We start from the raw sequence: 223,836 nt of genomic DNA, 5'->3' as shown, positions 1-223,836 counted from the left end.
CAAGGTCCCCGACATCGGCGACTTCAAGGAAGTGGAAGTCATCGAAGTGCTGGTCAAGGTTGGCGACACCATCGCCAAGGACCAGTCGCTGGTGACCGTCGAATCCGACAAAGCCTCCATGGAAATTCCATCGTCGCACGCCGGCGTGGTGAAAGAAGTGAAGGTCAAGGTAGGCGACAAGGTCGCTGAAGGCTCCCTGGTGCTGATCGTTGACGCAGTCGGCGGTGCCCCTGCGGCCGCCGCGCCTGCGGCAGTTGCTCCTGCCGCAGCACCGGCTCCGGCCGCAGCGGCGGCGCCAGCCGCGGCGCCGGCAGCACCTGCCGTGAACGGCAAGCTGGCCCACGCCTCCCCATCCGTCCGCAAGTTCGCCCGTGAACTGGGCGTGGACGTGACCCGCGTTGGCGGTACCGGTCCGAAAGGCCGCGTGACCCAGCTGGACGTGCAGAACCATGTGAAGGGCATCATGTCCGGCGCCGCAGCTGCACCGAACGCCGCACCAGCCGCCGCCGGCGGTGGTGCCGGCATGAACCTGCTGCCATGGCCATCTCTGGACTTCAGCAAGTTCGGCGAAACCGAACTGTCCCCGCTGCCGCGCATCAAGAAGATCTCCGGCCCGAACCTGCACCGCAACTGGGTGATGATCCCGCACGTCACGCAGTTCGAAGACGCCGACATCACCGACCTGGAACAGTTCCGTGTCGACAGCAACAATGCGAACGCCAAGAACAAAGATGCCGTCAAGCTCACCATGCTGGCATTCGTGATCAAGGCCTCCGTGACCGCGCTGAAGAAATTCCCGACCTTCAATTCGTCCCTGGACGAGAAGGGCGAGAACCTGATCCTGAAGAAGTACTACAACATCGGTTTTGCCGCCGACACGCCGCAAGGCCTGGTGGTACCGGTCGTGAAGAATGCCGACCAGAAGTCCGTGACCCAGATCGCCAAGGAAATGGGCGAGCTGTCGCTGGCCGCGCGCGAAGGCAAGCTGAAGCCGACCGACATGCAAGGCGCCTGCTTCACCATTTCGTCGCTGGGCGGCATTGGCGGCACTGCGTTCACCCCGATCGTGAACGCACCAGAAGTGGCGATCCTCGGCCTGTCCAAGTCCTCCATGAAGCCAGTATGGGACGGCAAGCAGTTCGTGCCGCGCCTGATGCTGCCGCTGTCGCTGTCCTATGACCACCGCGTGGTCGACGGCGCGTCCGGTGCACGCTTCGCCGCATACCTGGCCGAAGTACTGGCCGATATGCGCAAGATCCTGCTGTAAGGAGGCCACGATGATCGAAGTTAAAGTACCGAACATCGGCGACTTCAAGGACGTTGAAGTAATCGAGCTGCTGGTCAAGGTTGGCGATACCGTCAAGGTCGACCAGTCGCTTGCCACCGTTGAATCCGACAAGGCATCGATGGAGATTCCATCGACCCACGCAGGCGTGATCAAGGAACTCAAGATCAAGGTTGGCGACAAGGTGAGCGAGGGCTCGGCGCTGATGGTGGTCGAAGAAGCCGCCGGCGCCGCCGCGCCAGCAGCCGCACCCGCGCCAGCCGCAGCTCCTGCGGCCGCTGCAGCCCCGGCACCAGCCGCTGCGGCTGCACCGGTCGCCGCACCCCAAGCTGGCGGCTATGCCGGCCAGGTCGACATCACCTGCGACATGATGGTCCTGGGCGGCGGTCCTGGCGGCTACTCCGCTGCCTTCCGCTCCGCAGACCTGGGCATGAACACCGTTCTGGTCGAGAAATACGCGACCCTGGGCGGCGTCTGCCTGAACGTCGGTTGCATCCCATCAAAAGCACTGCTGCATCTGGCAGCAGTGGTAGACGAAACCAGCCACATGGCCAAGAACGGCGTCACCTTCGCCAAGCCGGCCATCGACATCGACCAGGTACGCAGCTATAAGGAAGGCGTCATCAAGAAGATGACCACTGGCCTGGCAGGCATGGCCAAGATGCGCAAGGTGAACGTCGTGCAGGGAGTAGGCCAGTTCCTCAGCCCACACCACATCGAAGTCACCGCGGCCGACGGCAGCAGGAAAGTGGTCCAGTTCAAGCAAGCCATCATCGCCGCTGGTTCCAGCGTAGTGAAGCTGCCATTCGTCCCGGAAGACAAGCGCATCGTCGACAGCGCCGGCGCACTCGAACTGCGCTTCATGCCGAAGAAGATGCTGGTCATCGGCGGCGGCATCATCGGCCTGGAAATGGCTACCGTGTACAGCACCTTCGGCGCGCGCATCGACGTGGTCGAAATGATGGACGGCCTGATGCAAGGCGCCGACCGCGAAGCCGTGAAAGTCTGGCAGAAGTACAACGAAAAGCGCTTCGACCGCATCATGACCAAGACCAAGACCGTCGGCGTGGAAGCGCTGCCGGAAGGAATCAAGGTCACCTTCGAAGCGGCGGAAGCCGGCGCCACCGCACCGGAACCGCAACTGTACGACATGGTCCTGGTGGCAGTCGGCCGCAGCCCGAACGGCAAGAAGCTCGCCGCCGACAAAGCCGGCGTGATCGTCACTGACCGCGGCTTCATCAATGTCGACAGCCAGATGCGCACCAACGTACCGCACATCTTCGCAATCGGCGATATCGTCGGCCAGCCGATGCTCGCGCACAAAGCCGTGCACGAAGCGCACGTCGCCGCGGAAGCAGCCCACGGCGAGAAGGCACACTTCGACGCCAGGATCATTCCGTCGGTGGCCTACACCGATCCGGAAGTGGCATGGGCAGGCATCACCGAAGACGAAGCGAAAGCCAAGGGCATCAAGGTCGAGAAGGGCCACTTCCCATGGGCAGCCAGCGGCCGCGCCGTTGCGAATGGCCGTGACGAAGGCTTCACCAAGCTGCTGTTCGATGCGGAAACCCACCGCATCATCGGTGGCACCATCGTCGGCACCCACGCCGGCGACATGATCGGTGAAATCGCCCTGGCAATCGAAATGGGCGCCGACGGCATCGATATCGGCAAGACGATCCACCCGCACCCAACCCTGGGTGAATCGATCGGCATGGCGGCAGAAGCCTACGAAGGTGTCTGCACCGACCTGCCGCCGCCACGCAAGCGCTAAGGCCGAGGCCCGTCAGCGCACACGCGATGGGAGGACCGACTGGCGGGTATCAACCGCGATCCAGTTGTCCTCCCAGTTTTTCCCGTTATCGGCGGAGTAAGCCTGTTCGAAGCGCCATAGGTCCTGGCTCAATGGAATGATCAGGAAACGGACCAGGATTTTGCGGCCATTGAGCATGTCCTGGCCAAAGAACGTCCCACGTCCTAGCTTGAAGCTGCCCTGCATTGGTTCGGTCATTGAGCCGTTGGCGAGATTCGCGAAGTGCAGGCTCCATTGCCCGCTCGCAGGCTGGTACAAGCGAAGAGAAACGCCCGAGATCCTCCCGGCCGCCCCCTGCACATCAAACTCGACGATGTTCGCCCGCTTGTCCATCAGCGGCGTGACGGTCGTTGTGCCGGTATATTCAAGCCATTCCTGGCTGCCGCTGAGCGGTTTGCCGAGACGCCGCAGTTTTGTTTCCCAAGTCCCCAATTCCCAATTGAAGTCCTGTTGGCCGTCGCTCGCCGAAGGAGCTGCCGTGGGCGCGTCGATGTGCGCGAAGAAGAGCAGGAACGCGATGAATAAGGTTTTCATGGGCTGGTCCGGGCGTCGAAAGTGTTGAACCATCTTAGTCTCGACAGGGTTGCCCGGACAGGGCCATCGCGCGCCATTTTCCTGGGGCCACGGGGGCCGAGGAACGGTAAGGCGGATTTACTTCTGGTTACGGTACTGCTCGAAGTGCTGGTTGTAATCGTTCCAGTTGTCGTCGAACATTTTGCTGAACTGGTCCATGAAGTAGGACTTGGCTTCTTCTTTCTTGCCGTTGTAGGTTTCTAGATCGCCCTGGGCGCGCGCTACCAGGAAGATGTTGTAGCGGGCGGCGGCGAACAGCAGGCTGGCGCCGACCAGTTGCGGTGCGCCTTTATTGCTGTTTTCGTGGGCGTTGGCCAGTGCAATGTAGGCGTCGATGTTCTCGAAGAATTTCTGGTCGTCGTTCTGCTGCTGTTGGGTTGCTTGTTCGCTCATGATTTACTACCAATAAGTTGATACTAGGGGTGGGCATCGTGACACAGGAACCGCGTTGCTGCAATAAAAAACCGGGCTTTTGCCCGGTTTGTTGTTAGCTCGCTATGAAGCGCTCTGGGATTTCGATGCCGCCGCTACTGGCAGCTTCTGCATAGGCCTTCAGTTCATTGATCGCGGCGTCCAGGTGCTCCTTGTTCGGGTTTTCCTGGAACCCTTTGATGCGCTCGTTGATCGTGGCGATTTTCCTGCTCCATTCGAGCCGATCGACCTTGCTCATACAACCTCCCACTTTAATTTTGGTTCTCGAGAAGGTCAGTATCCGGCAGCTAGCCGACGGGCCACCGTGCGCTAGCGCACATACGCTGCCGCGCACGCTTAGGGGCGGCTTAACGCTTCAATACACCGCGCAGGAACAGGTCGATGCCTTGTTCGATTTCGCCTGGCGTGGTGGCCACGCCGCAGCGCGATTCGAACAGGAAGCGCCGCAGCTGGTCGCCCATCAGGCAATTCATCAGGTGGATCGCCAGGCGTTCCGGCGGCGCATCGGTATCCAGTTGGGCGCGAATGGCGGGCAGGGCGAAAAAGCGCGCCAGCAGCTCGCGCGTCTGGCGCGGGCCGGCGTCCCAGAAGGCTTCCGCCAGGTCGGGATTGGCATGCGCTTCCGCCACCACGATCTGGTACAAGGCCGTCGCTTCCGGGCTGCTGACCAGGCGGTGGAAGCGCAGGCCGAACTCGCGCAGCGTGTCGCGGATCGGGCCCTGGATGCTGTCTTCCATGCCCACCGGGTCGAAGGCGCCGGCGCGGTAACGCAGCAGGATAGCCTTCAACAGGCCGGCCTTGCCGCCGAATTTCACATAGATGGTGCGCACGGCAACCCGTGCTTCCTTGGCAATGGCTTCCAGGCTGACCTTGCCATAGCCCTTCTCCAGGATCAGGCGGGCGGCCGTATCCATCAAGTCGTTCAGGCGGGCCTCGGCCTCGGCGGCTTTGGGGCGCCCGGCTTTGACTGGTTCAGAGAGTTGTTCGACAGACATGATTGAAAACCATACGTAATGCCCGAAGGCTTGCAGATAGCGTCCACTTTATTCCAATTTAAAATGAAATGCAATCGTTTCATTTCTTGACTTTGATCATTGATTGACGAATAATGCACACGACTCATTTCATTTTCAGGGAGTTTCCCACCATGTCCCAGCACAACCCAGCCGAACAAAAAGTGCTCAGCGCAGTGCCAGAAGCCACGCCTGCCGCCACGCCTGCAGCCACTCCTCCTAACCGTCGCGTCCTCGTGATCGCCGGCCTGATCGCCCTGGCAGCCCTGGCCGCCGGTGGCCGCATGTGGTACCGCAGCCATCATTACGTGGAAACGGAAAACGCCTACGTGGCCGGCCATGTGCACCCGGTGTCCTCGCGCATTTCCGGCGTGGTGACCAAGGTGCTGGTGGACGACAACCAATTGGTGAAAGCCGGCGACGTGATCGCCGAACTCGATCCCTTCGACCAGCAGGTGAAGGTGGAACAGATCCAGGCGCAGATCGCCAGCGTGCAGCAGCAGGTCCTGCAAGCCGACGCCCAGATCGCCCAGGTGAATGCACAAGCCAGCGCCGCCGCCGCGCAGGTCGCCCAGGCGCAAGCCAACCAGCTGCGCGCCTCGCAGGACGCCGAACGTTACGGCCAGCTGTATACCAGCCAGATGAAAGCAGTATCGAAAGCCGAACTGGATGCCGCCAATGCCGCCCGTACCAGCGCCACTGCCGACGTGGCGGCGCGCAAGGACAGCGCCGTTGCAGCGAAAGCGCAAATCGGTTCCGCCACCTCCGCCCGCGAAGTGCTGAAGGCGCAAGTGAAAGTGCTGCAAGTGCAGTTGAAAGACGCGCAGCAGCAACTGGCATACAACCGCATCGTCGCCCCGGTCGATGGCCGCGTCGGCAAGCGCACCCTGGAAGTGGGCCAGCGCGTGCAGCCGGGCCAGCAACTGGTGGCCCTGGTGCAGGACAATGTATGGGTCACCGCCAACTTCAAGGAAACCCAGCTCGCCGACATGCGCGTGGGCCAGGAAGTGAGCCTGACCATCGACGCACTGCCGGGCAAGGAGCTGGTTGGCCGCGTTGACTCGTTCTCGCCTGCCTCCGGCGCGCAGTTTGCGCTGCTGCCGGCCGATAACGCCACCGGCAACTTCACCAAGATCGTGCAGCGCGTGCCGGTGAAAATCACCTTCAAGCCGGAAGACCTGAAGGCCTATGAAGGCCGCCTGGTGCCGGGCATGTCCGCCATCGCTGAAGTCAGCATCAAGTCGAACGCAAAATGAGTGCCCCAATGATGGTGCCTGAAGGCCGGGTGTCCGGCCGCACCTGGATCGCCGTCGCTGCGGGCATGCTGGGTGCCTTCATGGCAGTGCTGGACATCCAGATCACCAACTCCTCGCTGCGCGACATCCTCGGAGCACTGAACGCCACCCAGGAGGAAGGCTCCTGGATTTCGACCGCCTACCTGGTGGCCGAAATCATCGTGATCCCGATGACCGCACTGCTGACGCGTACCTTCGGCATGCGCGGCTACATGATGGGCACCACTGCACTGTTCCTGGTGTTCTCGACCCTGTGCGGTGCGGCCTGGAACCTGCAAAGCATGATCATGTTCCGCATGATGCAGGGCTTTACCGGCGGCGCGTTGATTCCGATGGCAATGACACTGGTGATGGCAAAGCTGCCAGCTTCCAAGCGCGCCGTGGGCATGGCGATCTTCGGGCTGACCGCAACGCTGGCGCCTTCCATGGGCCCGACCCTGGGCGGCTACCTGAGCGAGCTGTATGGCTGGCCGTCGATCTTCTACATCAACTGGGTGCCGGGCATCCTGCTGATCGCCGGCGTGGCGTATGGCCTGGACCATGAAGAGCGCAAGCTTAGTGAACTGTTCAACGCCGACTGGCTGGGCATCGCCTTCATGGCGCTGGGCCTGGGCTGCCTGACCATCTTCCTGGAAGAAGGTAACAGCAAGGACTGGTTTGAATCCGGCTTCATCATCGCGTTTGCCGGCTTGTCGATCGTGGGCCTGCTGGGCTGGGTGCTGACCAGCGCGATGCGACCGCATCCCTTCGTCAACCTGGGCCTGTTCGCGCAGCGCAATTTCCTGGTGGCGTCGGCGCTGGCCGCCGTGATGGGCATGGGGCTGTACGGCTCGTCGTTCCTGCTGCCGCTGTACCTGGGCCAGATCGCCGGCTACTCGCCGATGCAGATCGGCGAAGTAATCATGTGGGCCGGCCTGCCGCAGCTGTTCATCATGCCGTTTGCGGCCAAGCTGTCGATGAAGATCGATAACCGCATCCTGTGCTCGTTTGGCCTGGGGCTGTTCGGCGTGTCCTGCATCATGAATGCTTACATGGACGCGACCACCGGCTATGACCAGTTGCTGCTGTCGCAGGTGGTACGCGCGCTGGGCCAGCCTTTCGTGATGCTGACGCTGTCGAACTTTGCCATGAACGGCATTGCGCCGAAAGACACCGCATCGGCATCGAGCCTGTTCAACATGATCCGCAACCTGGGCGGCTCGATCGGCATCGCATTGCTGGCAACCCAGCTGACGCAGCGTGAACACTTCCACTCGGCCCGCCTGGGCGAGGCAGTCAGCAGCTTCTCGGCAGCGACCCAGTTGCGACTGGACCAGTTGACGCAGAACTTTATCGGCAAAGGCTTCGACCCGGTCACCGCGTCGGACAAGGCGCTGAAGGCGGTGGACGGCATCGTGCGGCGCGAATCGTTCGTGATGGCTTACAACGACGGCTTCCTGATCGTAGGCGCAATCCTGCTGTCCTGCATCCTGATCCTGTGGCTGTCCGACAAGGTGAAGTCCCCTTCGGGCGGCGGCTCCGGCGCGCACTAATTGAGAGAAAGAACTATGAACATCAAGATGATTGCAATGGCAGTTGGCGCAGCGGCAGTACTGGCCGGCTGCGGCACCGTGGGCAGCGATTTCAAGGCGCCTGGCGCGATGCAGGAGCAGGCTTTCCGCCATGCGCCGCAAGGCGCAGCAAGCGAAGCCCAATTGCCGGCGCAGTGGTGGACCGTGTTCAGCGACGACACGCTGAACCGGCTTGAGCACCAGGCCCTGCGCGACAGCCCGACCGTCAAGGCGGCGGCGCAGCGCCTGTTCCAGGCCGAAGCGCAACTGGGGCTGACGAAGGCCAGCCAGTTGCCGTCCGTGACGCTGAGCACTGGCGTATCGAATTCGCGCACCTCGGCCAATACCTCGCAAGGCATCGCGCTGGGCCACCGCTCAATCCACGGCAACAACTACTCGGTAGCGGCAGGCTTCTCGTATGAGCTGGACCTGTTCGGCCGCGTGCGCCGCGCCGTGGAATCGGCCGATGCGCAAGCGCTGGCAGCCAGTCATGACCGTGACGGCGTGCTGTTGCTGCTGTCGTCGCAGATCGCCACCACCTATTGGCAGTTGCGCGGCCTGGATGCCGAAATGGCGATCCTGCGCGGCGCCCTGGCCACCCGCAAGGAAACCGAGGAGCTGGTGAATGCCCGCTTCAACGCCGGCCTGTCGAATGAGCTGGACACCTCGCGTGCCCGCATCGAACGCGCCAACGCCGAAGCCGACCTGGAAGAAGTGCAACGCCAGCGCAACACGCTGGAACATGCGCTGGCCGTGCTGGTAGGCGCCTCGCCGTCGGCCATGCAACTGGAGCAGGCCACGGCCACCGAGTTGCCGGCGCCACCGGTGATTCCGGCCGGCGTGCCGGCCAACCTGCTGGCCCACCGTCCCGACCTGGCCGCCAGCGTGGCCACCCTGCGTGCGACCAATGCCAATGTCGGCGTAGCGGAAGGCGCCTTCTACCCGTCGGTCAGCCTGACCGGCAACTTCGGCTACGCCTCGGAAAGCCTGAGCGATATCAGCAAAGGCGGCTCGCGCGTCTTCAGCTTTGGCCCGCTGGCGCTGTCGCTGCCGATCTTCGACGGCGGCCGCAACCAGTCCAGCCTGACTGTCGCCAAAGCCCGTTACGAAGAAGCGGTCGCCAACCACGAAGGCAAGCTGTTGACCGCCTTGCGCGAAGTGGAAGACGCGCTGTCCGACGTGCAGCAGCGCACGCAGCAAGGCAAGGTCCAGGCGACTTCCCGCGAAGCCGCCACCCGCGCCTACGACGTTGCCCGCGCCCGTTACGAGCGCGGCATCAGCACCTACCTCGACGTCACCGATGCCCAGCGCAGCGCCCTGGCCGCCAACCGCGCCGCCGTGCAAATCAACACCCAGCGCATGCTGGCCACCGTCAGCTTCGCCCGCGCCCTGGGCGGCGGCTGGCAAGCCCCGTAAGCCCTCCGCTGCCGAGCCCGTGTCCCACCCTGGGGTCACACCCCAAGTGTGACACGGGCTCAGCCATTTTCCCCCGCGAATGCCTGGATAGCCCTCGAAACGGTCTTGATTGATACGCCGAAGTGGTCCGCAATTTCCTGGCGTGTATAAGCTGTCGACTGAAAGGCGCGGGCCATAGCCTCGTCACGTTCCGTGTATTGCTCCGCGTAGGCGTACAGCGATATCGCGTTTTCGCGGTCGGGGCTGGGGCGTTCGGTGTGGAAGGCCAGGGGATCAGGCAGTCCAATCCCGGCGGCGACGAACTTCTTGTAGGCCGCTATCCTTCCGCCCAATTCGCCATTTCCAAATAGCGAAAGGAGCCAGTGTGTTTCCAGCCATCCCGGCGCACCGGAGGGATCAAGGTAGTGCCGATGGCTGCTCCATGGCCAGTCTGCGGCATCCTGGGCGAGCCTGGCCCGCACGGGATTCAGGCTGACATAGCGCGCAACGGCAAGCAGCTGGCTATTCTTGTCCACGTTCACCGCATGAAAGCGGCCCTGGATGACATGACCTGTCAGGCCGTGCCTTTGGTTGAAATGCTGACAGTAAGTTGCATTGAGCATATGGATGCCATCCGAAAGATTCGGGTGGATGGTTTGCAGAAGCAGATGGAAATGGTTCGGCATCAGGCAGTAAGCGAATATCCGGAACGCATGCTTTTCCACCGTCTCGGCCAGTGTGTCGAGCCAGATCAGATGGTCGCGCTGGTCATGATAAATAGGCGCGCGCCGATTGCCACGCGAAGTAACGTGGTAAATAGCACCTGGAAAGATGGTTCGGGGAGCTCGGCTCATGCAGGGAAATTAGCATGCGCTGCTGTCACCAGGTCTGATGCAAATCAAACGGATGGGCTTGTGTCCCACTTGGGGTGTGACCCCAGGGTGGGACACGAGCTGGTGCGTAGATTTAGCGAGGGCCGAGGCGGGCAAGCATGAAGTCGATGAAGCTGGTCAGCTTGGGTGTGGGCTGGCGGTCGCGGGGATAGAGCAGGTGCATGGGGCGCGGGGTGGGCAGGTAGTCGTCCAGCACGCGTACCAGGCGGCCGGCGGCAATGTCTTGCGCCAGCGCCGTTTCGGCTTGCATGATCAGGCCGAAGCCTTTCAGCGCGGCTTGCTTGAGCGCGTAGCTGTTGTTGGCGCGCAGGCGGCTCAGGGCAACGTGACGGCCATCCTTGTCGCCCTTTAGGCGCCAGCGCGCTTGCGGCACCCAACCGCTGAATTCCAGGCATTCGTGTTGCGCGAGGTCGGCCGGCACTTGAGGTACCCCGCGCCTGGCGAGGTAGCCGGGGGAGCCGCAAATCACCACGCCATATGGCCGCAACGGCCGCGCTACCAGCGACGAATCTTCCAGCGTGCCGATGCGCACGGCGACGTCGAAGCCTTCTTCCACCATGTCGATCATGCGGTCGTTCAGGTTCAGGTCCACGCTGACTTCGGGATACATCTCGAGGAAGTCGGGGATCATGGGGCTGAGCCACTCCATCCCGAACGAGACGGCGGCCGTCACTTTCAAGACGCCGCGCGGTGCCACCCGCATGGTTTCGGCCAGGCTTTCGGCGGCGCCGATCTGCGCCAGGATGGCGCGGCATTGCTCGGCGTATTGGCGCCCGATTTCGGTCAGCGATTGGCGCCGTGTGGTGCGCGTCAGCAGGGCGGCGCCAAGCCTTTGTTCCAGCTCCCGCACATGCTTGCCCACCATGACGGCGGAAATGCCGAAGCGTTCGGCTGCTGCCGTGAAGCTGCCGGTGTCGACGGCGGCGACAAACACTTCCATGCTGCGTAATTTGTCCATTGCTAATCATGAGTTTGTAATGATCTAAATCATAGCTCATTTATTCTTGTGGTGACGGAGCGCATACTGGCTTCACTTCGAAACCCAACAGGAGATTCAACATGAAAAAGATCATCGTTATCGGCGCTTCCGGCACCATCGGCAAAGGCATCGTGGAACAGCTGGGCTTGCGCCATGAAGTGATCAGCGTAGGCCGCAGCAGCGGCCAGTACCAGGTCAAGATCGAGGATCCGGCTTCGGTGCAGGCGCTGTTCGAAAAAGTCGGCAAGGTGGATGGCGTGGTGGTGGCTGCCGGCGACGTGCACTTCGGCGCGCTGCACGAAATGACGGCGGAGCAATTCCAGTCCGGCCTGAATTCCAAGCTGATGGGCCAGGTGAACGTGGCATTGGCTGCGCAGAAGTACCTGAATGACGGCGGTTCGATCACCCTGACCAGCGGCATCCTGTCCGAGCAGCCGATCCGCTACGGCGCCAATGCCAGCGCGGTCAATGCTGCAGTGGAAGGCTTCGTGCTCGGCGCTGCCATCGAACTGCCGCGCGGCTTGCGCATCAATGCGGTCAGCCCGACCCTGGTCAATGAATCGGTGGACGCCTACGGCCCTTACTTCTACGGCATCGAAACCGTGCCCGTGAAGCGCGTGGCCCTGGCCTACAGCCGCAGCGTGGAAGGCGCGGAAAACGGCAAGACCTACCGCGTGTGGTAATGGGAACGGTCCTGGTAATTGGCGGCAGCGGCACCATCGGCAGCGCGGTGGTGCAGGAGCTGGGCAAGCGTCATCGCGTGATCACGGCCGGCCGCGCCAGCGGTGATCATCGCGTCGCGATCGAGGATATCGCTTCGGTGCAGGCCTTATTCGAAGAAGCGGGCAGGGTGGACCACGTGGTGGTGGCGGCCGGCGCGCTGCACGTCGGGCCGCTGGCGGCGATGACGCACGAGCAATTCCGCATTGGCCTCGATTCGAAGTTGATGGGGCAGGTGAACGTTGCCCTCGTTGCGCAGCATGCGTTGAACGATGGCGGATCGGTTACGCTGACCAGCGGGGTCGATGCACACAACCCGCTGCGCGGCTGCGCCAACACGGTGGCGGTCAATAACTGCATCGAGGGCTTTGCCCGCGGCGCGGCGGTGGAATTGCAGCGCGGGCTGCGCATCAACGTGGTCAATCCTTCGCTGCTGGAGGAATCGGCGGAAAAGTTCGAGCCGCTGTTTTATGGCTTCGAGCCCGTTGCCGCCAGCCGCGTGGCGCGAGCCTACAGCCGTTGCGTGGAAGGCGCAGAAAGCGGAAAAACTTTCCGCGCCTGGTAGGCGCAGGAATACAATGTGGCCTTCCTTTTAACTGTAGAAAAAAGGCCACATGAAAAACCTCCTGACCCCGCTGGTGCTGGCGATTGCCAGCGCCACCGCTGCCGCTGCGCCCGCTGATGTCGCCGAGCTGCAGAAGATGACCAAGCGTTACGCACCGGTGCAACTGAAGGCCGACACGTCGAAGCTTTCGTCCGGCGACCGCCAGGCGATCAAGAAGCTGATCGAAGCGGCGAAGATCGTCGACACCCTGCAACTGCGCCAGCGCTGGTCCGGCAACGAGGCCCTGTACGCTGCGCTGCAAAAGGACACGTCCCCCCTGGGCAAGGCGCGCGCCGAGTACTTCTGGCTGAACAAAGGCCCGTGGTCCATCCTCGACGACCACAAGTCGTTCCTGCCGGCGGAAGTGGCTGGCATCAAGGTGCCGGACCATAAGCCTGCCGCTGCCAACTTCTATCCGGAAGGCGCCAGCAAGGAGGAAGTGGAAGCCTGGATCAACGGCCTGCCAGCGGCGCAGAAGCAGGAGGCGCAGTGGTTCTTCACCACCATCCGCAAGGGCGACGATGGCAAGTTCAAGATCGTCAAATATTCGGACGAGTACAAGCCGGAGCTGGAGAAGCTGTCCAAGCTGCTGAAGGAAGCCGCCGCCTCGACCAGCAACGCTTCGCTGAAGAAATTCCTCGCACTGCGCGCCGACGCCTTCCTGTCCAATGATTACCTGCCGTCCGACTTCGCCTGGATGGACCTGGATTCGCCGGTCGACGTCACCATCGGCCCATACGAAACCTATAACGACGAACTGTTTGGCTATAAGGCTGCCTTTGAAGCGTATGTGAACATCCGCGATGAGAAGGAAACGCGCAAGCTGGACTTCTTCGCCAAGCATATGCAGGAGCTGGAAGACAACCTGCCGCTCGATCCGCAATACCGCAACCCGAAAGTCGGCGCCGTTGCACCGATGGTGGTGGTGAACCAGGTCTACGGTGCGGGCGATGGCAATATGGGCGTGCAGACCGCTGCCTACAACCTGCCGAACGACGAGCGCATCATCAGCCAGCGCGGCTCCAAGCGCGTGATGCTGAAGAATGTGCAGGAAGAGAAATTCAAGGCCACGCTGACGCCGATCGCCAAGCTGGTGCTGCGCCCTGCGGACCAGAAGGACCTGGACTTCAATTCCTTCTTCACCCACATCCTGGCGCACGAAATCACGCACGGCCTGGGCCCGCACATCACCAGGGTTGGCGCCACCGAGTCGACCCCGCGCCAGGATCTGAAAGAAGCCTATTCCACCATCGAAGAAGCGAAAGCCGACATTACCGGCCTGTTCGCCCTGATGTACATGATGGAGAAGGGCCAGTTGAACGACACCCTGGGCCAGGGCGAGGCGGCGGAGCGCAAGCTGCACACCACCTTCCTCGCTTCCGCTTTCCGCACGCTGCATTTCGGCCTGACCGACTCGCATGCACGCGGCATGGCGATCCAGGTCAACTACCTGCTGGATAAAGGCGGTTTTGTGTCGCACGGCGACGGCACCTTCTCGGTCGATTTCAAGAAGATCAAACAGGCAGTGAGCGATCTTGACCGTGAGTTCCTCACCATCGAGGCGACCGGCGATTATGCGCGCGCCAAGGACATGATGGCGAAATACGTGGTGATCCGCCCTGACGTGCAAAAGGCCCTGGACAAGATGAAGACAGTGCCGAACGACATTCGCCCATCTTTCCCGACTGCTAACTCCTTGCTGACGAAATAAACTTGTCGACGAGCTCAGCCAATATTTTGTAACAGCCCAGAAACTCCGGTAACAGCTTGCCGTAAGGCATGTATAGTTGTATCCAGTTACCGGAGTTCTGTCATGAAGCTGAGCCTGCCCATCCTGCTGTCTTTCTTCGCTGCTTCTGCAGGCGCTGCACAGCTTACCGAAACCGAAAGCCGCTGGCTGCAAGCCGGCGCTCCCGTGCTGGCCTACGCCAGGCAGGAACTCAAACTCCCGATCGACGTCGTGGTCCAGCCGCAAGCCGGCCCGAATGACGTGCCGCTGGCCATGGGCTTTGTCGATGGCCGCTGCAAGCTGGTGTTCTCCATGCGCGGCAATCCGCAGGCGGAAGACGTGTTGTCCGGTGTGCCAGCTGAACAACAGAAAATCCTGATCGAAGCCATGACTGCGCATGAGGTTGGCCACTGCTGGCGCCAAGCGCAGGGCAGTTGGCATGCCTTGCCGGCCGGTTTTGTCGAAGGTCCGCATGAGCAGCTCGACAATCCGGAATTGCAAGCCTTGTCGAAAGCCATGCGCGACACCCGCCGCGAAGAAGCGTTCTCCGACCTGGTGGCACTGGCCTGGATACAACGTGCCAATGCCGCGCAATACAGCCAGGTCCACGCCTGGCTGATGCAGGTGCGCCAGCCTGTTGAGCACGGTTCGCACAATACGCGTGCCTGGCTGCAACTTGCTGCCAGCGGTGCTGTGTTCTCTGGCGAACATAACCCCTTCGAACAGGCACGCGTGCTGTGGGGAAAAGGCTTACTTAAAGACGAGCAATAACCCGACTGTGTTCGGTCGCGCACAGAAAATAGTCCCCGGTAGGCGTGTAATCGCCATGCAAACCAATCCTAAAGGGGACTAACCATGAAGAAAATCCTGTGTATTTCGCTGGCTGCCCTGTTCAGTACCTCGTTCGCGGTCGCCCAGGCTGCCGATAACGACGCCTACAAAGCTGCAAAGGACAAGGCTGAATCCGACTACAAAGTTGCTAAGGACAATTGCAAGAGCCTTAAAGGCAATGCCGAAGACATTTGCAAGGACGAAGCCAAAGTGGCCGAAGCTCGCGCTATCCTGGATGCGACCAGGCAGCACCAGAACAACGCCAAGGACGTTGACAAAGCCCAGCGCAAACTGGCGGATGCCGAGTATGACCTGGCCAAAGAACGTTGCGACGACATGAGCGGTTCGGCGAAATCGGCCTGCAAGTCCGACGCCAAATCCGCCCACAAAACGGCTCTGGCCAACGCCGGTACCACCAGCACCACCGCTGCCGTAGCGCAGGACACCCGGGAAGCCGGCACCAACCTGGCCAATACCACGCGCGAGGCAACTGCCGACACCCGCTCCGCAATGTCCGACACCATGATCACCACCAAGGTCAAGGCTGAATACGCAGCCGATCCCCTGGTCAAGGCCATGGACGTTCACGTGGAAACCCAAAAGGGTATCGTCATGCTGAGCGGCTTCGTGCCATCGAAGGCAGAAGCTGACAAAGCTGTCGAACTGGCCCGCAAGATCGAGGGCGTGCAGGAAGTGAAATCTTCGCTGCAAATCAAGAAATAAGCTGGCGCTTTGCGTCGAAGAGGGGCCGGCCCAGTGCCGGCTTTTCTTTTCCTTGCATTTATGACGATCGTAATCTAACATGAGGCGCATGATTGCACATACCCTCTCCCAGCGGTTGCAACGCCGCGGCATCCACTACGCGTGGGTCATCGTTGCCTTGACCTTCCTGACCGGGCTGACTTCGTCGGCAGCACTCGGCTTGCCGGGCGCCTTGCTGCAGCCTTTGAGCAAGGAGTTCGGCTGGGGCGTCGACCAGATCTCATCGGCGCTGGCGGTGCGCTTCGCCCTGTTCGGCCTGATGGGACCATTCTCGGCGATCCTGATGGAGCGCTTCGGCTTGCGCAAGGTGGTGGTGACGGCGTTGAGCCTGATTACCGTGGGCTCGCTGCTGGCGCTGGGCATGACACAGTTCTGGCACCTGGTACTGCTGTGGGGCGTGATGCTGGGCGTGGGCTCGGGCATGACGGCGCTGGTGTTGAGCGCCGTGGTGTCCAACCGCTGGTTCGAAACGCGCCGCGGCCTGGTGGTCGGCATGCTGACGGCCAGTTCGGCCACCGGGCAACTGATCTTCCTGCCGGTCGGGGCGTGGCTGGTCGAGCATTTCGGCTGGCGCATGGCGGTGCTGCCGGTGCTGGTGGCCTGCGCCGTGATCGCACTTGCCGTGTTCTTCCTGATGCGCAATCGCCCTGCGGACGTGGGCCAGGCGCCGTTCGGCGCAACGCAGCCGGCAAGCGCGGCGGCTGCGCCGATTGCGATCGGTTTCACGACCCCGTTCCGCATTCTGCGCGAAGCGTCGGGCAGCGTAGTGTTCTGGCTGCTGGCCGGCAGCTTCTTCATTTGCGGCCTGAGTACCAATGGCCTGATCCAGACCCACTTCATTTCGCTGTGCGGCGATGCTGGCCTGGGGCCGGTACCTGCTGCTTCGGTATTGGCGATGATGGGCGCCTTCGACCTGGTTGGCACCATCCTGTCCGGCTGGCTGTCGGACCGCTACGACAACCGCAAGCTGCTGTTCTGGTATTACAGCTTGCGCGGCTTGTCGTTGCTGTGGCTTCCTTATTCCGACTTCACGCTGTATGGATTGTCGGTGTTCGCCATGTTCTATGGCCTGGACTGGATCGCCACCGTGCCGCCGACTGTGCGCCTGGTCGCAACGACCTTCGGCAAGGAGAAAGCCGGCATGGTGTTCGGCTGGATTTTCGCAGCCCACCAGTTGGGTGCTGCGCTTGCCGCTTTCGGCGCAGGGCAGGTGCGAACGCTGCTGCTTACCTACAATCCGGCGCTGTTCACCGCAGGTGCTGCATGCCTGGTGGCCGGCTTGATGGTGCTGGCGATACGGCTGCGGCCTGCCGCCTCAGCGGCGCCGGTCGCAGCCAGTGCTGCATGATATGTCAGGCCTGGGCCAGGATTGCCAGGCTGACGCCGATGCCGGCAAACCACACCAGCGTGCGCAGCGTGGCCAGGTTGCTGATGTAGATGATGCTGTAGGTGACGCGAATCAGCACGAAAGACATCGCCAGGATGTCGACGCGGTCCTGGTTGGCGTGCGCCTGCTGCGCGAGGATGACGGCGGCAATGAATAGCGGCAGTGCTTCAAAACCGTTCAGGTGTGCCGCATGGGCGCGCTTCATCCAGCCGGCCTGGCGCTCGGCCCAATCGCGCGGATCGGCGTTGTCGTAGCGGTCCTTGCCTGCGACCGAGGCGACCTTTGAGGTCATCGCGACCATCATTGGCAGCAGGCAGGCCGCGGCGATACACCAGTTTGCAACCGTCATCTTCTACTTCTCCTCTTATTTAAGGTATTTGGCGAGCCAGCCATGTACTTCGTTATAGAAGTAGCGGCTGTTCTCGCCTTTCAGGATCCAGTGGTTTTCGTCCGGGAATACTACCAGCTTGCTTGGCGTATTCAAACGCTGTTGTGCCGCGAAGTTCATCAGCGCGTTGTTGACCGGGACACGGTAATCCAGTTCGCCCACGGTAATCAGGATCGGCGTCTTGAAGCCGGTGCCTTTCTCGTGGTTCGCACCTTGCATGATCGGGCTTTGCTCGCGCCATACCGGCAGGTTGCTCCACACCGGGCCGCCGCCATTGACTTCTCGGCCGTAGATGCTGTCGCTGGTACCCCACTGCATCACCAGGTCCATTTCGCCGGCGTGCGACACGATGGCCTTGTAGCGGGTGGTGGTGGCCTGCAGCCAGTTGGCCAGGTGGCCGCCATAGCTCGCGCCGCCGGCTGCCAGCCTGGTGCTGTCGATGAACGGGTACTTCCTGATCGCTTCATCGACTGCCCAGTTGATTTCGTCGCCCGGGCCTTTCAGCGGGTCGTGCTGGATCGAGCGGGCGAACTCTTCGCCGTAGCCGGTCGATCCTTTGTAGTCGGTCAGCAGCACTACGTAACCTGGCTTGGCCAGCAGGTGGTAGTTCCAGCGCAGCACGAACTGGTCGCGCCACATATTCGCGGCGCCGCCGTGGATCACCGCGAACAGCGGGTATTTCCTGTTCGGGTCAAAGCCGGCTGGCTTGACGATCATGTTGTGGATCTGGCGCCCGTCCGGGGTCTTGTACCAGAAGTGCTCGGGCGCTTGCCAGTCGATCGCTGCGGCTTTTTCCACGTTGAAGGAGGTCAGGCGCTTTGGCGTGCCGTTGAAGGAGTAGATCTCCGGCGGATTGATGGCCGATTCCCATACGCCTACCAGTGCCTTGCCGCCGGCGTTCAGCGAGTTGATCGAACCGTTCGGCAGCGATGGCTCTTCGCGCTTGTCGCCGCCGGCGTAGTTCATCGAATTGACCTTTTCCAGGCCGGCATGCTCGAACGAGTAATAAATGCGTTTGCCGTCGCTTGGCAGGGCAATGCGCGAGATCGAGCGGTCCAGGTCCTGGGTCAGGATCTTCGGCTGGGCGCCAGTGAAGGGCCAGGCGAAGCTTGCCACGCGGGTCAGGTCGTACACCTTGTTCGGCACTTCTTCTTCGGTCAGGGCAAGCAGCGTCTTGCCGTCCGGGGAGAAGCGCAGGTCGTGGTAGCTGCGGCCATCCCTGGTCAACTGGGCCGGTTCGCCGCCCGCTGCCGGCACACTGTAGACCTGTGTGAAGGTCGAGGCGCGTGCGGCTTGGTCGCGGTTGGTGGAAACGGCGAACACCACGCCTTTGCCATCTGGCGTCCAGACCGCGTTGAGGGACTGGCCATCGTCGCCCTGGCTGCCGCCAAATCCAGGCAGTTCGGCCAGCTTGCTGCCGGCCAGGATGTCGCGTGGCTTGGCCTCGGGCTGGGCATCCATCACGAACAGGCGCACCTTCTTGTCGTCCAGCCATTTGTCGAAGAAGCGTGGCGGGAAGGACTCGTAGGCGCGGGCGCTGTACTTGCGGTCCTTGCGCTCCTTGGCGACCTTCTTCACTGCTTCTTCGTCGGTGGTGCCTGGGAAGATCTCGCTGACGAACAGGATCTGCTTGCCGTCCGGGCTCCACTTCGGCATGCGCGCACCCAGTGTCAGGGTGGTCATGCGCTGCGCTTCGCCGCCGCTGGCAACGTCGAGGCGATAGATTTGCGGCGCGTCGTCGCCTTCGCGCTTGGCGACGAACAGCAGGAAGCGGCTGTCCGGCGACCAGGCGTGCGCGGATTCTCCGCCCTTGCTGAAGGTCAGGCGGCGCGGCGCGCTGTCGTCCACCAGCGATTTGATCCAGATATCGGACCATTGTTCCTTGCTGTCGTAGGCTGGATCGGTGACCGAGAACACGGCCCATCTGCCATCCGGGCTAGGTTGCGGGGCGCCGACGCGCTTCATCAGCCAGACGTCTTCGTGGGTGATGGCATGCCTGGCTGGTTCGAGCGAGGCCGCCTGGGCCAGGCCGGCGCAGGCGCCGAAGATCAGCAGGGAAGTGAGCTTGGGGAAGAGTTTAGTTGCAATCATTGCACAGGCTTGGTTGATTCAATGGAGCGACGATAGTGAGGATTCGGCAGGCCCATGTCAACGTGCTGTTACTTAGCTGATACAAAGGCCGCGCGTGTTAGACTCGCGCCCCATGAATTCCGTGCTCGCCCTGAAACTCTTCCTCGTTCCTTCCCTGATTTACGCAGTTACCCTGGCCGGGCGGCGCTGGGGCCCTGCCGTTGCGGGCTGGCTTTCCGCCTTCCCGATCGTTGCGGGACCGATCTTGCTGGCGATTTCGCTGGAGCAGGGCGCCGGCTTTGCCGCCAGTGCCGCGGAAGGCACTCTGATGGCCGTGCTGGCAATGATTAGCTTCAGCCTGGCGTATGCGTGGGCGTCGGCCCGGATGGGCGTTGCGGGGGCGATGCCGGTCGCGCTGGGTGCCTGGGCATTGGCGGTGGCGGGCCTGCAGTCGGTTCGGCTGCCATTGCCGTTTGCCGCGCTGGCGGTTGTCGCCGCCTTGCTGCTCGCACCGCGCCTGTTCCCTGCGCTTCGCCATGCCTCGGCCAGCCCGGCCGCTTCGGGTTCGTCGCCGGCGCTTCGGCGTGGCGGCGACCTGCCGTGGCGCATGCTGGCCGGTGCAGTGCTGGTGATGTCTGTCAGCGCCGCCGCTGCTGGACTCGGCCCGCGCCTGAGCGGCTTCTTCGCCATGTTTCCGGTGATGGGAACGGTGCTGGTTGGCTTCACCCATGTGCAGGCCGGGCGCGACAGCGCGGTGCAACTGCTGCGCGGCACCATTCTCGGCTACTTTGCCTTCGCAGCGTTCTGCGTGGCGATTTCGCTGCTGCTGCGTGCGCAGCCTGTGGCAGTATCCTTCTTCTGCGCTTTTGTTTTTGCGCTGACTATCCAGTTGTTGGCGAAAGCCGCATCGTCAAGGCGCCAGGCGACATGACGAAACCGTGGTACTCCTGGCTGTCTCCTTCGACCGAAACCAGTTCGAAGCGTCCTAGCAGGCAAGCCATGGCGACCTTGATTTCCAGCAGCGACAGGTAGCGTCCCGGGCAGAGGCGCGGCCCGGAGCCGAACGGCATCGCCAACTGGCGCGCGTTGCTGCCTTCCAGCCAGCGTTGCGGATCGAAATCCGCGGCATTGCGCAGCTTCGTTTCAGCCACGCTGTCGTGCCGCAGCACGCACCACACCACGCTATCCTTGGGCACCTGCACGTCGCCCACCACGCAGTCGCGGTTGGCCTGCAGGGGAATGAAAGGCGCCGGCGGTTTCAGGCGCATGGCTTCGTGTGCACAGGCGTCGATGTACTCCAGTTGATCCATCTGCTCGATGGAAAATCCCAGCGGATCTGGCGCTATGCGGCGCACTTCTTCCTGCGCACGCTGCAGCGCAGCCGGGTGGCGCGACAGCAGCCATATCAGCCAGGACAGGGCGCTGGAGGTCGTGTCCTCGCCCGCCAGCAGCATGGTGCTGACATTGCCGACCACGGCGGCGTGGTCGATGCCGCTGCCTTCCTGGTTGGCGGCAGCCAGCATCGCTTCCAGCATATTCTGCGGCCGCTCGGCGCGTGCCGGATCGTCCTGCATGCGCTGGCGCGCCTTGGCAATGAAACCATTGGTCGCTTCGCGCATGGCAAGCACCGCGGCCTCCAGCTTGCGGTCGTAGGGCAGCTTGATATAGCGCCAGTACGGAACCGGCAGCAGCGAACGGCGCGCAGTGCCGTCCATGATCAGTTCAAGCTGCTGCTGCACCACGTCGTCGCCGTGTTCGATGGTGTTGACCTCCTCGCCGAAAGCCAGGCCGGCGATCACGTCCACCGTATAGCGCTTCAGGTCTGCATTCAGGGCGATAGGGCGGCCTTCCTGCGCCGCTTGCACCCAGCGCGCCTGCAGGCGTGCGCCGACGCGTGCCAGCAGAGGGAAATAGGCCTTGATCGCATGCGGCGCAAACGCCTGCATCACCATCTTGCGCTGGTTGCGCCAGGCCGCGCCCTCCGCCAGGAAGACACCGCGCTCGCCGCCCATTTCATCCGATACCTGGGCTGTCACATCGGGCCGGCGGAAGCCGTCCGGCCGGTCGCGCAGCACGCCGTTGACCAGCGCAGCATCGGCAACCACCAGCGCCTGCGTGCGGCCTATGCTCAGGCGGAACAGCGAACCATACTGCTGCGCCAGCGCTTCGACATCGGCATGTACCTTGCGGGGCCGGAGCTGCAAGGCATTGCCGAGGAAGGGCAGCCCCTTGGGGCCGGGCAGGTCGGAAAGTTGGCGCAGCGCGCCGGTAGCTGGGGCGGTCGTGGTATCCATGGTGGCCAGTATGCGCCGGGACTTCGGTGCGGTCTTGAACGTTTGCGACATCGCGCTACAATGCTGTGCATGTTGCCAGTTAGTAAATTCATCGTTCCGCGCCGTTCGCTCGCTTCCTGCCTGCGCGCGATCGTCGTGCGCAATACGGTTGGCTGCGCGCTGGCCGATGCGCAGCGCCTGAACCGCTATCCCGCCACGGGCTTCCCGGTGCTGTTCCTGCAACTGGTGGGCGAATCCGTGATGGTCGAACCGCCGATGCCGGACATGGCGTGCCCGCAAGGCGGCGTCCTGCTGTCCGGAGCGTGGACCGGGCCAACGGTTTCCGCCAATCCGGGGCCGACGCACTTCATGACCGTGCTGTTCTTTCCCGAGGCCTTGCACCGCCTGACCGGAATCGATATGAGCACCATCGTCGACCAGTTCCAGCCGCTGGAAGCCTTGCTCGGCGCCGACTGGCAGCAACTGGCGGCGCACATGCTCGCTGCCCCGGACGACGAAGCGCGCGTAGCATTGCTGGAGGACTTCCTTGAGCCGCGCTGGCGCGCCGTGCGCGACGACAGCACCTTCGATGGCGCGGTGGGCGACTGGGTGCGCCGCCTGGAAGGGCAGGCCGCTGCCGCCGGCATCGGCCGCAGCGTTCGCATGGCCGAGCGCCGCATCCGGGAATGGGCTGGCCAGCCGCTGCGCCGCCTGCGCCGGTCCTATCGCGCCGAGCAGACTTTCATCGCAGCGCGCGACGCTGCGCTGAAGGGCAAGGTTTCGCTCGGCGACATGGCGCAGCTAGGCGGTTATTCCGACCAGTCGCACATGAGCCGCGAAGCACGCGAGATCAGCGGCCTGAGTCCTTCGGAAATATTACGGCGCGGGCTGGAGGACGAAACCTATTGGGTCTACCGCATCTGGAACTAGCGTCGCGGCGTCATTCGCTATAATCGTCTCGCCATGACAGATTTTGACGACGACGAACAGTTGGTGACTGAGCTGGGCCTTGCGGCCCGCGGCATCGAACTGGCAAAGCAGGAAGGCCGCGTATTCCTGCGCTTTACTGGCACTGTGGAGCTGGACGGCCTGCACGTTCCCTACGACCTGGTGCCGCAGCAAGGCGTGCTGGCCAAGCCTTCCAAATGGCGCAAGCTGGAACGCGATGGGCGCGCCGCCCTGCTGCTGGAGCGCGGCAGCGAAGCCGCGCAAAGCACGCTGCACGCCGACGTCACCGCCTTCGCCGCCGAATTGCGCGAGGAGTGCGACGATTACGGCATGCGGCCGATGGATTTCCTGCATGCGCTGGAAGACATGCAGACGTCCGAGCCGGCCGGCGTCGTCTTCGACCGTATCCGGCAGCGCCTGGAGCACGCGGTGGAACGCCATCGCGAGGAGCGCCATGCGGAACGCACGCGCCAAAGCATCAACCTGGCCGAGTATCCCGATACCTTTGAAGTGGCGCGCCGCCTGCCGCGCAAATTCATCGCGCTGCTGGGCCCGACCAATTCCGGCAAGACGCACAAGGCGATGGAGGCACTGGCAAAGGCGCGCAGCGGGGTCTACCTTGCGCCACTGCGCCTGCTGGCGCTGGAAAACTATGAACGCCTGCAAGCTTCCGATCCCGACTTGAAGGTCAGCCTGGTGACGGGTGAAGAACGCCGCATCGAGGAGGGCGCGACCCACGTCGCCAGCACGGTGGAAATGCTGGATACGCGGACCCAGGTCGAGGTGGCTGTGATCGACGAGATCCAGATGCTGTCCGACCGCGACCGCGGCGCCGCCTGGACGGCCGCCGTCTGCGGCGCGCCGGCGCGCACGGTCTACCTGGTGGGTGCCGCCGAAGCCCGGCGCGCGGTGGAGGCGCTGGCCGAGCGCCTGGAATGCCCGATCGAGGTCCACATCCTGAAGCGCAAGGCGCCGCTGTCGATGGAGCCGTCCGCCGTGCGCAAGCTCAAGGGCCTGCGCAAGGGCGATGCCGTGATTGCCTTCTCGCGCCGCGAAGTGCTGATGTGGCGCGACATGGTGACCGAGGCCGGCCTGTCGGTTGCCACCGTGTACGGCAACCTGTCGCCGGAAGTGCGGCGCGCGCAGGCACAGCGTTTCCGTGACGGCCATGCGGACGTGGTGGTGGGCACCGACGCCATCGCCATGGGACTGAACCTGCCGATCCAGCGCGTGGTGATGACCACCACCGTCAAATACAATGGGTACGAGGAAGAGGAAATCCCGGCAGCGCTGGCGCGCCAGATCGCCGGCAGGGCGGGGCGTTACGGCGTGCACGAGGAAGGCCATGTGGCCGGCTACGACGACGAGACGCACGGCGTAATGCGCTCGCTGCTGAAGGAAAAGCTGCCGCCGCTGAAGGCTACCGGGTTCGCAGTGGCGCCGACGCTGGAGCACCTGCACCGCATCGCTTCCGTCACCGGCGAAGACTCGCTGGCGCGGCTGCTCAAGCGCTTCGTCCACAATATCGACGTGCCGGACGGCTTCTTCTTCCCGCGCATCACGGAGGAGCAGTTCGAGCGCGCCGAGTGGCTGGATACCCTGCCGCTGTCGGTGGCGGACAAGTTCACCCTGTCCCTGGTGCCGGTTTCCTCCAACGTGGTGACGCTGCAGAAAGCCTGGGAGCACTGGTGCGTGTCGCTGTCGCGCCAGCGCGTGACCCACCTGCATCCCGAGCAGAACCCGCTGCAGTGGATGAACCTGCAGGAAGCGGAAGATGCCTGCCGCCTGTACTCGGCCTATGCCTGGCTTGGCTACCGCCTGCCTGAATTCTTCCCCGACGTGGCGCAGGCGCTGGACCTCTCGCGCTCCGCCTCCGAGCGGGTGGACGGCATCCTGCAAGACCAGAACGCCGCCAACCGCCGCCGCCAGCCGAAGCGCTTCCGCTAGGGGATAGTAAATTTGCAAGCCGGCTGCTACCATCTGGCAGTTTGGACTACTATCGGCGCAACCATGCAGGATCGTACAACGCAGCGTGATTACTGGCTCTGCCAACTGGCGGGGTGGGGCGGCATGGCGGCCATCGGCCTGCTATCTTCTTCGCAAAGCAATTCCGAGGAGGCTTTGCAATTTGCGCTTGCCAAGACATTCTGCATGGCGACCGGCTTCGGCCTGTCGCACCTGTGGCGCTGGCAGTTGAAAAGGCGCAGCTGGCTGGCCGGTTCGATTCTGCCATTTGGCCTCCTGCTGGCCGGCCTGGCCTTGCTGGCTGTGGCGCAGACCGGCTTCCTGCTGCTGGCGGACCTGCTGTTTCGGGGCGGTGCCCTGGTGCGCGATCCCTCCGTCAGCGCGGCCGATTACGCCATGCTGGTGGTGCTGTGGTTCCTCGCCTTCGCAGCATGGACGCTGTGTTATGCGGTAGCCCTGACGCGCCGGCGCGCGCGCAATGCGGAGCTGGCGCGGCTGGAACTGGAAGTCAGCGCCAAGGATGCCGAATTGCGTGCGCTGCAATTCCAGGTCAACCCGCATTTCTTCTTCAATAGCCTGAACAGCATACGGTCGCTGGTCCACGAGGATGCGCAAGCCGCTTCGCATGCGCTGGGCCAGCTGGCCGGCATGATGCGCCAGCGCCTTCAGGCCGGGCAGGCCGATACCATCACGCTGGCGGAAGAACTGGCGGCCGTCAGCGCTTATCTCGGCATCGAGAAGCTGCGTTTCGACGAGCGCCTGGTGGTGGCCATCGATGTCGATCCGGACCTGGTGGACACGCCGTTGCCGCCGATGGTGGTGCAGACCCTGGTGGAGAACGCGGTCAAGCATGGCGTTGAGCGCATGGTGGCGCCGTGCCAGGTGCGGATCAGTGCCCGCCTCGGCGACGATGGCCTGGTGCGGGTGGAAGTGCGCAACCAGGGCCGCCTGGCTGCGAACAGCAGTTCGACGCGGCTGGGGCTGGCGAACGCCGTGCGCCGGCTGGCACTGCAATGCGGCCCGCAGGCTGCTTGCGTGCTGGAGGAAGAAGAAGGCTGGGTACGCGCCACCGTCACCTTGCCGCAAGGAGCAGCATGAGAGTAGCGATCATCGATGACGAGCGCCTGGCGCGCAACGAGTTGCGGCGCCTGCTCGATGCCCATCCCGAGGTGGATGTGGTGGCGGAGGCAGCTTGCGTAGCGGACGGCCTGCACGCCATCCGCCATATGGCACCGGACCTGGTGTTCCTGGACATCCAGATGCCGGATGGCAGCGGCTTCGACCTGCTGGCTGCGCTGGAGCAGGCGCCTGCCGTCATCTTCACCACGGCACACGACCAGTTCGCGCTGAAAGCATTCGATGCCAACGCGCTCGATTATCTGCTCAAGCCGATCGAAGCGCCGCGCCTTGCGCAGGCGTTGCAAAAGCGCAGCCGCGATGCCGAGCCAAAGTCGCCCAAGCCCAATGACGGCAAGGTCTTCATGCAGGACGGCGAACGTTGCTGGTTCGTGGACCTCGAGCAGATCGTGCTGTTCGAATCGGAGGGCAACTATACGCGGGTCTATTTCGACAACAACCGGCCCTTGCTGCTGCGCTCCCTGAGCCAGCTCGAAGAACGGCTGGATACCCGGCATTTCATGCGCGTCAACCGCCGCCACATCGTCAACCTGCGTTTCGTGCGCGAGGTTGGCCCGTCGCCCGCCGGCGGCCTGGTGCTGATGCTGGAAGGCGGCTTGAACGTCGACATGTCGCGCCGCCGCGCAGTCGAGTTCAAGCAGCTCAAGCGCCTGTAGCTTCCTTAATTCGCCTGCTCGATCTTTTTGCGGTTGTCGCCAGGCACGCGGTCGATCAATAACTGGCGCGGATCGATTGCCACTTCGCTCGGCCGCTCGGCGACTGTCAGCATCACGCGCGACTCGCCTGCCGGCAGCATGTGCTGCGTTGCCTGCAGTTCGCGCTGCCCGGCAAAGACGGCCAGTTCGACCGGTTCATCGTAGGTGCGGGCGCTTTCCTTGCCCTTGCCATCGGCCTCGGTCTTGGCCAGGCGCACGGTCACTTCCACGTTCCAGCGGCCGTCGGCACGCTTGCTGGCCTTCGCTTCCAGGATGCGGTTGTCATAGAACACGATGCGCTCGAACAGGTCCGTCACCAGCGCCTGGCTGGCAGCCGGGGTTTCGGCGCGGATGTAGTCAAGCAATTCCGTGCTGCCGGTGTAGGGCGTGTTGCGGTAGCGCGTGGCCTCCAGGAAGCGCTTGATGGCGCGGTTCAGTGCCGCTTCGCCTATCGTTTCCCGCAGACGGTAGAACGCCAGGCTGGCCTTGCGGTATTGCAGGTAGATCTGGCTTTCGTTGCGCACCAGCGGCTGCTCCTCGGCGCCCTCCGCGGCACGGCCGCGCAGGTACTCGTCCAGGTCGAAGCGCAGGATGCTGCGTACCTGTTCGGGGCCATAGCGCTTCTCCATGGCCATCAGGGCCGAATACTCCGCCAGCGATTCCGTCACCAGTCCGCCGCCCTGCATGTTTGCAGCGATGGCCTGGTCGCCCCACCACTGGTGCGCCAGTTCGTGCGCGGTAACGTAGTACACGTGGTCGGCCGCCGCCGGATCGCGCAGATCATTGATGAAGCCGAGCGATTCGGAGAACGGCGTCAGCGTCGGGAACGCCCGCGCATAGCTCTGGTACAGCGGCGTTTCCGCAATGCGCACCTGGCCGTAAGGGTAAGGGCCGAAGTTGGTGGTGTAGTACTTGAGCGCGCCCTTCGCGCCGTCGATCATGCGCTTGACGTTGTAGGCGTGCCGGCTGTCGTAATACACCTCGATCGGTACGCCGTTCCATTCGCTGCGTTCGACTTGCCAGCGCGCCGACAGGTAGCCGAAGAAAGGCAGGACCGGCTGGTTCATCTTGTAGTGGAAGTAGCGGCGGCCGTCCTTCTCCCAGCTGTTCACAAGCTCGCCCGGCGCCAGTGCCAGCTGGTCGGCGCTGGTGGAGACTGTGGTTTCGAAATCGATCCTGTCGGCGTCGATGCCGAACAGCTTCCAGTAGTTTTTCGATTGCGCCTGGCGCTCTTCCAGCGTCGGCATGCGGTGCGCAGGCCCGAGGCCGCGTGCCTTGCGCGCCTTGTCGTCGTCCAGTTCGATCGACTGGTTGTAGCCGAATTTGGGGAAGAAGTCCTCAAAAGCAAACGAAGTGCCATTGTTGTTGACCGCAAGTGGCTTGCCGTCGGCGGTGAAGCCGTTGCGCGCCACCTCCACGGTGAAATCGAGTTCGATTTGCGCGCCCGGCGCCAACGGTTGCTCCAGTTGCCAGTCCATCACCCCGTATTGCTTGTCATCGCGCAGCATGCGGCCTGCCGGCAGGCGATGGAAGCGTGTTGTTCCGCGCAAATCGGTCTGGATGCGCAGCACGGCCAGCGCCGACGGCTGCTTGTTCTGCAAGACATAGTGGCCGCGAATGCGCAGCGCCTGGGTGGCGGGGAAAATGTCGACATCGGCGCGGATGCCGGTCAGGCTTGGCAGCGGCAAGTCCATGTCCTGGCGATACGCTTTTTCGTAGCCGGCGCGAAAATCAAGCCACGCCTGGCTGGAGCGGTATTGGTTGAGCACATTGGTGTTGTAGTAGATCCAGCTGCCGGTACCGGCACCTGCTGCCAGGCACAGTGCGCATGCCAGGCCAGCCTTGCCGCGCAGCGCGTCGAGTCCACGGGTGGCAAATCCGCCCGCTGCCCACAAGATACCGGCCGCCAGCAAGGTCCAGTACAAGGCGAACCAGCTCCAGCCAGCGAGGTAATGGCCGTAACCGTTCATGTCGGAATAGCGCAGCACCGGCAAGGCGGCGAACGAGGCCAGCGGATGCTCGATGCCCATGCCGCGCAGCAGCGGGCCCGATGCCAGCAGGGCGATCCCCAGCACGTAGCCGACAAATTTGTTGCGCGCTGCCAGTTGCAGCGCCAGCAGGGCCATTGCCAGGAGCAGGTAATACGCCGAGGAGAGCAAGGTGCCCTGGGCGTAGAGCGGCAGTTCGAGCTGCACGCCGCCCACCACCAGCTGGATCGCAATGGCTGCCAGCACGCCGGCAAGCAGGAAGGCCAGCACTACGGCTGCCAAGGCGCCAAACCTGGCCAGCAGTGGTGCCCAGGCCGGCACTGGCAGCGCACCGGTCAGGCCATCGATGCGCGCCTGCCTGTCGCGATGCACCAGTTCACCGGCGAAGAACAGGAGCACGATGACCAGCATGTCGTTCATGCCGCCGGCCAGTTCTTCCAGCATCAGGCGGGTCAAGGGGTAGGGCACGCTATCGAAGCGCATGCCGCCGATCGTATAATTGGCGAAGAAGTTGGCCAACGCCAGCAGCAGCATCACCAGGAAGGGCAGGCTGCGCAAGATCGCGCGCGCATCGGCGCGCAGCAGGCTCGCCGCCTGCAGCCAGCCGGTCGACGGGGCGAAGCGCGGCACGCTGCGCGGCAATGGACGCGCTGCGATGCGGGCTGCAACGTCCTGCGCCGCAGCTTGCGCCTGTCCTGCCGCACGAATCTTGCGCCAACCGCGCCCGGTGCCGGTGCGCAGTGGCTTGAACAGCACGACGGTAAGCCCGAACATGGCCAGCGCCAGGACGCTCCACAGCACACGGTTGGCCAGCAGCGCGCCCTCCAGCGCAGGCAGGTGGGCATTGGTATCGGCGGCGGTGAAATAGCGCGTGGCCTGGAACAGGACTCGCACGCCGAACGGATCGAGCAGCACAGCCAGCGCGGCACTGTCGGCGCGTCCGCCAAGGAAGCCGGCAATGCCCCACAACGCGATGAAGCCCAGCACGCCCACATACACCATCATCATCGAGCGCGTGGTCGCCGCCAGCAGCATCAGCAGGGCTGAGACGAACAGCAGGTTGGGCACCGCATACACCATGAAGCCCCAGGCATAGGCGTACAGGGAGAATGGGCCGAGGCGGGCGGGATCGATGCCGGGCATGCGCGAACCGAGCACCATGGCAAGCGTGATCAGCGCGAACACCAGCAGGCAAGCGGAAAAGCCGGCCAGGAAGCGGCCCAGCAGGTAATCCATCTTGCGCATCGGCGTGGCAAACAGCAGGTCCGCCATGCCGACCTCATTGTCGCGCAACAGGGCGCCGGCGACGAAGAAGGTCACCAGGAACAAAGCCATGATGCTCAACACGCCGATCTGGTTGACGATCACCAGCGGCGCGTTCAGGTGGGCATTGCCGATGCTGCCGCCGATGCGGGCGGTGTCGCTGCCGGCGGAGCTGAAGGCGAGCAGCATCAGCGGCAGGGCGCTGAGCCAGAGCAGTGGCTGGCGCAGGTGGTAGCGCAAGTCGAAGGAGAAGAAAGTTTTCCACATGGTGCGGTCCTCAGGCAGCTTCGCGCAATTGCAGGAAGTAGACGTCTTCCAGGCCCGGTTCGACCTGGGTAAAGCCGCTGTCCGGTTGGTGGTCGGCGTAAATATTGACCTGCGGCTTGCCGCCCACCAGGCGCGAGGACAGCACGGTGAAGCGCTGCTGCAGCTCCGGCAACTGGGCATCGCTGACGGCGCCGCGCCAGATGCGGCCGCGTAGCGTCGCAATGGCGGCCTTCGGCTCCCCTTCAACCAGTACCCGGCCTTTGCCGATAACGGCCATGCGCGTGCACAGGTCGGTCACGTCTTCCACGATATGGGTCGACAGGATCACGATCACCTGCTCACTGATGCGGGCCAGCAGGTTCAGGAAGCGATTGCGTTCGTCCGGGTCCAGTCCGGCGGTCGGTTCGTCGACGATCACCAGCCGCGGTGCGCCCAGCAGGGCTTGTGCAATGCCGAAGCGCTGGCGCATGCCGCCCGAATAGCTGGCCACGGCGCGCTTGCGCGCTTCCCACAGGTTGGTTTGCTGCAGCAGCGCTTCCACCGCCTCCTTGCGTTCCCCGCGCTGCGTCAGGCCTTTGAGGATGGCAAAATGGTCCAGCAACTCCAGCGCGCTGACCTTGGGATAAACGCCAAAGTCTTGCGGCAGATAGCCCAGCTTGCGGCGTAGCGCCTGCGGATCGCGCAGCACGTCGGCACCATCCAGGTGGATGGTGCCGCTGTCCGGTTCCTGCAGCGTGGCGATGGTGCGCATCAGGGTGGACTTGCCGGCGCCGTTCGGCCCGAGCAAGCCAAACAGGCCGGTCGGGATGTCGAGGCTGATATCGTTGCTGGCGTGGACGCCGTTGGCGTAGGTCTTGTTCAGGTGGCGAAGCGTGAGCATGGCTGTTTCCAGAAAGTGGCAGACAGCATGCAGGCTAGACAGGTGGGTGCAAGCCCGCCAGCGCGCCGATACGAACGCGCGTCAGCCGTGACGAGCGGTAAAAATCAGGGATGAACGGCGCACCGCTGCCACCGCCTCCAGGCGCTCTTGCAGGTATTTGCTCAGGCGCGGATGCTGGCTGAACGCCACGTTGAAGCGAACATGCCGGTCCGGCGTGTCATTGGCCGAGAAGGCGGCGCCGCGCATCAGCAGGATCTTGTTGCGGTAGGCGTCCTGCACCAGCAGGTCAACGTCCAGGCCCTCCGGCATGGTGCCCCACAGGAAAATGCCGGCGTCGCCGGGCTGCTCGAAATGTACGCCTGCCGCGCTTAATTGGCGCGCACTGGCGCTGCGTGCCGCCATGATTTTGCGTTGCAGCCGGTCCAGGTGTTTGCGCAGGTTGCCAGCCCTGAGCACTTCGAGCAGCACATATTCGTTCAGCGCAGGCGTCGTCATGACCGAATGGATCTTGGCCCGCATCAGCACCTTGAGCAGGGCAGGCGCGGCGGCCAGATAGCCCATGCGCAGGGCAGGGCTGAGCGCCTTGCAGAAGCTGGAATAGTAAATGACGCCATCCAGGCCGGAAAGCGATGCCAGCCGGGTGCTTTGGGCTTGCTGGAAGTGGCCGTGCACATCGTCCTCGGCGATCAGGAAGCCGTACTGCTGCGCCAATACCAAAACCTTGTGCAGGTTGGCTGCGCTGCTGCTCCAGCCGGTCGGGTTGTGCAAGGCCGTTTGCACGAACAGCATGCGGGGACGATGCTCGCGGCAGGCAGCCTCCAATGCGTCCAGGTCCAGGCCTTCGGGACGCCGCTTGATGGGCACCAGGCGAATGCCCTCCTGGCGCAGCCTGCCGAACATCAGGAAAAAGCCAGGGTCTTCCACCAGCACCGTGTCACCGGGTTGCAGGAAGCTGCGGCAAATCAGGTCGATCGCATGGGTGCCGCCAAAGGTAGTGAGGATTTGGCCTGCATCGATGGGGGCGCCGATGCCTTGCAAGAGCAGCGCAATATGCTCGCGCAATTCCGGCAGGCCCTGGGGCGGACAGCGCGAAGCCATGCCCGCAGTGCTGTTTGCGATCGCCTTTTGCACTGCGGTAGCCGGTACCGCGTCTTGCAGCCAGGTCGGCGGCAAAGCGCCGCTACTGGCCAGCAAAACGCCGGCACGCTGGTCGTTTGCCTGTTGCGCAAGCCAGACAGGCTCCTGTTCCTCGCCGGCTTCCAGTGCGGCTTCGTCCGGCGCCGACCGGCCGTCATCGCTCCTTGTGCGCACGTAGAATCCCGCCGTGCCATGCGAATCGATGATGCCCGCCGCGACAAGCCGGTCATAGGCCAGCACGACGGTATTTGTACTGACCGCCAGTTGCGTCGCCAGCTGGCGTATTGACATGAGCCTGGCGCCCGCAGGCAGCGCGCGCCTTTCGACCAGGTGCCGCAGCTGGTCTTCAATCTGCTTTGACAGGGCAACGGGAGAGGTGCGGTCGATGGAGAGCATCCCTGGAGTCTAGCGCAAAAACGCCAGGGCCAGGACGAACAGCATGCCGGCCATGGAGAAGTTGAATGTGCGCTGCATGCGCGGTTCTTTCAGCAAGCGGCGAATGGATATGCCGAACAGGGCCCAGGTGGCATTGCATGGAGCTCCCACCAGTGCACCGATCAGGGAGGCTTGCAGCGCGTTGGCAACCGTATCCTGTCCCGCGGGCATAAAGACCGAAGCTACGGTGATGGCTTTCAGCCAGCTTTTGGGATTCAGCGCCTGGAAGACGGTAGCCTGGATAAACGACACCGCTTTCGGGGCTTGGGTTCCATCCACGGACGCTCCGCTGAGCTTCCATGCCAGGTAGATCAGATACAAGGCACCGGTAATGCGCAGGACCTGTTGCGCCAATGGATAGGCGACGAAGACACTTCCCAGTCCTACGCACATCAGCATGGTTTGCGCAAACAGGCCGGCCTGGATGCCAAGAATGACAGGTACGGCACCGCGGCCGCCGAAATTTGCACCGGTGATGGCGAGCATGAAGTTATTTGGTCCGGGCGTGGCCGACATCACGAGGCAATAGGTGACCAGCGGCAGGAGTTCAGTCATGGTGTGCAATTCGCAGTGGAGGAATGGCACCAGTGTAGGAATGCGGCCCAGGCCGGACAAGGCACAAGGCCCGAGGGATGGGCTCATGCTGTATCAGTCGGCCGGCAGCTACAGTTTGCCGACGCGCAAACAAAAAAGCCTCGTCCGAAGACGAGGCTTTCCTGTTCATTCTGGTAGGCCGTGCGGGGCTCGAACCTGCGACCAACGGATTAAAAGTCCGCTGCTCTACCAACTGAGCTAACGACCCGAAAGAGGCCGTATTATATACGAGGATTTTGGCGTTTGCAAAGCCCCTTTTTCTGCCGTCACCCCATGGCAGTCACTTTGAGCACTTCTTCCGCTGTAGTCACGCCTTCAGTCACCTTGAAGGCGCCGGCGATGCGCAGCGGGATCATGCCCTCTGATACCGCTTGCTTGCGCAAGGCGGTAATGTCGGTTTCTGCTTCCAGCATGGAGTTGAAGGATTCACTGGTGGTGAGCAGCTCGTAGATGCCGGTACGGCCGCGGAAGCCGGTCTGGCGGCATTCCGGGCAGCCGACCGGGCGATACACTTTCTCGGGCTTGGCGATATCCCAGCCGCCGCTCAGGCCTTGCCAGATATCGTCGGCCAGTTCGCCTCCCGCTTCCTTGCAGTCCACGCACAGCGTGCGCACCAGGCGTTGCGCCATGATGCCGATCAGGGTCGCTTCCAGCATGTAATAGGGCACGCCCAGTTCCAGCAAGCGCATCACGGCAGATGGCGCGTCGTTGGTGTGCAGGGTGGACAGCACAAGGTGGCCGGTCAGCGCGGCCTGGATCGCCATCTCCGCCGTCTCCAGGTCGCGGATCTCGCCGACCATGATGATGTCCGGGTCCTGCCGCATCAGGGCGCGCACGCCGTCAGCGAAGGTGAGGTCGATGCCTGGCTGCACCTGCATCTGGTTGAAGGATGCTTCCACCATCTCGATCGGGTCCTCCACCGTACAGACGTTGACCTCCGGCGTCGCCAGCGTTTTCAGCGTCGTGTACAGCGTGGTGGTCTTGCCCGAGCCGGTCGGGCCGGTGACCAGGATGATGCCGTGCGGGCGGTTGGTCAGCGCATCCCAGCGCTTGGCGTCGTCGACCGGGAAACCCAGTTCCGGCAAGGTCTTCACCACCACTTCCGGATCGAAAATACGCATCACCAGCTTTTCGCCGAAGGCGGTCGGCAGGGTCGAGAGACGCAATTCGATCTCCTGGCCGCCGGCGGTACGGGTCTTGATGCGGCCGTCCTGCGGGCGGCGCTTCTCGATCACGTCCATGCGGCCCAGCAGCTTGATACGGGCGGTCATCGCGATCATCACCACGGCCGGCACCTGGTACACCTGGTGCAGCACGCCGTCGATACGGAAGCGGATGGTGCCGAGGTCGCGCTTCGGCTCCAGGTGGATATCCGATGCGCGCTGTTCGAAGGCGTACTGCCACAGCCAGTCGACGATGTTGATCACGTGCTGGTCGTTGGCGTCGACCGTCTTGTTCATCTTGCCGAGTTCGACGAGCTGCTCGAAGTTGTTGCGCAGTGCGACGTCCTGGCCGGTGTTCTTGTTGGCGTGCTTGATCGACTTGGCCAGCGAGAAGAATTGCGAGGTGTATTGCGAGATATCGAGAGGATTCGAGATCACGCGCTTGATGACGCGGCGCGCGACCTTGGCGATTTCCGCTTCCCATTCCAGCGCGAACGGATCGGCGGTGGCCACGGTCAGCGTGTCCGGCGTGATTTCCACCGGCAGGATGTTGAAGCGTGCCGCATAGCTGGCCGACATCACGTCCGCCACCTTGGTGAAGTCGATCTTCAGCGGATCGATGCGATAGAAGGGCAGCTTGGCGCGCTGCGCCAGCCATTCGGTCAGCACGTCCAGCGTCAGCAGCTTGCCGCTCTTGGCCGACATCAGCTTGCAGTGCGCCACGGCACTCAGGGGATGCATGGCGCCGGGGGTATTGCGCAAGATGCCTTGCGCCTGAGCGTAAAGTCCTTTGACCTCGGCTTTCTCGACCATTCCATCAGCCAGCAGCCAGGTGAAGATAATTTGAAGATCGAGTGCTTTTGCCATGTGTGACCTTATGCGAGTGCGGCTTTCAGTCCTTTGAGCCAGGACTTTGCGGGCAGTTTAGTTTCGGCGACGATTTGCGCGGCGCGTTCGGCCAGCGCTGCCACGTCGATATTGCGGCGGGTTTTGAAGGCGATTGCCACCACGTTGCCATCGTGGACCTCCGGTAGCGACACCACTTGCGGGAAGGCGAACTTCATCGCCTTCAGGTTCTTGGCGTAGCTTGGATGGTCGCCGAACAGGTTGACGGTCATGATGCCATCGTCATTCAGGCAGGCGGCGCAAGCCTGGTAGAACTCCGGGGTGTCGAGCACCGGGCCGCGTGCGGTGGCGTCGTACAGGTCGACCTGCAGCGCGTCCAGCGTGCCGTGATGGTCCGGATTGGTGACGTAATCCATCGCATCCATTTCGACCACGTTGAGGCGGCCGTCGTTGTCGGGCAGCTTGAACATGGAATAGCCGATGCTGATCACCGACGGGTTCAGCTCCACCGTGGTGACTTGCGCTTGCGGGAAATGCTTGTAGCAGAACTTGGTCAGCGCGCCGGTGCCCAGGCCCAGTTGGGCAACGTGGCCAGGCGCGGCGTTCCACAGCATCCAGGCCATCATTTGCTGAGCGTACTCGAGTTCCGGCCAGTCCGGTTTGCGGATGCGCATGGCGCCTTGCACCCATTCGGTGCCGAAATGCAGGTAGCGCACGCCGTCCAGCTCGGAAAGCGTGACCGGTGCATACTTGGGCTTTCGCGTGGCGGGGCGCGAAGACTCTTCTTTTTCGATGGATTTACGTTTAATCAGCATGGCGGCATTATCCCGCGTTATCTTGCTCGCAAGCAAGCGTACAAATGAAAACTGCCGGCCATTGCTGGCCGGCAGTCCGGGTTGAAAGATGGCCCGGGACTTAATTATTCATCGGTTCGACATTGACGCGCAGGCGAATCCGCTGGCCCGGGTCGTAGCTCATGAAATTGGTATATGTGCGGCCGCGGTAATCGTACTCCACGTTATAGCCGGTGGTGCGGGTTTCATAAGCGTCGACCATGCGGCACTGCTTCACGGCCTGTTCCTGTACGGCGCCTGACTGCGCATTGGAGTTTTGCGTGCGGTCGCCGATCACGGCGCCGGCAATTGCGCCGGCCGCAGTGGCCGCGGTTTTGCCGTGGCCGGAACCGACCTGGCTACCGACTGCCGCACCCAGGATACCGCCCAGGATGCTGCCGCCGACGCCGCGTTCCTGCGGCTGCTGCACCTGGACATATTCGGTACGGCATTCCTGGCGTGGACGGTTGATCTGTTCGGTCACCGGCGTGACGCGGGTCACACGGCCGTAGTCCTCAAAATCAGTGGCTTGTGCCTGCGCCAGCGGCAGTGTGCCGAGGCTCAGTGCTGCGAAAAACAATTTAGTTTTGGCGTTCATTTTGTTTACCTCGTTTCTGTCTTTTGGGCAGTTCGCTTTGGTTGAATTGGAATTGCACGCCTAAATAGTAACGCCATGGCTTGTATCCATGGGGGAAGTAAGGCAACAAAATGTAACCCCATGCTTTTGGGTTAATATGGTAAGTTTTTAACAAAACTTGCGTTAGGACTCACTTTCGGGTTGATTCATAGAGTACAACACGTTACCCTTATGGCGTGGAATCAGATTGACAGGGAGAAACGAAAGCTCCGGCCCCGGCGCATTGACCCGCCTACGGCTCGTACTTGATAGGTCGATTTGAGGGAAAGATGAGTTTGTTGATAACTGTGCCGCCTAATTTAGTCCAGTCTATTCGCGCTTTCCGCGTGGCAGAGCTGCAGGACGAGGCAGCGCGCCTGGGGCAGCATTTCTTGTATGCACATTGCCATGCCGGCCTGACCAAGCAGCAAGTCCTGGGTATTATTGCCGAGTCTTTCCATATCCCGAAGCCCCACGCCAAGAATTTCGACGCCCTGCGCGAAACCCTGACCGAAACCATGGCCAAGGCAGGCGAGCAGAACGGCTTCCTGACCGTGCTCGAGCAATTGCCGAATACGCAAAAGTTTGACCGTGAAGCACGCGAGTGCCTGCTGGATGTGTTCCGCGATGCGGCTGATTTCTGGGCCGAAAAGAAAGTACCGTTCCGCGTCTTTTACTCGTTCGAGTAGACTTCATTCCCCTCTTGCATAGAATGCTGCGCAGCAGCATAATGTCGCCTTGGCTCGCCTGAGCAGGTACAATGGCGGCCATGAAAAACATCGTCATCCTCATTTCCGGACGCGGAAGCAATATGGAAGCGGTGGTCCGTGCAGCCCAGGCCGAACAATGGCCGGCACGCATCGCCGCCGTCATCAGCAATAAGGCGGACGCCAAAGGCCTCGAATTCGCGGCCGCACACGGCATCCCGACCGCAGTAGTCAGCAACAAGGATTACCCTAGCCGCGAAGCATTCGATGCTGCGCTGCAGGAAGTCATTGACGGCTTCAACCCCGACCTTGTGGTGTTGGCCGGTTTCATGCGCATCCTGACGCCGGGCTTTGTCAGCCACTACGAAAACCGCATGCTGAATATCCACCCATCGCTGCTGCCGCTGTTTCCAGGACTGCACACGCACGAGCAGGCGCTGGCATCGGGCCAGGCCACGCATGGCGCCACTGTCCACTTCGTGACCGCGGAGCTGGACCATGGCCCGCTGGTGGACCAGGTCTCCGTGCCTGTCCTGCCGGGCGATACCGCCGAGGTGCTGGCGGCGCGCGTGCTGGAACAGGAATGGGTCATGTACCCGCGTGCTATCCGCTGGTTCGTCGAAGGCCGTTTGAGGGTCGAAGATGGCAAGGTCAATATTGACCGCAACTGAATAAAGAGAAAGAACATCATGCGTTTGCCACCATACGTCCTGACCAGCGCCGAAAACGTGCTGCGTGAAATCATGCGCTTCACCGCGCCGGCCGACACCACCCTGTCGCACTTCTTCAAATCGCACCCGAAGCTGGGCGGCCGCGAGCGCGGCGCCATTGCTGAATCGGTGTACGCCGTGTTGCGTAACAAGGCCTTCTTCACCGACCGCGCCGAAGCCGGCGCCGGTGGCGCCACCATGCGCCGCCTGGTTCTGCTGGGCATGGCCGATGCAGTCGGCATCGATGCGCTGCCGGGCCTGTCGGAAGAAGAATCCGAATGGCTGAAACGCCAGCTCGAAATCGACCGTTCGCTGCTGCACAAATCGATGCGCGCGAATATGCCGAAATGGCTGTTCGACAAACTGGTCGCCCAGTACGGCGAAGACGAAACCCTGGCCCTGGCCGATGCGCTGAACGCTCCGGCGCCGCTGGACCTGCGCGTCAACGCCATGAAGACCGACCGCGACGCTGTGGTGGCCGAACTGGCTACCGCGCCGATCGTAGCCGAGCCGACGCCGTTCGCGCCGTTGGGCCTGCGCCTGAAGAAGAAGCCAGCGCTGCAAAACCTGCCGCTGTTCAAATCCGGCGCGATTGAAGTGCAGGACGAAGGCAGCCAGTTGCTGGCCCAGATCCTCGGCGCCAAGCGCGGTGAAATGGTGGTGGACTTCTGCGCCGGCGCCGGCGGCAAGACGCTGGCACTGGGCGCGCAGATGCGCAATACCGGCCGCCTGTATGCTTTCGACGTATCCGAAAAGCGCTTGTCGAAGCTGAAGCCGCGCCTGGCGCGCTCCGGCCTGTCGAACGTGCACCCGGTCGCCATCGCGCACGAAAGGGACGCCAAGGTCAAGCGCCTGGCAGGCAAGATCGACCGCGTGCTGGTCGATGCGCCGTGCTCCGGCATGGGCACGTTGCGCCGCAACCCGGACGTGAAATGGCGCCAGGATGAAAGCGCGATCGGCGAGATGCACGAGAAGCAGGTCTCGATCCTGGACGGCGCAGCGCGCCTGGTCAAAGGCGGCGGCCGCCTGGTGTACGCCACCTGCTCGCTGCTGGAAGAAGAGAACGACGCCGTTGCCAAGCAGTTCATCGAAACCCATCCGGATTTCGAGCTGGTGCCGATGTCCCAAGTGCTGGCCGAGCAGAAGATCGCCAACCTCGAGATGGGCGACTACCTCAAGCTGCTGCCGCACAAGCACCAGACCGACGGCTTCTTCGCCGCCGTCTTCGAACGCAAGCCGATGGCCAAGCCGGCCAAGGCAGACGAAGAGTAACAGCCCAGCCCGTGTCACACTTGGGGTGTGACCCCATGGTGTGACACGGGCTGAACCATAAGGAGTAAGTCGAACGATGCCGTTGGCGAATTTGCTGAATGATCTTCTGGGTGATCTGCGCGATCCGAGCCTGATGTGGCAGGCGGGCGCGATCGTTCTGTCCGTCTTGCTGGGCTGGACCTTGTCGCGCTTCCTGTGGCGCGGCGTGAAGGCGCGTACTGCCAGCACTGACGTGGCGCGGTTTGGCGTGGAGAGTTTCGGTCGCGTGGTGGGCCCGCTGGCCGTCGTGGTGCTGTTGTGGGCTTCGCAAAAGCTGCTGGGCCGCTTCCACCTGCACACCAACCTGTTCAACCTGGCACTGCCGATTTTCAGTTCCCTGGCCGTGATCCGCTTCGGCTTCTACCTGCTGCGCCGCGTGTTCGCGCGTGGCGGCGTGGTGGGCGAGGGCATGCAGAATTTCGAGAAGGCCTTCCAGCTCCTGGTGTGGCTGGCCTTCGTGCTGTATATCACCGGCTTTTACCAGGAGATCTTCGATTTCCTCGATGACACGCTGATCCCGCTCGGCAAGCACAAGGTGTCGATCGCCACCGTCCTGCAGGCGGCAGTGTCGGTGGTGGTATTGTTGTTGCTGGCCATGTGGGCTGGTGCGGCGCTCGAAGAGCGCTTGATGAACCTGCACACCATGCATTCCAACCTGCGCGTGGTGATCGCGCGCATGGGGCGCGCGGTGCTGATCCTGGTGGCGGTGCTGGTCAGCCTGTCGCTGGTGGGCATCGACCTGACCGTGCTGTCCGTGTTTGGCGGTGCGCTGGGTGTCGGCCTCGGTCTCGGTTTGCAGAAGATCGCCAGTAATTACGTATCCGGCTTCATCATCCTGCTGGACCGCAGCCTGACCATCGGCAACGTGATCACCGTCGACAAATACAGTGGCCAGGTCACGCAGATCAACACCCGCTATACCGTGCTGCAGGGGACCGATGGTGTGGAATCCATCGTGCCGAACGAAATGCTGGTCTCCGGCGCGGTGCAGAACTCTTCGCTGACCAATCCAGCGGTGGTGATCGTCACGCGCGTGACGGTCGGCTACGAGAGCGACGTGGACTTCGTGCTCAAGCTGATGGAGGACGCCGCACTGACCGTTCCGCGCGTGCTGCGCGACAAAGGGCCATCCGGCATGCTGCAGGCGTTCGGCGCCGATGGCCTGGAGCTGGCACTGGCGTTCTGGATCCAGGATCCGGAAAATGGCCGCGGCGGCGTGACCTCGGATGTCAATCGGGCAATCTGGAAGTCCTTGAAAGAACACGGAATTTCTGTACCGTTCCCGCAACGCGAGATTCGCCTGCTGGGCCCTCTGCCGGAGCAGTCTGCCTAAAAAATAATCAGTGCCTACGGGAAAACCTTCCTCAAATCACCTACGAATGCGCGTACAATTGCGCCTATTCGGAGTACCTCAAATGGAGTTGTAATGGATTTAAGCGCAGTTCTCGATTTCATCAGCAATGGCGTGACCGGCCTCAGTGCCTGGGCGACGGTTGGCGTCACGCTGATCCTGACCCATATCACCATCGCCAGCGTGACGATCTTCCTGCATCGCCACCAGGCGCACCGTGCGCTGGAACTGCACGCGATCCCTTCGCACTTCTTCCGTTTCTGGCTGTGGATGACCACCGGCCAGGTGACCAAGGAATGGGCTGCCATCCACCGCAAGCACCACGCCAAGTGCGATACCGAAGAAGATCCGCATAGCCCGGTAACCAAGGGCATCAAGACTGTGTTCTGGCAAGGCGCGGAGCTGTACCGCGCTGAATCCAGGAACAAGGAAACCATGGAAAAGTACGGCCATGGCACCCCTGACGACTGGATCGAAAAGAACCTGTACAGCAAATTCAGCTGGCAGGGCGTGGCACTGATGCTGATCATCGACTTCATCCTGTTCGGCGCCAAGGGCATCACCGTGTGGGCCGTGCAGATGCTGTGGATCCCTGTGACCGCCGCCGGCATCATCAATGGCATTGGCCACTGGTGGGGCTACCGCAACTACGACTGCTCCGATGCGGCGACCAACATCATCCCTTGGGGCATCATCATCGGCGGCGAAGAACTGCACAACAACCACCATACCTATGCGACTTCGGCCAAGCTGTCGTCCAAGTGGTATGAGTTCGATATCGGCTGGGGCTATATCCGCGCCATGGAAATGATCGGCATGGCCAAAGTGAAGAAGATGCCGCCGAAGCCTAAGTTCGACACCGCCAAGGTGAAGGCCGACTTCGAAACCCTGCAATCGGTAATCGCTAACCGCTATGACGTGATGGCCAAGTACGCCAAATCCGTCAAGCACGCATGGAAAGAAGAATTGGAGCAGCTGAAGGACAAGTCGCAGCTCAATGCACGTTTCCCGAAATCCTCGCGCAAGCTGCTGCAGCGCGAGCCGGCCAAGCTGGAAGCCCCGCAGAAGCAGCAGCTGGTGGAGCTGTTCCAGCACTCGAAGGCTCTGGAAACCATGCACAATATGCGCGTGGAACTGGGCATGCTGTGGGAGCGTTCGCACTTCTCGCGCGATGAGCTGGTGCAAAAACTGCAAGACTGGTGCGAGCGCGCGGAAGCGTCGGGCATCAAGTCCCTGCAAGAATTCTCGATGCGCCTGCGCAGCTACGCTTAAACGGCGCTGCCATTAAAGGAACGGCCCTGCATGCAGGGCCGTTTTTTTTATGGGGTGTCGTTGGCTGCGTTTTGAAGCAGCCGGGCCCGTTCGCGTGCCAGCGGGTCGCCATGGCTTAGTGCCTTGGCATACCATTGCTCGGCTGCTTCCTGGTCGCCCTTCGTGCACTCGCCTCCCTCATAGTGCCGGGCGAGTTCATATTCCGCCATGGGGAAGCCCGCATCGGCGACCAGTTTCAGCATTTTCATGCCGTTCTCCCTGGTTTCCTTCACACCAAGCTGCAGCATGGCGAACATGTACAGGGCTGCCGCATTGCCTTCTTCCGCCGTGCGCAATATTTTTCGCCACTCATTGCCCAAAGCGCCGGATTCCGATGCCGTCCAAGAATAAAAGACCGTCGTCCACATGGCGGCAGCTTGTTGATTGACGGTGCCGGGCTTGAAGATGCAATTCTTTAGCCCGGCCTCTGCGGCGTCGTCGAGATTTGGAAAGCCGGAAGAGAGTTGGACGGCCGTCTTGATGACTTTGCCGTCGGCGCCGACCTTGACGGCTACCTGGACACCGCCTTCATGTTCCAGCTCCATATCGCGCCGCGGCCATATGGGTTTCCGGCATTGGCTGGCGACGTAGCCTGGACGCACCAGGGTAGCTTGTGCAAAGGAGGGCAGGGCGAATAAGCTCGAGGCGAGGAATGCAATTATTTTTATGGCGGAAAGATAGTGTTTTTGCGCTGGTTTGTAAATCGATCCTTGTTGGATGTCGATGCTTCAGCACGGGATGCCGTTGCTACGGTGTGGCGTCGCTTTCAGATCAAGAGTATGCTGTTGCCATGAATCAATAAAATCTTTTGGGGGCGATTGTGAAATTGTGGTTAGGACTTGCGGCTATGCTGCTGGCGGGCGGGGCACAGGCGGCGAGCTGGGTCATCAAACCGGAAGGGCTGGGACCATACAAGGTTGGTGCCCGCTATGAGAACCTGGGCAAGACTTTTGGCGGACTGGGCGAAGAAACGGTATACCGTGACGACAAAACCTGCCGTGTGGTGCGCTCGAAGCGCTTTCCGAGCCTGGAAGTGACCTTTATCAAGAAGGTGGTGGTGCGGGTGGATGTCAACGGGGGCTACAGCACGGAACGTGGCGTGCGCATTGGCGATCCTGCATCCAAGCTGCTGCGCGTATATGGCGACGCGGTAAAGCCGCATCGTGAACATGCCGACTGGCTGATGGTGGAAACGGGCGACCGTGAGCTGGCCATCCGCTACATGATGCAAGACGGTAAGGTGAAGGCCATCCACGCGGGCAAACGCCTGCAACTGCAGACGGAAGGCGGCTGCCAATAAAAAAACCGCCCCGGGGGGCGGTTTTTTGTTCGAACCGAGATCGATTACTTGATCTTGGTTTCCTTGTACATCACGTGCTTGCGTGCTTTAGGATCGAACTTCATGATTTCCATTTTGGAAGGCATGGTGCGCTTGTTTTTGGTCGTGGTGTAGAAGTGACCAGTACCAGCGGTCGATTCCAGCTTGATCTTGTCGCGGCCAGTTTTTGCCATGATTCAGCTCCCTATTAAACTTTCTCGCCACGTGCACGCATGTCGGCCAGGACGGCGTCGATGCCGACCTTGTCGATCACGCGCAGACCGGCGTTAGACAGACGCAGGGAGACCCAGCGGTTTTCAGATTCAACAAAAATACGACGGTTCTGCAGGTTTGGCAGGAAACGACGCTTGGTTTTGTTGTTTGCGTGGGAAACATTGTTGCCGACCATCGGCTTCTTCCCAGTTACTTGGCAAACACGTGCCATGGCACACTCCTTGAATTACTTCCGAAATTGGAAAAACAAGAGTATATGGAAATTTCCCAAGATTTTCAAGCACTTGCGAAAAACAATTGTGTCACAGTTAAAATCGGAATTTAACAATTAGATTTGACCATGTTCCGCGAAGGAATGCACCTGGTGTCCTGCCACCACAAAATGGTCCAGGATCCGTATATCCACCAGGGCCAGGGCCTGGACCAACGCCCTTGTCAGTAGCACATCCGACTCGCTTGGCGCAGGCGATCCGGACGGGTGGTTATGGGCCAGCATGACGGCGGCGGCATTGCGCGCCAGCGCCTCGCGCACCACTTCACGCGGATAAACGCTGGTATGGGTGAGCGTGCCGCGAAACAATTCGCATGCTTCGATCAGCCGGTTTTTCACATCCAGGAACAGGACATGGAAGGATTCATAAGGCTGCCCGGCCAATGACAGGCGCAGGAAGTCCTTCACCGCGTGCGGCGAAGAGAGCTCTTCGCCTGCCGTCATTTCCTCCGCAATCGCGCGGCGTGCCAGTTCGATAACGGCCTGGAGCTGGGCATACTTGGCGGCGCCCAGCCCCGGCAGCGCCGTGAAATCGGCGCGGCTGGCATGGATCAGGGTGCGCAGGGAGCCGAAACGCCCCAGCAGGTCGGTCGCCAGCGCGACGGCGTCCTTGCCGGGAATGCCTACCCGCAGGAAGATTGCCAGCAGTTCGGCGTCGGACAGGGCTTGCGGCCCCGCTTTTAACAATCGCTCGCGTGGGCGCAGCTGTTCGGGCCAGTCTGAAATTGCCATAGTCACCTCCGTCGCCCATTATCTGGCCCGGCAGGGGAGCGCCATTTGCGCTGGGTCAGGTTTTGCTCAGGTCAAGGACCGACCGCCGCGCCGTGCGCAGCCCGATGGCTTACAATAGAGGTTTGCCCGTCACCAGAGTTGTTTCCATGTCTAACGTTGTCACCGCTTCGGCTTACCTCACCCTGCAATACCGTCTCGCCTCCATGGATGGCACCAATATCGTTTCCACCTTCGAAGGCAATCCAGCCACCTTGATGCTGGGCCAGGGCCAGTTGGCGCCGAACCTGGAAGCGCTGCTGATCGGCCTGCCGGAAGGCACGCACAAGGTGTTCGAACTGGCGCCGGGCGAAGCCTTCGGCCCGCGCAACCCGGACCTGGTGCAGGCCGTGACGCGTGCGACCCTGGATGAAAACTCCGATCCGGACAATGAATACAAGGTCGGCGACCTGGTCGACTTCAACGCGCCAAATGGCGGCCGCTTCGCAGGCGTGCTGCGCGAACTGCGCGACGATGTTGCCATCTTCGACTTCAACCACCCGCTGGCCGGCCAGCCGGTGAAGTTTGAAGTGAACCTTATCTCTGTGCTGTAAAAGAACATGGACAAAGAAATCCTCCTCGCCCAGCCGCGCGGCTTCTGCGCCGGTGTTGACCGTGCCATCGAGATCGTCGAGCGCGCGCTGCAGCAGTTCGGTGCGCCGATCTACGTGCGCCACGAAATCGTGCACAACGCCTATGTGGTGGAAGACCTGCGCGCCAAGGGCGCCATCTTCATCGAAGAACTGGACGATGTCCCGGCCGGCAACACCCTGGTGTTCTCCGCTCATGGTGTGTCGAAAGCCGTGCGTGCCGAAGCGGAAGCGCGCGGCCTGTCGATCTTCGACGCCACCTGCCCGCTGGTGACCAAGGTCCACGTGGAAGTGGCCAAAATGCGCAAGCAGGGCTGCGAGATCATCATGATCGGCCATGACGGCCACCCCGAAGTCGAGGGCACCATGGGCCAGACCGACGAGGGCATGTACCTGGTCGAAACGGTGGAGGATGTGGCCGGCCTGCAGGTCAAGAATCCGGACCAGGTGGCCTATGTGTCGCAAACGACGCTTTCCGTGGATGATACGGCACAAATCATCGAAGCCCTGAAGGCAAAATACCCGAATATTATTGAGCCGAAAAAAGGCGACATCTGCTACGCCACCACCAACCGCCAGGAAGCCGTGAAATTCATGGCGCCGCAGGTGGAAGTCGTGATTGTCGTCGGTTCGCCAAACAGCTCCAATTCGAACCGCCTGCGCGAAGTGGCGCAGAAGAAGGGCACCCCGGCCTATATGGTGGACAACGCTTCCCAGATCAATCCGGCCTGGCTGGAAGGCAAGCTGCGTGTGGGCGTTACTGCCGGTGCCTCGGCGCCGGAAGTGCTGGTCGACGCGGTCATCAACCGCTTGAAAGAACTGGGCGCAAAGAGCGTGCGAACCCTGGAAGGCGTGGAGGAGGCGGTGACTTTCCCGCTGCCCAAAGGCCTGGATGGCGGAAAAAACAACGACGTCCAGTAATAATTTGGTAAAACGTGGATTTTCCACGATTAGTTTTCCGGAAACCTCGCTATTATGGCGAACGCTTCCAAACGGCGGCACCACGAGGGCAACCTTGGGTGCCGTTTTTTATAGTTCTTAAGGGCATACTCGATGGATACTTTTATCCAACAAATTCTTAACGGCCTGGTGCTGGGCAGTATGTATGCGCTGGTCGCCCTCGGTTATACGATGGTGTACGGCGTGCTGAACCTGATTAACTTCGCCCACGGCGACGTGCTGATGATTGGCGCGATGATCGGCCTCTCCATCCTGAATTTGTTGGGCGTATACGCGCCGGGCTTGCCGGGCTATCTGCAATTGGGCATCGCCATTATCGGCGCCATCCCGGCCTGCATGATCGTGAACATCCTGATCGAGCGTGTCGCGTATCGCCGCCTGCGCAATGCGCCGCGCCTCGCTCCCTTGATTACCGCCATTGGCGTTTCCATCCTGCTGCAAACCTTCGCGATGAAGCACTGGGGACGCAATCCCCTGCCATTCCCGCAGCTGCTGCCAACCGAACCGATCATGATCAGCGGCGCCGTCATCACCGTGACCCAGGTCTTGCTGCTGGTGCTGGCCGCCGTGTCGATGTTTGGCCTGGTCATGCTGGTCGAAAAGACCCGGATGGGACGCGCCATGCGTGCCGTCGCTGAAAATCCGCGGGTAGCGGGCTTGATGGGCGTCGATTCCAATCGCGTGATTGTGTCGACGTTTGCCATCGGCGCGGCGCTGGCCGCCGTTGCAGGCGTCATGTGGGGCGCCAACTATGCATCCATCGGCTTCGCCATGGGCTTCATGCCTGGCCTGAAAGCGTTTTGCGCCGCTGTGCTGGGCGGTATCGGCAATATCTACGGCGCCATGATCGGCGGGCTCGTGCTGGGTATTATTGAATCCATGGGCGCCGGCTACATTGGCGACTGGACTGGCGGCTTGCTCGGCTCGCACTACCAGGACATCTTTGCCTTCGTGGTCCTGATCCTGGTACTGACGGTGCGTCCGTCCGGCATCATGGGTGAACGTGTGGCCGACCGCGCCTGACCAGGAGAAGACAATGCTGAAATTCGACATGCAAAAAAATCCCAAGCAGGCCTACATCAGCATGGCGCTGCTGATGGCGGCGCTGGTCATCTTCCCGTTCGCCGCGGCCCCGTTTGGCAACTCGTGGGTGCGCATCGCGGACATGGCGCTGCTGTACATCATGCTGGCCGTCGGCTTGAACATCGTGGTGGGCTTTGCCGGATTGCTGGACCTGGGCTATATCGCGTTCTACGCGATCGGAGCTTACCTGACCGCCTTGCTGGCATCGCCGCAGTTTGCGACGGTGCTGGAATCGCTCATCAACATGAATCCCGCGGTTGGCGAAGCGCTGGCATCCATGCTGGGTGAGGATATCCGCACCAATGGCATCCACTTGTCGGTATGGGTGATTGTGCCCATGGCCGCCGCGCTGGCAGGGGTATTTGGTGCGCTCCTGGGCGCACCGACTCTCAAGCTGCGCGGCGACTACCTGGCCATTGTGACGCTGGGTTTTGGTGAGATCATCCGCATCTTCATGAACAACCTGAACGACCCGGTCAATATCACCAACGGTCCGCAGGGCATCAATATGATCGACCCGATTCGCGTGTTTGGCGTGAACCTGGCCGGCGAACCCGGATCGCGCGCCACCGTGTTCATTGGCAGCTTCTCCATGCCTTCCGTGAACGCCTACTATTTCCTGTTCCTGTTGCTGACCATCGCGACCGTATTCGTCACTTCGCGCCTGCAGCACTCCCGCCTGGGACGCGCCTGGGTGGCGATCCGCGAAGACGAAATTGCGGCCAAGGCAATGGGCATCAATACCCGCAACGTGAAGTTGCTGGCATTCTCGATGGGCGCGACTTTCGGCGGCGTGTCGGGCGCGATGTTCGCCTCGTTCCAGGGTTTCGTGTCGCCTGAGTCGTTCTCCCTGATGGAATCGATCGTGGTGCTGGCGATGGTCGTGGTGGGCGGCATTGGACATATCCCCGGTGTCGTGCTTGGCGGGGTATTGTTGGCGGCGCTGCCTGAAATCCTGCGTCATACCGTAGAGCCGTTGCAGCAAAAGCTGTTCGGCCAGGTGATCCTTGAAGCGGAAGTCCTGCGCCAGGGCTTGTTCGGCACCGCGCTGGTAGGGACCATGCTAAGCCGTCCTGCGGGCCTGTGGCCTTCGCCCAAGCATGAAGAGCGTCCCGATGCCGACTCGGACTCCAAAGGCCAGTCGACCGGCGTAATGGCAGCATGAGGTTAGTAGAGATGAGCGAACAAGTAATCCTGAATATCGAAGGCGTCAATAAACGCTTCGGCGGCCTGCAGGCGTTGACCGACGTGCGCATCAAGATCAACAAGGGCCAGATCTACGGCTTGATCGGCCCGAACGGCGCCGGCAAGACCACCTTCTTCAACGTGATCACCGGCTTGTACCAGCCCGATACCGGCACCTTCGAACTGGCCGGCAAGCCTTATTCGCCGTCGGCCCCTCACGCGGTGGCCAAGGCCGGCATTGCCCGCACCTTCCAGAACATCCGCCTGTTCGGCGAAATGACCGCGCTGGAAAACGTGATGGTGGGCCGCCACGTGCGCTCGCACCAGGGCGTGTTCGGCGCAATCTTCCGCCACAAGGCAGCGCGTGAGGAAGAAGCGGCGATCCGCAAGCGCGCGCAGGAACTGCTGGACTTCGTCGGCATCGGCCAGTTCGCCGGCCGCACGTCCAAGTACCTGTCGTATGGCGACCAGCGCCGCCTGGAAATCGCCCGCGCACTGGCCACCGATCCGCAACTGCTGGCGCTGGATGAACCGGCTGCCGGCATGAACGCGACCGAGAAGCTGGCGCTGCGCGAGCTGCTGGTCAAGATCAAGGACGAAGGCAAGACGGTGCTGCTGATCGAGCACGACGTGAAGCTGATGATGGGCCTGTGCGACCGCATCAGCGTGCTGGAATACGGCAAGCTGATTGCCGAAGGCTTGCCAGCCGAGATTCAAAGCAATAAAGCAGTGATTGAAGCCTATCTGGGAGGAGCGCACTGATGGGCGCCAATGTTCTGAAAGTTTCGGGCCTGAAGGTCGCCTACGGCGGCATCAAGGCAGTCAAAGGCATCGACCTGGAAGTCAATCAAGGCGAACTGGTAACGCTGATCGGTGCCAATGGCGCCGGCAAGACCACCACGCTGAAGGCCATCACCGGCACCCTGCCGCCATGCAAAGTGGAGGGCACCGTATCCTATATGGGCCAATCGCTGAAAGGCTCGCAGTCCTTCCACCTGGTGGAGAAGAAGCTGGCCATGGTGCCGGAAGGGCGCGGCGTGTTTACCCGCATGACCATCACCGAAAACCTGATGATGGGCGCCTACACCATGAACGACAAGGCCGCGATTGCAGCCGATATCGAGAAATGGTTCAGTGTATTCCCGCGCTTGAAGGAGCGCGCTGCGCAACTGGCCGGCACCCTGTCCGGCGGCGAGCAGCAGATGCTGGCGATGGCGCGCGCGCTGATGTGCCACCCGCATTTGCTGCTGCTGGACGAGCCTTCGATGGGGCTGTCGCCGATCATGGTCGAGAAGATTTTCGAAGTGATCCGCGACGTGCACCGGCAAGGCATCACCATCCTGCTGGTGGAGCAGAACGCCAAGCTGGCGCTGCAAGCGGCCAACCGCGGCTACGTGATGGAATCCGGCGCGGTCACCATGACCGGCAACGCCGAAGACATGCTGCACGACCCGCGCGTCAAGGCCGCCTACCTGGGCGAGTAATACTGCCGAGCCCGTGTCCCACCGTGGGTTCAGACCCCACGGTGGGACACGGGCTCGGCCGTTTAGGAGAGCAGGGCGGCAAAGCGCTCGATGTCGACGTTGCCGCCGCTGATCAACACGCCGACGCGCTTGCCGCGTAATTCTTCCTTCATCTTGCGTGCGGCAGCAAAACCCAGGCAGCCGGTCGGCTCCACCACGATCTTCATGCGCGCGGCGAAGAAGCGCATTGCATCCACCAGTTCCGCATCGCTGACGGTCAGGATGTCTTCCACTTCGCGCTGGATGATCGGGAAGGTCAGCGAGCCAAGGTGCTGCGTCTGCGCGCCGTCGGCGATGGTCTTCGGGGTATCGATATGCACGATCGAACCGCTGCGGAACGATTGTTGGCCGTCGTTGCCGGCTTCCGGCTCCACCCCATACAGCTTGCACTTCGGCGACAATGCGCGCGTCGCCAGCGTGGAACCCGACAGCAAGCCGCCGCCGCCCAGGCAGACGAAGAAGTAATCCAGCTCGCCTACTTCTTCGAACAGCTCCTTCGCCGCAGTACCCTGGCCAGCAATCACGTCAGCGTGGTCGTAAGGCGGGATCAAGGTCATGCCATTTTCTTCAGCGAGCTTGCGGCCGATGGCTTCGCGGTCTTCCTTGTAGCGGTCATACGTCACTACGTTGCCGCCGTAGCCGCGCGTGGCGGCGATCTTCGATGCCGGCGCATCTTCCGGCATGATGATGGTGGCCGGAATACCCAGCAGCTTTGCCGACAGCGCAATCGCTTGCGCGTGGTTGCCGGACGAGAAAGCGACGACGCCGGCCTTGCGCTGCTCTTCGTTGAAGCGCGAGAGGGCATTGAAGGCGCCGCGGAACTTGAAGGCGCCCATGCGCTGCATGTTCTCGGCCTTGAAGAAAATCTCCGCGCCCAGTTCGTCGTTGGCGGTGCGGGAGGTCAGTACTGGCGTGCGGTGGGCATGGCCTTCGATGCGGCCGGCTGCTGCGACGACGTCTTCGTATGTGATGCTCATGGTTCTCCTTCCTTACCAGGGCCAGGCGATGTCCTGGCCGATGTTGTTGGCGAGGGCGCGCTGGTACAGCATGCGCACCGTGGTGAGGTCTTGCAGGGCGATGCCCGTCATGTCAAAAATCGTGATGTCGCCGGCCGAGCGCGGTGCAGTGCCCGCGCCTGCAAGCAATTGGCCAAGTTCCGCTGCAGGCAGTTCGCCGGCCCATTGCAGCTCGCCGATGTGGCGCGCTTGCGGCAGGTCGTCGGCCCACACGCGGGCGCGCTCCAGCAAGCCGGCCGGCAGCTCGCGCTTGCCTTGCGTGTCGGCGCCGACGGCATTGACGTGTGTCCCGGCGCGCACCGCATCTGCGCTGAACAACATGCTGTGGCCGGGAGTCGCTGTAATGATCACGTCCGACGCTGCAACTGCCGCATCGGCAGCCGCAGTGCGCGCGCCGCCTGCCGGCGCTACTTCGCAGCGGCCGGCGAACAGCGCTTCGAATTCAGGCGCGTGGCGGCCGTCGGAAGTTATATATCGCAGGCGCTTGAGCGAGGGCAGGGCATGCAGCGCATAGTCCACGTGCCCGCGCGCCTGCACGCCGGTTCCGAACACGCATAGCTGCTCGCTATCGGCGCGTGCCAGGAGTTCAATCCCGAGCGCACCGGCGGCAGCGGTGCGTGCCGTGGTGACCGCGTTGCCGTCGGCGATGCACAGCGGGCGCCCGGTGCGCGGGTCGATCAGCATGATGGTCGCCTGGTGCGCGTCGCCGCCGGCTTCGCGGTTCGCGGGCCAGAAGCCCGCGGCCTTAAAGCCGAGCAGTTCCTGCGACGGAACGTCGCCCGACTTGATGCCGAAGACAGCGCTGCCCGGCAGTTCTTCCCGTACCAGCGGGAAGACGCGCGCAGCACGCGCGGCATGCAGCGCGAAGGCCTCGCGCACGGCGGCACGCACGTTGTCCGGCTGCAGCAGGGCGGCGACGGCGTCGCGGTCCAGTATCAACAGGCGGGCGTCGTTATTTTGCATAGTTGTAGACCGTGGCGCGCGATACGCCCAGGTGGGCGGCAATGGTCTCCATCGAGCGCCGCATCTCCAGCAAACCGGCGTCGCCCAGTTCGCGCAGCAGGGCACGGCGATCATCCGCTTTCAGTGCGCGCGGCGTGGTGGAGAGCCTGGCGGCGAATCGTTCGATATGCGCGCGGATCGCGTCGGCGCCTGCTGCGGGGGCGAGCGACTCGATCACTGCGGCGGCCGGGTCGACATTGCTGAACTGGCCCAGCATGGCTTGCAGGCTGCGGAACAGGTTCAAGTCCACATTCATGCACAACGCGGCGATGTAGTGGCCCTCGCTGTCCTTGATGCCAACTGAGGTGCTTTTTGCCGGGCGGCCGTCAGGGAAGGTGTTTGGATAATTGGCCAGCACTTGCGGGAAGGCTGGGTCGGCAATCCGCGCCAACCCCAGCTCCGTCGCCGGCTCGCCGATGGCGCGGCCCGACAGGTTGTTGTGGATCGCCAGGACGGCATGGCCAGGATCAAGCAAGTCATGCAGCACCACTTCAGTGAAAGGTGCAAGCGTGCGGCCCAGCCCTTCGGCGACATGCTTCATCTGGTCCAGCAGGTGCTGCTGCTCGGGAGTTCGATTCATCATTAAGACAGATTATCTCGTTTTAGATGAAATGTAAACTTGGCCGCAAAAAAAGCCCCGGACTTGCCGGGGCTCGGGAAGGACACCCGCTGAGAGGAAACCACGGATGCCGAGGAGACCTGCGTACAGCGTTGCAGCCGGCCACGGGGGCCGGCGGGGAAATCAATTACTGCTTCTTGCCGTTGGCGGCAGCGGCGGTGAACTGGTTCACAGCGGCGTTCACGTTGGCTTCGAAGGTTTCGGCAGCAGCCTTGGCGCTCTTGGTGAACTGCTCGTAGCCAGCGTTGGCGTTGTTCAGGGCGGACTTGAACAGGGCAACAGCGCTTTCGCTGCCGGCTGGGGCGTTCTTGCTCACCTCGTCAACCAGGGAGATCACCTTGCGGTTGGTCTCAGCGATTTGCGACTCGGCGGCCTTGCTGAACTCAGCGCCGGTGCCGGAAGCGATCGATGCCAGGTGACGGCCGTAGGCGATGGCTTTCTCGGCAACTGGCTGGGCCTGGGCAGCGGTCAGCGTGAAGAACTCTTGCGGGTCCTTGGCAGCCAGCAACTGCTTGGTGGCGACCGACGATTCTTCCAGCGATGCCTTGGCAGCGGTGATGTTCAGGTCTACGAACTTCTCAACGCCTTCGAAGGCTTTGTTGGTCAGCGAAGAAAAGAGTGCAAATTGGCTTTCGAAGTTTGCCTTGGTGGCATTGGAAAACTGCTCAGGAATCGCAAACATTGGACTCTCCAAATAAGTGAATTAGTCGTTGAAACTTGATGTTTCTACAACGGAAAACAACGCATTGTGCAACGCAACAAATGCAATTATCCGGGTTCAGGAATCAAAGTCAAGCAGTTTTTGTGCATTGCACAAAGTAACTAACTTCTTGTCAGCAAAGGGATTCTGGCCAGATAAATCATACGTATTGCTGCCAAGCAGGGTAGTGGACCTCGATGCTAGAATCGCCGGATGCGCTCCCTCTTTTCCCCGATCCCACTGTTTTTTGTCTTCCTTTGGAGTACCGGCTTTATTGTGGCGCGCTTTGGCCTGCCCTATGCGCCTCCGCTGACCTTCCTGCTCCTGCGCTTCCTTGGCGTGCTGGCGATCCTGGTGCCGGCTGTCCTGTTGCTGCGGGCGCCCTGGCCAAAAGGAAAGGTGGCTCATGTCGCTGTTGCCGGCTTGTTGCTGCAAGCGGGCTATCTGAGTGGAGTCTGGTGCGCCATCAAGATCGGCATGCCGGCCGGCTTGTCGGCGCTGATCGTCGGCATGCAGCCGATACTGACTGCCTTTGCTGCGCCCTTGATCGGCGAGCGGGTGCGTCCGCGCCAATGGCTGGGCCTGATGTTTGGCTTAAGCGGCGTGGCCTTGGTAGTTTATGCGAAGATCTCCTTGGTTGGCCTCAGTTGGCAGGCGATCGCGCTGGCGGTATTCGCACTGCTGTCGATTACCGCGGGAACACTCTATCAAAAGCACTTCTGCCCTCAGTTCGACCTGCGCACCGGCACGGTAATCCAGTTCGCGGCATCGTTTGCCGCGGTATTGCCCTTTGCCTTGCTGCTGGAAGATATGGGTTCGGTCCAGTGGGTGCCTGAATTCTTCGGCGCCTGGGCCTGGTCGGTGCTCGCCTTGTCCATCGGTGCGATCTTCCTCCTGTTTGCGCTGATTCGTCGCAGCGACGCGACCCAGGTCACAAGCCTGCTTTACCTGACGCCGCCGACTACCGCGATCATGGCTTGGGCCATGTTTGGCGAAGTCCTGAACTGGATGGGCATTGCCGGTATGGCGCTGGCGGTGATTGGAGTAATATTTGTGGTTAAGCAACCCAAATAGGCCACAATCATGATCAGCTCCCCAGCACAGCAAGCCGTCGATGCGGCCATCACTTCGCGCCGTTCGATCCGCGCTTTCCTGCCGACCCCGGTGCCGCACGAAGATATCGAAGCGATCCTGGAAGTGGCTGCGCGCGCTCCTTCCGGCACCAATACCCAGCCCTGGCAAGTTTATGTGCTGACCGGGGCAATGAAGGAAGCCCTGTCCGCCAGGATCCTGGCCGCCTACGCGGACCCGGAGCAGAACAAGCTGCATACCGAGGAATACGCTTACTATCCGCGCGAATGGGTATCGCCTTATATCGACCGCCGCCGCAAAGTTGGCTGGGACTTGTATTCGCTGCTCGGCCTGACCCGCGAGAACAAGACCGGCATGGCCGCCCAGCATGGCCGCAACTTTGAATTCTTCGACGCGCCAGTCGGCATGATCTTCACCATCGACCGCATCATGGAGCAGGGCTCCTGGCTTGATTACGGGATGTTTTTGCAAAACATCATGGTGGCGGCGCGCGGCCGCGGCCTCGATACCTGCCCGCAGGCTGCCTTCACCCAATATCACCGCATCATCAGCGAGGTGCTGGGACTGCCCGCAAGCGAAACTGTTGTATGCGGGATGTCGCTTGGATTTGCAGATCGTGGCAAAATTGAAAACACGCTGGTAACCGAGCGCGAGCCGATTGCTAAATTTGTTAAATTTATGGAGTGAACAAGCTTTCGTTGCAGCCTTACGTCACTATGGAAATTGTGTATTGTGGGGCTGAAAACATTGGTGAAGAAAAGTTTGATTTAGCTTGCGCAGGAATCTGATTTTGCTACACTGCAACTAGCGATTCTGCTGTTTCACACCGGGGAATGACGAATGAACAAACTTGCTATCAGCGTGCTTGTGTCCTTGCTTTGCGCATCGGCCTCCATTGGATCTGCACAAGCGGCCGTCAAGAAAGCAGGTACCCGCTACGCCGCCCCGGCTACGCAATCCCAGATGGTCAAGCGCACGGTCAGTGTGCGTGGCCGTAACAAGATCGTTTACCAGCGGGTGACCAAGGTGGCGGACTTCAACCGTCCGACCATGGGCGACCTCGCCGGCCTGAACCTGGTGCGCGATCCGCTGGACCTGAAATCCAATGTGGCCCTGGTCCTGGACCAGGCCAACTCCGAAGTGCTGTTCGAAAAGAACGCCGGCGTGGCTTTGCCGATTGCTTCGATCACCAAGATGATGACGGGCCTGGTGGTGGTGGAAGCCAACCAGGATCTCGATGAAATGCTGACCGTGACCGATGATGACGTCGACCGCGAGAAATTCAGCTCTTCGCGCCTGAAAGTGGGCGACCACCTGACCCGCCGCAATATGCTGCATATCGCTCTCATGAGCTCGGAAAACCGTGCTGCTTCCGCACTCGGCCGCAACTATCCAGGCGGCTTGCCGGCCTTTGTGCAGGCGATGAACGAGAAGGCGCAGTCGCTGGGCATGAACGACACGCACTATGTCGATTCCAGCGGCCTGTCGAAGATGAATGTGGCCAGCGCACGCGACCTGGCCAGGCTGGTGCAGGCTGCTTACGAGCACCCGATCCTGCGCGAATTCTCCACCGATCCGAAAGCCGTGGTGGAAAACAGCGGCCGTCCTGTCACCTTTGGTACCACCAACCGCCTGGTGGCGCCGAACTCGGGCTGGGAAATCGGCCTGCAGAAAACCGGCTTCATCAACGAGGCTGGCCGCTGCATGATCATGCAGGCAATGGTGGAAGGGCGCGCCGTCATCATGGTGCTGCTGGATGCCAAGGGCACCGCGGCGCGTGTGGCCGATGCGACCCGCATGAAGAAGTGGTTGGCCGCGCTCAAGCCAACCTTCGGTGAAAATGTCAGCGGCGCCAGCACCAGCGCCCAGTCTTATTCGGGTATGTAACCCAGGGTTGCGGAGATCTGGTTGGCGGTATTGACCAGGTCTTCCAGCCAGTCATCCTGCAGCCGGTCCGCCGGCGCGGAAATCGACAAGCCTGCCACCAGTTTGCCGGAATCGTCACGGATGCCGGCCGCCATGCAGCGCACCCCCAGCTCCAGTTCCTCATTGTCACGCGCATAGCCGCGTGCGCGCACCAGGCTCAGCTCGCGCTCCAGGCGCGCCAGGTCGGTAATCGAATTCTTGTTGTGGCCAGCCAGGCCGGTACGGGTGGCATAGGCGCGGATCGCCTTCGGTTCGTCCACCGACAGGAACAGCTTGCCGGTCGACGTCAGGTGCAGCGGGCCGCGGGCGCCGATGGCGCGCACCACCTGCATGCCCGAGCGTTCGGAATAGGCGCGGTCGATGTAGACGATCTCATCGCCCTGGCGCACCGACAGGTTGATGGTCTGTTGCGTCTTTTTATGCAGGGCGCGCATGGAGTCCAGCGCAGCTTCGCGCACGGACAGGCGGCTCTTAACCACATTCCCCAGCTCCAGCAGGCGCATGCCGAGGCGGTAGGTGCCGGGCTCGACGCGGTCGACAAAGCGGGTCACCACCAGGTCGTTCAGGATGCGGTGGGCGGTGGAAGGGTGCAGGCCGGAGACTTTCGAAAGTTCTTTCAGGCTGACCGGATCCGGGTATTTCGCAAGGGCGTCAAGCAGGGCCGTCATGCGGTCGATCACCTGGATCGTCGTTTTGGGCTCCTGCGCAGGCAGGGTTTCGCTTTTCATAATGTGGTTGGTGCAGTGCGGTATAGGCAGACTTATTTATACCATGATGTGAAAAAAATGGGAATTCTGTCGCTATAATCCGTGTCCATGGAACCTACAAGTGAATTTAAAAGCAAGAGCGGCCTGAAGCGCATTTTTTCGGCCTTTTTCTACTCCATCGAAGGCTTGCAGACTGCCATCCGTTCCGAGCATGCCTTCCGCCAGGAGCTGTTTGTTTTCGTGGTGGGCGCCATAGCCGCGCTACTGTTGCCGGTCTCTGCCTTTCAGAAACTGGTGTTGATCGGCAGCATGGTGATCGTGCTGATCGTCGAGCTGATCAATTCCGCCATTGAAGCCGTGGTGGACCGCGTTTCCCTGGAACGCCATCCGCTGTCCAAGAATGCCAAGGACTTTGGCAGCGCTGCCGTCCTGCTGGCTTGCCTGCTGTCGGGCGCGACCTGGCTGGTCGTGCTGGTCAATCGCTTCTACTAATTACTTTCCGGTATAACGAACGATGAAAGTATTCGTTCGTATTTATATAGAAGGGCTTTAATCTGGCATCTCCAAACATTAAGGGGAAGCCAGATGTTGTCCAGAAAACTGATTGCCGCCGCCTTGTTCGCCACCGCCGCGGTGGCGCAAGCAGCCGACGTGAGCTTGCTCAACGTCTCCTACGATCCGACCCGCGAGCTGTACCAGGACGTCAACGCCGCCTTCGCCAAGGAATGGAAGGCCAAGACCGGCGACAATGTGAAGATCAAGCAGTCGCATGGCGGTTCGGGCAAGCAGGCCCGCGCCGTGATCGACGGCCTGGAAGCCGATGTGGTCACCCTTGGCCTGGCTTACGATATCGACGCGGTCGCCGAGCGCGGCCTGGTGAGCAAGGACTGGCAGAAGCGCCTGGCCCATAACGCCACCCCCTACAGTTCCACCATCGTGTTCCTGGTCCGCAAGGGCAACCCGAAAGGCATCAAGGACTGGAACGACCTGGTCAAGCCAGGCGTGGCAGTGATCACCCCGAATCCAAAGACTTCCGGCGGCGCGCGTTGGAACCACCTGGCCGCTTACGGCTACGCCTTGCGCCAGCCCGGCGGCAGCGATGCCACCGCACGCGACTTCCTGAAAAAACTGTACAAGAACGTGCCAGTGCTGGATTCCGGCGCCCGCGGCGCCACCACCACCTTTGTGGAACGCGGCATCGGCGACGTGCTGATCGCCTGGGAAAACGAAGCCCTGCTGGCGATCAAGGAACTGGGCCCGGACAAGGTTGAAATCGTGGCGCCTTCCGTTTCGATCCTGGCCGAGCCGCCAGTGGCGGTGGTCGACAAGGTGGTCGACAAGCGCGGCACCCGCAAGGTGGCTGAGGCTTACCTGAACTTCCTGTACACCGACCAGGCCCAGGCCATCATCGCCAAGAACTACTACCGCCCGACGATCGAGAAGGAAGCGAAGAAATACGCCGCCCAATTCCCGAACGTGAAGCTGTTCAAGATCACCGACGTGGCCGGCGACTGGAGCACCGCGCAGAAGACTCACTTTGCCGACGGCGGCGTGTTCGACCAGATCTACCAGCCTGGCGCCAAGGTCGCCGGCCAATAATTACGCAACGGAGGGCCGCATGGCGATCCAACAACTGAACCAATTCCGCATCCTGGTCGCGCCAGGCCTGCATAACAGCGGGCCCGATCACTGGCAGTCCCGCTGGCAGCGCCTGTACCCGCGCTTCGAGCGGGTAGAGCAGAAGCGCTGGAGCGATCCGGTCCTGCTGCGCTGGGCCGACCGCCTGGATGAAGTATTGGACCAGGACCGCCGTCCGACCCTGATCGTTGCACACAGTTTCGGCTGCCTCACCACCGCATTAAGCCTGTCACGTTCAACCTCCCCCCACGTGGCGGGTGTCTTGCTGGTGGGGCCTGCCGATCCCGATAAGTTCCAGGTCAGCTCCCTGCTGCCGCACGGAGAATTGCCTTGCCCGTCGATCATGGTGGCCAGCACCAACGACCCATGGATGACGGCAAAGAGCGCCGAGACCTGGGCGCAGCGCTGGGGCAGCGACTTCGTCAACGCGGGAGCGCTGGGACATATCAACGCTGAATCAGGCCTGGGGGACTGGCGTTTTGGCCAGCGCCTGCTGCAGGTCCTGGCGCAGCGCGCATCGAATTTAACAATGGAGAAGAAGAATGAGTTTACGCCTTGGCGATACCGCACCGGACTTCGAACAGGATTCCAGCATTGGCAGCATCAAGTTTCATGAGTGGGCAGGCGATTCCTGGGTGGTGCTGTTCTCGCACCCGGCCGATTTCACGCCCGTCTGCACCACGGAACTGGGCTTGACCGCCAAGCTGAAACCCGAGTTCGACAAGCGCAACGTCAAGGCCATCGCACTGTCGGTCGACCCGGCCGACAAGCACAAGGAATGGATCAAGGATATCGAAGAGACCCAGCACACCGTGGTGGGCTTCCCGATCATCGCCGACGCCGACCGCAAGGTGGCCGAGCTGTACGACATGATCCACCCCAACCAGTCGGCCACTGCCACTGTGCGCTCGCTGTTCGTGATCGACCCGGCCAGGAAAGTACGCCTGCAGATCACCTACCCGCTGAGCACCGGCCGCAACTTCGATGAAGTGCTGCGCGTGATCGATGCCCTGCAACTGACGGACAAGCACACCGTCGCCACCCCAGGCAACTGGAAAGATGGCGATGACGTGATCATTCCGCTCACCGTGCAGGATCCGGAAGTGATCAGGCAGAACTACCCGGCTGGCTTCAAGGCCCCGCGTCCTTACCTGCGCATTACGCCGCAACCGAACAAGTAACGGTTTTGGGAACGGCGCGTGCGCCTATGCCGGCCAGGAAGGGGAGTAGATCACCAGGTCCCTGGAATGGCTAGTGCAGATGTTCTTGCAGGCGCCCTTCGGGGCGCTTTTTTTCCTTCAGCATTTCGCGCAGCGCGGCGATCTCGTTGCGCGCACTGACAATGCATTGCGGGTTGTTCTTGCCGCCGGGCGGGGCGAATTCGACAGCCGCCAGGATGCTGGCCTGGATGGCGGTCAGCTTGTCGAAGGCGGCTAGCGGCAGGCCGGCATCTTCGAAATCTGCCATCAGGTGCTTGGCGGTGCAGTAGACAGTGGCCTTCTCGAACTTGGTGTAGGCCTGCAAGGCCATTTCGGTCAGGTCGCACAAACGGTCGGTCAGCAACAGAGCATCAGTCATCACATTTCCTCCCATGAATCGCTTGCAGTCAATGTAGCACTTGGTTGAATACAAGCCAATAGCCTTGGTTCTGTTCCATTCATGCAACGTTGGCAGGTAATTCACTTGTCATAAATGAATTATTTCTTTGTGTGTTCAATTGTGCGAGGTTAGTATTTTTTCGCGGCACCAAATAAAAATCGTTAAAGAGATCGGAATACCTATGAAACGCACCCTTATTGCCAGTGCTGTTCTGCTGGCCACCTCGCAAGCCTACGCACAAACCGCCGCCCAACCCGCCGCCGAAGAACAGCAGACCGTGGTCGTGCTGGGCTCCCGCGCCACCGCCAAGACTGCGCTCGATACCGCCGCGCCCGTTGGACTGATCAATTCCAAGGACCTGCAAACGGCCGGCCCGCTGGAGCTGGGCAAGCTGTTGCAGACACTGGACCCGTCGTTCAACTTCTCCACCACCTTCATCAGCGACGGTACCGACATCATCCGCCCTGCGACCCTGCGTTCGCTCGGCCCCGACCAGCTGCTGGTGCTGGTGAACGGCAAGCGCCGCCACCAGCAGGCGCTGGTCAACGTGCAGCAAACCATTGGCCGCGGTTCGGCCGGTACCGACATCAATGCGATTCCACTGTCGGCCATCCACCATATCGAAGTGCTGCGCGATGGCGCGGCCGCCCAGTACGGCTCGGACGCGATCGCCGGCGTGATCAACATCGTGCTGAAATCGAACGTGAACGAGACTGCCCTCAGCGGCCAGGTCGGCACCACCAAGGAAGGCGACGGCGACATGATCTCCGGCAGCGTGAACCGCGGCTGGGCGTTGGGCGAGGACGGCGGCTACATCAACCTGTCGCTGGAAGGGCGCAAGCGCGACGAAACCAATCGCGCCGGCCCGGACTCTTTGCGCGTCGATCCGCCGCGCGTGACCCAGCGCATCGGCGACAGCGATGCCCGCGACGCTTACCTGTGGTGGAACGCGGCCCTGCCAGTGGACAAAGTGGGCGAGTTCTACAGCTTCGGCGGCGTGTCCAAGCGCAAGGGCGATTCGTCCGGCTTCTTCCGCTCCAAGGGCGATGGCCGCAACGTGCCTGCCGTGTATCCGGAAGGCTTCCTGCCGAACATCCGCACCACCGTGAAAGACGCTTCGTTCGCCTTTGGCTACCGCCGCGACCTGCCGAATGACTGGAAGGCCGACATCAGCCTCAACCACGGCGTGAGCGAGCTCGATTTCCACGAAAAGCAGACCATCAACGTGTCTTACTGGTACGAGCCGAAACCTGGCGGCGGCATTTACGCCGAATCGCCGTTTGAAGCCGACACCGGCAAGCTGAAATTCAAGCAGACCACCTTCAACGCCGACATCAAGGGCCCGGTCAAATTCGGCAGCGAAGAAGTGTTCGTTGCCACCGGCTTCGAGTACCGCCGCGATAACTACCAGATCGTGGCAGGCGATCCGGTGTCCTACCAGTACGGCCGCACCAACAACCCGGCCATCGTGATCACCAACCAGGCTGGCGGCGTCGCCGCATCCGGTACCCAGGGCTTCCCAGGCTACACCCCGGCCACCGCGGTGGACGAGGGCCGCCACAATATCGCCCTGTTCCTGGATACCGAATACCACCCGGTCAAGGACCTGCTGCTGGGCGCTGCGGTGCGCTACGAGAAGTACTCGGACTTCGGCAATACCGTGACCGGCAAGTTCAGCGCGCGCTGGGACCCGACCAAGGAATTCGGCCTGCGCGGCAGCGTGTCGTCCGGCTTCCGTGCACCGGGCGTGCAGCAGAAGTTCTACAGTTCGGTATCGACCAACCTGAACCAGGCTGGCCAACTGACCGAAACCCTGACCGCGCGCGAGGGCAGTGCAGTGACCACCGCACTGGGCATCAAGCCGCTGAAGGAAGAAACCTCGCGCAACGCGTCGGTGGGCATGGTGCTGCGTCCTGCGAAGAACATGTCGCTGACCGCTGACGTGTACCAGATCAAGATCAAGGACCGTATTGTGTTCTCGAGCGAGATCTCGCCGGAAGCAGGCGGCGGCCCGATCGCCAACGTGCTGAATCCGCTGGGCGTGGGCCAGGCGCAGTTCTTCACCAACGCGGTTGACACCACTACCCGCGGCCTGGACATCGTTGCCGACCACACCACCAAGTTCAGCTCGTCGACCCTGGTGCTGTCCGGCCAACTGGGCTTCAACAAGACCGAGGTGACCAAGCGCCATTCGCCATCCAGCCTGCTGACCGGCGACCAGCTCTTCAACCAGGCGCAGGTGACCCTGATCGAACGGGGCCAGCCACGCAAGCACCACGTTGTGGCGGCTGACTACACCATCGGCCAGTGGAACGTGAATGCTCGTGCCAACTACTATGGCGAAGTGCAGGGCGAAGGCTTCAGCCCGCTGCAGACCTGGGATGCGAAATGGATCGTGGATTCGAGCATTCGTTATAGCTTCAGCAAGAAAACCACCCTGGCATTCGGCGTCAACAACCTGTTTGACACTTACCCGTCCGAGTGGACCAATGGCGGCGATTTCCCGAAACTGGGCTTCAAGTACTGCTGGGAAACCTGCCCCTTCGGCGTGAACGGCCGTTCGATGTACCTGAAGTTCGATACTGCGTTCTAAGTTGTTACTTCCCTTTGCAAGCGCCCTTCGGGGCGCTTTTTTTTTAAGAGAACGTGATTAACATAAGCAAATAAGGACTTCATTGTTGAGATTTCATGCGCTCCCGGATACTCTAGCGGGTCTTGGAAGGATATTGCATGGATTTGTCGTTCATCGTTTCTGGTTTCGTTGTGGGCGCCCTGGTCGGTTTGACCGGCGTGGGCGGCGGCTCGCTCATGACACCTATCCTGACCCTGATGTTCGGCGTTTCCCCCTCTGTGGCAGTGGGCACCGACCTGGCATTTGCTTCCGTTACCAAGACTGCCGGTACTCTCACGCATCGCCTGCGCGGCACTGTGCGCTGGGATATCGTGCGCCTGCTTTGCTATGGCGCCTTGCCGGCGGCTCTCCTGGCGACTTATGGCCTGAAGCATTTCGGCGCCCTGGATAAGCAGATTGGGCATCTGATCCGTATTTGCATCGCCGGTTCCGTCATGCTGACGGTGGTGGCCATCCTGTTCCGCGGCAAAATGCTGGAATGGATGCTGGCCCACCCTGAGCGTCAGTTGCAGGGCAGGGCGCTGGAAATTTCTACTGTGGTGGCTGGTGCAGTACTTGGTACTTTGGTCACCGTTTCCTCCATCGGTGCCGGCGCCGTCGGCGCCACCCTGCTGGTGCTGATGTATCCCCGCCTCACGCCGGCAGAAGTAGCCGGCACCGATATTGCCTATGCCGTGCCGCTGACTGCGATTGCTGCCGCGGGGCATTGGTGGCTGGGCTCCATCAACTGGACACTCCTGTTGACCTTGCTGGTAGGCTCCGTGCCCGGCATTACCATTGGCTCCTGGTTTGCACGCTCCATGCCGGAGCGATTCCTGCGCGGCGTGCTGGCGACGGTGCTGGTATCCGTTGCTGCCAAACTGGTTGCCTGAACGCTTCACCACTGCCTGTTTGGCATCTAAGCAAATGAAAAAAGGGTAGTTTGGTTTATAACGCATGAATGCGAACATGCGCTCCTATTAGTCGAAAATGTAATAAGGGAGCAAGCATGTCTGCAGTTGCTGCAACGGTACCCACCTCGGCGACGGGGCCGGGAAGAGAGGTCAAGGCCCGCAAAGCGCCATTTCGCGTGATGCCCGGTTTTAACTTATCCCTTGGTTTCACCATCCTGTACCTGACGCTGATCGTGCTCATCCCGCTGTCGGCGATCTTCCTCAAGACCTTCACCATGACCTGGGAAGGCTTCTGGGCTGCCGTCACCTCGGAACGCGTGATTGCCTCCTACAAGCTGACTTTCGGCGCCTCCTTCATCGGCGCCCTCTTGAACGTTATCTTCGGCGGCATCGTGGCCTGGGTGCTGGTGCGCTACAAGTTCCCTGGCAAGCGCATTGTCGACGCGCTGGTCGACCTGCCGTTCGCGCTGCCGACCGCAGTGGCCGGCATCACGCTGACCGCCCTGTATTCCTCCAACGGCTGGTTCGGCCGCTATATTGAAGGCGTGCTGGGCATCAAAGTGGCATTTACCCCGCTGGGCGTGGTGGTGGCGCTGACCTTCATCGGCCTGCCTTTCGTGGTGCGAACCGTGCAGCCCGTGCTGGAAGACGCCGAGCGCGAACTGGAAGAAGCGGCTGCCAGCCTGGGCGCATCGGCCTTCCAGACCTTTCGCCGCGTGGTATTCCCGACCATTTTGCCATCGCTGCTGACCGGGTTTGCGCTGGCCTTTGCCCGCGCCACCGGCGAATTCGGTTCGGTGATTTTCATTGCCGGCAATATGCCGCTGGTGTCCGAGATCACGCCACTGTTCATCATCACCAAGCTGGAACAGTACGACTATGCCGGCGCCACGGCCATCGCAGTAGTCATGCTGGTGGCTTCCTTCCTCATGCTGCTGGCAATTAACCTGTTGCAGGCATGGTCGCGCGGGAGGAACGCCAAATGAGCGGCTCCGCGACTCCCATCCGCCGCGGCGAACTGCCGCAACGCCATGACGTGCTGGAACCGCGCTGGGTGCGCTATGTCCTGGTCACGGTGGCGCTGACTTTCCTGACCCTGTTCCTGTTCGTGCCGCTGGTGGCCGTGTTCACCGAAGCGCTGAAGAAGGGCTGGGAGGTGTATGCCAGCGCCATCCTGGAGGACGATTCGATTGCCGCCATCAAGCTCACGCTGATAGCGGCCGGCATTGCGGTTCCGTTCAACCTGGTATTCGGCGTGGCAGCTTCCTGGGCCATCACCAAGTTCGAGTTCCGCGGCAAGAGCCTGCTGCTGACGCTGATCGACCTGCCGTTCTCGGTATCGCCGGTGATTTCGGGCCTGATCTACGTGCTGCTGTTCGGCGCCCAGGGCTGGTTCGGGCCGTGGCTGGCGGCGCACGACATCAAGATCCTGTTCGCGGTGCCGGGCATCGTGCTGGCCACGGTATTCATCACCTTCCCGTTCGTGGCGCGTGAACTGATCCCGCTGATGCAGGCGCAGGGCAGCGAGGAGGAGGAAGCAGCCGTGGTGCTGGGCGCAAACGGCTGGCAGACCTTCTTCCGCGTGACCCTGCCTAACATCAAATGGGGCCTGCTGTACGGCGTGATCCTGTGTAACGCCCGCGCCATGGGCGAGTTCGGCGCGGTGTCGGTGGTGTCCGGCCATATCCGCGGCGAGACCAACACCATGCCGCTGCAGGTCGAGATCCTCTACAACGAATACAACTTTGCCGCCGCCTTCGCCGTGGCCTCGCTGCTGGCCCTGCTGGCGCTGGTGACCCTGGCAGTGAAAACCTTCATCGAATGGCGCCTGCACGAAAACTACGGCGACGACGCCAAGGAGCATTGATATGACGATCGCAGTCAAGAACATCAACAAGCGTTTCGGCGACTTCGTCGCGCTGGACAACGTATCGCTCGATTTCCCGCAAGGCGAGCTGACCGCGCTGCTGGGGCCATCGGGCTGCGGCAAGACCACGCTGCTGCGCTGCATCGCCGGTCTGGAGCATCCCGATTCGGGCCAGGTGCTGCTGGATGGGCAGGACGCCTCCGACCGCCACGTGCGCGAGCGCCAGGTCGGCTTCGTGTTCCAGCACTATGCGCTGTTCAAGCATATGACCGTATTTGAGAACGTCGCCTTCGGCCTGCGCGTCAAGCCGCGCAAGGAGCGTCCATCGGAAGAGCAGATCCGCCGCAAGGTAAAAGAACTGCTGGAACTGGTGCAGCTCGACTGGCTGGCCGACCGCTATCCGCCGCAGCTCTCCGGCGGCCAACGCCAGCGTATCGCCCTGGCGCGCGCGCTGGCCGTTGAACCGCGCGTGTTGCTGCTGGACGAACCGTTCGGCGCGCTGGATGCCAAGGTGCGCAAGGAATTGCGCCGCTGGCTACGCCGCCTGCACGACGAGCTGCACGTCACGTCGATCTTCGTGACCCACGACCAGGAAGAAGCGCTGGAAGTGGCCGACCGCGTGGTGCTGATGAACAAGGGCCACGTCGAACAACTGGGCTCGCCGGACGAGGTCTACAACCATCCCGCATCGCCCTTCGTGTACGGCTTCCTCGGTAACGTCAATGTCTTCCATGGCCGCGTGCATGAAGGCGTGCTGGCCAGCGACGGCGTTGAATTCGACGTGGAAGGCCACGGCAGCGGCAAAGGCACGGCCTACATTCGCCCGCACGACCTGGAAGTCGAACGGTATGTGCAGGGTGCGGAAGGCATCGTGGTCAGGCTGCGCCGCGCGCACGCAATCGGCCCGCTGGCCCAGCTCGACCTGGAGCGCACCGACAACGCCCAGATTATCGAAGCAACCATTTCCAACGAACGCTATATCCAACTTGACCTGAAAGACGGCGAAACGCTGGTGGTGCGCCCCAAGCGCCTGCGCGTCTTCGTCGATGAAGGGGCTCACGCATGAACTTCCAACAACTACGCTCCGTGCGCGAAGCTGCGCGCCGCAACTACAACCTGACCGAAGTGGCGAACGCCCTGTTCACGTCGCAGCCGGGCGTGAGCCGCCAGATCCGCGAACTGGAAGACGAACTTGGCGTCATCATCTTCGAGCGCAACGGCAAGCGCCTGACCGGCCTGACCGAGCCGGGCAAAGGCATCCTGAAGATCGTCGACCGCCTGCTGGTGGAAGCGGAAAACCTGCAGCAGGCCAGCCTGGAATTCACCGGCCAGAAAAGCGGCACACTGACCATCGCGGCAACGCACACCCAGGCCCGCTATGCGCTGCCGAAGGCGGTTTCGCACTTCCGCAATGAGTTCCCGGACGTGCGCATCGCCTTGCAGCAAAGCGCACCTGACCATATCGCGGAATGGGTCCTGTCGGGCAAGGCCGATATCGGTATCGCTACCGAAGGCTTGTCGCAATTCCCGGACCTGGTGTCTTTCCCTTGCTACCGCTGGAGCCACCTGGTGGTGGTGCCGGATGGCCACCCGCTGCTGACGCGCTCCCCGATCCGCCTGGAAGACCTGGCCGAATACCCGCTGATCACTTACGACGTCGGCTTCACCGGCCGTGGCCACATCGATGCGGCCTTCGATAAGGCCGGCGTGCGCCCCGACATCGTGCTGACCGCAATGGATTCGGACGTCATCAAGCAGTACGTGACGCTGGGCCTAGGCGTTGGCCTGGTAGCGTCGATGGCTTTCGACCACGGCCGCGACAAGGGCTTGCGCGCCATCGAAGCTTCCCATTTATTCGCTGCAAATACAACAAGACTGGCCTTGCGCAAAGGAGCATACTTGCGATCGTATGCCTACGAGTTCATCTCGCAGTTCGCCCCGGATTTGACACGCAGCGACATCGAGCAAGCCTTGCAGGGAGGCGACCCCCTGTAACCTTGGAGGAGGTTGTATGGGTATCGGCAACTGGAAGATCGGCGTCCGCCTGGCCGCCGGATTGGGTCTCGCACTGGCCTTCATGGTTGGCATTGCCGCGACAGGCATTGCCAACCTGGGCAAACTGAATGACGGCACCGACGATATCGCCAGCGACAAGGTGCCGAAAGTCATCCTCGCCTACGAGGCGATCGGCGGCGTCAATGACATCGCACGTGCCATGCGTAACGCAATGCTCTCCACTGAAGCGGAAACGGTGAAGAAGGAATTGAAGCGTGTCGAGGACAAGAAGGCCGAGATTGATGGCAATCTCGATAAGCTTGCCAAACTGATCTCAGATGATGAAGATGCGGAAAGCAAGGCCAGGCTCAAGGCCGTGCAGGAAGCGCGCGAGCGTTACCTGGTCGTGCAATCTGCCTTCCTGCAAAAATCCGCCGACGACAGCCAGCGCGCTGAGAACGTCAAATACCTGCTGACCGCAGTGCGCAAGGAGCAGACTGCGTACCTGGGCGCACTGACCGAAATGGTGAAATACCAGACGGCCGCGGTGAATGCCGCCAGCGATGTCGCCGGCAAGGCTTACACCAATTCCCGCAACGTGATGATCGTGTTGACTGCGGCGGCGGCCGCACTTGCAGCCTGGGTTGCGTGGTGGGTCACGCGCAGCATCACCCAGCCTCTGAACCGCGCCGTCGGCGTGGCGGAGGCAGTGGCGGGCGGCGACCTGACGCAGCGCATTGACGTGACCAGCCGCGACGAAACCGGCCAGCTATTGCAAGCGCTGGCGAATATGAACGACAGCCTGGCGCGCACCGTCGGCAAGGTGCGCTCCGGTTCCGACACCATCACGACTGCTTCGAACGAAATCGCCACCGGCAACCTGGACCTGTCCTCGCGCACGGAGCAGCAGGCCAGCTCGCTGGAGGAAACCGCCTCCTCGATGGAGGAGCTGACTTCCACCGTTCAGCAAAACGCAGAGAATGCGCGCCAGGCTACGCAGCTGGTGGTAACTGCGTCCGACTTTGCCACGCGCGGCGGTGCTGTTGTGGGGCAGGTGGTCAGCACGATGGGCGCGATCAAGGAGTCTTCGAACAAGATCGTCGACATTATTGGCGTGATCGACGGCATCGCGTTCCAGACCAATATCCTGGCGCTGAATGCCGCCGTCGAAGCGGCGCGCGCGGGCGAACAGGGCAGGGGTTTTGCCGTGGTGGCGTCAGAGGTGCGCAACCTGGCGCAGCGTTCCGCCGCAGCGGCAAAGGAAATCAAGGAACTGATCGGGCATTCGGTCGACACGGTGGATGAAGGCGCGCGCCTGGTCGACCAGGCTGGTGCAACGATGGGTGGCATCGTCAAGGCGGTGCAGCAGGTCAGCGACATCATGCAGCAGATTAGCGCGGCCAGCCAGGAGCAAAGCAGCGGCATCGCCCAGGTCAATCAGGCCATCGTTTCCATTGACGATGTGACGCAGCAGAACGCCGCGCTGGTCGAAGAAGCCGCAGCGGCCGCGCAATCGATGCGCGATCAGGCAGAAATGCTGGCCGACGCCGTCAGCGTGTTCCGCCTGGCCGACCATCAGGCCGACCCGAAACGGTTGGCCGTGCGGGCGGTTGTGAAGGCTGCGACGCGCCCGGCGCCAGCTACCACACGCGCTGTTGCCAGACGGCCTGAGGGGACAGCGCCAGCCAACACCAGGGCGCCCAGCGTCAACCCGGAATGGGAAGAGTTCTGAGCGGCGCCTGGCTGATTAGAATTCTTCCCAACCGTCGCCCGCACCGTTGGCGGCAAGCGTGCGCTTGGCCGCTGCTGGTTTAGCGGGCAGCCCGACGGAGCGAGGCTGGAGGCGGGTAACGCTTGCGCCGCTGCGTGACTGCGCAGGCGAACTGACCGAGCGGCGCACCACGGGGGCGCCGGCGTAGCGTGTGGCCTGCGCCGTTGGTTGTGCCGATTCCTGCGCAGACAGGCGGAACACGCTGACCGCTTGCGACAGCGAGGCCGCCTGCTCCTGCAATGCTCCCGCCGCAGCTGCAGCTTGTTCCACCAGGGCCGCATTTTGCTGGGTGGCGCTGTCCATCTGCACCACGGCCTGGTTGATCTGTTGCAGTCCGGAGCTCTGTTCTCCGCTGGCAGCTGAAATCTCGCCGATGATGTCGGTCACCTGCTGTACGCTCTGCACCACTTCACTCATGGTGGCGCCGGCCTGGTCGACCAGGCGGCTGCCTTCTTCCACTTGTGCCACCGAGTTGTCGATCAACTGTTTGATCTCCTTGGCGGCATTGCCTGCGCGCTGGGCCAGGTTGCGCACTTCCGAGGCGACGACTGCAAAGCCGCGGCCTTGCTCGCCGGCGCGCGCGGCTTCCACCGCAGCATTCAAGGCCAGGATGTTGGTCTGGAATGCAATGCCGTCGATCACCGAAATAATCTCCACGATCTTGTAGGCCGACTCGTTGATGGCACTCATCTTGTCAACCACTTGCGACACCACTGCCCCGCCGCGACGCGCCACTTCCGATGCGTTGCCTGCCAACTGGTTGGCCTGCCTTGCATTGTCCGCATTCTGGCGCACGGTGGACGTCAGCTCTTCCATCGACGACGCAGTTTCTTCCAGCGAGCTGGCCTGCTGCTCGGTGCGCGCCGACAGGTCCATATTGCCGCTGGCGATCTCGGAAGAAGCGGTGTTGATGGAGTCGGTAGCCCGGCGTACATCGCCGACAATGCCGACCAGGCTAGTGCTCATTTCGCGCAAGGCGCCCAGCAGCTTGCCCGTCTCGTCCTGCGTGTGCACCTCGATCTGCTGCGTCAGGTCGCCGGCTGCCACATTTTCTGCAATCCGTACCGCGCGGTCCAGCGGGGCGGTGATGCTGCGCACCAGCCACCAACCGATGCCTGCCGCCAGGGACAGCCCACCTGCAAGGATGCAGATCACCATCAGGCGGAAGCTGGAGAAGCTGGCCTGCGACGATTCGTACACCTGCTTGCCGATGTCTTTTTGCAGGCTGACCAACTGGTTGATCAGGTCGCGCACAGGCAGGAATCGCTCGTGCATGCGTCCGTGCATCAGGGATTTCATTTTGTCCATGTCACTGGCGCGGGCGGCCGCCAGTGCGGGTTCCAGGCCCTGTTCGAGATAGACGGAATGGGCGGCGCTGAATTGGTCGACCAGCGCCTTTTCTTCCGGGGTCATTTGGGTGGCGATGTAGGCTTTCCAGATCTGCTCGGCCCGGGCGCGATCGTGCTCCACTTCCTTCACCATTTCAGGCAGGGCCGCTGCGTCGGAGAGCGCCGCATTGGCCATCGAGAGCTGGTTGCGGTTCATTGAGCGGATCATATCCTGCAACTGCCCCAGTGCCACCAAGCGGTCCTCATAGACCGTTTTGAGCGATTCGTTCGAATTCGACAAGCTGGTGATGCCGGCAATGCCGATCACCGTCATCATCAGGGAAAGGATTGCCAGGACAGCGACCAGGCGGGTTTTGATTGTCAGGTTGTTCAGCATGTGCGGCTCCAGCCCGCGCACGTGCGCAAGCAATGGCTTTGGTGAAGGAGGGAGCCGCGAGGGCGGGGCGGCGTTTGGACAGGGCTGGCTGGGACCGGCGAGACGGGCGCCCTGGAAACCCGATGCTAGCAATTCGGTTTTAGCGAAGCAAGTGGGAATTGGAGAGAATGTGGTTTATTCGCCGCTTGCACCGCATCCCGGCCCTGTGGCGCCAGGCGGAATACCCCTACCGTCTTGGCAAGGGCACAAGCTTGTTGCTGCATCGATGCGGCGGCAGCAGCGGCCCGCTCCACCAGCGCGGTGTTATGCTGCGTGGCCGAATCCATCTGAAGCAATGCTTCACTGACCCGGGCAATGCCCGTGCTTTGTTCGTGGCTGGCGGCAGTGATCTCATTGATAATGCCGCTGACGCGATGGACTGCCTGCACCACTTCATTCATGGTGGCGCCGGCCTGGTGCACCAGCGTGCTGCCGGCATTCACCTGCTCCATCGAGTGATCGATCAATTGCCTGACTTCCTGCGCGGCCGCTGCGCTGCGTTGTGCCAGGTCGCGTACTTCGCTGGCGACCATGGCGCAACCCTCGGGGCTTGCGCCGCCGGCGCGTTGGGCCTCGGCAGCGGCATCCAGTGCCAGGCGGCCGGTCTGGCTCGCAATGCTGTCGATCACGCCGATCATGTCCGCCATCCTGAGCGAGGAAGTGCTGATGGCATCCATCCTTTCCACGGCCTGGAATACCGCCGCGCCGCCGCGCGTCGCCAGGTTCGCTGCAGCTTGCGCCAGCAGGTTTACCTGGCGCGCATTGTCGGCATTCTGGCGCACAGTGCAGGTCAGCTCTTCCATCGACGAGGCGGTGTCCTCCAGCGTCCTGGCTTGTTCTTCTATACGGCGCGACAGGTCCCGGTCATCGTCAGCAATGTGTGCCGAAGCGGCATGCAGGGTGTCCGTCGAGTGCCGCACGTTGCCGACCATACCGGCCAGGCCCGCGTTCATTTCTTTCAGTGCCGCCAGCAGCTGGCCGGTTTCATCGTTTGCCGTTACTTCAACTTGCTGCGTCAGGTCGCCCCTGGCCACCGCCTGGGCGACGGCGACCGCACGATTGAGCGGCTGCGTAATGCTGCGTACCAGCCAGCAGCCAACGCTGATGGCCAGCGCCAGGCCGGCAAGCAGCAAGGCAATGACCAGCGTGTGCTGCCTGGCGTATGTGTCTTCCGACGCGAGGTACTGCCTCCTGCTGTGATCGACCTGGTAGTCAGCCAGCCTTTCCAGTTCGATGCGAAGCTTGGGGAACATGTGCTCCACCGGCCCGTTCACCAGGGCGCGCATGGTGTCGATATCGCCCGCTTTTGCCGCAGCCAGTGCGGGCGCCAGGGCATCGAGCATGAAGTGTCTGTGGGCCGCCTCGAAGCGCTCGGCCATTTCCTTTTCTTCTTCGGTAACGAAGGACTCGCTGTATTCCTGCCACAGCTTGCTGGCGGCATTGCGGTTCTGTTCGACCTGTTCGATCGCTTGCGGCAAATTTTCCGCATCGGAGTTCGCGGCGCGAACGACGGCGAGTTGGTTGCCCAGCATCAGGCGCATCATCGCGTCCAGGTTGCCGAGCGCCAGCAGGCGCTCCCGGTAGACCGTGCGCAGGGTATCGTGGGTTTGGCCGAGACTGGCCAGGCTGGTGCTGCCGACTGCAAGCAGCAACAGGGATAGCATGGTGAAGACGGCAATAAGCCGCACCCTGATGGTCAGGTTTTTTAACATGTCGGTTCTTATTGGGAGATTGGCAAGGCCGCGGGGGGAGGGCGGCGAAGAATCAGGGAAGACATGGCCCGCGGGCGCGGGCAACCTGAATCGGGAATAGTATCAACAACGTTCCCGCACAGCAATTGAATAGATGGTCAGGCGTGCCTGACCTTATCGGTTACTGGCCAGGGTTGGGCAGCCTGGCATGGATCGCATCGACTGCTGCCACAAGCTCCGGCGACAGCCGCACATCGAGGGCATCGATGTTTTCCTTGAGCTGCGCCAGCGTGGTGGCGCCGATAATGGTGGAGGCGATGAACCAGCGCGAATAGCACCAGGCCAGCGCAAGCTGGGCAGGCGTCATGCCGTTGTCGCGCGCCAGCTTTGCATACTGCGCAACAGCATCGAGCACGCCCGGGCGCAGGTAGCGCGGGCTCCAGGTCGGTGGGAAGATCGTCAGGCGGCCATGCGCTTTTGGATCGTCGTGATATTTCGCCGTAAGCTGGCCGAATGCCAGCGGGCTATATGCCATCAGGCTTACTTGCTCTCGGAAGCAAGTCTCGTCCAGGAAGCTGGTTTCGAAATGGCGCGCCGTCAGGTTGTACAGGTTCTGGATGGTGGCAATGCGCGGCAAGCCTTTCCTCTCGGCTTGCTTGACGAACTCGGACACGCCCCAGCTACTTTCGTTCGACACGCCGATGTGGCGGATCTTGCCTTCCTTGATCAAGTCGCCCAGCACGGCCAGCGTTTCTTCGATGGCGATGCTGTGGCGCTCCTTGCCGGGATCGAACTGGCTTGCGCCGAAGATCGGCACATTGCGGCTTGGCCAATGCAACTGGTACAGGTCGATGTATTCCGTCTGCAGGCGCTGCAAGCTGGTCTCCACCGCAGCGCGGATATTGGCCGCGTTGTGGTTGCTCTTGCCCTTACGGATCCAGTGCATGTAGGGGTTGGGGCCCGCGACCTTGGTCGCCAGCACCACGTCGGCACGGCGGCCGGATTGTTTCAGCCAGCTGCCGATGAAGCGCTCGGTATCACCCTGGGTCGCAGCGGACGGCATCACCGGATACAGTTCCGCCGTGTCGATGAAATTGATGCCGCGCTCCAGCGCATAGTCGAGCTGGGCGTGCGCATCCGCTTCGCTGTTCTGCTGGCCGAAGGTCATCGTGCCGAGGCAGATCTTGCTGACCTTCAGGTCGCTGCGGCCAAGGGCGATTTTCTGCATGCTTAGCCTCGCAGCGCGTCGGCGCAATCGCGCACCAGCGCAGGGCCGGCGTAAATCAGGCCGGAGTAGAGCTGCACCAGTTGTGCGCCGGCTTCGATCTTGGCCTTGGCATCCTTGCCCTGCATGATGCCGCCCACGCCGATGATCGGCAGCGCGTCGCCCAGTTCCGCCTTCAGCAGGCGGATCACGTTGTTCGACAACTCGAACACCGGTGCACCGGACAGGCCGCCGGCTTCCGCGCCATGCTGCATGCCTTCCACCGCGGTGCGGCTCAGCGTAGTGTTGGTGGCGATCACGCCATCGATCTTGTGGCGCAGCAGGGCATCGGCGATGTTCTTCACCTGGTCGCCGTCCATGTCAGGGGCGATCTTCAGGGTCATCGGCACGTACCGCTTGTGCTGGTCGGCCAGGCGCAGCTGTGCATCCTTCAGTTGCGACAGCAGGCCATCCACTTCCGATGCGCCCTGGAGCTGGCGCAGGTTTTTGGTGTTCGGCGAGGAGATGTTGACGGTCACATAGCTGGCGTAAGGGTAGACCTTGTCCAGGCAGTGCAGGTAATCGTCGACCGCGCGTTCGATCGGCGTATCGGCATTCTTGCCGATGTTCAGGCCCAGCACGCCCTCGCGGTTCTGGTAGAAGCGCGACGACTGCACATTGGCCACGAAGGCGTCGACGCCGCCGTTATTGAAGCCCATGCGGTTGATGATGCCCTGCGCCGCAGGGAGGCGGAACATGCGCGGCTTAGGATTGCCCGGCTGGGCACGCGGGGTCACGGTGCCCACTTCGATGGAACCGAAGCCCAGGTCGGCCAGCGCATCGATGAAGGCGCCATCCTTGTCCAGGCCCGCGGCCAGGCCGACCGGATTGCGGAAGGTCAGGCCCATCACGGTACGCGGGTCGTCTTTCGGACGGCGCACCATGGCGCGCGTCAGGCCCAGGGCCGACATGCGCTTGAGCGCTGGCAGGGTGAAGTGGTGGGCGGATTCGGCGTCCATCGAGAACAGGATGGGGCGGGCCAGGGAGTACAGGAATTTATCGGACATTGTGGGCAGCTTTGGTGTATTTTTGTAGCATTTTACACTGCGCCCCCTGGAGGACCTTCCGTGATCAAGCCTGGACTTGCCCTGCTGGCCTGCCTTTCCTTGCCTGCCCTTGCCGCCGAAAACCAGCTCTCCGCCGCCATCGCACGCGACTACAAAGCCAGCCTGGAACCCTTGTTCAACCACCTGCACGCCAATCCCGAGCTGTCTTATATGGAGGTGCAGACGGCCGCGCGCATGGCCTGGGAGCTGCGGGCGGCAGGCTTTGAGGTAACGGAAGGCGTCGGCAAGACCGGCCTGGTAGCGATCATGCGCAACGGCAAAGGCCCGACGGTGATGGTGCGTGCCGATATGGATGCGCTGCCGGTGGAAGAAAAGTCCGATGCGCCGAATGCTTCCAGGGTCAAGGTCAAGGACTTGAGCGGCAACCTGGTGCCGGTGATGCACGCCTGCGGCCACGACGTTCACATGACCAGCCTGGTGGGCACCGCGCACCAGATGGCAGCGCACAAGGGGGACTGGAAGGGCACCCTGATGCTGGTTGGCCAGCCCGCCGAAGAACGCACCGGCGGCGCGCTGGACATGATGGCCGACGGCGTCTACAAGCGCTTCGGCAAGCCCGATTACGCGCTGTCCCTGCACGTTGGCGCCGACATCGAAGCGGGCAAGATCGAGGCCAGCGAAGCGCCGTTCTCCGGCGCCGACCTGATGGAAATCGTGGTGCACGGCATCGGCACGCACGGCGCCAGCCCGCATACCGGCAAGGACCCGGTCGTCATCGCCTCGCAGATCGTGCTGGCGCTGCAGACCGTTGTCACGCGCGATATCGCACCGCGTGAAGCGGCCTTGATTACCGTGGGCTCATTCCACGCCGGTACCAAGGGCAATGTCATCAGCGATACGGCGCGCCTGGAACTGACGGTGCGCTCGGAAAGCGACGAGACGCGCGCCAGGCTGCTCGAAGGGATCAGGCGCGTGGCCGAGAATACTGCGCGTGCTGCGGGCGTGCCGGAAGACAAGCTGCCGGACATCCGCCACACCGACCGTCCGGTGCCGCCGACCCTGAACGACAAGGCCATGTTGCAGCGCCTGCGCACAGTATGGTCAAGCAAGCTGGGTGAGGGGATTTTCGACAAGGGCTACCAGCGCGGCAGCATGGTGGGTGAAGACTATGCCCACTTCATCTACGGCCAGGGTATCCCGAGCGTGTACTTCATGGTGGGCGGCACGCCGGCCGCGCAGGTGGAGGCGGCACGCGCCGGCAAGGCGACGATCGCCTACAACCATAGCCCGCTGTTCCGCGCCGATGCGCAAAAGTCGATCGAGACCGGCGTGCTGGCAACTACGGTTGCGCTGCTTGACCTGATGAAGAAGTAAGCGGGCCCCACACGCCTTTGATGCGTGCTTGCAGGGGCTGGAACTTGATCTTGTAATTCATCTTCGGACTGTCTTCAATCCAGTAGCCCAGGTAGACGAAATCCAGCCCCAGTTCGTGTGCCTGCGCGATCTGCCACATCACGTTGTAGGTGCCGAAGGACGCGCCCGGCACGTCCGGGTCGAAGAAGGTGTAGACCGACGACAGTCCATCCGACAGCACGTCGATAATGGACACCATGCGCAGCGTGCCATCCGGTTCGCGGAATTCCACCAAGCGCGTATTGACGCGGCTTTGCAGCAGGAATTGCGCATACTGGTCGCGCGAATCCTGGTCCATGCCGCCGCCCGCATGGCGCGTGCTCTGGTAGCGCAAATAAAGTTCGTAATGCTCGTCCGAGAACGACAGGCTGGCCACGCCGGCTTCCAGCTTGCTGTGGCGCGCCCATGCACGGCGCTGGCCGCGGGTCGGGGTGAAGCCGCCGGCCACTACCCGTACCGGGATGCAGGCCTGGCATCCATCGCAATATGGACGATAAGTAAAGATGCCGCTGCGACGGAAACCGTTCTTCACCAACTCTGAATACACGTCGGCATTGATCAGGTGCGAGGGCGTCGCCACTTGCGAACGGGCCTGGCGTGCATCAAGGTAGCTGCACGGATAAGGCGCCGTTGTATAAAACTGCAACGTTGCGAAGGGGAGGTCGTTAAGCTGCGTCATGAGTCATATCATAACGCGTCCGCGGCTTAAAACGGTGCGATAGGGCACCAATCGCGTATCTGTGGCATCACAATATTTTGCTGCAAATGCGCGATGAAGTCCTTGCGCGGTATAGGGCGTGCGCCGAGCGAAGCCAGGTGGCCGGTCTCCTGCTGGCAATCGATCAGTTCCACGCCGTGCTGTCGCAAAAAATGCACGAGGTAAGCCAGCGCTACCTTGGAACCGTCGGTGACGCGTGCAAACATCGATTCGCCGTAGAACATGGTGCCGATGGAAACACCATAAGCACCGCCTACCAGTTCTCCGTCCAGCCACAACTCGGAGGAGTGGGCGAAACCCTGGCGGTGCAGTCCGGTGTAGCCGGCGATGATGTCTTCCGAAATCCAGGTGCCGGGGCCGTCGCGCCGTGGTGCCGCGCACGCGCGCATGACTTGCTCGAAGGCGCTGTCGAAACGCACTTCCCAGCGCTGGCTGTCGCGCGCAATCTTCTTCAGCATCTTGCGCAGGCTGTCGGAAATCTTGAAGTCGGCCGTGCGCAGCACCATGCGCGGATCGGTGCTCCACCACAGGATGGGCTGGCCCTCCGAAAACCAGGGGAAGATGCCGCGCTGGTAAGCGGCCAGCAGCCGATTGGGCGATAAGTCTGCGCCGGCAGCCAGCAGGCCCGGCGCGTCCGTGGTCAGGGCTTCGGAGACGTCGGGAAAGGGCGTGTTGACGTCGAGCCAGGGAATCATGTGTCGGACGGCTGGCGCATTGGCTGGGTGATGTCCTGGGTGTGGAAGCCGTAGCTGCCGCCTTCGCGCATGTTGCTGCGGTCGGCAAAGAAGAACTCCAGCGTGGTGCGGATGGTCGGGAAGGCCAGGTCATCCCATGGGATCTCCGCTTCCGTGAACATTTTGACGTCCAGGCTTTCTTCGCCCGGTGCAAAGTCGAGGTCGCGCAGCGTCGCCAGGTAGAACATATGGACCTGGTGTACGCGCGGCACGTTGAGCAGGGTGTACAGTTTGCCGAGGTCGATATTGGCGCCGGCTTCCTCTTCGGTTTCGCGCTGGGCTGCTTCGGCCGTGGTTTCATTGTTTTCCATGAATCCGGCCGGCAGGGTCCAGAAGCCGCGGCGCGGTTCAATCGCGCGTTTGCAAAGCAAGACCTGCAATTGACCGTCGCGCTCCCAGACCGGGACCGTGCCGATCACCATCTTGGGATTTTGATAATGGATTGCGGAACAGTTGACGCAAACATAACGCGGCCGGTTGTCGCCGGCCGGTACCATCAACTCAACAGGGTGGGCGCATTCTGAGCAAAATTTCATAAGGTTTACTTTACACCGAACGGCCCATTGCCGGGACTCAGCGAAATATATTCGAGCTATCGTCAGAAGGAGTGGGATAAATATTGCCTAAATCGGCGAGACGCCCTATAATACTCGCATCAGACGCGGGGTGGAGCAGTCTGGCAGCTCGTCGGGCTCATAACCCGAAGGTCACAGGTTCAAATCCTGTCCCCGCAACCAGAATTCCAAAGAAAACCGTCATCGGAAACCAGCGATGACGGTTTTTTTTTCGCCGTTTACGCCGCGCCGTGGGCCTGGCGCAGGAAATCCAGCAAATCGTCGCTCATCATGCGGCCGGCCCTGAGTGCCGGCTCGTTTTCAAGTGCTTTACGGAAACGCTCGCGCACGCCCGGCGCACTGCCGACCATATCGGTGAACAATTCGTACCAGCGTTGCGCCAAAGCACGTGCTTGCGGCGCCAGGGGCGAGGGATTGGCTGCCATCTGGTCACGGATTTCGGTGATCAGCCCCGGCCATTCCTGCGCGCGGGTGCTGAAATGCTTATGCATGGTCTCGATTTCTTCGGGCAGCATGTATTTGGCATAGATTGCCAGTTTGCTCAGCCCGCCGGCCGCTGCCACGTAGTCGCGCATCGCGAGCGAGATGCCGCTCATCTTGCGGTATTCCTCTTCACTCGACCACATATGGTCGAGTCGCCGCATCATGTCGACGCTATGGCCGGCCTGGCGGCTGAAGGTCGCCATCCATTTCTGGGCCAGCTCTTGCACCGCTGGATCGGACGGCGGCACGCCGGCGGACATTTTCTGCCCCACGGCTTCGATCAGCTTGGCCCATTCTTCCGAGGCAGCGGGATCGCTGTAAATCGGCAGTTGTGCCAGTTCTTCCTTGGTAAAGTATTTGTCGTACACGGTCATTTGCTCCAGTGTGGTTAGCCAGGTAGCCAATTCCGGCTCCTCTCCTGCCAGCAATTGCCCGCGCAAGACCGCAAGCTGCTCGCGCAGCTTGGCGGCTTCGGCGATTTGCCGGTCGAGCGAGTCGATCTGGCGGGCAATCAGGTCGGGCAGGGAAGTGCCGGGCTTGGCCAGGAATTGACCGATATCGGCCAGCGCCATGCCGAAACGGCGCAGCGCCTGCACCTGGTGCAGGCGGGCCACATCGTCGCGGTTGTAGAGGCGGTAGCCGGCATCGGAACGTCCCGAAGGCTTGAGCAAGCCGATGCTGTCGTAATGGTGCAGGGTGCGCACGGTCAGGCCTGAACGGCGCGCCAGTTCACCAACTTTCAACATCATGCCGGACTCCTTTTCTTCGTAACGTTAACCACATGCTGGCGCCTGACGTAAGGTGAGGGTCAAGCGTTGCGTGCAAAAACGTGATGGTAAGCGATCCATCCCTTATGATGTTGGTCATGCAACGTTTGCTCCTGTTGATCGTCATCTTGCTGCTGGCCCGCGCCGACAGCAGCCGCTTGCCGAATGCCCATCCGGCGTTGGCCTTGCTGCCCCTGAAGATGGCCTGGGCCTGGGAGCGTGCGGAAGACTTGCGCTGGCTGCCAGGCGATGCCGGGGTGGCGTTTGTCGCCTCCAGCATCATGCTTCAAGGTGACGAGGCCCTGGTGCGCCCGCGCAGCGCCCGGCTGCTGGTGGCGCCGGCCACCGCACGCGTGCCGGTGCTGCATGTCGACATGTCCGGGCGCGAACCGCCGGCATTGAACGATGGTCAGATGCAGGCCATCGTGACAGAACTGCTGCGCATTGCTGCGGGCGGCAACCGCCAGGTGGTGCAGCTCGATTTCGAAGTGCGGCGCTCGCAGCGCCCCTTCCTGGCGCGTACCGTCGCAGCCATCCGCCGCGCCTTGCCGCCCGACGTGGCGCTGTCGGTAACGGCGCTGGCGTCCTGGTGCCTCGACGACGCCTGGCTGGCCGAAGGCATGGCCGACGAAGTGGTGCCAATGGCTTTTCGCATGGGCCAGCAACAGCATGAGCTGCGCCAGCGCCTGCGCTGGCAGGGATTTGCCCAGCCCTATTGCCGCCAGGCGGTTGGCTACGCGACCGACGAACCGCGCCTGCGCCGCCTGGCTCCGCGCAGCTATTACTTTTCTCCCCGATCCTGGACGGCTGACCAATGGCAGGCCCTCCATTCCCCTAGCAAGGTACACGCTCCATGAAATCCTTCCCCAGGCTGCGCAAGCTGGCAGCCGTTGCTGCCCTGGCCGTCCTGCCGCAATATGTGCTCTCAAGCGGCGGCGACGGCTTCAATTACAACCTCTATGCCAATGAATTCATGGTCGCCCCAGGTGCATTGCCGAAATACGCTGCGGGCAACCTCGGCGTGCTCTCCAGCAGCTATTGGCGGGTGTACCTTTACCTGGCTTACCAGGCTGCCAAAGGGCGCGCCATCACACCGGCGCAAGCGGCCTCGCTCAAAGTGTCGGGATGGCACTTGGGGGATCACTACAGGGCCTGGGACTATGTGGGCAATGCCGAAAGAAATGGCAGCGCCGATTGGTTCAAGGCGCGCGCGCCGCTCGCGCTGCAAGCAGGATTGCCGGCGGAGGCCAGGGTCGTGATCACGGGCAGTGAGGATTGGAGCAATTACGTGAATTGCCACGCCGATGCTTTCCGGCGTGCCGCCGCAACGGCCAAGGCGCGCGCGCAACTCGGGTCAGGCGGCAAGCCAGACCAGTGGTTCAAGGCCTGGCTGGAAGGGCAGGACGCGGTGTTCGCCAATTGCGGCGTACAATCGGCGCCGTCGCAAGCGGTGCTGCCGCCAGCACTACCCGGCGATGCCCCCGGTTGGCTGAAGGCAGACCGCGCCTATCAGGAAGCGGCAGCCAATTTCTATTCGGGGAATCTCGAAACCGCACGCCGCCAGTTCCTGGCCGTGGCGCAGGATGCGAATTCGCCCTGGCAGCCGTTGGGCTCCTACCTGGCGGCGCGATGCCTGATCCGCAGCGCTACGCTGCAAGGAGAAGGCGCGAACGACATTCGCGTCGCCAGATTCAGGCAGGCGCGCGAAGAACTTGCAACGCTGGCGCCATCCTACGCCCCGGCGAGGCAAATGATGTTGCTGGTCGACGCGCGCCTCGACCCCGCCGCGCAAGTAAAGGCCCTGGCGCGCCGCCTGGAGCAGGAACCCTTCAGTGCCGATACGCCAGGCATGTTGAGCGATTACCTCCTGCTGCTTGATAAGCTGCCGCGCAATGAAATGATCGCGGCCAGCGAGCCGCTGACTGCGTGGATCGGCACCATGCAGGGCAATTCGTTCGATTGGTATGACAGCGGCGACAATCCGGAAGTGATAGAGCGCCGCAAGCTGGCGCTGGACGCGGCGCGCCAGCATTGGCAGAAGCATGGCGACGCCCTATGGCTGGCGCCCCTGCTTACATTCGCCAAACCCGGAGAACTTGGTGAGGCTGAGAAGAAGGCAGCTGCCTCGGTGCCGGCCAGCCATCCGCTCTACCAGACCATGCAATACAACCTGATACGGCTGGCTGTTTCGGAAAACCTGCTGGCGCAGGCCGACAAGGATATCGACCGCTTGCTGGCAAGCCAGGGCAAAGCCATGTCGGTGGCCACCACCAACCGCTTCCTGGCCCTGAAGATGCTGACGGCAGATTCGATGGAAGGCTTTGCCAAGGCTGGACGGCGAGTACAGGACCCTGTGGAGCGTGGTGCGCCGATCGACGATGCGGCAAAGGACGCGGAAGGAAGCGACGACGATTTCCGCCTGGCAGTGTACCGCTACCTGCCAATGGCCAGCTTGAAAGCGCTGTACGCGAGCCCCGACTTGCTGTCGTCCTGGAAAGTGGAGCTGCGGGACGCCATCTTCACGCGCGCGCTGATTGCGAATGACGAGGCGAGCGCGCTCTCCCTGCTGGATGGCGTCGCCAAAGGGCGTAGCACTACCGCCCATTTGTACGCGCGCTATCGCGGGGCTGCCAGCGGGGAGGAACGCAAGCTGGCTGCGGCACTGATACTGGTGAATACTCCGGAGTTGAGGCCGCATGTATTCACTCAAGCGGGTCTTGGCAACGATGGATACTGCAGGCCTGTCAGCGCCGGCGACCGGCCGGCACCGGCGCCGCGCTTCCTGGGCAAGGGGCAGCGCGCGGAAGGGGCGCGGGAGCAGCAAGCCTTGCGCCAGCTGTCATTGCGTTCGATGTTCGTGGCCCCGACGCTGATGGCATGGGCTTCGGCCAAGCCAAATGACGTGGAAGCACCGAAAGCCTTGCATCTGCTGGTTGCATCGATGCGCAACGAATGCCCGTGGGCACCCACTGCGGAGGGACCTTCTCCAGCGCAATCGGAGTTGCGCAACAAGTATTCGAAGCAAGCCTTCACCATGCTGCATAAGCTTTACCCGAACAGCGACTGGGCCAAAAAAACCAGATACTACTATTGAGTTCAGGCCTCGAAGGCCAGGCTGGCCCACAAGTGGGCTGCCGCCATCGTGCGGTGTGGGGAATAGCGCTGCAACAGGGCTTCGGTGCGCGCCATATCCGGCTTGCTGTCTTCGCCCAGCAAGCGTTGCAGCGCCGCGCGGATGGCGACGTCGCCGTGCAACGAGCAGTCGGCGTAGCCGTAGCCGCGCAACAGGGCGTAATTGACCGTCCAGGGACCGATGCCTTTGACTGCCAGCAGTTTCTGGCAGATCGCGGGGATCGGATTGTCTTCGCGCTCTTCGATATCAAGTTCGCCGGCAGCGACAAGCTGTGCGAAGCGGATCAGGGTTTCCGCTTTGGCGCGCGAGAACTTGCGGGTGGTCAGGTCTTCGACCGTGAGCTGCGCCACGTCAGCCGCTTCGGGGTAACACCACAGGCCGTCCTTGTGCTGGCGTCCTGCCTGCAGGATAAAGGTGCGGCGCAGGGCAATCGCGAAGGACAGGTTGATTTGCTGGCCGATGATGGCCCAGGTCAGGGCTTCGAATACCGTAGCCGACTGCACGATGCGCAGCCCCGGCTGTCGCGCGACGAGGGGGCCGAGCAAGTCGTCCTCGCGCGCGAATGCGACGAAAGGCGCTGGATCGATGTGCAGGCCGAGGATGTTGCGGGCAGCGCCTTCGATTTGCGCCGCCAGCGCAAGTGGAACCTTGCGGGCGCGAGGCAGGTCGATGTCGGCCTCGCAGGCGATGGAGCTTGCGCGCCCCTTGGGTAAGGTGACGGTCAGCACCACTGGCACGCCGTCCAGCAGCATGCCCTTGCGGATCGCCTCGGGGCTTACCAGTTCGGCGACACTTTCGGCATCGCGGCTATGGAAGGCCAGTACATCCTGCACGCGATATGCGGCAGGCAGGGGCAGCGAAAACGTATGCTTCATGCGGCCTCGGTCTTTTGCCCCCAGGGCAGCTTCACCTTGTAGCCCGTGACAAGCATGGTGCCGGTGATGACAATGGCCGCGCCGGCGATCGTGTACCAACCGACCACTTCATGCAGGAAGAGGGTGCCCCACAAGATGCCGAACAAGGGATTCAGGAAGGTGACGGTCAGTGCGGAAGTTGGCCCCACGTCGCGCACCAGGCCAAAGTAAAGCAGGTAAGCGATGCCGCTGCACAGCACGCCCAGCGCCAGGGCCGCACCCATGATGCCGATGGTCGGCTCGCCCGGCTGCGGGAAGATCGCCAGCGAGGGGATGGTCAGCAAGGCAGCCGCCCACATGCTGCCGTGGGCATTGGCGAAAGGTTCCACGCCCTGTGCCGACCTGGCTACCTTGGTATAGGTTGTGGCGATGCTATAGCTGAAGGCGGCCAGGGTGGCGGCGGCGATGGCCAGTCCTGCGCCTTCCTTGCTGCTGACATGGTCGAAACCGACCAGCATTGCGACGCCAATCGTGCCCAAGGCCAGGCCAAGCATTACGCGGCCTGAAACCATATGGCGGTGCCATACGGCGCCGACAATGGCGCCCCAGATCGGCGCCGTCGCATTCAGCACCGACAGTACGGAAGCCGTCAGCGTCTTGGCCGCAAATGCAAATAGCAGGAAGGGCAGGGCAGAGTTAAAGAATCCCAGCACCAGGTAATGCTTCCAATGCTGGCCCAGGTCCAGCCGCTTGCGCAGCACCAGTGCCACCACGGCCAGGAAGATGGCCGCAAACGTCACGCGGTACTCGATCAGCACGCCCGGCCCCAGCACCGGCGCCGCAATCCGCATGAACAGGAAAGAGCCGCCCCAGATGGCAGCCAGCAAAATCAGTTTGAGAAGGTTCGAAGTATTCATATTGTTCAGTTCGTGTCACACCATGGGGTCATCACGGGGACGCCCAGTCCCTAGGTGTGACACGTGCTTTTCTGTCGTGCAGTTGAGCTCGTGTCACACTTGGGGTGTGACCCCATGGTGTGACACGGGCTGGGCTGTGGCAAGCTGGTTCTTGCTATTGAATTCATGTCGGGCAGGCCGGGCCGGGTGCCGTTGCCAGTGCTGCGGCGTGGTTGATCTGCAGGACTTCGGGCACGCCGTTCTTCACCGCTGTCATTTCGGCCAGGATCGAAATGGCGATCTCCGGCGGTGTCTTGCTGCCGATGTACAGGCCGATCGGGCCGTGCAGGCGCGCGATCTGTTGTTCCGTCAGGTCGAATTGCAACAGGCGTTCGCGCCGCTTGTTGTTGTTGGCGCGCGAGCCGATGGCGCCAATGTAGAAGGCCTCGGATTTAAGCGCTTCCATCAGGGCCATGTCGTCGAGCTTGGGATCGTGCGTCAATGCCACCACCGCACTGCGCGAGTCGAGCTGCATTTCCAGTACCAGGTCGTCCGGCATGGCGTGCACCAGCGGTACTTCGGGCAGGGCCCAGCCAGCGCGGTATTCTTCGCGCGGATCGCATACGGTGACGTGGTAGTCCATGGCGCTGGCAATCTGCGCCAGCATGCGCGACAACTGGCCGGCGCCAATGATCAGCAGACGCCAGCGCGGGCCGTGCTGGGTGACCAGCAGGTCGCCACTGCGCTCGAGCACCGTACCGGGACGGGCGCGCTCCAGCGTGACCGCGCCATGGCGCAAGTCGAGCGTGCGCGCCACCAGTTCGTGCGCCGCCAATCGCTCCAGCAATTCGTCGATACGGCTGTGCGGGCCCAGCGGTTCGAGCGCCAGTTCGATGGTGCCGCCGCAGGGTAGGCCGAAGCGGTGCGCTTCGTCGGCGGTGATGCCGTAGCTGACCACTTCGGGCAGCTCGCGCACGATGCCTTCCCTGCGCACGCGGTCGATCAGGTCATCTTCAATACAGCCGCCGGAGACCGAACCGACCACGCGGCCGTCGTTGCAAATGGCCAGGGTGGCACCGATCGGCCGTGGGCTGGAGCCCCAGGTGCGGATCACCGTGACCAACTGGCAGCGATGTCCCGCTGCCAGCCAGGCGGAGCAAGTCTTGAGTACTTCGAGGTCGATGCTGTCCATGCACCGAACTATAGCAAGGGTCAGCGCTTTTTGCAGACGGCCTGCCAGGCCTTTTCCTGCAGGCTATCGGGCGCGATCGTTTCCGGGTCGTAGGCTTCGTACTTGAAGGTGCCGACCGGCTCCCCTTTGCCCAGGACATCGGCGTGGAAGGTCTGGCTGAGCAGGGTGCGGGTGCCGGCATCGCAGGCGTACAGGTGCAGCGAGCGCACCGAGAGGTACATCTTGCCGTCAGGCGCGGTCTGCGGCTTGCGGAAGGTTTCCATGGTCCAGGCCTTGCGGCCTTCGTCACCTTTGCGCACGGACTTATTGTCCAGCAGGAGGGTGCTGTCCTTGTCCTTGGCAACGGTGGTCCAGGGGCCCGCCAGCGCCACGCAGGGCGCCAGAGCGAGCATCAGGACCGCCGTTTTCATGGCAGCAGCGGGCGCTTGGCGGCCTGCTTGGCCTTGATTTCGGAAACGCTGCGGTCCATCGCGGCCAGGCGCGCGGTGACGTTCGGGTGGATCGCGGTGTAGCCGTTCAGCGCCGTCGCGGGGTACTGGCCGGACAGGCGTTGCCAGAAGCTATGCGCATTGCTGATGTTGTAGTTGGCACGGGCCAGCATATACAGCGCCAGGTTGTCGGCCGCCACGTCGTAGTCGGCCGGCATCGGGCGCACGCCTGCAGTGCCGACCAGCATGGTCAGGTCGGGCCGCACCGAAGCCAGGTTGTCGATAATGCTGGCCATGGTGGCGGTACTGCGCATGGTGCCGGCGTGGCCGAGGATGTTATGCGCCAGCTCTTTTGCCATCACATAGGCCACTGCTTCATCGTTCTGCGCGAAGTTGATCATGCCGCGCGTCAGCAGCACGCGGCTGCCGTCGTTGTACGCGTTCACATTGTCCGAGTTGCCCAGGTCGACACGGAAGGCGCAGGCGCGGGTCACCGGGACGTTCAGCGTCTGGTTGGCGCCGTTGCGCGCGATGGTCATGCTCAGGGTGGCGCTGTTGGCGGTCAGCGGGCCGAAGATGGCAGCAGCCTTGCTTTCGGCATCATGGCCTTTAGGCAGTGGCTTGCCACCGGCGGCAATCAGGTCGTCGCCCTTGCGCAGGCCGGCCTTGGCGGCGCCGCTGCCGGCCAGCACGCCCGACACTTGCAGCACGTCGTCGTAACCCAGCACCGCGGCCGAGGCGTCGGCGTATTCGCCCGGATAGGAGTACTTGTTCTTGGCGGTGAAACCAAGCAGGTTGCGCGCCTGCGCTTTGCACAGGTCGGCGTTATTGATCAACAGCGGGGCGGCGATGCGGTACAGGCGCTCCTGCTGGCCGGCGATCACTTTCAAGTGGTCGCGCGCGGCCTGCATTTGCGGCGTCACCACCGGGGCGGCAGGCGCCGACGGCGGGATCGGCTGTGCTGGTGCGGCAGGCTCGCTGCCGGACTGGAACGTTGAACAGGCAGAAAGCAGGAGCGAGGCCGCAATCGCGGGCCAGGTCAGCCGGCGGGCCGGCGAAAGGGTTTGATTGCATTGCTCTACTGCCATAGATATTTCCTCAGTGCTTGCCTGTGCTGCCGAAACCTCCGGCGCCGCGGTCGCTGGCCTCGAAGTCTTCGACAACATTGAAGCCAACCTGCAGCACGGGCACGATGATCAATTGCGCCAGGCGCTCCATTGGGTTCAGCGTAAACGTGTTTAAGCCCCGGTTCCAGGTAGACACCATCAATTGTCCCTGGTAATCGGAGTCAATCAAGCCTACCAGATTCCCCAAAACAATGCCGTTCTTGTGGCCCATGCCGGAGCGCGGCAGGATCATGGCGGCGTAGCCCGGGTCGGCGATATGGATCGCCAGGCCGGTCGGCACCAGCACGGTCTGGCCAGGCTCGATCACCAGCGGTGCATCGATGCAGGCACGCAGGTCGAGGCCGGCGCTGCCAGGCGTTGCATAGGCCGGCATCTGTTCTTTCATGCGCGGGTCGAGGATTTTGACGTCTACAGTTTTCATTGGAAGAGCGAGTTCTTGTCGATGCGTTTGGCGATTTCGGAAATCAGCTGGCGCGCCAGCGTGAGCTTGTCGGCGCGCGGCAGGATGGTGTGCCCGTGTTCGTCAAACAGGATGATGGTGTTGTCGTCCTGGCCGAAGGTGTTGTGGCCGATATTGCCGACCAGGAGCGGGATGCCTTTGCGTTCACGTTTGCTGGCGCCGTATTCGATCAGGTTTTCCGATTCGGCGGCGAAGCCTACGCAGTAAGGCCAACCGGCCAGGCTGGTGCGGGTGGCCACGCTGGCCAGGATATCCGGGTTTTGTTCGAACTTCAGTTCCGGCACGCTGCCGTCGCCGGTTTTCTTGACCTTCTGCGCGCTTGGATTCACCACCTTCCAGTCGGCCACGGCGGCCACGGAGATGAACACGTGCTGGCCGCCGATATGGTCCATCACGGCGTCGAACATCTGCTGCGCGCTCTTGACGTCGTGGCGGTCGACGCCGAACGGCGTTGCCAGTGCGGTCGGGCCGGACACCAGGGTCACTTCGGCGCCGGCTTCACGCGCGGCGCGCGCCACGGCGTAGCCCATCTTGCCGGAGGAAAGATTGGTGATGCCGCGCACCGGGTCGATGGCTTCGAAGGTCGGGCCGGCGGTGACGAGGATGCGCTTGCCGGCCAGGACTTTCGGCTGGAAAGCGGCGATCATTTCGGCCAGCAGTTGTTCCGGTTCCAGCATGCGGCCCAGGCCTGTTTCGCCGCAAGCCTGGTCGCCGGCGGCCGGGCCGAACACGGTGATGCCGTCTGCGCGCACCTGGTCCACATTGCGCTGGGTGGCCGGGTTGGACCACATCTCGACATTCATGGCCGGCGCGATCAGCAGCGGCAGGGTGCGCGGGCGGGCCAGGCACATGGTCGACAGCAGGTCGTCGCACACGCCGTGCGCCAGCTTGACAATGAAATCGGCGGAGCAGGGCGCGATCAGGATGGCGTCGGCGTCGCGGGTGACGTCGATGTGGGCCATATTATTGTTCACCCGCGGATCCCACTGGCTGCTGAAGACCGGCTTGCCGGACAGCGCCTGCATCGTCACCGGGGTGATGAAGTGGGTAGCGGCATCGGTCATCACCACCTGCACCGAGGCGCCTTCCTTGGTCAGCGCGCGGCACAGTTCAGCGGCCTTGTAGCAGGCGACGCCGCCGGACAGGCCGAGGACGATTTTCTTGCCAGACAGTTCCATGATGCTGCTCCTACTTGTTCACGCGGCGCAGTTCGTCGAGTACGAACAGCGCGGCGCCGACGCAGATGGCCGAATCGGCGATGTTAAAGGCAGGGAAGTGGCCGAAGCTGGCCCAGTGGAAATCGAGGAAGTCGATCACGTGGCCGTAGGCGATGCGGTCGATCACGTTGCCAAGGGCGCCGCCCAGGATCAGGGCCAGGGCCCAGCAGAACATGCGCTGGCCGCTGTGGCGTTTCAGCAGATAGATGATGTACAAAGCAGCGATCACGCCAATGGCGGTGAACATATGGCGCTGCCAGCCGCCTTCATTGGCCAGGAAACTGAATGCGGCGCCCTTGTTGTAGGCCAGGACCAGGTTGAAAAAACTGGTAATGACCTTTTCTTCGCCGTACACGAACAGCTTGCTGATCGTGATCTTGGAAAGCTGGTCGAGCAGGATGACGATAAAGGCAATGCCCAGCCAAGGTGCCATGCTGCCGGAGGCGGGTTTGCTGCTGAAGGTGTTGGTCTTTTTGGTGGCCATGTAGATTCGAGGTAAGGGCCGCCGCGCATCAGCGCGGCGGCAAAGCCATATCAGGCGAACTTGCGGGACTCGCCGGCGCCGAACAGGTTGGAGTGGCAACGGCCGCACAGACCAGGGTGGTCGGCGTGCGAACCCACGTCGGCGCGGTAGTGCCAGCAGCGCTCGCACTTCTGCGCGTTCGAGGCAGCGACGTTCACCGCCTCATCCGCTTCCGATGCCACTTCGACCGCCTTGGCCAGCGAGGTGATGAAGATGAACTTCAGGTCGTCGTCCAGCGAAGACAGAACCTTGAACTTGTCGCCGGAAGCCTTGATTTCCAGTTCCGCCTGCAGCGAGGAACCGATTGCGCCGGAGCCGCGCAGTTCTTCGAGCTGCTTGGTCACGTCGGCACGCACGGCGATGATGGTCGCGTACTTGGCCATCAGGGATTCCGCATCGGCCAGTTCCGGCAACTGCCACCAGGTCTGGGTGTAGATGGTTTCGTCGCTGGCCTTGAAGCTTTCTTCGCCGGCGAACGATGCCCACGCCTCTTCGGCGGTAAAGCACAGGATCGGCGCCATCAGGCGCAGCAGCGACTGGGTGATGTGCCACAGCGCGGTCTGCGCGGAACGGCGTGCTTTGGAATCGACCGCAGTGGTGTACAGGCGGTCCTTCAGGATGTCCAGGTAGAAGCCGCCCAGGTCCTCGGAGCAGAAGTTCTGCAGCTTCGATACCACCGGGTGGAACTCGTAACGGTCATAGTGAGCGGACAGTTGCGCCTGCAGTGCTGCCATATTGGCCAGCGCGTAACGGTCGATTTCCAGCAGCTCGGCGACCGGCACGGCGTTCGCCTTCGGATCGAAGTCCGAGGTGTTGGCCAGCAGGAAGCGCAGGGTGTTGCGGATGCGGCGGTAGGATTCCGTCACGCGCTTCAGGATCTCGTCGGAGATCGACAGCTCGGAGGTGTAGTCGGTGGCTGCAACCCACAGGCGCAAGATGTCGGCACCCAGGGTATCGGAAACTTTCTGCGGCGCGACGGTGTTGCCGATCGACTTGGACATCTTCTTGCCTTCGCCGTCGACCACGAAGCCGTGGGTCAGCAGCGCCTTGTACGGCGGACGGCCGTTCAGCATCGAAGAGGTCAGCAGCGAGGAGTGGAACCAGCCGCGGTGCTGGTCCGAGCCTTCCAGGTACAGGTCGGCCGGGAAGTGCGACTGCTCCGGGTGCGAGCCGCGCAGCACGGTCTGGTGGGTGCAGCCGGAGTCGAACCACACGTCCAGCGTGTCCTTGTTTTTCACATAGTGCTCGGCTTCCGCGCCCAGCAGGGTAGCCGGCTCCAGTGCCTGCCAGGCGTCGATGCCGCCTTGCTCGATCAGCTTGGCCACTTGCTCCAGCAGTTCCGCGGTGCGCGGATGCAGCTCGCCGGTTTCCTTGTGGACGAACACGGCCATCGGCACGCCCCACTGGCGCTGGCGCGACAGGGTCCAGTCCGGACGGTTGGCGATCATGCCGTGCAGGCGCGCCTTGCCCCAGTCAGGGAAGAATTCGGTCGCTTCGATGCCTTCCAGCGCGGTTTCGCGCAGGGTGGAACCGCCGTCCAGCGGCTGGATGTCCATGCCGGCGAACCACTGCGAGGTGGCGCGGTAGACGATCGGGGTCTTGTGGCGCCAGCAGTGCATGTAGCTGTGGTCGAACATCTTCAGTTCGAACAAGGCGCCCGCTTCGCGCAGCGCTTCGCAGATCGGCTTCGATGCTTCCCAGATGCTCATGCCGCCGAACAGCGGCAGGGAAGGGATGTATTTGCCGTCGCCCATCACCGGCTTGAGGATGTCGTCATCCTTCATGCCGTGCGATTTGCAGGAGATAAAGTCGTCCTGGCCGTAGGCAGGGGCGGAGTGCACCACGCCGGTACCGCTTTCGGTGGTCACGTAGTCGGCGATGTACACCGGCGACAGGCGGTCGTAGAAAGCGTCGCGGGCGTGCAGCGGGTGCTTGAAGGCGATGCCTGCCAGCTTGTCGCCGGTGGCGGTAGCGATGACCGTGCCTTCCAGCTTGTAGCGCTCCAGGCAGGATGCCACCAGGTCTTTCGCCAGGATCAGCAGCAGCGGCTTGCCATCGCGCTCAGTCTGCACCAGCGCGTAGGTCACCTCGTGGTGCATGTTCAGGGCCTGGTTGGACGGGATGGTCCAAGGCGTGGTGGTCCAGATCACCACGAAGCCGTCGCCGGCCGGCAGGGCAGGCAGGCCGAAGGCGGTTGCCAGCTTGTCGTGTTCATGGAAGGCGAAGCCGACGTCGATCGCCGGGTCGCGCTTGTTCTGGTATTCCACTTCCGCTTCGGCCAGTGCGGAGCCGCAATCGAAGCACCAGTTGACCGGCTTCAGGCCGCGGTAGACGTAACCTTTTTCCAGCAGCTTGCCCAGGGCGCGCAGCTCGTCGGCCTCGTTGCCGTAGTTCATGGTCAGGTATGGGTTGTCCCATTCACCGAGCACGCCCAGGCGGATGAAGTCCTTCTTCTGGCGCTCGACCTGCTCGTGCGCGTAGGCGCGCGCCTTGGTCAGCACGTCTGCGGTCGGCAGGTTCTTGCCGAACAGTTTTTCGATCTGGATTTCGATCGGCATGCCGTGGCAATCCCAGCCTGGTACATAAGGCGCGTCGAAACCGGACAGGGTGCGCGACTTGACGACGATGTCCTTCAGGATCTTGTTGACGGCGTGGCCGATGTGGATGTCGCCATTGGCATATGGAGGACCGTCATGCAGCACGAACTTCGGGCGGCCGGCGGCAGCCTTGCGCACGCGTTCGTAGATCTTCTTGTCCTGCCACTGCTTGACCCAGCCCGGTTCGCGCTTGGCCAGGTCGCCGCGCATCGGGAATGGGGTTTCGGTCATATTGACCGGGTACTTGCTCTTGTTTGCTTTGTTGTCAGACATGATGAATGCTTTAAGTTTGTATTTCGGTAGGCGCTTGCGGAGTTGGGCAGCGTCTAAATTCGGTCGGTGACGGAGTTGGCGGCGAAGAAGGCGCGCGCTTGGCCGGCGTCGCGCTCGATGGCCTTGACCAGGGTAGGCAGGTCAATGAACTTTTCTTCGTCGCGGATCTTCTGCAGGAATTCGACGCGCACCACCTTGCCGTAGCAGTTCTGGGCGAAATCGAAGACGTGTACTTCCAGCAGCACGCGGCCGGCGTCTTCCACCGTTGGGCGCACGCCCAGGCTGGCCACTGCCGGCAAAGGCTGCGGAGCCAGGCCGTGCACCTGCACGATGAAGATGCCCGCGAGGGCAGGGCGGTGCGGCACGCGCAGGTTCAGCGTCGGGAAGCCGATATCGCGTCCCAGCTTGGCGCCGTGGATCACGTGGCCGGAAATCGAATAGGGATGTCCCAGCAGCGCTTGCGCATGCGGGAAATTGCCTTCCGCCAGCGCGCTGCGCACGGCGGAAGAGGAAATGCGGGTTTCGCCATTGCGCACGGTCGGCAGCACTTCGACTTCAAAGCCGTACCGCCTGCCCGCTTCGGCCAGCATGGCAACATTACCGGCACGCCTGGCGCCGTAGCAGAAATCGTCGCCCACCATCAGCCACTTCACGTGCAAGCCTTCGACCAGCACCTTCTCCACGAAACTTTGCGGCGACTGGCCGGCAAAGGCGTCGCAGAAGTGTTCGACGATCACGCGGTCGACGCCATTGTTTTCCAGCGCCTGCAACTTGTCGCGCAGGTTGGCGATGCGGGGCGGGGCTTTCGACATATCGCCCATTTTGTGCGCGAAGAATTCGCGCGGGTGCGGCTCGAAGGTCATCACGGCCGATTCCAGCCCGAGGCGATCGGCGGCGGCGCGCACGCGCGCCAGCAACGCCTGGTGGCCGCGGTGGACACCGTCGAAGTTGCCAATCGTCAAGGCGCAGGGCGCCCGCGCCGCTGCATTGGGAAGTCCGCGAAATACCTTCATTTATCTTGCTGTCAGGCTCAAATGCTTGATTATACGTGTTGAAAGTAAAAAAGCGCTGCCTGCGGGTGCAGGCAGCGCTTTTCTTGGCTCAGCCCGGCTTGGTTTAGACCGGGTTGTTAATGTACATGGTCCAGTAGCGGGCCAGTTCCGGCTCGCCAGCAGTACCTTTGACCGACTTCAGGGTGCTGATGGCAGCAGATTTCTTTCCGGCAACATACTGAGCCACGCCGTAGTGCAGCTTCATTTCTTCAGGCTTGCGGCCGGTGCCCAGCTTGATCGCTTCTTCCATCAGCTTCAGGCCATCGGCCTTGCCGTCGGAAACCAGGGCGTAGCCCAGGTTAGCCAGGCCGTCAGCATCTTTTTCCTTGCGGAAGTTGGCTTCCTGGGTGGCAGCGTTCTTCTGCTGGTCAGCCAGGGTCTTGGTGGCCAGGTCTTTCAGGCGCTGATGGCGGCCGGCGTCGGCGCCGGTGCCCAGGGCACCCTTCTTGTAGCCTTCGTCAACAATCTTCAGGGCTTCGGCAGCATTGCCTGCCTGCAGGGCCAGCTGGCCCATTTCCATGAATTCGGATGGCTTGGTGATCTGCTTCAGGGCCAGCTTGAGGCGCATCACGTCCAGGTTCAGAGTCGAGGAGAAGCCTGGCTTGCCAATCACGCGGTTCAGCAGGTCAGCCCAGTAGGATGCCTTGGGATAGGAAGCAGCCAGCTTTTCCAGGGTCTGCACGTAGCCAGCCTTGTCGTTCTGCTTCAGCTGGATGTTGGCCAGCATTTGCAGGCTGCCTTCGGACTTGGCGCCTTGCAGTTCCTTGGCAGCTTCGTTCAGCTTGCCGCTCTGGTAGTAGGTCTGGATCAGCTGCTCGCGCATCTGCGAATTGTTCGGATTATCCTTCAGGACCTTCTGGATGTAGGTGATCGCTTTTGGATAGTCGCGGGCGCGCAGGTAGATGCTGGCCAGTGCTTCGGTAATCTTTGGTGCTTGGGCGGAAGACAGCTTAGGGGAAGCCAGTACTTGCTCGAAGGCGCGCGCAGCGGTTTCATTCTCGCCAGCAGCGGTCGCGGCCGAGCCACGCGTATATTCGATCTGGAATTTTTCCAGGTCGGACTTGCCGCCGACTGCGTCAGCTTCCTTCAGTTTCGCCAGGGCTTCCTTGTAACGGCCGGAGGAGGCCAGTTTCTGCGCTTCCTGCAGTGGCTTGCCCACTTCAGCGCGCACGGTATCGGCATAAGCAATGGACGATACGCCCATCATTGGAACGGCAGCAGTAAAACCGATTGCGGCCATTACCAGGCCAAGATGTGCGAGACGAAACTTAATCATGGGGTGATTTTCTTTCTTCAAAATGCGAAATAGGCAGGATAACCTGCCTATTTGGGAAAATAAAGGGTGTTTTGGCCCAATTATTTACTGGAACTGCTCGTTGCCGACCAGACCAATCTTGGTGACGCCCAGACGCTGTGCCGAAGCCATGACGCCTGCAACCACACTGTAGTTAACCAGCTTGTTCGGACGCAGGTGCACTTCAGGCTGGTCAGCCTGTGCCGCTACGGCGATCAGCTTGTTCTCCAGGGCAGGGCGGTCAGGAACCACCACGTTGTCCCACAGGATGGTGCCGTCGAAGTCAACGTCGATGGTCACGACCACAGGTTCCTTGGTTGGCGGTGGCGGGGTGCCGACCGGCATGTTCAGGTTGACCGAGTGGTTCGCTTTTGGAATGGTGATGATCAGCAGAATGATCAGAACCAGCATGACGTCGATCATCGGCGTCATGTTCATTTCCATCATTGGTTCCGCGTCGCCGCTGGAACTGCCTACGCTCATACTCATGAATTGTGTTCCTTTTCAGAAGGCCGCCCCCAAACAGCCGGGGGCGGCTTGTTCTTACATCTTATCAGGTGGTTCGGTGATGAAACCGACCTTCTGGATGCCAGCACGCTGAGTGGTGTAGATCACTCGGCCGATCGATTCATATTTCGCGTCTTTGTCGCCGCGGACATGAACTTCAGGCTGAGGCACCTTCACAGCTTCCTCTTTCAGAAAATCGAACAGCTCATTCGCGTCGCGCATTTTCTTCTGGTTCCAGTAGATGTCGCCATCTTTGTTAACAACGATGTTGACGTTCTCTGGCTTGGTCTGGATTGCCTGGTTGATCTCTTCCGGCAGGTTGATCTTCTGCAGTTTGAGAACGACCGGGCTCGTGATCAGGAAGATGATCAGCAAAACCAGCATGATGTCCACGAGCGGAGTCGTGTTGATCTCACTGTTAAGCTGCTCTTCTCCGCCGGTATCGGAGCCTACGGACATCGACATGGTATTAACCTACTTTTTTCGACGAAGCAGCGGCGTTCGAGGTGGACATTGCGCCGGAGATCAGCACGGAGTGCACGTCAGCCGAGAAGGAACGCACGTCTTCCATTGCGGTTTTGTTACGACGCAGCAGCCAGTTGTAACCCAGAACGGCAGGAACTGCGACCAGCAGACCGAAAGCGGTCATGATCAGCGCTTCACCCACTGGACCTGCAACTTTGTCGATCGATGCGTTACCGGTCATACCGATGTTGGTCAGCGCGCCGTAAATACCCCAGACGGTACCGAACAGGCCGATGAACGGAGCGGTCGAACCAACGGTTGCCAGGAAGGACAGGCCATCGGACAGACGGGACTGCACTTTGTCAACAGCGCGCTGGATGGACATGGTCACCCAGGTCGACAGGTCGATTTGTTCCAGCAGGGCGCCGTCGTGGTGAGCGGTTGCCTTGGTGCCGGATTCAGCGATGAAGCGGAATGGGGAACCTTCGGTCAGGGTGGCGGTACCAGCAGCGATCGACGATGCTTTCCAGAACTTGGCAGCGGTTTCTTTCTGCTGTTTGAAGATCTTCTGTTGGTCGATGATCTTGGTCACGATGATGTACCAGGAACCGATCGACATGATCGACAGGATGATCAGGGTAGCACGGGCAACGAAGCCGGCTTCCCACACAGCGGAGATACCGAATGGGTTTTCGACTTCTTCTTTAGCGGCTGGAGCAGCTGGGGCAGCAGCTGGAGCGGCTGCTTCTGCTGCTGGAGCGGCTGCCGCGTCGGCTGCTGGAGCTGCAGGTGCGTCAGCGGCTGGAGCCGAAGCGGCTGCCGAGGCAGGCGCGTCAGCCATGGCTGGGGCGCTTACCAGGGCGGTAGCTGCGGTCACCGAGAACAGCACAGCGGCCAGTACAGCGGACAAACGGGTATTCTTAAACATGCTTCCTCCAAATTTGAAAAATAATCAGTTCGCTGGCTTAAACGACAACGGACTTACTTAGTTGCGAGACGGTGCTCTGTCTCAGGTTTATTCCAGCGTCCAGACGTATTGCATCTGTTGCCAGGTTTCTTGTGGATGGCCATCCACGGTGGCTGGCTTGAATTTGCACTTGGAGATGCCGACGACGGCAGCCTTGTCCAAATCACGGAAACCACTAGATTTCACTACTTTCGAATCGCCGACACGGCCGTCCGCACTGATCAGGAACGACAGGGTCACGGTACCGGTTTCCTCGTTACGCAGCGACGACTTCGGCCATTCAGGCTTGGCGCAGGTACCAAAGTCGACCACAGCCGGGGTACGAACACCAGTGGCCGCAGGGGCTGCGGGCGCTGGTGCCGCTGGAGGGGCTGGGCGAATATCGGTGGTGGCTGGCTTCACGTTGGTCGCGTTGGCGATCACGTTCTGCGCTGGCGGCGGTTGCTGCACGTTCACTTCGACCGGAGGAATGAATGGCGGTGGGGGTGCCTTCATCTCTGGTGGAGGTGGCGGTGGCGGCAGTTCTTTTGGCGGAGGTGGGGCGACCTCCTCGATGATCTTGGTCTCCACCGGTTCGATCATCTTGCTAATCATCTTCTTGCCCAGGCCGGATACGATGCCGTAACCAGCAATCACGTGCAGGATTACGACGAACGCGATGCCCGTATAGTTCTTCTTCCCGGCAATTTTCTCGTTATCACTGAAATTCATGCCTGCTTTCTCCAATACCAACTCTTGTGTTGCTACTTTAAACCCCCAAAATGGCGACACAAAGCTACAGCCGCATCCGGGACGTCGGCGAATTATACATACGAATTTTGGATTTTTGCATAGAATTTTGTCCCGAAAACCGTTTAAATTTCATGCCCTTAGCCCCATATTGGCAGGCTGTTACCAGACTACGCCAAAGTGGTCTGGCAGAAAAAGCAAGAGAAAATTGAGCATTTTTTCGCCTCTGCGATTGATCTTCATCACTTTTTCTTTAGGACAAAAGATTGCTCGCCAACATGGTCGGCGGAGCTAAGGAAATTTGGCGAAGTGTGTTGCTTCGACGTAACTCTGTCAAAAGCGGTCGTCAGATCACCCGGTTGCGCTTCTCGCGCTTGCACTCGATGGTGCTGATCACCTGGCCATCCGGCGAAACCGTATCCAGGTGAACGTCGAATCCCCACAGGCGGGCGACGTGCTTCAATACTTCGTTGGCCTGTTGGTTGAGGGGACGGCGGTTGTACTGCGTGTGGCGCAGTGTCAGGGCACGGTCGTCGCGGGTATTGACGGACCACACCTGTATATTAGGCTCGCGGTTGCCCAGGTTGTACTGGTCGGCCAGCATTTGCCGCACATAGCGGTAGCCCAGCTCGTCATGGATGGCCGAGACGGCCAGCTTGTCGTTCTTGTCGTCATCTAATACGGCAAAGAAGTGGAACTCGCGGATCAGGCGCGGCGAAAGATATTGCGCAATAAAACTTTCATCCTTGAAGTTGCGCATGGCAAAGTCGAGCGTCTTCTTCCAGTCGCTGCCGGCAATGTCAGGGAACCATTCGCGGTCTTCTTGCGTCGGGTTCTCGCAAATGCGCCGGATGTCGGACATCATCGCAAAGCCCAGCGCATACGGGTTGATGCCGTTGTAATAGGGGCTGTGCACCGGCGGCTGGTATACCACATTGGTATGGCTCTTCAGGAATTCCATCATGAAGCCGTCGCTGACCACGCCCTCATCGTACAACTGGTTGAGGATGGTGTAGTGCCAGAACGTGGCCCAGCCCTCATTCATCACCTGGGTCTGGCGCTGCGGGTAGAAATACTGGCTGATCTTGCGCACGATGCGCACGATCTCGCGCTGCCACGGTTCCAGCAGCGGGGCATACTTCTCTATAAAGTACAGCAGGTTTTCTTCCGGCTCGGGAGGGAAGCGCGGTGCCGGCTTGTCGACCGCTTCTTCTTCGCGCCGCGGCACGGTGCGCCACAACTCGTTGATCTGGGACTGCAGGTAGGCTTCGCGTTCCTTCTGTTTCATCGCTTCCTGCGCCAGCGACAGCTTGGCCGGCCGCTTGTAGCGGTCCACGCCATAGTTCTGGATCGCGTGGCAAGAGTCGAGCAGCAATTCAATGGCATCGATGCCATGGCGCTGCTCGCACTCGGTGATGTAATTCTTGGCGAACACCATGTAATCGATGATGGCATCGGCATCGGTCCAGGTCTTGAACAGGTAATTGCCCTTGAAGAAGGAATTGTGGCCGTAGGCAGCGTGGGCAATCACCAGCGCCTGCATGGTCAGGCTGTTCTCCTCCATTAGATAGGCAATGCAGGGGTTGGAGTTGATCACGATCTCGTAGGCCAGCCCCATCTGCCCGCGCTTGTAACCTTTCTCTGTTGCAAGGAAATGCTTGCCGAAAGACCAGTGCGCATACGATACCGGCATGCCTACCGAGGTGTAGGCATCCATCATTTGCTCGGCAGTAATAATTTCCAACTGGTTGGGATAGGTATCCAGCCCGAAGTTGTGCGCCACGCGGCGGATTTCCTCGTGCGCCTGCTCGATCAGTTCAAACGTCCATTCGGATTGCTCCGGAAGGGCGCGTGGATGCGGGGGGCGCTTGGTCATCTGGTTCATTTTGGTTGCTTCTTGAACAGTTCGCGGAACACCGGATAAATATCGGCCGGCGTGACTATCTTCTGCATGGCGAAGTGCTGGTGGTATTCGGGAATCTGGGCGTACTGCTCCCACAGGTTCTGCGGCGGGCCGTCGGTGATCTCGACATAGGTGTAGTACTGCACCTTGGGCATGATGGTATTGACCAGCAGTTGCCGGCACAGCACGGAATCGTTATCCCAGTTGTCGCCATCGGAAGCTTGCGCCACATAGGCATTCCAGCTGCCGCCGCCGAAGCGCTCGTCGATGATCTTGTTTAACAGGTGCAGGGCCGAGGACACCACGGTGCCGCCCGATTCGCGCGAGTGGAAGAATTCGTTCTCGTCCACTTCCGACGCTGCCGTATGGTGGCGGATGAACACCACCTCGATCTTGTCGTACACGCGCTTGAGGAACAGGTAGAGCAGGATGAAGAAGCGCTTGGCCGTATCCTTGCGCTGCTCGTCCATCGAGCCCGACACGTCCATGATGCAGAACATCACGGCCTGGGTCATCGGCTTCGGCACCTTGATGCGGTTGGAATAGCGCAGGTCGAAGGGGTCGATGAAGGGGATGGCCAGCAGCCGCGTATGCAGGTGGTGGATCAGCCGCTTCAGCTCGATCACCTCAGGATCGTCGAGCGGGGCCCCGGCCACCAGCAATTCTTCCAGTTCGCGCTCGGCCTCGATCAGGCGCTTGCGCGAATTGCCGCCCACCGCAATGCGGCGGCCGAGAGCGCCGCGCAGGGAGCGCAGCACATGGATGTTGGACGGCGTGCCCGACACCGTGTACCCGGCACGCTGCGGCTTGAATTCGGTGGTGGCCGTGAGCTGGGTCTTGATCATGTGCGGCAGTTCCAGGTCTTCGAAGAAGTAGTTCATGAATTCTTCGCGTGACAGTTCGAAGATGAAATCATCCTCGCTGGTCTGGTCGCTGTTGCCTGCGCGGCCACGGCCGCTGCCGCCACCGCCCTTGGGGCGGTTGATCTGGTCGCCTTTCTGGTATTCCTCATTGCCGGGGTTGACCACTTCCCAGACGCCGCCGTGGGCGTGGCCGAACGAGGGCTCGTTCACGTCCTTGACGGGAATCGATACTTTTTCGCCATTCTCGATGTCGGTGATCGAGCGCCCCTTGATGGCGCGCCCGACCGCATCCTTGATCTGGCCCTTGTAACGCCGCAAAAATCGTTCGCGGTTGACCGCGGACTTGTTCTTGCCCTGCAAACGACGGTCGATGAGGTAAGTCATGTGCCTCCTGCCTGCTTGATTGGCGCGTCCTGATTATCCCACTTCTCAATCAGGACGACTTCCTCACGCGCAGATACCATTCGCACAGCAGCCGGACCTGCTTGGCCGTGTAACCCTTTTCCACCATGCGCGCCACGAAGTCGGCGTGCTTGTTGGCATCCTCGGCGCTGGCCTTGGCGTTGAAGGAGATCACCGGCAGCAGTTCTTCGGTATTGGAGAACATTTTCTTCTCGATCACCGTGCGGAACTTTTCGTAACTGGTCCAGGCCGGGTTCTTGCCGCCGTTGTTGGCGCGCGCCCGCAGCCCGAAGTTGACGATCTCGTTACGGAAGTCTTTCGGGTTCGAAATCCCGGCCGGCTTTTCGATCTTCTCCAGTTCATTGTTCAGCGATTCGCGGTCGAAGCTCTCGCCGGTATCCGGGTCGCGGTATTCCTGGTCCTGGATCCAGAAATCGGCAAACGTGACGTAGCGGTCGAAGATGTTCTGGCCGTATTCGGAGTAGCTCTCCAGGTAGGCGGTCTGGATTTCCTTGCCGATGAACTCGACATAGCGCTGGGCCAGGTGCTCTTTTATATAGGAGAAGTATTTTTGCTCGGTCTCCGGCGGGAATTGCTCGCGCTCGACCTGCTGTTCCAGCACGTAGAGCAGGTGCACCGGATTGGCCGCCACCTCGGTCGAGTCGAAGTTGAACACTTTGGACAGGATCTTGAAGGCGAAACGCGTGGACAGCCCGCTCATGCCTTCGTCGACCCCGGCGTAGTCAACATACTCGTGGATGGACTTGGCTTTCGGGTCGGTGTCCTTGAGGTTTTCACCGTCGTACACCAGCATTTTGCTGAAGATGCTCGAGTTTTCCGGCTCTTTCAGGCGCGACAGGATGGCGAACTGCGACATCATGCGCAGCGTGCCGGGGGCGCAAGGCGCCTTGTCGAGCGAGGAATTGTGCAGCAGCTTCTCGTAGATCTTGATTTCGTCGGTGACGCGCAGGCAGTACGGCACCTTCACTATATAGATCCGGTCGAGGAATGCCTCGTTGTTGCGGTTGTTCTTGAAGCTCTTCCATTCCGACTCGTTCGAGTGCGCCAGGATGATGCCCTCGAAGGGGATGGCGCCAAAGCCTTCGGTGCCCTTGTAGTTGCCTTCCTGGGTGGCGGTCAGCAGCGGGTGCAGCACCTTGATCGGGGCCTTGAACATTTCCACGAATTCCATCAGGCCCTGGTTGGCCAGGCACAGGCCGCCGGAATAGCTGTAGGCGTCCGGATCGTCCTGGGCGTAGTCTTCCAGCTTGCGGATATCGACCTTGCCGACCAGGGAAGAAATGTCCTGGTTGTTCTCGTCGCCTGGTTCGGTCTTGGAAATGGCGGTCTGCTTCAACACCGAAGGGTAGCGCTTGACCACGCGGAACTGGTTGATATCGCCATTGAATTCGTGCAGGCGCTTGACCGCCCATGGCGAAGGGATATTGCGCAGGTAGCGGCGCGGGATGCCGTAATCTTCTTCCAGGATGGTGCCGTCTTCTGCCTCGCTGAACAGGCCGAGCGGCGATTCATTCACCGGCGAACCTTTCAGGCAATAGAACGGCACTTCTTCCATCAATTGCTTGAGCTTTTCCGCAATCGAGGACTTGCCGCCGCCAACCGGGCCCAGCAGGTAGAGGATCTGCTTGCGCTCTTCCAGGCCTTGCGCGGCATGGCGGAAGTAGGCGACTACCTGTTCGATGACGTCTTCCATGCCGTAGAACTCGCGGAAGGCGGGATAAATCTTGATGACCTTGTTGGCGAAGATGCGGGACAGGCGCGTATCGTTGCGCGTATCAACCAGGGTCGGTTCGCCAATCGCAGCCAGCATGCGTTCCGCCGCTGAAGCGTAGGTCAGGCGGTCCTTTTTGCAAAGCGCGAGATATTCGGAGAGGGACATTTCCTCTTCCTTGGTGCGCTCGTAGCGTGCTGCGTAGTTGTCAAAAATGGTCATGTGAATGTCCTTTAATGAAAAATCTACTCGTCACATGGTCGGCAGTCGAAGCTATGGGCTGCAGGCCTGCTCAATGCTTTGCCAGCTTGCTTGAGGTGCCAGGGATTGCCCGAGGCTCAGAGCTGGATCATTATTAGCCGGCGGGGGGATGGTTGCCGGGCTCGAAACGCATCTTACGTTGATGAAATTTATTATTGCTCTATTGGATGTAGAAGTAAAGCCGGTGCTGATCCCCTCGCGCGTTGGCACCACAGTAGCACGGCTGGCCCGACTCTGCAGCACATGTGAAGTATCATGTTCCAAACGTCCAAAGCGAAAGAGAACAAAAAATGACTACCCAAATGCGCTCCATCGTGCAAAACATGCCGAAGGCCGAACTGCACATCCACATCGAGGGCTCGCTGGAGCCGGAGCTGATCTTCGCGCTGGCCGAGCGCAATGGCGTCAAGCTGGCCTACCCGTCGGTGGAAGCGCTGCGCGATGCGTATGCCTTCACCAACCTGCAATCCTTCCTCGACATCTATTACGCCGGCGCCAGCGTGCTGCTGAAGGAGCAGGATTTCTACGACATGACCATGGCCTACCTGCAGCGCGCCAGGGCCGACCACGTGCGCCATGCGGAGATTTTCTTCGATCCGCAGACCCACACTGCGCGCGGCGTGCCGATTGGCGATGTAATTAATGGTATCCATCGCGCCTGCACCGAAGGGCCAATCAGCGCCAGGCTGATCCTGTGCTTCCTGCGCCACCTGAGCGAGGAAGACGCGATCGCCACGCTGGAAGCGGCGCTGCCATACCGCGATAAATTCATCGGCGTCGGCCTCGATTCTTCCGAAGTCGGCCACCCGCCGGAAAAATTCGCCCGCGTGTTCGCGCGTGCCCGCGACCTGGGTTTGCACCTGGTGGCGCACGCCGGCGAGGAGGGTCCGCCAGCCTATATCGAAACCGCAGTCGACCTGCTCAAGGTGGAACGCATCGACCACGGCGTGCGCTGCCTGGAAGATCCTGCATTGACGCGGCGCCTGGCCGCGCTGCGCATGCCGCTCACCGTTTGCCCGCTGTCCAACACCAAGCTGCGCGTGTTCGACCAGATGAAAGACCATAACCTGCTGGAGCTGCTCGATGCGGGCCTGGTGGCGATGGTGAATTCGGACGATCCGGCTTACTTTGGCGGCTATATGAACGACAACTTTGTTGCCGTGTTCGATGCGCTGCCGCTCGGCCTGGCCCACGCGCACCAACTGGCGCGCAACAGCTTCGAAGCGGCCTTCCTGCCAGCGCAAGAAAAGCAGAAGTTGCTGGATGAAGTGGATACGTATTTTTCCGCCTTTAACGTGGTCTGACAATCAATGTTTCGACAAGCCTTGAGGATGACGGCGCGCGACTGGCGCGCCGGTCAGTTGCGCTTCCTGCTGGTAGCGCTGGTAGTGGCGGTGGCGGCACTGTCGGCCGCCGGTTTCTTCATCGATCGCCTGCGCAGCGGGCTGAATCGCGATGCGCACCAGTTGCTGGGCGCCGACCTGGTGGTGGTAGCCGACAATCCGGTGCCCGCCGCCTGGCGCGAAGAGGCGCAAAAGCGCGGCTTGCTGGTGGCCGACACGCTGGCCTTTCCCAGCATGGCGCAGGCCGGGCAGGGTGATGCAGCCCGTTCCGTGCTGGTAACGCTGAAAGCCGTCAGTCCGGGCTATCCGCTGCGCGGGCGCGTCAAGGTCAACACCGATATCGCACAAGCCAATGACAGCATCGGCACCCCGGCGCCGGCCGCGCCGGCAGCGGGCACGGTGTGGATCGATCCGGCGCTGGCCGCCTCGCTGGAGGTGGCTGTCGGCGGCACGGTGCAACTGGGCGACAAGCAGTTCCGCGTGACGCAACTGATTGCGGCGGAGCCGGATCGTGGCGGTGGCTTCATCAATTTCGCACCGCGCGTCTTCCTCGCCTTGTCCGATATGCCAGCGACCAACCTGGTACAGGAAGGCTCACGTGTTGGCTACCGGCTGATGGTGGCCGGACCCGGCGCCAGCTCCAGGCCGGCGCAGGAATATGGCGAGTGGCTGAAGGCCCTGATCAGGAAAGACAAGGTGCGCGGCGTGCGCATCGAATCGCTGGAAGAGGGGCGCCCGGAAATGAGCGCCACCCTTGACCGCGCCGATCGTTTCCTGTCGCTGGTTGGCTTGTTGTCGGCCATGCTGGCTGCCGTGGCAGTGGCAATGGCCGCGCGCCGCTTCATGCAGCGCCACCTGGATTCCTGCGCCATGTTGCGCTGCCTGGGTCTGACGCAAAACCAGGTGACGGTAATTTACCTGGTTGAATTCCTGGTGGTTGGCCTGGCGGGCAGCTTGCTTGGCGTGCTGCTGGGTTTTGGCGCCCACTATGTGCTGCTGCAACTGCTGGGAAGCCTGGTGGCCACCGATATTCCGGCACCGACCATGCTGCCGGCACTGCAAGGCCTGGCCACCGGCATGATCCTGCTGGCCGGCTTCGCGCTGCCGCCGATCCTGCAATTGCGGAACGTGCCGCACAACCGCGTGATCCGCCGCGAAGCTGCTGCCCCGAAACCTGCGGCGCTGGCGACCTATGGCCTGGGCATCGCCGCTTTCGGCGCGCTGCTGCTGTGGCAATCGAATGACGTCAAGCTGGCGGGGGTAACCGGCGGCGGCTTCCTGCTTGGTTTTGCGGTGTTTGCCCTGGCAGGCTGGCTTGGCCTGCAAGCCTTGCGCCCGCTGCGCAACGCGTTTTCGCACCAGTCATGGCGCTTTGCGGTCACGTCGCTGCGCCGCCGTCCTGGCGCCACCGTGGTGCAGGTGGTATCGCTGTCGCTTGGCCTGATGGCTTTGCTGCTGCTGACCGTGGTGCGCGGCGACCTGATGTCGGCCTGGCGCAATACCATGCCGCCGGATGCGCCGAACCGTTTCATCATCAATATCCAGCCGGACCAGAAGGATGCCATCGCCGCGCAACTGAAGGCTGCCGGCGTGAAGGAGGTGCCGCTGTTCCCGATGATCCGCGGCCGCCTGGTAGCGGTGAACGGCAAGGCGATCACCAGCGAGACCTACACCGACGAACGGGCAAAAGGACTGGCCGAACGCGAGTTCAATCTTTCCACCATGGTCGATCTGCCGGCACAGAACCAGGTCACGGCGGGCAAATGGTCGATGGGCGGCACTGCGGCTGAAGCTTCGGTCGAAGAAGGCATCGCCAAGACGCTGGGGCTGAAGCTGGGCGATTCGATGCGCTTCGATATCGCCGGTTCGCCGGTGGAGGCGAAGATCACCAGCCTGCGCAAGCTCGAATGGGGCTCGATGCGGGTGAACTTCTTCGTCATCATCAATCCCGCTGCGATGGCCGACACGCCGCAAACCTGGATCACGTCCTACCATTTGCCGAAAAATGCCCTGGCTGCCGGCAATGCTCTCTCGCGCGACTTCCCCAACCTGACCATCATCGACGTGGGCGGCATCCTGCGCCAGGTGCAATCGGTGCTGGACCAGGTGATCCAGGCGGTGGAATTCCTGTTTGCCTTCACTTTGCTGTCCGGCGTGCTGGTGCTGTATGCCGCCTTGATGGGCTCGCAGGACGAGCGGCGCCGCGAAGCGGGCCTGCTGCGTGCCCTGGGCGCCACCCGCCGTCAGCTCTCGCAGGCGCAACTGATTGAATTCATGTTGGTTGGCGGCCTGGGCGGCCTGCTGGCCGCGACCGGCGCCGGCCTGATGGGATGGGGACTGGCAACCTACCAGTTCAAGTTCGCCTGGACTTTCAGTCCCTGGGTCTGGCTGGCGGGCTTGCTGGCAGGCGCGATCTGCGCCGTGATCGGCGGCTGGCTCGGCCTGCGCAATGTGCTGAACCACCCCCCGCTGCAAACTCTGCGGGAAGCTTAAGCCTGGGTCCGTGTCCCGGCTGGGGTGTGACCCCAGGGTGGGACACGGGCTGGGCCGTTAGGCGGCCAGCGGCGGGGTGTGCTGGCGCAGGAATTCTGCGTAGGGGGTAGGCTGGATGTCGAGCAGGGCCGGTTCAACCTCGAACAGGGCCCAGTAATAGGTCTCCAGCCCTTTGCATACCTGTGGCGCCTTGCAGTAGCGGTGCCAGTGCTGGCCCACTTCATCCGAGTACATGCCGTCCGGCGGGAAGAAGGGCAGCATGCGCTTTTCTTCCAGTGCTTCGACCAGCGACTGTGGGGCGCCGCTGTCGCGTGCCATTTCCACCTGCGATTCGTATCCGCGCTCCGTTTCCACCACCATCAATTGCGCCGAACCGTCGGCCTTGAAGAACAGGATGCCGCTCGGGCTAGGGAAGGGGTAGTGCTCGACAAAGCCGTGCTCCTGGTACAACTGCTGCACCACCTTGGCCAGCGCGCCACAGCGCAGGAAGCTGAATTCGTGCAGCACCAGCATGTCGAGCAGGGTCTCCGACTGCTCCTGGAAGAAGGCCTTTTGCAGCGCTGCCACTTCCTCTTCCAGCCGGTCCAGCGCATCGTCCGCGCTTTTCTTGATATAGCGGTCGATCAGGCCGCGGTTGAAGGCATCCACCGCGATCTTTTCGTCGGCCTGGCCGGTGAACAGGATTTTCTTGCACGGCAGGTGCTGGATCGCCTGGCAGAATGCCACGCCGTTCATTTGTGGCATTGAATAATCGACCACCAGCACGGAGGGAATGGAAAAACGCTGGCGCTGGCCGGAAATCCGGTAAATCTGCTCCAGGTCCACCGCCACATTGCGCTGCTCGGCCGACTGGTTCGGGTTGTCGAAATCCACTTGCAGCGGCAATTCGCTGCTCTGGGCATTGGCCTTGAACCATTCCAGCGCCTGCAGCGGGTCATGGAAACATACGCTGGCCTGCATCGGATCGAGCTGGAATACCAGGCTATGGAGGAAGGTATCGCTGTCGTCCACCAGGACGGTCATGGTTGGGTGGGCGTAAACGGGCAGTTTCATGGTTCAGCGGCTGGCTTTTAAGGGAAATTCAAGCACAAAGATAGCATATGCGTGCTCGCGGGAGACACAATGTAGTTTCGCTTCCCACGCTTGCATCACCTGGCGGCATAGTGCCAGGCCGATGCCGGCGCCATTATGCTCCGGATAAGTGAAGAAGCGCTGGAAGATCATTGGCAGGTGGCGGGGGGCGATGCCGCAGCCGGTATCGATCACCAGCACACGCGGAATTGGCCGTCCGCCGTCAATCACGATCCTGACCCGCCCTTTGCCCGCGCGCTGCACCGCCTGCATTGCATTGCGCAGGAGGTTCAACAGCAGCATGATGGCGAGCTCATTCTGACCGCCGAAGCGAAAGTCGCTGCGCACCTGCAGCGCAACGAGCTGGCGCTGGACCTCGCCGGTGAAGGGATAGCGGCGCAATGCCGATTCGACCGTATCGAGCATGGACACGGTTTCGTGCGGGTCCAGCTTTTGCCGCACCGCTTGCGCACTAAGCAGGAACAGGTCGATCATATGGTTCATATGGCGCACTTCATACTGCATGCGGCCCAGCGCCTGGCGCATCGCGGGGTTTTCCTGCCCGGCGCGCTGCTGCATGCGCGACAGTCCGCGTACATTGGCATCCAGGCTGGCCAGCGGGGTGCGCATTTCATGCGCCACGGCGCCCAGGCCTTCGCCCAGGCCTTCCAGCTTTTCTTCTTCCAGTGCCTTGCGGCTTTGCGAAAACACCCACATCCAGCCGACCAGGAACAACTGCACCGGCAGCAGTTGCAGCACGTCCGCGGAAAGCAGCATGTTGCCGGCGCCCAGGGCGATTGCCAGCAGCACGGCGGCGGAAATGCCGATGGCCCCTGCGCGTAACGCGAGTCGGAAATCGAAGTGGAACAGCGCCACCAGCATCACCAGCATCACCTGGGACCAGGTGACGTTGGCGTGGTTCATCAGGAACATGAAGGTGCAGAAGAATGGCAGTTCATAGGTCACCAGCACCAGGGTGTAGCGATCGCGCAGGCGCGGCGGAAGGCGTCTTGCCAGCAAGCCGCCAATCCCGAGCGCGGTGCCGATGGCGCGCGCCGCCAGGTTCTCATACGGTTGCGGCACCAGCCAGCCGAAAATTGCGTAGTACAGTGGAAAGCAGGTGATTCCGAGCCAGCTTAACGCAGCCAGGCGCAGGTCGGCGATTTCCTCGGCACTGCGGGCACGCAGGCGGGTTCGGATAAGGCGTCGGATCATCCGGCAATGATGGCGGTTTGTTGGCGCATTTTGCGCAGAATCAGCACTATGCTTGATCCACATCAATACGTCCATGCGCTATCATTGCTTTATGAATGATGAAGCACGCACCCTTTATGAAGTCATCGGCGGCGAAACCAAGCTGCGCGCGATGGTTGACCGTTTTTACGACCTGATGGAGCTGGAGCCGGAGTTTGCCGGCATCCGTGCCATGCACCCGCCCAGCACCGACGGCTCGCGCGACAAGCTGTTCTGGTTCCTCAGCGGCTGGATGGGCGGCCCGGACCTGTTCATTGAACGCTTTGGCCACCCGCGCCTGCGCGCGCGCCACCTGCCTTTCGCCGTCGGTTCCAGTGAGCGCGACCAGTGGCTGCGCTGCATGGCGTGGGCGATGCAGGATGTCGGCATCGAAGAACCATTGCGCCTGCGGCTGATGGAGTCGTTCTTCCAGACCGCCGACTGGATGCGGAACAAGGCTGATTGATGGAATTGACCGTCCTGCTGGCGCTGGCCGCCGTGATTATTGTCCTGCAAATTGTCTCGCTGCTGCGCAGCCGCGGCAGCGACGTTGCCGACCAACTGGATCGCGTCGAACGCGAAGTGCGCCTGCAGTTGCAGGCAACCGCGCAGGCACAGCGGCAGGAGATGGGCAACATCCTGGCGCAGTCGCATGCCGCCACGGTGCAGCAGCTTGAAACCATGCGGCGCCAGATCGAGGTGCTGACCGAGTCGAATACACGGCGCCTGCTGGAAGTGCGCGTGGCGCTGGAGACCAAGATGCGCGAACTGCAGGCGGACAACGGGGCGCGGCTGGAAGAAATGCGCAAGACGGTCGATGAAAAACTGCACGAAACCCTGGAAACCCGCCTGACCGAATCGTTCCGCCAGGTCTCCGAGCGGCTGGAGCGCGTGCACCAGGGGCTGGGCGAAATGCAGCAGCTGGCGTTGGGCGTCGGCGATTTGAAGCGCGTACTGACCAATGTGAAGACGCGCGGCACCTGGGGCGAAGTGCAACTGGAAATGCTGCTCGAGCAAATTCTCACGCCGGACCAGTACGCGAAGAACGTCGAGACCATCCCGGGCAGCAACGCCCGCGTCGAATTTGCACTCAAGCTTCCGGGCCAGAAAGAGGGCGGGGCGCCAGTGTGGATGCCGATCGACGCCAAGTTCCCGAAGGAGCAATACGAACGCCTGCTGGAAGCGGCCGACCGCGCCGATGCCGATGCAGTTGCCGCCGCAGGCCGCGAGCTGGAACGTGCCGTGCGCGGCGAAGCGAAAACGATTGCCGAGAAATACGTTTCGCCGCCGATGACTACCGACTTCGCCATCCTGTTCCTGCCGACCGAAGGCCTGTACGCGGAAGTGATGCGCCGTCCCGGCCTGGCTGACGAACTGCAGCGCGTGAACCGCGTCAGCATCGCCGGCCCGTCCACGTTGACGGCCTTGTTGAACAGCTTGCAAATGGGCTTCCGCACCCTGGCGCTGGAGAAACGTTCGTCCGAAGTGTGGCAGGTGCTGGGCGCCGTGAAAACGGAGTTTGCCAAATTCGGCGACGTCCTTGCCGCGACCAAGACCACGCTGGAACGCGCTGCCCGCAATATCGAGAGCGCGGAAGTCCGCAGCCGCCAGATGGCCCGCAAATTGAAGTCCGTCGAAGCGCTCCCTGCCGAAGAAGCCCTGCTCATGCTGGGCGCGGCCGACAGCGTCGATGCCGACGCCGACAGCTCCACCTGAACGATGGGACTCGCCGCCCGCCTCGCGCTAGCCTTGCTGCTGCCAGCAACAGCAGCCTGCGCGTTGGGCGGAGAGCTTGAAATTCCTGGCGCAAAACCCCCCGCCCGCCCGCCGGTCTCAGTGGCGGATATGGTTCCCGCGCGCGACAGCTTCGGCCGCCAGCTAAGCCCCCTGCGCCGGCAAACTCCCTTCGCCCGCGCAATGGACGAAGCATGGAAGAAGGACGCCTCCGAAGCCAACCTGAAAGCCTGGTCCGAAGTCCTGGTCAAATGCCAGCAAGCCACCAATCCCGCCTGGAGCACTGCATTGATGCGCAGTGAGCCGCAGCAGGCCCATTGTTACCGTTACTGAATCGGCGAAAACACCCGAGGGGTTGGGGAGTAAGATAGCGGAATCATGAAAAAATGGTGCGTGCTCCTGCTGAGTTACTTCGCTCTGGCGGTGTGCCCGGTATTGGCCAGGGACCTGGAGGTCGTCTTCATACCCAAGTCGCGTGACCAGGTTTTCTGGACTTTCATGCGGCAGGGAGTCGAGCGCGCAATGCGGGAAGACGGGCATGTCCAACTGACCTGGCGTGGTCCGGCGCACAATGACGACGTCGACTCGCAGATCGAGATCCTGCGCATTTATTCCAGGCCAGGTGTCGATGCCATCATCATCGCAGCGACCGATCGCAGCCGCGTGGTCGCTTCGGTTGAGCAGGCTGCAGCGCTAGGGATCAAGGTCGTAGCGGTGGATTCCGCGTTGGACGGCAAGGCGCACACCAATTTCATCACCACCAACAATGTTGCGGCAGGCAGGATGGCAGCGGAACGGCTGGCCGGCTCGCTGAACCGGCAGGGCAGGGTGGCGATATTGCGCACCATCGCAGGCAGTGGCTCGACGGAAGAGCGGGCTGAAGGCTTTATCGATTACCTGAAGAAGAATGCGCCGCGCATCAATATCGTGGCGGACGAATATGGCGGCGGCACGCGCGGCAAGGCGGCGCGCAGCGCGGCGCTATTGCTGGAACGGCATCCCGATCTCGATGGCATTTTTGCGGTCAATGAATCGACCAGCGATGGCATGCTGCGCGGGCTGCGGCAAGCGGGCCTTGCCGGGAAAAAGTAATTCGTGGGCTTCGATACGACCGATTTTCTGCTGGAAGGTTTGGGCAAGCAGGAGATCAACGGCTTGGTGGTGCAGGATCCGCGCCAGATGGGCTAACTCTCAATGAAGGCGGCGCTGGCGGCTGCACGGGGCGCAGCCATGAAAGACCAGACCATCCTGACGGATGCCGTCATGGTCACCCGCGACAACTACGCGAAGCCGGAGATCCAGGCATTGCTGGTCCCTTAAACCAGGCCGTCGAAGACGATTATGTCGACCAGATCGCCTTCGGCGACGTTGCCTTGCTCGTCGTGCAGCACCACCATGCAGTTCGCTTCCGACATGGAGCGCAGGATGCCGGAACCTTGCGAGCCGGTGATGCGCACTTCGCGGCTGCCGTCCAGTGCCGTGGCGAGGATGCCGCGCTGATATTCGGTGCGGCCGGGTTTCTTGCGTATCGGCTGGGCCGAGCGCACGCGCAGCATCTGGTCGCCCGGCGAGTCTGCTCCCATCATGTGCAGCAGGGCGTGGCGGGCAAAGAAGTAAAAGGTGACCATGACAGCCACCGGGTTGCCCGGCAGGCCAAACAGGTAGGCACTGTGGCCATTGGAGCGGATGCGGCCAAAAGCCATCGGGCGGCCGGGACGCATGCCGATCTTCCAGAAATGCACGTCGCCCAGCGTCGCCATGACCTGCTTGGTGTAGTCCGCGGCGCCCACCGACACGCCGCCGGAAGTGATCACGGCGTCGGCGCATTCGCAAGCCGTGCGCAAGGCTTCTTCCAGCGATGCCGCGTCATCTTTTACGATGCCCATGTCGACAATATCGCAGCCAAGACGCTGCAACATGCCGAACAAGGTATAGCGGTTGCTGTCGTAGACGCAGCCTTCCGCCAGAGGTTCGCCGATCGAGCGCAATTCGTCGCCGGTGGAGAAGAAGGCTACGCGCAGGCGGCGCTGCACCGGCACTTCGGCCAGGCCGAGTGATGCCACCAGGCCCAGGTCGGCCGGGCGCAGCACTTTCCCTTTGCGGAGAGCGGGCGTGCCGGCGCCCAGGTCTTCGCCCTTGAAGCGCCGGTTGTCGCCAGTACGCACCGTATTCGGTGCAATCGTCACGGCCACGTCGCTCAAGTCGGCTGCAAGTTCCTGCGGCAGCACGGTGTCGCAGCCATCCGGCATGACGCCGCCTGTCATGATGCGCACGCATTCGCCGGGGCCAGGCTTCAATGCGGAAGGGCGCCCGGCGTAGGCGGTGCCGATCACCTTCAGCGTGGTATTGCCGTCGGCTTTGAGCTGGGCGCCGGCAAAGGCGAAACCGTCCATGGCGGAATTGTCATGTGCCGGGACATTGATCGGCGAAATCACATCGGCCGCCAGCACGCGCTCCAGGGCGCTGCGCAGTGCGACTTTCTCGATGCCGCGCACCGGCTGGATGAAGTCGCGGATGATGCGCTGTGCGTTCCGTACCGGCAGCGCATCCGGATCGTAGCCGGACAGGCAACTGGCCACATCTTTCAGCGAAGGATTCGCGGCAGCGTCTTCTTCGTTCTGCAGTTCGGTCAGCGTATTGATGTTGCGGAACGCCGCCGCGTCGTTGAACAGCACTTCGGCCACCTTGATCGACTTATACCAGCCATCCATCTTGCGCGAGCCGGTTTGCAGATAGTCGTCCAGCGCGGGCAGGGCGCTCTTGCGCACCAGGCAGAATACGGGATGCAGTTGCGTGCGCGTCTTGCCGTCTTCGCCGGTTTCCAGTGTGGATGCCACGGCGAGATCGGCGCCCTGTGCATTCAGCGCGTCGTACAGGCGCTGCGCCAGGTCCGGTGGCAGGAACGGCGAATCGCACGGCGCGGTCAGCAGCAGGTCCGTCGCGCAATGACGCAGGCCGGTTTGCAGTCCGGCCAGCGGGCCTTCGTAGCCCTCCAGTTCGTCCGGCAGGACTTCCGCGCCAAGGGCACTGTAGGCGCCGAGGTTGCGGTTGGCGTTGATGGTAACGCTGGCCACCTGGGGGGCGAGCCGCTGCAGCACGTGCGAGGCAAGCGTGCCGCCGCGAAATGGCTGCAGGCCTTTGTCGACGCGGCCCATGCGGGTGCCGCGGCCGCCTGCCAGGATCAAGGCACTGATGCTGTGTTCCATCGTCTGCTTATCCCCCGATGTATGACATTTCGACTTTGCGGTCGGCGCCCAGCGCCAGGCCGTCGGTATTGATGGTGCGCAGTTCCGAATAGCGGTCGCCGCGCACGCGCCACAAGGCGCTGATGGCGGACGAAATTTCCGCATCGCTGCGGCCTTCGCGCAGCAGGGCACGCAGGTCGTGGCCGCGCGATGCAAACAGGCAGGTGTACAGCTTGCCCTCGGTCGACAGGCGGGCGCGCGAACAATCCTTGCAGAACGCCTGCGTTACGCTGGAGATCACCCCGATTTCGCCACCGCCGTCCACATAGCGCCAGCGTTCGGCGGTTTCGCCGGTGTAATTCGGGTCGACGGGGAGCAGCGGCATTTCGGCGCCGATCATGCGCACCACTTCCGCCGACGGCACCACATCGTGCATGTTCCAGCCGTTTGAGGTGCCGACATCCATGAACTCGATGAAGCGCAGGATGGCAGGCGAGCCGTTGAAATGGCGTGCCATCGGCAGGATTTCCTGCTCGTTCATGCCACGCTTGACCACCATGTTCACTTTGACCGGGCCCAGGCCGACGCTGTGTGCAACCTCGATCCCGTGCAGCACGTCTTCCACTGCAAAATCGACGTCGTTCATGCGCTTGAAGGTGGCGTCGTCCAGGGCGTCGAGCGAAACGGTGACGCGCTGCAGGCCGGCGTCTTTCAGCGACTGCGCCTTGCGGGCCAGCAGGGAGCCGTTGGTGGTCAGGGTCAGGTCGAGCTGCTTGCCGCTTGCCGTGCGCAGTCCGGCCAGCATGGCGACCAGCCGCTCGAGGTCCTTGCGCAACAGCGGCTCGCCGCCGGTCAGGCGGATCTTCTCGACGCCGTGTTCGACGAACAGGCGCGCAATGCGCGTGATCTCTTCAAACGTCAGCAGGGCGTTGTGCGGCAGGTACTGGTAGTCCTTGTCGAACACTTCCTTCGGCATGCAGTAGACGCAGCGGAAGTTGCAGCGGTCGGTGATGGAAATGCGCAGGTCATGCAGCGGACGGGCGAAGCGGTCCAACAGGCTGCCGCTCGGCGCTTCTAATGTTGCCGGGATGGCCGGCGCCTGGCTGCGGCCATCATTCAGGAGGATGATTTTTTCGGTCATGCTGGGTGCTCGTTTACACCCGGTACGATAGCACGATGCCAGCAATTGCACAGGCCACTAATACGCGGATTGTTCCTTGCTTGTACTGCATTAAGGCTATGGCCGCGGCAGCGGCGATTGCAACGGCCGGCCACTCCCACTGGCTGGCTGGATGGAACACGTGGATACCGAAAAATAGTGCCAGGCTGGCAATGACGCCGACCACGGCGGCCGAAATGGCTGTCAGCGGGGCGGTCATGCGGATATTGCCGCGCGTGGACTCGACCAGCGGGCCGCCGGCCAGGATGAAGATGAACGATGGCACGAAGGTGAACCAGGCCGCGACAGTGGCGCCCGCAATGCCGGCCAGCGCTGGATTGCCGGCGATGGCTTGGTGTGTCCAGGCGCCGACGAAGCCGACGAAGGCGACCACCATGATGAGCGGGCCGGGCGTGGTTTCGCCCAGCGCCAGGCCGTCCACCATCTGGGCGGCAGTCAGCCACTGGAAATGTTCGACGCCGCCCTGGTAGACATAGGGCAGGACGGCGTAAGCGCCGCCAAAAGTCATCATGGCTGCCTTGGTGAAGAACCAGCCCATTTGCGCCAGGGGCTTGTCGATGCCGAACAGCCAGGCCAGCAGTAGCCAGGCCCCTGCCATCAGGATGATGCCAGCGGCGACGACGCGTGCCAGGCCGGCCCAGGTGAAGCGGGCGTGCGGTGGCGTCGGTGTGTCATCGTCGATCAGGGCGGGGGCGTGCGCGCCTTGCGCGGCGGCGGGGCCATGCCCGGCGCCGCCCAGTGCAAACAGGTCCGGGCGCCAGCGGCCGCCGAGCCAGCCCAGCAGGGCAGCGGTGGCGACGATGGCGGGGAAGGGCAGCTTGATGAAGCTGATGGCGATAAAGGCAAGTAGCGCGATCGCCATCAACGGGCGATTGCGCAGCGTGCGTTTGCCGATACGCCAGGCGGCGGCCAGCACGATGGCGACGACGGCGGGCTTCATGCCGTACAGGATGCCGGCGATGGCAGGCAGGCTTCCATAAGCCATATAGGCCCAGGACAGGCCGATCAACAGCAGCAGCGAAGGGAGAACGAACAAGACGCCGGCGATGATGCCGCCCAGTGTGCGGTGCATCAGCCAGCCGATGTAGACGGCAAGCTGCGTGGCCTCGGGACCAGGCAGCAGCATGCAGTAATTCAGGGCGTGCAGGAAGCGGTGCTCGGAGATCCAGCGCCGGCGCTCTACCAGTTCGGTGTGCATCATGGCGATCTGGCCGGCGGGGCCACCGAAGCTGACGAAGCCTAGCTTGAGCCAGTACAGGAATGCTTCCCACAATGGGACATGAAAAGGGGAAGCACTTGGCTTCCCCTTTTCTTCAGCGGCAGGCCGGTTAGCCATTCACCTTGGTTTCAACCTGCACCAGCGGCTCGCTGGCGACCGGTGGCTGCGGCTTGCGCTCGCGTGGCACGCGGATCGGTTGGGTGGTGGCTGCTGCAGCTGCTGCTTCCTGCGCAGCGCGTACCTTGGCCGGGTCGGTTACTGCCATCGACAGGCCGGCGGCAGCCAGCATGGCGTTGACATCAACTTTGGCGGCGGCATGCGCAGGCGCAGGCGCCGGTGCGGTTGCTGGTGCTGGTGCTGGTGCTGGTGCGGCAACCGGAGCTGGTGCTGGTGCGGCAACCGGGGCTGGCACTGGTGCAACCTGAGCTGGCGCCGGAGCGGCAGCAACGGGAGCGGCCGGTGTTTGCTCGGCAGCTGGCTCAACTACGTCAGCGGCAACTTCTTCCGCAGTTGCCGGTTCGACAGCAGCCGGTGCGGCGTCAGCGAATGGCAGCACGCCTTGTGGCGAAGCGGGGGCAGCGGCAACTGGCTCAGCCTCGACTGGCTCAGCGGCTGCTGGCGCGGCAACCGGCAGGTCGATAGCGGCTGGCTGCACTGGCGCAGCAGCAACCGGTGCCGCCTCGACTGGCTCGACAACGGCAGGAGCCGCAACAGCAGGGGCTGCAACTTCTGGAGCGGCAACTTCTGGAGCTGCAACTTCTGGAGCTGCAACTTCTGGAGCTGCAACTTCTGGAGCTGCAACTACTGGGGCAGCTGCGACCGGTGCTTCAACAACCGGGGCAGCAGCGACTGGTTCGGCAACCGCAGGTGCCGCGACAGGGGCGGTAGCCGCGCTGGCGACTTCGGTTGCAGCCGATTCTACAGCGACAGGGGCGGCAACAGCTTCGCCTTCAGCCGGCGCGACGGTGAACGTTGCCTCGCTTACGCCTTCTGCGCCTTCCACGCCCTCAGCGTCGTCACGCTCACGACGATTCCGGTTGCGGCCACCGCGACGGCGGCGGCGGCGTGGCTCATCGCCACCTTCCGCGCCTTCATTTTCGTCACCCTCTGGACCGGTGTTGCCGGCGGCTTTCACCAGTACTGGAGTCTCGGGAGCACCGGTGCCGGTGCCAACTGGACCGACGCCTGTTGCTGCCAGTGCCAGTTCCTCGGCCTTGGCTTCCGCTGGAACTGGTTTCTCAGCACGTGGCTCGCGCGGCTGGCGTGGCTGGCGCGGTTCACGTGGCTCGCGTGGTTCACGCTCGGCGCGCTGGCCTTGGGCCTGGGCTGCGTCGGCGCCTTCGCGCTGTTCACGTGGCTCACGTGGTTCACGCGGCAGGCGTGGCTCACGCGCTTCACGTGGCTCGCGCTGTTCGCGTGGCTTGCGGGCTTCTGCTGCCGGTTTGGCTTCCTCGGCGCCTGGGCGGGTACCTGGTTCGCGGTCTTCACGCTCGCCACGGCCGCCTTTGCCGCCACGGTTACGGCCACGCTGGCCGCGATCCTTGCGGTCGCCGCGTTCTGCGTTGGCCGGGGCCTTGGTGACGATGACTGGCGCCTTCGGCTGCACTGGCTCTTCCTTGTCACCGCCGGTGAAGAAGGAGATCAGTTTGGCGAAGAAACCTTTTTCTGCAGGTGCTGCAACAGCGGCGGCGCGTGGCGCAGCGGCGGCTGGCTTGGCCGCTTCCGGCTTGTGTTCCACCAGCGGAGCTGGTTGCTCTGGAGTAATGGTTTTGACGACGGCTTCCTGGCGCGGCTTGGCTTCTTCCTTATGGCGCTTGGAGAACGACATGTCGGTCTCGGCAGCTTCCGCCATGGTGTAGGAAGCAGCGTGGTCTTCCAGGCGTGGATCGTCGTGCTTGATGCGTTCCAGCTTGTAGTGCGGGGTTTCCAGGTGCTTGTTCGGGATCAGGATCACGGTGATGCGGTGACGGGTCTCGATCTTCAGCACTTCGCCGCGCTTCTCGTTCAGCAGGAAGGCAGCCACGTCGACTGGCACCTGCACGTGGATAGCGGCGGAATTTTCCTTCATCGCCTCTTCCTGGATGATGCGCAGCACCTGCAGGGCGGACGATTCGGTATCGCGGATGTGGCCGGTGCCGGAGCAGCGCGGGCAAGTCACGTGCGAGCCTTCCGACAGGGAAGGGCGCAGGCGCTGGCGCGACAGTTCCATCAGGCCGAAGCGGGAAATCTTGCCCATCTGGACGCGGGCACGGTCGTGGTGCAGGGCGTCTTTCAGGCGCTGTTCGACTTCGCGCTGGTTCTTCGACACTTCCATGTCGATGAAGTCGATCACGATCAGGCCGCCCAGGTCGCGCAGGCGCAGCTGGCGGGCCACTTCGTCGGCGGCTTCGCAGTTGGTGTGGAATGCAGTGGTTTCGATGTCCGAACCGCGGGTGGCGCGGGCCGAGTTGACGTCGATGGAGACCAGGGCTTCGGTGTGGTCGATCACGATCGCGCCGCCGGATGGCAGTGGAACCGTGCGCGAGTAGGCGGTTTCGATCTGGTGTTCGATCTGGAAACGGGAGAACAGCGGCACGTCGTCGCTGTAGCGCTTCACGCGGTGCACCATGTCCGGCATGACATGCGACATGAACTGGTGCGCCTGTTCGTAGATCTCGTCGGTATCGATCAGGATCTCGCCGATATCAGGCTGGAAATAGTCACGAATGGCGCGGATCACCAGCGACGATTCCTGGTAGATCAGGAAGGCCCCGGAGGCTGCCTTGGAGGCGCCTTCGATGGCGCGCCACAGTTGCATCAGGTAGTTCAAGTCCCACTGCAGCTCTTCCACGGTACGGCCGATGCCGGCGGTACGGGCGATCACCGACATGCCTTGCGGCAGGTCCAGCTTGTCCATGGTTTCGCGCAATTCCTGGCGCTCTTCGCCCTCCACCCGGCGCGATACACCGCCACCGCGCGGGTTGTTCGGCATCAGCACCAGGTAGCGGCCGGCCAGCGAAATGAAGGAGGTCAGCGCCGCGCCTTTATTGCCGCGTTCTTCCTTCTCCACCTGCACCATGATTTCCTGGCCTTCGCGCAGCGCTTCCTTGACGGATGCATTGCGCACGTCGACGCCTTCGCGGAAATAGGAACGGGCAACTTCTTTAAAGGGGAGGAAGCCGTGGCGGTCTTCGCCGTAGCTGACGAAGCAAGCTTCGAGGGAGGGTTCGATTCGAGTGATGACGCCTTTGTAGATATTGGACTTGCGCTGCTCTCGTCCGGCGGTCTCGATGTCGATGTCGATCAATTTCTGACCGTCGACAATGGCTACGCGCAACTCTTCTTGCTGCGTAGCATTAAACAACATGCGTTTCATTTTTATTAACTCCGCGACCCTTGGGCCATGTCAAAGCCGCCTCCGTGGAGACGGCGAAGTACAAGGATATACGCGTGAATTAAGGAGGCTGTAGGGGGAAATGCCTCGTCATGCGGCAGGCGCGAAACGCTGCCGCCGCATTGGGCGCATGAAGCAAATCGTCATGCCGAGTTTGCGCACTGCGTGCAACATCATCCAACGGCCCGAGCGTTGCCGGGTGGCGGGAGAATGCAGGCGTGCGCACATCGTCGGGCCGGGGCATCTTGTATGGTGCCTTGGCGAAACGGCAAGCGTTATCCACTTCATCAACCAGCGAGCAACGACTGTAGTGCTTGCTCGCCGGACTTATCCTAACAATCCAGCCAGTCTAATTCAGCACACGAGCGCTCGAGCCGATGACAACAGTGGTTGCGACCCTGATCGGCGCACGAATGTGCGTATACAATTTTTCCCACTGAATTTGCGTTTGGCGAGGCCAGTGGATACGCCCCTGTGTAAAATGTACGTTTAATTCTTTACACGTGCAGCAATTTAAAAACTGCGGCAGAACGATTATATATTCAAAATGAAGGACTTAGAGAGAAATTCTGGGAAGCCAGGCCAAAACAAGGCGCAAAAAGCCGAATCCGCTTCCCCCCAACAGGTCCTGCCGCAAGCACAATTCGTCACAATCACTGAAGAAGAGGCCGGTCAGCGGATCGATAACTACCTGTTGCGTGTTTGCAAAGGTGTGCCGAAGAGCCACGTCTATCGTATCCTGCGCTCGGGTGAAGTACGGGTCAACAAGGGCCGCATCGACCAGCTGTACCGCCTGAATGCCGGCGACTTGGTCCGGATTCCGCCGATTCGCATTGCTGAAAAGCAAGAGTCGACGGTCCCGGCCGCCGAATTCCCCGTGATTTTCGAAGACGCCAACTTGCTGGTGATCGACAAACCGTGCGGCGTGGCCGTGCACGGCGGCTCCGGCGTGTCGTTCGGCGTGATCGAGCAACTGCGCGCAGCACGCCCGGACGCCAAGTTCCTGGAACTGGTGCACCGCCTGGACCGCGAAACCTCCGGCCTGCTGCTGATCGCCAAGAAACGTACCGCACTGACCAACCTGCACGACCAGATGCGCGACGGTGCGACCGACAAGCGCTATCTGGCCCTGGCCGTTGGCGACTGGAAGAACAAACGCCAGCACGTCAAGTTGGCATTGCATAAATATACGCTGCCGGACGGCGAGCGCCGCGTGCGGGTGCAGGCCGACGGCCAGGCCTCGCATACCGTGTTCAGCCTGCTGCAAAAGTTCGACGGTTTCGCCTTGCTGGAAGCCGAGCTGAAAACCGGACGCACCCACCAGATTCGCGTTCATCTGCAATCTTCGGGCTTCCCCATCGCTGGCGACGACAAATACGGCGATTTCGCGCTGAACAAGGCGCTGCAGAAAGCCACCGAAACCCGCGGTGCACTGAAACGGATGTTCTTGCACGCCCACCAGATTACGTTTACTCACCCGGAAACGGGCAAGCCGATGACCTTGAATGCGCCTTTGGCCGCCGAATGCCAGCGATTCTTGGTAAGCTTGGGGAAACCATTGAATTGAGAAAAAAATAATGCCGCGCAAGCAATTTGACCTGATCGTCTTCGATTGGGATGGCACGCTCATGGACAGCACCGCCACTATCGTGAAATGCATCCAGGCCGCCGCCAAGGACCTGGCCCTGCCAATCCCGAGCCGGGAGCAGGCGGCCCATGTCATCGGGCTGGGCCTGGGTGAAGCCATGCAGGTGGCGATGCCGGGCCTCGACCCCAAGGTGTATCCGCGCATGATCGAGCGCTATCGCTACCATTACCTGGCAAAAGACCACGAATTGACGCTGTTTGATGGCGTTCCGGAGATGCTGCAGGATTTGTCGCAGCAAGGCTTCTTCCTGGCGGTCGCCACCGGCAAGAGCCGGGTGGGCCTGAATCGCGCTCTGAACGCCGCCGGCCTGCTGTCGACCTTTGACGCCACGCGCTGCGCCGACGAGACCTTCTCCAAGCCGCACCCGGCCATGTTGCAGGAACTGACCCGCGAGCTGGGCCAGGATTTGAAGCGCACCGTCATGATCGGCGACACGACACACGACCTGATGATGGCGCAAAATGCGGGATCTTCCGGCATCGCCGTCGAATATGGCGCCCATCCGCTTGATCAACTGGCCGCCTGCAACCCGGTGTATTCGGCCCGCACGGTGCCGCAATTGCACCAGTGGCTGAACGAGTACGCGTAATGGACGCTGACATCCTGGTCTGTGCTGCCGAGGCGCTGCTGGAAGGCGGCAAGGGCATCCGTTTCCCCCTGCGCGCTGGCGGTGAAGATACCACTGGCTTCGTGGTGCGCTACGGCGGCAAGGTGTATGGCTACCTGAACCGCTGCGCCCACGTGCCGATCGAGCTCGACTGGGCGGAGGGGGAGTTCTTCGAATCCAGCGGCCTTTATATTATGTGTTCCACACACGGCGCCATTTATATGCCTGAAAATGGCCAGTGCGCCGGCGGCCCATGCCGCGGCGGCCGTTTACGCCCGATTGCCGTGTCCGAGCGTGATGAAAACATTTATTGGCAGCCCGACGACTATGTGCGCCCAAGACCATGAGTGATAACAACGAGAACAATAACCAGCAGCCAGTCCCGCCAGCCGAGAACCCGCCCATCAAGTGGGAACGCGAGGTTCTGGAAAAGCTGGTATTCGCCACGCTGAAAGAGCAGCGTGCCAACCGCCGCTGGAGCATCTTCTTCAAGGTGTCGACGCTGGCCATCATTTTCTTCGCCCTGGCCAGCTACTTCGGCGTCAACCTGATGGGCGGCGATGCTGAAGCGCTGGGCCGCCATACCGCCCTGATCGAAATCGAGGGCAGCATTGAATCTGAAGGCAGCGGCGCTGCCGACGTGGTGATTCCCGCACTGAACAAAGCTTTCTCGGACACCGGCTCGGTGGCCATCGTCCTGCACATCAACAGCCCGGGTGGCAGCGCTGTCCAGGCCGGCATGATCGTGGACGAAATCCGCCGCCTGCGCCACGGCTACCCGCAAAAGCCGCTCTATGTGGTGGTCGATGAAATCTGCGCGTCGGGCGGCTACTACATCGCTTCGGCTGCGGACCGCATCTACGTCAACAAGGCCAGCATCATCGGTTCGATCGGCGTGCTGATGGACGGTTTTGGCTTCACCGGCACCATGGAAAAGCTGGGCGTCGAACGCCGCCTGCTGACGGCTGGCGAGAACAAGGGCTTCATGGATCCGTTCAGCCCGCAGTCGGACAAGCAGAAACAGCATGCCCAGAGCATGCTCAAGGAAATCCACGCGCAATTCATCGACGTGGTGCGTACCGGCCGTGGCAAACGCCTGAAAGAAACGCCTGATATGTTCTCCGGCCTGTACTGGACGGGGGCACGCGCCATCGAAATGGGCTTGGCCGATGACCTGGGCAGCGTGGACAGCGTGGCGCGCGATATAGTGAAAGCCGAAGATATCGTCGACTACACCCAGCATGAAAACCTGCCTGAGCGCGTGCTGAAGAAATTTGGCGCAGCCGTCGGTTACGGCGCAATCAAGGCCGCAGCCGATGCGGCCAAGCCGAGCTTGCGCTGAGCTATTGCCTGGAATGGCTCAGCAGTTAACATTGGCATTTTTGCTTGCCATTTCCCCGACGTGGACTATATTGACGGTGTAGTTCGATTCAAGGGGAGGGCGATCAGCAATCAATTCTTGAGGCAGACTACGCAGCCGCATTACGGATGCGGACTTGAGTGAATTCACATTCCTCGTCACTGTCTCTTTGGGAGGCAAGAGAACGGCGGCCCCTGGCCGCTGTTTTCGTTTCCGCGTTCTGCTCTTCGGTTGAAAAGCCCCCTTGCAGCAGCCACTCCAGCAGCTCAGCACCTTGCTGGTGACGCCACAAAGCTTGCGGCATTGCGCCTGCCTGGCCACTCCAGCGCGCTACGGCCAGCTTGGTTTCCAGCGAAGCGGCATGAGCCTGGGCCAACGACTTACGGTTGATGTAGAGCTTCATTGCTGAGATCTCCCAAAGAAATTCCTATAGCCCAGTCAGCAGATTCCTAATGCTATTTAAGTGTACCAACTCGACTGTCACGCCCTTTGATCTGCATCAATAGGGAGGCTTGCGGTAGCGTAAATCCGGTAAAATCCCGCCCCATGAGTAAATTATCCCTGGACCGAATCCTGCAGTCGCAAGGCTTCGGCACCCGTAAATACTGCCGCGCCCTGATTGAAGACGGTGACGTTTCCATCGGCGGCGAAGTGCAGGACAACTATAAAGCGACTATTGAAACCGACGGCCTGGTGCTGGAAGTGTTTGGCGAAGAGTGGGTTTATCGCGAACACCTCTATATTGCGCTGTACAAGCCGTCCGATTACGAATGCTCCCGTAAGCCCAGCCATCATCCCGGTGTGCTGACCTTGCTTCCTGAGCAATTTACCTGGCGTGAAGTCCAGCCGGTTGGCCGACTCGACCACGACACCACCGGCATGCTGCTGATGTCGGACGACGGCCCGTTCATCCATGCCCAGTCCTCACCCAAGCGCCATGTGCCCAAGGTCTACCTGGCCACTACGGCAGAACCGGTGACCGACGAGCTGGTGGCCCAGATGCTGGCGGGCGTCCAGTTGCACGATGAGCCGGCTCCGCTGGCTGCTGTCACCTGCATCAAGCGCGGCGAGAACCAGCTCGAGATCGTCCTGGAGCAAGGCAAGTACCACCAGGTCAAGCGCATGCTCGCTGCCGCCGGCAATCACTGCTCTGCGCTGCATCGTTCCGCCATCGGCCAACTGCAACTCGCCTCGCTTGGCCTGCAGGAAGGCGAGTGGTGCTATCTGTCACCTGAACAGCTTGCGCTGCTGGCGCCGGTCTGATCACTGTTTCTTCATCATGGCCGCATGCCCGGCGGCCATCTCCTGCTTGCTCAGGAAACCGTCCTTGTCGGTATCCATTTTTGCAAACATCGATGCCGAGGCTTTGGCGTGCTCTTCGGCAGTGAGCACGCCGTCGCCGTCAGCGTCGACGGCCTTGATCTTGTCGGCTGCCGGCATGTCCGATTTCTTCGCCGCCTGGCCGCTGATGGCCTGGTGGGCTGCCGCCATTTCTGCGGCAGTTACCTTGCCGTCATGGTTGGCATCCATCTTCCCGAACATTTGCTTCGCGCCGGCCGCATGCTCGCTTGCGGATACCTTGCCGTCCCGGTCGGCATCCATTGCGGTGAATTCTTTGTCCACATCAGGTGTTGCTGCCAGCGCGTGCACTGAAATCAGCGCGCCCGCAATCAAGCCAAGTGTTTTCGGATTCATAAAGCCTCCTGTCCGCTCACAATGCTGAGGATATTGCCGTCGACATCCTTGAACCATGCCACTTTCATATGGCCGCCGACATGGATGTCGCCTTCAAGTGTCAGGCCTGGCAAATCGTAATGTTCGAATGCCACACCCTTGGCCTTGAGTCTTGCGGCAATGGATTCCAATTCGCTGCCGACATTCCACATGAGGGTGGTAGCTTTATTGGTGCCGGCGTATTCCGAACGATAGACGTTGAGCTTGCTCGTGCCACTGCGGAAAACCATGACCTGCTGTTCCGGGCTGTCGAGCTTTTCCAGGCCGAGCACGTCCCCGTAGAATTTGGCGGCGGCGTCAAGGTCTTTCACAGCAATCATCGCGATTGCGTCCTTGTCGGCAAACATGATTCGCCTCCAGCGGTTTGAATGACAAGCCGAGACTAGGCCCCAGAGCGAATTGCGTCCGTTCGCTGCCGCACGCGGGCTTGGTCAGTGCGCCTTGTTCATTTGCTCCAGCTTGGCGCGCGACTCTTCCCGGGTCATGACGCCGAGCGCTTTTCTCTCCTCGTCAGTAACAGCATTCTCATCGAACTGGTAGAGCTCCCACGGCAGCTTCGGGTCGCGTTTGGTGAATTGCGTTCCGTACCATTGCGGTTTTCCGAGATTCATCATATGGCGGTCCCAAGCGGCAGCGGTCAGCCACTTGCTCGACTTGTAGGCTGGCTTGAAGCTGCTGCTTTCCGGATCAATCGTCATGCTGAGACTGGCGAGCGAAAAGGCCAGCTTGAAATCCTGAGGGCTTTTCCCGTGTTGCATGATCAGCCCGGCGTTGTAGAAGTCTTCTGCCGAGGTGATGGTGCCAGCAGCCAGCATTTCCCTTACGCGGTCGCGGCGCTTGGCATCTTCCTTGTTCAGGATGGACCAGTCGGTAAGGGAAGCGTTTCGTGCTGCCTGGTCGGCGTTTGTCATTTCGCGCAATTCGAGATTGGTCCCGTGCGCGAGGCACAGGCAGGGCAGCAAGGGAAGCAAAGCAAGTAAGCGGCGCATATGGGTGGAGGCCTCTCTCGGCAGTTAACAAATGCGTCGAAGCATAACAGCATGCACAGTCCGGAATTTGCGCGGATTCTCACCGCCTTGATTGTTTGGAAGAATCAGGCAGCGGCAAGAGCCGACGGGGCAACACGCAGCACGTGGCGGTCGAACCAGCGGTCGTGGAAGGGCAGGGCGATCACGTTGATGACCGGCTCCAGCACAGCGGCCAGTCCGCCGAAGGCCAGGGAGCCGGTTGCCGCGTACAAGGTGGCAAAGGCGACCAGTGCGTGCATGACGGTTTGCGATACTTTTTCGGCCGCGACCAGCGTCAGCCGGCGCGCGCTGAAGCGTGTGCGCAGTGCGTGCCAGGCCTTTTCATGGAATGGCAGCAGCACGACGTTGATGACCGGTTCCAGCACGGCAGCCAGGCCGCCGAAAGCTACCGAGCCGGTCAGCACGTACATCAGGCCGAAGGCAATCCCCATGTGGGCGGTGACTTGGCTCATTTTCTTCGCTGCGATTGCCATGATCGAAATCCTTTCCAGTTGAGCCAAATGGTAATGATTCGCATCTAAGAGGTAAAATTGATTATCTCTACTGAATCGATAGCATTCCTAAAATGAAACTCGCCACCCTCAAAGACGGCACCCGCGACGGCCAGTTGATCGTCGTCTCCCGCGACCTGAAGACCGCCGTGGTCGCCGATGGCATTGCCCGCAGCCTGCAACGCGCGCTGGATGACTGGAACTTCATCTCGCCGCAGCTTGATGAGCTGTACCGCCAGCTCAACGAAGGCAAGGCCCGCCGCAGCTTCGACTTCGCGCCGGCAAACTGCATGGCCCCGCTGCCGCGTGCTTACCAGTGGGCTGACGGCTCGGCCTATGTCAACCACGTTGAACTAGTGCGCAAGGCCCGCAACGCGGAGATGCCGGCTTCGTTCTGGGAAGACCCGCTGATGTACCAGGGCGGCAGCGACGACTTCATCGGCCCTTGCGACGACATCGAGCTGAAACACGAAGAATGGGGCATCGACTTCGAATCGGAAATCGCCGTCATTACCGATGATGTGCCAATGGGCGCAACGCCGGACCTGGCCTTCCAGCAGATTCGCCTGCTGGTGCTGGTGAACGACGTCTCCTTGCGCAACCTGATTCCGGAAGAACTGGCAAAGGGCTTCGGCTTCTTCCAGTCCAAGCCGGCCAGCAGTTTCTCGCCGGTCGCTGTCACGCCGGATGAGCTGGGGGACGCGTGGAAGGATGCCAAGATCCACCTGCCGCTGCGCTCCACCTGGAACGGCAAGCTGGTGGGCCAGCCCAATGCCGGCGTGGACATGGTCTTCAACTTCGCCCAGTTGATCTCGCACCTGGTGAAAACCCGCAATGCGCGCGCCGGCACCATTGTCGGTTCCGGCACCGTGTCCAACAAGGATGCGAAGAAGGGTTACTCCTGCATCGCCGAAAAGCGCTGCCTGGAAATGATCGCCGATGGCAAACCGACAACTTCCTTCATGTCCTTTGGCGACACCATCAAGATCGAAATGCTGGACGCCGACGGCAAGTCCATCTTCGGCGCCATCGACCAGCAGGTCTGGCAATTGGGCCGTCCGAAGGCCGTGCCGGAGGTGGCGCCAGCCGCCGACGGGGCCGAGTAAGGGCGGTTTTCCCCGCTTTTTCCATCGATAGCTCTTGCCCGGCCGCAGCGATAATGGCACGGTCGATAACAGGAGCGGTCAATGGCTGAAGACAGCGAAGCCGAGAAAACAGAACCCGCGTCACAGAGGCGCCTCGAGCAGGCGCGTGAAGAAGGGGACGTACCGAGGTCGCGGGAAGTCGCGACCTTTACCGTTCTCATGGCAGCGGGTGCCGGCCTGTGGATGACCGGTTCCGGCCTGGTGCGCGAATTAAGCCGCAGCCTCACCTCGGGGCTGTCGCTGACGCGCGAGCAAGTCTTCAATCCTGATGTCCTGGTCACCCGCATCCTGGTCGATGTGGTGCATGTCATGCTGGCCTGCCTGCCGATTGCCATCGCTGTGATGGTGGTGGCACTGGCATCGCCGCTGCTGGTCGGCGGCTGGCTGTTCTCGGCCAAGGCCTTCACCCCGAATTTCATGAAGCTGAACCCCATCACGGGCATCGGCAATATGTTCTCCACCAACTCGCTGGTGGAACTGGTCAAGGCTATCGGCAAGTCCATCGTGGTGGGCGTGGTGGCTTATATGGTCATTTCGCGCCAGCAGCAGGAAGCGATCGGCCTGATGGTCGAACCGCTGCACAGCGGCAGCACGCACGTCATGAATATGCTGGGGTTCAGCTTCATTGTGATCGTCGGCGCGCTGGGATTCATCGCCCTGATCGATGCGCCGTACCAGATGTGGCATTACTCGAACAAGCTGAAGATGACGCGCCAGGAGCTGATCCAGGAATCCAAGGAGTCGGACGGCAACCCGCAGATCAAGGGCAAGATTCGCCAGCTCCAGCGCGAGATGGCGAAGAAACGCATGATGCAGGAAGTGCCGACCGCCGACGTCGTAGTGACCAACCCGACCCACTATGCGGTGGCGTTGAAATACGCCGAAGGCGGGCAGGGTGCACCGCGCGTGGTGGCCAAGGGTACCGACGAAGTGGCGGCCAAGATCCGCGAACTGGCCAAGGAGCACCGCGTCGCCATCCTGGAAGCGCCGCCGCTGGCACGTGCCCTGCACAAACACACTGAAATCGGCGACGAGATTCCGCCGCGCCTGTACGCCGCCGTGGCGGAAGTGCTGGCGTATGTGTACCAGATCAAGGCTTATCGTCCAGGCCTGCGTTACCCGGATCGTCCAACCAGGCTCGATGTGCCGGACGATATGGATCCACTGAACAAGAAATAAACGGAGTAACAGAGAATGAACGCACTGAACATGCCGCCATGGATGAAAGGCATTGCCGGTAACGGCCAGGCCCTGGCTGCACCGATCCTGATCATCATGCTGCTGGCAATGATGATCCTGCCCTTGCCGTCGTTCGTGCTTGACCTGTTCTTCAGCTTCAATATCGCCCTGTCGATCATCGTGCTGCTGACCAGCCTGTACACGATCAAGCCACTGGATTTCATGGCTTTCCCGACCGTGCTGCTGGTGTCTACCATGCTGCGCCTGTCCCTGAACGTGGCCTCGACCCGCGTCGTGCTGACCGAAGGCCACACCGGCCCGGATGCGGCAGGCAAGGTGATCGAGGCTTTCGGCCACTTCCTGATCGGCGGTAACTACACCGTCGGTATCGTGGTGTTCGTGATCCTGACCATCATCAACTTCGTGGTGGTGACCAAGGGTGCCGGCCGTATCGCTGAAGTGGGCGCGCGTTTCGCCCTGGATGCAATGCCTGGCAAGCAGATGGCGATCGACGCGGACCTGAATGCGGGCCTGATCGGCGAGCCTGAAGCCAAGCGCCGCCGTAATGAGGTGTCGCAAGAGGCCGAGTTCTACGGCGCCATGGACGGTGCCTCGAAATACGTGCGCGGCGACGCGGTGGCGGGCATCCTGGTTACTGTCATCAACGTGGTGGGCGGCCTGCTGGTGGGCATGATCCAGCACGACATGGGCTTTGCCGATGCGCTGAAAAACTATGTACTGCTGGCGATTGGTGACGGCCTGGTGGCGCAGATTCCTTCGCTGGTGATTTCGATCGCGGCCGGTATCGTAGTCTCGCGCGTGGCCTCCGAAACCGACATCGGCACCCAGGTGATCAGCCAGTTGTTCGCCAAGCCGCAAGTGCTGTTCATCACCGGCGGCATCATCGGCGGCCTGGGCCTGATTCCGGGCATGCCTAACCTGGTGTTCATCCTGCTGGCATCGACCCTGATTGGCTCCGGCTACCTGCTGCAGAAGAAGGCCAGGGAAAAAGCCGAAGGGGTTGCCACGCAAGAGGCAGGCGGCGCGGGTGGTGGCGGCGCGGCCGGCGCTGCCGCCGGCGCCCAGGCTGCGCCCGAGCAGGAAGAGGCGACCTGGCAGGACGTGCTGGCGGTCGATACGCTGGGCCTGGAAGTGGGCTATCGATTGATTCCGCTGGTCGACAAGACCCAGGGCGGCGAACTGCTGAAGCGCATCAAGGGCATCCGCAAGAAGTTTGCGCAGGAAGTGGGCTTCCTGGCGCCGCCGGTACATATCCGCGACAACCTGGAACTGAAGCCTTCCGCCTATCGCATCACGCTGAAGGGCGTGGAAGTCGGTACCGGCGAGGCGTTCAACGGCCAATACCTGGCGATCAATCCGGGCATGGCAAGCGGCACGCTGCCAGGCATGGTGACCACCGACCCGGCCTTCGGCCTGCCGGCCATCTGGATCGATGCTTCGCTGCGCGACCAGGCCACCGGCATGGGCTATACCGTGGTCGATGCGGGCACGGTGGTGGCAACCCACCTGAACCACCTGATTACGTCGCATGCCTCCGAGCTGCTTGGCCGCGCGGAAGTACAGTCGCTGCTGGATCACCTGGGCAAGGATTCGCCGAAGCTGGTGGAAGACCTGGTGCCCAAGATGCTGTCGCTGTCGGCCCTGCAGAAGGTGTTGCAGAACCTGTTGGCGGAGGGGGTGCATATCCGCGACATGCGCACCATTATCGAGACGCTGGCCGAATTCACGCCGCATACCCAGGATCCGAACGAGCTGACCGCGCAGGTGCGCGTGGCGCTGGGCCGTGCGATTGTGCAGCAGTTGTTCCCGGCTGGCGGCGAGCTGTCGGTCATGACCCTGGATAACCGCCTGGAACGCTTGCTGATGCAGGCGATGACCAGTGGCGGCGGTGATGCTGCCGGCATCGAGCCGGGGCTGGCGGACACCATTGCGCAGCAGGCCGCGGCGGCAACGCAGCAGCAGGAGGCCTTGGGTGTGACGCCGGTGCTGCTGGTGCCAGGGGTTCTGCGTCCGCTGCTGTCCAAATTCCTGCGCCGCGCATTGCCGCAGTTGAAGGTGCTGTCGCATTCCGAGATTCCGGAGACGAAGACGATCCGGGTTACTTCCCTGGTGGGCGCGCAGTAAACCGGTAAACCAGGCTCTGACCCGCAGGGTCAGACCCTGCCAGCTCGACGGCCAACGGTTTGGGTTGTGCGCCGTTGATCTTGGTAGACAGTCAAAGGCCCGGAACCAACCCCGTTTGCCGCGCGATCATTCGGGGTCTGACCCTGCGGGTCGGACCCAGGTTTACCGGTTTTGAATTAAGCGGCATTTCCCAGGCTATTCCACCGATTGTTACCCCGACGCATCGTCAATAATCTGACCATGTGCGAATAAGTCGGAGTAGCAGGAAATGAACGTCAAAAAATTTACCGCCCCAACATCTCGTGAAGCGCTGCGCAAGGTACGCGAAGCGCTTGGCCCGGATGCGGTGATCCTCTCCAACCGCGCTGTCGACGGCGCGGTGGAAATCCTGGCCCTGGCCGGCGACGATGCCGCCGCCCTGGCCCCGCACTCCCCGGATTCCCCCATGTCCGCGCCCGCGCCGCACCTGGACCTTGCGCCAGCCGCACCGGCCGCCGACCATGCCCCGGCCCTGGTCTCCCAGCCTGCCGCCCCCGTGGTACGCGCCACCGCACGCCCGGCGCCATCCGCCCCGCGCGCACCGGCCCGGCCGATCGCACCGGCCCCGGCCCCGGCCCCGGTCCCAGCCATGGACATGGACCGCATTTCCTCCCTGGTCGCCGAAGCCGTCGCCAGCGCCAAGGCCACGGCCGCCGCCGAAATGACCAGCATGATGAGCGAACTGCGCGCCATGCGCGGCATGATGGAAACCCAGCTCAACGAACTGGCCTTCGCCAACACCCAGCAACGCGAACCGCACAAGACCGTGGTGCTGCGCGAACTGCTGGCCGCCGGCTTCTCCGCCAGCCTGGCGCGCTACCTGACCGACAAGCTACCTGCCACGCGTGACGGCGCCGAGGCCCTGCAATGGATGCGCACCGTCCTGGCGCGCAACATCAACGCCATGGCCAACGAGGACGCACTGCTGGAAAAGGGCGGCGTGTTCGCCCTGGTCGGCCCGACCGGTGTCGGCAAGACCACTACCACCGCCAAGCTGGCCGCGCGCTGCGTGATGCGCCACGGCGCGGAAAAGCTGGCCCTGATCACCACCGACGCCTATCGTATCGGCGCCCACGAACAACTGCGCATCTACGGCAAGATCCTGGGCGTGATGGTGCATTCGGTGAAGGACGAAGCCGACCTGCGCATCGCCCTGAATGAACTGCGCAACAAGCACACCGTGCTGATTGATACCGTCGGTGTCAGCCAGCGTGACCAGATGGTGGCCGAACAGGTCGCCATGTTGCAGGGCGTCGGCACCGACGTGCAGCGCATCCTGTGCATGAACGCCACCTCGACCCAGGAAACCCTGTCCGAAGTGGTGCGCGCCTACCAGGGCAGCGGCCTGGCCGGCGCCATCATCACCAAGCTGGACGAAGCCGCCTCGATCGGCTCCGCGCTGGACGTGGTGATCCGCCACAAGCTGCGCCTGTTCTACGCGTCCAACGGCCAGCGCGTGCCGGAAGACCTGCACCTGGCCGATCCGGCGGCGCTGGTAGGGCGCGCCTTCGGCGGCCAGGCCGTTCCGAAATACGGCGATGCCGAGCTGCCGCTGCTGGTAGCCGGCGCCGCCCATGACCCAATGCTGCGTGAGGTACGCTTTGGCTAATTTCGACTTCGACCAGGCCGAAGGCCTGCGCCGGATGCTGGCCGGCCCCCGGCCACGCATCATCACCTTCCTGTCGGCCACGCCGCAGGACGACAAAGGCGCCATGCTGGTTAACCTGGGCGCCTCGCTGTCGCAGGCCGGCAACGACGTGCTGCTGGTCGATGCCTGCGCCAGCGCCCACGGGGTGGTGTCCCGCCTCGGCCTGGACCACGGCACCAGCCTGCTCGACGTGGCGCGCCAGCGCTGCGGCTTGAACCAGGTGCTGCATGCCGCGCCGCAGGGCTTCAACGTGGTGTCGATGACCCGCGGCGAAATGCGCCGCGGCCCCGACGAAGGACGCCGCCTGGCCAAGGCTTTCGGCGTGCTGGCCAGCCAGAGCGGCATTGTGCTGGTGGATGGCGAATTCGATGGCGAAGCCTTCCCGATCCCGCTGATGGCCAGTTCCGAGATCGTGGTGCAGGTGTCAAACAGTGCAACTTCGATCAAGAATGCCTATATGATGATCAAGCGGCTCAACCATGAATTGGGCCGCCGCCCGTTCGGCATCCTGGTCACCGGCGCTTCGGAGGCCGAAGCAAGGGTGGTTTACGATAATATGGCACATGCGGCAAGCCGTTACCTGGCAGTCAACCTCGTTTCCATGGGTTCTGTGCCGGCTGACGAATACCTGCAGCGTGCAGCCCGCTTGGGTCGTGCGGTGGTGGACGCCTTCCCATTGGCCGGGGCTTCAGTGGCCTTCCGCCAGCTGGCCGGGCGTTTTGCAATGGGGAGCTGCAACCATTTTAGAGCCTGAAAAGAATTAGAACCTTTATGTACACGGTCAAAGGGAAGGTGGACAAGGATTCCTTGCTGACGACGCACATGCCGTTGGTCAAGCGCCTGGCCCACCATATGAAGGCAAAATTGCCGCCCAGTGTGGAAGTGGATGACCTGGTACAGGCCGGCATGATCGGCTTGCTCGACGCTATTAACAGGTATGAAGAAACCCACGGCGCCCAGTTCGAGACTTACGCGGTGATGCGCATCCGCGGCGCCATGCTCGATGAATTGCGCTCTTCCGACTGGATGCCGCGTTCGATGCGGCAGGACATGCGCAAGATTGAAAATGCCATGGCCACCCTGCAGCAGCGCCTGGGCCGCCCGCCGACCGAGTCGGAAGTGGCGAAATCGCTCAAGCTGTCGCTGGCCGATTACCAGGAAATGCTGTCCGAGGGCGGCGGCCACCAACTGGTGTATTACGAAGATTTTCATGAGGAAGACGGCAACGACAGCTTCCTCGACCGCTACGCCCATGATGAAGATGCCGATCCGCTGCGCGCGCTGCTCGACACCGACTTCCGCCAGGCTGTGATCGATGCGATTGAAGCGCTACCCCCACGCGAGAAAATGCTGATGGGCCTTTACTACGAGGAAGAGCTGAACCTGAAGGAGATCGGCGCCGTGATGGGCGTGTCCGAGTCCCGGGTATCGCAGTTGCACACACAAGCCGTGGCGCGCCTGCGCGCCTCGTTGCGGGAGCAGGCATGGACTGGTCCAGCGTAGTCGGCGTCCTGCTGGCGCTGGCCGGCATCATCGTCGGCCAGGGGCTGGAAGGCGGCAAGATTACTTCCTTGCTGCAGCCAGCCGCCTTTGCCATCGTGGTAATTGGCACCTTTGGTGCTGTCATGCTGCAAACCCGCTTGCCGACCCTGCGCCGTGGCCTGACCATGCTGCGCTGGGTCTTCAAACCCCCGCCTGACAACCGCGCCCAGTTGGCGCGCGATATCAATAACTGGAGCATGCTGGCCCGCCGCGACGGGCTGCTGGCGCTGGAGCGCCCCATGCTGGGCGCCAAGGACAAGTTCGTCGCCAAGGGCCTGCGCATGATCGTGGACGGCATCAACCCGGACAAGATGCGCCAGATGCTGGACATGGAGATTACCGCGTTCGAAACGGCGGAACGCCAGGCGGTGCGCATCTGGGAATCGGCGGCCGGCTATTCGCCGACCATCGGCATCCTGGGCGCGGTGCTGGGCCTGATCCATGTGATGGAAAACCTGACCGATCCGAGCAAGCTGGGTTCCGGCATCGCGGTAGCCTTTGTGTCGACCATTTACGGCGTCGGCCTGGCCAACCTGTTCTTCTACCCGATTGCCAACAAGCTCAAAACCATCGTCACGCGCCAGGTCTACCTGCAGGAGCTGACGGCCTCGGTGATGTACGACATCGCTACCGGCGATTTCACGCGCGTAATCGATGAACGGATCGCGACCCTGATGCGGGAGCCGTGACATGCAATACCGCCGCGCACGCCGCAAGTTCGACGACGACCCCGAGAACCATGAGCGCTGGCTGATCTCCTATGCGGACTTCATTACGCTGCTGTTTGCCTTTTTTGTGGTGATGTACGCGGTGTCCTCGGTCAACGTGGGCAAGTACAAGGTGTTTTCCGATGCGCTGGGCGATGCGTTTGGCGGGGCGGGGGCTGCGCCACCGACCAATACCGAAGTCCAGAGCCTGCCGATTCCGAATCCCGCATCGCGCAAGCGCAATGAGGCGATCAAGAAGGAGAAGGAGCAGATGACGCGGCTGGCCAAGGATCTGGCCAGCACCCTGGCGCCGCTGGTGAAAGAAGGCAAGGTGCGGGTGACGCAGAATAGCCGCGGGGTGAGCGTGGAGATCAATGCTTCGGTGCTGTTCAATCCGGGCGATGCGCGGCTGACGGGCGAATCGCGTGAGGCGCTGACTGCGGTGGCGACGCTGCTCAAGGATGATCCGCACAATGTGCAGGTGGAAGGGCATACCGATAATGTACCGATCAGCAACGCGGCATTTCCGTCAAACTGGGAGTTGTCGGCGGTGCGGGCGGGGACCGTGGTCAGGCTGTTTATCGAGTCGGGGATTGCCGCTTCGCGCATGACGGCGGTGGGGCATGCGGATAACCAGCCGGTGGCCTCGAATGATGATCCCGAGACGCGGGCGCGGAACAGGCGGGTGGCGGTGACCATTCTGTCCGGGATTCCGGATCCTGCTACCGAAATTCCAAACCCTTAGAACCGGTAAACCGGGGTCCGACCCACAGGGTCAGACACCGGTTTACCGGTTTCAGGCGCGTAAGCGCTCCGGATGCGGCACCTGCTCCCGCAGCTTCTGCCTGCGCCGCCAATGCCACGCAGTCCCAATCGCCGCAACCAGCAGCACCAGCAGCGCCACCGGCCACGCCGACGCGTGCAAATTCTTCTTCGCCTTCTCGTCCATCAACTCCTCAGGAAACGGCCGCGGCTCCGTCGGCACTACCTGCCACTTGCTGCGATCCGCCGGCGCGCGCGCCATGAATTCATCGATCGAATAGGCTGGCGCCGAACCAAATGCACGGCTGGAAGGAATCTGCGGAATCCGCACCACCATCACAGCCTCCACATCCGACTGCAACTGCTGCTCGAACCCGCTTAACTGGCGCCCAGCCTGGCCGCCCAGCACATTTAGCAAATCCTGGCCCAGCGCATCGAACGCCACCGCCGGATGCAAGCGCGTCTGCTCCTCGGTGAAATAGCTGAAGGCCTTCTTGCCGCTGGCGATGCTCAAGTCCTTCGCCGCCATGTAGGCAAACGCGCCAACGGCTTTCAGGCGATTGGTCGGGCCCTGCAACGGCCACTGCCACCCCAGCTTGCGCAGCACGTCGACATTGATGCCGGTGCAATTGGCCGCCGCATGCTGGTAGCTGAAATGGTGGGCGTAGAAATCGCGGAACACCTGGTTCACATTGCTCTGGTAAGCCTGCGCCGTGCGCGGGTCTTTCAGCACCGCCACCAACATGTACGACGGCCGGTAATACTGCTGGCCGCTGTTCACATCCATCAGGTAGTTGTCCATCGGTAGTGCCGACGCGACGATGCCTTTTTCGCTGTACGAATCCAGACCGTAGAAGTTATTCACCAGCCAGTCCGACCATTCGCCTTGCGGGCCAAGGCGGCCGGTCGCGATGGCAAAGTGGCCGCCATAGGCCTCGTCGTCGTCGCCTTGGGCGCCGCTCAGCATCATGGCCAGCACCGGCTTGCCGGACAGGTCGGCCGATACCGCACCGGGACGCTGCCACAGCTTGCGCACCGCGTAATCGCTGCGCGCACCGCCCTCGGCGTGGCGCACGAAGCCTTCTAGATTGTCGCCGCCGGACAGCGGCAGCACCGGCAGCTTGCCGGCATCGATCACATAGTCGCGCGGCCAGATCGTGCGCGCCACGAACTGCTGGCCGGCTTCATCCCACTGGCCGCGCACGCGCACTTCGCGCTGGCGGAAGAACGCTTCGGTGCTGTCGTTGAAATAGGAGCGGTTGGTGGCGAGCTTCGGCACCAGGCGGAAATTGAGCGTGCCGCCATCGGCCGTGTGCAGGGATTTGCCGTCAAAGCGCGCCTGCGGCACCAGTTGCGGCGAGCCGAGCCAGACCAGGCCCGGCGCATCCTTGGCGCCGGTTGCCGGCAGGGCAATCAGCTCATCCTGGAAATACCACATGGCCTGCTTCTGGCCGCAGTCGTTGCAGCGGCCGTTGGTCAGGCGGAAGTTGTCGGCGGGCTGCAATCCGAATTGTTCACCGCCAAGGGCGGAATGAACGGAGGCAGCACCGGCTTGAGCGGTCGTTGCCGCCAGAATAATTCCTGAGAGAAATGTACGCATCCGGCCATTATGCAGAAAGTTGCATAAAAAGTCACACGTTTCGAAAGTTCCGGCGGGGCGCCGGTGGCGGAAAGGCTTAGCCGGCGATGAAGCCGCGGCGGGTGGTGCCGCTCGTGGTCATGCCGCTTGGGCCGTAGACCGTGGTTTGTTGCGGGCGCAGGGCTTGCAGCGCGCCCTGGGTATGGCCCAGGTGCTTGTTGATCAACACGCCGTTCAGGCGGTTCAATTCCTTGGCCGCGCGGGTCTGGTCCAGCAGTTGCTGCCACAGGATGTTGGCGGCATCGTCATGCTGGGCTTCCAGCCACGATTCCATGCCCAGCTCCATGGCCGGAAAACCGGCCTCGGCGAGGGCGTGGTGGCGCGCGGTGGCCAATGTGGCCATTTCATTGACCAGGGCCGACTTTTGCGGCGTCAGCGAGGTCAGGTGGTCGATGTCAGCCGCGACCAGGTCTTGCTGTTCCTGTTTCAGGACTTCCAGCAATTCCGTGATCTTGTTCAACTCAGCCTGCAGGCTGTGTTTAGGGGAGACAGCGGCCATCATGCTTCCTTAGCGTTGCTTACGTGCGTGCAGCAGGTCGCGGACTGTGTCCAGCAAACCGTCTGCCACCTTTTCCGAATTGACCTGGAACTGGCCGTCAGCGATTGCCATCTTGATGCGTTCGACTTTTTTCGTGTCGAACACGGCATTGCTGGCTGCAGCGCCACTGGCCGCCATTGCCTGTCCTTGCGCGGACAGGCGCACATTGTCGGTACCTGCCTGTGGTGCGGTCGAAGTTGCCGCGGCGGCCTTGTCCGCGCCGCGCGCGTTCGTGCCCGTCGCGGGCGAACTTGGCAAGCCCGGCGTGTTCTTCAATGTATCGTTGATCTTCACAGCGTTATCCTCGTCTGGTTGGAGTACTTTACCCCGGCATACGAGTCTATTACGGCATCCTGCGGCCAAACTTTAGCTGGCATCGTGAAACTTGTTCAAAAAGCTACTTCGACCAGTCCGCCCATGCGGGCAATCCCGCTGATTTGCTGGCCATTGCCGGTGCGGACTGCCACCACCTGGCCCTCGGCCGCCGAACCGGCTGCCTTGCCCTCGGCCGAAACCGAGAAGCCATTGCCCTTGGTGACCAGCTTGACCAGCTGGCCCTGCAGGATGACCGGCTTGGCCTTGACCATGTCCACCCGCACCGGAGTGCCGGCCGAAATCGACATGCTGCTGGACTTGCCGACCAGTTGCGCCTTGTCGGTCGCGATCCCAGGCGGCAGGGCGGTCAGTTCACCTTGCATTATCGCCAACTGCCCATCTTCGATGGCCTGGCCCTGCACCAGCGGCACGGCGGCGGCCACATAACTGCCCAACACCGATACCTGGGATTGAATATATACCGTCCACGGAGAAGGCGCCGCACAGCGCACGCCCACCGTGGTCTTGCCCCAGGCGCGCGCACCCGGCATCAGGAAGGCTTCCGGCGCCGGGCAGGGCGCCAGGTTCAGGCGCGGGTCGACCGCACCGACGCTGACCGTGACCTTGCCCGGCAGGCCCGCAGTCTGGACTTGCAGGAATTGCTCGGCCACCTGGCGCAGGGCCGCAGGCTCCATCCGGTCCGGGGCGGCGTGGGCCGCGCTGGCGGCTATACCGGCAACGAAGAGGGATGCAATGATGAGAGTCTGTTTCATGTTGCCCATCTTAGCCCTCGCGCGACAGCCGCAAGCCGCGAATAAGGGCAAAAACCCCGCCTTTCTCTTCCGATCAAGCAAGCACATTGCTCCGTATCATCGAACCTGTCATCAAGCGGAGAAGTGCCATGTTAGGCAAACTCGACAACTACCTGCTGTTCAACGAAACCGCCCTCAGCCTGCGTGAAAAGCGCCAGGCCGTGCTGGCGTCGAACATTGCCAATGCCGATACGCCCAATTACAAGGCGCGCGACATCGACTTTTCCGCCAACCTGCAGGAAGCCATGCAGCGCGCGGCTACCCCGCAGCCGCTGAATACCACGGCCAACAAGCATTTCCCGCGTCCGCCGCAGGATGGCAGCACCCTGCCCGACGGCACGCCGCTGCTGTACCGCCATCCGGCCCAGGGCGCTGTGGACGGCAACACGGTCGATATGGATGTCGAACGTAACAACTTTGCCGACAACGCATTGCGCTACGAAGCAGGCGTGACCTTTATTAATTCGCAGATCAAAGGCCTGCTGGCCGCGATCCAGGGAGGCAGCTAATGTCCTTGTTCAGCATCTTCAATGTTTCCGGTTCGGCCATGAGCGCCCAGGCCCAGCGCCTGAACGTGGTCGCCTCCAACCTGGCCAACGCCGACAGCGCCACCTCGGCCAGCGGCGAAGCCTACCGCGCCAAGCAGGTGGTGTTCGAAGCCACTCCGACTGCCAACGGCGCCGCTACCTCGGTCAAGGTGAGCAAGGTGGTGGAAGACCCGTCGCCGCTCAAGCAGGTCTACGACCCCAAGCATCCGCTGGCGGACGAGAAGGGCTATGTGACGATGCCGAACGTGAATGTGGTCGATGAGATGGTCAATATGCTGTCGGCCTCGCGCTCCTACCAGACCAATGTAGAAACCATGAACGCAGCCAAGACCATGCTGCTGAAAACCCTGACGATCGGACAGTAATCATGGCCATCACCAATACCCCAGTCACTGGCGGCAGCACCCCGTCGCAAGCCTTGCTCAACGCGGTCAACACGCGCGGCAATTCCGGCTCCGACAAAAGCGTCTCGGCCGACCAGGACAAATTCATGACGCTGCTGATTACGCAGCTGAAGAACCAGGACCCGCTCAACCCGCTGGATAACGCCCAAGTCACCAGCCAGCTCGCGCAATTGCAGACCGTCACCGGCATCAACAAGCTGAACGAGACGATCGAATCGCTGAAAAAAGATTACGCCAATTCGGCTTCGCTGCAGGCGACCAACCTGATCAACCATGGCGTGCTGGCCGCAGGCAAGAACCTGCAACTGGTGTCTGGCAAAGGCCTGTTCGGCGTCGAATTGAAGAACGCGGTCGACACGCTGCAGATCGACATCAAGAACGCCGCCGGCAAGGTCGTGCATACGCAGACCCTGCAGGCAGTCGATGCCGGCGTGCTGCCGCTGGGTTGGGACGGCAAGCTGGAAGACGGCACCACCGCGGCGGACGGCATGTACACCGTCAGCGTCAGCGGTACCCTGGGCGGCAAGGCCGCCGAAGGAGTGCAGGCGCTGACCTTCGGCACCGTGGCCAGCGTGTCCACCGGCGCCGGCGGCACCAAGCTCAATGTTCCAGCCATCGGTCAACTGACCATGGACGATATCAAACAAGTTTTGTAAGCCCAACCTGATAGGGGAAATACCATGTTTCAACAAGGTCTCAGCGGCCTGAACGCCGCAGGCAAGTCGCTCGACGTGATCGGCAACAACATCGCCAACGCGAGCACGGTGGGCTTCAAAAGTTCGCAGGCGCAGTTTGCCGACCTGTACGCTAACTCGCTGAACGGCGTGGCCGGCAACAACCCAGGTATCGGCGTGAGCATCTCGCGCATCGCACAGCAATTCACGCAGGGCAATATCGAAACCACCAACAACCCGCTGGACGTGTCCATCAATGGCGGCGGCTTCTTCCGCACCGTGGCGCCCAGCGGCGAAGTGCAGTACTCGCGCAATGGCCAGTTCCTGCTCGATAAGAATGGCATCATCACCAATGCCCAGGGCAATGCCATCACCGGCTACCTGGCCAACCAGCAAGGCGTGATCCTGGCCGGCGCGCCGGTGCCGATCAAGATCGATACGGCCGACCTGACCCCGGTCGAGACCACCGAAGCGAACTTCAAGATCAACCTGTCGTCCACCTCGCCGGTACCGACCAAGGTGCCGTTCGATGCCAGCGATCCGCTGACCTACACCAAGCAGACTGTCATGGATGTGTTCGACAGCCTGGGCAATGCCCACACCATGTCGGTGTTCTACGTGAACAAGGGCAGTGGCGTATGGGATGTGTACGCGGGCAGCGATGGCGTGCAGGTCGACTCCAAGGCGATTGCGCAAGCAGTGCTGACCGACCCAGCGTCGCTGGCGGCGCGCGCCGCCTACAACACGGCAGCGGCAGCCGGTAACGCGGCTGGCATGCTGGCGGCCCAGCAAGCGTATTCCGCTGCTGCCGGTGCGGCCATGACCGCTGCCGCGACAGCGGCAGGCGCTACCCCCGCGCAACTGGCGAAACTGGCGGCGGTATACACTCCGCCGACCGACGTTGGCGCTGTCCCGGGCAATACGCCAGACATCATCGACCAGAAGCTGGCAGCGGCCATCACGGTCCCGGCCGTCAAGGTGGGCACCCTGGCGTTCGACACCAACGGTCAGTTGAGCGCGGCCCGCATGGCGTTGCTGACACCGCCGCAGACCCTGCCATTCTCGATCGACCTGCCGATCTTCCCGGACAACGGCGCCGACCTGACGATGACGATTTCCACCAACTTCATCGGCACCACCCAATACGGCTCGCCAACCAATGAAAAGGAGTCGACCCAGAACGGTTATTCGTCCGGCAGCCTGCAACGCTTCTCGACCGATGCCACCGGCACCATCATCGGCCAGTACAGCAACGGCAAGTCGCGTCCACTGGCGCAATTCGTGCTGGCCAATTTCGCCAGCCCGGACGGCCTGATCCCGCTGGGGAACAACGTGTGGGCTGAGAGCTCGGCCTCCGGCCAGCCGCAGATCGGCACGCCAGGCGAAGGCAACCTGGGCCAGCTGCGTTCCTCCTCGGTCGAATCGTCCAACGTAGACCTGACCAAGGAACTGGTCGACATGATCACCGCGCAGCGCGTGTACCAGGCCAATGCGCAGACCATCAAGACCCAGGACTCGGTACTGCAAACCCTGGTCAACCTGCGTTAATCGAATAAAGCGAGCAAGCGATGGACCGCCTTGTCTACACCGCCGCCACGGGCGCGCGCCACATCCTGGAGCAACAGGCCACCACGTCGAACAACCTGGCCAATGCAACCACGACCGGCTTCCGCGCCCAGCTCGACTCCTTCCGCGCCGTCCCCGTGGTGGCCGAAGGCTTGCCGACCCGGACCTTCGTGGTCGACAACACGGTCGGCTCGGACTTCCGCGCCGGCGCCATGCAGACCACCGGGCGTGCGCTGGACGTGGCCTTGCGCGGCGATGGCTTCATTGCCGTGCAATCGACCGATGGCTCGGAAGCGTACACCCGCAACGGCAGCCTGAAGGTCAGCGAAAACGGCATGCTGCAAACGGCTGCCGGCCTGACCCTGGTGGGGGAGAATGGCCCGATCGCGATCCCGCCGGACGCCCAGGTGGCCATTGCCGCCGACGGCACCGTGTCCGCCATCGACACCACCCAGACCCAGCCTGGCCCATCGAACGTGCTGGGCCGCATCAAGCTGGTCAACCCGGACGTCAAAGGCCTGGTGCGCGGCGACGATGGCCTGTTCCGCCAGCAAAGCGGCTTGCCCGCCGATCCCGACCAGAGCGTGCGCCTGGCAGACGGCACGCTGGAGGGCAGCAACGTGAACCCGATCGACGCCATGGTTAATATGATCACTCTGGCACGTTCTTTCGAAACGCAAATGAGTTTGCTGAAAAACGCGGAAAACAATGCTGCCAAAGCTACACAAATCTTGGCGCTGAATTAATTTTGCATTAATTTTGTTGCTGCATGGCAACGTATGGCGTGCACACCATTGCACACCGTGCCGGGATTCTCCATCATGGGATTTTTCATCCCTGCAGTGCAAGTTTATGGCTCCTCCCGAGGAACGCTACGCCACCGTGGTCCTGCCGTTTGTGCTGGCCGTGGCTGCGCTCACCCTGGTGGCGGCCTTCAGCCTGTCCATCGCAGCGACGCTGCGCGCCTACGTCGGCGGCGAAAGCCATTGGTCCAAAGGCCAGAAAGCCGCGATCGCCTCCCTGCAGCGCTACCTCGTCACCTCTGACGAACAGGATTACGCCCAATTCCAATCCGAACTGGCGGTGCCGCTCTCCGACATGCGCGCCCGGCGCGAAATGGACAAGGAGCAGATGGACTGGGACGTGGTGCGCGAAGGCTTCCTTGGCGGCCGCAATGCCGAAGAAGACGTGCGCGGCATGGTCTGGCTATACCGCAATTTCAAAGACCTGTACCTGATGGCGCGCGCCATCACCTACTGGGAGCACAGCGACCAGCACCTGCTGCGCCTGCGCGAACTGGGGGAGCGCGTGCATGACATGACGCCGGCCGCCCGCCGTGTGCCTGACGTGCTGCTGGAGATCCAGGAAATCGACAGCCGGCTGACTCCGCTGGCCATTGGCTTTGCCGCCGCCATCAATGATGCCGCGCGCCAGGTATCGACCGCATTGCTGGCCGTGCTCTTGCTGGCCGCCGCCGTGCTGGCCTGGAGCGGCAACAGCTACCTGCGCCGCTCGTTCGCCCGCCGCGAGCGCCTGCTGCAGCAACTGCGCCAAAGCGAGGCGGAAGCCTTCGCCGAAAAGGAACTGGTGCAGGTGACGCTGGCTTCGATTGCCGATGCCGTCATCACTACCGATCGCGAACAGCGTGTCAGCTACAGCAACCGCAATGCCGAACAGATGCTGGGCCTGTCCGTCGCCGAGATGCGGGGCCGCCCGCTGGATGAAGTGTGCCGGCTGGAAGGCGAGGGCGGTGCGCTGCATGTGCTGGCCGCCGACGGCACCCTGCTGCCGGTCGACCGCTCCGAAGCGCCGATCCACGCGCCTGACGGGGAAGCCATCGGCCAGGTCATTGTGCTGCACGACGCCAGCGAGGCACGCCGCCACGCCGCGCAACTGAGCTACCAGGCCACGCACGACGACCTGACCGATATTATGAACCGGCGCGAGTTCGAACGCCGCCTGCGCGAACTGCTGGCGGCCCTGCGCCAGGGCAGCGGCGGCGAACATGCGGTGCTCTACCTCGACCTGGACCGCTTTAAGATCATTAACGACACCAGCGGCCACGCAGCCGGCGATGAATTGATCAAGCAAGTCAGCCAACTGCTGCAGGCTACGCTGCGCGAGCGCGACATCGTCGGCCGTCTGGGCGGCGACGAATTCGGCATCATGCTGACCCAGTGCAGCCACGAAGACGCGCTGCGCGTCGCGGAAAAAGTGCGCAAGGCCGTAGTCGACCTGCATTTCGCCTGGGGCGTACGCAGCTACCGCATTGGCGTCAGCATCGGCGTCGTGCTGCTCGACAGCCGGAGCAGCAGTCTGAAGGAAGTGATGAAATCCGCGGATGCAGCCTGCTACATGGCCAAAGAAAAGGGCCGCAACCGCATCCACCTGTACAGCGACGACGATGCCGAACTATCGGTGCGGCAAACGGAAATGGAAGCCGTGTCGCGCATCCGCGCCGCGCTGGAAAACGACCGCTTCTGCCTGCACCTGCAAACCATCGCGCCGCTGCGGCCCGGTTTGCGCCCGCATGCGGAAGTGCTGGTGCGCATGCTCGACGAAGACGGCGAGCTGGTGCCGCCAATGGCCTTTATCCCGGCTGCCGAGCGTTACGACCTGATGCCGCTGCTGGACCGCTGGGTGATCTTCCACGCCTTCGCCGCGCTGGCCGAACAGCCGCCCGGCACGAGCTGGGCCATCAACCTGTCCGGAGCCTCGGTGTGCGACGAAGGCTTGCTGGAGTTCGTGCTGGAGCAGCAGCGCGTGACCGGCATTGCGCTGGAAAACGTGTGCTTCGAAATCACCGAAACGGTCGCGGTGGCTAACCTGGCGCAGGCTGCGACCCTGATCCAGGACCTGCAAGCGCAAGGCGCCCGCTTCGCGCTGGACGATTTCGGCGCCGGAATGTCCTCCTTCGCCTACCTGAAGCACCTGCCAGTCGATTACGTGAAGATCGACGGCAGCTTCATCAAAGGCATCCTGCATAACCCAACCGAACGCGCCATGGTTGAATCGATCAACCAGATCGCGCATGTGATGGGCAAGCAGACCATCGCCGAATTCGTTGAAGACGACGCAGTGCTGGCCTGCCTGCGCGCGATGGGAGTCGACTTCGCCCAAGGCTATGGGGTGGGGCGCCCCGAACCTTTGCGGATGGCACAGACGGCAGACGTAGTCTGAATCATGAGGCGTCAATAACCGAGCAAAGAAGTTGGTTTTTGTGGCCGTTGAACGGGATGCGTGGGGCTTGGGACACCGTATGGAGTAACAACCACACGTACTTGATCATCTGCGAAGAAGTGTAGATAGACGCTGCCGGGTCCGTTGTACTGTTCGACATCGACCAGTCTTCTCTTGTAATTGTGCTTAGTTCCGTCAGGCATATCCTACTCGACTGTAATTTTTATACCTGGGTACCAAATGTTGGGGACCATCACACAGCATACCTCAGCCATACCGGCTCCCCATGCGGCATGTTTGTGCCACCAGCACCATTTACCCTAGAGTGAGTGAAGCAAGCCACCAGAAGCATAGCGATCGGGATCAACAAATCTCTACAAGCAATCATCCGAGAACTATCGAGTTGGTTAATCATGTTCATGGTGAAGGGGGGAGTTGTTTGTTGGGCTTTTTGGGCGGAGGGATAGGATGTTTGGAGCTCCAGCCGTCATAGTTTGAGACCACAACCCTGACCACATCATCCGGAAGCACGTGGATATAGACACTACCAGTTTCATCGTACTTCTCCACCTCGACGAGGGCCTGTTTGTAGACATGCACACTTCCTTCAGGCATATCCCAGCGCACAAGCAACTTCATTCCGGGAGACCATACCCTTGGGACTGAAACACAGCAAACGTTCGCTGCGCCAGCACCCCAAGCTTCCATGTGACCGCCTGCCCCACCATTGACTGATGCGGAGTGAATGAATTTTCCAGTGTGGTTTACGATCCCTACACTGGCACCATAACTGGAGATGTCTTTTGCAGGTTGGCTTGAACAACCCACAATGAGTACAACGGCTAGTCGCAAGCTCGCTTCGGAGCAAAACCTTATCATGGTGTAGTCGGCTTCACAGGGCGTTGAATCGGATGTGGCGGACTTGCGCCGTCATAGGGCGGAAAAATCACGCGCACATCATCGTTCGGATAGAAGAGCATATAGACGTTGCTGGTTACGCTAACGCAGTTACTTCGGCCTCTTCAACCCTCACATGAGGGAGAGCATCATCGGCTGCGAACAAGAGCAGGTCCTCCTGAATATCATCGCTCCACACCAAAGCGAACTTTTCTTCCTGTGCGGTGGCCTTGCCGACTTCTACGCCGGTCAGCGGCTCCCTGTGCAGTTCCGTATCATAAATACTCTTACGGATAATGCCGCTCTCAGGGTAATTGCCACGCATGATGATATATCCACCCCCTTCGCGGCGGGTCATGGTTTGCGTGGTGATTGCCGCGCTGCGCATATCCTTTGTGTCTTCATCAGTCATGATTGGATAAGGCGTTCCGTGTTCAGCCTCTTCTGCTAACGCTTTTTCCTCCGCAGATAGATTTTCACCGGCCTTCTTTTTGTTGACCGCGTCCTCAGTCTTCTTTGCCAAGTCGTACACCTTCAAATCAAAACCCTTCAGGCGACGTCTGTCTTGCTTGAGTACCTGCGAAATCTTCACCCGCCTGTCGTATTCCGTTACCTCGCCTGCCATGTAGAAGCCTGCGAACGAATCGTGGATGTAGTCATCGAAAAACCGCATGACATCAGGGGGCAATGGAGCCGGGTTATCGAAAATTTTGAGGGCCCACTCCTCCCATGCGTCTAAGTCTTGCCGATTGATTGCGCGAGACAGATGCCACGCATTGATGCGACCCTGATCTTGCCATGAGTATGGTTCGATCCCTGCGTAGTCACCTGGTCCTCGCTTTTCCGCGGTCTTCCTATATCTCAATGCCTCCAAATCGCCAGCAAGCATGCGATTGGCATCGCGCATATCTTGCTGGGCTTGTAGGTTAGCGGACTTGAAGCTTTCTGTTTGCTCTAATGTTTTTAAACGCGCCGCACGCCAACGGTAGTAAAGCTCCATGTGCTTCTTCAAAACGTTACCGCTATTCCCAAGCTCTGCGGTATATGCATTCCAGGCTGAGGCCAACTCCTCATTAATTGCATAGTCATCCTTGATCTCTTGAGCAAGCTCGCTGAACGGTGTTAGCGGTACGCCATGCTCTCGTGCCTCCTTGAACATGTGAACCAATGGAATCTGTGAAACAAGCGAGCTTTGCGAACCACGTCCTTTGCCAAAGTCGCCGGGACCGTAACCACCGCCGACGTCGGAGTGCATTCCCGGGAAATACACTTCCTTGAAATTTCCATTTTTCGAGTGCAGGCGCGTGACCGGGAAATTCATCCGAAGCTCTTGGCTCGCGATAAAGTGTCGACCCGCCTCCACACAACCTGGAAGCGGTTTCAAGAGGCGATTTGCCCATGACCAATGGCCGTCAAATAAGACGCTTGGCATGAACGTCGTTCGTCCAACTGATGATGAGCCGCCTATCGAGGCAACTGTGTCAAAAACTCCCAGGAAGCAAATTTTGGCGGGGATGCCTGCAAACCCATTATTCATAAGGAGCTCGTCAAACATATGGCAGAATGCGGCGGCCTCGGCTGCACCTCGTGAAAAGCCAAAAACCGACAATGTCAACGACGGGACCTTGGGTTTTGGTGTAGCCACCAGCTTGGCTGCAACCGTGTTGATATGAGTCGCGAACCAACTCTTGTGCGTGATGGGATTGCGCCCACCGTAATCGTCGCGTTCAGTTGTGCCTACCTTCTCGTTGTGTTCGATGGCTAACTTGCCGATCGTCTGGTCGTCGTAAAGCGGCGTATTACCATTTGCAACGGCATATAGTGTATTCAAGACTTGTAATAACGCCCAAACAATGCGAGGTTGCCCTCCTTTTCCGAATGCCTTTCCCTCTTGCGTTTCGGTCAGCTCACCAATTTCGGGGAAGGGCGTGCCTAGTCCTGGCATGTAAAAACGGAACATGCCTTCTCGTAATTTGTCCCGAGGAAACGCGAGAAATAGTCTGGCTACATTGCTGTGATCTGCTTCATTCGCTGCGACAGGTTTTTTACTCGCGGGCGTTGGCTTTTTATCCGAGCCAGGTACACCCACACGCATCCCTTCTTTATCGCGGTATAGGTTGTTATTGGTACCATCAAAAAACAGCGCAATGTGAACGGGAATCGAACAGGGGCCGTCCTTAGGGTCCGAACGCGCAAATTTCTCCGCCATGTCGGAGTGCCGCTGCGCGGTCGGCATTAAGAAGTCAGATACCGGATAAGGGGCTCGAGCAGGCGCCCCTGCAATTTCATTAGTCATTTTAATGTGATTGATTAGACAAAGACGCAGGCTTTACTGGAGCGGGAATGGGATGCTTATCACTGATGCTCCAATGTCGGGACACAACTACTCGGACCTGATCATTCGGGAAAAAGTGCATGTAGACGCTGCCCGGCTCGTCGTATTTTTCAACCGTGACCATTTTCTCCTTGAAAACATATTTGCCGTTCTCAGGCATATTCCAACGTACAAGGACTTCCATTCCTGGGTACCATTTCGTAGGAACCGAAACGCAACAAACGTCACCGATACCAGCTCCCCATGCATCCATATTTGCCCCGCCTGCACCATTTACTGTCGCTGAATGAATATATCGACCTGTGTGATTAACAATCCCTACGCTGGCGCCATATTTTGAGTCGTCATGCTTGGCAGGAGTGGAGCAGGCCACCAAGAGCGCGGCACAAAGCGTGATTACAAATTTCATGAGCGTTCCTTTTGTTTGTTGGTTCAAGACGTAGAGCGGTATTCCTCAGCAGACTCCCAAAAACTCGATGGCAGTCTGCGAATTTCGTCAAAGTACTCGGCTCCACTAAATACGCGACTTAGTGCCGCAGCCATAGCTGGATGCTTTGTGAATTCGTCCCTGAGGATTAGCGATAAGACGCCGAAGTGGTGCCTTGCTCTTGCAGCTTCAATTCGGTGGGCAGACGCCACCTTCAGATGTCGCGACACAGTCGCGTGCGCCTGAAAGGGACTGTGGGCACGCAAGACATCTGGTTGGCTGTCATAGATGTTGCTTAAGATGGAGTCTGGCTCAGACGAGTCCACTAGCGCTGCAAAGGTAGCGTCATCCATCGGCAACTTGTCGAATTCCGCAGCGAGCGGAAACGCTGCACCGGCACCGCGCCATTTCAATTCACTTCCCTGTCGACTCGGCGACCACCAGCAATAAAGTGGGCTTAGCAGGTGTTCTCGTTGCGCTGGAATCAATGAGTCCATTAAGCCGGATGAGATGCGGGTATCGCCCCAACGCACAGGCCATTCGACAGTGTCTTCCGTACGGCATATAAGGTACGGCAGGAGATGCTGCTGCAATGACTCGGCATCGATTGCGCTTGCAATGATGCTGAGCATCGGCTTTCCACTGCATTCTGAGAAGAGATTCTCCAGCCACTTCAAGAGCCCACCAGGCTGACCATTGAAGGTGGTCAGCTGTGGTGCAGCTGTCCCGAGTGATTGCAATGAAGTGTTCGCGTAAAGCGAATGGCGTAGCCAGCGGCTTCGCGGATAGGATTTGAAAAACTCTTCATCAAAAGCGCCGTCCACAAGCGCCATCACGTGAAACGGTGCGCCTTCGTGCTGCACTTGCAACGATTCGATCTGTTGCGCGATCTGCGCAGGCAATGTTGGTGAGGTTGGATTTACTGCAAAATACATGGTCTACCTCATGCCGCTGCTGGTGCGATGAATGGGCTGCCACTGCGTAGTGCTGCTAGCAAGCACGGTTTGCAAACGCTGGTGGGCAGTGCGGGCATCGTGTAGTCAGTCTTGACTGGTCCGACGAACGACTTCTTGCCGGCCTTGATCTCGATCTTGCCCGGGCACTGCACCGTGATGTTGCCGCCATCAATGGTGATGTTTGCACCGCCAACGGTGGAAAGGCTGATCTTCTTGGCAGCGGCCCAATCGATATGGGCGTTGGAGCTTTTCACGTTGATCACGTCGAGCGCCTGCACCAGCATTGCGCCGGCCTGCGCCTGCACATCGATCGGATCGCGCGCGGCGATCACTTGCACGCCTACATTCTGCTCGCCCGGCTTGACCGCACCACCAAGCATGCCGATCGTTTGCTGAGTGTGGATGCGCATCTGGCCGCCAGTAGCTAGTTGGGTGTCGGCGCCGCTCATCACAGTTGCGGTTTCTCCCGCGACTATTTGCAGGTCGCGTGCGGCGCTCATTGACAGGCCGTCCTTGGCGGTGATGGCGATGATCGGATCGGCGCTGTGCGGTAATTTGCCTGCGCCGCCACTGGTCTTGCGCTCGCCGGCGTCGGCTTGTGCCGTGTCGAGGCTGGTGTCGCCCACCATGCCCGAGACGGCGGTCAGCAGCGATTTCAGGGGCGCTTCTTTCTCATCGAGTGCGCTGGCGTTGGCCTTGTGCGCGCCCATGTGGGAGGCCAGGCCGACGGTGCCGTGCTTCACGGCGACATCGCTGAAGGTCTCGCCCAGCTTGACTGCCTGCTTCAGCATGGCGATGCCGGCGGTGTTGTCGCCCGCCGGTTCGCGCTGCGATGCGCCGTGCGTGATCTTGTAGCTGGTAATCAGCAGGCCGGCGCCGGCGCGCACTGCGCCGTAAGCATCGGTACGCAGCTCAGCGCCCTGGCCGCGCAGGCTGCCGCGGTAGTTGTCGGTGTTGTGGACCAGGTGGCCCAGGTTCAGCTCCGTGGCGGCCTGGGTGGTGCGCAGCTGCACGCGGCCCTGGCTGTCGGTGTCGTCGAATACCAGCTGGTTGTAGCCGCTGCCGCCAAATTCCTTGCTGCGCACGCCCCACAGCGCGGATGCGTTGCGGTGGGCGCCGCTGCCGCTGCCGGAGCCGTGCCATACCGGGGCATTGCCGCCGACCAGGTTGCCCTGCGCCGAGGTGGCGTGGTCGTGGGCCTGGCTGAAATGGTCGGATGCCTCCTGCGCTGTGGTGCCGCCGGGCGTTGGCGGGACGCCGCTTTCACCCTGTCCGTTGTACAGCGCGCCGACGATGATCGGGCGGTCGATGTCGTTCTCGATGAACTGCACCAGCACCTCTTGCCCGATGCGCGGCAGGAACTGGCTGCCCATGCCGCCGCCGGCCGAGCGCTGTGCAACGCGCACCCAGCATGTCGCATCGGCGGAATCCTGCCAATGGAAGCGGATGCGTACCCGGCCCAGCCGGTCGCAGTGGATCTCGTTCCCGCCCTGCGGCACGTCCTGGCCGTTCTCGCCCACCACGATGGCGCTTTGCGATCCCAGGGCGGTTGGCTTGGCATGCTGCCGGCCTTCGCCGCCATGATGGGCGGGGCGCCACGGCACGTCTGCTGCCAGCGCGGCAAAGCTGTTGGCGTAGCCACTGGCGGAAGCCTTTTCTACCGTGATACTGAAATCTTCCGGCAGGTCGCGCGTTTGCGCAGCCAGCGTTTCAAGCAGCTCGGGGATGGGGCCGAACAGTTCTTCCAGGCCGCGCTTGGCGGCAATCGGCAGGTTGTTGACGCCCACGCCAAGCACGCGCAAGGCGACATAGTCCGCGCCTTCGTCGCCGGAGAGGAGGGCGCCTTGCGTCATCGTGAAGCGGGTGCCGGCACGCAGGGTGCGTACGGTGGAGCGCCCCTGGCATTGCTGGCTGCGCGCTTCGTGCAGTTGCATGTGCAGGGTGGCGTAGCGTTCGGCTTCGGAACTGTCGCCGTAGAAGTACTGGCCGGGATAGTCGTAGCTCTCCGGCTGGAAGGCGTTCTTGCCCAGGTCGTTCACGCGCGTTGGAACGGTGGCGCTGACGGCGGCTTTGGCCTTGTAGTCATAACTGAGGACAGCCACCGCGCCGCTCACCAGCTGGCGCATGGTTTGCAGCGACTGGATGGTGTCGAACTGCTCGCCGGCGCGCGCGGCGTGGTAGCGCAGGCCGCCGCCGGCAGCGCTGCTGGCGTCTTCCGGCGTGGCCGATTGCTGGCTGCTGTCGGCGAACAGCACCAGGGTTTGCTCTTCTTCGCCATCCTCGAAGCGCCAGGCGACGCCTTCTTCCGTCAGCAGGCGGCGCACGAAGTCGTAGTCGGATTCGCGGTACTGGCAGCAATAGCTGCGCACCGGCAGCGAGTCGAGCAGGGAACGCGCGTCATCGCTCCACTGCCATTTGGCGTAAGGGGCGAAGCCGGAGAACACGTCGTCCACGATGTCGGCCACACTCTTGTCCTGCCATACGCGGCTGTTGCGCGCCTGGGTCGCCAGCCACAGCCAGGAAGACATGCGCAGGCGATAGCGCGCGAACCCGCCCTCGCTGCCCAGGATCGCCGCGTGGCTGATATAGCCGTGAAAGGCGGTGCGGCTGCCGTCGGCCAGGCTGGCCTGCAGGCTGGCGCGCTGGCCCAGCAGGCTGGCGGGCTCAATCGTGGCGCTGGTCGATAGCGCGATCACGTCGCGGGAGGCGATCTCCTGCAGGCAATCATCGGACAGGAAGGCTTCGACCAGCAGTCCGCCGGAGCCGTAGTCACCATCTTTTTCCAGCGTGAGCTCGTACAGCCTGGTCTCGCTGGCGAACTGGGCAAGGGCGGCATACGCCTGGGACAGGAGGTCGGTCCTCATAGTCTATCTTTTTAGCAACAATTATCAAATCGCAAACAATAGCAGAGCTGAACAATTCCTGCCACACGCTTGAATAGGCGGGGGAAAACCAGCCAGATCCACGCTTTGAGTTGATCTTTGCCACGGGATAATGCCTGCATAGAAAAACCGCTTGGTTTTACCGTTTAAGGGGCAGGGAAATGATTCGATCACTGTGGATTGCCAAGACCGGCATGGAAGCGCAGCAGACCCAGATGGACGTGGTGTCCAATAACCTGGCAAACGTGAGCACCAATGGTTTCAAGAAGTCGCGCGCCGTCTTCGAGGACCTGCTGTACCAGAACATCCGCCAGCCAGGCGCTGCTTCGTCGCAGCAGACCCAGCTACCATCCGGCATGCAGATCGGCACTGGCGTGCGCCCGGTGTCCATCGAGCGCATCCACACCCAGGGCAACCCGCAGTCGACCGGCAACGACAAGGACCTGATGGTCAACGGCAATGGCTTCTTCCCGGTGCTGCTGCCGGACGGCACCACGGCTTACACCCGCGACGGCTCCTTCCAGCGCGATAACAATGGCCAGATGGTGACTTCCAGCGGCTTCGTGCTGCAGCCGGCCATTACCATCCCGATCAATGCCACCAGCATTACGGTCGGGCGCGACGGCATCGTGTCGGTCACCCTGCCGGGCCAGGCTGCGCCACAGCAGATCGGCGCCATCCAGCTGGCGACCTTCATCAACCCGACCGGCCTGGAGTCGAAGGGCGAGAACCTGTACGTGGAAACCGGTTCCTCCGGCGCGGCCACCCTCAACCAGCCGGGCACCAACGGCACGGGCGTGATCCTGCAGGGCTATGTGGAAACCTCGAACGTCAACGTGGTCGAGGAAATGGTGAACATGATCCAGACCCAGCGCGCTTACGAAATCAATTCGAAAGCGATTACCACTTCCGACCAGATGCTGCAGCGCCTGACACAACTGTAATCGAACGAGCCCGCCATGCGTATCCGCCTTGCCGCTACCATCATCGCCGCCGCGCTGCTGTCTGCCTGCGCCGGCGCGCCCACCTCGATCGTCAACGGCCCGACCAGCGCGCGCCCGCTGCCGCCGCCATATCCTCCGGTAGCGCAGAACAATGGCGCGATCTACCAGGCCAGCACCTACCGTCCGGCCTTTGAAGACCGCCGTGCGCGTCATGTGGGCGATGTGATCAACGTCGTCATCACGGAGAGCACCTCTGCCGTCAAGAATGGCGCCAGCGCCGGCAGCAAGTCGGGCAGCGTCAACTTCGGCGTTCCGGGCGTGCTGCAGAACCGCCTTGGTGCCAACGTTGCCACCAGCGCCGACAACAAGTTTGCCGATGCCGACAGCCAGTCGCTCAGCAACAGCTTCCGCGGCACCATTGGCGCCACCGTGGTCGAAGTGCTGTCGAACGGCAACCTGGTCATCGCCGGCGAAAAGCAGGTCGGCATGAACAAGGCAACCGAATATATCCGCATTTCCGGCATGGTGAACCCGGATTCGATCAACGGCAACTCGGTGGCCTCGACCGCCATCGCCGACGCCCGCGTCGAATACCGCACCAAGAGCAATATCGATGGCGCCGAGGTGCAGTCGATGTTGTCGCGCTTCTTCCTCAGCCTGCTGCCCTTCTGATCATGAAGAATTTCAAGCTCCTCACCCTCTGCGCAGCCTTGCTGCTGGCGCCAGCCGTGCAGGCTGAACGCCTGAAGGACCTGGCCAGCGTGGCCGGCGTGCGGCAGAACCAGTTGATGGGGTATGGCCTGGTGGTCGGCCTCGACGGCTCCGGTGACCAGACCACGCAAACCCCGTTCACCGTGCAATCGGTGGCTTCCATGCTGCAGCAGATGGGCGTGGCGCTGCCGCCTGGCACCACGCTGCAACTGAAGAACGTGGCGGCCGTGATGGTCACCACCAACCTGCCGGCATTCGCGCAGCCGGGGCAGCAGATCGACGTCACCGTTTCCTCGATGGGTAACGCCAAATCGCTGCGCGGCGGCACGCTGCTGATGACGCCGCTGAAAGGCGCCGACGGCCAGGTGTACGGCATGGCGCAAGGCAATGTGCTGGTTGGTGGCGTTGGCGCGCAAGCGCCGGGCGGCGGCGCTGCCGTCGTCGTCAACCACCTGTCGGTCGGCCGCATTTCCGGCGGCGCCACGGTGGAACGCGCGGTCCCGACCGCGCTGGGCGATGGCAACCAGATCCGCCTTGAACTGAACAATACCGACTTTGCCACCGCCAGCCGCGTGGTGCATGCCATCAATGACAAATACGGCGCCGGCGTGGCCTATGCGCAGGATGGCCGCACCATCCGCGTTACCGCACCATCGTCGAGCGATGCACGGGTGGCCTTCATCGGCGAGCTGGAAAACATGGACGTGCGCCCGGCGCGCCAGGCTGCCAAAGTCATCATGAACGCCCGCACCGGCTCGGTGGTGATGAACCAGGAAGTGACGCTTGAGACGTGCGCCATTTCGCACGGCAACCTGTCAGTATCGGTGAGTGCCGACACCCAGGTCAGCCAGCCGAACCCACTCAGCGGCGGCCAGACCGTGGTAAGCCAGCAGGGCAGTGTCGACATCAAGAAAGACTCCGGCAAAGTCATCATGCTGAAGGGCGGCGCCTCGCTGGCCGAGGTGGTGAAAGCCCTCAACGCCATCGGCGCTTCGCCGCAAGACTTGCTGGCCATCCTGCAGGCGATGAAGGCAGCCGGTTCGCTGCGCGCCGAGCTGGAAATCATTTGAGGATGCAGCCATGATCCCGCGTACCGTTTCCTCCGACCTGAGCGCCAACCTTGCCATCGATACCAAGGGCATGTCCGAGTTGCGCCAGTCGGCGCGGGCCGGTTCGCCGGAAGCGCTGAAAACCGCGGCCACCCAGTTCGAAGCCATGTTCGTCAACATGATGATGAAGAGCATGCGTGATGCCACGCCGCAAGACGGTTTGATGGACAACCAGCAAACCAAGATGTTCACCACCATGCTCGACCAGCAGACCAGCCAGGATATCGCCAAAAAAGGCCTGGGCCTGGCCGACGTGCTGGTGCGCCAGCTATCGAAGACCTTGCCGCCGCAGGATGGCGTGCCGACCGATGCGGCCATGACGCGTGCGCTGATGGAGCAAGCCAAGCTGCAGCGTTCGATCGAAGCCAGCGGCGGTGCTGCGGCCGTGGCCAGGTCCGGCAGCAGCCCGGTGGCGGCATCCGACAAGCCAGCCCATGTGCGCAGCTTCCAGGACAAGCTATCCGGCCATGCCGAAGAAGCCAGCCGCGCCACCGGCATCCCGGCCAAGTTCATGCTCGGCCAGGCAGCACTGGAAACCGGCTGGGGCCGCCGCGAGATCAAGGGCCGCGACGGCAGCAACAGCCATAACCTGTTCGGCATCAAGGCCGGCCCGGACTGGAAGGGCCGTGTTGTCGAAACGGCTACTACCGAATATATCAACGGCCAGCCGCAGACCCGCGTCGAGAAATTCCGCGCCTACGACAGCTATGCCGACAGCTTCAAGGATTACGCCCGCCTGCTGAGCAGCAACCCGCGCTATGAAAAAGCGCTGGCTGCGGCTGGCAGCACCGATGCCGCCGGCTTCGCCCGGGGCCTGCAGCGCGCCGGATACGCCACCGATCCCAACTATGCCACCAAGCTGGCCGGCATTATCAAGCGCACTCTTGCCTGACGAACATCAAGTTTTGTCCGGATGTGCCGTAAACTGAATATCTAGCGAAGGTAATTATCAAAATGTCCTTACTCAGCATCGGTAAAAGTGGTTTGTTGGCTGCCCAGACGGGCCTGGCCACCACTGGGCACAACATTACCAACGCCAATGTGGTCGGCTATAACCGTCAGGTAACGGTGCAGAGCACCACCCAGCCGATCCAGACCGGCGAAGGCTTCCTTGGCACAGGCACCGAAGTGGCGCAGATCAAGCGCGTTTATGACGACTTCCTGAACCGGCAACTGCTGGGTGCTCAGACCAACCAGTCCCAGCTCGACACCTATTTCAACCAGGTCAGTCAGATCGACAACTTGCTGGCCGATACCACGGTCGGCCTCGGCCCGGCACTGCAGAGCTTCTTCAGCGGCGTGCAGAATGCCAATTCGAACCCGCAATCGACCGCGGCGCGCCAGGCCATGCTGTCGGCGGCCGAGTCGCTGGCGTCGCGCTTCAACGGCCTGTCCAGCCGCATGAAGGAATTGAACGAGGGCGTGAATACCGGCGTGACCGCCAGCGTCACCGAAATTAATTCCTTTGCACGCCGCATCGCCGAGATGAACAACACGATTGCCGGCCTGTCGGTCGATCCTTCGGCCCTGCCAAACGACCTGATGGACCAGCGCGATGCCCTGATCGCCGAGATGAACAAGCAGATCCAGGTTACCGTGAGGCCGGCCGAGAATAATATGCTGAACGTCTCGTTCGGCACCGGCCAGCCGCTGGTGATCGGCAACCGCAGCCAGGAACTGGCGACGGCCCCTTCGACCTTTGACCCGGAACGCATCGTGGTCGGCTACCGTACCCAGGGCGGCACCTTTTCGCAACTGCCGGACAGCGTGCTGACCGGCGGCCAGCTGGGCGGCCTGATCGACTTCCGCAACAGCGGCCTGGACGTGGCAAATGCCAACCTCGGCAAGATTGCAGCCGGCCTGGCCGATGCCTTCAACGACCAGCACAAGCTGGGCGTCGACCTGGATGGCAACCTGGGCGGCAATTTCTTCAAGGACATCCACGCCTACGTCGGTTACGACACTCGCAACTCGCCATCGAGTACGGTGAAAATCGATGCGGTGGTGGTCGATGCCGCCAAGCTGACCACTTCCGATTACGACATCAATTACAACGGCACCAATTTCATCGTGACGCGCGCCAGCGATGGTGCGACCACGACCATCGCGCCGTACCCGCAGACCCAGCCGCAAGTGATCGATGGCGTGGCTTTCTCGGTCACCGGCGCAGCCGGCGGCCCCGACCACTTCCTGGTGCGCCCGACCTATAACGCGGCGCAGGATTTCGGCGTCGAGCTGAAGGATCGCAACAAGATTGCCTTGGGCGCCCCGATCAGCACGTCGGTGCCGACCACCAATACCGGCACCGGCAAGATCAGCGCCGGTGCTGTCAACCCGAATTACCTGTTGCCGGGCAATCAGCTTGCCGCGCCGGTCACACTGACCTACAACAGCGCGACCAACCAGCTGTCCGGCTTCCCGACGGCTGTGGACGTGACGGTCAATGGCACCACCACGACCTATCCGGCCGGCACGCCGGTGCCTTACACCTCCGGCGCCAAGATGACTTTCCAGGGCATCGAGTTCGACATCTCCGGCAACCTGGCCAACAATGACAAGTTCACCATTTCGCCGGGCAGCGGCGTCGGCGACGCGCGCAATGGCGTGCTGCTGGCGGGCCTGCAAAGCAAGAACATCCTGGACGACGGCCACGCCACCTTCCAGGCCAGCTACGCGCAGATGGTCAACTTCGTCGGCAACAAGACGCGCGAAGTGCAGATCGCCGGCGCGGCGGCCGACACCACCGTGCAGCAGGCGCAGGCCGCGCGCGATTCGGTGTCGGGCGTGAACCTCGACGAAGAAGCGTCCAACCTGTTGCGCTACCAGCAGGCTTACCAGGCCTCCGGCAAGGTGATCCAGGTGGCCAGCGAACTGTTTGATACCCTGCTGTCGCTGGGCAGGTAAGATTTTTGAAGGAATAGCACCATGGTCATGCGCATCGCCACCAAGACGATTTACGACAACGGCGTCAGCCAGCTGAACACGCTGCAGGCGCAACTGCAGAAGACGCAGTTGCAGCTGTCGACCATGCGCCGCGTGGTGACCCCGTCGGACGACCCGGTCGCTTCGGCGCGCGCGCTGGAAGTGTCGCAGTCGAAAGAGATGAACACCCAGTACGTGACCAACCGCAGCAATGCCAAGTCTTCGCTGTCGCTGGTCGACAATACGCTGGCAAGCACTGACGACCTGCTGCAGGAAGTGAAGAGCAAGATCGTCGCTGCCGGCAACCCTGGCTTTACGCTTGCCGACCGCGAAGCGCTGGCCAAGGAGCTCGACGGCCGCCTGGAAGACTTGCTGGGCCAGGCCAATGCCACCGACGGCGCCGGCGCCTACCTGTTCTCCGGCTACAAGAGCGACATCCAGCCGTTCACCCGTTCCGCCACCGGCGCCACCTACAATGGCGACCAGGGCCAGCGCGAACTGCAGGTGGCGTCGTCGCGCAAGCTCGCCACCAGCGAGACCGGCTCGGCCATCTTTGAAAGCAATATCACCGGCAACGGCACTTTCCAGACCAGCGTCGATCCGAACAATTACACGCGCGGCGGTACCGGCATCATTTCGCCAGGCGTGGTGAAGACGCCTTCGGCAGTCACCGGCCACAATTACACGCTGAACTTCACCGTCAGCGGTACGCCGGCTGCGACCACCTACACCGTCAACGACGTAACTGCCGGCACTGCGGTAGCCTCGAACATTCCTTATGTGGCAGGCCAGCCGATCGCTTTCGATGGCATCCAGATGGAAGTCACCGGCGCCCCGGCCAACGGCGACGTTTTCAATGTCGACCCGAGCAAGAACCAGTCGGTGTTCGAGACCATGACCAGCCTGATCGCCGCATTGCGCGGCCCGGCCGGCTCGCCGCAGGCGGGCGCCGCGTTGACCAATGCGCTGAACCTGGCCAACCAGAACATCACCAATTCGCTGGACAATGTGCTATCGGTGCGCGCCTCGGTCGGCGCCCGCCTGAGCGAACTGGATCACCTCGACAGCGCGGGCGATGACCTGAACCTGCAATATGCGAATCAGTTGTCCGATCTGGTCGACCTGGATCCGGTGGAAGCCATTTCCCGCTTCACGCAGCAGCAAACCACGCTGGAAGCTGCACAGAAATCCTACAAGGCGCTGACGGGCTTATCGCTGTTCAATTTGATCTGAAAATTCGGGGTCAGGTCTGGCAATCGGACACGGCCTCAGCCGTAGGCGCGCCTACGGCTGAGGCCGTGTCCGATTGCCAGACCTGACCCCGACTTCTTTCCTGCTATCCCACTCGCGCGGCAATTGCCGCGCTTTTTCCACGCCCTCGTTGACCAGCACCTGCAGCGGCATGTTCATGTAGGGCAGGGCCATGGTCATCGTCAGGAAACCCACGCCTAGCGTGATCGGGAAGCCGATGCCGAACAGGTTCAGTTGCGGCGCGGCCCGCGTCAGGATGCCCAGCGCAACGTTGGTGATCAGCAGCGCGGCGACTATCGGCAGCGACAACTGCAGGCCTGCCGTGAAAATCTTCGAGCCCCACAGCGCGAGGTCCCAGAAGCCGTCGTTATGGAAGGAGATGGCTGCCACCGGCAGCGTGTAGAAGCTTTCCGCCAGCGCTTCGATCAGCACCAGATGGGCGTTCACCGCCAGCGCTGCCAGCGTTACGATCCACACCAGGAATTGCGACACCGCCGACGAGCGGCCTTGCGACATCGGGTCGAAGAAGCTGGCGAAACCCAGGCCCATGGTCAGGCTGGAAATCTCACCCGCCATTTCGACTGCGCCGAAGACCAGCCGCATCGCGAAGCCCATGCCGGCGCCAATCACGATTTCACGTCCCAGCACCAACAGCCCGGCCCAGCCGGCCGGGTCGAGCGCCGGCATGGCAGGCACCGCCGGCGCCACCACCAGGGCGATCATGACGCCAAGCGCGAGCTTGACGTTTTGCGGGATGCGGGCATTGCCGAAGATAGGGGAGGCCGCGATCAGCGCCAGGATGCGGGCCGCCGGCCACAGCAGGGCGGCGATCCAGGTATTGAGTTCAGCGGCAGTGACGACCAGCATCGGTCACGAGACCAGCGATGGAATGCCGGTCAGCACCTGCCGCATGTAATCGACCATCACGGAAATCATCCACGGCCCGGCCACCACCATGGTGACAAACACGCCGACCAGCTTCGGGATGAAGGACAGAGTCGCTTCGTTGATCTGGGTGGCGGCCTGGAAAATCGAGACCACCAGGCCGATCACCAGCGCCACCAGCAGCAGCGGTGCGGCCACCATCAGCGTGACTTCCATGGCCTGGCGGCCCATGGTCATGACTGTTTCCGGAGTCATCGCAGCCTCCCTAGTAGAAGCTCTGGGACAGTGAGCCCAGCAGCAGTTGCCAGCCATCGACCAGCACGAACAGCATCAGCTTGAACGGCAGCGAAATCACGGCAGGCGACATCATCATCATACCCATCGACATCAGTACCGACGCCACCACCATGTCGATGATGAGGAAGGGGATGAAGATGGCAAAGCCGATCTGGAAGGCGGTCTTCAGTTCGGAGGTGATGAAGGCCGGCACCAGTATCTTCAGCGGCACGTCTTCCGGGCCTTGCAGTTCCTGGCTGCGCGAAATCTTGACGAACAGGGCCAGGTCGGACTGGCGGGTCTGCTTCAGCATGAAGGCTTTCAGCGGCGCGGCCGAGCGCTCCATCGCTTGCTGCATGGTGATCTTGTTGTCCTGCAGCGGTACCCAGGCGTCGGTGTAGATCTTGTCGAACACCGGGCTCATGACGAAGAAGGTCAGGAACAGCGACAGGCCGATGATGACCTGGTTGGGTGGCGCCGACTGCGTGCCCAGCGCCTGGCGCAGCAGCGACAGCACGATCACGATGCGGGTGAAGCCGGTCATCATCAGCAGCGCTGCCGGGATGAAGGTCAGCGCCGTCATCAGGATCAGCGTTTGCAGCGTCAGGCCGTAATTGGTGCCGCCGCCGGCGGCTGGCGTGCTGGTAAAGGCAGGGATGGTCGGTTCGGCGGCCGCAATCAGCGGCAGGACAAGCGCGGCGCCGGCAGCAAGGCACAGTGCGCGTTTATTTGCCATTGCGCTTGTCGATCGTCTGTTTGAACCATTCGGCGAAATTGGCGCCCGGCACGGCTTGCGCGCCGGCCAGTTCGCTGTCGTCGCTTTCCTGGCGCGGCATGGTGGCCAGGGCATTCATGCGGCCAGGCGAAGCGCCGACCACGATCCATTGCTCGCCAACTTCCACCACCAGGATGCGCTCGCGCGCGCCCACGCTCAGCGCGCCGACCAGCTTGACCTTGGTGCCGCCGGTGATGTGTTTCGGGCCGAAGCGCTTCAGCAGCCAGGCCAGACCGACCAGCAGGGCGATGACGAAGCCCAGCGAGAGGATGGTCTGCACCAGCGAGCCGGCAGCGGAGGGCGCTTGCGCGGCCAGCACATTGTTCGGCGCCTGGGGATTGGCGGGACGGGCGCCGGCCAGGGCGGCTTGCTGCTCGGGCGTCGCGGCCGGAGCGGTAGCGGCCGGCGCGGCCGGACTGGCGGCGTTGCCCGGCACGGCTTGCGCGCCGCTGGTGGCAATGGTGTCGGGGGCGGGAGCTTGCTGCGCCAGTGCGGGAGCGCCGGCGAGGCAGAGGGCGGCCGCGATGGTCAGCGGCCGCAGCAGGCGGAAGGCAGCGATGCTGTGCGTCATTTATTCAGTTTTCGGATGCGTTCGGAAGGCGTGATGATATCCGTCAGGCGGATACCGAACTTGTCGTTCACCACCACCACCTCGCCCTGGGCGATCAGGCAGCCGTTGACCAGCACGTCCATCGGTTCGCCGGCCAGGCCGTCCAGTTCCACCACCGAGCCCTGCGCCAGTTGCAGCAGGTTCTTGATGGCGATCTTGGTGCGGCCCAATTCCACGGTGAGCTGGACCGGGATATCGAGGATGAAGTCGATATCGTTATGGGTTTCGGTCTTGTTGGGCTGCTTGGAAAAGTCCTTGAACACGGCGGCAGTGGCGGCCTGGTTCTGCATAGCAGCAGCCTCGGCGGCGGCCTGCTCGGCAATCGCGGCGCCCCAATCGTCATCCATGCTTGTATCGTCGTCTTGATTATCCGCCATGTTTCTCTCCTAGCTTACCTAGCTTTATTTCATATTATCCGCGTTTGCCAGCAGTTTCTCCACCTTCAATGCGTATTGCCCATTCAACACCCCGTAGGTGCAGTCGAGCACAGGCACGCCATCCACGGTCGCTTCGATGGTTTCCGGGATGGACAGCGGGATCACGTCACCGACTTTCATGTTCAGGATCTCGTCGAAGCTGACCTTGGCGGTGCCCAGCTTGGCCACCAGTTCCACTTCGGCGATCTGGATCTGCTGCGTCATCAGGCGGATCCAGCGCTTGTCCACTTCCAGCGCTTCGCCCTGCAGCGAGGAGGTCAGCGCGTCGCGGATCGGCTCGATCATCGAGTAGGGCATGCAGAAGTGGATCTGGCCCGACACCGAACCGAGTTCGATGGTGAAGGTCGACGCCACCACCACCTCGTTCGGCGTGGCGATGTTGGCAAACTGCGTATTCATTTCGGAACGGATGTACTCGAACTCCACCGGGTACACCGGCTCCCACGACTTGGTATAGGCCTCGAACACGATATCGAGGATGCGCAGGATGATGCGCTGCTCGGTCTGGGTAAAGTCGCGGCCTTCCACGCGGGTGTGGAAGCGGCCGTCGCCGCCGAACAGGTTGTCGACCAGCAGGAACACCAGGCCCGGGTCGAACACCATCAGGGCCGTGCCGCGCAGCGGCTTCATGTGCACCAGGTTGAGGTTGGTCGGCACCACCAGGTTGCGGATGAACTCGGAATACTTGGACACGCGCACCGAACCGACCGACACTTCCGCGCTGCGGCGCAGGAAGTTGAACAGGCCGACGCGCAACAGGCGTGCAAAACGCTCGTTGATAATTTCCAGGGTCGGCATACGGCCCCGGACGATGCGTTCCTGCGTCGCCAGGTTGTAGGTCCGGACGCCCGATGTCTCCTCGGGCGCAGCGACGTCGTCCTGGTCGCCGTTGACGCCCTTCAGGAGGGCATCGACTTCTTCCTGGGAGAGAAAATTATCAGCCATGCTTCACCCGGGCCTTACTGGATGATGAACGCGGTAAACAAGACTTCGGAGACTTCCTGCGGCTCGCCGCCGTTTTCAAACGGCAGGTTGACCGCTTCCATGATGTCCTTGCTCAGTTGCTGCTTGCCTTCCGGCGTGTTGATCTCGGAGGCGTGCTTGCTCGAGAGCAGCAGCAGTATGCGGCTGCGCACTTTCGGCATATTGGTCTTGATGACTTCCGACTCTTCCAGGCTGGCGGCCTGCAGGGTGATCGCCAGTTGCAGGTACTGGTCGCCGTTTTCCGGCTGCAGGTTGACCGTGAACTGGTCCACTGGAATGTAGACTGGCGGACCGGCTTTCTTGGCAGGCTTCTTGGCTTTCTTGTTCGGCTTGGCTTCTTCCGAGTGCTCGTCGCCGCTATCGCTCTTCAGCAAGAACCAGGCGCCAGCACCGCCGGCCAGGGCGAGCACCAGCACGGCTGCCAGGATAATGATCAGCTTTTTCTTACCGCCACCTGCCGGCGGTGCTGCTTCTGCCTTAGCATCAGCCTTCATTTTTGGATTCGCTTTCAATTCTGCTGCCTTGGATGCAAGAGTTGGATCATGACGCCATTATGTCATTATCGCGAAAGCTTTCGGGGAGCGATGCGCCGAAAAGAGGCAGGAAGCAGGGCTATCTCTGCCTTAGGCGAAAGTATCGACTGCGCTGAGCACGCTGCGGCGCACTTGCGGGGCGGCTTGCGGGCTATGCTCGCTATTGTCATTCTGGCCATTGGCGACGCCGCGGCCACGGCCGGCCGCTGCTGCCGCTTCCATCTCGGCAAACGCTTTCTGCTGGTCCTGGCTGCCGGAGGAAACGCTGGTGTCGCCCAGCGTGATGCCGGCTTCGCCCATGGTTTCGCGCAGCTTCGGCAGTGCTTGCTCGAGCGCTTCACGCACTTCCGGCTGGGCCGCCGTGAAGGCAATGCTGGCCTGGTCATTGGACACGCTCAGCACCACTTGCAGCGGGCCGAGGTCGGGCGGGTTCAGGGTCAGGGTGGCGCTCTGTTCGCCGCCGTTGACCATCCATACCACTTTCTGGCCCAGCTGCTGGTCCCAGCCCTGGCTGCCGACGCGGGCGTGCAGCTGGTTGCTGGCCAAGGCCTGGGCGGCTTGTGCGTTCGCTGCGCCGGCTGGCGCAAGGGCGGTAGCCGCTGCCTGCAAGGCGCCGGCTTGCGGCTGAATGGCGTGCCTGGCGTCCAGCGCAGCGGCGTCGGCGGCTTTGCTGGCGTCGGCACTGGCTTGCTGCAGGGCGGCCTGGAAATCGGTGCGCGGCTGGGCGGCTGCCTTGTCGCTGCCGGCCGCGGAGGATGTGCTGGCGTCGCCGGCATCGGCAACGGCGCCGTGGCGCGCTTTCGCCAGGGCGTCTGCCAGGGCAGGGTCCTGCGCCTTGCCGGCACCTTCTGCGGCGGCCTTTGCTGCCAGCAGCGCTTCCTGGTCGACGGGCATGCCTTCAGCTGGCAGGCGCTCGGCAATGCCAGTCCTGCCGCCTTTGCCGGACAGGACTGCGTCGCCCGTCAGCTCGGCATCGGTGGCGCGGCCGTCCTTGCCGGAAGCCGCGGCTGCGGCGGTTGCCGCAGCCGCACTGGCGGCGTCGGCGGCGGCCGGTTGGGCGAGCCCCTGGATCATGGCGAGCATGTCTGCCACGGCCTCGTTGGCGGCCTGCTCAGTGTCGGATTGTTCGGCGCTTGGGTCGGCAGTGCTCGATGCGCTGGCGCCAGCGGCAGCGGCGGCAGCCGCACCTTCGGCGGGCGCGGACGGCGCGTCGGCCGGCGCCGCGGCATTGTTGGCCTGGTTGCTTTGCGGGGCCTTGGCCGGGGCCTGCGCTTGCGCGGCCGGCTTGCTGGCTGGGGCCGCTGCGTTGGAGGCGGGCTTTGGCTGCTGGTTGGCCTGGGCATTTTGCTGCGGTGCCGGTTTCGGCGCCTCGGCGCGGCGCGGCGCGGCATTGGCTTGCGGCTGCAGCGACGGTGGCAGGGCCTTGGACTGGCGCTCGATCTGGTTGTTCAGGGCCTGTGCGAACTGATTGTCCTCCTGCGCGGCATTGGACGAGCGGCTGCCAGCCGTATTGCCGGAGAGAAGAGGGGAGTTCTGTACAGTCTGGGTTTGCATGATCGAATCGGTCTAGCGTTTGAAAAATGCCTGGCGGGAGGCGTGTTCGTCCATGGCCTTCTGGTCGCGCTTGGCTTCCTTCTTGAGCTCCTGGGCTTCGGCCCGGTCGCGCAAGGTGGAATACGACATGCGCTTGCGTTCAGCGTCTTGCCACAATTGCTTCTCTTTATCGCCGCGCGCCTTGCTGTGGCGCACCACTTCCTGCTGGCCCTGGATGGCGGTGTCCAGCTTTTCCATGAAAGCCTGGAAGTTGCGATAGGCCATGGGCGTGATGCCTTGCTGCTGCGAAGCGTCGAAGCGGCGGCCGTACTCGTCGCGGTAGCCAATCAACATGTTCAGCTTCTCTTCCGCCTCCGTTGCGGCCTTCAGGGCCGCGCCAAGGCGTTTGGCGGCATCGTCGGTTTCCCGCTGCGCCAGGTCGATCAGGGTTTCAAGTTGCTGGGTAGAGGCCATGATGGTCAATTATATGCAAGGCCAAACGCGCCAATCAGTCGAATAGAGTGGTTAACTGCCCCAAGCTCTCGGGCATGTTGACCTGCTCCGTAATCTGCTGCTGCAGGAATTGCTCAATCTTATCGTGCAGGTTGATGGCCTGGTCAAGCACCGGATCGGTACCCGGCGTGTACGCCCCGACGGCGATCAGGTCGCGGCTACGTTCGTAGCGGGAAAACAACTGTTTCAACTTGCGCGCCTGGTTCTGGTGGGTGTGCGAGGTGATCGAGTGCATGGCGCGGCTGATTGACTGTTCGATATCAATTGCCGGGTAATGGCCAGCTTCCGCCAGGCGGCGGTTCAGCACGATGTGGCCGTCCAGGATCGCACGCGCCGAGTCGGCGATCGGATCCTGCTGGTCGTCGCCCTCGGTCAGTACGGTGTAGAACGCCGTGATCGAGCCGCCGCCCAGTTCGCCATTGCCGGCGCGTTCCACCAGCACTGGCAATTTTGCAAACACGGACGGCGGGTAACCCTTGGTGGCTGGCGGTTCGCCGATGGCCAGGGCGATTTCGCGCTGCGCCATGGCGTAGCGGGTCAGCGAGTCCATGATCAGCAGCACGTTCTGTCCTTTGTCGCGGAAGTGCTCGGCAATCGCGGTGGAATAGGCTGCGCCCTGCATGCGCATCAGCGGCGGCGTGTCGGCCGGCGCTGCCACGACCACGGAGCGGCGCAAGCCTTCCTCGCCCAGGATCTGTTCGATGAATTCCTTCACCTCACGGCCCCGTTCGCCGATCAGGCCGACCACGATGACGTCCGCTTCCGTGTAGCGCGCCATCATGCCGAGCAAGACCGACTTGCCGACGCCGGAGCCGGCGAACAGGCCCATGCGCTGGCCGCGTCCCACGGTCAGCATGGCGTTGATGCAGCGCACGCCGACATCCAGCGTTTCCACGATAGGCGCGCGGCCCAGAGGGTTGGCGGGGCGCACATTGATCGGCGCCGAATCGCTGGTCTGGATCGGGCCCAGGCCATCGAGCGGGCGGCCGGCGCCATCGACCACGCGGCCCAGCAGTTCGGGGCCGACCGGCAAATGGCGCGCGCGGTCGCTGGGGCGGCGGCGCGGATGGTTGACGGTGCCCGGCTTCGGGACGCTCTGTTCGACAGGGAACACGCGGGTGCCGGGAATGATGCCTTCGACATCGCTTTGCGGCATCAGGAACAGCTTGTCGCCTTCAAAGCCGACCACTTCGGCCTCGACCTTGCCGCCGGAGGGCAGGGGCACGGTGCAGGCGGCGCCGACTGCCAGGCGCAGGCCGACCGCTTCCATCACCAGTCCCGCCACGCGCGTGACGCGGCCCGACACTTGCATCGGTTCGACGAAATCGACCAGGGTGGCGCAGTCGTTCAGGTAAGAACGCCAGCGGCCGGCATGCACTTGTGCGTCGGGGGCGCCCATCTCAGTCGATCCAGTCGATGTCCTTGCCGAGTGCAAGGCTCAGGCGTTGCCAGCGCGACGCCACGGTGGCATCGATCTGGTTGGAGGCGGTGTCGACCTTGCAGCCGCCGCGTTCGACGGTGGGGTCGTCGATGACGCGCCAGCCGCCTTTGTCGAGTTCTTCCGCAATGCCCTCGCGCACCACGGCAGCGTCTTCCGGATTCAGGATCAGCAGCGCAGGCTGCTGCAGCACCGGCAGGTATTCGATGGCTTCGCGCACGATCGGCAGGATCAGTTCCGGCTTCACGCGCAGCGCGGTCTTGATCATGCCCTTGGCCAGGTGCAGCGCCAGTTCCAGCACTTCGTTGCTGATGGCCTGGTCGGCTTCGCGCAGCGCGGAGCTGAAGTTGTCGGCGATCCCGCGCACCGGCGCCAGCGCTTGTTCGGTGGCGGCGCGCGCTTCATCCAGCGCTTGCGCCACGCCGTCGTCGTGGCCGGCCTTGAAGCCGGCGTCATAGCCTTGCTGGCGCGCTTCCTCGCGGATGGCGGCCAGTTCTTCGTCGCTCGGGTAATCGGGGGCGAGGGCTTGGTCCGGCGCGTATTCAGCTTGCTCGACTTCCGCCATGGCCGCGGCCTCTTCCGCAGCGACGGCGCGGGCTTCCTCTTCTTCGCGTTCGCGCTGGGCTACTACGCTCGGGCGTGAGTCGCCGAAGGATTGCAATTCCCAGCGCTGGTAGGCAGTCTGTTTTTCTTTTGGGATGCTTGTCATTGCTTTGCTTGCTTTTAAACCGGTAACCCGATGTCTGAGCCGCAGGGTCAGACACCGATACGCGACGGTCGCGGGTCAGACAGCGGGGTGCCGGTCTGGTTTTTACACAAACGAGTCCTCACCCTTACCACCCAGCACGATCTGGCCTTCATCTGCCAGGCGACGCACAATCTGCAGGATCTGCTTCTGCTGCGTCTCCACTTCGGACAGGCGTACCGGGCCTTTGTTTTCCAGGTCTTCGCGCATCATTTCGGAGGCACGCGCCGACATATTCTTGAAGATCTTGTCACGCAGGTCCGGCGACGCGCCTTTCAGCGCGATGATCAGCATTTCGGACTGCACTTCGCGCAGCAGCAGCTGGATGCCGCGGTCGTCGACATCGATCAGGTTGTCGAACACGAACATCTCGTCCATGATCTTCTGCGCCATGTCGTTGTCGTAGTTCTTGATGTTGTCCATCACGTTCTGTTCCTGCTCGCCGGACATGAAGTTCAGGATCTCGGCCGCGGCGCGCACGCCGCCCAGGGTCGATTTCTTGATGTTTTCATTACCGGACAAGAGCTTGGTCAGCACATCGTTCAGCTCGCGCAGGGCGGCCGGCTGCACGCCATCGAGCGTGGCGATACGCAGCACCGCGTCGTTGCGCAGGCGGTCGGTAAAGTGGCCCAGGATTTCGCAAGCCTGGTCGCGCTCGAGGTGCACCAGGATGGTGGCGATGATCTGCGGGTGCTCGTTGCGGATCAGCTCGGCCACCGATTGCGAATCCATCCACTTCAGCGACTCGATGCCGGATGCATCCTTGCCGCCCAAGATGCGCGACAGCAGCACCGACGCCTTGTCGTCGCCCAGCGCCTTGGTCAGCACCTGGCGGATATATTCGTCAGAATCGATACCCACGGTGGAGGCGGCCGCGTACTGGTCGCGGAAATCGTCCAGCACATCAACCACCATCTCATGCGGGATGTTCTTCATGGTGGCCATCGAGGCGCCCAGCTTCAGCACTTCGCGCGGGCCGAGATATTTCATCACCTCGGCCGCTTCGGCTTCACCCATGGCCAGCATCAGGATGGCGGCCTTTTGCAGTCCGGTATTCTCAGTCATTGTTGCCTATCCATTCCTTGATGACGTTGGCGACGATGCGCGGGTCTTCCGCAGCCAGTTTTTTCGCCAGCGCCAGGTTGTCGCGGTAGGTGCGGGCAGTGTTTTCTTCCATCTTGGCGATCTCCTCCGCCAGTAATTCTTCCGGTGTCGGGCCCAGCGGCTCGGCGATCGGCGCTGGTTCCGGCTCCGGCTCCGGCTCGTTGATCTGGTCGATCTTCTTGAACACGGGGCGCATCATTGGACGCACGATACGCAGCAGGATGTACAGCAGGATCAGCGCCGTGATCAGGAACTTCGCCAGCTCCTTGGCCAGCGGCAGGTTGGCCGGATCGCGCCACCATTCGAGTGCTGCTTCCGGTTCCCTGTCGACGCCGTCGAATGGCGCATTGGCCACGCTGACGGAGTCGCCGCGGTCCTGGTTATAGCCCATGGCTTCCCTGACCAGGCTGTTGATCTTGGCCATTTCGTCCGTGCTCAGCGGCTTGACGATGACCTTGCCGTTTTTATCGATGGTCCGACGATAGTTTACTACGACGCCGACGGTCATGCGCTTCAGTCCGGCCATTGCTTTCTGTTCATAGCGCACGGTCTTGTCGACTTCGTAATTGGTTGTCGATTCCTTATGCGATGGACCGGTTGCGGTGGTGGCGGCAGCGCTGCCCGGCTGGCCTGGCGCACCCGCCGCGCCTGGCGGGGTGGTCGTCAGCGGGGCAGTGGCGACGCCTGGCGGCTGGTTCGACAGCGCACCCGGGATGCCGCCTGGATTGGCATTGGCATTGCCGCTGGTTTCGCTGCTCTGCTGGCTGCGGATGGCGGAAGCGGCGGGCGGCGAGTTGGGCTTGTAGCTTTCGGCGGCCTGCTCGATCGCCGAGAAATCGACGTCGGCTACTGCTTCGGCGCGGACATTGCCTTCGCCGACGATTGGCTTGACGATCGATTCGACTTGCTTGATGACCTGGTTCTGCAACTCTTGCACATACTTGAGCTGGGAGGCGTCGAGATTTTTCGCGTTGTTGCCTGCGTTGCCGTTCTTGTTCAGGTCCGACACCAGGTTGCCGGCCTGGTCGACCACGGTCACGTTGGCGGGCGACAGTTCCGGTACGGAAGAGGCGACCAGGTGCACGATGGCGCTGACCTGGGCCGGATCGATCATGCGGTTGGCGTGCAGTTGCAGGATGACGGAAGCGGTTGGCTTCTGCTGGTCGCGCACGAAGACGGACGGCTTGGGCAGCGCCAGGTGCACCCGCGCCGATTCGACCGCGCCAATGGACTGGATGGAGCGTGCCAGCTCGCCTTCCAGCGCCCGCTGGTAATTGACTTGCTCCAGGAACTGGGACACGCCCAGCTTCTGGTTTTCCATGACTTCAAAGCCGACGTTGCCGCCCTTCGGCAAGCCCTGCTGGGCCAGGCGCAGGCGCACATTATGTACCTGCTCAGCCGGCACCAGGATGGCCTGGCCGCCCTCGGCCAGCTTGTACTTGACCTGCATCTGGTCCAGCGCAGCGGTAATGGCGCCGCCATCCTTGTCGGTGTAATTGGCGAACAGGACCTTGTAGTCCGGCTCCCTGTTCCACATCCACAGGATCAGGATCAGCGCCAGGATGCCCGCCACCGCAGCCCCGCGGATCACCATCTTGCCCATCGGGGTCTGGAAGAAGGCGAAGCGGCCCTTAGGCGCCTGCTGGGCTTCAGGATCTTCAATATCGATTTGTTCGGCGGCTGCAGCCATGGGTAATCACTGTGGGTTAATGGGCCTGTTGCACATTATCAGGCGATGTTGCGCCATTTAAAGGCCTGAATAGGCGGCCGTTTGCCTTCCTGCTCAGGGCTATTCCCTTGCTTTCACACGGGTATTCTGGAAGCCTGAAAACAGGAATATTGTATCTTGGAGTCAACAAATGAGAACAGGCGGAATTGATTCTAGCCAAATCCAGGCCATGATCGCCCAGCTTCATGCGGCAGCGACGCGGCCGGCAGCCACGCCGCCGGCGATCCAGACCGAGAAGGTGGCGGAGAAGCCCGACTTCACCAACGCCCTGAAAGGGGCGCTGGACGCGGTCCAGGCCAGCCAGGACAAGGCCGAAGGGCTGACCAAGCGCTTCCAGATGGGGGACGACTCGGTCAACCTGTCGGACGTAATGATCTCGATGCAGAAAGCCAGCATCAACTTCCAGGCCACCGTGCAGGTGCGCAACAAGCTGGTGCAGGCCTATCACGACATCATGAATATGCAGGTATAAAATCAAGGGCTTAAAAATAGGGACGTACCCCATTTTCCGAAAATGGGGTACGTCCCTATTTTTTAAGTCTTTGAATTTATTCTAGGCCGGCGATGCGGGCGTTGCGTTCGCGCTCGAGCTTGGTGATGTAGCGCTGCACTGCGGTCAGCGAGGAGCGCGGCATGTCGACAAACTGGCAGCCGAGGCGGCGGTTGGTCTTGTTGTTTAAAAGCGTCAGGTCCAGCGAGTTGCGGATCTGCAGGCCGGTTGCAATCGTGGCCACTTCAGGTAGTTCAATGCGGCAGTCACTGTAGACCTTGCCGATCGTGTCACCTAATTCCAGGCTGTTGTCGAGGATCGCGATGCCGCCGCAACTGATGTCGGACAGCGGGAACGGCTTGCTGCCGCCGCCCAGTTCGGCCGGCTGGGGAATCAGCACGCGCACGGGATTGGTGACCGGCGTGGCAATGCGGTAGAACTCGCGGCGCTGCAGGCGCACCAGGCTGGCCGGCAGCGGCATCTTGAAGGCCGGGCTGCCTTCGAAGGTGGTCGATTCGATGTGGTCGCCGCTGAACATGATGCGGATCTTGTCCAGCGTGGTTTCGAAGGACAGCCGCTTGGCGCTGAGGATGCGGCGGTTCTGGTCGGGACTGATGGAGCAGTCGAGGATCACGTTGCCGCCATCGGCATCGACCTCCAGGATGGACGTGACGCACACGTCGGCCTCGCCTTTCACGAGCATGCGGATCAGCTGGTTTTTCTCGCCGATACTGCGCAGCAGCGTGGTAATCTCGCGGCGCGAGGAAACCTCGAAATCATGCCAGTTTTCCATGTCCGATTCCGAAATATAGCTGTGCATCAAAGTCCGTTTTTTGGGGATTCATTCGGTACGCTGAGATCGGGCGCCGGGGGCGGGGGCTGGCCAGTCTTTTGCGCTGCTTCAATATGATAAAGCCACGCTAACAGTTCCGCAATTACACGGTAGAGCAGTGGCGGGATCTGCTGGTCAAGGTCCACTTCCATCAGCAGGGACACCAGTTCTTTCGATTCGTGGATGTGCACGCCATGTTCGGCAGCGACGGCGATGATTTGCTCCGCTACCAGCCCGCGTCCTTTGGCGACGACTTTTGGTGCCGCTTCGCCGCTCTTGTAGGCCAGGGCGACGGCACTTTGCAGCGGCTTGCGCGGCTGCTCGCTATTGTCATTCGGCGCCATCTTTGGCCTCGGCATTGATGGCGAGCGAGGCCAGCGGCGCGCCGGCGGCATCCATGGCCTGCTGCAAGGCGCCGGCCCAGGCGCGCAGCGTGGCGGCGGTGTCTTCCGACCCCGACTGCACCGCGATGTGCACCTGGTCGCCGACCAGGGTGACGTTGGCGGCCACTTTGCCCAGTATGGGGAAGCGGAAGCGCACGCCGCTGCGCCAGACCGGGTCGGCTTCGCCATCGCGGCCTTCGCTGCGGCCGCCTTTGCCGCCGCCGTCGCCTTGCTGCTCGCGTTCCACCAGCCATTGCATCTGCTGGCCGGGCCAGGCTTCGCCTTGCCACATGAGCTTGCCCTGTTCGTGGGTGTGCAACTGCTGGTTGATCATCTGCGCGGCGGACAGGTCGGGACCGGCCAGGGCCTTTGCCAGGGCATCGGCCTGGCCTTGCGCGGCGCCCTGGCGCTGCATCTGCGGCTCGCGCTGCAGGTCTTGCAGGGGGCGCTTGCCTTCGGCCCATTCGGCCACGTGGGATTCGTAGAACAGGCCGCTATCGCCGAGGGCGCGCTGCAAACCCTGGCTGAGTTTGCCCGTGTCGGGCGGGCCGCCGGCGCTGAGCGGCGTCTTGCCGTTGATGGTGACCGGCACGCCGGGCATGGTGTAAGCCGAGGCCAGGGCGCTGGCGATGGCGCGTGCGGCGGGACTGAGCGCCGCTTGCGGGGTGTCCTTGCCGAGTGAGGGCAACTGGTCGGCCGGTACCAGCGGCGCTTTGCTGAGCAGGGCGGCGCCGGGGCTCAGGGTGCGGCCCTGGGCTTGCGCGGCGCCAGGCTGGCCAGTGGCATCGGCGGCCGCGCCGCTGGCTGCCGATGGCTGCTTGCCGCTGAGGTTGAGGATGGCCGCTTCCTGCGAGGGCAGGCGGGCTTCGCCTGGCATGTCGGGCATCTGGTCGCCGCTGACGAAGGTGGCCATCTGGCCGGCCTGCGGATTGCCGGCGCCCACTTGCAGCGTGGCGCGCGGCTGGCCACTGACCACGGTCAGCGGCAATGCATCGCCGGTGTTGATGCCGTTTGGCAGCAGCATGCGCGCATTGGTATCGGCCACGCGCACCAGGAAACTGCCATCGGAAAATTTGCTGAGGACCTGGGCCGGCAGGGTTTGCCCGACCATTTGCGAGAGGGCGCGCTGGAAGGCTTCCTGGCGCGGGGCCGCAACGGCTGGCGCGGCCGATGCCGCGCTGGTGGCGCTGACGCCGCGGACATCCAGGCGCGGGGGCAGCATGGCAGCCGCCCCGCTCAGACGGCGCCGTAGGCGGCGGCCAGGCGCCGTTCAGTGCCGGTGTTGTTGATCAGTTTGGATAGCTGAGCCATCCACGGCATGGTCAGGTCGCGGATCTGGCGGTCGTCGTCCAGCATCTGCTTGATCAGGCCGAGCTTCTGCTGGCGCTCGCCGGCGTCCAGCAGCACTGCTTCTTCATTGCCGCGCAGCAGGGCCACCTGGGCCGCCACCTGGGCTTCCAGCACTTCCAGTCCGTCCCAGTCGGACATCGTTGCTGCCGCCACCATTTTGTGGGTCAGTGCTGCCATTGCAGCGTAGGCGGTCAAAACTTCCACGTTCGTCATCGTCGTCCTCTATTACATGCTGGCCATGGCAGCAGGCTGGGTATTATTGGTCGGGGCCGGGTTGCCGCCGATCTGGTTCCAGGTGTCGCGCAAGTCGGCCAGCAGGCCGCGCACTTCTTCCAGGATGTCCGGCTGGTTCTTGAGGTTCGCCTCCAGCAGGCGGCGGCTCATGTAGTCGTACAGGGCATCGAGGTTGCGGGCGATTTCGCCGCCCACTTCCTTGTCCAGGCTGGCACGCAGGCCATCGTCGATGATGCGGATCGCTTTGGAGATCGACTTGCCTTTCTCCTGCACGTTGCCGGCATTCATTTGCGTAATCGCGGTCATGATGGCCGCCAGCGCGCCGTCGTAAAGCATGACAATCAGCTTGTGCGGCGAGGCGGAGCTGACGCCGGTTTCCAGGCCGACTTTGGCGTAGGCGTTGACGCCGCGAGAAGTAGTACCAAACATAATCTCTCCTTATTCCTGCGATCAGCTATTGGCGGCCAGGGCGGCCAGTTGCTGAGTCAAATACGCTTGCGTGCTCTGCATCTTCGACAGGGTCGCGTCGAGCCGGGTGAACTGGGTCCGGTAGCGTTTTTCGATGTCGTCCAGCTTGGCCGAGAAGGCGTCGCGCTGCTTGGTGACATCCTTGATGCTCTTGTTCAGGCCATCGGTCACGCTGCTGAGCAAGCCGCCGGTGCCGAGGAAGGACGTGGCCAGGTTGTTGAGCTGGTAGGCGTAGCCCTGCGAGAAGCCGACGGTGCCGCGGTCGCCCAGGGCGCCGCCGGTGATTTCGATCTTCAAGCCTTCGGCATCGCTGCCGTCGGCACCGGTCAGGGTCTGGCCGCTGCCGACCACGGCCTTGCCGCCCAGGGTACCGGCCACGTCGGTGCCAGCCACCGGGCTGGCGCCACCGAACACGCTGGAGACGGTGCTGCCGCTGACGTCGGTCAGCCCGATGTTCGAGACCGAGCCGTATTTGCTCGACGACAGCACCAGCTTGCCGTTGCTGTCGATCGAGGCCGCAACGCTGGCACCGTTCGACGAGAAAGCGGACGTGCCGTTGATCGACGATTGCACGATTTTCGCCAGGTCGGCAGCGGAATAGGTGCCGGCCGGGATGGTGACGTTGGCGATGTTCTTCGAGTTGCTCGGGGTGCTGTCGTTGAGGGATACCGCCCACACCGTATTGGAAGCGATGGTGGTGGTCGCGCCCACGGCAGCGGCACTGGTCAGCGAACCCTGGCTGGCCAGGGCAGTGATGTTCAGGTCGAAGGTGCCAGGCTTGGTCTTGGCGGTCGAGCTGACAAAGTTGACATTCGGGTCGGTGGCCTTGCCGATCGCGGTAAACAGGCCGGCGATATCGCCGAAGTTGCTGTCGATCGCCTTGCTCAGTTTGGCATCGTCGAGGTTCAGCGTGCCATCCTTGCCGAAGGAAATGCCGACCTGGCCCAGGTTGGTCAAGCCGCCCGACAGGCCGGTGATCTGCCCGCCCAGCATGCGGCGCAGTTGCGCCTGCATCGACTGGGCCGTCGGGTCGCCTTGCAGCGCGCCGGCTTTCTTGGTTTCCGGATCGTAGGCGGTCAGCTTCTTCAATGCGCCGCTGAGGTCGTTGTACGCCTTGACGAAGGACTGCAGGTTGGACTTCAGCGTGGCGGTGTCGCGCGACACGTTGAGGGTGCTGCTGCCGACCTGGTTGACGTTCATGCTGACGCCCTGGATCGCTTCGCTGACCGTGGTCGAGTGGCTGCTGACGGCAATGCCGTTCACGGTCAGCTTGGTGTCCTGCGCCGCCGTGGTCTGCTGCATGGTCTGGCTGCCGCCCGGGTCATAGCCGAGCAAGGTTTGCAGTGCCGCGTCGGGCGGGTTGCTGCCATCGCCGCTCAGGCTGATCTTCATCGAGGCGTTTTCGCCGGTCTTGTTGGAGGTCAGCACCAGGTGATACGGGTTGGCGCTGCCGTCGGACACGATGGTCGCGGTCACGCCCAGGCTGGCCTTGTTGATCGCGTCGGCCACGCCTTGCAGCGTGTTGTTGCTGCTGTCGATCACGACCGAGCCGGAAGGCTGGCTGGCGTCCTGGCTAAAGCCGCCGCCCAGCATGGCGCCGCCGGTGCCTGCCGTCAGGCCCGCTGCGGCCGGGTTGCTGCCGGCAATGGTGATCGGGTTGCCGTTGGCCGAAGCCAGGGTCACGCTGCTGGCCGAGGTGTAGCTGGCGCCCGCATTGGCGGCGCCGGCCGCGGTCTTGGCGCCGCCGGTGACGCCGGTTGCCGTTTCGGTAATGGCAACGCTGGCGCCGCTGGCGCTGCGGAATTCAAGGGTGCCGGCCGCCGCGCTGCCGGTGAAGGTGATGCCGGCTGCGGCCAGCGCCGTGGCGGTGGCGCCGCCGGCATTGGCCAGGTCGGCATCGAGGGAAGCGGCGGTGACGCCGGCACCGGCCGCCACGTCCGCGCCCTGGCTGGCGATCACGGTGTTGCCGACTTTCAGGCTGTAAGAGCCGCCGGCCCCGGTGGCGACGTCGCCGAAGGTCGAGAAGATATTCGATACGCTGGCAGTGACGCCGGTGGTGGTGCTCTTTTCGTTGATGGCGCTGGCCAGGGCGCTGGCGTTGTTGGTGCTGGCCGAAGTGGCAATCGCAGTGCCATTGATCGAGAGCGAGCCATTGCTCAGCCCGCTGGTCAGCATGGATGAGCTCAAACCGGTGCCTTGCAGGCCGAAACTGCCACTGGTGCTGCCGAACTGGAAAAACAGGGTGGTCGAACCGCCCAGCCCGATGGTGGAAGTCTTGCTGGTCAGGCCGCTGGCCATCAGGGTCTGGGCCTGGGCGATCTGCGAGACATTGATCCGGTAGTTGCCGGCCACGGCATTCGACGAGGCCGAGGCGCCCAGCACATCCTTGTTGCCGATCGTGGTCGACAGGCCCTTGAAGGAGGAAGCCGAATTGAGCCCGCTCAGTGCACTCTGGAACACGCCGACCGCACCGCTCAACTGGCCGAACGCGCTGAGCTTGGATTGGTAGGACGCGGTCTTCTTGTCGTAACCCGACAGTGGCGCCGCTTCGGCGGCCATCAGTTTGTCAACGATGTCGTTGACATTCAGGCCCGAACCGATACCGGGGGATGACAGTGCTGGGGTGCTGGAAAGGGCCACGGCTAACTCCTGAGGAAACAAGATAAGTCTAACTTGTTTACGGCAGATTCAAAGTGGACTTGAGAGGGGGAAATACCTGTTTATTCGTGACCGAAAAGACAAGCTGGCCGTTGGAACAGCATAACGTAAAAAGGCCCGGGCTGCCGCAAGGGCAGGCCGGGCCGGGAATCCTGTTGCCAGGGCTCAGGCTTCTTGATCAACCAGCCAGCCACCCTTGAAGGCATCGATGGCTTTCGCGATCTCCAGCGCTTCCGGAGTCGGGATCTGGCGCAATACTTCCTTGGTATGCTGGTCGATCACTTTGACGACCGTGCGGTGGCTGTCATCGTCGATGGAAAACAGCAGGCTTTGGGCGCGTTCCTGCACCGTCTTGTTCAGCTTGGCGACCGCTTCTTCCACATCCTTCTTGGAAGGCGTTGCCTCCTTGGCCTTGACCGCATCGATGGTTTCCACCGCAGCAGCAGGGCTGCGGCCTGCCACCGGGAGGGCCACGAAGTCCGGGACCGCAATGCCACGGTCAAGCCGCGGCACAGTAGCAGTAATTGAATCGATAGTCATACAGACCTCCTACGAAAAATTCCCCGGTCCGGCGAACCGGAGCGGGGAACCGCTTTTCAGCTAGCGTTCTGCGATTAGCCGCGCAGCAGGCTCAGCACGCCGTTCGGCAGCGAGTTGGCTTGGGCCAGCATCGCGGTACCAGCTTGTTGCAGGATCTGGCCGCGGGTCAGGCTGGCGGTTTCTGCAGCAAAGTCGGTGTCCTGGATGCGGCTACGGGATGCAGACAGGTTCTCGGTCGTCGTGCTCAGGTTCGAGATGGTCGACGAGAAGCGGGACTGCAGTGCACCGTAGGCAGCGCGCTGGTTGTTCACCGAAGCCAGGGCGGCATCGGCAATCTTGATTGCCAGCTGGGCGTTGTCGAAGGTGGTCACGTCCAGGGTCGATACGGCCTTCAGGTTCGAAGCCTGGATGGTGGTGGCAGCAGCAGCAGCGCCCACACCGAAGCCAGAGCCGTTATCCTTGACCGAGAACGAGCTTTCCGAGTCAAACGTCACGCGGCCGTTGCCCACTGCGGTAGCAGCGGCAGCTTTGGCGTCGAATGCCGTGGTCAGGGCGTTGGCCGTGGTGTAGGTCGACACGTCCAGCTTGCTGTTGGCAGCCGATGCCTGGTTCACCATCGAGATGTCAGCGCCAGTGGAGCTGGTCAGCTTGATGCCGCCGTTCTTTTCGTCGTACTGGGCGGTGATGCCGGTCTTGGCGGACTGGGCATTGATGGCGTTGATGCCGGATGCATAGTCGGTTGCCGAAGAAACGGTTGCACCAGTCGAGAACGAAACGCGTACAGCGGAGCCAACGTTGTCGCCGACCAGGTCGATCGAGTAGGACTGGCCGGTACCCAGCGCCAGGTTGACGTCGGTACGTGCAGTGGCGGTCACGCCGGTCTGGGACGTCTGCTTGTTCACGCCAGCAGCGATCGACTTGGCGGAATCACCTGCCACGGTGGTGTAGCTGGCGGCGCCGCGCACACCTGCCACGTCGATAGCCTGGCCGGCTACCAGCTTGGTGGTGGCACCAGCAGCAACCTGGTTGTTTTCCACACGGTTGTCGCCGTAGGTGTTGGTCAGGAAGTTAGCACCGCTGGCCGAGATGGTCTGGTTCGCATCAGCACCAACCTGGAAGGTGGCGGTACCCATGGTGCCGTCCAGCAGGTTCTGGCCGTTGAAGGTGGTGGTTTGTGCAACGCGGTTCAGTTCCGACGCCAGTTGGCCAACTTCAGTCTGCAGGGCCTGACGGTCCGAAGAAGAGTTGGTGGCGTTGGAGGACTGCACTGCCAGTTCGCGGATACGCTGCAGGATGTCGCCGGAGGAAGCCAGCGCGCCTTCAGCGGTCTGAGCCAGCGAAACGCCGTCGTTGGCGTTGCGCACAGCTTGGTTCATACCGCGGATCTGGGAAGACATACGGTCGGAAATCGCCAGGCCAGCCGCGTCGTCTTTAGCGCTGTTGATACGCAGGCCGGAGGACAGACGTTGCAGGGAAGTCGACAGGCTGTTCTGGGATGCGGTCAGGTTGCGCTGCGAGTTCAGGGACGAGATGTTGGTGTTGATTACGGAAGCCATGGTATTTCTCCATTCGGTACTACTGATTGGGCAATTTGCTCATTCACTTTGGCCCGCCACGCTGTTCTGTAACGATCAAGCCGCTGTTGTTTTGGGTAACGGTTGCCGCACGGGAACCTTTAGGGCGATTTAGCTGGCAAATCCCCCTGTTTTCACCCTCAAGTTGCCGACAGAGTGCCGCTTAAACGGCGGGCTTTTCCTGAACTTTAGGCCGAAAAAAATATTTTTCACGGGCAAAGAAAATAAAAAAAGCCCGCCGGGAGGGGCGGGCTTGCTGGCCTGTCATTGCTTACTCGGCAACGACAACCCGGTTCTTGCCGGATTTCTTGGCCTGGTACATGGCTGCATCGGCACGCTTGACCAGGTCGGCCTGGACTTCGTGCGGGCGGCGCAGGGCGACGCCGGCCGAGAAGGTGATCAGTACCTTCTCGTTTTCATGCATGAAGAAGTGGCGGGTCAGTTCGCGCTGCAGGCGGGTCATGGTGGCCTCGGCGGCCTCGATGGTGGTCTCCGGCAGCAGGATCAGGAATTCCTCGCCGCCGAAGCGGGCGATCACGTCCATCGAGCGCAGGGTCTCTTTGACAACCTTGACCAGGTGCTTGAGCGCGTTGTCGCCGGCGATGTGGCCCATGGTGTCGTTGAGCTTCTTGAAATCGTCCAGGTCCAGCACGGCGATGCACAGCGGGGTGCCGCGCCGGTCGGAGCGGGCAGTTTCGCGCTCGAACACATCGTCCAGGCCGCGCCGGTTCAGCGAGCCGGTCAGCTGGTCTTCGCGCACCAGTTCGCTCAAGTGCTGCAGCTTGGCTTCCAGGGCATGGATGCGCGCTTCGGCATCCTGCACTTCCTGGCGCGCCACCATCATATTGTCGCGCGCTTTCAGGGCTTCGCTCTGCACCTGGCGGGTTTCCTTCAGCACGTCGTCGAGGATCTGGTTCAACTCGCCGATATCGCGGGCGGCGCGAATCTTGTCGGAGTAGCCACCGATCTTTTCGTGGAAGTCGCCGGTCGAAGTCGCCACCGCGCCAAGGCGGTCGATGAAGGTCATCATCATGTTCTTGACGGTGGCCTTGACGTCGGTGATCGAGTGCTTGAGCTGGCTCTGTTTATAGATGACGTCTTTCAGGCTGCGCGTGGCTTCTTCCAGCGCGCGCTGGTCGATCGGGCCGGCAATCAGGTTTTGCACGGCATCGATCTGGCCGCGCAGCCAGGAATCGTCGTCCAGCAGTTCGCTGACGTTTTCCAGCAGCAGGCGGAACAGGCGCAGCAGCAATTCCTGCTGTTCGGCTGTGTCGCCGCTGCGGATCTCGATCTGGTAGCACAGCTCCTTCAGGCGGCTGCCGATCTCGGCCAGCGCAGCCTCGGTGTGCGCTTCCTTGGTGGCGGCGCCGAGCGATTCGGCTTCGGCCACCAGGTTGGGGCTGTCGGACAACAGGGAGGCAACGGCAAAGGTCAGGGTGCGGCTCAGCAGCTCGCGCAGCAGGCGCGCCTGTTCATTGTTCTCTTCGGGCACCAGGCCGCCGGCGCCTACCTTGACCAGCGGGCGTTCGGCCAGCGCGGCCAGGGTACGGGCATAGGTTTCCCAGTCGCGCGCCTTGACCGCGCGGTTGAAGCGGCGGCCGAAGTCGGCCAGGTCGCCCGGCTGGTCGGTCAGGCGGGCGGCGAACTGGGCCAGCATGGTTTCTGCCGGGCTTTCCTGCACCACCGGCGCCGGCGGTGCCTGCACGATGCCGGCGATTTCATTGTAGATGTCGCGATACGCGTCTGGCGTAGGGGCAATCCGGCGCACAGCGAGGCGGCGGAATGCCTCGCGAGCGATATCAGCCGGATTATCCGCCGCGGCTGGATTGGTGGGTTTGCTAGACATCTGACGTACAGCCTTTACTAAGGTTTACCGATTACCAGCATATTAAGCCACTGTCCAGTCGCGCGATTCGGTGATAAACGGGAGTAAATGTGCTTACTTCTTGGCATCATTTCTAATCGATCAGCTGGTTCTTGATGGCGTAGTGCGTGAGCTCGGCGCTGTTCTTCAGGTTCATCTTGGCCAGCAGGCGGGAGCGGTACTCGCTGACTGTCTTGACCGAGAGCGATAGCTCCTTGGCAATGGTGCCTACCGTCTTGCCGGAGGCAATCATGGTCAGGGTCTGGTACTCGCGGTCCGACAGGGTTTCGTGAGGCGCAGCCTGGTGGTCCTCGCCGACATGGTTGGCCAATTCCTGGGCCAGTGCCGGACTGACATATTTTAACCCTGCTGCGCACTGGCGGATTGCATTTACTAACTCTTTCGGTGCACTTTGTTTGGTGAGGTAGCCGGAGGCGCCGGCCTTGAGCGAACGGATGGCGTACTGGTCTTCGCGATGCATGGACAGCATCAGCACGGACAGTTCAGGTTTGTCCTTCTTGACCTGTTTCAGTACTTCAATGCCGTTGCGGTCGGGCAGGGAGATATCAAGCAGTAAAACATTGCAGCCGGACTTGCGGAACAACTTGATGGCATCGAGGCCATTTTCGGCTTCGCCGGCCACGACGATGTCCTTGGTTTCGGCCAGGATCTGCTTCAGCCCCTCGCGCACGATGGCATGGTCGTCGGCAATAAAAACTTTGATGACGGCTTTTTCACTCATGGCCAATTGTAACGTCTGGCGCGTGGGCCGGGAGGCGGATTTTGATCGCCACCTCGGTGCCGCCGCCGGCCGCATGGCCCAGGTTCAGCGTACCGCCCAGCGCCCGCGCGCGCTCGGCCATGCCGCGCAAGCCAAAGGAATCGGGCTTGGCGCGGTCGGCCGGATGGATGCCGCGGCCGTTATCGATGATCTTCAGGGTCAGCACGCCGCGGCTGCGGGTCAGCTTGACCGTGACCGCGCTGGCTTGCGCGTGCTTGGCGATATTGGTCAGCGCTTCCTGCGCGATGCGGAACAGGGCGGCGGCTTGTTCGGGATCGAGCTCGAGCTCTTTCATGCTGGCCTGCAGGGTACAGGCGATGCCGGCCTGGGCTTCGAATTCCTTGACCTGCCATTCCAGCGCCGGCAGCAGGCCGAAGTCCAGCACGGAAGGGCGCAGGTCCAGCGTCAGGCGGTGCACCGCGTCGATGGTGCGGTCGACCAGGGAGTCGACGTAGGCGGCTTTTTGCTGCAAGGTTTCATCGCCTTGCGGCAGGCGCGCGGCCAGCATGGCCAGGGCCATCTTGATGGCGGTCAGGTTGCCGCCCAGGTCGTCGTGGATTTCGCGCGCGATGCGTTCGCGTTCCTGCTCCTTGACCCGTTCGATATGGGCGGTGAGCTCGGCCAGGCGGGCGCGGCTGGCGCGCACTTCGAGCTGCTCTTGCTTGCTCTCCGTGATATTGGACATCATGCCTTCCCACTGCACGCTGCCATCGGGCAGGGCGTGCGGGGTGCTGCGCAGGTTGATCCATTTCACGTCTTTCCAGGCCTCGACCCAGATGCGGCCCTCCCAGTTCCAGCTCCACAGCGAGTTGGCGGAGGACTGCATCGACTCCAGGTAGGCCGGCCGGTCTTCCGGCAGCACCAGCGACAGGAAGCGTTCCGGCTCGGCCTGCAGTTCGGCGGCATTGATGCCCAGCAGGGCCAGGCAGCCATCGCTCAGATACGGAAAGGACACGCTGCCATCGGCATGGCGGCGGAACTGGTAGACCAGTCCGGGAGCGTTGGCGGCGATATGGTGCAGGGCGGTCGGCAAGGCAGGGCGCATGGGACGGTTGGCGGGTCAGCGGCGGCGCATGCGCCAGAACGCGCTGAAGCGGCGCAGCACGCGCATCGGGCGGGCGGCGAAGCGGCCGCGGCGCCAGCCGGCACGCCAGCGGCGCAGGCGCCCGCGCACAGCGTCGACCAGGGCGCGGCATTCGCGCCAGGCGGCAGTGGCTTTCAGGCGGGCGATCCAGCGTTCTTTCACGTCCATGAAGCGGCCATGCAGCCAGGCGAACCAGCGCAGGCGCAGCAGGGACGGCCGGGTCAGGGCATACAGCCGCGCTACCGCTGCCGCGCCGGCCACCTTGGCCAGCACGAACACGCTGATGCCCATGAAGGCATGGCCGCGCGCCATGGCGAACAAGGCCAGCAGCTTGACCGGGAACAGCATCAGGGCCGGCAGCAGGAACACGGCCATGGCGGCGGACGGACCCAGGCTGCAGATGATGCGCTCCAAGCCCCGCAATGGGGGGAAGGTGGCCAGCTTCGCCATCAGGCGCGCCCCGACATCCCACAGCCATTCCTCGAAGATCAGGAACAGGGCTGCCAAGTAGACGAGGGGGGCGAACAGGCGCCGCCTGAGTGTGTACAATCGCTTCATGTGAGTGCCATTATTGCACCAAACAATTAGAAAACGGTTATGAACAAAGCTTTTGTCAAAGAGGGCGAACAGGACGATGACGACGACCTGCCGCCAGGGGCGCCGCCGATTCCGCCCGGATCCAAGAATTACATTACGCCGGCTGGCTACCAGCGCATCAAGGACGAGCTGCTGCAATTGATTGACGTCGAGCGTCCGGAAGTGGTGAAGGTGGTGCACTGGGCCGCCTCGAACGGCGACCGTTCGGAGAACGGCGACTATATTTACGGCAAGCGCCGCCTGCGCGAGATTGACCGCCGCATCCGTTTCCTGACCAAGCGCATGGACCTGGCCGAAGTGGTGGACCCCAGCATCCATCATGGCAATGACCAGGTGTTCTTCGGCGCCACGGTGACTTACGCCAAGCGCGATGGCGAAGAACACACCATCACCATCGTCGGCATCGACGAATTCGACCCGTTGAAGGGCAAGGTCAGCTGGATCAGCCCCGTCGCCCGCACACTGACCAAGGCGCGCGAAGGCGACACCGTGCTGCTGCATACGCCAAACGGTGCCGAGGAACTGGAAATTCTCGACGTCAGTTATCCCTCACCGCTGTAATCGCTAAAGTTTTGCCAATGCAAATTGCCAAGTTGTTATAATAAATTTTTAATTACTTTTATGGCAAGGCACGTGCATGGCATTCGCTCAACTTACGCAAGTTTTCTATGAACCGTCGGCCGCCTTCGCGGCGCTGAAGGAGCGCCCGCGGGCCTGGCTGCCGCTGCTGTTGCTCTACGTGTGCAGCATCAGCATCCTGGTCTGGTACTTCCAGACGGTGGACTGGGACTGGATGATGTCCAATGCCTTCCCGCCGGACATGTCGGCCGACCAGCGCGCGGCGGCCGGTAAATCCATGACGCGCGGCGTGATGATGGGAATGGGCGTGGCCGGCGTGGTAGCGGGCACGCTGGTCATTTACAGCTTGATGGGATTCTATTTCTGGCTGGCGGGTAAATTGGCCAGCATGGAGTTGAGCTTCAAATCCGGCTTCTCGCTGGCTGTCTGGGCGTCGCTGCCAGGCCTGATCGGGGTGCCGCTGATGGCGCTGCAGATTGCGACCGGCAAAGGCCAACTGGCGTTCGAACAGGCCGACATGCTGTCGCTGAATTTCCTGCTGGTGCATGCTGCACCACATACGCCGTGGGTCGGCATCGCCAGCGCACTCAAGCTTACCGACATCTGGGTCTTCGTGCTGACGATGACCGGCCTGCGCGCCTGGACCGGCAAGAGCGGCGTCACCTGCGCCGTGATTGCGGCGCTGCCTTATGTGCTGATCTACGGTTGCTGGAGCGCCTGGATCCTGTTCAAGAACTGAGGCGTACATGCAACGCAAACTGATTGCATTGGCCGTGGTTGCGGCCATGATCGGCATTCCTGTTGCCGTCAAATTCGGCGGTTCGCCAGTGAAGATCGAAGCCGAACTGGCCAAGGTCGAAAACAAGGCGATTTACCCGGCGGTGCTGGCCTCCGGCAGCCTGGTGTACCGCCAGGAGGTGCAACTTTCGCCTGAGGTGATCGGCAAGGTGTCCGAAGTGCTGGTGAAGGAAGGCGACCAGATCGCGAAAGGGCAGGTGGTACTGCGCCTCGATCCGAGCACCTACAAGGCCGACGTGGCGCAGCAGGAAGCGGCCGTGCGCAATGCGGCCGTCAGCGTTGACCGAGCACAGATCGACCTGGACAACCAGCAGCGCAAGCTGGAGCGCTCACGCCAGCTTGCTGCGGCCAAGTTCATCGACGTGTCGCGCCTGGACGATGCCAAGCTGGCGGTGGACCTGGCCGTAGTGGCGCTGCGCAGCGCGCGCGAAAGCCGCCAGCAAGCGACTGCGATGCTGGCGCTGGCGCAGGAGCGCCTGGCCAAGACCGAGGTGCGGGCGCCGATTTCGGGCACCGCCACCAGCGTCTCCATCAAGGCGGGTGAAACGGCCGTTGCCAGCGCCACCGGCATCGCCGGCTCCAGCCTGATGACGATTGCCGACGTGGGCTCGATGATCGCGGAAGTGAATGTCGACGAGGGTGATATCGCCAACGTGACGGCGGGGTTGAAAACCCGGATCTTCCCGTCCGCCTATGCCGATCATCCGCTGGCCGGCAGCGTGGAATCGGTCTCGTTGGCGCCGAAAGCCCAGGCTTTAGGCCAGGCGGCCAGCCAGGGCCGCAGCTATGTGGTCAAGGTGAAGCTGGCCGCCCACCAGCTGGCGCTGCGCTCCGGCATGACCTGCCGCGCGGAGATCGTGACCGGCGACGGTGCGCCGCGCCCGGTGGTCCCGCTGCAGGCGGTGCAACTGAGCGAGGCGTCGGAAGGCAAGGGCAAGCGCAGCAATTATGTGTACGCGATTGTCGATGGCGTGGCGAAGAAGCGCACCGTGGAGTTGGGCCTGTCGGATGACAGCAACCAGGAAATTACCAAGGGCCTGGCACTGGGCGAAACCGTCGCAGTGGGGCCGGCGCGCACCTTGCGCGACCTGCGTGAGGGCAGCGCAGTCAAAGCCAAGGCGCTCGATGCCAAGCCGCTCAAGGTCGCGGACGGAAGCAAACCGTGATTACGCTGACCGGCATTACCAAGCAGTACCAGATGGGCGACCAGACCGTGCATGCCTTGCAGGGCGTCGATCTGCACATCGAACGCAATGAGCTGGTGGCCTTCATTGGCGCCTCCGGTTCCGGCAAGTCGACCATGATGAATATCGTCGGCTGCCTGGACCGCGCGAGCGCCGGCACCTATTTCCTGAACGGGAAAGATGTGGCAACCATGGCCAGTGACGACCTGGCCCAGGTACGCAACGAAGAAATCGGCTTCATCTTCCAGAGCTTCCACCTGCTGCCGCGCCATTCGGCGCTGGACAATGTGGCGCAGCCGCTGATCTACCGCGGCATTCCGCCGTCCGAGCGCAAGCGCATGGCGCGCGAGGCGCTGGAGCACGTCGGCCTGGGGGCGCGCATGCACCACCGGCCGAACGAGCTGTCCGGCGGACAGCGGCAGCGCGTGGCCATTGCGCGCGCGCTGGTGGGCAAGCCGTCGATCCTGCTGGCCGATGAACCGACCGGCAACCTGGATTCGGCCACGACGCGTGAAATCATGGCGCTGATCAAGGATGTGCACCGCAACGGGCAGACGGTGGTGATGGTGACGCACGAGCCGGACATTGCCGAGCAATGCCAGCGCATCGTGCGCCTGCAGGACGGGCGCGTCCTGTCCGACCAGCGCGTGTTGGGCGCATGAGGGGAGGGTAAGCGATGTACATCTTTATCGAAGCCCTGCGTTCGGCCATGGCAGCGATCCGGGCGCATCGCATGCGCAGCTTCCTGACTTCGCTGGGCATCATCATCGGCGTGGCGTCGGTGATCACGGTCATTTCGCTGATCCAGGGCTTGTCGCAATCGATCACGCGCCAGTTCGAAGGCCTGGGCGGCAACGCGTTGACGGTGCACGCGAAGAACGATTTCAAGGACGTCATGCGGGGCAAGGTCAACTACCTGCAATTCGAGGACGTGGAACAGTTGCGTGGCCACGTGGACGGTATTCGCGAACTGAGCCCGGCCTTCATGTTCCCCGGCGGTGAAGTCCGCTATGGCAACCAGACCGCTTCCAGCCGCCAGCAACTGGCGGTGACCGCGGCCTTCATGGAAGTCAATGGCAGCTACCCGCGCCTGGGACGCTTCATCAGCGAATCCGATAATGCGGGCGCGCGGCGCGTATGCGTGATCGGCGAAAAAATGATTGAGTTGCTGCACCTGCCGGACAACCCGCTGGGTGAGTTCATCCAGTTTTCCGGCGAATGGTTCAAGATCGTCGGCGTGCTGGAAAAGAAGGGCGAAATCCTCGGCATGTCGCAGGATGACCAGGTGCTGGTGCCGTTTCGCACCGGGCAGAGCCTGATCGGCAATACGCGCAAGCCGAACATCTCGATCACGCTGTCGATCAGCGACATCGGCCGCACCGAAGAGCTCAAGGAGCGCATTGCCACGGTGATGCGGCAATCGCATCGCCTGCGCGCGGAGCAGAAGGATGACTTCGAAATCCAGTCTTCCGACCAGTTCCTCAAGAGCTTCGAGACGGTGACCACCACGGTCACGCTGGTGATGGGCGGCGTGGTGGGCATTGCACTGCTGGTGGGCGGGATCGGGATCATGAACATCATGCTGGTGTCGGTCAGCGAGCGCACGCGCGAGATCGGCATCTGCAAGGCGATCGGCGCGCGCAGCCGCGACATCCTGATGCAGTTCCTGATCGAGGCGGTGACCTTGTCGATGCTCGGTGGTGCGATCGGCGTGCTGCTAGGTTATGGCTTGGGCCATGCCATCGCCAGTGTGATTCCCGACTTCCCGGGCGCATATGTACCCTGGTGGGCGGTGGTGTTGTCGGTGATGTTCTCCGCCGGCGTAGGCGTTATCTTCGGCGTCCTCCCCGCCGCCAAAGCTGCCAAGCTCGACCCGATCGAAGCCTTGCGCTACGAATAGCGCCTTTGAGTCAGCACAAACCGCGCCAAAACAGCACCGCTATCCTTTGAACAGGAGGTGTCTGACCCTGCGGGTCAGACACCGGTTTACCGGTTTTAAAGGAGAATGGAAATGCCCCGTCCCCTACGAAATTATCCTACAGGTACTTGCCTGCATCTCACTCAGCGCGGCGACAATGGCGCCACGGTGTTTCACGATGACGAAGAACGGCACGGATTCCTCGATTTACTCAAGGAACATAGCGTCAAATCAAGCTGTGACATCCACGCTTACGTGCTGATGACCAACCATTTCCATCTATTGGTCAGTATTCGCGAACAGAATTCTCAAGCTTCACTGATGAAGTCACTTGCGCAGCGCACAGCGCTCTGGCGCCACGTCCGGCACGGCGGGAGCGGTACCATGTGGGATAAACGCTATCATTCGTCGCTGATCGACAGCAGCGCATATCTCTTGATTTGCCAGAGGTATATCGAACTGAATCCAGTTCGGGCGGGGATGGTGGATTTTCCCGGCGGTTACAAGTGGTCGAGCTATCGGGCTAATGCGGAGGGGATGAATGATGAATTGCTTAGTCCGCATGATGTATATCTTGGACTCGGTTTGAACGATGAAGAGCGCAGGCACGCGTATCGGAAGTTGTTTGATATACCCTTGGCTGAAAAGGATTTGGAGAGAATCAGATTTGCGACGAGAGGGGATGCTGCTTTGCGAAAACCGGTAAACCAGTGTCAGACCCGCAGGGTCTGACACTGTGCTTATGCGCGTTCGCGGGTGACGCGGTTGACGCCGGCTACTTTTCTGACGTTGCGGATCAGGGCAGCCAGGTGCACGCGGTCTTTTACCTGGATCGTGAAGCGGAGTTGGTGGAGGACGTGTTCCCTGTCCTCGTCCATGCCGACGAAAGTGATGTTGCCGTCGCTTTCGCCAATTTCAGCGGCGACGCGTGCCAGGATGCCCTTCTCATTGTTGATGATCAGGCGGATACGGCTGTCGAAGCGGCGGTTGATCTCGGTGCCCCATTTGACGGCGATCCAGCGTTCGGGCTCTTTCTGCTTCGAGCGCTTGGCCACCGAGCAGTCGCCGGTGTGCACCTGCAAACCCTGGTCGCGGCGCAACTGGCCGACGATATGGTCGCCAGGGATCGGCAGACAGCATGGCGCCAGTTGCACCGACACGCCTTCGCTGCCGTAAATCGTCACCGGATCAAGTTCCTTGGAGCTGGTGTGTTCGATCGGCGCGCTGGCCGATTCTCCGCCCAGCAGGCCGAAGATGTGGCGCGCCACCAGCGCAGCCATGCGCTTGCCGATGCCGATGTCGGCATACAGTTCTTCCATCGACTTGGCCGACGATTCGTTCAGCAGGCGTTCCATCAACGGCGGCGGCAGCTCGCCCGGCACGTTGATCGCATCCAGCGCCTGCGCCAGCAGTTGCTGGCCGAGGCGGATCGATTCCGGCAGGTTGATGGTGCGCAGATGGTGGCGGATCGCCGAGCGCGCCTTGCCGGTGCGGACGAAGGACAGCCAGGTCGGGCTCGGGCGCGAGTTCGGGTCGGTGACGATTTCCACGATGTCGCCGTTGCGCAGTTCCGTGCGCAATTGGGCCGCGTCGCCATTGATGTTGACCGATACCGTATGGTCGCCGATCCCTGTGTGGATGGCGTAGGCGAAATCCACCGGCGTGGCGCCGCGGGGCAGGGCGATGATCTTGGACTTCGGCGTGAAGACGTAGACCGAGTCGGGGAACAGGTCGACCTTGACGTGTTCCAGGAATTCGGCCGAGTCGCCGGTCTGCTGCTGGATGTCGAGCAGCGATTGCAGCCAGGCGTGGGTGCGCTGCTGCATGTCCGAGATGTTGGCGTCGTTGCTCTTGTACAGCCAGTGCGCTGCCACGCCCGATTCGGCGGTGCGGTGCATTTCCTGGGTGCGGATCTGGAACTCCACCGGCGTGCCGTATGGGCCGATCAGGGTGGTGTGCAGCGACTGGTAGCCGTTCAGCTTACGGATTGCGATGTAGTCCTTGAACTTGCCCGGCATCGGCTTGTACAGCGAGTGCAGGGTGCCCAGTGCCACGTAGCAGTGCGAGAAGCTGTCGACCACCACGCGGAAGCCATACACGTCCAGCACCTGCGAGAACGACAGGTGCTTGGAGCGCATCTTCTTGTAGATGCCGTACAGGGTCTTTTCGCGGCCGTAGACTTCGGCGTTGATGCCGGCCGCGGTCAGGGTGTTCTTCACCGCTTCCAGGATCTTGCTCACTACCTCGCGCCGGTTGCCGCGCGCCGCTTTCACGGCTTTGGCCAGCACGTGGTAGCGCACCGGGTACAGGTGGGAGAAGGATAGGTCCTGCAATTCGCGGTAGATGTTGTTCAGGCCAAGGCGGTGCGCGATCGGCACATAGACTTCCATCGTCTCGGCCGCGATGCGGCGCTTCTTGGCCGGGATCATCACTTCCAGCGTGCGCATATTGTGCAGGCGGTCGGCCAGCTTGATCAGGATCACGCGCACGTCCGAGGCCATGGCCAGCAGCATCTTGCGGAAGTTTTCCGCCTGCGCTTCGATCTGGCTCTGGAACTCGATCTTTTCCAGCTTGGACAAGCCGTCCACCAGGTGCGCCACCGGCGCGCCAAAGCGTTCGATCAGCTCGTCCTTCTTGACGTCCTGGTCTTCCATCACATCGTGCAGCAGCGCCGCCATGATGGCTTGCGCGTCGAGCTTCCAGTCGGCACAGATCTCGGCCACCGCGATCGGGTGCGAGATATACGGCTCGCCCGACTTGCGTACCTGGCCCAGGTGCATCTCGTCCGAGAAGCGATAGGCTTCCTTGACCTTCTTCAGGTCGGCCTCGCCCATGTACTCGGCAAGCTTTTCGGTGAGGTGGGTGATGGTCGCAACGCCGGTGGCCACGGCCGGTGCGGCTAGTGCAGAAGTGGAAACTGATGGTGCAGAAACGTCAACGCCCGGCTGTTGCTTAGCCGGGCGCCGTGCCCGCCGTGCGGGCTGTTCGCTGATGTTGGGATCTGCGGAAGTCAGGTTCATATCGGGAACAAAAAGGTTCCCAGCTTACATAGGGACCTTTTTCAGCATTTCCAGGCCTACTTTGCCGGCGGCGATTTCACGCAGGGCGACGACAGTTGGCTTGTCCTTGGCTTCGACCTTCGGGGTGTGGCCTTGCAGCAGCTGGCGTGCGCGGTAGGTGGCTGCCAGGGTCAGCTGGAAGCGGTTAGGGACATTCTTCAGGCAATCTTCAATAGTAATACGGGCCATGCTTAACTCCTGGGTAAATGCGGTACTTGATGCGTCGGTGATTATTCTGCGTGGTCGGCGTGGATGCCCAGCTCGGACATCAACTTGGCATTGCGGGCGGCTTGTTGCGCGAACCGGCAACGGGCCGATCGGACGATCGCGCTTAGCTCCGACAAGGCGACCGGGAACTCTTCGTTGATAATAACATACTCAAACTCGGGCGCGTGGGCGATTTCGCCGCCCGCCGCCAGCAGGCGGCGGTTGATCACGTGGACTTCGTCCTGGCCGCGCTTGTGCAGGCGTTCTTCCAGCGCCGCGAACGATGGCGGCAGGATGAAGATGCCGGCCGCCTGCGGGAATTGCTTCTTGACCTGGCGCGCGCCTTGCCAATCGATCTCCAGCAGGATGTCGGTGCCGGCCTTCATTTGTTCTTCCACGAAGATGCGCGAAGTGCCGTAGTAATTGCCGTGCACTTCGGCCCACTCCAGGAATTCGCCCTCGGCGGCGCGCTTGCGGAAGTCCTCGGCGGTGGTGAAGAAGTACTCGCGGCCATGCTGCTCGCCCGGACGCGGCTGGCGCGTGGTGGTCGAGATCGACAGCTTGATGGCCGGTTCCTGTGCCAGCAGGGCATTGACCAGCGTTGATTTACCGGCGCCGGATGGTGCAGCAACCATGAACAGGCTGCCGGAAAAATGTTGGCTCATTTGCAATTCTCAAAAGCTAGGGCGTCGCCCAAAGAGGTATTTTACCAAGGGCAACGGCATTTGCAGCACTTGACACTGGACCGACCGGTCTATAGAGTAAACCGCATGAATACCCACCAACTGACCACCCGCGAGCGCCTGATCAACGCCATGATCACGACGCTGCAGCACCGCGGCCTGCATGGCGCCGGCCTGAGCGAGATCCTGGCCAGGGCCAAGGCGCCGAAAGGCGTGATGTACCACCATTTCCCCGGCGGCAAAGACCAACTGGCCGTGGCCGCCATCGAAGCCACCTTCAGCTTCCTGGTCCACAAGCTCGACACTTATATGGAGCGCGAGCCGGATGTGGTCACCGCGCTACAAGCCTGGATCCTGCGCGCCTTGCGCGGCCTGGACGACAGCGAGTTCGAGCTGGGCTGCCCGCTGGCAGCGGTCGCGCTGGAATCGACCGCCGACGACGTCGAAATCCGCAGCGCGCTGAAAACCGGTTTCGCGGCGCTGCGCGGCCGCATGGCCGATGCGCTGGCGCTGGCCGGCCATGAGCGCCACCGTGCCGAGGGCATCGCCGCCCTGATCCTCGCCGCCTATGAAGGCGGCCTGCTGCAAGCCCGCGTGGCGGGCGACACCGCGCCGATGGTGCAGACCATGGACGCCCTGATGCCAATGCTGAAAGTGGAGAAAAGAACATGAGCCATATGCCTGCCGCCGCCTTGCTGCTGGCGGAAAAACTGGAATTGCGCGCGCTTGACGGCTACCCGCTGTCCGCCGTGCGCTACCGCGCCCGCGGTCCGGAGAAAGCGCGGCTGCTGGTGGCCGGCGCCACCGGCGTGCCGCAAGGCTTCTACCGCCGCTTCGCCGAATTCGCGGCAGGGCAGGGTTATACCGTGCTGACCTTCGACTATCGCGGCGTCGGCGGCTCTGCGCCGAAAACCCTGCGTGGCTTTGAAGCCAGCTTCCTCGACTGGGCGCGGCTGGACCTGAACGCGGTGATCGAATTCTTCGCGCCAAGCGACAGCACGCCGCTGTACATGGTGGGCCATTCCTACGGCGGCCATGCCCTGGGTCTGGTACCGAACCACGAAAAGATTGCCGGCGTCTACCTGTTCGGCGTCGGCGCCGGCTGGCATGGCTGGATGCCGCGCCTGGAGCGCCTGCGCGTGCTGGCGATGTGGCATGTGGTCGGCCCGGTCGTGACGCGCTGGAAGGGACGCCTGGCCTGGAGCAAGCTTGGCATGGGCGAGGATTTGCCGATGGGCGTGTACCGGCAATGGAAGCACTGGTGCAAATTCCCGCGTTATTTCCTCGATGACCCGAAGGTGCCGGAAATTGCGGAAGGCTTTGCCAGCGTGCGCACGCCGATTCTGGCATTGAACGCGACGGACGACTTGTGGGCGCCGCCGCTGTCGCGCGATGCGCTGATGTCCGGCTACCGCAACGCGCCCTGGCATGGGGTGGACATCGACCCTGCTGCCGCGGGGCTGGGCAAACTGGGTCATATGGGTTACTTCCGCCAGCACGCCGAGCCTTTATGGTCGGCCGCGCTGGCGTGGTTCGACGGGGTGCGCCAGCCGGCCGCCTAGGCCAGCAAGGTGCGGTCCACGCGCACCACTTCGTGCTCGTGGACCGTCACGGCATCGAGCACCAGGTTGGCGTAGTCCATGGGCTGCTTGCCTGCCAGGCAGGCCTTCAGGCTGGTCATGCTGGCCTTGTGCTTGTCCGTGGCCAGGCGCCGCTCAATGCAGGCGATGCCGGCATCGATGATGGTCTTGCAGTAGGCTGCCCATTTATCGTTGCATGCAGCGCGGGTGCGGTCCTGCGTGCTGACGCTGCTGCCGTTCTCCGGATACAGCGGCAGCCATGATTCGCCACGCCCCAGGTGGGTGGCCGATGCTGGATGCCCGTTGGCCTGCATGAAGATCGCGCAGGTGAAGCAGGAGGCCAGCTTGGTGGTCTCTTTACCCACGGCGATTTCATACGGCGTGCCTGCATGCTCGTGCGGATTGATCGCCTTCCACATTTCCACATCGTAGACTGCCTGCACCATGCCGTGGGTGTAGCCGACAATGTCGTCCGTTACCAGGCCGGTGCCGCCACGCGCCTTGTCCTGGTCCTTGAAGTACATGCCTTGCTGGCGCAGCTCTTCCTGCATGGCGTTGTCGCCGACCATGCCCCAGATGCGTTCTTGCTGCGACAGGCCAATCGGCGCGTTGCTGTCGGCCGGCTTGGTGCTGGGCAGCCAGCGGCGGCCGAAGGCAGTGGGTACGCGCTGGCGGTAAGTGGAGAACAGGTTGCTCTGGCCATTCTGGCGGCCTTGCACGAAACCGGTGTAGGCACCGCGTCCCTGATAGCCGACGCGCGAGTCAAATGCCAGCGTGTACAGCTTGGCGCCGGCCAGGTCCTTCGGCAGCGGCGGGTTGTAGCGCAGCGGCGAGTCGAGCGGCAGGTCGCCGGCGCCGCCGGTGATGCGGGTGATGTTGCCCTGCTTGTCGTAGGCCGGGGTGACGCCGACGATTGCTTCCTTCCCCGTACCGGGCTTGCCGTATTGGCCGCCCATGGTTTCGAGTGCCTTGTTGATCTTGGCCACTGCGCGTTTATGGCGGTCCCAGTTGACGGCCATCCTGGCGTCCTGGCCAGGGTCGGTGTCGGCTTCGATGTCGAAGGCGCAGTTGCTGTTGTTGCTAAGGCGCGCGTAAGCGTGGCCGACGACGGCCGCTGTCATGATGACGTCCGCGTCGTGCACGGCGTCGCTGCCTGGTGCGAGGATGCCTGCTTGCCTGATATGAGCCATTTGGTTCTCCTTCGATGTGATAGCCGCGAACCCAATGCCGCGTAGCCTGAATGTACGGGGCGAACGGCGAATTTTTCTGACCATTCATGGCGGTACGCATCAAGCCCGCGGCGAGCAGGGCTATATTGATTTTGCAGTTCTTTCCCTTTCCATCAACCAGGAGAAATGTATGAAATCAGTATTGCTTTCCTTCGCCTTGTCCGTCGCGACGGGCATCACCGCCGCTGCCGAGTGCGAGGTCACCCCACTGAAGGGCATGCCGTTCGAACAACCTGCCTTGACTTCGACGCAGAAGACCGACGCTTCCAAAGCTATCGGGAAGGTCACCACGACGATGGTCATCTCGCCTAAGGCGCAACGCATTGACCAAGGCACAGTAGTGCTACAGAAGGCGGAGGACGGCTTGTGGAAACTCGCACTTAATGACGAATCCGAGGAAGGTGATTTGATTGCGAAGGCCGACACCTATGGCGTCAAGCGCAAGACGGCGCTGATTAAGCCGGACAATTTCCGGGAGGGCGTAAAAACTGCCTTGACGGACAGCCTTGCGAAAAAGATCGAATACACAGTGAGGGTGCAAGGAGGTTGCTGGAAGTAGGCTGGTTGTTCGTCGCCCTCCGCCGCCAGAAATGGTCAGCCTGGCGGCGGGATCTCACCGCTATTCTGGCCTCCGGATCTGACAAACTGGAGGACATCAAATGGCAATGCTCGCAAGTCTGGAAGACATGGTGAGGGCGATCGCAGGCTCCGTCATGAACGCGCAATACATGGTGGAGAAGGCGCAGATGGCCAACCTGGCCACTTTCTTCGACCGCCAAAACCAACCCACCTCGTTCGACCTGCAACTGCCGGCCATCCACAGCCACGCAGAACCTGGCGAGACCTACACCTACCGCCTGCCGCTGATTTCGCTGGTGCCGCATAGCTCGCTGGTGATTGGCGAAGCGGAAGTGGAACTGGATGTGGAGCTCGGTGCACTCGAAGAAGCGGAGCCCGATGCCGCCACTGAAGCCGCAAGGCAGCAAGCCGGCCTAGCCGCGCCACCGGAAAAGAAAGCCAGCTTGCGCATCAATCCCGAGTCCGGCGGCATCGCAAAGAAAAACGGCAATGCGGCGCACATCCGCCTCAAGCTGGTATCGGCGGAAAAATCGGAGGGCATGGCGCGCCTGCTGAATGACGTGGTGAAGGCGCAAGGCTACACCCCGATGGAGGCAGTGACTGCGGATGAAGACGAGGCGCCTGCCAATCCGGAAGAGGAGGGCAAGGGCGATGAGCAATGACCGTAACTTCCAACTGAGCGAGATGCGCTTCATCAAGCGCATCGTGGTCGGCAACGACAACCCGCAGCACATGCGCACCGAAGCCGAAGTCGAAGAATCCATGGCCCTGGTCAACAAGTGCCTGCAAGGCACGCCGCGCGGCTACCTGCTCAGCATCGACAAGAGCTTCGGCCTGTATAACATCGGCGAACACCAGGTGGTGCTGCAGTATGCCGTCTACAACGTCGGATTCTCACGCAAGCCGATGTTCCTCGATTAGTGGGGACGGCATGCGCTCCCCACCTTCGCTGGAGGCGCTGCAAGTAGCGCTGCGCGGTACGTTCGCGCGCGTCAACGTGCAGCTTGATGCCAGGCCGGACCTCCACGATCCCGGCACGCTGCACGGCATTGCACGGGATGCCTTTCATCGCCGCATGCCGCTGCAGGTGGCTGAATTCGAACTGTCATGGCACTGCTACCTGCAGCGATCGCGCGCTGGTGCTGCGCTGCGCGCAGGCCCGCCGCCATGGTGGCGGCGCCTGCTGCGCCGGCCGCTGCGCGTCGAGCTGCGCCTGCATATCGATGCCGGCGGCTGCCGGCTGGCCTTCTTCCGCAGCGATGCCGGCTGGCGCCGCCGTCCTGCTTCGCCACTGCATTTCGTCCTGTCGCCGGCACAACTGGCGCAGGTGGAAGCACTGCGCCCAGTGCGCCAGCCATCGGCCCTGCGCCGCTTGATGCAACGCTTGACAGAAATCGTCACGCGATAAGCGCATCGCCTCCGTAAGCTGGTTTTCAAGCGCCGCATACCGCATCGCCCGGGCTGCAGTAAGCGGCATACCCCGGCCCTCGTGGCCATTTTCTTTAGGAGAGCAAGATGAGTGACCTTGTAGATATTTCGTCGCAGTTCAAAGGCCTGCCAATGGGCGACCTGATTGGTGGCCCGCTGACCGCCGCCTGCGATGCCCAGGTGCGACTGGCCAACGCCACCGCCGACTTCATCAAATATGTCGGCTTCGAAGACCCGGGCCAGGGCAACACCCTGGGTGCCGACCACACCCGCCTGGCGACCTTTTCCTTCAAGCGCCTGGTCGCCGATCCTGCCGACCTGACCAAGTCCAAGGAAGAAACGGTTGACCTGAAAGTGCCGATGCTGGCCATCGTCAAGGTGCCAAGCCTGGCGATCAGCAAGGTCGACATCACCTTCGACATGGAGGTCAAGTCGTCCTTCACTTCCAAGGAATCGAGCGCCACTTCGGGCTCCTTCAGCGCGGACATGAAGGTTGGCTGGGGCGTCTTCAGCGCCAAGGTCCACATGGAAGGTTCGGTCTCGTCCAGCAAGGAAAACACCCGTGCGTCGGACAACTCCGCCAAGTACCACGTGCAGGTGCTGGCGGAAGACACCGGCATGCCGGAAGGCTTGTCGCGCGTGCTGGACATCCTGCACACCGCCATCGCGCCGAAGGTCAGCTAAGCAGCAGGGCCATGCCGGTTGCTAGGCCGGCATGGCTTTTTTCTGGACAAGGAGAACGACATGCATGACATTACCGCAGCACAGTTGCTGGGCATACTGGGCAAAGGGGCGCAGCAGGCCACGGCCGACACCTGGCTGGTGCCATTGAATCGAGCAATGGCCGAGCGCGAAATCAACACGGGCGGCCGGCAGGCCGCTTTCCTCGCCCAGTTGCTGCACGAATCCGGCAACTTGCGTGTGCTGAGCGAGAACCTCAATTACTCCGCGGTGCGCTTGCCGCAAGTCTGGCCGACGCGCTTCCCGAACCAGCAGGCGGCGCAACCCTATGCCAACAATCCCGAGCGCCTCGCCAACTTCGTCTACGCCGGCCGCATGGGCAATGGCGATATGGCGAGCGGCGATGGCTGGCGCTACCGCGGGCGCGGGCTGATCCAGCTGACGGGACGCAGCAATTACAAGGACTGCGCCGCCGCGCTCAGCCTCGACTTGCTGGTGCAACCCGAGCTGTTGGCCGAGGCGGGGCCGGCGGCACGTTCGGCGGCCTGGTTCTGGCAGTCGCGTGGACTGAACCCGATGGCGGACGGCGCCACCGGCGCGGCCGCCAACAGCGCCTTCCTGCGCATTACGCGCGCCATCAACGGCGGAACGGTGGGCCTGACGGAGCGCTTGAGCTTGTGGGATCGCTGCCGCGAAGTATTGTCCGTTCCTCGATAGCAAAATGAAAGCATTGTTGTCTGCCAGAAACTGTCAGTTTAATAAATACTTATCTGTTTAGTCTTATTTGCAGCTTATTAACTGGCGGAAGACAACAATGATCAATTTGCTGTTTTTGAGAGGCACGACGGTATCCGACGAAGACTTGCTCAGGGCCTTCCACAATGCCGGATACGAGGTAACAGAGGTGAAGTCTGCAGCCAACTGCTCGCAGTACGTGCTGGACGGTGACGCCGACATGCAGCAGGACCCGCGGTTGCACCAGGTGCATGCGCTATTGTCCTCGCTGGTCGGCGCCCACTGGCGGCTCAGCATGCGTTCCCATACGTTGACTGGTCCCAACAGCCGCAGCGTGCACCTGACCAGCCTGGAATTCAGCTTCCTCAAGCTGCTGGCCACCATCGAATCAGGCGAAGCCTTGTCGCGCAAGGCGATCGTGCAGGCCTTTGGCGAAGACTACCTGAGCTACGACCAGAACCGGCTCGACACCATGGTCAAGCGCCTGCGCCGCAAGGTGCAACAGGACGCGGGGCTGGCCCTGCCGCTGCATACGGTGCGGGTGAAAGGTTTCGCCTTCGACGACGTGCTGGTGATCGAGCAGTAGTGGCGCTAGCGCAGATTGGCAATAAGTTGCATGGCGGCTGCCGGCGCGCGTTCCTTGGCACCGTTGATGAAGTAGACGAAAACGTCGCGCTTGCCGCCAGCACTCCAATCCTTTGCCTGCGAGGCCCACTTCTTCAAGGCGGGCTTGGTGTAACCAGTGGCGACCGCGCTTTGCGCGTCCATCAGGCGTGCATAAACGAAGTCGCCGGTTACCTCGGTGAAGTTGGGATATTTCGGCGAATCGGTGATCACCGTTGCGACCTTGTACTTGTGCGCCAGCTTCAGGTACTCGGGGCACATGAAGCTGTCGTGCCGCGCATCGAGCACGTGCCGCAGCTTGCGCTTGCCGAGCTTCTTTGGCAGCAGCTTGAAGAAGGCTTCAAGGTCGTCGGGATCGAAGCGCTTGGTGGCGGCAAGCTGCCACAGGATCGGGCCAAGCTTGTCGCCCAGTTCCGTCAAGCCGCTGTCCATGAAGCGCTCGATCGATTCGCCTGCCTCGCCCAGCACCTTGCGGTTGGTCGCATAGCGCGAAGCCTTGACTGCAAAGACGAAATTGTCCGGCGTGCGTTCGGCCCAGCCGGCGAAATGTTCAGGCTTGGCATTGCGGTAAAAGGTCCCGTTGATCTCGATGCTGGTCAGCACGCTGCTGGCATATTCCAGCGCGCGCTTGAGGGGAACCTCGGGAGGGTAGAAGGTGTCGCGCCAGGGAGCGAAGTCCCAGCCGCCGATGCCAACGCGGATGTTCATTTCAGTTTTCCGTAGTAGAGTTGCGAACACACTTCGAGGAGGATGCCAGAAATGCGTATGACTCGCCTGTTCGTTTCGCTGCTCGCCGCTGGATTGATGGGAGGCGCCGCTGCGCAGTCGCTATCGCCTGAAGAAGAACGTATCGCCAGCCTGGTCAAGGCCAATTCGGGCAATGCGCTGGCGCTGCTGGAAAAGACGGTCAACATCAATAGCGGCACCATGAATCACAAAGGCGTGCGCGAGGTTGGCAAAGTCTTCCGCGCCGAACTGGATAAGCTGGGATTCAAGACGCAGTGGATCGACATGCCCAAGGAGATGCAGCGTGCCGGCCACCTGGTCGCCACCCGCGAGGGCAAGCAGGGCAAGCGCGTGATGATGATCGGCCACCTGGACACCGTGTTCGAGGCGAATGCTCCGATGCAGAAGTGGGAGCGCCAAGGCGAGCGTGCCGGCGGCCAGGGTGTCAACGACATGAAGGGCGGCGATGTGATCGTCATCGAAGCGCTGCGCGCATTGCACGCGGCAGGCGCCCTGGACAACACCACCATCAGCGTGATCTTTACCGGCGATGAGGAAAATGCCGGCGACCCGAAAGAAGTCTCGCGGCGCGACATGGTCAACCTGGCCAGGCGCAGCGACGTCGCCTTGGCATTCGAGGCCACGGTGCTCGACGAAAGCGGCAAGGCCACCGGCACCATCGGCCGCCGCTCGTCGACTTCATGGCAACTCGAGGTGAAGGGCAAGCAAGGCCACTCCTCCGGCATCTTCAGCGCCACCGCCGGCTATGGCGCGGTGTACGAAGCGGCGCGCATCCTGGACGCCTTCCGCCAGCAACTGCAGGAACCGGACCTGAGCTTCAATCCCGGCCTGATCCTGGGCGGCACCGAAGTCACTTACGACGGCATGGCAGCCAAGGGGACGGCTTTCGGCAAGTCAAATGTGATCGCCAACAGCGCAACGGTAAAAGGCGACCTGCGCTTCCTGACGCCGGAGCAGGGCGAGCAAGCACGCGCCCGCATGCGCTCCATCGTGGCGCAAAACCTGCCAGGCACCAGTGCCGAAATCAGCTTCCGCGACGGCTACCCACCGATGGCGCCGACCGCCGGCAACCTGAAGGTACTGGAGCTGTATTCGAAAGCCAGCGCCGACGCCGGCCTGGGGCTGATCGCCGCACTGCCGCCGGGCCTGCGCGGCGCCGGCGATGTGCAATTCGTCGCCCCATACGTCGACAGCCTGGATGGACTGGGTGCCACCGGCAAGGGCGCCCATGCGCCGGGAGAAGACCTGGATGTACGCTCGATCGAGCAGGGAGCGATCCGCACCGCGGTGTTGCTGTATCGTCTTACAAGGTAAAAGTCGGGGTCAGCTCCGGCAATCGGACAAAAGGCGCACGAATGTGCGCCTTTTGTCCGATTGCCGGAGCTGACCCCGACTTTCTTTATTCAAGGTTCTGGACCTGTTCGCGCATCTGCTCGATCAGGAGCTTGAGCTCCATCGAGGCGTCGGCCAGTTCCTTGACCGAGGCCTTGGCGCCGAGGGTGTTCGCTTCGCGGTTCAGTTCCTGCATCATGAAGTCCAGGCGCTTGCCGACCTGGCCGCCTTTTTTCAGGATATGGCGGGTTTCGCCCAGGTGCGCGGACAGACGGCCCAGTTCTTCAGCCACGTCGATGCGGATGCCGTACAGGATCACTTCCTGGCGGATGCGCTCCATCGCGTCCTGGCGCGACATCGCGGTATTCGATCCCTGGCAGGCCAGGCCGAGCGCTTCTTGCATGCGTTCCACGGCTTTTTGTTGGAATTGTGCAACTACCTGAGGAATTAGTGGGGTAATTCGTTTAACGATGGATTCCATCGCGTCGATGCGGGAAACCAGCATCGCTTCCAGCGCCGCGCCTTCGCGCTGGCGGCTTTGGACAAAGGCTTCCAGAGTCCTGTTCATCAGGGTGGAAACGTCGGCCTGCAGCGATTCCTGGCCGATTTGTGCCTCTTCGACAACACCTGGCCAGCGAAGTAGTTCAGCAACACTCATCTGGGTGGCGCCGCTGAAATGCTTGCTGACCTCGCCTTGCAGGCGCGCCAGTTCGTTGAGCAGGGCTACATTCAGGGCCTGGGTGCCGGCGCCGGCAGCCTTGCGGCCAAAGCTGAGTCGCAGCTCTACCTTGCCGCGGGTGATGGCGCCCATAATGGCAGATCGCAAATCGGGTTCGAGCGCGCGCAAGTCGTCGTTGATGCGGAATTGCAGGTCAAGGAAGCGCGAATTGACGCTTTTGATCTCAATTGTCAGCGTGCCCGCCGCGCTTTCGCTGGTGGCTACGGCGTAGCCAGTCATGCTGGAAATGCTCAAAGGATATCCCCGATTTTGTCTTTGTCTTTACAATATATTGCTTTGTCCCACACAATCCGGTTTAGTTGAAGCGAGGAAACTTATGGCAGCTCAGAACAACGCTCCATTACCGGATGGTCTGGAAATTGCTGGATACCGCATTGTAAAGAAAATTGCGTCAGGCGGGTTCAGTATTGTGTACCTGGCCTACGACGCCGAAGGTAATGCGGTAGCAATTAAAGAATATTTACCAAGCAGCCTTGCATTGCGTCAAGAGGGCGAGATGGTGCCGGTAGTCACAAAATCGAATCTCCCGGTCTTCAGGATCGGGCTGAAGTGCTTTTTTGAAGAAGGCCGGGCATTGGCAAAGATTTCGCACCCGAATGTTGTAAGGGTGTTGAATTTCTTCCGTGCCAACGAAACTGTTTATATGGTAATGGCCTACGAGTCCGGCCATTCGCTGCAGGATCATATCCAGCGGCAACGCAGCAGGGGTCGCAATTGCAGCGAGGCTTTCGTGCGCCAGATCTTCACCCAGGTGCTGAAGGGCTTGCGCGAGGTGCACACCAACAAGCTGCTGCACCTGGACCTGAAGCCGGCCAATATCTACCTGCGCACGGACGGCACGCCTATGCTGCTGGACTTTGGCGCGGCGCGCCAGACCGTGAATACGGACAGCCCGAAGCTGATGCCGATGTACACCCCTGGCTTCGCGCCGCCCGAGCTGTACTCCAAGACCGAGGCGCTGGGGCCGTGGACCGACGTCTATTCGATCGGCGCGTCGATTTTTGCCTGCATGCTCGGCCAGCCACCGCAGCCAGCCGACCAGCGCCGCAAGGACGACAAGATGGAGCCGCACTTCCAGAAGCTGGAAATCCTCTATTCGCCGGAGCTGGTGAAGCTGGTACGATGGACTTTGGAAATCGACCCGCTGGCCCGTCCGCAAAGCCTGTTCGAACTGCAGAAGATGCTGGCGCAGGCGCCAGCGCCGAAGGAACCGCCGCCTCCGCCGGGGGCACTTGAAAAGCTGGGCAAGCTGGCAGGCAAGCTCGGATTTGGCCGTAAAAAAGAAACGGCCCCGCGCCAACAATAAGGAGCCCATGCCATGCAATTCGCCGTCTACCAGGAAACGCATATCGGGGGCCGCAAGGTTAACCAGGACCGGATGGGATACAGCTTCACGCGCGACGCGCTGTTGCTGGTGCTCGCCGACGGCATGGGTGGCCATGCGCGCGGTGAAATCGCCGCCTCCATCGCTACCCGCACCATTTCCCAGATGTTCCAGCAGCAGGCCACGCCTTATGTGAAAGGGGCGGAGCGCTTCCTCGAAGAGGCGCTGGCTGCTGCGCACAACGACATCCATACGTACACGATGACCCACAATATGCCGGAGTCGCCGCGTACCACCATCGTGGCCTGCCTGGTGCAGCACAATACGGCCGTGTGGGCGCATTGCGGCGATTCGCGCCTGTACTGGGTGCGCAATGGCCAGGTGCATGGCCGCACGCGCGACCACTCGCATATCGAAAACATGATCGAGAAGGGCTTGATCCCGGCTTCCGCCCGCAATACCCACCCGGACCGCAACAAGCTGTATGCCTGCCTTGGCGCCGGCAGCGCGCCACGCATCGAGATCTCCGGCCGCGCCAACCTGCTGCCGGGCGATACGCTGATGCTGTGCTCCGACGGCCTGTGGTCGATGTGCACCGATGAAGAGCTGGTGCAGATGCTGACTACCCAGACCGTGGTGCGGGCGGTGCCGGACATGCTGACGACCGCATTGCGCCGCGCCGGCGACACCAGCGACAATGTGACGGCGCTGGCCATCATGTGGCAGGGCGCGCTGGTGGCCGATGGCGCGCCGACCACGCACGCCGGTTCGACCGTGATTTCGACCGAGCAGTTGCCGGAAGATGTGGTCAGCACGACCATCCACGGCGCCAAGACCGAAACCGACGTATTCGACGACGATGAAATTGAAAAGGCGATCGCGGAAATCCGCGGCGCCATCGAGAAATCTACCCAATTACTGAAATAGGAATTCCATGACCACTGTGAACCGCCCGAGCGGCCGCGCCGTCGATGCGCTGCGCAATATCCGCATCACCCGCGACTACACCAAGCACGCCGAAGGTTCGGTGCTGATCGAGTGCGGCGACACCAAGGTAATCTGCACGGCCAGCATCGAAGAGCGCGTGCCTGGCTTCCTGAAGGGCAAAGGGCAGGGCTGGATGACGGCGGAATACGGCATGCTGCCGCGTTCCACCCATTCGCGCATGGACCGCGAGGCTGCCAAGGGCAAGCAAAGCGGCCGCACGCAGGAGATCCAGCGCCTGATCGGCCGTTCGCTGCGCGCAGCCTTCGACCTGGAAGCTTTCGGCGAGCGCACCCTGCAACTGGATTGCGACGTGATCCAGGCCGATGGCGGCACCCGTACCGCGTCGATCACCGGTGCCATGGTGGCGGCCTATGATGCACTCTCAAAGCTGAAGGCGCGCGGCATGATCGAGGCCATTCCGGTCAAGCATTTCGTGGCTGCGATCTCGGTTGGCGTGTACCAGGGCGTGCCGGTGCTGGACCTGGACTACCTGGAAGATTCGGACTGCGACACCGACATGAACGTGATCATGACCGACGCCGGCGCCTTCGTGGAAGTGCAGGGGACGGCGGAAGGCGCGGCCTTCGACCGCGCCGCCATGAACCGCCTGCTGGACCTGGCTGAAGGCGGCATCAAGGACCTGGTCAAGCTGCAGAAGCAGGCGCTCGGCCTGTAACTGTCCCCAGCCGCTGCTGGAGAAAATCCACGAAGGCGGCCGTCTTCAATGGCAGGAATTCGCGCGCCGGGTAGACCGCGTAAGTGGCGGGGCCCGGCGGCACCGCCACATCTTCCATGATGCGCACAAGTTGGCCGCTTGCCAGTTCATCTGCCACGATTGAAAGAGGGACCTTGATGATGCCGGCGCCGCCCACGGCTGCTGTCACCAGGGCGCCGCCATCGTTCATCTGTAGCGGACCGTCGACCCGCACGGTCCCGGCTTCGCCGAAATTCCATTCGTCATAGACCCGCGCGCCGACGGCGTACACCAGGCAGGCGTGCTGTTGCAGTTCCTGCGGCGTGCGCGGCCTGCCTGTGCTGGCCAGGTAGGAAGGCGCTGCGCACACCACGCTGGGACTCTCGGCAAGCTTGCGCGCCACCAGTGTCGAATCGACCAGGGCGGAGGTGCGGATCGCTACGTCAATTTGCTGTGCGATCAGGTCGACCATTGCATCATCGAGTTGCAGCGATACCTTCACCTGGGGATATTGCGCCGTGAAGTCGGCCAGCAGCGGCACCAGCACGCGCCGTCCGGCCATCGAACACGACACGCGCAACAGGCCGCGCACCTGCTGCTGATAGCTGTCCGTAAGATGGGCGATCTTGTCCAGCGAGCGTTCGATCTGACGTGCTTCCTCCAGCACCAGTTGCCCCACTTCCGTCAGCGCGAGCTGGCGTGTCGAGCGCTGGATCAGGCGGGCGCCGAGATCTTTTTCCAATTGGGCGAGCTGGCGCGATACGACCGACTTCCCGCAGCCCAGCTTGACCGCGGCGGCGCTGATGCTCCCCGATTGGATGATGGTGGCGAAAATGGCAAGGCGCTGCGGGTTCATTGTTCCTCCTTGGTCAACAATGTAATGCTTAATCGTTGACTTATCAAGGATGATTGGCGCCGCTACACTGGCTTCATTCAACTTTCGAGGAGTCCCGCACCATGACCAACAACCGCCAGTTCCTGCTTGCCCGCCGTCCTGAAGGCGCCGTCCAGCGTTCCGATTTCAATTTCGCCACGCCGCCGCTGCGGGCACTGGCAGATGGCGAAATCCTGATCCAGGTATCGCATATTTCGCTGGACCCAGCCATGCGCGGCTGGATGAATGCCTCGACCGAGTCTTACATGCCGCCGGTGGCGCTGGGTGACGTGATGCGCGCCATTGCAGTCGGCCGCGTGGTCGAATCGCGCAATCCCGGCTTCGCGGCGGGTGAACATGTCACCGGCCTGCTGGGCGTGCAGGAGTACGCCATCCACAACGGCGCCGGCTTGAACAAAGTCGACCCGTCGCTGGCGCCGCTGCCGCTGTTCCTGGGCGCTCTCGGCATGCCGGGCCTGACCGCCTATTTCGGCCTGCTGGACGTGGGCCAGCCGAAGGAGGGCGAGACAGTCGTGGTTTCAGGCGCCGCTGGTGCGGTTGGCGCGCTGGTGGGGCAGATCGCCAAGCTTAAAGGTGCACGCGTGATCGGCATTGCCGGAGGCGCAGACAAGGTGCGCTACCTGGTCGAGGAACTGGGTTTTGATGCGGCCATCGACTACAAGAGCGAGGATGTGGCTGCGGCATTGCGCCAGCATGCGCCGAAGGGCATCGACGTCTTCTTCGACAACGTTGGCGGCACGATCCTCGATGCGGCGCTGGCTAACCTTGCCCATGGTGCGCGGGTGGTGATCTGCGGCGCCATTTCCCAGTACAACAACACCGGCGCCGTGGCCGGCCCGGCGAATTACCTGCAATTGCTGGTCAAGCGCGCCACCATGCGCGGTGTGATGGTGAGCGACTACTATCACCGCGCCATGGAAGCCATCAGCACCATGGGCGGCTGGATCCAGTCCGGCAAGCTGAAAACCCGCGAGCACGTGGTGCAAGGCCTGGACACCTTCCCGGAGACCTTTGCCAAGCTGTTCACCGGCGCCAACCAGGGCAAGCTGGTGCTGCAAGTGGTTTAAAATATCGGCTCTTTCAAAAGAGCCGATATTCATGACACAACGCATCGTTCTCGCATCGAACAACAAGGGCAAGCTCAAGGAATTCAATGAGCTGCTCTCGACCATTGGTTTCGCCGTCCACCCGCAGGGTGAATTCGACGTGCCGGAGGCGGATGAGCCTTTCCACACATTTGTCGAAAATGCACTGACCAAGGCGCGCCATGCGGCGCGCCTGACCGGCTTGCCGGCGCTGGCCGACGATTCGGGCGTGTGCGTAAATGCGCTGGGCGGTGCGCCCGGCGTGTACTCGGCCCGTTATGCGGGCGAGCCGAAATCGGATACGCGCAACAGCGAGAAATTGATTGCCGACCTGGCGGCGCATGCCGACAAATCGGCCTACTATTACTGCGTGCTGGTGTTCGTGCGCCATGCCGACGACCCGCAGCCGGTGATCGCTGACGGGCGCTGGGAAGGTGTGATTTCGGCCGAAGCACGGGGCGAGGGCGGCTTTGGCTACGACCCGTATTTCCTGATTCCTGCACTGGGCAAGCATGTGGCCGAGCTGGCCCCGGAAGAGAAGAACCGCCTGTCCCATCGCGGACAGGCCCTGCGTGCCCTGGTAGAGAAGCTGAAAAAATGATCCCGATTAAGCCGGTCGGCAACGCCCTACCAAGCCGCACCATCGACAGCGCCGCCGGCGTCGCTGCAACCTACCTGCGCCCAGGCGCCTTGAACCTGCAAGCTTTGCCGCCATTGTCGCTGTACATCCACTGGCCGTGGTGCGTGCGCAAGTGTCCATACTGCGATTTCAATTCGCATGAGGCGAAAGGCGAAGTCCCCGAGAAGGAATACCTGGACGCGCTGCGGCGTGACCTGGAAATGTCGCTGCCCCTGATCTGGGGCCGCAAGATTTACACGGTCTTCATCGGTGGCGGTACGCCGAGTCTGATGTCGGCGGCCGGCATGGATCGCCTGATGTCGGATCTGCGCAGCCTGTTGCCGCTGGATGGCGCCTGCGAGATCACGATGGAGGCCAATCCGGGCACCTTCGAGGCCGAGAAATTCCGTTCCTATCGCGATAGCGGCATCAACCGCCTGTCGATCGGCATCCAGAGTTTCAACAGCGAACACCTGAAGGCTCTGGGCCGCATCCACGACGACGGCGAAGCAAAGCGCGCGGTCGAAATCGCGCTGGCGAACTTCGACAACTTCAACCTGGACCTGATGTACGCGCTGCCGAACCAGACGCTGGAACAGGCGCACCAGGACATCGGGACTGCGATCGGCTTCAAGCCGCCGCACCTGTCGCTGTACCACCTGACGATGGAGCCGAACACGCTGTTCGCCAAATATCCGCCGCAGCTGCCGGACGACGACCTGAGCGCGGACATGCAGGACATGATCGCCGAGCTGACCGCCGCGAACGGATACGGCCATTACGAAGTGTCGGCCTACGCCCAGCCTGGCCACCAGGCGCGCCACAACCTGAATTACTGGCAGTTCGGCGATTACCTTGGCATCGGCGCCGGCGCCCATTCCAAGCTGTCGTTCCCGCACCGCGTGCTGCGCCAGGCGCGCTACAAGCAGCCAAAGTCCTATATGGACGCGGTGGCCGCCGGCAACCCTGTGCAGGAAGAGCGCGAATTGTCGCGCGATGAAATGGGTTTTGAGTTCATGCTGAATGCCTTGCGCCTGCAAGGCGGCTTCGAGCCGAACCTGTTTGCCGAACGCACCGGCATGGCACTCAACACCATTGAGAAGCAACTGAACGCCGCTGAGGCGAAAGGCTTGCTGTATCGCGACCACATGCTGATCAAGCCAACCGAATTAGGCCAGCGCTTCCTGAACGACCTGCAGCAGATGTTCCTTTGAGATGGACGCCTGGGACTGTTTTCGGGGACTTGCCGAGGAATTGTCCCAGTACGAGGGAAGCGAAATATTTGCTGGCGTTCTGGAACCGTGGTTAAGCGCGCATCCCGAAGCGCGCGACTGGCTGGTGTGCATCGCGCAACGTCCGGGAACGCCTATACCTCCGATTGATGATGAGGAGTCCTGGGCGTTATATGCACTCAATCGAACGCTGGACACCTTGATCGCGGCCGGGAATCCAGTTTCCCCTGCACAGTACATCGCGTTCGTCGAAGCGCTTGGCATGAAAGCGCTGAAGCCGCAGCAGTTCTCACCCTTCTACCATGAAGTCGACGAGATCGAGCAAGGCCCTGCGCCCGCTAGTCCAGTGGCTATCCTGGAATTCAACTGGCCATGCGTCATGCTCGGGAACATGATGGTTTCGCGAGCACGTGTTCGCGTATCGGCAGGGGCTCAAGTGCTTGCGCCGGGAATTGCCGACGCGTCGACGCTGTATTGGACTTTTTGGCGGAAGAACCGCCCCAACCAGGATCTATCGCATGGCTGGGGCAGCAACTCGCAATGGCGGACAGCTTTTCGCCGCGACTTCGCGTTGGGCGACACGTACTATTACAACGTCGATGGTAAGAAAGACATTGCAACGCAAGGCGACGATGAGGAAAGCGAATTGACGCAGAGCGAAAGGATTGAGCTCCTTACACATCGCTGCTTTGTCCGGTGCACGAAGCCCCACAATGATTTGTGGCCATACGACGACCGCTTTGTGGAGCAGCGAAAAGCCGGGTTGCTTTCGCGCCTGATTCACCGCCTGCGCTGAGTGCCCCTGTTGCCTATTGCCGATGTTCTGTGACGATGACCTGGCTCACAGGTCTTTTCCCCCGACTGAGCTGAGAGCAGTTCCTTGCGCCTGGCGTCGATAGCATCCTCGCTTGTGCAAATACTGTCGACAGGTACTCCGTTCAGCAACTGCGGGTTTTTCTCGCCAGCCAGGTCATCGCTGCAAGCTGCTTGAGTACGGGAACACTCAAGTTGGCCGAGCGGGCTGGCCGACGTAACGCGAGACCAGAAAATCGCGCGACCGGCCATTTCGATCTCCCGATCGTCCTTCGATTCACTGGCGTAGGATAATGTCCACGCCAGTGTCAAAAGGACTGAGGCCGCGACTCGAACAACGTTCATTTTTTCGAATCAGAATTCTTCCCATTCGTCGTTGGGCGTGGCGGGCGCACGGCGCTCGGTTTTCGTGCGTCGATCCGTCGCGTGGTCTGACGCGCTGCTGGCGCTGCTGCCCGCCGTGCGTGGGGCAGCGCGTGGCATGGCGCGTTGATCCGGTGCGCTAAGGCGTTTGGGACGCGCTGCTTCAACCTCGGCAGCGCCGCCGCCATCGGCGACACGGCGGGGCTGGGCACTCCAGCGGGCGACCGCTTCGGTCCCCAGTTTGAAGGAGGCCGCGACCTGGGCAAGCTGGGCTGCCTGTTCCTGCATGCTGGCTGCTGCGGCGGCAGCTTCTTCCACCAGGGCGGCGTTCTGCTGCGTGACCTGATCCATCTGGCCGATGGCCTGGTTCACTTCATCGATGCCGACGCTTTGTTCGCGGCTGGCCGAGGTGATCTCGCCCATGATGTCGGTCACGCGCCGCACGCTGTTCACGACTTCGCCGATGGTGGTGCCGGCTTGCTGCACCAGCGAGGTGCCTGCGTTCACCTGGACCACGGAATTGTCGATCAGTTCCTTGATCTCTTTCGCGGCGGCGGCGGAGCGCTGCGCCAGGTTGCGCACTTCGGAGGCGACCACGGCGAAGCCGCGGCCTTGCTCGCCGGCGCGGGCTGCTTCCACTGCGGCGTTCAGCGCGAGGATGTTGGTCTGGAAGGCGATGCCGTCGATGGTGCCGATGATGTCGACGATCTTGCGCGACGAGGCATCGATGGAGCCCATGGTTTCCACCACCTGGCCGACGATCTCGCCGCCGCGTGCGGCCACGTCGGATGCTGCCTGCGCAAGCTGGTTGGCCTGGTTGGCGTTATCGGCGTTCTGGCGCACGGTGGATGTCAGTTCTTCCATCGAGGAAGCGGTTTCCTCCAGCGAGCTGGCTTGCTGTTCGGTGCGTGAGGACAGGTCCAGGTTGCCTTCCGCGATTTCACTGGAGGCGGTAGCGATTGCGGTGGTGCCGGTCTGCACCTGGCTCACCACGCGCCGCAGCGAATCGTTCATGCCGCGCAGGGCTTTCATCAGGTCGCCGATTTCATCGCGTGCGGTTTGCTCGTCGAAGTGGGTAGTCAGGTCGCCTTCGGCCACCGTGTTGGCGATGCCGAGTGCGGAATTCAGCGGCACCGTAATGCTGCGCGAAATGACCCACGCCGCCCAGCCGCCAAAGGCCAGCAGCAGGATGCCAAGCGTAAGCATCAGTCGGTTGCTGCGCGCATTGGCTTCGTTAATGCTGGCCGCCGTGGCGTCGATAGCCTTGCGCTGCTGCGCCAGCAAGTCCTTGACCTTCTCCTGGTAGGCCTTGGCGGCAGGCTCGAATACCTCGCGATAAAGGCGTTCGCCTTCCGCCGCGTCGCCGGCCTTCTTGGCGTTCATCACCTGGTTCTTTGCGTCCTGGTACTTGGCGCGGATGGCGACTGCGTCCTGGTAGATCTTGCGTTCTTCATCCGTCTCCAGCAACCCTTCGATGGACTTCAACAGCTCGGCGCCGCGCTTGGCACTGTCGGCAATCGCGGTGGCGAAGGTGTTCGACAGTTCGCCATCGCTGCTGCGCGCGATCATCTGCGTGCGGGCGACGGCCGAATAGATCAGCACATACCAGTCCGATACGATGCGCTCCTTGGCCAGCGGCCGGTCCATCATGGCGCGCGTGGCGTTGGCGGTGTCATTGGAATGGTAAAGGGCATAGCTGGTGCCGAGAGCCGACAGCAGCAGGACGATGCCGAAGCCCGCCGCGAGGCGGGGCCCGATGCGGAGCTGGGACAGAAATTGCATACAAGCCTCCAGTGAGTTGGAGTTCTAGTATGCACCTGAATAGTTGCGTGGTAGATATCCCGTTGCAAGGCTGCAACAGGGAATAACACCTGGCTTAGAACTGCTGGGCTACCTTCAAGTCCGGTCTTTCGGCCCACTGCGCCAGCGCGTCGGCCATGCGCTGGCTTTCGCCGATCGCGTAAGTCCAGTCGCGGATGCGGGCGGCATGGTCCTGGCCATAGTGCTTGAAGTCGGTGCGGTCGGGCAGTTTGCGGTTCGGCAGGCGCGCCACGAAAGATGGCGAGGGCGAAACCAGGATCACGTTATCCAGCGCGCTGTCGCGGGCACGGCGCCATGGCATCGACTTATCGAGCCAGCCTGGCACGATATGGTCGGTGAAGTGCGGGTACAGCACCAGGCCTTCATCGCGCTGATACGGCAGGTGCAGGTGGTAGTCGATCAAGCCGCCGTCCCAGTAATCGCCGGGCGGCGCGCCGTGGATGCCGCTGACCGCTTGCAGCACCAGCGGGATCGAGCCGGATGCCAGCAGCGCGGAATGCAGGTTCTGCTCAGACAGGCCGACATAGTGCGAGGCGAAGGCGTCGAAGCTGGTGCGCAGCCAGGCGGCGTCGTCGCGGGTGTCGTGGAAGACCACGCGCTCCATGGCGCCGGCCAGGCGGCTGCGCGAGAGGGCATTGCCGGCGGCGGCGCGCAGGAACCCTGCCATTTCCCGCCAGCGGCTGCCGCGTGTGCTGGCCAGCGGGCCGATGCCGCGCACCGTGATCACCGACAGCAGGTAGCCGGGATTGGCGAGCATTTCACTGCCGCGCCCATCGAGCACGCTGTCGAGCAGGCCGCGAATCACGCGGCTGACGTAGGCGGCATCGACCTTGTCGGGATATGTCTGGTGGGTGTAGTGGTGCGCCAGCCGCTGGTGCGCGGCGACCGGATCGTGGAACGCGCCAGCGGCCATGCGCCAGGCGCCGATCGAGGCGCCGATCAGGCGGCGCTTGCGCGGTGCCTGTTTCAGCCACTCGCCAAACATCCACTGGTCGATGCCGTTCAGGATCAGGCCTTTGGGACCGCCTGCCGCGGCAGGGATGATGGCGATGTCGGCGGCCTGCAAGCCTTCGCGCTCGATGCGCTGGCGGGCGCGCTGGCCGAGCCGGATACTGATCGGTGAATCCACTACTTCAAACCTCCTCCAAGCGCCCGGTACAAGTCGATGGCGCTGGTTGTGCGCAGCAGGCGTGCCTGGACCAGGGCCTGTTCCGCGGTGAACAATTCGCGTTGGGCGTCGAGCACGTCGAGCGAGCTGGCAACCCCGTTTTCAAAGCGTAATTGTAATAGACGCAGGCGTTCGGCCTGGGCGTCCTGCACCACGCGCTGGGCGGCCACCTGTTCGCCGAGGTAGCTGCGGGCGGCCAGGGCGTCGGCGACTTCGCGGAAGGCTTGCTGGATGGTTTTCTCATAATCGGCCACGGCAATGTTCTTGCGCGCGTGGCTGACGTCCAGGTTGGCAAGGTTGCGGCCGGTGTCGAAGATCGGCAGCAGCAGTTGCGGGGCGAAGCTCCAGGTATTGCTGCCGCTGTCGAACAAGCCGCTGAAATCGCGGCTGGCGCTGCCGACCGAGGTGGTCAGCGTGATGCGCGGGAAGAAGGCAGCGCGGGCGGCACCGATATTGGCGTTGGCGGCTTTCAGGCGCTGTTCGGCGGCGCGGATGTCGGGGCGGTTGGCCAGCAGGTCGGACGGCAGGCCAGCGGTCAGGGCAGACATTGTGTCGGCTTGTGCATCTTCCGTCGGGGCCGGGCCACCGGTCGCGCTGCCGGCCGGCAGCGGTTGGCCTACCAATAAGGTCAGGGCGTTGGCGGCTTGCGCGCGCTGGCGGGCCAGGGCGAGGGCGGAGGCGCGGGCGGTTTCCATCTGCTGCTCGTTCGAGCGCAGGTCGAGACGCGAGGAAGCGCCGCCTTCCACGCGCTGCTTCGTCAGCTCGAAGGTGCGCTTGCGGGCTTCGTAGGTGCTTTCGGCCAGCGTTTGCTGTTCGGCGAAGGCACGCTCGGTGTAATAGGCCTTGGCGACTTCGGCAACCAGGCTGATTTGGGCGGCCTGTTTCGCTTCTTCCGTCGCCAGGTAGCTGGCGAGCGCGGAGTCGCTCAGGCTTTTGACGCGGCCGAAGAAATCAAGCTCGAAGGCCGAGATGCCGAGGCCGGCGTCAAAGCGTTCGCCGATTTGCGGCTGGCCGGTGGCGGTCGCGAAACCAGGCGTGCGTGCGCGCGACTCGCCGAGCGTGGCATTCAGCGTCGGCAGGCGGTCGGCGCGCTGGATGCGGTAGACCCCGCGCGCTTCTTCGATGCGCAGGGCGGCGATGCGGAGGTCGCGGTTGTTTTCAAGCGCTGTCGCGATCAGTTGCTGGAGGCGGCCGTCAGGGAAGAAGGTGCGCCAGCCGGTTTCCACGGCGGATTGCGTTGGCGTGGCCGCTGTCGGCGCGTCGCTCGCGGCGGCGCCTGCGGCGGCTGGGACCACGGGGAAGGCGTCAGCGATTGGTGCGGCAGGGCGTTGGTAGGCCGGGGCCATCGAGCAGCCGGACACTGCGCCGGCCAGCAGCAGTGCTGCAGCCAGGGCTGGCCGGGCGGGGAGGATGGGCTTCATCATTGTTTCGACTCCGGGAGATCCAGTTCATGCGCGGCGAGGCGGCGTTGGCGTTCGCTGCCTTTGAAGATGCGGCGCACGACCACAAAGAACACAGGCACCAGGAACACCGCCAGCACGGTGGCGGTAATCATGCCGCCCATCACGCCGGTACCAATGGCGCGCTGCGAGGCCGAGCCGGCGCCGGAGGCGATCACCAGCGGCAGTACGCCAAGGATGAAGGCCAGCGAGGTCATGATGATCGGGCGGAAGCGCAGGTGCACCGCCTCCAGCGTCGCTTCGATCAACCCTTTGCCCTGCGCCTGCAAGTCCTTGGCGAACTCGATGATCAGGATCGCGTTCTTGGCAGACAAGCCGATGATCGCAATCAGCCCCACCTTGAAGTAGACGTCGTTCGGCAGCCCGCGCAAGTGGGCGCCAAGCAGGGCGCCGAGCACGCCCAGCGGCACCACCAGCAGCACAGCCACCGGAATCGATTCCGACTCGTACAGCGCGGCCAGCACCAGGAAGGCAGCCAGCATGGACAGCGCAAATAGTGCCGGCGCCTGCGAGCCGGACAGGCGTTCCTCTGCCGACTGGCCGGTCCACTCGATACCGAAACCCGGCGGCAGTTGCTGCGCCAGGTGCAGCAGCTCCTCCATGGCCTCGCCGGTCGAATGCCCCGGCGCCGCATTGGCGCTCAGGCGGTAGGCCGGGTAGCCGTTGTAGCGCACCAGCTGGATCGGGCCGGTCACCCAACGTGTGGTCGAGAACGAGGCAAACGGCACCATCGTGCCTGTGCTGCTGCGCACGTTCAAGCGCAGGATATCGTCCGGCTGCATGCGGCGCAGCTGGTCGGCCTGCACGATCACGCGCTGCTGGCGGCCGCTGGCGGCAAAGTCGTTCACGTAAGACGAGCCGAAAGCCGTGCCCAGCGTGGACGTGATATCGGCGAACGCCACGCCCAATGCATTGGCTTTTTCACGGTCGATGTCGACCTGCAGCTGCGGTGCATCTTCCAGGCCTTCCGGACGCATGCCGGTCAGGATCTTACTCTTGCCTGCCAGTTCGAGAAGCTGGTTACGCGCCGCCAGCAAGGCTTCGTGCCCAAGTCCGCCGCGGTCCTGCAAGCGGGCGGTGATGCCGGTCGCATTGCCAAGTTCGCGGATTGGCGGCGGGCTCAGTGCGAACACTTGCGCATCCTGGATATGGGCCAGGCCGCCGAAGGATCGCATGGCAATCGCTTCCGCCGACTGGTCGGGGCCGCGCTCTTTCCAGTCTTTCAGCGGCACGAACACCAGGCCGGCGTTCTGGCCGCTGCCGGAGAAGCTGAAGCCAGCCACCGCAATCGTGCGTGCCACGCCAGGCTGGGCGCGGAAGTAGGAATCCACTTCGGCCAGCACGGCCTCGGCACGGTTGCGAGAAGCGCCCGGCGGAAGCTGCACGTTGGCGATGATATAGCCCTGGTCCTCGTTTGGCAGGAAGGAGGAGGGCAGGCGCACGTACAGCCACGCCACAATGCCCAGCAGCGCCACGAAGATCAGCAGGAACCGCCCGGTGCGGGTCAGGATTTTCGCAACCCAGCCCTGGTAACGCGTGGCAGTGACAGCAAAGCCGCGGTTGAACCAGCCGAAGATGCCGGTCTTGGCATGGTGGTGGCCGGCTTCGACCGGTTTCAGCATGGTGGCGCACAGGGCCGGTGTCAGCGAGAGCGCCATCAGCGCCGAGAACACCATGGCCGATACCATCGACAGCGAGAACTGGCGATAGATCGCGCCTACGGCGCCGCCGAAGAAGGCCATCGGGATGAACACGGCAATCAGAACCAGGGTGATGCCGATGATCGCGCCGGTGATCTGCGACATGGCCTTGCGCGTCGCTTCACGCGGCGACAAGCCTTCCTCGCTCATGATGCGTTCGACGTTCTCCACCACCACGATCGCATCGTCGACCAGGATACCGATGGCCAGCACCATGCCGAACATGGTCAGCACGTTGATCGAGAAGCCGAATACCTGCATGGCGGCGAAAGTACCCATCAACGCGACCGGCACCACGATGGTCGGGATCAGGGTGTAGCGGAAGTTCTGCAGGAAGATGTACATCACCAGGAACACCAGGGCCACAGCTTCCAGCAAGGTCTTGACCACTTCCTCGATGGAGATCTTGACGAACAGCGAGGTGTCGTATGGCACGGTGTATTTCAGGCCAGGCGGGAAGTACTTCTGCAGCTCGTCCATCTTCTCGCGCACGATGGTGGCGGTGGCCAAGGCGTTGCCAGTCAGCGACTGCTGCACGGCGATGGCGACGAATGGCTGCCCGTTCAGGCGCGCACTGATGCCGTAGCTGGAGCCGCCCAGTTCCATCCGCGCTACGTCGCGCAAGCGCACCAGCGAGCCGTCGCGGTTGGCGCGCAGCACGACCTTGCCGAATTCCTCGACCGAGGCAAGCTGGCCGGTCACCACCACGGGAGCGAACCAGGTTTGGGCACGGGTGGTTGGCAGGTCGCCCACCGTGCCGCCCGCCACCTGGGCATTCTGCTGGCGGATCGCCGCGGTAACGTCGCTCATATTGAGCTTGTAGCCGGTCAGCTTGTCGGGATCGACCCAGATGCGCATGGCGCGCTCGGTGCCGAACAACTGGGCCTGGCCTACGCCCGGCAGGCGCTTGACTTCATTCAGCACGTTGCGCGCCAGGTAGTCGCCGATCGCGGTCGGGTCCATGCTGCCGTCGGCCGAGTAGGCGCCGACGAACATCAGGATGTTGGAGCGCGCCTTGTTGACCTGCACGCCTTGCTGGATCACAGCCTGCGGCAGGCGCGACTCAACACGCTTGATGCGATTCTGCACGTCCACCGCCGCCAGGTCCGGATTGGTGCCTGGCTGGAAAGTGACGGTGATGCTGACGGAACCGTTCGAATCGCTTTGCGACTCGACGTACTGCAAGCCATCGGCGCCGTTCATCTCCTGTTCGATGACGGAGGTGACGGCATCGTCCAGCACCTGAGCGGTAGCGCCGGGATAGGTGGCACTGACCACGATGGATGGCGGTGCGATGGTCGGGTATTGCGCAACCGGCAGGGTGGTGATCGCCAGCGCTCCACCCAGCAGGATGAAGAGCGCGATCACCCACGCGAACACGGGGCGGTCGATAAAGAACTTTGCCATGTGGCGGCCCCTTTACCTGGCCGCCGGGGCGGATGCGGCAGGCGCAGCGCCGGCCGGTGCAGGCCCGGATGCCGGGCCTTTCCACGGAACCGGATTGACCGTGCCGCCTGGTTTGGTCTTCTGGAAGCCTTCCACGATGATGCGCTCGCCGCCCTTCAGGCCGGAACTGACCACCCACTTGCCGCCGGCTGCGGCATCGGCCTTGACCGGCACCGAGCTGACCTTGTTGTCGGCTCCGACCACCAGCACCGAAGCGCCTTCCGCGCCGCGCACCACGGCTTGCTGCGGCACGGTGATGGCCGATTCGTTGACGCCCTGTTCCAGGCGAGCCCGCACGTACATGCCCGGCAGCAGGGTGCGCTCGGGATTCGGGAATTCGGCCCGCATCGACACCGAGCCGCTGGATTCGTCGACCGCAACGTCGGAGAACAGCAGCTTGCCGGGGCGCGAATATTCCTGGCCATCTTCGGTCAGCAGGGTGACGCGCGCCTGGTCCTTGCCGGCGCTTTTCAGGGTGCCGGCAGACAGTGCCTGCTTGAGGCGCAGCAGCTCGGCGGAAGATTGGGTGATGGTGACGTAAATCGGGTCCAGTTGCTGCACGGTGGCCATTGGCGTTGCTTCATTCTGGCCAACCAGCGCGCCTTCGGTGACCAGGGCGCGGCCCACCCGGCCCGAGATTGGTGCCGTGACGGTGGCGTAGCCCAGCGTCAGCCCGGCATTCTTGCGCGCGGCGCGGGCCGACTGCAATTCGGCGCCAGCCTGTTTTTGCGCGGTGACGGCATCGTCGTATTCCTGCTGGCTGACGGCCTGCGCCGCCAGCAGCGGCTTGTAGCGCTTGGCCTTCAGGTCGGCCTGCGCCAGGTTGGCTTCGGCGCGGGCGATGGCGGCATCGGCACTTTCCACATTGGCCTGGAACTGCGCCGGATCGATGCGGAACAGGACTTCACCCGCCTTGACGTCGCCGCCCTCCTTGAACACACGCTGCAGCACGATGCCCGGCGTGCGCGCCCGCACCTGGGCGATGCGCGAAGCTTCGACGCGGCCCGGCAGTTCGTTGGTGACGGTCACTTCGCCACTGGTGGCGGTGATGATGGAAACGGTGGGTGGGGGCGGGGCCGCCTTGTTGGCGTCTTTCTTATCACTGCATGCCGCCAGGGTGAGCGACAGGGCAATAGCCAGCGGTAGGGTGCGCAATACAGGTTTCATTGGCGTCTCGTTCTGTGGGGTGGGACTGCGCCGAAAATTGTATAACACTGTCAATTGTAACGTTTTGTACAGGCCAAAATAACAAAAAAGGACGCCGAAGCGTCCTTTTCCGCATTGAAATGGCAGAGCTTAACGCATTGCCGAGATCATCTGCTTCAGCTTGTTCGAGTCGGCCACGAAGGCGCGGATGCCCTCGGCCAGCTTTTCGGTGGCCATCGCATCTTCGTTCAGCATGAAGCGGAACGTCTTTTCGTCCATCGAGATCTTGACGGCGGTGCCGGTGTCGGCCGGCGACAGCTTGCGCTCGACCGGTGCCTGGGTGTCGGCCAGCTTTTGCAGCAGGTCCGGCGAAATGGTCAGCAGGTCGCAGCCGGCCAGTTCCAGGATCTGGCTGGTGTTGCGGAAGGAGGCGCCCATCACTTCGGTCTTGTAGCCGAACTTGCGGTAATAGTTGTAGATGCGCTTGACCGACTGCACGCCCGGATCTTCGGCGCCCTGGTAATCGATGCCGGTGGATTTCTTGAACCAGTCGTAGATGCGGCCGACGAACGGGGAAATCAGCTGCGAGCCCGCTTCTGCGCAGGCAATAGCCTGGCACAGCGAGAACAGCAGGGTCATATTGGTGCGGATGCCTTCCTTCTCCAGTTGCTCGGAGGCGCGGATGCCTTCCCAGGTGGAGGCGATCTTGATCAGCACCCGTTCGCGCGGAATGCCGGCTTTTTCATACAGGGCGATCAGTTCGCGGCCCTTGGCCACATTGCCCGCCACGTCGAAGGACAGGGCCGCGTCGATTTCGGTGGAAACTCGGCCCGGCACGAATTTCAGGATTTCGGTGCCGAAAGCGATCAGCAGCTTGTCGATGATTTCGCCGGTAGTGGCGTTCGGGCTGTCGCGCACGGCCTTTTCCAGCAGTGGCTTGTATTCATCCTTCTGCACCGCCTTCAGGATCAGCGATGGATTGGTGGTTGCGTCTTGCGGCGCATAAGCCTTGATCGACTGGAAATCGCCGGTGTCGGCAACAACGGTAGTGTATTGCTTGAGCTGTTCGAGCTGATTCATTGCAGTCCTGGAGTCGAGAGGGACGGAAAAAACCTATTGTACTAAATCGGCGCGGCCCGCCATGTTGCGTTTACAATGGGGACTATTAGTATTCTCATATTTTGGTCTGAGGAGTTAGCCATGATTTTGGCAATTGTTGGTGCGCTGCTGCTGGCGCTTGGCCTGTTTTCCGGAGCCGCGCTGGTGCTGGCGCAGCTGGGCGTAGGGGGACTGGCGGCCGGCGTTTCGCTGTGGCTGATGTTCCCGCTGTTTAGCGTGACCGGGTACCTGTTGTTTGCCACCGGCGCGCGCGTGGCCAATTTCCGCGCGCTGTCGTTTGCCGTGTCGATCGCCTTGCTGCTGCTGGCGCTCGGCTGCGCGGCTGCCCTGGTGGCCGATGCCACGGCCCTGATGGCGCTGCATGGCGGTACTGGCGCGCTGTGGTATGTATTGCTGATTGCCGGCGTGCTGGGCGCCACCGGCGCCGCCTCGCATGGAAGGGTAGCGACGCAGTAATCGCGCAATCCCTTCATGAAATCAGTCGCAGTTATCGGCGGCGGCATTACCGGCGTCACGACAGCTTATGCGCTGGCGCGCCGCGGCCTCCGGGTCACCTTGTTCGAGCGCCATCGCTATCCGGCCATGGAAACTTCCTTTGCCAACGGTGGGCAGCTGTCGGCTTCCCATGCCGAAGCGTGGAATAGCTGGAGCACAGTGGGCAAAGGCTTGAAGTGGATGATGCGCAGCGATGCGCCATTGCTGCTCAATCCCAGGCCTGGCTGGCACAAGCTGTCCTGGTTCGCCGAATTCCTGGCTGCCATTCCCCGTTACGAGAGCAACACGATCGCCAGCACACGCCTGGCGATTGCCGCGCGCGAGCACCTGTTCGGTTGGGCGCGCGAGGAGGGCATCGATTTCGATGAGCGGCATGAGGGGATCCTGCATGTCTACCGCGACAAGGCAGGTTTCGAGCATGCAACGCGGGTGACCGGGCTGCTGGCACAGGGCGGCCTGCAGCGGCGCGCGGTGACGCCGGACGAAATGCGGGCGATCGAGCCGACGCTGGAAGGCCGCTTCCATGGCGGTTTCTTTACCGAGAGCGATAGTACCGGCGACATCCACAAATTCACGGTGGGACTGGCGCAGGCGGCCGAGGCGCGCGGGGTGCAGATGGTGTGCGGCGCCGAAGTGCGCAGCGTGGAAGCCGGCGGCGACGGCGCACGCGTCAGGTTCGTGCTGGACGGCGAGGAAGAGTCACGGCGTTTCGACGCAGTAGTCGTCTGCGCCGGCACGGCCAGCCGCGAGCTGGCTGCCATGCTGGGCGACCGCGTCAATGTCTACCCTGTGAAGGGCTATTCGATCACGGTGATGCTGGAGGATGCGCCAAGCCGCGCCGCCGCACCGACCGTCAGCCTGGTGGACGATGCCACCAAGCTGGTCAGCAGCCGCCTGGGCGCCAACCGCTTCCGCGTGGCGGGAACGGCGGAGTTCAACGGCTTTAACCGCGATATTCGCGCCGACCGCATTGCACCGCTGGTGAATTGGGTGCAGCAATGCTTCCCCGGCGTCTGCACGCGCCAGGTGGTGCCGTGGGCTGGCTTGCGGCCGATGATGCCGGACCTGATGCCGCGCGTCGGGCCAGGCAAGCGCCCCGGGGTGTTCTACAACACCGGACATGGCCATCTGGGATGGACCATGTCGGCAGCTACTGCTGAGCTTATCGCAGGGCAGGTGGCGGCTTGACTGGACAGCGTGGCCAGATGGTCTATGGTGAAGATTGGCGGCTCGGCCGCAAATCAGGGACCCAAGGAGACCATCATGCCCCGCTATATTGTTGAGCGCACTTTTCCGGACGGCTTGCACATTCCTGTCAACGCAGATGGCGCCAAGGCTTGCGACCTTGTGATCGGCACCAATGCCCGCAGCGGCGTCACCTGGATCCATTCCTATGTGAGCGATGACCTGCGCAAGACGTACTGCCTGTATGAGGCGCCGTCTCCGGAAGCGATCCGCGAAACGGCCGAAATGAATCACCTGCCGGTGGACAAGATCACGCAGGTGACGGCACTCGATCCTTATTTCTACCAAGGCTAGGCAGGCTGCCCGACGATCACCCGGTTGCGGCCTTCGCGCTTGGCAGTGTAGAGCGCGCGGTCGGCCGCTTCCAGCAGCGACTTGGCGTCGTTCAGGCGTTCCGTGTCGAAACTGGCGACCCCGATGCTCAGGGTGACTTGCGGATGCACGGCCTTGGGCGCGTGCGCCATGTTCAGCGATTCAACATGAGCGCGGATCACTTCCGCGTGCTGGGCCGCCTGCTCGGGCGTGGTGTCCGGCAGGATGGCGGCAAACTCCTCGCCACCGTAGCGCGCGGCCAGGTCGGCCGGCCGTTGCAGGCGCGAGGCGAAGGCTTCAGCCACCATGGTCAGGCAGGCGTCGCCCTGCTGGTGGCCGAAATGGTCGTTATAGGCCTTGAAGGAGTCGATATCCATCAGCAGCAGGGACAGGCTGGCTCCCTGGCGCTGCGCCCGGCGCAGTTCGCGGTCCAGCGCTACGTCGAAATGGCGGCGGTTGGCGATGCCGGTCAGGCCATCCACATAGGATTGCGCGCGCAGGGCTTCGGCCTGGCCGCGCAGTTGGCGTTCACGGCCCACGATGTTGCTGACATCCGCCACTTCGACCAGGCAAAAGCGCTCCTTGCCCTCGTTGAAGGGCGTCAGCGTCACGGCTTGTTCGATACGTTCGCCGCCCCAGGTGCCGGCAGCGAACAGCGGGAAGGGCGTGCGGTCCTGGTTTTGCGGCAGCACGGACGGCAGGTTGTTGGCCAGTGCGGTGTGGAGCGACTGCTCGATGCGCTTGCCGGACAGCTCGGGGAAGGCTTCCACCAAAGTCAGTCCCTGCACGCGGGATGCGGCCATGCCGGAGCGGCTGGCCAGCCATTGATTCCAGAAGATGATGCGCTGGTCGGCGTCCAGCACCGTCAGCCCGAGGTTTGCGAGGCCTAAAACGCGGCCATATAGTGTCGATTCTTGCATGAAAGGCATTATATGGATTTTAGAGTTTTGCGTCGGATTTTCGTGTTGAGTAATTGCCCTACAGAAAAATATAATACCGTTATGAAAAAACTTACTATTCTGGCCGCGCTGTGCGCCGCCATCTCCGCGCATGCCGCGGAAGCCACGCCGCAAGCGGCACTTGATCAATTCCTGAAGTTCGAACTGGACGGCGGACGCCTTCACAACGATACCGAAGGCTATTACGAGCAGGTTCACCTGGTCGATGGCTGGAAGACCGACGCGGTGAACTGCGACGGTGCGCGCTGCAAGGCCGTCGTCACCTATACCTACACCCCGACATCGGGGCTGGATATGGAGCAGGCGGTGCCGCACCCGAAAGGCGGCAGCGCGCAGGTGGAATACGTGGTGCTGCAGAAGGGGGGCCTGTGGCAGGTGGAATCCGGCAAGGACACACCGCACGTGTCGCGCGTGGCGATGGAGAAGATGCTGAAGGAAGGTCTCTAATTAAAAGTCGGGGTCAGCTCCGGCAATCGGACATAAATTTCGCTTGCGAAATTTATGTCCGATTGCCGGAGCTGACCCCGACTTTCAAATAAAGACCGGCTCGGGTTCGAGCGCGACGCCGTAACGCGCGGCGACGTCGGCCTGGATGGCGGCGGCCATCCACCTGGGCGCACCGCTACTGG

The 223,836-nt window shown here is 62.1% G+C and carries 215 protein-coding genes, 2 tRNA genes and 1 pseudogene (1 of these 218 only partly in view); 105 read left to right on the top strand and 113 right to left on the bottom strand.

From position 1 onward, the window contains the following. A protein-coding gene (aceF, locus tag ASD58_RS07900; protein WP_057260562.1) for a dihydrolipoyllysine-residue acetyltransferase crosses the window boundary here: on the top strand, window positions 1-1,267 show its 3' portion. 356 nt of this gene lie to the left of the window's left edge; 1,267 of the gene's 1,623 nt are visible here — the last part of the coding sequence; the start codon falls outside the window, past its left edge; the stop codon is at window positions 1,265-1,267. A 10-nt stretch (window positions 1,268-1,277) separates the two neighbouring features. Then, the gene (gene lpdA, locus ASD58_RS07895) at window positions 1,278-3,059 is read left to right on the top strand and encodes a dihydrolipoyl dehydrogenase (protein WP_057260561.1); all 1,782 of its coding nucleotides are present in this window, start codon (window positions 1,278-1,280) and stop codon (window positions 3,057-3,059) included. A 12-nt stretch (window positions 3,060-3,071) separates the two neighbouring features. Here lpdA and ASD58_RS07890 read toward each other — a convergent pair whose 3' ends face one another. From ASD58_RS07890 to ASD58_RS07875, 4 genes are all read right to left on the bottom strand, one after another. Further along, window positions 3,072-3,632 (bottom strand): hypothetical protein, encoded by a 561-nt coding sequence (locus tag ASD58_RS07890; protein ID WP_057260560.1) that lies wholly within the window; start codon window positions 3,630-3,632, stop codon window positions 3,072-3,074. Window positions 3,633-3,749: 117 nt separating this feature from the next. Then, a complete protein-coding gene (locus ASD58_RS07885; RefSeq protein WP_057260559.1) occupies window positions 3,750-4,064 on the bottom strand; it encodes a DUF3144 domain-containing protein in 315 nt (104 codons plus the stop codon). A gap of 94 nt (window positions 4,065-4,158) precedes the next feature. Then, window positions 4,159-4,341 (bottom strand): hypothetical protein, encoded by a 183-nt coding sequence (locus ASD58_RS07880; protein WP_057260558.1) that lies wholly within the window; start codon window positions 4,339-4,341, stop codon window positions 4,159-4,161. Window positions 4,342-4,450: 109 nt separating this feature from the next. Next, window positions 4,451-5,098 (bottom strand): TetR/AcrR family transcriptional regulator, encoded by a 648-nt coding sequence (locus ASD58_RS07875; protein WP_057260557.1) that lies wholly within the window; start codon window positions 5,096-5,098, stop codon window positions 4,451-4,453. A gap of 152 nt (window positions 5,099-5,250) precedes the next feature. Here ASD58_RS07875 and ASD58_RS07870 point away from each other — a divergent pair, with 152 nt between their 5' ends. Genes ASD58_RS07870 through ASD58_RS07860 form a run of 3 tightly spaced genes read left to right on the top strand, consistent with a single transcriptional unit; the run spans window position 5,251 to window position 9,377 of the window. Next, window positions 5,251-6,372, top strand: a complete 1,122-nt coding sequence (locus tag ASD58_RS07870; protein WP_057260556.1) for an HlyD family secretion protein — start codon at window positions 5,251-5,253, stop codon at window positions 6,370-6,372. Between the two features lie 8 nt (window positions 6,373-6,380). Further along, entirely contained in the window at window positions 6,381-7,943 is a 1,563-nt protein-coding gene (locus tag ASD58_RS07865) for a DHA2 family efflux MFS transporter permease subunit (protein WP_229209927.1), read from the top strand. A gap of 15 nt (window positions 7,944-7,958) precedes the next feature. Beyond that, entirely contained in the window at window positions 7,959-9,377 is a 1,419-nt protein-coding gene (locus ASD58_RS07860) for an efflux transporter outer membrane subunit (RefSeq protein ID WP_057260554.1), read from the top strand. Window positions 9,378-9,436: 59 nt separating this feature from the next. On the opposite strand, the gene ASD58_RS07855 is transcribed toward ASD58_RS07860, so the two are convergent. Both ASD58_RS07855 and ASD58_RS07850 read right to left on the bottom strand, forming a co-directional pair. Continuing rightward, entirely contained in the window at window positions 9,437-10,210 is a 774-nt protein-coding gene (locus ASD58_RS07855; protein ID WP_057260553.1) for a transposase, read from the bottom strand. A gap of 112 nt (window positions 10,211-10,322) precedes the next feature. Further along, entirely contained in the window at window positions 10,323-11,207 is an 885-nt protein-coding gene (locus tag ASD58_RS07850; RefSeq protein WP_057260552.1) for a LysR family transcriptional regulator, read from the bottom strand. Between the two features lie 101 nt (window positions 11,208-11,308). Here ASD58_RS07850 and ASD58_RS07845 point away from each other — a divergent pair, with 101 nt between their 5' ends. From ASD58_RS07845 to ASD58_RS07820, 6 genes are all read left to right on the top strand, one after another. After that, window positions 11,309-11,911, top strand: coding sequence for a short chain dehydrogenase (locus tag ASD58_RS07845; protein WP_057260551.1), 603 nt, complete (start codon window positions 11,309-11,311; stop codon window positions 11,909-11,911). Continuing rightward, the gene (locus ASD58_RS07840) at window positions 11,911-12,513 is read left to right on the top strand and encodes a short chain dehydrogenase (RefSeq protein ID WP_057260550.1); all 603 of its coding nucleotides are present in this window, start codon (window positions 11,911-11,913) and stop codon (window positions 12,511-12,513) included. Before ASD58_RS07845 ends, ASD58_RS07840 begins: the two co-directional genes overlap by 1 nt. A 49-nt stretch (window positions 12,514-12,562) precedes the next feature. Then, window positions 12,563-14,263, top strand: coding sequence for a DNA mismatch repair protein MutT (locus ASD58_RS07835; RefSeq protein WP_057260548.1), 1,701 nt, complete (start codon window positions 12,563-12,565; stop codon window positions 14,261-14,263). A 102-nt stretch (window positions 14,264-14,365) separates the two neighbouring features. Further along, entirely contained in the window at window positions 14,366-15,052 is a 687-nt protein-coding gene (locus ASD58_RS07830) for a hypothetical protein (RefSeq protein ID WP_057260546.1), read from the top strand. An 84-nt stretch (window positions 15,053-15,136) separates the two neighbouring features. After that, on the top strand, window positions 15,137-15,835 hold the full coding sequence (locus ASD58_RS07825) for a BON domain-containing protein (protein WP_057260544.1): 699 nt from the start codon (window positions 15,137-15,139) through the stop codon (window positions 15,833-15,835). An 88-nt stretch (window positions 15,836-15,923) separates the two neighbouring features. Next, window positions 15,924-17,222 carry an MFS transporter gene (locus ASD58_RS07820; RefSeq protein WP_057260543.1) on the top strand — a complete coding sequence of 433 codons (1,299 nt, stop codon included), beginning with the start codon at window positions 15,924-15,926 and terminating at the stop codon, window positions 17,220-17,222. Between the two features lie 4 nt (window positions 17,223-17,226). Here ASD58_RS07820 and ASD58_RS07815 read toward each other — a convergent pair whose 3' ends face one another. Beyond that, window positions 17,227-17,610 (bottom strand): MAPEG family protein, encoded by a 384-nt coding sequence (locus ASD58_RS07815; RefSeq protein ID WP_057260541.1) that lies wholly within the window; start codon window positions 17,608-17,610, stop codon window positions 17,227-17,229. 15 nt (window positions 17,611-17,625) lie between these two features. Next, window positions 17,626-19,740, bottom strand: a complete 2,115-nt coding sequence (locus ASD58_RS07810; RefSeq protein ID WP_057260540.1) for a S9 family peptidase — start codon at window positions 19,738-19,740, stop codon at window positions 17,626-17,628. A gap of 112 nt (window positions 19,741-19,852) precedes the next feature. Here ASD58_RS07810 and ASD58_RS07805 point away from each other — a divergent pair, with 112 nt between their 5' ends. Then, on the top strand, window positions 19,853-20,650 hold the full coding sequence (locus ASD58_RS07805) for a hypothetical protein (protein WP_057260538.1): 798 nt from the start codon (window positions 19,853-19,855) through the stop codon (window positions 20,648-20,650). Here ASD58_RS07805 and ASD58_RS07800 read toward each other — a convergent pair. Continuing rightward, complete coding sequence (locus tag ASD58_RS07800) at window positions 20,601-22,064, bottom strand: cytochrome P450 (RefSeq protein WP_082565288.1); 1,464 nt, start codon at window positions 22,062-22,064, stop codon at window positions 20,601-20,603. The genes ASD58_RS07805 and ASD58_RS07800 overlap by 50 nt on opposite strands. Window positions 22,065-22,082: 18 nt before the next feature. On the opposite strand from ASD58_RS07800, the gene ASD58_RS07795 reads away from it, so the two are divergent. The 4 genes from ASD58_RS07795 (at window position 22,083) to ASD58_RS07780 (ending at window position 26,698) form a co-directional block, all read left to right on the top strand. Beyond that, window positions 22,083-22,922 (top strand): AraC family transcriptional regulator, encoded by an 840-nt coding sequence (locus tag ASD58_RS07795; RefSeq protein ID WP_057260613.1) that lies wholly within the window; start codon window positions 22,083-22,085, stop codon window positions 22,920-22,922. A 33-nt stretch (window positions 22,923-22,955) separates the two neighbouring features. Continuing rightward, window positions 22,956-24,887: a helicase-related protein gene (locus tag ASD58_RS07790; RefSeq protein WP_057260536.1), complete on the top strand. Its 1,932-nt coding sequence runs from the start codon at window positions 22,956-22,958 to the stop codon at window positions 24,885-24,887. 63 nt (window positions 24,888-24,950) lie between these two features. Next, on the top strand, window positions 24,951-26,003 hold the full coding sequence (locus ASD58_RS07785) for a sensor histidine kinase (protein ID WP_057260535.1): 1,053 nt from the start codon (window positions 24,951-24,953) through the stop codon (window positions 26,001-26,003). Then, window positions 26,000-26,698: a LytTR family DNA-binding domain-containing protein gene (locus ASD58_RS07780; RefSeq protein ID WP_057260533.1), complete on the top strand. Its 699-nt coding sequence runs from the start codon at window positions 26,000-26,002 to the stop codon at window positions 26,696-26,698. Before ASD58_RS07785 ends, ASD58_RS07780 begins: the two co-directional genes overlap by 4 nt. Before the next feature lie 5 nt (window positions 26,699-26,703). On the opposite strand, the gene ASD58_RS07775 is transcribed toward ASD58_RS07780, so the two are convergent. The 8 genes from ASD58_RS07775 to ASD58_RS07740 form a co-directional block, all read right to left on the bottom strand. Beyond that, a complete protein-coding gene (locus ASD58_RS07775) occupies window positions 26,704-30,255 on the bottom strand; it encodes a M1 family aminopeptidase (RefSeq protein ID WP_057260531.1) in 3,552 nt (1,183 codons plus the stop codon). Between the two features lie 10 nt (window positions 30,256-30,265). Then, window positions 30,266-31,135 carry an ABC transporter ATP-binding protein gene (locus ASD58_RS07770; RefSeq protein WP_057260529.1) on the bottom strand — a complete coding sequence of 290 codons (870 nt, stop codon included), beginning with the start codon at window positions 31,133-31,135 and terminating at the stop codon, window positions 30,266-30,268. 81 nt (window positions 31,136-31,216) lie between these two features. After that, window positions 31,217-32,668: a PLP-dependent aminotransferase family protein gene (locus ASD58_RS07765; protein WP_057260527.1), complete on the bottom strand. Its 1,452-nt coding sequence runs from the start codon at window positions 32,666-32,668 to the stop codon at window positions 31,217-31,219. 9 nt (window positions 32,669-32,677) lie between these two features. Continuing rightward, on the bottom strand, window positions 32,678-33,349 hold the full coding sequence (locus tag ASD58_RS07760; protein WP_229209926.1) for a LysE family translocator: 672 nt from the start codon (window positions 33,347-33,349) through the stop codon (window positions 32,678-32,680). 84 nt (window positions 33,350-33,433) lie between these two features. Next, window positions 33,434-33,509 (bottom strand) — tRNA-Lys (locus ASD58_RS07755). Between the two features lie 58 nt (window positions 33,510-33,567). After that, window positions 33,568-35,331 carry a GspE/PulE family protein gene (locus ASD58_RS07750; RefSeq protein ID WP_057260525.1) on the bottom strand — a complete coding sequence of 588 codons (1,764 nt, stop codon included), beginning with the start codon at window positions 35,329-35,331 and terminating at the stop codon, window positions 33,568-33,570. 8 nt (window positions 35,332-35,339) lie between these two features. Further along, window positions 35,340-36,125: a spermidine synthase gene (locus tag ASD58_RS07745; protein ID WP_057260523.1), complete on the bottom strand. Its 786-nt coding sequence runs from the start codon at window positions 36,123-36,125 to the stop codon at window positions 35,340-35,342. Window positions 36,126-36,225: 100 nt separating this feature from the next. Next, window positions 36,226-36,741 (bottom strand): glycine zipper 2TM domain-containing protein, encoded by a 516-nt coding sequence (locus tag ASD58_RS07740; RefSeq protein WP_057260521.1) that lies wholly within the window; start codon window positions 36,739-36,741, stop codon window positions 36,226-36,228. A 308-nt stretch (window positions 36,742-37,049) separates the two neighbouring features. Here ASD58_RS07740 and ASD58_RS07735 point away from each other — a divergent pair, with 308 nt between their 5' ends. From ASD58_RS07735 to ASD58_RS07715, 5 genes are all read left to right on the top strand, one after another. Next, window positions 37,050-37,448: a barstar family protein gene (locus ASD58_RS07735; RefSeq protein WP_057260519.1), complete on the top strand. Its 399-nt coding sequence runs from the start codon at window positions 37,050-37,052 to the stop codon at window positions 37,446-37,448. Window positions 37,449-37,528: 80 nt separating this feature from the next. After that, complete coding sequence (gene purN, locus ASD58_RS07730; protein ID WP_057260611.1) at window positions 37,529-38,137, top strand: phosphoribosylglycinamide formyltransferase; 609 nt, start codon at window positions 37,529-37,531, stop codon at window positions 38,135-38,137. An 18-nt stretch (window positions 38,138-38,155) separates the two neighbouring features. Further along, window positions 38,156-39,448, top strand: coding sequence for an RsmB/NOP family class I SAM-dependent RNA methyltransferase (locus tag ASD58_RS07725; RefSeq protein WP_057260517.1), 1,293 nt, complete (start codon window positions 38,156-38,158; stop codon window positions 39,446-39,448). A 76-nt stretch (window positions 39,449-39,524) separates the two neighbouring features. Continuing rightward, entirely contained in the window at window positions 39,525-40,820 is a 1,296-nt protein-coding gene (locus ASD58_RS07720) for a mechanosensitive ion channel family protein (RefSeq protein WP_057260516.1), read from the top strand. A 93-nt stretch (window positions 40,821-40,913) separates the two neighbouring features. Continuing rightward, window positions 40,914-42,110, top strand: coding sequence for a fatty acid desaturase (locus ASD58_RS07715; protein ID WP_057260514.1), 1,197 nt, complete (start codon window positions 40,914-40,916; stop codon window positions 42,108-42,110). A 47-nt stretch (window positions 42,111-42,157) separates the two neighbouring features. Here ASD58_RS07715 and ASD58_RS07710 read toward each other — a convergent pair whose 3' ends face one another. Continuing rightward, window positions 42,158-42,751 carry a TonB family protein gene (locus ASD58_RS07710; protein ID WP_255357320.1) on the bottom strand — a complete coding sequence of 198 codons (594 nt, stop codon included), beginning with the start codon at window positions 42,749-42,751 and terminating at the stop codon, window positions 42,158-42,160. Window positions 42,752-42,969: 218 nt separating this feature from the next. Here ASD58_RS07710 and ASD58_RS07705 point away from each other — a divergent pair, with 218 nt between their 5' ends. Further along, window positions 42,970-43,449 (top strand): hypothetical protein, encoded by a 480-nt coding sequence (locus tag ASD58_RS07705; RefSeq protein ID WP_156401191.1) that lies wholly within the window; start codon window positions 42,970-42,972, stop codon window positions 43,447-43,449. A gap of 44 nt (window positions 43,450-43,493) precedes the next feature. Here the strand turns inward: ASD58_RS07705 and rpmG are convergent, their stop codons facing one another. From rpmG to radC, 3 genes are all read right to left on the bottom strand, one after another. Beyond that, on the bottom strand, window positions 43,494-43,664 hold the full coding sequence (rpmG, locus tag ASD58_RS07700) for a 50S ribosomal protein L33 (protein WP_028101815.1): 171 nt from the start codon (window positions 43,662-43,664) through the stop codon (window positions 43,494-43,496). Window positions 43,665-43,675: 11 nt separating this feature from the next. Continuing rightward, window positions 43,676-43,912: a 50S ribosomal protein L28 gene (gene rpmB, locus ASD58_RS07695; protein ID WP_008451488.1), complete on the bottom strand. Its 237-nt coding sequence runs from the start codon at window positions 43,910-43,912 to the stop codon at window positions 43,676-43,678. Window positions 43,913-44,029: 117 nt separating this feature from the next. Continuing rightward, a complete protein-coding gene (gene radC / locus ASD58_RS07690; protein WP_057260508.1) occupies window positions 44,030-44,704 on the bottom strand; it encodes a DNA repair protein RadC in 675 nt (224 codons plus the stop codon). Window positions 44,705-44,850: 146 nt separating this feature from the next. Here radC and ASD58_RS07685 point away from each other — a divergent pair, with 146 nt between their 5' ends. The 6 genes from ASD58_RS07685 to ASD58_RS07660 all read left to right on the top strand — a co-directional run bounded on the left by ASD58_RS07685 (window position 44,851) and on the right by ASD58_RS07660 (window position 50,042). Next, window positions 44,851-45,294: a peptidylprolyl isomerase gene (locus tag ASD58_RS07685; protein ID WP_057260507.1), complete on the top strand. Its 444-nt coding sequence runs from the start codon at window positions 44,851-44,853 to the stop codon at window positions 45,292-45,294. A 6-nt stretch (window positions 45,295-45,300) separates the two neighbouring features. After that, window positions 45,301-46,251 (top strand): 4-hydroxy-3-methylbut-2-enyl diphosphate reductase, encoded by a 951-nt coding sequence (gene ispH / locus ASD58_RS07680; RefSeq protein ID WP_057260505.1) that lies wholly within the window; start codon window positions 45,301-45,303, stop codon window positions 46,249-46,251. Window positions 46,252-46,383: 132 nt separating this feature from the next. Continuing rightward, on the top strand, window positions 46,384-47,313 hold the full coding sequence (locus ASD58_RS07675; protein ID WP_057260504.1) for a branched-chain amino acid ABC transporter permease: 930 nt from the start codon (window positions 46,384-46,386) through the stop codon (window positions 47,311-47,313). 13 nt (window positions 47,314-47,326) lie between these two features. Then, window positions 47,327-48,538 carry an ABC transporter ATP-binding protein gene (locus ASD58_RS07670; RefSeq protein ID WP_057260503.1) on the top strand — a complete coding sequence of 404 codons (1,212 nt, stop codon included), beginning with the start codon at window positions 47,327-47,329 and terminating at the stop codon, window positions 48,536-48,538. Window positions 48,539-48,549: 11 nt separating this feature from the next. Then, window positions 48,550-49,320, top strand: coding sequence for an ABC transporter ATP-binding protein (locus tag ASD58_RS07665; RefSeq protein ID WP_057260502.1), 771 nt, complete (start codon window positions 48,550-48,552; stop codon window positions 49,318-49,320). Next, on the top strand, window positions 49,320-50,042 hold the full coding sequence (locus ASD58_RS07660; RefSeq protein ID WP_057260501.1) for an ABC transporter ATP-binding protein: 723 nt from the start codon (window positions 49,320-49,322) through the stop codon (window positions 50,040-50,042). Before ASD58_RS07665 ends, ASD58_RS07660 begins: the two co-directional genes overlap by 1 nt. Before the next feature lie 62 nt (window positions 50,043-50,104). Here the strand turns inward: ASD58_RS07660 and ASD58_RS07655 are convergent, their stop codons facing one another. The 4 genes from ASD58_RS07655 to phaP all read right to left on the bottom strand — a co-directional run bounded on the left by ASD58_RS07655 (window position 50,105) and on the right by phaP (window position 53,400). Further along, on the bottom strand, window positions 50,105-51,058 hold the full coding sequence (locus ASD58_RS07655) for a threo-3-hydroxy-L-aspartate ammonia-lyase (protein ID WP_057260500.1): 954 nt from the start codon (window positions 51,056-51,058) through the stop codon (window positions 50,105-50,107). Window positions 51,059-51,070: 12 nt separating this feature from the next. Then, window positions 51,071-52,060: an ornithine cyclodeaminase family protein gene (locus ASD58_RS07650; RefSeq protein ID WP_057260499.1), complete on the bottom strand. Its 990-nt coding sequence runs from the start codon at window positions 52,058-52,060 to the stop codon at window positions 51,071-51,073. Further along, on the bottom strand, window positions 52,050-52,682 hold the full coding sequence (locus tag ASD58_RS07645) for a transcriptional regulator (RefSeq protein WP_057260498.1): 633 nt from the start codon (window positions 52,680-52,682) through the stop codon (window positions 52,050-52,052). Before ASD58_RS07645 ends, ASD58_RS07650 begins: the two co-directional genes overlap by 11 nt. 163 nt (window positions 52,683-52,845) lie before the next feature. Beyond that, window positions 52,846-53,400 carry a TIGR01841 family phasin gene (gene phaP / locus ASD58_RS07640; protein WP_057260497.1) on the bottom strand — a complete coding sequence of 185 codons (555 nt, stop codon included), beginning with the start codon at window positions 53,398-53,400 and terminating at the stop codon, window positions 52,846-52,848. Window positions 53,401-53,631: 231 nt separating this feature from the next. Here phaP and ASD58_RS07635 point away from each other — a divergent pair, with 231 nt between their 5' ends. From ASD58_RS07635 to ASD58_RS07625, 3 genes are all read left to right on the top strand, one after another. Further along, complete coding sequence (locus ASD58_RS07635; RefSeq protein ID WP_057260496.1) at window positions 53,632-54,492, top strand: DMT family transporter; 861 nt, start codon at window positions 53,632-53,634, stop codon at window positions 54,490-54,492. 9 nt (window positions 54,493-54,501) lie between these two features. Then, window positions 54,502-55,197 (top strand): nitroreductase, encoded by a 696-nt coding sequence (locus ASD58_RS07630; RefSeq protein WP_057260495.1) that lies wholly within the window; start codon window positions 54,502-54,504, stop codon window positions 55,195-55,197. A 153-nt stretch (window positions 55,198-55,350) separates the two neighbouring features. Next, window positions 55,351-56,397, top strand: a complete 1,047-nt coding sequence (locus ASD58_RS07625) for a serine hydrolase (RefSeq protein WP_057260494.1) — start codon at window positions 55,351-55,353, stop codon at window positions 56,395-56,397. On the opposite strand, the gene ASD58_RS07620 is transcribed toward ASD58_RS07625, so the two are convergent. Next, window positions 56,382-57,164 carry an IclR family transcriptional regulator gene (locus ASD58_RS07620; protein WP_057260493.1) on the bottom strand — a complete coding sequence of 261 codons (783 nt, stop codon included), beginning with the start codon at window positions 57,162-57,164 and terminating at the stop codon, window positions 56,382-56,384. The two genes, ASD58_RS07625 and ASD58_RS07620, sit on opposite strands and share 16 nt — an antisense overlap. A gap of 87 nt (window positions 57,165-57,251) precedes the next feature. On the opposite strand from ASD58_RS07620, the gene ASD58_RS07615 reads away from it, so the two are divergent. The 4 genes from ASD58_RS07615 to ASD58_RS07600 all read left to right on the top strand — a co-directional run bounded on the left by ASD58_RS07615 (window position 57,252) and on the right by ASD58_RS07600 (window position 59,962). Further along, the gene (locus tag ASD58_RS07615; RefSeq protein ID WP_057260492.1) at window positions 57,252-57,635 is read left to right on the top strand and encodes a diacylglycerol kinase; all 384 of its coding nucleotides are present in this window, start codon (window positions 57,252-57,254) and stop codon (window positions 57,633-57,635) included. A 93-nt stretch (window positions 57,636-57,728) separates the two neighbouring features. Further along, complete coding sequence (locus ASD58_RS07610) at window positions 57,729-58,742, top strand: sulfate ABC transporter substrate-binding protein (RefSeq protein ID WP_057260491.1); 1,014 nt, start codon at window positions 57,729-57,731, stop codon at window positions 58,740-58,742. Window positions 58,743-58,761: 19 nt separating this feature from the next. Further along, window positions 58,762-59,397, top strand: coding sequence for an alpha/beta hydrolase (locus ASD58_RS07605; protein WP_082565287.1), 636 nt, complete (start codon window positions 58,762-58,764; stop codon window positions 59,395-59,397). Next, window positions 59,324-59,962 (top strand): peroxiredoxin, encoded by a 639-nt coding sequence (locus ASD58_RS07600; RefSeq protein WP_057260490.1) that lies wholly within the window; start codon window positions 59,324-59,326, stop codon window positions 59,960-59,962. Before ASD58_RS07605 ends, ASD58_RS07600 begins: the two co-directional genes overlap by 74 nt. A 70-nt stretch (window positions 59,963-60,032) precedes the next feature. On the opposite strand, the gene ASD58_RS07595 is transcribed toward ASD58_RS07600, so the two are convergent. Beyond that, complete coding sequence (locus tag ASD58_RS07595) at window positions 60,033-60,359, bottom strand: hypothetical protein (RefSeq protein ID WP_057260489.1); 327 nt, start codon at window positions 60,357-60,359, stop codon at window positions 60,033-60,035. A gap of 202 nt (window positions 60,360-60,561) precedes the next feature. Here ASD58_RS07595 and ASD58_RS07590 point away from each other — a divergent pair, with 202 nt between their 5' ends. The 7 genes from ASD58_RS07590 to ASD58_RS07560 all read left to right on the top strand — a co-directional run bounded on the left by ASD58_RS07590 (window position 60,562) and on the right by ASD58_RS07560 (window position 69,499). Next, window positions 60,562-62,973, top strand: a complete 2,412-nt coding sequence (locus ASD58_RS07590; RefSeq protein ID WP_057260488.1) for a TonB-dependent siderophore receptor — start codon at window positions 60,562-60,564, stop codon at window positions 62,971-62,973. A 137-nt stretch (window positions 62,974-63,110) separates the two neighbouring features. Further along, window positions 63,111-63,884 (top strand): sulfite exporter TauE/SafE family protein, encoded by a 774-nt coding sequence (locus ASD58_RS07585; protein WP_057260487.1) that lies wholly within the window; start codon window positions 63,111-63,113, stop codon window positions 63,882-63,884. Window positions 63,885-64,084: 200 nt separating this feature from the next. Beyond that, window positions 64,085-64,891 (top strand): sulfate ABC transporter permease subunit CysT, encoded by an 807-nt coding sequence (gene cysT / locus ASD58_RS07580; RefSeq protein WP_057260486.1) that lies wholly within the window; start codon window positions 64,085-64,087, stop codon window positions 64,889-64,891. Continuing rightward, the gene (gene cysW, locus ASD58_RS07575; RefSeq protein ID WP_057260485.1) at window positions 64,888-65,772 is read left to right on the top strand and encodes a sulfate ABC transporter permease subunit CysW; all 885 of its coding nucleotides are present in this window, start codon (window positions 64,888-64,890) and stop codon (window positions 65,770-65,772) included. The genes cysT and cysW overlap by 4 nt, the downstream gene beginning before the upstream one ends. Before the next feature lies 1 nt (window position 65,773). After that, on the top strand, window positions 65,774-66,838 hold the full coding sequence (locus ASD58_RS07570; RefSeq protein ID WP_057260484.1) for a sulfate/molybdate ABC transporter ATP-binding protein: 1,065 nt from the start codon (window positions 65,774-65,776) through the stop codon (window positions 66,836-66,838). Beyond that, window positions 66,835-67,767 (top strand): CysB family HTH-type transcriptional regulator, encoded by a 933-nt coding sequence (locus ASD58_RS07565; RefSeq protein ID WP_057260483.1) that lies wholly within the window; start codon window positions 66,835-66,837, stop codon window positions 67,765-67,767. Before ASD58_RS07570 ends, ASD58_RS07565 begins: the two co-directional genes overlap by 4 nt. A 16-nt stretch (window positions 67,768-67,783) precedes the next feature. After that, a complete protein-coding gene (locus tag ASD58_RS07560; RefSeq protein WP_057260482.1) occupies window positions 67,784-69,499 on the top strand; it encodes a methyl-accepting chemotaxis protein in 1,716 nt (571 codons plus the stop codon). Between the two features lie 15 nt (window positions 69,500-69,514). On the opposite strand, the gene ASD58_RS32620 is transcribed toward ASD58_RS07560, so the two are convergent. The 4 genes from ASD58_RS32620 to ASD58_RS07540 all read right to left on the bottom strand — a co-directional run bounded on the left by ASD58_RS32620 (window position 69,515) and on the right by ASD58_RS07540 (window position 75,264). Continuing rightward, window positions 69,515-71,263, bottom strand: a complete 1,749-nt coding sequence (locus ASD58_RS32620; protein WP_057260481.1) for a methyl-accepting chemotaxis protein — start codon at window positions 71,261-71,263, stop codon at window positions 69,515-69,517. Between the two features lie 125 nt (window positions 71,264-71,388). Then, a complete protein-coding gene (locus ASD58_RS07550; RefSeq protein ID WP_057260480.1) occupies window positions 71,389-73,014 on the bottom strand; it encodes a methyl-accepting chemotaxis protein in 1,626 nt (541 codons plus the stop codon). Between the two features lie 160 nt (window positions 73,015-73,174). Continuing rightward, window positions 73,175-74,221 carry an aldo/keto reductase gene (locus tag ASD58_RS07545; RefSeq protein WP_057260479.1) on the bottom strand — a complete coding sequence of 349 codons (1,047 nt, stop codon included), beginning with the start codon at window positions 74,219-74,221 and terminating at the stop codon, window positions 73,175-73,177. Between the two features lie 2 nt (window positions 74,222-74,223). After that, complete coding sequence (locus tag ASD58_RS07540) at window positions 74,224-75,264, bottom strand: quinone-dependent dihydroorotate dehydrogenase (RefSeq protein ID WP_057260478.1); 1,041 nt, start codon at window positions 75,262-75,264, stop codon at window positions 74,224-74,226. A gap of 60 nt (window positions 75,265-75,324) precedes the next feature. Between ASD58_RS07540 and ASD58_RS07535 the strand changes: the two genes are divergently transcribed. Further along, the gene (locus tag ASD58_RS07535) at window positions 75,325-76,638 is read left to right on the top strand and encodes an amidohydrolase (protein ID WP_057260477.1); all 1,314 of its coding nucleotides are present in this window, start codon (window positions 75,325-75,327) and stop codon (window positions 76,636-76,638) included. On the opposite strand, the gene ASD58_RS07530 is transcribed toward ASD58_RS07535, so the two are convergent. Genes ASD58_RS07530 through ASD58_RS07520 form a run of 3 tightly spaced genes read right to left on the bottom strand, consistent with a single transcriptional unit; the run spans window position 76,604 to window position 78,665 of the window. Next, the gene (locus ASD58_RS07530) at window positions 76,604-77,356 is read right to left on the bottom strand and encodes an arginyltransferase (RefSeq protein ID WP_057260476.1); all 753 of its coding nucleotides are present in this window, start codon (window positions 77,354-77,356) and stop codon (window positions 76,604-76,606) included. The two genes, ASD58_RS07535 and ASD58_RS07530, sit on opposite strands and share 35 nt — an antisense overlap. Window positions 77,357-77,382: 26 nt before the next feature. Continuing rightward, window positions 77,383-78,090 carry a leucyl/phenylalanyl-tRNA--protein transferase gene (aat, locus tag ASD58_RS07525; RefSeq protein WP_057260475.1) on the bottom strand — a complete coding sequence of 236 codons (708 nt, stop codon included), beginning with the start codon at window positions 78,088-78,090 and terminating at the stop codon, window positions 77,383-77,385. Further along, window positions 78,087-78,665 (bottom strand): NUDIX hydrolase, encoded by a 579-nt coding sequence (locus ASD58_RS07520; RefSeq protein ID WP_057260474.1) that lies wholly within the window; start codon window positions 78,663-78,665, stop codon window positions 78,087-78,089. The genes aat and ASD58_RS07520 overlap by 4 nt, the downstream gene beginning before the upstream one ends. Before the next feature lie 124 nt (window positions 78,666-78,789). Between ASD58_RS07520 and ASD58_RS07515 the strand changes: the two genes are divergently transcribed. Then, window positions 78,790-78,866 (top strand) — tRNA-Met (locus tag ASD58_RS07515). A 56-nt stretch (window positions 78,867-78,922) separates the two neighbouring features. On the opposite strand, the gene ASD58_RS07510 is transcribed toward ASD58_RS07515, so the two are convergent. Then, window positions 78,923-79,936 (bottom strand): MerR family transcriptional regulator, encoded by a 1,014-nt coding sequence (locus tag ASD58_RS07510; RefSeq protein ID WP_057260473.1) that lies wholly within the window; start codon window positions 79,934-79,936, stop codon window positions 78,923-78,925. A gap of 116 nt (window positions 79,937-80,052) precedes the next feature. Between ASD58_RS07510 and ASD58_RS07505 the strand changes: the two genes are divergently transcribed. Further along, on the top strand, window positions 80,053-80,811 hold the full coding sequence (locus ASD58_RS07505; protein WP_156401190.1) for a hypothetical protein: 759 nt from the start codon (window positions 80,053-80,055) through the stop codon (window positions 80,809-80,811). Then, entirely contained in the window at window positions 80,808-83,048 is a 2,241-nt protein-coding gene (locus ASD58_RS07500) for a hypothetical protein (RefSeq protein ID WP_057260471.1), read from the top strand. The genes ASD58_RS07505 and ASD58_RS07500 overlap by 4 nt, the downstream gene beginning before the upstream one ends. 2 nt (window positions 83,049-83,050) lie before the next feature. Here ASD58_RS07500 and ASD58_RS07495 read toward each other — a convergent pair whose 3' ends face one another. The 18 genes from ASD58_RS07495 to ASD58_RS07410 all read right to left on the bottom strand — a co-directional run bounded on the left by ASD58_RS07495 (window position 83,051) and on the right by ASD58_RS07410 (window position 102,790). Beyond that, window positions 83,051-83,962: a DNA-3-methyladenine glycosylase 2 gene (locus ASD58_RS07495; protein WP_057260470.1), complete on the bottom strand. Its 912-nt coding sequence runs from the start codon at window positions 83,960-83,962 to the stop codon at window positions 83,051-83,053. Then, window positions 83,959-84,858, bottom strand: coding sequence for a DMT family transporter (locus tag ASD58_RS07490; protein WP_057260469.1), 900 nt, complete (start codon window positions 84,856-84,858; stop codon window positions 83,959-83,961). The genes ASD58_RS07495 and ASD58_RS07490 overlap by 4 nt, the downstream gene beginning before the upstream one ends. 163 nt (window positions 84,859-85,021) lie before the next feature. Continuing rightward, complete coding sequence (locus ASD58_RS07485; protein ID WP_057260468.1) at window positions 85,022-86,029, bottom strand: XdhC family protein; 1,008 nt, start codon at window positions 86,027-86,029, stop codon at window positions 85,022-85,024. Between the two features lie 20 nt (window positions 86,030-86,049). Further along, a complete protein-coding gene (locus tag ASD58_RS07480; protein ID WP_057260467.1) occupies window positions 86,050-86,439 on the bottom strand; it encodes a surface-adhesin E family protein in 390 nt (129 codons plus the stop codon). Next, window positions 86,436-87,545, bottom strand: a complete 1,110-nt coding sequence (locus tag ASD58_RS07475; protein ID WP_057260466.1) for a M48 family metallopeptidase — start codon at window positions 87,543-87,545, stop codon at window positions 86,436-86,438. Before ASD58_RS07475 ends, ASD58_RS07480 begins: the two co-directional genes overlap by 4 nt. Window positions 87,546-87,555: 10 nt before the next feature. Continuing rightward, window positions 87,556-88,005 (bottom strand): dUTP diphosphatase, encoded by a 450-nt coding sequence (dut, locus tag ASD58_RS07470; RefSeq protein WP_055930551.1) that lies wholly within the window; start codon window positions 88,003-88,005, stop codon window positions 87,556-87,558. Next, window positions 88,002-89,222, bottom strand: coding sequence for a bifunctional phosphopantothenoylcysteine decarboxylase/phosphopantothenate--cysteine ligase CoaBC (coaBC, locus tag ASD58_RS07465; RefSeq protein ID WP_200951583.1), 1,221 nt, complete (start codon window positions 89,220-89,222; stop codon window positions 88,002-88,004). Before coaBC ends, dut begins: the two co-directional genes overlap by 4 nt. Before the next feature lie 10 nt (window positions 89,223-89,232). Next, window positions 89,233-89,745 (bottom strand): signal peptidase II, encoded by a 513-nt coding sequence (gene lspA, locus ASD58_RS07460; RefSeq protein WP_057260464.1) that lies wholly within the window; start codon window positions 89,743-89,745, stop codon window positions 89,233-89,235. A gap of 50 nt (window positions 89,746-89,795) precedes the next feature. Further along, entirely contained in the window at window positions 89,796-92,654 is a 2,859-nt protein-coding gene (ileS, locus tag ASD58_RS07455; protein ID WP_057260463.1) for an isoleucine--tRNA ligase, read from the bottom strand. 53 nt (window positions 92,655-92,707) lie between these two features. Continuing rightward, window positions 92,708-93,667, bottom strand: coding sequence for a bifunctional riboflavin kinase/FAD synthetase (locus ASD58_RS07450; protein ID WP_057260462.1), 960 nt, complete (start codon window positions 93,665-93,667; stop codon window positions 92,708-92,710). Window positions 93,668-93,770: 103 nt separating this feature from the next. Beyond that, complete coding sequence (locus ASD58_RS07445) at window positions 93,771-94,982, bottom strand: lipopolysaccharide assembly protein LapB (RefSeq protein WP_057260461.1); 1,212 nt, start codon at window positions 94,980-94,982, stop codon at window positions 93,771-93,773. Window positions 94,983-95,066: 84 nt separating this feature from the next. After that, on the bottom strand, window positions 95,067-95,489 hold the full coding sequence (locus ASD58_RS07440; RefSeq protein WP_057260460.1) for a biopolymer transporter ExbD: 423 nt from the start codon (window positions 95,487-95,489) through the stop codon (window positions 95,067-95,069). Window positions 95,490-95,543: 54 nt separating this feature from the next. Further along, complete coding sequence (locus ASD58_RS07435; RefSeq protein ID WP_028101866.1) at window positions 95,544-95,972, bottom strand: biopolymer transporter ExbD; 429 nt, start codon at window positions 95,970-95,972, stop codon at window positions 95,544-95,546. Window positions 95,973-95,976: 4 nt separating this feature from the next. Beyond that, window positions 95,977-96,900, bottom strand: coding sequence for a MotA/TolQ/ExbB proton channel family protein (locus ASD58_RS07430; RefSeq protein ID WP_200951582.1), 924 nt, complete (start codon window positions 96,898-96,900; stop codon window positions 95,977-95,979). Window positions 96,901-96,987: 87 nt separating this feature from the next. Beyond that, complete coding sequence (locus tag ASD58_RS07425) at window positions 96,988-97,650, bottom strand: energy transducer TonB (protein ID WP_057260459.1); 663 nt, start codon at window positions 97,648-97,650, stop codon at window positions 96,988-96,990. Window positions 97,651-98,014: 364 nt separating this feature from the next. Then, complete coding sequence (locus ASD58_RS07420) at window positions 98,015-99,544, bottom strand: SpoVR family protein (protein ID WP_156401195.1); 1,530 nt, start codon at window positions 99,542-99,544, stop codon at window positions 98,015-98,017. 5 nt (window positions 99,545-99,549) lie between these two features. Continuing rightward, window positions 99,550-100,818, bottom strand: a complete 1,269-nt coding sequence (locus tag ASD58_RS07415; protein WP_057260457.1) for a YeaH/YhbH family protein — start codon at window positions 100,816-100,818, stop codon at window positions 99,550-99,552. A gap of 49 nt (window positions 100,819-100,867) precedes the next feature. Continuing rightward, complete coding sequence (locus ASD58_RS07410) at window positions 100,868-102,790, bottom strand: PrkA family serine protein kinase (protein WP_057260456.1); 1,923 nt, start codon at window positions 102,788-102,790, stop codon at window positions 100,868-100,870. 329 nt (window positions 102,791-103,119) lie between these two features. On the opposite strand from ASD58_RS07410, the gene ASD58_RS07405 reads away from it, so the two are divergent. Continuing rightward, the gene (locus ASD58_RS07405) at window positions 103,120-104,133 is read left to right on the top strand and encodes an adenosine deaminase (RefSeq protein WP_057260455.1); all 1,014 of its coding nucleotides are present in this window, start codon (window positions 103,120-103,122) and stop codon (window positions 104,131-104,133) included. 6 nt (window positions 104,134-104,139) lie between these two features. Next, window positions 104,140-106,665, top strand: a complete 2,526-nt coding sequence (locus ASD58_RS07400; RefSeq protein WP_057260454.1) for an ABC transporter permease — start codon at window positions 104,140-104,142, stop codon at window positions 106,663-106,665. A gap of 57 nt (window positions 106,666-106,722) precedes the next feature. Here the strand turns inward: ASD58_RS07400 and ASD58_RS07395 are convergent, their stop codons facing one another. Together ASD58_RS07395 and ASD58_RS07390 are read right to left on the bottom strand one after the other, a co-directional pair. Continuing rightward, window positions 106,723-107,718 (bottom strand): response regulator, encoded by a 996-nt coding sequence (locus tag ASD58_RS07395; RefSeq protein ID WP_057260453.1) that lies wholly within the window; start codon window positions 107,716-107,718, stop codon window positions 106,723-106,725. Between the two features lie 3 nt (window positions 107,719-107,721). After that, the gene (locus tag ASD58_RS07390) at window positions 107,722-108,951 is read right to left on the bottom strand and encodes a sensor histidine kinase KdpD (RefSeq protein ID WP_057260452.1); all 1,230 of its coding nucleotides are present in this window, start codon (window positions 108,949-108,951) and stop codon (window positions 107,722-107,724) included. Between the two features lie 91 nt (window positions 108,952-109,042). Between ASD58_RS07390 and ASD58_RS07385 the strand changes: the two genes are divergently transcribed. The 4 genes from ASD58_RS07385 (at window position 109,043) to ASD58_RS07370 (ending at window position 111,795) form a co-directional block, all read left to right on the top strand. Beyond that, on the top strand, window positions 109,043-109,435 hold the full coding sequence (locus tag ASD58_RS07385) for a group II truncated hemoglobin (RefSeq protein WP_057260451.1): 393 nt from the start codon (window positions 109,043-109,045) through the stop codon (window positions 109,433-109,435). After that, entirely contained in the window at window positions 109,435-110,685 is a 1,251-nt protein-coding gene (locus ASD58_RS07380) for a DNA recombination protein RmuC (RefSeq protein ID WP_057260450.1), read from the top strand. Before ASD58_RS07385 ends, ASD58_RS07380 begins: the two co-directional genes overlap by 1 nt. Window positions 110,686-110,814: 129 nt before the next feature. Continuing rightward, window positions 110,815-111,036, top strand: coding sequence for a hypothetical protein (locus ASD58_RS07375; protein ID WP_057260449.1), 222 nt, complete (start codon window positions 110,815-110,817; stop codon window positions 111,034-111,036). A 45-nt stretch (window positions 111,037-111,081) separates the two neighbouring features. Then, window positions 111,082-111,795 carry a substrate-binding domain-containing protein gene (locus tag ASD58_RS07370; RefSeq protein ID WP_229209925.1) on the top strand — a complete coding sequence of 238 codons (714 nt, stop codon included), beginning with the start codon at window positions 111,082-111,084 and terminating at the stop codon, window positions 111,793-111,795. Window positions 111,796-112,019: 224 nt separating this feature from the next. Here the strand turns inward: ASD58_RS07370 and glp are convergent, their stop codons facing one another. The 4 genes from glp to ASD58_RS07350 are packed head-to-tail and all read right to left on the bottom strand — an operon-like array spanning window position 112,020 to window position 119,642. Next, window positions 112,020-113,909: a gephyrin-like molybdotransferase Glp gene (gene glp, locus ASD58_RS07365; protein ID WP_057260448.1), complete on the bottom strand. Its 1,890-nt coding sequence runs from the start codon at window positions 113,907-113,909 to the stop codon at window positions 112,020-112,022. A gap of 7 nt (window positions 113,910-113,916) precedes the next feature. Next, on the bottom strand, window positions 113,917-115,029 hold the full coding sequence (gene moaA / locus ASD58_RS07360; RefSeq protein WP_057260447.1) for a GTP 3',8-cyclase MoaA: 1,113 nt from the start codon (window positions 115,027-115,029) through the stop codon (window positions 113,917-113,919). A 13-nt stretch (window positions 115,030-115,042) separates the two neighbouring features. After that, complete coding sequence (chrA, locus tag ASD58_RS07355) at window positions 115,043-116,404, bottom strand: chromate efflux transporter (RefSeq protein WP_057260446.1); 1,362 nt, start codon at window positions 116,402-116,404, stop codon at window positions 115,043-115,045. Beyond that, the gene (locus ASD58_RS07350; protein ID WP_057260445.1) at window positions 116,397-119,642 is read right to left on the bottom strand and encodes an Rne/Rng family ribonuclease; all 3,246 of its coding nucleotides are present in this window, start codon (window positions 119,640-119,642) and stop codon (window positions 116,397-116,399) included. Before ASD58_RS07350 ends, chrA begins: the two co-directional genes overlap by 8 nt. Before the next feature lie 565 nt (window positions 119,643-120,207). Here ASD58_RS07350 and ASD58_RS07345 point away from each other — a divergent pair. The 4 genes from ASD58_RS07345 to ASD58_RS07330 are packed head-to-tail and all read left to right on the top strand — an operon-like array spanning window position 120,208 to window position 123,257. Next, window positions 120,208-121,227 (top strand): RluA family pseudouridine synthase, encoded by a 1,020-nt coding sequence (locus tag ASD58_RS07345; RefSeq protein WP_057260444.1) that lies wholly within the window; start codon window positions 120,208-120,210, stop codon window positions 121,225-121,227. A gap of 10 nt (window positions 121,228-121,237) precedes the next feature. Further along, a complete protein-coding gene (locus ASD58_RS07340) occupies window positions 121,238-121,897 on the top strand; it encodes an HAD-IA family hydrolase (RefSeq protein ID WP_057260443.1) in 660 nt (219 codons plus the stop codon). Next, window positions 121,897-122,262, top strand: a complete 366-nt coding sequence (locus ASD58_RS07335) for a Rieske 2Fe-2S domain-containing protein (RefSeq protein WP_057260442.1) — start codon at window positions 121,897-121,899, stop codon at window positions 122,260-122,262. Before ASD58_RS07340 ends, ASD58_RS07335 begins: the two co-directional genes overlap by 1 nt. After that, entirely contained in the window at window positions 122,259-123,257 is a 999-nt protein-coding gene (locus ASD58_RS07330; protein ID WP_057260441.1) for a S49 family peptidase, read from the top strand. Before ASD58_RS07335 ends, ASD58_RS07330 begins: the two co-directional genes overlap by 4 nt. A gap of 127 nt (window positions 123,258-123,384) precedes the next feature. On the opposite strand, the gene ASD58_RS07325 is transcribed toward ASD58_RS07330, so the two are convergent. Beyond that, on the bottom strand, window positions 123,385-123,678 hold the full coding sequence (locus ASD58_RS07325) for a hypothetical protein (protein WP_057260440.1): 294 nt from the start codon (window positions 123,676-123,678) through the stop codon (window positions 123,385-123,387). 143 nt (window positions 123,679-123,821) lie between these two features. Here ASD58_RS07325 and ASD58_RS07320 point away from each other — a divergent pair, with 143 nt between their 5' ends. Beyond that, the gene (locus tag ASD58_RS07320) at window positions 123,822-124,538 is read left to right on the top strand and encodes a pseudouridine synthase (RefSeq protein ID WP_057260439.1); all 717 of its coding nucleotides are present in this window, start codon (window positions 123,822-123,824) and stop codon (window positions 124,536-124,538) included. Here the strand turns inward: ASD58_RS07320 and ASD58_RS07315 are convergent, their stop codons facing one another. The 4 genes from ASD58_RS07315 to ASD58_RS07300 all read right to left on the bottom strand — a co-directional run bounded on the left by ASD58_RS07315 (window position 124,539) and on the right by ASD58_RS07300 (window position 126,510). Next, window positions 124,539-124,970, bottom strand: a complete 432-nt coding sequence (locus ASD58_RS07315; RefSeq protein WP_057260438.1) for an EF-hand domain-containing protein — start codon at window positions 124,968-124,970, stop codon at window positions 124,539-124,541. Further along, window positions 124,967-125,356 (bottom strand): VOC family protein, encoded by a 390-nt coding sequence (locus tag ASD58_RS07310; protein WP_057260437.1) that lies wholly within the window; start codon window positions 125,354-125,356, stop codon window positions 124,967-124,969. Before ASD58_RS07310 ends, ASD58_RS07315 begins: the two co-directional genes overlap by 4 nt. 84 nt (window positions 125,357-125,440) lie before the next feature. Beyond that, the gene (locus ASD58_RS07305) at window positions 125,441-125,971 is read right to left on the bottom strand and encodes a hypothetical protein (protein ID WP_156401188.1); all 531 of its coding nucleotides are present in this window, start codon (window positions 125,969-125,971) and stop codon (window positions 125,441-125,443) included. A gap of 131 nt (window positions 125,972-126,102) precedes the next feature. Further along, window positions 126,103-126,510: a DUF2061 domain-containing protein gene (locus ASD58_RS07300; RefSeq protein WP_057260435.1), complete on the bottom strand. Its 408-nt coding sequence runs from the start codon at window positions 126,508-126,510 to the stop codon at window positions 126,103-126,105. Window positions 126,511-126,602: 92 nt separating this feature from the next. Here ASD58_RS07300 and ASD58_RS07295 point away from each other — a divergent pair, with 92 nt between their 5' ends. The 8 genes from ASD58_RS07295 to motD all read left to right on the top strand — a co-directional run bounded on the left by ASD58_RS07295 (window position 126,603) and on the right by motD (window position 135,678). Next, window positions 126,603-127,634, top strand: coding sequence for a fumarylacetoacetate hydrolase family protein (locus ASD58_RS07295; RefSeq protein WP_057260434.1), 1,032 nt, complete (start codon window positions 126,603-126,605; stop codon window positions 127,632-127,634). An 81-nt stretch (window positions 127,635-127,715) separates the two neighbouring features. Continuing rightward, window positions 127,716-128,852: a flagellar biosynthesis protein FlhB gene (gene flhB / locus ASD58_RS07290; protein WP_057260433.1), complete on the top strand. Its 1,137-nt coding sequence runs from the start codon at window positions 127,716-127,718 to the stop codon at window positions 128,850-128,852. A gap of 15 nt (window positions 128,853-128,867) precedes the next feature. Next, window positions 128,868-130,997, top strand: coding sequence for a flagellar biosynthesis protein FlhA (gene flhA, locus ASD58_RS07285; protein WP_057260432.1), 2,130 nt, complete (start codon window positions 128,868-128,870; stop codon window positions 130,995-130,997). Window positions 130,998-131,265: 268 nt separating this feature from the next. Further along, window positions 131,266-132,645, top strand: a complete 1,380-nt coding sequence (gene flhF / locus ASD58_RS07280; RefSeq protein WP_057260431.1) for a flagellar biosynthesis protein FlhF — start codon at window positions 131,266-131,268, stop codon at window positions 132,643-132,645. After that, window positions 132,638-133,438, top strand: a complete 801-nt coding sequence (locus ASD58_RS07275) for a hypothetical protein (RefSeq protein WP_057260430.1) — start codon at window positions 132,638-132,640, stop codon at window positions 133,436-133,438. The genes flhF and ASD58_RS07275 overlap by 8 nt, the downstream gene beginning before the upstream one ends. Window positions 133,439-133,455: 17 nt before the next feature. After that, complete coding sequence (locus ASD58_RS07270; RefSeq protein ID WP_057260429.1) at window positions 133,456-134,187, top strand: RNA polymerase sigma factor FliA; 732 nt, start codon at window positions 133,456-133,458, stop codon at window positions 134,185-134,187. Beyond that, on the top strand, window positions 134,169-134,915 hold the full coding sequence (locus tag ASD58_RS07265; protein ID WP_057260428.1) for a flagellar motor protein: 747 nt from the start codon (window positions 134,169-134,171) through the stop codon (window positions 134,913-134,915). The genes ASD58_RS07270 and ASD58_RS07265 overlap by 19 nt, the downstream gene beginning before the upstream one ends. Before the next feature lies 1 nt (window position 134,916). Next, window positions 134,917-135,678 (top strand): flagellar motor protein MotD, encoded by a 762-nt coding sequence (motD, locus tag ASD58_RS07260; RefSeq protein ID WP_057260427.1) that lies wholly within the window; start codon window positions 134,917-134,919, stop codon window positions 135,676-135,678. 51 nt (window positions 135,679-135,729) lie between these two features. On the opposite strand, the gene ASD58_RS07255 is transcribed toward motD, so the two are convergent. The 4 genes from ASD58_RS07255 to flgA all read right to left on the bottom strand — a co-directional run bounded on the left by ASD58_RS07255 (window position 135,730) and on the right by flgA (window position 138,960). Continuing rightward, window positions 135,730-137,295, bottom strand: a complete 1,566-nt coding sequence (locus ASD58_RS07255) for a hypothetical protein (protein ID WP_200951581.1) — start codon at window positions 137,293-137,295, stop codon at window positions 135,730-135,732. A 76-nt stretch (window positions 137,296-137,371) separates the two neighbouring features. Beyond that, a complete protein-coding gene (locus ASD58_RS07250) occupies window positions 137,372-137,836 on the bottom strand; it encodes a flagella synthesis protein FlgN (protein ID WP_229209923.1) in 465 nt (154 codons plus the stop codon). A gap of 6 nt (window positions 137,837-137,842) precedes the next feature. Continuing rightward, the gene (gene flgM / locus ASD58_RS07245; RefSeq protein ID WP_057260424.1) at window positions 137,843-138,166 is read right to left on the bottom strand and encodes a flagellar biosynthesis anti-sigma factor FlgM; all 324 of its coding nucleotides are present in this window, start codon (window positions 138,164-138,166) and stop codon (window positions 137,843-137,845) included. Window positions 138,167-138,261: 95 nt separating this feature from the next. Next, window positions 138,262-138,960 (bottom strand): flagellar basal body P-ring formation chaperone FlgA, encoded by a 699-nt coding sequence (gene flgA, locus ASD58_RS07240; RefSeq protein WP_057260610.1) that lies wholly within the window; start codon window positions 138,958-138,960, stop codon window positions 138,262-138,264. A gap of 128 nt (window positions 138,961-139,088) precedes the next feature. Here flgA and flgB point away from each other — a divergent pair, with 128 nt between their 5' ends. The 6 genes from flgB to ASD58_RS07210 all read left to right on the top strand — a co-directional run bounded on the left by flgB (window position 139,089) and on the right by ASD58_RS07210 (window position 145,371). Beyond that, entirely contained in the window at window positions 139,089-139,508 is a 420-nt protein-coding gene (flgB, locus tag ASD58_RS07235) for a flagellar basal body rod protein FlgB (protein WP_057260423.1), read from the top strand. Continuing rightward, complete coding sequence (gene flgC, locus ASD58_RS07230) at window positions 139,508-139,912, top strand: flagellar basal body rod protein FlgC (RefSeq protein ID WP_057260422.1); 405 nt, start codon at window positions 139,508-139,510, stop codon at window positions 139,910-139,912. Before flgB ends, flgC begins: the two co-directional genes overlap by 1 nt. A gap of 2 nt (window positions 139,913-139,914) precedes the next feature. After that, window positions 139,915-140,607: a flagellar hook assembly protein FlgD gene (locus tag ASD58_RS07225; RefSeq protein ID WP_057260421.1), complete on the top strand. Its 693-nt coding sequence runs from the start codon at window positions 139,915-139,917 to the stop codon at window positions 140,605-140,607. 24 nt (window positions 140,608-140,631) lie between these two features. Further along, window positions 140,632-142,173 carry a flagellar hook protein FlgE gene (locus ASD58_RS07220; RefSeq protein ID WP_057260420.1) on the top strand — a complete coding sequence of 514 codons (1,542 nt, stop codon included), beginning with the start codon at window positions 140,632-140,634 and terminating at the stop codon, window positions 142,171-142,173. A 20-nt stretch (window positions 142,174-142,193) separates the two neighbouring features. Next, a complete protein-coding gene (gene flgF / locus ASD58_RS07215; RefSeq protein WP_057260419.1) occupies window positions 142,194-142,937 on the top strand; it encodes a flagellar basal-body rod protein FlgF in 744 nt (247 codons plus the stop codon). Window positions 142,938-143,043: 106 nt separating this feature from the next. Beyond that, on the top strand, window positions 143,044-145,371 hold the full coding sequence (locus tag ASD58_RS07210; protein WP_057260418.1) for an EAL domain-containing protein: 2,328 nt from the start codon (window positions 143,044-143,046) through the stop codon (window positions 145,369-145,371). Window positions 145,372-145,577: 206 nt separating this feature from the next. Here ASD58_RS07210 and ASD58_RS32740 read toward each other — a convergent pair. The 6 genes and pseudogenes from ASD58_RS32740 to ASD58_RS07195 all read right to left on the bottom strand — a co-directional run. Further along, window positions 145,578-145,658 (bottom strand): annotated as a pseudogene (locus tag ASD58_RS32740) (DUF3304 domain-containing protein); the annotation flags it as partial. Window positions 145,659-145,788: 130 nt separating this feature from the next. Further along, window positions 145,789-146,250, bottom strand: coding sequence for a DUF3304 domain-containing protein (locus tag ASD58_RS32735; RefSeq protein WP_082565283.1), 462 nt, complete (start codon window positions 146,248-146,250; stop codon window positions 145,789-145,791). A gap of 115 nt (window positions 146,251-146,365) precedes the next feature. Continuing rightward, entirely contained in the window at window positions 146,366-148,564 is a 2,199-nt protein-coding gene (locus ASD58_RS07205; protein WP_082565282.1) for a phospholipase effector Tle1 domain-containing protein, read from the bottom strand. A gap of 1 nt (window position 148,565) precedes the next feature. Further along, on the bottom strand, window positions 148,566-149,012 hold the full coding sequence (locus ASD58_RS30435; RefSeq protein WP_082565281.1) for a DUF3304 domain-containing protein: 447 nt from the start codon (window positions 149,010-149,012) through the stop codon (window positions 148,566-148,568). A 23-nt stretch (window positions 149,013-149,035) separates the two neighbouring features. Further along, entirely contained in the window at window positions 149,036-149,965 is a 930-nt protein-coding gene (locus ASD58_RS07200) for a DUF4123 domain-containing protein (protein ID WP_057260417.1), read from the bottom strand. Window positions 149,966-149,973: 8 nt separating this feature from the next. Next, entirely contained in the window at window positions 149,974-152,850 is a 2,877-nt protein-coding gene (locus ASD58_RS07195; RefSeq protein WP_057260416.1) for a type VI secretion system Vgr family protein, read from the bottom strand. Window positions 152,851-153,029: 179 nt separating this feature from the next. Here ASD58_RS07195 and flgG point away from each other — a divergent pair, with 179 nt between their 5' ends. The 6 genes from flgG to flgL all read left to right on the top strand — a co-directional run bounded on the left by flgG (window position 153,030) and on the right by flgL (window position 159,787). Further along, window positions 153,030-153,812, top strand: a complete 783-nt coding sequence (gene flgG / locus ASD58_RS07190) for a flagellar basal-body rod protein FlgG (RefSeq protein ID WP_057260415.1) — start codon at window positions 153,030-153,032, stop codon at window positions 153,810-153,812. 15 nt (window positions 153,813-153,827) lie between these two features. Then, the gene (locus ASD58_RS07185; protein WP_057260414.1) at window positions 153,828-154,484 is read left to right on the top strand and encodes a flagellar basal body L-ring protein FlgH; all 657 of its coding nucleotides are present in this window, start codon (window positions 153,828-153,830) and stop codon (window positions 154,482-154,484) included. A 2-nt stretch (window positions 154,485-154,486) separates the two neighbouring features. After that, window positions 154,487-155,593 carry a flagellar basal body P-ring protein FlgI gene (locus ASD58_RS07180; RefSeq protein WP_057260413.1) on the top strand — a complete coding sequence of 369 codons (1,107 nt, stop codon included), beginning with the start codon at window positions 154,487-154,489 and terminating at the stop codon, window positions 155,591-155,593. A gap of 10 nt (window positions 155,594-155,603) precedes the next feature. Next, window positions 155,604-156,524, top strand: a complete 921-nt coding sequence (flgJ, locus tag ASD58_RS07175; protein ID WP_057260412.1) for a flagellar assembly peptidoglycan hydrolase FlgJ — start codon at window positions 155,604-155,606, stop codon at window positions 156,522-156,524. Between the two features lie 62 nt (window positions 156,525-156,586). Next, complete coding sequence (gene flgK, locus ASD58_RS07170; protein WP_082565280.1) at window positions 156,587-158,536, top strand: flagellar hook-associated protein FlgK; 1,950 nt, start codon at window positions 156,587-156,589, stop codon at window positions 158,534-158,536. A gap of 21 nt (window positions 158,537-158,557) precedes the next feature. Beyond that, entirely contained in the window at window positions 158,558-159,787 is a 1,230-nt protein-coding gene (flgL, locus tag ASD58_RS07165) for a flagellar hook-associated protein FlgL (protein ID WP_307177118.1), read from the top strand. Window positions 159,788-159,838: 51 nt separating this feature from the next. On the opposite strand, the gene fliR is transcribed toward flgL, so the two are convergent. The 13 genes from fliR to fliF all read right to left on the bottom strand — a co-directional run bounded on the left by fliR (window position 159,839) and on the right by fliF (window position 171,328). Next, window positions 159,839-160,672, bottom strand: a complete 834-nt coding sequence (fliR, locus tag ASD58_RS07160; protein WP_057260410.1) for a flagellar biosynthetic protein FliR — start codon at window positions 160,670-160,672, stop codon at window positions 159,839-159,841. A 3-nt stretch (window positions 160,673-160,675) separates the two neighbouring features. Further along, on the bottom strand, window positions 160,676-160,945 hold the full coding sequence (gene fliQ, locus ASD58_RS07155; RefSeq protein ID WP_057260409.1) for a flagellar biosynthesis protein FliQ: 270 nt from the start codon (window positions 160,943-160,945) through the stop codon (window positions 160,676-160,678). A 10-nt stretch (window positions 160,946-160,955) separates the two neighbouring features. Beyond that, entirely contained in the window at window positions 160,956-161,702 is a 747-nt protein-coding gene (gene fliP, locus ASD58_RS07150; RefSeq protein WP_057260408.1) for a flagellar type III secretion system pore protein FliP, read from the bottom strand. Continuing rightward, window positions 161,692-162,312 (bottom strand): flagellar biosynthetic protein FliO, encoded by a 621-nt coding sequence (gene fliO, locus ASD58_RS07145; RefSeq protein ID WP_082565279.1) that lies wholly within the window; start codon window positions 162,310-162,312, stop codon window positions 161,692-161,694. The genes fliP and fliO overlap by 11 nt, the downstream gene beginning before the upstream one ends. Beyond that, on the bottom strand, window positions 162,309-162,728 hold the full coding sequence (gene fliN / locus ASD58_RS07140) for a flagellar motor switch protein FliN (protein WP_055930721.1): 420 nt from the start codon (window positions 162,726-162,728) through the stop codon (window positions 162,309-162,311). Before fliN ends, fliO begins: the two co-directional genes overlap by 4 nt. A gap of 24 nt (window positions 162,729-162,752) precedes the next feature. Further along, entirely contained in the window at window positions 162,753-163,733 is a 981-nt protein-coding gene (fliM, locus tag ASD58_RS07135; RefSeq protein WP_057260407.1) for a flagellar motor switch protein FliM, read from the bottom strand. A 14-nt stretch (window positions 163,734-163,747) separates the two neighbouring features. Next, on the bottom strand, window positions 163,748-164,266 hold the full coding sequence (gene fliL / locus ASD58_RS07130; RefSeq protein ID WP_057260406.1) for a flagellar basal body-associated protein FliL: 519 nt from the start codon (window positions 164,264-164,266) through the stop codon (window positions 163,748-163,750). A 129-nt stretch (window positions 164,267-164,395) separates the two neighbouring features. Further along, window positions 164,396-165,859 (bottom strand): flagellar hook-length control protein FliK, encoded by a 1,464-nt coding sequence (locus ASD58_RS07125; RefSeq protein WP_057260405.1) that lies wholly within the window; start codon window positions 165,857-165,859, stop codon window positions 164,396-164,398. Window positions 165,860-165,871: 12 nt separating this feature from the next. After that, window positions 165,872-166,312, bottom strand: coding sequence for a flagellar export protein FliJ (fliJ, locus tag ASD58_RS07120; protein ID WP_057260607.1), 441 nt, complete (start codon window positions 166,310-166,312; stop codon window positions 165,872-165,874). A gap of 34 nt (window positions 166,313-166,346) precedes the next feature. Beyond that, window positions 166,347-167,750, bottom strand: coding sequence for a flagellar protein export ATPase FliI (gene fliI / locus ASD58_RS07115; RefSeq protein WP_057260404.1), 1,404 nt, complete (start codon window positions 167,748-167,750; stop codon window positions 166,347-166,349). A 1-nt stretch (window position 167,751) separates the two neighbouring features. Beyond that, window positions 167,752-168,498 carry a flagellar assembly protein FliH gene (locus tag ASD58_RS07110; protein ID WP_057260403.1) on the bottom strand — a complete coding sequence of 249 codons (747 nt, stop codon included), beginning with the start codon at window positions 168,496-168,498 and terminating at the stop codon, window positions 167,752-167,754. Between the two features lie 102 nt (window positions 168,499-168,600). Next, window positions 168,601-169,599, bottom strand: a complete 999-nt coding sequence (fliG, locus tag ASD58_RS07105; RefSeq protein ID WP_057260402.1) for a flagellar motor switch protein FliG — start codon at window positions 169,597-169,599, stop codon at window positions 168,601-168,603. Further along, window positions 169,592-171,328, bottom strand: a complete 1,737-nt coding sequence (fliF, locus tag ASD58_RS07100) for a flagellar basal-body MS-ring/collar protein FliF (RefSeq protein ID WP_057260401.1) — start codon at window positions 171,326-171,328, stop codon at window positions 169,592-169,594. The genes fliG and fliF overlap by 8 nt, the downstream gene beginning before the upstream one ends. Before the next feature lie 169 nt (window positions 171,329-171,497). Here fliF and fliE point away from each other — a divergent pair, with 169 nt between their 5' ends. Continuing rightward, entirely contained in the window at window positions 171,498-171,839 is a 342-nt protein-coding gene (gene fliE, locus ASD58_RS07095) for a flagellar hook-basal body complex protein FliE (protein WP_057260400.1), read from the top strand. Between the two features lie 76 nt (window positions 171,840-171,915). Here fliE and ASD58_RS07090 read toward each other — a convergent pair whose 3' ends face one another. The 12 genes from ASD58_RS07090 to ASD58_RS07035 all read right to left on the bottom strand — a co-directional run bounded on the left by ASD58_RS07090 (window position 171,916) and on the right by ASD58_RS07035 (window position 184,183). Beyond that, window positions 171,916-172,650, bottom strand: coding sequence for a flagellar brake protein (locus ASD58_RS07090; RefSeq protein ID WP_082565291.1), 735 nt, complete (start codon window positions 172,648-172,650; stop codon window positions 171,916-171,918). A gap of 26 nt (window positions 172,651-172,676) precedes the next feature. Beyond that, window positions 172,677-173,033 (bottom strand): EscU/YscU/HrcU family type III secretion system export apparatus switch protein, encoded by a 357-nt coding sequence (locus tag ASD58_RS07085; protein WP_057260398.1) that lies wholly within the window; start codon window positions 173,031-173,033, stop codon window positions 172,677-172,679. Beyond that, the gene (locus ASD58_RS07080) at window positions 173,020-174,294 is read right to left on the bottom strand and encodes a flagellar hook-length control protein FliK (RefSeq protein ID WP_057260397.1); all 1,275 of its coding nucleotides are present in this window, start codon (window positions 174,292-174,294) and stop codon (window positions 173,020-173,022) included. Before ASD58_RS07080 ends, ASD58_RS07085 begins: the two co-directional genes overlap by 14 nt. A 14-nt stretch (window positions 174,295-174,308) precedes the next feature. Then, window positions 174,309-174,635, bottom strand: a complete 327-nt coding sequence (locus ASD58_RS07075) for a flagellar protein FliT (RefSeq protein ID WP_229209921.1) — start codon at window positions 174,633-174,635, stop codon at window positions 174,309-174,311. 12 nt (window positions 174,636-174,647) lie between these two features. Further along, the gene (fliS, locus tag ASD58_RS07070; RefSeq protein WP_057260396.1) at window positions 174,648-175,085 is read right to left on the bottom strand and encodes a flagellar export chaperone FliS; all 438 of its coding nucleotides are present in this window, start codon (window positions 175,083-175,085) and stop codon (window positions 174,648-174,650) included. Window positions 175,086-175,106: 21 nt separating this feature from the next. Beyond that, the gene (gene fliD, locus ASD58_RS07065) at window positions 175,107-177,764 is read right to left on the bottom strand and encodes a flagellar filament capping protein FliD (protein ID WP_229209920.1); all 2,658 of its coding nucleotides are present in this window, start codon (window positions 177,762-177,764) and stop codon (window positions 175,107-175,109) included. Between the two features lie 183 nt (window positions 177,765-177,947). Next, on the bottom strand, window positions 177,948-178,322 hold the full coding sequence (locus ASD58_RS07060) for a flagellar protein FlaG (RefSeq protein ID WP_057260395.1): 375 nt from the start codon (window positions 178,320-178,322) through the stop codon (window positions 177,948-177,950). Window positions 178,323-178,396: 74 nt separating this feature from the next. After that, entirely contained in the window at window positions 178,397-179,878 is a 1,482-nt protein-coding gene (locus ASD58_RS07055; protein ID WP_057260394.1) for a flagellin, read from the bottom strand. 289 nt (window positions 179,879-180,167) lie between these two features. Beyond that, window positions 180,168-181,742: a GGDEF domain-containing protein gene (locus ASD58_RS07050; RefSeq protein ID WP_057260393.1), complete on the bottom strand. Its 1,575-nt coding sequence runs from the start codon at window positions 181,740-181,742 to the stop codon at window positions 180,168-180,170. 112 nt (window positions 181,743-181,854) lie between these two features. After that, window positions 181,855-182,502 carry a response regulator transcription factor gene (locus ASD58_RS07045; RefSeq protein WP_057260604.1) on the bottom strand — a complete coding sequence of 216 codons (648 nt, stop codon included), beginning with the start codon at window positions 182,500-182,502 and terminating at the stop codon, window positions 181,855-181,857. Then, on the bottom strand, window positions 182,495-183,586 hold the full coding sequence (locus ASD58_RS07040) for a sensor histidine kinase (RefSeq protein WP_057260392.1): 1,092 nt from the start codon (window positions 183,584-183,586) through the stop codon (window positions 182,495-182,497). Before ASD58_RS07040 ends, ASD58_RS07045 begins: the two co-directional genes overlap by 8 nt. A 15-nt stretch (window positions 183,587-183,601) precedes the next feature. Continuing rightward, complete coding sequence (locus ASD58_RS07035) at window positions 183,602-184,183, bottom strand: hypothetical protein (RefSeq protein WP_057260391.1); 582 nt, start codon at window positions 184,181-184,183, stop codon at window positions 183,602-183,604. 39 nt (window positions 184,184-184,222) lie between these two features. Between ASD58_RS07035 and greB the strand changes: the two genes are divergently transcribed. The 6 genes from greB to ASD58_RS07005 all read left to right on the top strand — a co-directional run bounded on the left by greB (window position 184,223) and on the right by ASD58_RS07005 (window position 189,433). Further along, window positions 184,223-184,783, top strand: a complete 561-nt coding sequence (gene greB / locus ASD58_RS07030) for a transcription elongation factor GreB (RefSeq protein ID WP_057260390.1) — start codon at window positions 184,223-184,225, stop codon at window positions 184,781-184,783. Window positions 184,784-184,859: 76 nt separating this feature from the next. Then, window positions 184,860-185,540 (top strand): YIP1 family protein, encoded by a 681-nt coding sequence (locus ASD58_RS07025; protein WP_057260389.1) that lies wholly within the window; start codon window positions 184,860-184,862, stop codon window positions 185,538-185,540. A gap of 7 nt (window positions 185,541-185,547) precedes the next feature. Beyond that, window positions 185,548-186,765 (top strand): efflux RND transporter periplasmic adaptor subunit, encoded by a 1,218-nt coding sequence (locus ASD58_RS07020; protein ID WP_057260388.1) that lies wholly within the window; start codon window positions 185,548-185,550, stop codon window positions 186,763-186,765. Next, window positions 186,762-187,445, top strand: coding sequence for an ABC transporter ATP-binding protein (locus tag ASD58_RS07015; RefSeq protein ID WP_200951580.1), 684 nt, complete (start codon window positions 186,762-186,764; stop codon window positions 187,443-187,445). The genes ASD58_RS07020 and ASD58_RS07015 overlap by 4 nt, the downstream gene beginning before the upstream one ends. A gap of 14 nt (window positions 187,446-187,459) precedes the next feature. After that, complete coding sequence (locus ASD58_RS07010) at window positions 187,460-188,683, top strand: ABC transporter permease (protein ID WP_057260387.1); 1,224 nt, start codon at window positions 187,460-187,462, stop codon at window positions 188,681-188,683. Between the two features lie 111 nt (window positions 188,684-188,794). Next, a complete protein-coding gene (locus ASD58_RS07005) occupies window positions 188,795-189,433 on the top strand; it encodes a transposase (RefSeq protein WP_057260386.1) in 639 nt (212 codons plus the stop codon). 8 nt (window positions 189,434-189,441) lie between these two features. Here ASD58_RS07005 and ASD58_RS07000 read toward each other — a convergent pair whose 3' ends face one another. From ASD58_RS07000 to gmk, 3 genes are read right to left on the bottom strand one after another with little or no spacing between them, the layout of a single operon-like run. Further along, window positions 189,442-191,721 carry a bifunctional (p)ppGpp synthetase/guanosine-3',5'-bis(diphosphate) 3'-pyrophosphohydrolase gene (locus ASD58_RS07000; protein ID WP_057260385.1) on the bottom strand — a complete coding sequence of 760 codons (2,280 nt, stop codon included), beginning with the start codon at window positions 191,719-191,721 and terminating at the stop codon, window positions 189,442-189,444. A gap of 24 nt (window positions 191,722-191,745) precedes the next feature. Continuing rightward, window positions 191,746-191,949, bottom strand: coding sequence for a DNA-directed RNA polymerase subunit omega (gene rpoZ / locus ASD58_RS06995; protein WP_005665923.1), 204 nt, complete (start codon window positions 191,947-191,949; stop codon window positions 191,746-191,748). A 41-nt stretch (window positions 191,950-191,990) separates the two neighbouring features. Beyond that, complete coding sequence (gene gmk, locus ASD58_RS06990; RefSeq protein ID WP_156401187.1) at window positions 191,991-192,632, bottom strand: guanylate kinase; 642 nt, start codon at window positions 192,630-192,632, stop codon at window positions 191,991-191,993. Between the two features lie 105 nt (window positions 192,633-192,737). Here gmk and ASD58_RS06985 point away from each other — a divergent pair, with 105 nt between their 5' ends. Both ASD58_RS06985 and ASD58_RS06980 read left to right on the top strand, forming a co-directional pair. After that, on the top strand, window positions 192,738-193,322 hold the full coding sequence (locus ASD58_RS06985; protein WP_057260383.1) for a TetR/AcrR family transcriptional regulator: 585 nt from the start codon (window positions 192,738-192,740) through the stop codon (window positions 193,320-193,322). Then, window positions 193,319-194,212, top strand: a complete 894-nt coding sequence (locus ASD58_RS06980) for an alpha/beta fold hydrolase (RefSeq protein ID WP_229209919.1) — start codon at window positions 193,319-193,321, stop codon at window positions 194,210-194,212. Before ASD58_RS06985 ends, ASD58_RS06980 begins: the two co-directional genes overlap by 4 nt. On the opposite strand, the gene ASD58_RS06975 is transcribed toward ASD58_RS06980, so the two are convergent. Beyond that, window positions 194,209-195,420 (bottom strand): hypothetical protein, encoded by a 1,212-nt coding sequence (locus ASD58_RS06975; protein ID WP_057260382.1) that lies wholly within the window; start codon window positions 195,418-195,420, stop codon window positions 194,209-194,211. The two genes, ASD58_RS06980 and ASD58_RS06975, sit on opposite strands and share 4 nt — an antisense overlap. Before the next feature lie 34 nt (window positions 195,421-195,454). On the opposite strand from ASD58_RS06975, the gene ASD58_RS06970 reads away from it, so the two are divergent. The 7 genes from ASD58_RS06970 (at window position 195,455) to ASD58_RS06940 (ending at window position 199,468) form a co-directional block, all read left to right on the top strand. Further along, entirely contained in the window at window positions 195,455-196,018 is a 564-nt protein-coding gene (locus ASD58_RS06970; RefSeq protein ID WP_156401186.1) for a hypothetical protein, read from the top strand. A 100-nt stretch (window positions 196,019-196,118) separates the two neighbouring features. Further along, window positions 196,119-196,700, top strand: coding sequence for a DUF2589 domain-containing protein (locus ASD58_RS06965; RefSeq protein WP_082565277.1), 582 nt, complete (start codon window positions 196,119-196,121; stop codon window positions 196,698-196,700). Then, window positions 196,690-196,959 carry a hypothetical protein gene (locus ASD58_RS06960; protein WP_057260380.1) on the top strand — a complete coding sequence of 90 codons (270 nt, stop codon included), beginning with the start codon at window positions 196,690-196,692 and terminating at the stop codon, window positions 196,957-196,959. The genes ASD58_RS06965 and ASD58_RS06960 overlap by 11 nt, the downstream gene beginning before the upstream one ends. 10 nt (window positions 196,960-196,969) lie before the next feature. Next, the gene (locus tag ASD58_RS06955; RefSeq protein WP_057260379.1) at window positions 196,970-197,446 is read left to right on the top strand and encodes a hypothetical protein; all 477 of its coding nucleotides are present in this window, start codon (window positions 196,970-196,972) and stop codon (window positions 197,444-197,446) included. 107 nt (window positions 197,447-197,553) lie between these two features. Beyond that, window positions 197,554-198,150 carry a DUF2589 domain-containing protein gene (locus tag ASD58_RS06950; protein ID WP_057260378.1) on the top strand — a complete coding sequence of 199 codons (597 nt, stop codon included), beginning with the start codon at window positions 197,554-197,556 and terminating at the stop codon, window positions 198,148-198,150. Window positions 198,151-198,210: 60 nt separating this feature from the next. Continuing rightward, complete coding sequence (locus tag ASD58_RS06945) at window positions 198,211-198,864, top strand: glycoside hydrolase family 19 protein (RefSeq protein ID WP_057260377.1); 654 nt, start codon at window positions 198,211-198,213, stop codon at window positions 198,862-198,864. A 187-nt stretch (window positions 198,865-199,051) separates the two neighbouring features. Beyond that, window positions 199,052-199,468: a helix-turn-helix domain-containing protein gene (locus ASD58_RS06940; protein ID WP_162252993.1), complete on the top strand. Its 417-nt coding sequence runs from the start codon at window positions 199,052-199,054 to the stop codon at window positions 199,466-199,468. 5 nt (window positions 199,469-199,473) lie between these two features. On the opposite strand, the gene ASD58_RS06935 is transcribed toward ASD58_RS06940, so the two are convergent. Further along, complete coding sequence (locus ASD58_RS06935; RefSeq protein WP_057260375.1) at window positions 199,474-200,214, bottom strand: DUF72 domain-containing protein; 741 nt, start codon at window positions 200,212-200,214, stop codon at window positions 199,474-199,476. Window positions 200,215-200,265: 51 nt separating this feature from the next. Between ASD58_RS06935 and ASD58_RS06930 the strand changes: the two genes are divergently transcribed. Next, on the top strand, window positions 200,266-201,567 hold the full coding sequence (locus tag ASD58_RS06930; RefSeq protein ID WP_057260601.1) for a M20/M25/M40 family metallo-hydrolase: 1,302 nt from the start codon (window positions 200,266-200,268) through the stop codon (window positions 201,565-201,567). A gap of 85 nt (window positions 201,568-201,652) precedes the next feature. On the opposite strand, the gene ASD58_RS06925 is transcribed toward ASD58_RS06930, so the two are convergent. Continuing rightward, the gene (locus ASD58_RS06925) at window positions 201,653-202,543 is read right to left on the bottom strand and encodes a YicC/YloC family endoribonuclease (RefSeq protein WP_057260374.1); all 891 of its coding nucleotides are present in this window, start codon (window positions 202,541-202,543) and stop codon (window positions 201,653-201,655) included. A 97-nt stretch (window positions 202,544-202,640) separates the two neighbouring features. Between ASD58_RS06925 and ASD58_RS06920 the strand changes: the two genes are divergently transcribed. From ASD58_RS06920 to rph, 3 genes are read left to right on the top strand one after another with little or no spacing between them, the layout of a single operon-like run. After that, the gene (locus ASD58_RS06920) at window positions 202,641-203,630 is read left to right on the top strand and encodes a serine/threonine-protein kinase (protein WP_057260373.1); all 990 of its coding nucleotides are present in this window, start codon (window positions 202,641-202,643) and stop codon (window positions 203,628-203,630) included. Window positions 203,631-203,642: 12 nt separating this feature from the next. Further along, window positions 203,643-204,575: a PP2C family serine/threonine-protein phosphatase gene (locus tag ASD58_RS06915; RefSeq protein ID WP_057260372.1), complete on the top strand. Its 933-nt coding sequence runs from the start codon at window positions 203,643-203,645 to the stop codon at window positions 204,573-204,575. Between the two features lie 7 nt (window positions 204,576-204,582). Beyond that, the gene (gene rph, locus ASD58_RS06910) at window positions 204,583-205,311 is read left to right on the top strand and encodes a ribonuclease PH (RefSeq protein ID WP_057260371.1); all 729 of its coding nucleotides are present in this window, start codon (window positions 204,583-204,585) and stop codon (window positions 205,309-205,311) included. Here rph and ASD58_RS06905 read toward each other — a convergent pair. After that, a complete protein-coding gene (locus ASD58_RS06905) occupies window positions 205,280-206,185 on the bottom strand; it encodes a LysR family transcriptional regulator (protein ID WP_057260370.1) in 906 nt (301 codons plus the stop codon). The two genes, rph and ASD58_RS06905, sit on opposite strands and share 32 nt — an antisense overlap. Window positions 206,186-206,286: 101 nt before the next feature. On the opposite strand from ASD58_RS06905, the gene ASD58_RS06900 reads away from it, so the two are divergent. The 4 genes from ASD58_RS06900 to ASD58_RS06885 are packed head-to-tail and all read left to right on the top strand — an operon-like array spanning window position 206,287 to window position 209,956. Further along, entirely contained in the window at window positions 206,287-207,291 is a 1,005-nt protein-coding gene (locus tag ASD58_RS06900; RefSeq protein ID WP_057260369.1) for an NADP-dependent oxidoreductase, read from the top strand. A 31-nt stretch (window positions 207,292-207,322) separates the two neighbouring features. Further along, window positions 207,323-207,910: an RdgB/HAM1 family non-canonical purine NTP pyrophosphatase gene (gene rdgB, locus ASD58_RS06895; protein WP_057260368.1), complete on the top strand. Its 588-nt coding sequence runs from the start codon at window positions 207,323-207,325 to the stop codon at window positions 207,908-207,910. Then, on the top strand, window positions 207,907-209,142 hold the full coding sequence (gene hemW / locus ASD58_RS06890) for a radical SAM family heme chaperone HemW (protein ID WP_057260367.1): 1,236 nt from the start codon (window positions 207,907-207,909) through the stop codon (window positions 209,140-209,142). The genes rdgB and hemW overlap by 4 nt, the downstream gene beginning before the upstream one ends. Window position 209,143: 1 nt before the next feature. Further along, window positions 209,144-209,956, top strand: a complete 813-nt coding sequence (locus ASD58_RS06885) for a hypothetical protein (RefSeq protein ID WP_057260366.1) — start codon at window positions 209,144-209,146, stop codon at window positions 209,954-209,956. Window positions 209,957-210,327: 371 nt separating this feature from the next. Here the strand turns inward: ASD58_RS06885 and ASD58_RS06880 are convergent, their stop codons facing one another. The 6 genes from ASD58_RS06880 to tal form a co-directional block, all read right to left on the bottom strand. Beyond that, entirely contained in the window at window positions 210,328-212,118 is a 1,791-nt protein-coding gene (locus tag ASD58_RS06880; RefSeq protein ID WP_082565276.1) for a methyl-accepting chemotaxis protein, read from the bottom strand. A gap of 94 nt (window positions 212,119-212,212) precedes the next feature. Further along, window positions 212,213-213,286, bottom strand: a complete 1,074-nt coding sequence (locus ASD58_RS06875; protein WP_057260365.1) for a hypothetical protein — start codon at window positions 213,284-213,286, stop codon at window positions 212,213-212,215. Then, window positions 213,286-214,749, bottom strand: a complete 1,464-nt coding sequence (locus ASD58_RS06870; RefSeq protein ID WP_057260364.1) for an efflux transporter outer membrane subunit — start codon at window positions 214,747-214,749, stop codon at window positions 213,286-213,288. The genes ASD58_RS06875 and ASD58_RS06870 overlap by 1 nt, the downstream gene beginning before the upstream one ends. Next, window positions 214,746-217,892: an efflux RND transporter permease subunit gene (locus ASD58_RS06865; RefSeq protein WP_057260363.1), complete on the bottom strand. Its 3,147-nt coding sequence runs from the start codon at window positions 217,890-217,892 to the stop codon at window positions 214,746-214,748. Before ASD58_RS06865 ends, ASD58_RS06870 begins: the two co-directional genes overlap by 4 nt. Before the next feature lie 12 nt (window positions 217,893-217,904). Continuing rightward, window positions 217,905-219,098, bottom strand: coding sequence for an efflux RND transporter periplasmic adaptor subunit (locus tag ASD58_RS06860; protein WP_057260362.1), 1,194 nt, complete (start codon window positions 219,096-219,098; stop codon window positions 217,905-217,907). A 129-nt stretch (window positions 219,099-219,227) separates the two neighbouring features. Beyond that, window positions 219,228-220,157, bottom strand: a complete 930-nt coding sequence (gene tal, locus ASD58_RS06855; RefSeq protein WP_057260361.1) for a transaldolase — start codon at window positions 220,155-220,157, stop codon at window positions 219,228-219,230. Window positions 220,158-220,277: 120 nt separating this feature from the next. Between tal and ASD58_RS06850 the strand changes: the two genes are divergently transcribed. From ASD58_RS06850 to ASD58_RS06840, 3 genes are all read left to right on the top strand, one after another. Then, a complete protein-coding gene (locus ASD58_RS06850) occupies window positions 220,278-220,652 on the top strand; it encodes a hypothetical protein (protein WP_057260360.1) in 375 nt (124 codons plus the stop codon). A 15-nt stretch (window positions 220,653-220,667) separates the two neighbouring features. Continuing rightward, a complete protein-coding gene (locus tag ASD58_RS06845) occupies window positions 220,668-221,879 on the top strand; it encodes a D-amino acid dehydrogenase (RefSeq protein ID WP_057260359.1) in 1,212 nt (403 codons plus the stop codon). Window positions 221,880-221,954: 75 nt separating this feature from the next. Further along, window positions 221,955-222,230, top strand: coding sequence for a DUF4242 domain-containing protein (locus ASD58_RS06840; RefSeq protein WP_057260600.1), 276 nt, complete (start codon window positions 221,955-221,957; stop codon window positions 222,228-222,230). Here ASD58_RS06840 and ASD58_RS06835 read toward each other — a convergent pair. Further along, on the bottom strand, window positions 222,227-223,168 hold the full coding sequence (locus ASD58_RS06835) for a GGDEF domain-containing protein (RefSeq protein WP_229209918.1): 942 nt from the start codon (window positions 223,166-223,168) through the stop codon (window positions 222,227-222,229). The two genes, ASD58_RS06840 and ASD58_RS06835, sit on opposite strands and share 4 nt — an antisense overlap. 81 nt (window positions 223,169-223,249) lie before the next feature. Here ASD58_RS06835 and ASD58_RS06830 point away from each other — a divergent pair, with 81 nt between their 5' ends. After that, window positions 223,250-223,654: a hypothetical protein gene (locus tag ASD58_RS06830; protein ID WP_057260357.1), complete on the top strand. Its 405-nt coding sequence runs from the start codon at window positions 223,250-223,252 to the stop codon at window positions 223,652-223,654. The last annotated feature ends 182 nt before the right edge of the window (window positions 223,655-223,836 follow it).

The sequence above is a fragment of the Duganella sp. Root1480D1 genome (assembly GCF_001427305.1).
Taxonomy (GTDB): Bacteria; Pseudomonadota; Gammaproteobacteria; order Burkholderiales; family Burkholderiaceae_D; genus Rugamonas.
This window is presented reverse-complemented; position numbering and strand designations above follow the sequence as displayed.

What these genes read in the sequence shown, in the direction of transcription:
- ASD58_RS07325 (WP_057260440.1), bottom strand. Translation starts at nt 123,678, where the DNA reads ATGAAGCTCTACATCAACCGTAAGTCGTTGGCCCAGGCTCATGCCGCT.
- fliP (WP_057260408.1), bottom strand. Translation starts at nt 161,702, where the DNA reads ATGGCAAATAAACGCGCACTGTGCCTTGCTGCCGGCGCCGCGCTTGTC.
- ASD58_RS07185 (WP_057260414.1), top strand. Translation starts at nt 153,828, where the DNA reads ATGCGTATCCGCCTTGCCGCTACCATCATCGCCGCCGCGCTGCTGTCT.
- fliF (WP_057260401.1), bottom strand. Translation starts at nt 171,328, where the DNA reads ATGGCTGCAGCCGCCGAACAAATCGATATTGAAGATCCTGAAGCCCAG.
- ASD58_RS07650 (WP_057260499.1), bottom strand. Translation starts at nt 52,060, where the DNA reads ATGCAAAATAACGACGCCCGCCTGTTGATACTGGACCGCGACGCCGTC.
- ASD58_RS07395 (WP_057260453.1), bottom strand. Translation starts at nt 107,718, where the DNA reads ATGAAACTGCCCGTTTACGCCCACCCAACCATGACCGTCCTGGTGGAC.
- ASD58_RS07800 (WP_082565288.1), bottom strand. Translation starts at nt 22,064, where the DNA reads ATGTCGCAAACGTTCAAGACCGCACCGAAGTCCCGGCGCATACTGGCC.
- ASD58_RS06980 (WP_229209919.1), top strand. Translation starts at nt 193,319, where the DNA reads ATGAGCCATATGCCTGCCGCCGCCTTGCTGCTGGCGGAAAAACTGGAA.
- ASD58_RS07385 (WP_057260451.1), top strand. Translation starts at nt 109,043, where the DNA reads ATGAATGATGAAGCACGCACCCTTTATGAAGTCATCGGCGGCGAAACC.
- ASD58_RS06945 (WP_057260377.1), top strand. Translation starts at nt 198,211, where the DNA reads ATGCATGACATTACCGCAGCACAGTTGCTGGGCATACTGGGCAAAGGG.
- ASD58_RS07675 (WP_057260504.1), top strand. Translation starts at nt 46,384, where the DNA reads ATGGATACTTTTATCCAACAAATTCTTAACGGCCTGGTGCTGGGCAGT.
- flgF (WP_057260419.1), top strand. Translation starts at nt 142,194, where the DNA reads ATGGACCGCCTTGTCTACACCGCCGCCACGGGCGCGCGCCACATCCTG.
- flhF (WP_057260431.1), top strand. Translation starts at nt 131,266, where the DNA reads ATGAACGTCAAAAAATTTACCGCCCCAACATCTCGTGAAGCGCTGCGC.
- ASD58_RS06905 (WP_057260370.1), bottom strand. Translation starts at nt 206,185, where the DNA reads ATGAACCCGCAGCGCCTTGCCATTTTCGCCACCATCATCCAATCGGGG.
- ASD58_RS07210 (WP_057260418.1), top strand. Translation starts at nt 143,044, where the DNA reads ATGGCTCCTCCCGAGGAACGCTACGCCACCGTGGTCCTGCCGTTTGTG.
- ASD58_RS07485 (WP_057260468.1), bottom strand. Translation starts at nt 86,029, where the DNA reads ATGGACAGCATCGACCTCGAAGTACTCAAGACTTGCTCCGCCTGGCTG.
- aat (WP_057260475.1), bottom strand. Translation starts at nt 78,090, where the DNA reads ATGATTCCCTGGCTCGACGTCAACACGCCCTTTCCCGACGTCTCCGAA.
- ASD58_RS06925 (WP_057260374.1), bottom strand. Translation starts at nt 202,543, where the DNA reads ATGACTGGCTACGCCGTAGCCACCAGCGAAAGCGCGGCGGGCACGCTG.
- ASD58_RS07425 (WP_057260459.1), bottom strand. Translation starts at nt 97,650, where the DNA reads ATGAATTTCAGTGATAACGAGAAAATTGCCGGGAAGAAGAACTATACG.
- ASD58_RS07590 (WP_057260488.1), top strand. Translation starts at nt 60,562, where the DNA reads ATGAAACGCACCCTTATTGCCAGTGCTGTTCTGCTGGCCACCTCGCAA.
- ASD58_RS07855 (WP_057260553.1), bottom strand. Translation starts at nt 10,210, where the DNA reads ATGAGCCGAGCTCCCCGAACCATCTTTCCAGGTGCTATTTACCACGTT.
- ASD58_RS07225 (WP_057260421.1), top strand. Translation starts at nt 139,915, where the DNA reads ATGGCCATCACCAATACCCCAGTCACTGGCGGCAGCACCCCGTCGCAA.
- ASD58_RS07810 (WP_057260540.1), bottom strand. Translation starts at nt 19,740, where the DNA reads ATGATTGCAACTAAACTCTTCCCCAAGCTCACTTCCCTGCTGATCTTC.
- flgL (WP_307177118.1), top strand. Translation starts at nt 158,558, where the DNA reads ATGGTCATGCGCATCGCCACCAAGACGATTTACGACAACGGCGTCAGC.
- ASD58_RS07265 (WP_057260428.1), top strand. Translation starts at nt 134,169, where the DNA reads ATGGACTGGTCCAGCGTAGTCGGCGTCCTGCTGGCGCTGGCCGGCATC.
- ASD58_RS07790 (WP_057260536.1), top strand. Translation starts at nt 22,956, where the DNA reads ATGACAGATTTTGACGACGACGAACAGTTGGTGACTGAGCTGGGCCTT.
- ASD58_RS06970 (WP_156401186.1), top strand. Translation starts at nt 195,455, where the DNA reads ATGCCGCGTAGCCTGAATGTACGGGGCGAACGGCGAATTTTTCTGACC.
- ASD58_RS07865 (WP_229209927.1), top strand. Translation starts at nt 6,381, where the DNA reads ATGATGGTGCCTGAAGGCCGGGTGTCCGGCCGCACCTGGATCGCCGTC.
- ASD58_RS07475 (WP_057260466.1), bottom strand. Translation starts at nt 87,545, where the DNA reads ATGGCAGTAGAGCAATGCAATCAAACCCTTTCGCCGGCCCGCCGGCTG.
- ASD58_RS07765 (WP_057260527.1), bottom strand. Translation starts at nt 32,668, where the DNA reads ATGCTCTCCATCGACCGCACCTCTCCCGTTGCCCTGTCAAAGCAGATT.
- ASD58_RS07310 (WP_057260437.1), bottom strand. Translation starts at nt 125,356, where the DNA reads ATGTTTGCCGACAAGGACGCAATCGCGATGATTGCTGTGAAAGACCTT.
- ASD58_RS07630 (WP_057260495.1), top strand. Translation starts at nt 54,502, where the DNA reads ATGATCAGCTCCCCAGCACAGCAAGCCGTCGATGCGGCCATCACTTCG.
- ASD58_RS07745 (WP_057260523.1), bottom strand. Translation starts at nt 36,125, where the DNA reads ATGCTGATTAAACGTAAATCCATCGAAAAAGAAGAGTCTTCGCGCCCC.
- ASD58_RS07500 (WP_057260471.1), top strand. Translation starts at nt 80,808, where the DNA reads ATGAAATCCTTCCCCAGGCTGCGCAAGCTGGCAGCCGTTGCTGCCCTG.
- ASD58_RS07505 (WP_156401190.1), top strand. Translation starts at nt 80,053, where the DNA reads ATGCAACGTTTGCTCCTGTTGATCGTCATCTTGCTGCTGGCCCGCGCC.
- ASD58_RS06840 (WP_057260600.1), top strand. Translation starts at nt 221,955, where the DNA reads ATGCCCCGCTATATTGTTGAGCGCACTTTTCCGGACGGCTTGCACATT.
- ASD58_RS07885 (WP_057260559.1), bottom strand. Translation starts at nt 4,064, where the DNA reads ATGAGCGAACAAGCAACCCAACAGCAGCAGAACGACGACCAGAAATTC.
- ASD58_RS07060 (WP_057260395.1), bottom strand. Translation starts at nt 178,322, where the DNA reads ATGACTATCGATTCAATTACTGCTACTGTGCCGCGGCTTGACCGTGGC.
- ASD58_RS07080 (WP_057260397.1), bottom strand. Translation starts at nt 174,294, where the DNA reads ATGCTGCCCCCGCGCCTGGATGTCCGCGGCGTCAGCGCCACCAGCGCG.
- ASD58_RS07200 (WP_057260417.1), bottom strand. Translation starts at nt 149,965, where the DNA reads ATGTATTTTGCAGTAAATCCAACCTCACCAACATTGCCTGCGCAGATC.
- ASD58_RS07830 (WP_057260546.1), top strand. Translation starts at nt 14,366, where the DNA reads ATGAAGCTGAGCCTGCCCATCCTGCTGTCTTTCTTCGCTGCTTCTGCA.
- ASD58_RS07530 (WP_057260476.1), bottom strand. Translation starts at nt 77,356, where the DNA reads ATGACGCAGCTTAACGACCTCCCCTTCGCAACGTTGCAGTTTTATACA.
- ASD58_RS07720 (WP_057260516.1), top strand. Translation starts at nt 39,525, where the DNA reads ATGCCGTTGGCGAATTTGCTGAATGATCTTCTGGGTGATCTGCGCGAT.
- ASD58_RS07220 (WP_057260420.1), top strand. Translation starts at nt 140,632, where the DNA reads ATGTTTCAACAAGGTCTCAGCGGCCTGAACGCCGCAGGCAAGTCGCTC.
- ASD58_RS06830 (WP_057260357.1), top strand. Translation starts at nt 223,250, where the DNA reads ATGAAAAAACTTACTATTCTGGCCGCGCTGTGCGCCGCCATCTCCGCG.
- ASD58_RS06870 (WP_057260364.1), bottom strand. Translation starts at nt 214,749, where the DNA reads ATGATGAAGCCCATCCTCCCCGCCCGGCCAGCCCTGGCTGCAGCACTG.
- ASD58_RS06850 (WP_057260360.1), top strand. Translation starts at nt 220,278, where the DNA reads ATGATTTTGGCAATTGTTGGTGCGCTGCTGCTGGCGCTTGGCCTGTTT.
- ASD58_RS07370 (WP_229209925.1), top strand. Translation starts at nt 111,082, where the DNA reads ATGAAAAAATGGTGCGTGCTCCTGCTGAGTTACTTCGCTCTGGCGGTG.
- ASD58_RS07645 (WP_057260498.1), bottom strand. Translation starts at nt 52,682, where the DNA reads ATGATGAATCGAACTCCCGAGCAGCAGCACCTGCTGGACCAGATGAAG.
- ASD58_RS32735 (WP_082565283.1), bottom strand. Translation starts at nt 146,250, where the DNA reads ATGATAAGGTTTTGCTCCGAAGCGAGCTTGCGACTAGCCGTTGTACTC.
- ASD58_RS07480 (WP_057260467.1), bottom strand. Translation starts at nt 86,439, where the DNA reads ATGAAAACGGCGGTCCTGATGCTCGCTCTGGCGCCCTGCGTGGCGCTG.
- fliO (WP_082565279.1), bottom strand. Translation starts at nt 162,312, where the DNA reads ATGACGCACAGCATCGCTGCCTTCCGCCTGCTGCGGCCGCTGACCATC.
- ASD58_RS07805 (WP_057260538.1), top strand. Translation starts at nt 19,853, where the DNA reads ATGAATTCCGTGCTCGCCCTGAAACTCTTCCTCGTTCCTTCCCTGATT.
- ASD58_RS06880 (WP_082565276.1), bottom strand. Translation starts at nt 212,118, where the DNA reads ATGCAATTTCTGTCCCAGCTCCGCATCGGGCCCCGCCTCGCGGCGGGC.
- fliJ (WP_057260607.1), bottom strand. Translation starts at nt 166,312, where the DNA reads ATGGCCTCTACCCAGCAACTTGAAACCCTGATCGACCTGGCGCAGCGG.
- fliL (WP_057260406.1), bottom strand. Translation starts at nt 164,266, where the DNA reads ATGAAGGCTGATGCTAAGGCAGAAGCAGCACCGCCGGCAGGTGGCGGT.
- ASD58_RS07845 (WP_057260551.1), top strand. Translation starts at nt 11,309, where the DNA reads ATGAAAAAGATCATCGTTATCGGCGCTTCCGGCACCATCGGCAAAGGC.
- ASD58_RS06960 (WP_057260380.1), top strand. Translation starts at nt 196,690, where the DNA reads ATGAGCAATGACCGTAACTTCCAACTGAGCGAGATGCGCTTCATCAAG.
- cysT (WP_057260486.1), top strand. Translation starts at nt 64,085, where the DNA reads ATGCCCGGTTTTAACTTATCCCTTGGTTTCACCATCCTGTACCTGACG.
- flgA (WP_057260610.1), bottom strand. Translation starts at nt 138,960, where the DNA reads ATGAAACAGACTCTCATCATTGCATCCCTCTTCGTTGCCGGTATAGCC.
- ASD58_RS30435 (WP_082565281.1), bottom strand. Translation starts at nt 149,012, where the DNA reads ATGAAATTTGTAATCACGCTTTGTGCCGCGCTCTTGGTGGCCTGCTCC.
- ASD58_RS07685 (WP_057260507.1), top strand. Translation starts at nt 44,851, where the DNA reads ATGTCTAACGTTGTCACCGCTTCGGCTTACCTCACCCTGCAATACCGT.
- ASD58_RS07350 (WP_057260445.1), bottom strand. Translation starts at nt 119,642, where the DNA reads ATGAAACGCATGTTGTTTAATGCTACGCAGCAAGAAGAGTTGCGCGTA.
- ASD58_RS07035 (WP_057260391.1), bottom strand. Translation starts at nt 184,183, where the DNA reads ATGAAGCGATTGTACACACTCAGGCGGCGCCTGTTCGCCCCCCTCGTC.
- fliN (WP_055930721.1), bottom strand. Translation starts at nt 162,728, where the DNA reads ATGGCGGATAATCAAGACGACGATACAAGCATGGATGACGATTGGGGC.
- ASD58_RS07495 (WP_057260470.1), bottom strand. Translation starts at nt 83,962, where the DNA reads ATGAAGCATACGTTTTCGCTGCCCCTGCCTGCCGCATATCGCGTGCAG.
- flgG (WP_057260415.1), top strand. Translation starts at nt 153,030, where the DNA reads ATGATTCGATCACTGTGGATTGCCAAGACCGGCATGGAAGCGCAGCAG.
- ASD58_RS07050 (WP_057260393.1), bottom strand. Translation starts at nt 181,742, where the DNA reads ATGTCTAGCAAACCCACCAATCCAGCCGCGGCGGATAATCCGGCTGAT.
- ASD58_RS07300 (WP_057260435.1), bottom strand. Translation starts at nt 126,510, where the DNA reads ATGGCAATCGCAGCGAAGAAAATGAGCCAAGTCACCGCCCACATGGGG.
- ASD58_RS07565 (WP_057260483.1), top strand. Translation starts at nt 66,835, where the DNA reads ATGAACTTCCAACAACTACGCTCCGTGCGCGAAGCTGCGCGCCGCAAC.
- ASD58_RS07320 (WP_057260439.1), top strand. Translation starts at nt 123,822, where the DNA reads ATGAGTAAATTATCCCTGGACCGAATCCTGCAGTCGCAAGGCTTCGGC.
- rpoZ (WP_005665923.1), bottom strand. Translation starts at nt 191,949, where the DNA reads ATGGCCCGTATTACTATTGAAGATTGCCTGAAGAATGTCCCTAACCGC.
- flgK (WP_082565280.1), top strand. Translation starts at nt 156,587, where the DNA reads ATGTCCTTACTCAGCATCGGTAAAAGTGGTTTGTTGGCTGCCCAGACG.
- ASD58_RS07055 (WP_057260394.1), bottom strand. Translation starts at nt 179,878, where the DNA reads ATGGCTTCCGTAATCAACACCAACATCTCGTCCCTGAACTCGCAGCGC.
- ASD58_RS07550 (WP_057260480.1), bottom strand. Translation starts at nt 73,014, where the DNA reads ATGTTAAAAAACCTGACCATCAGGGTGCGGCTTATTGCCGTCTTCACC.
- ASD58_RS07825 (WP_057260544.1), top strand. Translation starts at nt 15,137, where the DNA reads ATGAAGAAAATCCTGTGTATTTCGCTGGCTGCCCTGTTCAGTACCTCG.
- moaA (WP_057260447.1), bottom strand. Translation starts at nt 115,029, where the DNA reads ATGACCGAAAAAATCATCCTCCTGAATGATGGCCGCAGCCAGGCGCCG.
- hemW (WP_057260367.1), top strand. Translation starts at nt 207,907, where the DNA reads ATGATCCCGATTAAGCCGGTCGGCAACGCCCTACCAAGCCGCACCATC.
- ASD58_RS07880 (WP_057260558.1), bottom strand. Translation starts at nt 4,341, where the DNA reads ATGAGCAAGGTCGATCGGCTCGAATGGAGCAGGAAAATCGCCACGATC.
- ASD58_RS07660 (WP_057260501.1), top strand. Translation starts at nt 49,320, where the DNA reads ATGGGCGCCAATGTTCTGAAAGTTTCGGGCCTGAAGGTCGCCTACGGC.
- fliM (WP_057260407.1), bottom strand. Translation starts at nt 163,733, where the DNA reads ATGGCTGATAATTTTCTCTCCCAGGAAGAAGTCGATGCCCTCCTGAAG.
- ASD58_RS07040 (WP_057260392.1), bottom strand. Translation starts at nt 183,586, where the DNA reads ATGCGCCCTGCCTTGCCGACCGCCCTGCACCATATCGCCGCCAACGCT.
- ASD58_RS07545 (WP_057260479.1), bottom strand. Translation starts at nt 74,221, where the DNA reads ATGCAGAAAATCGCCCTTGGCCGCAGCGACCTGAAGGTCAGCAAGATC.
- ASD58_RS07510 (WP_057260473.1), bottom strand. Translation starts at nt 79,936, where the DNA reads ATGATGTTGAAAGTTGGTGAACTGGCGCGCCGTTCAGGCCTGACCGTG.
- rph (WP_057260371.1), top strand. Translation starts at nt 204,583, where the DNA reads ATGACCACTGTGAACCGCCCGAGCGGCCGCGCCGTCGATGCGCTGCGC.
- ASD58_RS07770 (WP_057260529.1), bottom strand. Translation starts at nt 31,135, where the DNA reads ATGCTCACGCTTCGCCACCTGAACAAGACCTACGCCAACGGCGTCCAC.
- ASD58_RS06985 (WP_057260383.1), top strand. Translation starts at nt 192,738, where the DNA reads ATGAATACCCACCAACTGACCACCCGCGAGCGCCTGATCAACGCCATG.
- ASD58_RS07020 (WP_057260388.1), top strand. Translation starts at nt 185,548, where the DNA reads ATGCAACGCAAACTGATTGCATTGGCCGTGGTTGCGGCCATGATCGGC.
- fliI (WP_057260404.1), bottom strand. Translation starts at nt 167,750, where the DNA reads ATGGGCGCCCCCGACGCACAAGTGCATGCCGGCCGCTGGCGTTCTTAC.
- radC (WP_057260508.1), bottom strand. Translation starts at nt 44,704, where the DNA reads ATGGCAATTTCAGACTGGCCCGAACAGCTGCGCCCACGCGAGCGATTG.
- ASD58_RS07740 (WP_057260521.1), bottom strand. Translation starts at nt 36,741, where the DNA reads ATGAACGCCAAAACTAAATTGTTTTTCGCAGCACTGAGCCTCGGCACA.
- rdgB (WP_057260368.1), top strand. Translation starts at nt 207,323, where the DNA reads ATGACACAACGCATCGTTCTCGCATCGAACAACAAGGGCAAGCTCAAG.
- ASD58_RS07875 (WP_057260557.1), bottom strand. Translation starts at nt 5,098, where the DNA reads ATGTCTGTCGAACAACTCTCTGAACCAGTCAAAGCCGGGCGCCCCAAA.
- ASD58_RS06860 (WP_057260362.1), bottom strand. Translation starts at nt 219,098, where the DNA reads ATGAAACCTGTATTGCGCACCCTACCGCTGGCTATTGCCCTGTCGCTC.
- ASD58_RS07335 (WP_057260442.1), top strand. Translation starts at nt 121,897, where the DNA reads ATGGACGCTGACATCCTGGTCTGTGCTGCCGAGGCGCTGCTGGAAGGC.
- ASD58_RS06965 (WP_082565277.1), top strand. Translation starts at nt 196,119, where the DNA reads ATGGCAATGCTCGCAAGTCTGGAAGACATGGTGAGGGCGATCGCAGGC.
- ASD58_RS06845 (WP_057260359.1), top strand. Translation starts at nt 220,668, where the DNA reads ATGAAATCAGTCGCAGTTATCGGCGGCGGCATTACCGGCGTCACGACA.
- ASD58_RS07625 (WP_057260494.1), top strand. Translation starts at nt 55,351, where the DNA reads ATGAACAAACTTGCTATCAGCGTGCTTGTGTCCTTGCTTTGCGCATCG.
- purN (WP_057260611.1), top strand. Translation starts at nt 37,529, where the DNA reads ATGAAAAACATCGTCATCCTCATTTCCGGACGCGGAAGCAATATGGAA.
- ASD58_RS07125 (WP_057260405.1), bottom strand. Translation starts at nt 165,859, where the DNA reads ATGCAAACCCAGACTGTACAGAACTCCCCTCTTCTCTCCGGCAATACG.
- ASD58_RS07330 (WP_057260441.1), top strand. Translation starts at nt 122,259, where the DNA reads ATGAGTGATAACAACGAGAACAATAACCAGCAGCCAGTCCCGCCAGCC.
- flhB (WP_057260433.1), top strand. Translation starts at nt 127,716, where the DNA reads ATGGCTGAAGACAGCGAAGCCGAGAAAACAGAACCCGCGTCACAGAGG.
- ASD58_RS06885 (WP_057260366.1), top strand. Translation starts at nt 209,144, where the DNA reads ATGGACGCCTGGGACTGTTTTCGGGGACTTGCCGAGGAATTGTCCCAG.
- ASD58_RS07005 (WP_057260386.1), top strand. Translation starts at nt 188,795, where the DNA reads ATGCCCCGTCCCCTACGAAATTATCCTACAGGTACTTGCCTGCATCTC.
- ASD58_RS07415 (WP_057260457.1), bottom strand. Translation starts at nt 100,818, where the DNA reads ATGACTTACCTCATCGACCGTCGTTTGCAGGGCAAGAACAAGTCCGCG.
- ASD58_RS07075 (WP_229209921.1), bottom strand. Translation starts at nt 174,635, where the DNA reads ATGACGAACGTGGAAGTTTTGACCGCCTACGCTGCAATGGCAGCACTG.
- ASD58_RS07620 (WP_057260493.1), bottom strand. Translation starts at nt 57,164, where the DNA reads ATGAAAAGCGAAACCCTGCCTGCGCAGGAGCCCAAAACGACGATCCAG.
- ASD58_RS07000 (WP_057260385.1), bottom strand. Translation starts at nt 191,721, where the DNA reads ATGAACCTGACTTCCGCAGATCCCAACATCAGCGAACAGCCCGCACGG.
- ASD58_RS06930 (WP_057260601.1), top strand. Translation starts at nt 200,266, where the DNA reads ATGCGTATGACTCGCCTGTTCGTTTCGCTGCTCGCCGCTGGATTGATG.
- ASD58_RS07750 (WP_057260525.1), bottom strand. Translation starts at nt 35,331, where the DNA reads ATGGCAAAAGCACTCGATCTTCAAATTATCTTCACCTGGCTGCTGGCT.
- ASD58_RS07410 (WP_057260456.1), bottom strand. Translation starts at nt 102,790, where the DNA reads ATGACCATTTTTGACAACTACGCAGCACGCTACGAGCGCACCAAGGAA.
- ASD58_RS07270 (WP_057260429.1), top strand. Translation starts at nt 133,456, where the DNA reads ATGTACACGGTCAAAGGGAAGGTGGACAAGGATTCCTTGCTGACGACG.
- ASD58_RS07635 (WP_057260496.1), top strand. Translation starts at nt 53,632, where the DNA reads ATGCGCTCCCTCTTTTCCCCGATCCCACTGTTTTTTGTCTTCCTTTGG.
- ASD58_RS06865 (WP_057260363.1), bottom strand. Translation starts at nt 217,892, where the DNA reads ATGGCAAAGTTCTTTATCGACCGCCCCGTGTTCGCGTGGGTGATCGCG.
- ASD58_RS07090 (WP_082565291.1), bottom strand. Translation starts at nt 172,650, where the DNA reads ATGGAAAACTGGCATGATTTCGAGGTTTCCTCGCGCCGCGAGATTACC.
- ASD58_RS07420 (WP_156401195.1), bottom strand. Translation starts at nt 99,544, where the DNA reads ATGACCAAGCGCCCCCCGCATCCACGCGCCCTTCCGGAGCAATCCGAA.
- ASD58_RS07375 (WP_057260449.1), top strand. Translation starts at nt 110,815, where the DNA reads ATGGTTCCCGCGCGCGACAGCTTCGGCCGCCAGCTAAGCCCCCTGCGC.
- ASD58_RS06950 (WP_057260378.1), top strand. Translation starts at nt 197,554, where the DNA reads ATGAGTGACCTTGTAGATATTTCGTCGCAGTTCAAAGGCCTGCCAATG.
- ASD58_RS32620 (WP_057260481.1), bottom strand. Translation starts at nt 71,263, where the DNA reads ATGCTGAACAACCTGACAATCAAAACCCGCCTGGTCGCTGTCCTGGCA.
- ASD58_RS07025 (WP_057260389.1), top strand. Translation starts at nt 184,860, where the DNA reads ATGGCATTCGCTCAACTTACGCAAGTTTTCTATGAACCGTCGGCCGCC.
- greB (WP_057260390.1), top strand. Translation starts at nt 184,223, where the DNA reads ATGAACAAAGCTTTTGTCAAAGAGGGCGAACAGGACGATGACGACGAC.
- flgJ (WP_057260412.1), top strand. Translation starts at nt 155,604, where the DNA reads ATGATCCCGCGTACCGTTTCCTCCGACCTGAGCGCCAACCTTGCCATC.
- ASD58_RS07760 (WP_229209926.1), bottom strand. Translation starts at nt 33,349, where the DNA reads ATGAGCCCATCCCTCGGGCCTTGTGCCTTGTCCGGCCTGGGCCGCATT.
- ASD58_RS07585 (WP_057260487.1), top strand. Translation starts at nt 63,111, where the DNA reads ATGGATTTGTCGTTCATCGTTTCTGGTTTCGTTGTGGGCGCCCTGGTC.
- ASD58_RS07340 (WP_057260443.1), top strand. Translation starts at nt 121,238, where the DNA reads ATGCCGCGCAAGCAATTTGACCTGATCGTCTTCGATTGGGATGGCACG.
- ASD58_RS07180 (WP_057260413.1), top strand. Translation starts at nt 154,487, where the DNA reads ATGAAGAATTTCAAGCTCCTCACCCTCTGCGCAGCCTTGCTGCTGGCG.
- ASD58_RS06975 (WP_057260382.1), bottom strand. Translation starts at nt 195,420, where the DNA reads ATGGCTCATATCAGGCAAGCAGGCATCCTCGCACCAGGCAGCGACGCC.
- ASD58_RS07315 (WP_057260438.1), bottom strand. Translation starts at nt 124,970, where the DNA reads ATGAATCCGAAAACACTTGGCTTGATTGCGGGCGCGCTGATTTCAGTG.
- ASD58_RS07540 (WP_057260478.1), bottom strand. Translation starts at nt 75,264, where the DNA reads ATGTCCGATAAATTCCTGTACTCCCTGGCCCGCCCCATCCTGTTCTCG.
- flgC (WP_057260422.1), top strand. Translation starts at nt 139,508, where the DNA reads ATGTCCTTGTTCAGCATCTTCAATGTTTCCGGTTCGGCCATGAGCGCC.
- dut (WP_055930551.1), bottom strand. Translation starts at nt 88,005, where the DNA reads ATGAAAACTGTAGACGTCAAAATCCTCGACCCGCGCATGAAAGAACAG.
- ASD58_RS07795 (WP_057260613.1), top strand. Translation starts at nt 22,083, where the DNA reads ATGTTGCCAGTTAGTAAATTCATCGTTCCGCGCCGTTCGCTCGCTTCC.
- ASD58_RS07250 (WP_229209923.1), bottom strand. Translation starts at nt 137,836, where the DNA reads ATGATGGCCGCTGTCTCCCCTAAACACAGCCTGCAGGCTGAGTTGAAC.
- ileS (WP_057260463.1), bottom strand. Translation starts at nt 92,654, where the DNA reads ATGTCTGACAACAAAGCAAACAAGAGCAAGTACCCGGTCAATATGACC.
- ASD58_RS06835 (WP_229209918.1), bottom strand. Translation starts at nt 223,168, where the DNA reads ATGCAAGAATCGACACTATATGGCCGCGTTTTAGGCCTCGCAAACCTC.
- ASD58_RS06915 (WP_057260372.1), top strand. Translation starts at nt 203,643, where the DNA reads ATGCAATTCGCCGTCTACCAGGAAACGCATATCGGGGGCCGCAAGGTT.
- ASD58_RS07735 (WP_057260519.1), top strand. Translation starts at nt 37,050, where the DNA reads ATGAGTTTGTTGATAACTGTGCCGCCTAATTTAGTCCAGTCTATTCGC.
- ASD58_RS07605 (WP_082565287.1), top strand. Translation starts at nt 58,762, where the DNA reads ATGGCGATCCAACAACTGAACCAATTCCGCATCCTGGTCGCGCCAGGC.
- ispH (WP_057260505.1), top strand. Translation starts at nt 45,301, where the DNA reads ATGGACAAAGAAATCCTCCTCGCCCAGCCGCGCGGCTTCTGCGCCGGT.
- ASD58_RS07380 (WP_057260450.1), top strand. Translation starts at nt 109,435, where the DNA reads ATGGAATTGACCGTCCTGCTGGCGCTGGCCGCCGTGATTATTGTCCTG.
- ASD58_RS07570 (WP_057260484.1), top strand. Translation starts at nt 65,774, where the DNA reads ATGACGATCGCAGTCAAGAACATCAACAAGCGTTTCGGCGACTTCGTC.
- ASD58_RS07815 (WP_057260541.1), bottom strand. Translation starts at nt 17,610, where the DNA reads ATGACGGTTGCAAACTGGTGTATCGCCGCGGCCTGCCTGCTGCCAATG.
- ASD58_RS07490 (WP_057260469.1), bottom strand. Translation starts at nt 84,858, where the DNA reads ATGAATACTTCGAACCTTCTCAAACTGATTTTGCTGGCTGCCATCTGG.
- ASD58_RS07715 (WP_057260514.1), top strand. Translation starts at nt 40,914, where the DNA reads ATGGATTTAAGCGCAGTTCTCGATTTCATCAGCAATGGCGTGACCGGC.
- ASD58_RS07820 (WP_057260543.1), top strand. Translation starts at nt 15,924, where the DNA reads ATGATTGCACATACCCTCTCCCAGCGGTTGCAACGCCGCGGCATCCAC.
- ASD58_RS07345 (WP_057260444.1), top strand. Translation starts at nt 120,208, where the DNA reads ATGAAGGACTTAGAGAGAAATTCTGGGAAGCCAGGCCAAAACAAGGCG.
- ASD58_RS07835 (WP_057260548.1), top strand. Translation starts at nt 12,563, where the DNA reads ATGAAAAACCTCCTGACCCCGCTGGTGCTGGCGATTGCCAGCGCCACC.
- ASD58_RS07445 (WP_057260461.1), bottom strand. Translation starts at nt 94,982, where the DNA reads ATGATTAAGTTTCGTCTCGCACATCTTGGCCTGGTAATGGCCGCAATC.
- ASD58_RS07430 (WP_200951582.1), bottom strand. Translation starts at nt 96,900, where the DNA reads ATGTTTAAGAATACCCGTTTGTCCGCTGTACTGGCCGCTGTGCTGTTC.
- ASD58_RS07195 (WP_057260416.1), bottom strand. Translation starts at nt 152,850, where the DNA reads ATGAGGACCGACCTCCTGTCCCAGGCGTATGCCGCCCTTGCCCAGTTC.
- flhA (WP_057260432.1), top strand. Translation starts at nt 128,868, where the DNA reads ATGAACGCACTGAACATGCCGCCATGGATGAAAGGCATTGCCGGTAAC.
- gmk (WP_156401187.1), bottom strand. Translation starts at nt 192,632, where the DNA reads ATGAGCCAACATTTTTCCGGCAGCCTGTTCATGGTTGCTGCACCATCC.
- ASD58_RS07400 (WP_057260454.1), top strand. Translation starts at nt 104,140, where the DNA reads ATGTTTCGACAAGCCTTGAGGATGACGGCGCGCGACTGGCGCGCCGGT.
- ASD58_RS07110 (WP_057260403.1), bottom strand. Translation starts at nt 168,498, where the DNA reads ATGACAAGCATCCCAAAAGAAAAACAGACTGCCTACCAGCGCTGGGAA.
- fliS (WP_057260396.1), bottom strand. Translation starts at nt 175,085, where the DNA reads ATGTTTGGTACTACTTCTCGCGGCGTCAACGCCTACGCCAAAGTCGGC.
- fliR (WP_057260410.1), bottom strand. Translation starts at nt 160,672, where the DNA reads ATGCTGGTCGTCACTGCCGCTGAACTCAATACCTGGATCGCCGCCCTG.
- lspA (WP_057260464.1), bottom strand. Translation starts at nt 89,745, where the DNA reads ATGGCCACCAAAAAGACCAACACCTTCAGCAGCAAACCCGCCTCCGGC.
- ASD58_RS07520 (WP_057260474.1), bottom strand. Translation starts at nt 78,665, where the DNA reads ATGAAATTTTGCTCAGAATGCGCCCACCCTGTTGAGTTGATGGTACCG.
- ASD58_RS07440 (WP_057260460.1), bottom strand. Translation starts at nt 95,489, where the DNA reads ATGAGTATGAGCGTAGGCAGTTCCAGCGGCGACGCGGAACCAATGATG.
- ASD58_RS07870 (WP_057260556.1), top strand. Translation starts at nt 5,251, where the DNA reads ATGTCCCAGCACAACCCAGCCGAACAAAAAGTGCTCAGCGCAGTGCCA.
- ASD58_RS07295 (WP_057260434.1), top strand. Translation starts at nt 126,603, where the DNA reads ATGAAACTCGCCACCCTCAAAGACGGCACCCGCGACGGCCAGTTGATC.
- ASD58_RS07560 (WP_057260482.1), top strand. Translation starts at nt 67,784, where the DNA reads ATGGGTATCGGCAACTGGAAGATCGGCGTCCGCCTGGCCGCCGGATTG.
- glp (WP_057260448.1), bottom strand. Translation starts at nt 113,909, where the DNA reads ATGGAACACAGCATCAGTGCCTTGATCCTGGCAGGCGGCCGCGGCACC.
- ASD58_RS07850 (WP_057260552.1), bottom strand. Translation starts at nt 11,207, where the DNA reads ATGGACAAATTACGCAGCATGGAAGTGTTTGTCGCCGCCGTCGACACC.
- cysW (WP_057260485.1), top strand. Translation starts at nt 64,888, where the DNA reads ATGAGCGGCTCCGCGACTCCCATCCGCCGCGGCGAACTGCCGCAACGC.
- ASD58_RS07860 (WP_057260554.1), top strand. Translation starts at nt 7,959, where the DNA reads ATGAACATCAAGATGATTGCAATGGCAGTTGGCGCAGCGGCAGTACTG.
- chrA (WP_057260446.1), bottom strand. Translation starts at nt 116,404, where the DNA reads ATGGCTAACCGGCCTGCCGCTGAAGAAAAGGGGAAGCCAAGTGCTTCC.
- coaBC (WP_200951583.1), bottom strand. Translation starts at nt 89,222, where the DNA reads ATGGAACTGTCTGGCAAGAAAATCGTCCTCGGCCTGTCCGGCGGCGTC.
- fliE (WP_057260400.1), top strand. Translation starts at nt 171,498, where the DNA reads ATGAGAACAGGCGGAATTGATTCTAGCCAAATCCAGGCCATGATCGCC.
- ASD58_RS07010 (WP_057260387.1), top strand. Translation starts at nt 187,460, where the DNA reads ATGTACATCTTTATCGAAGCCCTGCGTTCGGCCATGGCAGCGATCCGG.
- ASD58_RS06900 (WP_057260369.1), top strand. Translation starts at nt 206,287, where the DNA reads ATGACCAACAACCGCCAGTTCCTGCTTGCCCGCCGTCCTGAAGGCGCC.
- ASD58_RS07655 (WP_057260500.1), bottom strand. Translation starts at nt 51,058, where the DNA reads ATGAGCATCACATACGAAGACGTCGTCGCAGCAGCCGGCCGCATCGAA.
- ASD58_RS07780 (WP_057260533.1), top strand. Translation starts at nt 26,000, where the DNA reads ATGAGAGTAGCGATCATCGATGACGAGCGCCTGGCGCGCAACGAGTTG.
- phaP (WP_057260497.1), bottom strand. Translation starts at nt 53,400, where the DNA reads ATGTTTGCGATTCCTGAGCAGTTTTCCAATGCCACCAAGGCAAACTTC.
- ASD58_RS07595 (WP_057260489.1), bottom strand. Translation starts at nt 60,359, where the DNA reads ATGACTGATGCTCTGTTGCTGACCGACCGTTTGTGCGACCTGACCGAA.
- ASD58_RS07615 (WP_057260492.1), top strand. Translation starts at nt 57,252, where the DNA reads ATGGAACCTACAAGTGAATTTAAAAGCAAGAGCGGCCTGAAGCGCATT.
- ASD58_RS06935 (WP_057260375.1), bottom strand. Translation starts at nt 200,214, where the DNA reads ATGAACATCCGCGTTGGCATCGGCGGCTGGGACTTCGCTCCCTGGCGC.
- ASD58_RS07665 (WP_057260502.1), top strand. Translation starts at nt 48,550, where the DNA reads ATGAGCGAACAAGTAATCCTGAATATCGAAGGCGTCAATAAACGCTTC.
- ASD58_RS07450 (WP_057260462.1), bottom strand. Translation starts at nt 93,667, where the DNA reads ATGAAGGTATTTCGCGGACTTCCCAATGCAGCGGCGCGGGCGCCCTGC.
- ASD58_RS07890 (WP_057260560.1), bottom strand. Translation starts at nt 3,632, where the DNA reads ATGAAAACCTTATTCATCGCGTTCCTGCTCTTCTTCGCGCACATCGAC.
- ASD58_RS07840 (WP_057260550.1), top strand. Translation starts at nt 11,911, where the DNA reads ATGGGAACGGTCCTGGTAATTGGCGGCAGCGGCACCATCGGCAGCGCG.
- ASD58_RS07405 (WP_057260455.1), top strand. Translation starts at nt 103,120, where the DNA reads ATGACTACCCAAATGCGCTCCATCGTGCAAAACATGCCGAAGGCCGAA.
- fliQ (WP_057260409.1), bottom strand. Translation starts at nt 160,945, where the DNA reads ATGACTCCGGAAACAGTCATGACCATGGGCCGCCAGGCCATGGAAGTC.
- ASD58_RS06920 (WP_057260373.1), top strand. Translation starts at nt 202,641, where the DNA reads ATGGCAGCTCAGAACAACGCTCCATTACCGGATGGTCTGGAAATTGCT.
- ASD58_RS07610 (WP_057260491.1), top strand. Translation starts at nt 57,729, where the DNA reads ATGTTGTCCAGAAAACTGATTGCCGCCGCCTTGTTCGCCACCGCCGCG.
- motD (WP_057260427.1), top strand. Translation starts at nt 134,917, where the DNA reads ATGCAATACCGCCGCGCACGCCGCAAGTTCGACGACGACCCCGAGAAC.
- lpdA (WP_057260561.1), top strand. Translation starts at nt 1,278, where the DNA reads ATGATCGAAGTTAAAGTACCGAACATCGGCGACTTCAAGGACGTTGAA.
- flgB (WP_057260423.1), top strand. Translation starts at nt 139,089, where the DNA reads ATGTTAGGCAAACTCGACAACTACCTGCTGTTCAACGAAACCGCCCTC.
- ASD58_RS07085 (WP_057260398.1), bottom strand. Translation starts at nt 173,033, where the DNA reads ATGGCGCCGAATGACAATAGCGAGCAGCCGCGCAAGCCGCTGCAAAGT.
- ASD58_RS06955 (WP_057260379.1), top strand. Translation starts at nt 196,970, where the DNA reads ATGCGCTCCCCACCTTCGCTGGAGGCGCTGCAAGTAGCGCTGCGCGGT.
- ASD58_RS07390 (WP_057260452.1), bottom strand. Translation starts at nt 108,951, where the DNA reads ATGATCCGACGCCTTATCCGAACCCGCCTGCGTGCCCGCAGTGCCGAG.
- ASD58_RS07435 (WP_028101866.1), bottom strand. Translation starts at nt 95,972, where the DNA reads ATGTCGATGTCCGTAGGCTCCGATACCGGCGGAGAAGAGCAGCTTAAC.
- ASD58_RS07045 (WP_057260604.1), bottom strand. Translation starts at nt 182,502, where the DNA reads ATGAGTGAAAAAGCCGTCATCAAAGTTTTTATTGCCGACGACCATGCC.
- ASD58_RS07785 (WP_057260535.1), top strand. Translation starts at nt 24,951, where the DNA reads ATGCAGGATCGTACAACGCAGCGTGATTACTGGCTCTGCCAACTGGCG.
- ASD58_RS07255 (WP_200951581.1), bottom strand. Translation starts at nt 137,295, where the DNA reads ATGCGTACATTTCTCTCAGGAATTATTCTGGCGGCAACGACCGCTCAA.
- ASD58_RS07670 (WP_057260503.1), top strand. Translation starts at nt 47,327, where the DNA reads ATGCTGAAATTCGACATGCAAAAAAATCCCAAGCAGGCCTACATCAGC.
- ASD58_RS07775 (WP_057260531.1), bottom strand. Translation starts at nt 30,255, where the DNA reads ATGTGGAAAACTTTCTTCTCCTTCGACTTGCGCTACCACCTGCGCCAG.
- fliG (WP_057260402.1), bottom strand. Translation starts at nt 169,599, where the DNA reads ATGACTGAGAATACCGGACTGCAAAAGGCCGCCATCCTGATGCTGGCC.
- ASD58_RS07725 (WP_057260517.1), top strand. Translation starts at nt 38,156, where the DNA reads ATGCGTTTGCCACCATACGTCCTGACCAGCGCCGAAAACGTGCTGCGT.
- ASD58_RS07600 (WP_057260490.1), top strand. Translation starts at nt 59,324, where the DNA reads ATGAGTTTACGCCTTGGCGATACCGCACCGGACTTCGAACAGGATTCC.
- tal (WP_057260361.1), bottom strand. Translation starts at nt 220,157, where the DNA reads ATGAATCAGCTCGAACAGCTCAAGCAATACACTACCGTTGTTGCCGAC.
- rpmB (WP_008451488.1), bottom strand. Translation starts at nt 43,912, where the DNA reads ATGGCACGTGTTTGCCAAGTAACTGGGAAGAAGCCGATGGTCGGCAAC.
- ASD58_RS07205 (WP_082565282.1), bottom strand. Translation starts at nt 148,564, where the DNA reads ATGACTAATGAAATTGCAGGGGCGCCTGCTCGAGCCCCTTATCCGGTA.